The following is a 224,782-nucleotide window of genomic DNA, read 5'->3' on the forward strand; positions in this document are numbered from 1 at the left end:
GCGACGCCCTGTTCCTGACCGCGGGGATCGTCGTCGGCATCCTCATCTCGTTGCGGGGCGTCACCAATGCCGGCATCCAGATCGAACTGCATGTCGACGCAACCACGACGCTCGCCACCCCGGGCATGCCGCTACCGATTCTCGTCGCGGTAAGCGGTGCGGCGCTGTCCGGCGTGTGCCTGACGATCGCGAGCTATGCGCCGCTACGTTCTGTGGCCACCGCCGGACTCTCGGCCGGACTCGCCGAACTGGTGCTCATCGGACTCGGCGCGGCCGGGTTCGGCCGAGTGGTCGCCACCTGGACCGCCGCGATCGGCGTCGGCTTCTTGGCCACCCTGATCTCAATCCGTCGGCAGGCTCCCGCCTTGGTGACGGCCACCGCCGGCATCATGCCGATGCTGCCGGGCCTTGCGGTCTTCCGTGCCGTGTTCGCGTTCGCCGTTAATGACACACCCGACGGCGGTCTGGCCCAGCTGCTGGAAGCGGCCGCGACTGCACTCGCGCTTGGCAGCGGGGTGGTGTTGGGTGAGTTCCTCGCCTCACCATTGCGGTACGGCGCCGGCCGGATCGGCGACCTCTTTCGGATCGAGGGTCCACCCGGGCTCCGACGGGCGGTCGGCCGTGTGGTGCGCCTACAGCCGGCCAAGAGCCAGCAGCCGACCGGCACCGGTGGCCAACGATGGCGAAGCGTCGCGCTGGAGCCGACGACGGCCGACGACGTGGACGCCGGCTATCGCGGCGATTGGCCCGCTACCTGCACCGGCGCGACCGAGGTGCGCTAGCCAGCCTCGCCAGCGCCGACCAACTGCTCCCAGCTAGCGGGCACCATCGGCACCGACGGATTACCCCCGAACTCACCACCGGCCAACGTGGTCAACCCCGCAGGCCGCCCAACGGACTCCTTGCCAGCGGTCCCGGCAAACCCCAACACGCCGGCACCCCGTTCCGAAGCCACCGCCGACACCGGCCTGGCCCCCGGTCGCACCGCGGCAGACTCACGCAACGGCGGCGCCGCCCCAGGTCGTACGGCAACGGGCGCCACGTCCGCCGTCTTTAGGCCCACTTCGATAGCCTGCGCGTCCACACTCGCCAGGTCCGCGAGGTACTGGCCAACGCCGATAGGCACCGCAGTCGACAACGAAGTCGACAACGAGGTCGGCACCGCAATCACGGAGCCGGTGAGCACAAATGGCGATGCGATCACAAGGAGCGGCGGGCCGAAGATGATCGCCAGGACCGCAAAGACGATCGCGTATGCGAAGATCACGAGCGGCAAGATGAGCACGATGATGATCGTGTATGCGACGATTGCAAACAGGATCTCGAGCGATATCAGAAAGAGCTGAATCAATATCTCGATGATGATCCCGATGATGCTGGCGGGGTCCAACGTTGCGGCGGAGATCGCCGGCAGGGCGCTGGCAACGCCAGCACCGCCGTTGAACAGTACCGGAGCCGGTGTGGTTTGCGGTGCCGACGCCAGCGCCGCATCGGAGGTGCCCTCATAGATACTCATCGTGGTGGCCGCCTGAATCCACATCCGCGCATAGTCGGCCTCATTGAGCGCGATCGGGATCGTATTGATTCCAAAGAAATTCGTTCCCAGCAACACCGCATGGCTGGTGTGATTAGCGGCCAACTCGGTCAGCGTCGGCATCGCCGCCAGCGCGCTGGCATATGCCGTGGTCATAACCTCATGCTGGGTGGCCAGCCGCGCACTGTCGGCACTGGATTTAGTTAGCCAGGCTAGATAAGGTAGGTGGGCGGCCACATAAGCTTCGGCGCTCGGACCCTCCCACGCCCCGCCCTGTACCGCTGCCAGCACCGCAGTGAGCTCTTGGGCTGCCGAAGCATACTCCGCACTCAGCGATGTCCATTCCGCGGCAGCCGCCTGCAACGAAGCCGGGCCCGGACCGGCGCTGAGCAACGCCGAATGCACCTCCGGCGGCGAGGCAAACCAGATGGGCGCCGTCATAGTGAGCCCCCTGACACCGAATCCACCGCCGGCGACAGCGCGGCCGCCGCCAAACCATCAGGAACTACCCCCTGCGTCACTCCTCGTACTCCTTCGGTCATCTCACCGACCAACCGCAGCCGAAAGCCGGTCAGTCAACTGACTGGGCCAAGTCGCACACATGACGGACTATAGATCTCACGCAATATAGCGATAATCGATCATTTCCACGAGCTACGATGCTCGAGTTGCCCAGCCAGCAAGATACGTCCCTTTACACCAGGCAGATAAACTGGGCTGGCTTTGGTCAAACCCAGCGCGACCCGCAGCACTTCCTCATAGCCCGACCGCGCGCTCCAGTTCCTTCAACGAGGTCTCCAGATGGCTGAGTACCCGCTGCACGTGTGGAACGCTGCGGCGGCAACCCACGACTCCGAAGTCGAGACTATCGGCGGTGCTGGTCAGGGTGATGTTGAGCGCTTGTCCGTCGAGCACCAACGACATTGGATAGTTGCCGACCATCCTGGCGCCGTTGAAGTACAGCGGTTCGCGCGCACCGGGCACGTTCGAGATGCACACATTAAACGGCGGTGGCGTTGCCTTGGCCAAGCCCGGCAGGGTGTTCAGCGCAGCTGGGCTCAACAGCAGCAGTGACACCGCCAACGCCTGGGCGCGGGGCAGCTGCGATAGTACGTTCTTATTACCGCGCATCGAAGCGTGGATGGCGTTCAGCCGGTCGGCTGGATCATCAAGGTGGGTGGCCAGATTACACAACACCGCCCCGACCATGTTGCCGCCGACCGAGTCGCGGTCGGTGCGCAGGCTCACCGGAACCATCGCAACCAGCGGCGTGTCCGGCAGCGCGTCGTTGTCGTCCAGATATTCGCGAAGTGCGCCGGCGCACATCGCCAGCACCACGTCGTTGAGGCTGACCCCGGCCGCGTCTTTCACCGCCTTGACCCGGTCCAACGGCCAGGACTGCGCGGCGCAGCGCCGCGCTCCCCCGACGGCGACATTGAGCATGGTGTGCGGGGCCCCGAAGGGCAGTGTTAACTGTTGTTCGATCAACGCGGAACGCGCCAGTCGCAACGTTGAGGGAGCGAGCCCGGCAACCGATCCCAGCATGCCCCCCAGCTGTTGCAGGCGGCCGCGCCGTCGCTTGATGGCGGTGTGCTGCGTCGCCGGTGACCAGGCGGTGCGCAACTTGCCCTCGATGGGGTCGGTGGTCATCGGCTGGCGCATCAGCGTAAGTCCGGACACCCCGTCGACCAGGGCGTGGTGCATCTTCGAATAGATCGCAAAGCGTCCATCCCGGAGGCCCTCGATCACGTGTGTTTCCCAGAGCGGGCGGTGCCGGTCGAGCAGATTGGAGTGTAACCGTGACGTCAGTTCCAGCAGCTCACGCACCCGGCCCGGCGCCGGCAGGGCAGACCGCCGCGCGTGGTAGCCGAGGTCGACGTCAGCGTCGGTCGACCAGCCGAGGTTGATGAGTGCACCGTGAAGCGACGTGGGGCGCTTGCGAAATAGCGGTGCTATCTCGCGGCACTGAAGCATCGCCTGATAGGTTTCCCGCACAAACCCACGTCCCGCCCCCGCGGGTGGCTCGAACAGTTGCAGCGCGCCAACATGCAGCGGATGCTCTCGCGACTCGGCTGATAAGAACAGCGCATCGATCGGTGACATCAGTTCCATGGCGTGCTCCTGGTGATGCGCTTCACCGTCAGCCGGCTCGCCGAAGCCGACGTCGTAAAGCGCAGGTGATCGTCGTCGACCGGGCCCTCGCGCAACACCTTGAGGTCCGCCAGGGGGCTTCGGCGCCCTGCAGCGGCCGGGTCGGCATGGCTGCGGGCAGCTGCGGACAGCAGATGGTGTGCCCGGGTGCGTCCATGTGGGCCGGCGAAGTTGGACACGTCGCTGAGCAGGAAACCCTTGAACGCCACCTTCTCGGCAACGTCCACGGCGACTCCGTCGACCGAGAGGTTGATGCCACCGAAGGCCAGCAGATTGAGGCCGGTGGCAGTGATGCTGATGTCGGCCGCCAATTCGCGTCCGGATTGCAGCCGGATTCCGTTTTCGGTAAAAGTATCGATCGCCTCGGTGACCACCGAGGCCCGGCCGTCGCGGATGGCCTTGAACATGTCGGCATCTGGCACCGCGCACAGGCGTTGGTCCCATGGGTTGTAGACCGGCTTGAAGTGCTCGTCGGCCGGATATCCGGCGGCCAGCTGCTTGGCGTTGAGATGACGGATCAGTCGCCGGGCGGCTCGCGGATACCGTTGGCATAACCGCCACACCAACCGTTGCTTGGCGATGTCTTTGCGCCGGGTGACGGCGTAGGCCCGATCGCGGCCTATCAGTTTGGGCATGGTTACCGCGCCGGCGGTCTGGGCCATGGCCGGCACCAGCGTGACCGCGGTCGCGCCGCTGCCGATGATCACCATCCGCAGCTCATGGTGACGTGTTCGCCGGTGTCGAAGCGTTCGATCTCCACCAGCCAGCGAGCGTCCTCGGTGGACCATGATGGCGTCCGCGCTGGCGGTCGCCTTCTCGTGCTGCCACGGCTTGAACTCATAGCTGAACGTGTGCAGGTCGGAGTCGGATCGAATTGCTGGATACCGGGCTTCAACGATCGCGAATGTCTTGGCCGGCTGCATTGTCTTTAGGTAGTAGGCGGCGCCAGTGCCGGAGATGCCGGCGCCAACGATCAGCACGTCGACGTGTTCGATGCTGGCTGACTGCTCGGAGTGCACGGCGTACTTCCTGTTCGGGCGAAGGCTGACCCGCGACTTCGTTGTCAACCGGGGGTGGTGTGCGTCACCGAACTCACTGTGCACCAGCACTCGGCCTTGAGTCTTGACACTAGAAGACAACAATTTGACTTTTCAAGACACACAGCGTCACCTGTGCGCGGTGCCAGCGGCGCGGCGCCAGGCCGTGTGGCGCAGTAGGCGCAGCCCATTGAGTCCGACGATGATGGTGGAACCTTCGTGTCCGGCGACGCCCAGTGGCAATGGCAACGTGAAGGCCAGGTCCCACACAACGAGCCCGGCGATGAATGTCACGGCCACGACGAGGTTGGCGACCACGATGCGCCGGGCTCGCCGCGACATGGCGATAACGGTGGGAATGGTGGTCAGGTCATCGCGGACGACGACGGCGTCGGCGGTCTGCAGGGTGAGTTCCGATCGGGCGCTGCCCATGGCGATGCCGACATGCGCGGCCGCTAAGGCCGGAGCGTCGTTGATACCGTCACCGACCACGGTCAATCTGGCACCTCCAGCTTGCAGCTGCCGCACGGCTGCGACCTTGTCGTCGGGCAGTAGCCCGGCCCGTACGTCGTCGATGCCAACCTGTACACCGAGCCGATCGGCGGTGGCCCGGTTGTCGCCGGTAAGCAATACCGGTTTGGCCCCGGTCAGTTTGGTCGCAGCGGAAATCGCCGCGGCGGCTTCGGGGCGAAGCTGATCGGTGATGGCGAGTAGCCCGACGGGATGGCTATCGCATACCACGACGACGACGGTGTAGCCCTCGCCTTGCAGAAAGTCGACCGCCGTGATCATGGAAGCTTCGAGCGCGGCGGCGCCGGCAGTGCCCAGCAGTGCCGTCGCCGATCCGACCGCAATGACGTGGCCATCGACGCGGGCGGTGACACGGCAACCTGGGTGTGCGGTGAACTCGCCGACGGTCGGCAGCCGGATGCGGCGAGACTGGGCGGCTTTCACGATGGCCGCACCCAGTGGGTGCTCACTGGGATACTCCGCTGCAGCCGCAAGCCGCAGCAGTTCATCATCGGTGAATCGTCGTTCGTACACCCAGATGCCGGCGAGTTCGGGGGTACCGCGGGTAAGGGTGCCGGTCTTGTCGAACGCGATCCGTGTGGTGGTTCCAAGTTGTTCCATCACGATCGCGGACTTGGCGAGCACCCCGTGGCGGCCGGCGTTGGCGATTGCGGCCAATAGTGGCGGCATGGTGGCCAGCACGACCGCACACGGCGACGCGACGATCATGAACGTCATGGCTCGCAGCAACGCCCGCTGCAGGGTCTCCCCCCATAGCGGGGGCACCGCGAATACGGCGAGGGTCACGGCGACCATGCCGATCGAGTAGCGTTGTTCGACTTTCTCGATGAACAGCTGGGTGCGCGCCTTGGTCTGGCTGGCCTGTTCAACCAGGGTGGCAATGCGAGCGACGACGGAATCCCGCGCGAGCCGGTCGACCCGGATCCGCAGGGCGCCGGTGCCGTTGACAGTGCCGGCGAACACCTGATCGCCGATTGACTTGTCGACGGGCAGCGGCTCTCCGGTGACGGTGGCCTGATCGACTTCGCTGCCGCCGGCAAGCACGGTTGCGTCCGCCGAGATGCGCTCACCGGGCCGTACCAGCACGATGTCCCCAATCCTTAGGTCGGCGGCGTTGACCGTTTCCTCACCACCGCCGGCGCCCACGCGGGTCGCGGTGCCCGGCGCGAGGCCCATTAGCCCACGCACCGAGTCCGCGGTGCGGGCCGTTACCAGTGCTTCCAGAGCACCGGAGGTTGCGAAGATGACAATGAGCAGAGCGCCCTCGGCGATCTGCCCGATGGCGGCCGCGCCGATCGCCGCGACCACCATCAGCAGATCGACATCTAGGGTCCTTCGCTGTAGCGCCTGTAGCCCGGCCAGCCCTGGCTCCCAACCGCCGGTCGCGTAGCACGCCAGAAACAGCGCCCACCGCACCCATTGCGGTGCTCCGCACAGCTGTGTCAGTAGTCCCGCTGAAAACAGGCCCAACGCCAGCGCGGCCCAACGCATCTCCGACAACGCGAACAGCTTGGTTCGGCGCGCTAGGACCAACGGCGACGCTGAGGTGCACCGGGCGGGAGAGAGTTCACGAACAGCCACCCGGCCAACATATCAGAATATATGATCATATGTTCATTTATTTCTTTGGGGATAGGCTGCCTAACCATGGGGCACGGGGTCGAAGGCAGGAATCGTCCGTCAGCGCCGTTGGATTCCCAGGCCGCCGCGCAGGTCGCGTCCACACTGCAGGCGTTGGCGACTCCGAGCCGGCTGATGATCCTCACCCAGCTACGGAACGGCCCGCTTCCGGTAACCGACCTCGCCGAGGCTATTGGAATGGAACAGTCCGCCGTCTCGCATCAACTTCGAGTGTTGCGGAATCTCGGCTTGGTCGTGGGCGACCGGGCAGGCCGTAGCATCGTCTACAGCCTCTACGACACGCATGTGGCGCAGCTTCTTGACGAAGCCATTTACCACAGCGAGCACTTGCACCTTGGTCTCTCCGACCGGCACCCCAGCGCGGGCTAAGCGGTCAGGCTCATAAGCTCGCGGGTCACTTTCACCCATGACCGGCGAGCTTTACAGACCCCAGCGCCTCAAGGGGCACCACCTCAAGGGCGCAGCCACCGTGGCGGGCGCGCAATCGACAGGTCGTTGCCGACCGAGCGCTGGTGTGCCAGGAATTCGGTGGTCATGACGGCGCAGATGGTGTGCCAACCGAGGTCCTCGGGTCCGGTCGCACAGCAGCCGTCACGATAGAAGCCGGTAAGCGGTGCCACCCTGTTCCAGGGCGCCGCCCAGCACATTGCAATCGGACATGGACCTAAGTGTCTAAGCTGCGCCAGCCACGCCGTCGGACCTATCAGCTAATTCGGCGCGCGTCGCGGCGCACTATTCCCGCGCGAGGGTCTGGCCGGGTCGCGGAATTGCTTCGAGCAAGCAGGCGGCCGCCCTGACGTCGGCGTCCGAATACATCCGGGCGATCGCGGTAAACACCTCGCCCGCCTTTCTCAGCTCTTCCTGCGCCGCTTGATTCAGCGCCAGCAGCCCGGTGGCCGCCGTCGTGAACGCCGTTACCGCCCAAGCCGACACCTCCTCGGCCCCGGCGGGCAATAGCGAGCTCAGCGAGACCCACGCCACCGCACCGGCCTGTAGCCCTTGGAATGCGTTGTTGACGACCTGCGATCCGATGTCGGCAACGGCCGGATCGAATGACATGGACTGCATGTGTCTCTCCCTAGATTGCGCGGGCTCGGGCCCCAACGACGAGATCTAAGCGAGGAATTCAGTTGTCGGTAGCGATAGTAGTAATAGGATATAGTCCGCGCTGACGAAATAGAAGACGAGATATGCCGTCGCACTGAATAATTTGTCACCAAGGCGCTGCCGCCCCGTGCTACCCCTGGGCATGTTGTCCACCTGCGGCGCGGTAGGTTCAGCGGCGTGATACTTACGGGTGCGTTCTTGGCCGATGCCGCCGCAGCGGTGGACAACAAACTCAATGTGCAAGGCGGCGTGCTGTCCAGATTTGCGGTCGGTCCTGACCGGCTGGCCCGATTTGTGTTGGTGGTGTTGACGCAGGCGGAGCCTGACAGTTCGGACCGCGACATTACGGTCGAGATGAGGCCGCCGACCGATGACGAACCGATACGCCTGAATTTCGAGGCGCCCGAAGCGGCCGTTGCCGAGTTCCCCGGATTCGCATTCTTCGAAATCCAACTGCGCCTGCCGGTTAACGGCCGTTGGGTGCTGGTGGTGACTGGCGGCACCGGAGCGATATCGCTTCCGGTGCTGGTGAGCGACATGCCTGCGACGATAGGTTTTTGACGCGCCGGTCTTGAGCGACGACCCCCGGGGCTTTGCAGAAAGGTTGTCCCGTGCACCAGCAGCATCCCTACAACGCAGCTGGGTTCGGCTGACCGTGCTGACACCCAACCCAGCGGTAGGTTCGGCAGCGTGATAGTCGGGGCCTTCCTCGCCGAAGCGGCCTCGGTGGTGGACAACAAGCTCAATGTCTCCGGCGGCGTGCTGTACCGATTTGCGGTGGATCCGGACCGGTCGGCCCAGTTTCTGCTGGTGGTGTTGACCCAGGCCGAGACCGATGATCCGGATCGGCGGGTCGACGTAGAGGTTTGGCCTCCGACGGGCGACGACGCGCACCACATCGAGTTCGAGCTACCCGAGGCCGCCGTCGCCGCCGAGGTCGGATTCGCCATCTTCCGGATCGAGGTAAACCTGCCCGTCGACGGCCGTTGGGTGCTGGTGGTAACCGGCGGCGCCGGAACGATCTCGCTGCCGCTGATCGTGACGGGGTGAGGCGTAGGCCCCTGCCGACGGAGCTGCCAGCCCTATTGATCGAATGGGAGCAGGACGCCAAGGCCGAATGGCGATCCGGACGGGAACAGACGCCGTGCCTTAGCGGCGAAGTGTGGGACCTGCTCGCCCAGCGCATCTAGCAGGCTGTGCGGCGTGAACGGCGGGTCGATGTAGGCGTCGACCATCCCGAGGATCACTGCTTTCGTTGCCTCTTCGTACAAATCCAACTGATCGAGGAGAAAGTCGTCGGGATGCAAAGCTTTGATCTGATAGGGCTTTAGCGCGTCATCAGGGAAGTGCTTGAGGTTTGTCGTGACTATCACCTCCGCGCGCTCTCGGACCGCTGCAGCTAGCACATGTCGATCTTTGTCATGGTTGTTCATGGCGGCGATGAGGTCGTTGTACCCGAAAGCGAATGCGGTAGTCAGCCCGTTCGGTGCTGATGTTGAGGCGGTCGACCATGGTTCGCCGAGTCTCGGCCAGGATGTCCTCCGACCACAGAGGCCGATAGGTGCCCTCGTCAGCGAACCGCAACAGGGCATCAACCAGCGGGTGTGGCACGAGCACGCACGCGTCCAGTACTACGGGGAACGGCATGCTCGGCCTCCTCTACTTCTTTTCTGCAAGCGCCGCCTGGAGCTCACCAAGGGCGTCGCGGCTCAACTCGCCTAGTGCTGCACGGCGATTCGACCGGGTTTCTTGCTGATATTCGAGCAGCGCGTCAAGGCTCACTCGGCGGTGGCGGCCCGGCTTCTCAAATGGGATTCGACCATCCTCCAAGAGCCGAACGAGGGTCGGGCGTGAGATGTTCAATAGGTCGGCGGCTTCTTGGGTGGTTAGTTTGAGGTGGCGTGGCACCAATGAAATGCCTTTGCCTTGCGACAAGGCCAGCACGACGTTGTACAGCGCATCTCTGACTGGTTCAGGAAGCGTCATCGGTTGTCCGGCGTTGCCACACACGGAAACTTCAGGCGCGCCAAGCACCTCCAGCAAGGAGGTCATGTCCTGCGGGTCGCGGGGTGGAAGTACTGTCCGTTCCTGGACTGCGGCTGTCATGCAGCTTAGCGTAATTCGAACAAAACGAAACGTCGAGTCTCTGACCAGGCATTTACGCAAGCTACTGCGCCGCTAACCGCGCCGGGTCGCGCACTTGGCCGCCTCAAACGCCGCCTAGCACGGTGACGTCGAGCCCGGCGGAGCGCACCAGCTGATCAGAGCTGGAAACCGGCGCGCGTCTGCCGCGGCCGAAGCCTACACGCGGGCGGATCTGCGGCGCGGTGAAGCGCGCAAAGGTCCAGCAGATCACTCCGCACGATTTGCGGCACACCGCGGCCAGCTTGGCGGTGTCGGCCGGCGTCAACGTTTTGGCGCTGCAACGGATTCTCGGGCACAAGTCCGCGAAGGTCACCCTGGACACGTATGCGGATCTCTTCGATGCCGATCTTGATGCAGTCGCCGTCACTCTCGGGAAAGATGCCGACCAGCAAACCTGAAAATACCCTGCTGAACTGCACTAACAGTCAAAGGGATTTGGCGGTGGCGGAGGGATTTGAACCCTCGGACGGTGTTAGCCGTCACACGCTTTCGAGGCGTGCTCCTTAGGCCGCTCGGACACGCCACCGCGGTGAAGCTTACCGAATCGGCGCACCCTCACCCCAATCGCTGGCGGGCGAAGAAGGCCTCCAGCGGCGCGGCGCACTCCCGCGCGAGCACACCGCCGCGTACCTCCGGGCGGTGATTGAGCCGACGATCACGGACCACGTCCCACAACGAGCCGACCGCCCCGGTCTTGGGCTCCCAGGCACCGAAGACCAGCCGCGCGACGCGGGCCAGCACCAGGGCACCGGCACACATAGTGCACGGTTCGACGGTGACCGCCAAGGTGGTCCCCTCCAGCCGCCACCCGTCGCCGAGCACACCGGCCGCCAACCGCATCGCCAGGATTTCCGCGTGCGCGGTGGGATCGCCGAGCGCCTCGCGGGCATTCACCGCCCGGGCGAGTTCGGTTCCGTCGGCGCCGACGACCACCGCGCCCACCGGCACGTCGCGCGGACCCGCCGTCGCCGCGACCGCCAACGCCGCACGGATCAGATCTTCGTCAGTGGTCACCGCCCGCGCTTGCGGTCACCGACCTAGGCGGTCGATCACCGCCGACAGCTGGTCAGCGAAGCCCATTTCGCGGGCGATGCGGCCCAGCTGTTCGTCGGCGTAAAGGTCGGTCTCGTCGAGGATGACTCCCAGAACCGCCTCGGGCAGGCCGATGTCGGACAGCAGGCCCAGGTCGCCTTCCTCGAACGGATCGGCATCCTCGAGGTCTTCGGGATCGATCTCGGCGTCCAGATTGTCCAGGACCTCCGCAGCGATGTCGTAGTCCAGCGCGGCGGTGGCGTCGGACAGCAACAGCCGAGTTCCCGAGGGCGCCGGGCGCACAATGACGAAAAATTCGTCGTCGACGTCGAGTAGCCCGAAGACGGCTCCCGCGCTACGCAGCTCACGCAGTTCCGTCTCGGCAGCCCGCAGACTGGTCAACGCTTTGGGGCCCATCGGAGAGCAGCGCCAGCGGCCCTCTTCACGCACAACCGCAACACCGAAACCGTCCGGTGTGTCCGCGGCCGGTCTTTGCGTGGAGGCCCGTTGTGCTCCCATGGGCGCCTACGGTAGTCGCTGACCAGGCCTCCTGACCAGATGGTGCTCAGACAGCGGAGATCTGGTCGCCCCTCAGGGCGCCGCCACGGGCTACCTATGCCAACCTTGGACTGTGACTCGGACTGTCGCGGCGCCACCGGTGTGCGTGCTTGGGCTGGGACTCATCGGCGGTTCCATCATGCGGGCCGCCGCAGCGGCGGGCCGTGAAGTCTTTGGCTACAACCGGTCGGTGGAGGGTGCCCACGGCGCCCGCTCCGACGGGTTTGATGCCATAACCGATCTCAACCAAACGCTAACCCGGGCCGCCGCTACCGAGGCGTTGATCGTGCTGGCCGTTCCGATGCCGGCCTTGCCAGGCATGCTCGCCCATATTCGCAAATCGGCACCTGGCTGTCCGTTGACCGACGTCACCAGCGTCAAATGCGCGGTTCTCGACGAGGTCACGGCGGCTGGTCTGCAGGCGCGCTACGTCGGCGGTCACCCGATGACGGGCACCGCGCACTCGGGTTGGACCGCCGGTCACGGCGGCTTGTTCAACAGAGCCCCCTGGGTGGTCAGCGTCGATGACCATGTCGACCCCACGGTGTGGTCGATGGTGATGACGCTGGCGCTGGACTGCGGGGCGATGGTGGTGCCCGCCAAATCCGACGAGCACGACGCCGCCGCTGCTGCCGTCTCGCACCTGCCACACCTGCTCGCTGAGGCGCTCGCCGTCACTGCGGCCGAGGTACCACTTGCCTTCGCGTTGGCTGCAGGGTCTTTCCGCGATGCCACCCGGGTGGCAGCCACCGCTCCTGACCTAGTGCGGGCAATGTGTGAAGCTAACACCGGCCAACTGGCGCCGGCCGCGGACCGGATCATCGACCTGCTGAGCCGTGCGCGTGATTCGCTGCAATCCCACGGTTCGATAGCCGACCTCGCCGACGCGGGCCACGCCGCACGCACACGCTATGACAGCTTCCCGCGCTCCGACATCGTCACCGTCGTTATTGGCGCGGACAAATGGCGCGAGCAACTGGCCGCCGCGGGGCGGGCGGGCGGGGTGATTACATCCGCTCTGCCAAGCCTGGATAGTCCACAATGAACCCGTCGGAGTCGACGGTCACGGTGGTGTCAGCCACCGGTGAGCGCAGCTTGATCCCATCCAGACGTCCTTCGCTGGTATAGCTCACGGTGGCCGCATCGACGCTCATCTCGGGCACGTTTACATAGACCACCGGCAGCGCGATCGATTCCGCTCGTTCGTGCAGCCCAAGGCGACGAATCGGCAACGCATTGAAGAATGGACTGAACACCAAATCGATGTCCAATGCACCGTTGTATGCTGCGCGCCGTTCACCCTGGTGGTCAGTCACCAACCACATGTTCTCCTCGTCGCGGGCGATGGCGAGCTGGCGTTCCCGCTCGGCTAGTGTGACCGTCAGCCCGAACCGTTTGGTGGCACCGGTTTCGTCGGTCTGCAGATCGTAGTGCGCGCCAAACGCCGGATTATTCGCGGTAGCCGCGGCCACAATGCGGCCGTTCGCCCTAATCCGCTTGCCGGACAACTGGACTCGTACCGATTCCATGCGCGAGATGTCCTGCGCACGCCAGGTCAATATGGCCGGCCAGACGCGCGGAGTCAGATCAGAGGGGACTGCGTTCACACTGTCTACCGTAGGGCGTGTCCACCGCCTGCGGCAGGTTTGTCGACAACCGCGGCGAGCTTGCGCATCCGCCCGGTGCCCGGCACCGATACCCACCCCGCCAACGCCAGCAGTCCGTCGAGGGTCAACGCCAACGCGGCCACCATCATCGCACCGACCAGAGCGATGTGGAATCGACGCTCCTTGATCCCGTCGATCAAGTAGCCACCCAGCCCCCCGAGACTGGCGTAGGCGGCCACCGTCGCGGTGGCGACCACTTGCAGCGTCGCGCTGCGTAGTCCGCCGAGCATCAGCGGTAGTGCATTGGGTACCTCGACGCGCAGCAGCACCTGGGACTCGGTCATGCCCATCGCCCGGGCGGCATCGACCACCAGCGGATCAACACTGGCAATGCCGGCGTACGTGCTGGCCAGCAAAGACGGGATACCCAACAGCATCAGCGCCACCAGCGGCGGCCCCAATCCCAGCCCGAATAGCAGCACCCCTAGCAGCAGCACACCCAACGTGGGCAAAGCGCGCAAACCATTGACCGCACCCACCACCAGCAGCGTCCCGCGACCGGTGTGCCCGATAAGCAGCCCGACTGGCACGGCGATCAGTGCTGAAGCGGCCACCGCCACCGCGGTGTATTCCAGGTGCTCACACGTGCGGACTGCCAAGCCGACTGGACCGGTCCAGTTACTGGCGGTTAGCAGGTAGGACAGCGCCTGCTGCAGGAAATTCATCGCGCTCCGCCCGTGATCGGGGCCGCGACCTGGCGGCGCCGACGGGCTGCCCGCGGCGCCCGTTCCCATGGCGTGGCCAGCCGACCGGCGAGGTTGATCACCACGTCGACGACAATCGCCAGCAGGAACATCGCTACGACGCCGGCAACGATCTGGTCACTCTTGTTGGTCTGATACCCCGCGGTGAACCAGGTTCCCAGGCCCCCGATTCCTATCACCGAACCCACGGACACCATCGCGATGTTGGTAACCGCGACCACCCGCAGCCCGGCTACCAGCACGGGGATAGACAGCGGCAGTTCGACTTTCAACATCTGAGCGATCCGCGAATAGCCGATGGCGGTGGCCGCGTCATGCACCTGCGCCGGCACCGCGTCCAGCGCTTCGAGCACCGCCCGCACCAGCAGGGCCGTGGTGTAGGCCGCCAACGCCACAATGACATTGGCCTCGTCGAGGATCCGGGTTCCGATGATCAGCGGCAACACCACGAATAGCGCTAGCGACGGGATGGTGAATATAACGCTGGCGGTCGCCGTCGTCAGCCGGCGAAGCAGCGGCGCGCGCTGCACCAGCAGGCCCAACGGCACCGCGCTCATCAGCCCGATCAGCACCGGCAGCAACGAGAGGCGCAGATGGACGACGGTCAGCGCCCAGGCCGCTCCCGGGTGGGTCATCAGGTAGTGCATGGCTTAGCTCCGCCGCCGGCCTTCTTGCCTTTTTGGAACTCGGCCAGCACGTCGGCGGCCAGTATCCCGCCGATGACCTTGCCACCGCCGTCAACGGCGACACCGACCCCCGACGGCGAGGACAAGGCGGCGTCCAGCGCCTGGCTGAGGTTACCGTTCGGGCGGAACACCGAACCGCCGACGGTCATGGCATCCGACAATGCCGCGCCGCCGCGGTGACGCCGCCGGCCATCGGCGTCGATCCAGCCCAACGGCGCACCCGCACCGTCGACCACCAGCACCCAGCCGTCACGAACTTGCCTGTCCCGGGCATCGGAAAGGCCGTTCACCGAGACTTGCTCGATGTCGCGCACAGGTAGTCCGGCCGCGTCGAACAGCTGCAGCCACCGATAGCCGCGACCGAGACCGATGAACTTCGACACGAAGTCATTCGCCGGACTGGATAACAGCCGGGCAGTTTCGTCGTACTGCGCAAGCGCGCCGCCCGGGGCGAACACCGCCACCAGATCGGCGAGCTTCAACGCCTCGTCGATGTCGTGCGTCACGAAGACAATGGTCTTGTGCAACTCGGCTTGCAGACGAAGTATTTCGTTCTGTAGCTCGTGGCGAACCACCGGGTCGACGGCCGAGAACGGCTCGTCCATCAACAAGATCGGCGGATCGGCCGCGAGTGCCCGTGCCACGCCGACCCGTTGCTGTTCGCCGCCCGAGAGCTGGGCCGGGTAGCGGGTGGCGACCTTGGGGTCCAGCCCGACACGCTCAAGCACCTCATAACCGGCTTTGCGGGCTGCCCGGCGCGGCTGACCCTTCAGCACCGGCACCGTTGCGACGTTGTCGATAACCCGTTGATGAGGCATCAGCCCCGCGTTCTGGATGACATAGCCAATTCCCAGGCGCAGCTTCACCGCATTGACCGTCGACACGTCGGTACCGTCGACAGTGATGGTGCCCGAGGTCGGATCCACCATTCGGTTGATCATTCGCAGCGCCGTCGTCTTGCCGCAGCCGGAGGGGCCGACGAAGACGGTCAGCATGCCGTTAGGGACTTCCAGCGTCAGCCGGTCTACGGCGGTGGCACCGTGTGCGTACACCTTGCTGACATCGTCAAAGCAGATCAACGTGGTGCCTACTGCCACACTGGGTGATCGAAACCGTTGTCCCGCACCCATTTCCGCGCGGCCTCGTCGGGATCCACCCCGGAGTTGCCGGACACCGCGGCATTGAGCTCGGCCAGGCCGGCAGTGGTCAGCTTTGCCGACACCGCGTCCAGCACATCTTTGAGGCGATCCGACTTCTTTCGCGAATTCACAAGCGGCACAATGTTTCCGGCCAGGAAGTTATGCTCGGGATCTTCCAGCACCACCAGATGGTTTTGCGGGATAGCCGCAGAGGTGCTGAAGACGTTGGCGGCGGTGGCCGTTCCCTCCACCAGCGCTCGCACGGTCACCGCACCGCCGCCGTCGTTGATGGTCACGAAGTTGCCCGGCGCGATGTCGAGTGCGTATTTGTGCCGCAGCCCGGGCAACCCGGACGGCCGGGCCTGAAAGGCCGACGGCGCCGCGAACTTCACATCCGCGGAATGGGGGGCCAAGTCGGCGATCGTTTTCAGGTTCCACCGGGCGGCGGTAGCGGCGGTGACGGTGACGGTGTCAGTGTCAGAGGCCGGCGACGGCGTCAGGATCGACAGATCGCCGGGAAGTCGCTTGTAGAGCTCCAACTCAACGGCATCGAGCATGGTCACCGTGGCGTCGGGTTGAAAATATAGCAACAGGTTGCCGATATACTCCGGCACCAGGTCGATGGAATGATCTTTGAGCGCCGGGATATACGTCTCTCGACTGCCAATTCCCAACCGCCGCCCCACGTCGAAACCGTTGGCCTGCAACGCTTGTGCGTAGATTTCGGCGATTACCTGCGATTCCGGAAAATCACCGGACCCGACGACGATGGACTTCACACTGCCGGTCGCTGACCCGAGCGGATCAGCATTGGCGCAGGACGCAACCAGGCACACCGTCGCGAGCCACACAGCCGCAGCGACAGTTGCGCGACGTAGGCGTCGGAGCATCCTCATGCAGTTGACACTATCGTCAGCGGCGGCGCCGTGCTTCCACAACTCGGCATGTACTGGGAGATTTCCGGCGTGGTTTGGTTTCATTCTGTGTGGGATAGGACAAAAATGGTGTCATGACCAGCAATCCCTCTTCCTCGGCTGATCAACCACTCAGCGGTACAACGGTGCCTGGCTCGGTGCCCGGCAAGGCACCGGAAGAGCCACCTGTCAAGTTCACCCGCGCCGCCGCAGTATGGTCGGCGCTGATCGTCGGCTTTCTGATCCTCATCCTGTTGCTGATATTCATCGCCCAGAACACCGCCTCGGCCCAATTTGCGTTCTTCGGCTGGCGCTGGAGCCTGCCACTAGGGGTGGCTATCTTGCTGGCGGCCGTGGGCGGCGGGCTGATCACCGTCTTCGCCGGCACCGCGCGGATCCTTCAGTTGCGACGTGCGGCCAAAAAGACCCACGCGGCCGCCCTTCGCTAACTGGGCATCCCTGACGCGGGGTTACCCGCTCTTCTTGGCAATCTCTGCTAGACCACGAGCGATCAGCGGCGCAACAACGTCAGGCACCGACTCAGCCGCGGTGTCCTTCCCCTCGGCCTGCTCGGACATGCGTCGGCGGTAGTCGATGCCGGCGGCGATGATGGCGAGCTTGAAATAGGCCAAGGCCATGTAGAACTCCCAGTGGCCTAGCGGCTGCCCGGAGACCAGTGAATACCGATCGGCCAGCTCGTCGGCTGTTGGCAGCAGCGGCGAAGTCCACGCTGCCTGCGCGTGCACAATTAAGTCCAGCGCGGGGTCGCGGTATACGCACATCAGGGCCGCGTCGGACAGCGGGTCCCCCAGGGTGGAGAGCTCCCAGTCCACCACCGCGCGAACATGGCATGGGTCATCGGTGTCCAAGATCGTGTTGTCGATCCGGTAGTCGCCGTGCACGATCGATGTGCGGCTCTGTTGTGGAATGGCTTGCTGCAGGGCTAAATGCAATCGCGAAATGTCGGCGTCGCGGTGGTCGTCGGGCAGCCGCACCAGCTCCCATTGTGACCCCCACCGGCGCACCTGCCGTTCCAGATAGCCGTCGGGTTTGCCGAAATCGCTCAGTCCGACGGCCTTCGGGTCGATGCTATGCAAGTCGACGAGTACCCGGATCAAGGCGTCGACACAGCCCTCGATGACCGAACGGCTGCCGAGCGCTTCGAGTTCGGCGCGCCGGCGCACCACTTGCCCGGCAACGAATTCGACAACCTGGAACGGCGCGCCCAGCACCGAGTCGTCCTGGCACAGCGAGATCGTGCGCGCCACCGGAACCGGTGTGTCTCCCAGCGCGGCGACCACTCTGTACTCGCGGGCCATATCGTGCGCCGACGGTGTCAGCCCGTGCAGGGGCGGACGCCGCACCAACCAGCTCGACGCGTCGTCATAGACCCGGAAGGTCAGATTGGAGCGTCCACCGGAGATCAGCTCGCCACGCAACTCGCCGTCGCGCCCGATCCCCAGCGAACGCAGATACCGGTCCAGCGCGCCCAGATCGAGCCCGTCGAGTCGGTCAACCGAAGTCACCGAACTTGTTTACCACTCGCGCAATGCCCGGCTTTAGCTCAGGCCGCCTTCGACTCGGCGCCGAGCGGTACCGCCGAACTACGGCGTCACGATGTTGAAGGCCGAATCGGGCCGGTCGAGGACGCTCAAGAATGTCTGCAGCACCGTCTGGTCGCCGGACACCTCGAAACCGGGTGAGCTGATATCGCCCAGCGCCGCGGCGACCAACCGAACCTTGTCGCCCACCGTCACCGTCGCGTTCGCCGTCGCCGGATCGGCGGCAAGCTTGCGATGTATCAACACGCCGTTGCGCAGCGTGAGCCGATAGTTGACATCCGGCTCGGTGAAGGTGAAATCGATGGCCAGGTCGAGGTCCCATGCGCGTGGGCCGTTGATGCTGATCGCCAGGACGTCAAAGATTTGGTCCGGCGTCAGCTGGGCGAAAAACGTGGGCGCCGGGACTTGCCCGGAGCTGCCCGGGTTCCCGTCGCGCAGCTCGGCGGCCCCGGTCAGAAAGAAATTGCGCCAGGTCGCACACTCGGCGCCGTAGGCCAGCTGCTCCAGGGTGTCGGCGTAGAGCCCGCGGGCCGCGTCGTGCTCACTGTCGGCGAACACCGCATGGTCGAGCAGCGTTGCCGCCCAACGGAAATCACCTGCGTCGAAGGCTTCGCGGGCCAGCTCCAGCACTCGGTCGATGCCACCCAACGCGTCGACATAACGTGGCGCCAGCGCCTCGGGCGGATGCGGCCACAACCGGCCCAGGTTACCGTCAAACCAGCCCATGTAACGCTGATAGATCGCCTTCACGTTATGGCTGACCGACCCGTAGTAGCCGTGGGTGTGCCATGCCTGCTGCAGCGCCGGTGGCAGCTGGAACATCTCGGCGATCTCCACACCGGTGTAGCCCTGGTTCAGCAGCCGCAGCGTCTGATCGTGCAGATATGAATACATGTCGCGCTGTTGCGACAAGAACTCGACGATCTTCTCGCGTCCCCACGTCGGCCAGTGGTGCGAGGCGAACACCACGTCGGTTCGGTCGGCAAAGGTGTCGATCGCCTCGGTGAGATAGCCCGACCAGGCGCGCGGATCGCGCACCAAGGCGCCGCGCAGGGTCAGCAGGTTGTGCAGGTTATGCGTGGCGTTTTCGGCCATGCACAACGCGCGGAAGCGCGGGAAATAGAAGTGCATCTCCGCAGGGGCCTCGGTGCCCGGGGCCATCTGGAACTCGATCTCCACCCCGTCGATGGTGTGGGTCTCACCGGTCTCGGTGATGTCGACCGTCGGCACGACGAGCGAAACCTCACCGGTCGACAGTGTCTGCCCGAGGCCGCAGCCGACGTGCCCCCGGGGACCGCGCGCCAACACGGTGCCGTACATGTAGCCCGCACGGCGCATCATCGCCGAGCCGGCGTAGATGTTTTCCTGCACGGCGTGCGCGGTGAACCCCTCCGGCGCCAGCACCGCCACCTTTCCCGCGTCCACGTCGGCCTGGGTGGTGACGCCGAGCACCCCACCGAAATGATCGACATGGCTGTGGGTGTAGATGACCGCGACCACGGGGCGGTCGGCTCCGCGGTGGGCGCGATACAAGTCCAGCGCGGCGGCGGCCACCTCGGTGGACACCAACGGGTCGATGACGATCAGCCCAGTGTCACCCTCAACGAAGCTGATATTGGAGATATCGAATCCGCGGACCTGATAGATGCCCGGCACCACCTGGTAGAGGCCCTGTTTCGCGGTCAGCTGGGATTGCCGCCACAGGCTGGGATGCACCGATGTCGGCGCGGCACCGTCGAGAAACGAGTACGCGTCGTTGTCCCACACCACGCGACCATCGGCAGCCTTGATCACACACGGGGATAGCGCGGCAATGAATCCGCGATCGGCGTCGTCGAAATCCGTTGTGTCATGCAACGGTAACGAGTGTTCACCGTGTGCCGCCTGGATGACGGCAGTGGGAGGTTTGTGTTCCATCGGCACTACATTGCCACTACTACGGTGCACGCCGGTAGATGCCGTTGGCGAACCACGCTACCGACCAGAAAGAGAGAATTTTCCGCCGCACCTAGACCTCGGGCCCTGCTAACGCGCATACTGCCGAAGCGGTCCTCAATGCCGATGGACCGCTACGACAGGCAAAGGAGCACAGGGTGAAGCGTGGACTGACGGTCGCGGTAGCCGGAGCCGCCATTCTGGTCGCAGGTCTTTCCGGATGTTCAAGCAACAAGTCGACTACAGGAAGCGGTGAGACCACGACCGCGGCAGGCACGACGGCAAGCCCCGGCGCCGCCTCCGGGCCGAAGGTCGTCATCGACGGTAAGGACCAGAACGTCACCGGCTCCGTGGTGTGCACAACCGCGGCCGGCAATGTCAACATCGCGATCGGCGGGGCGGCGACCGGCATTGCCGCCGTGCTTACCGACGGCAACCCTCCGGAGGTGAAGTCCGTTGGGCTCGGTAACGTCAACGGCGTCACGCTGGGATACACGTCGGGCACCGGACAGGGTAACGCCTCGGCAACCAAGGACGGCAGCCACTACAAGATCACTGGGACCGCTACCGGGGTCGACATGGCCAACCCGATGTCACCGGTGAACAAGTCGTTCGAAATCGAGGTGACCTGTTCCTAACCTAAAGCGTGTCGATGCGGGCTGTGAACAGCGCGTCGGAGCCGGGCAGTCAGGCCTAGCGCGGCGACGATGCGAGCGGTTGCCATCCGTCAAGTGGCAACCGCACCGCAAACTCGGTATGTCCGGGTGAGCTACTCACGGTGATCGTTCCGTTGTGCGCCTTGACCACAGCGGAGACGATCGCCAGGCCGAGCCCGGTGCTACCGGCTTGGCGGGACCGTGACGTATCGCCGCGGGCGAACCGCTCGAAAACCTCGGACTGCAGCGCGGCCGGAATGCCCGGCCCATTGTCGATCACCTGCAGCACGACGTGCGTCGGCCCGGTGCTCAAGCGCGTCGTCACGATCGTGCCGGGACCGGTGTGCACGCGGGCGTTGGCCAGCAGGTTGGTCACCACCTGGTGCAACCGTGCCGCATCACCCGGGATGACCACCGGTTCGGGGGGCAGGTCGAGCGCCCACTGGTGATCTGGTCCGGCAACATGAGCGTCGCTGACCGCGTCAACCGCAAGCCGCGACATGTCCACCGGTTCGCGTTCCAGCGGCCGCCCCGAGTCCAGACGCGCCAGCAGCAGCAGGTCCTCGACCAGACGTGTTATCCGCTCAGTCTCGGATGCCACCCGGCTCATCGCGTGTGCGACGGCCTCGGGATCGTCCCCTATCCGCTGCGTCAATTCCGTGTAACCACGGATCGCCGCAAGGGGAGTTCGCAGTTCATGACTGGCATCGGCAACGAACTGGCGCACACGGGTTTCACTGGCCTGCCGCGCCGACAGTGCGGCAGCGATGTGGTCGAGCATCCGGTTGAGCGCCGACCCGAGTTGCCCCACCTCGGTGGAGGGGTTTGCGTCAGGTTCGGGCACCCGGACCGGTAGCTCGACCTCGCCGCGATCCAACGGTAGGTCGACGACTTCGCTCGCGGTTTGCGCGACGCGCCGCAACGGCGCCAGCGCCCGCTTGATGATGACGATTCCGGCGGTCGTCGCGGCGACCAACGCAATCACCGTGACGATTCCGAAAATGATCAGCATCTGCAACATCGTGGCGTCGACGTTGCCCATCGACAGCCCGGTGACGATGACGTCGTGCCCGTTTCGGCTCGGAGCGGCCAGCACACGGTACCGGCCCAGGCCGTCGAGATCCAGGGTCAGCGGTGTGCGGCTGCCGGCGATCCGTTCCAGCTGGGACCGGGCGGTTGACGTCAACGCCGCCCGCGAACCACTGCCGGTCAGATATCCGGCGGCGACCGTCGTGCCATCGCTGACCACCGCCGCCACCATCCCGGCCGGCTGGCCCGGAGCATCGAGAAACCTCGGACCGGGGCCCCACCTGATGTAGTTGTGCGTCTCGCGCCGCCAGGGCGGACGGGGCATTTTCTCCGGATACATCAACACCGAGCGGTACGACGTTCCGCCGAGTTGGTTGTCAAGTTGTGCCACCAGATGACGGCGCAGCGCCATTTCGGTTGCCGCGGTGATTCCCACACACACCACGGCGAGGACGACAACCTGTCCGACCAGGAGCCGCAGCCGAAGCGACCAAATTCGCGGACTGCTAGCGGGCCGGCTTGAGCACATAGCCGGCGCCGCGCAGTGTGTGAATCATGGGTTCGCGACCGTTGTCGATCTTTTTGCGCAGGTACGAGATGTACAGCTCCACGATATTGGACCGGCCGCCGAAGTCGTAACTCCAGACGCGGTCCAGAATCTGGGCTTTGCTCAGCACCCGCTTGGAGTTGTGCATCATGAACCGCAGCAGCTCGAACTCGGTGGACGTCAACGACACCGGTTCGCCGGCGCGCATCACCTCGTGGCTGTCTTCGTCCAGCACCAAGTCTCCGACCACTAGCTGGGCACCGCTGTCGACTGTCGTCACCCCCGTGCGACGCAGTAACGCCCGCAGCCGAAGCACGACCTCCTCGATGCTAAACGGCTTGGTGACGTAGTCGTCGCCCCCCGCGGTCAACCCAGCTATACGATCTTCCACCGCGTCCTTGGCCGTCAGCAGTAGAACCGGCAGGCCTGGATTCTCGCTGCGCAACTTGTGCAGCACGTCCAGGCCGCTCATGTCAGGCAACATCACGTCTAGCACAACCACATCGGGCCGCTGGCGGCGGGCCGCCGCAATCGCCGACGATCCGTCACCGGCGGTGGTGATGTTCCAACCTTCATACCGCAATGCCATGGACACCATCTCGGCCAGAACGGGTTCGTCGTCGACCACCAGCACAGTGACCGGTTGGCCATCGGCGCGCCGCATGACGACACGCTCAACCGAGATGCGGTGCTGCGTCACAGCGTCAAGTATCCGCACACGGCTGAGCAGACGCCATGCGGTTCCTATGTGCGCGCTATGAAACCCGATTTGGGGCACGTTCGGAGCCTGCCAGCGGGCCGGATCCGGGCGGTACCCCACTCACGTCGGCGCGCATGTTGGTACCAGTAGCGGCTGCTGGCGACCGGGCTGCTGAAGCAAATCCCGCTGCCACGCTTGAGGCAGCGTCCCGGACCAACGCCAGTTGGTCGCTCTCCGACTCCACCTAGAGCCGCCCACGTGATAGATCGGCTCGCCGTTGTGGAAATCGCCGACCCGGACAGTTCGATCAGCCATAGCCAAGGATCGGTAGCATGACGATACGCATTCCGATAGCGGGGAATTGAGGTGCCGTGGCAGACACTTTGTTCGCAGATGTCTCTGAATATCAAGTGCCCGTGAATAACTCGTATCCTTACCGAGTGCTGTCGATCCGCGTCTGCGACGGCACCTATCGGGATCGCAATTTCGCGCACAATTACCGATGGATGCGCTCGGCATTGGACAGCGGGCGACTCACATTCGGAATCGTCTACACCTACGCGCGTCCGAATTGGTGGGCCAATGCCAACACCGTGCGCTCGATGATGCTTGCATCCCCGGGTCGCGCTGATGCTGGATGTCGAATCAGGCGGGAACCCGCCCGGTGACGGGTCGAGCTGGATCAACCGGCTGTACTGGAACCTGGCAGACTACGCCGGCTCGCCCGCGCGAATCATCGGTTATGCCAACGCCTACGACTTCTTCAACATGTGGCGTGTTCGCCCGGCGGGCCTGCGCGTCATTGGCGCGGGTTATGGGTCCAATCCGAACCTTCCCGGGCAAGTGGCGCACCAGTACACCGACGGCAGTGGGTATAGCCCCAACCTTCCGCAGGGCGCTCCACCGTTCGGTACACCGCAACAGTTTGCCGCCGCATGCGGCGTCACAACGACCGGAGGACCGCTGATGGCACTCACCGACGAAGAACAAACCGAACTACTGACCAAAGTCCGCGAGATATGGGACCAACTGCGCGGGCCCAACGGCGCCGGGTGGCCTCAGCTCGGACAGAACGAACAGGGCCAGGACCTCACTCCGGTTGACGCGATAGCGGTGATCAAGAACGACGTGGCGGCCATGCTCGCGGAATAGCCCGCGATCTCCGTCAGCTCGTGGCCCGCTGCGCGGATACGAAAAGGTTTGGCGGGATTGAGTCTTCGCCACTGTGAGGGATGCTGCGGCCATACCGAGCCAGCAGCTCGGGCAACGTTGCCGTCGACACGTCCCAGCCACGTTCACGCAGCCACTCGGCGACGGCGGTGCGCTGCTCTGCATACCAGAGGTCATCGACATCTGATATCTCAGTTTCGACCAGCTTGGCTGCCGCGGCCCGCATCCGCCGCATGTCCGCACGCTGGCGTCGCAGCCGCTCAGGGTCGAGGAAGCCGGCGCCGGGGACGTTGGACGCCAACCAGCTGCCCGGCCTGCTGAGCGCATCGATCCGCTCGAACAACAGATCCTGAGCCCGCGCCGGCAGGTACCGCACCAACCCTTCGGCTGACCATGCACACGGCTTCGATGGGTCAAATCCCGCTTTCTGCAATGCCTTTGGCCAGTCCTGACGAAGGTCTATCGGAACGTTCACCAGCTGCGAAGCCGGCTGCGCGCCGTGCTGGCGCAACGTGGCAGATTTGAACTCCAGCACCTTGGGCTGGTCCAGCTCGTACACCACGGTGCCGTCCGGCCAGGGCAGCCGCCAGGCACGCGAGTCCAGGCCCGAGGCAAGGATTACGATTTGCCGCACCCCAGCGTCGGCGGCAGCCAGGAAATACTCGTCGAAAAACGCGGTCCGGGCGGCCATGAAATCGATCATCTGCTGTATCGGCGCCCGCAGGTCCGGGTCGAGGTCGGTCGCACCGGCCCGTGGCGTGGCCTTCGCGTACATGCTCCACACGCCGTCGCCGGCAGCATCCACAAAGATCCGCGCGAACGGATCGTTGATCAATGGGTTGTCGCTCTCGGTCTCGGCCGCACGCGCCGCCGCCACACCCAGTGCGGTGGCGCCCACGCTCTCGGTAATGGCCCAGGAATCGTTGTCGGTCCGCGGCACCGTTAATCCTCCCCCAGGCCGGAAACGTCAGTTTTACAAACTATTCTTCCAGCCGCCGAGGGCCCCGCGCGCTCGTCAAGAGTGTCCTACGCTTTCTCCCAGATGGTCTACAGGTTGCCAAGGAGCGCGATGGGGTCCACGCCGCCACGTACGCCGCAGGAGGTATTCGCCCACCACGGCCAGGCGCTCGCCGCGGGCGACCTCGAGGAGATCGTCGCCGACTACACCGACGACTCCTTTGTCATCACCCCGGCCGGTATCGCGCGCGGCAAGGAAGGTATCCGTCAACTGTTCGTCAAGTTGCTCGACGACATACCAAACGCGCTGTGGGACTTGAAGACCCAAATCTTCGAGGGCGACGTACTGTTGCTGGAGTGGACCGCGAATTCGGCGGTCAGCCGAATCGACGACGGAGTCGATACTTTCGTATTCCGGGACGGCATGATCTGGGCGCAGACCGTCAGGTACACCCCGCACCCCAAGACCTGACGTTTCGAGCAGGTGGCGGATGTGGACCTCGAGGCGGTCGCCGATTGCCGATCAGACCGAGGCACTGTTGTCTGACGCGGGCGGATAACCCCGGGGGCGCGTTCCTCGCCGCGCACGAAGTCGGTAGGTTGCAGCCGCACTTTGCGGAGGAACCGCCTGCTGATCTGCCGGATAGGATGAGCCCGTGACGACGCTGAAGGAGCTTGGAGCACGGGTCGCCGCTCTGGAAGCGAACCAGGCCGACTATCGAGCCGTCCTCGCGGCCGTCAACCCGCCGGGCGCCAACCAGCGAGAAATCGCGACGACCGTCCGGGAACACACCGGACGACTGGACCGCGTGACGACCAAAGTCGGCCAGCTCGCGGCCAAGTCCGACGACACCAATGCGCGGGTGCGGTCTCTGGAAGAGGGACAGGCCGAGATCAAGGACCTTCTGCTCCGCGCCCTCGACAAGTGATTCTCCGAATGGCTGCGCGATTTTTTGAGCCCGGAATCGAACGGTGATCTGTGGTCGGTGAATCCGCGACACGCCGTGGTTTCGGGTCGTGCCGGATGGCGTCAAATGGCCAGCTCAGAACACCTTTCGAGACCACGATTTTCGAGACCACGATCAGGTGCTGTTGCAGGCTCTCCTAAAGCCGTAGGGCGTGTTTGAACCGCACCATGATGGGGTGCGCGGACATCGGTTGGCGATACGGGCTCGAGGTTGCAGATCCTGTCCGCGCTCGTGGCCGGCATCCGAGCGACCCTGTCGAAGACCGCGCCTTGATTACCTGGCGGTGAGCGCGAGCCGCCTGACCAGGGCCGTGAAGCACAGCGGCGCCAGCAGCCAGGTCAGCTGCATGGCCGCTGTCACCGGGTGACCACGAAACCAGAACATCACCGGGTTGAACCACAGGTCGTCGACGTAGGACCAGGTCCCGGCGAGGATCGCCGACAACTCCACGGCCAGGGCCGTGAGCTGTCCCCAGAGCACCTGGACGGTCAGGCCGAGGGCGCCCGCGGGCTCGCCCGTGAGCGCTCGCGCCAGCAGCCAGCCCATGGTCAGGAGAGCACCATCCCACACGGAGTGGGCGAGCAGGAACACCACGGTGGGGAGCGGGAGCGGCGTGGCCCACTCGATGATCGGGGTGTTGGTCCAAGCGCTGAGCCCGAACACCGGCAGCTCCCAGACCAGACCGATGAGCGTGCCGAGCAACAGCATCCGCGCGAGCTCGGGTCGAGTCCTTCGAGCGCGCAGCATGAGCACCACGACCGCGAGCGCGACGAGCAGGTCGGCTACGTAGTAGCCATGGGCGAGGGGATCGTTATCCATAAGCGTGTTCTGTTGTATGCCACTAAGCATCGTATTTCCCTTCGCGAACCTTGGTGAGCAACAGTGACGAACAGTGACGGCGAGCTTCCCGCACCGATGGCTACGAACCCCGGGCAAGAACGCCGGCCACGCCACCGGCCGCTCCTTTCCGTTTGGTGTCCCGTGAACACACGACAGCGCACAGGATTACGGCCCAATCGGCGGTTAGGGCAGGGTCGACTCGTGTTGCACCCACTCGCCGGGCCACCCCGGCGCCACCAGCCGCCCACTCGATACCGCCACCGCCGTCTCGGCCAGCGACACCGTGGACAGCGCGAACTGGCGCTCGATCACGGTCACGACCGCGGCGATCACCGTCACCGCATAGGCGAACACCCCGACGGCCGCATCCGGCATCACCGGATCCGGATCCACCGCGCGCAACATGACGGTGAACACCGACCGAACCGCCTCGGCACGCTCGGCAAAGCGACGCAGCCAACCCCGCACCGTCTCGGCCGGGCGAGCCAAATCCGCGGCGATGCGGCGGAACCCGACCCGGCTCAAGGCCTTCTCCGCCGGCGCGGACACAGCTCCACCGGCCCGTGTCGGCCACGCGAAATATGCTTCTACGGTGACCGCTGCGCCTCCGAGCGCGAACAGACGGCCCTCCCGTAACACTCCGGCAAGAGACGACGGGAGGGCCGTCGCCGCGGCCGGAGTGCCTCGGATTCGGCTGCACGATGCTCGCCATACCTGAGGCACCACAATGCACCTGCAAGGCTTCCCGCCGCGGTGATCGCAGCCTGGCTCGGCCACGCCGATGTGGCGTTCACGATGCGGACGTATGTGCGCTCGCAGCCCGACATGCTGGCCGACGGCGCGCAGAGTTTGGCACGAGTTGTGACAATCCGTGACAGCTTTCCCGGCGCCTGATACCAACGGAACGCGTTTTCGCTGGTAGAAAGCGCGCCCGAAGAGATTCGAACTCCCAACCTTCTGATCCGTAGTCAGATGCTCTATCCGTTGAGCTACGGGCGCTTGTCTTCAGTTGTGTCCCCTAAAGGACTGCGGAGGCGAGAGGATTTGAACCTCCGGTCCCCTTGAAGGGGGACAACTCATTAGCAGTGAGCCCCATTCGGCCGCTCTGGCACGCCTCCATGGACTTCCCGAGAGTACCCGGACTCCCCGAGCCGCCGGAGGCCTAGCGTACACAGCCGCCACATATGCTGTCGACGTGACCGCCCGCCTGCGACCCGAGCTGGCTGGGCTGCCGGTTTATGTGCCCGGCAAAACGGTGCCGGGCGCCATCAAGCTGGCCAGCAACGAAACCGTGTTCGGCCCGCTGCCCAGCGTCCGTGCCGCCATCGACCGGGCTACCGACACGGTCAACCGCTACCCCGACAACGGCTGCGTGCAGCTCAAGGCCGCGCTGGCCCGGCATCTTGGCCCGGACTTCGCTCCCGAGCACGTCGCCGTCGGTTGCGGCTCGGTCAGCCTCTGCCAGCAACTCGTTCAGGTCACCGCCTCGGTTGGTGACGAAGTGGTCTTCGGCTGGCGCAGCTTTGAGCTCTATCCACCACAGGTCCGGGTCGCCGGCGCTATCCCCATCCAGGTGCCGTTGACCGACCACACGTTCGACCTCTACGCCATGCTCGCCGCGGTCACCGACCGCACCCGGCTGATCTTCGTGTGCAACCCCAACAATCCGACCTCCACCGTCGTCGGTCCGGACGCGCTGGCCCGCTTCGTCGAGGCGGTTCCGGCGCACATCCTGATCGCCATCGACGAGGCGTATGTGGAGTACATCCGGGACGGCATGCGGCCCGACAGCTTGGGCCTGGTTCGCGCACACAACAATGTCGTTGTGCTGCGTACGTTTTCGAAAGCGTACGGCCTGGCGGGGTTGCGGATCGGCTACGCGATCGGCCACCCCGACGTCATAACCGCGCTGGACAAGGTCTACGTGCCATTTACCGTGTCGAGTATCGGGCAGGCCGCGGCCATCGCGTCCCTGGACGCCGCCGACGAGCTGCTGGCCCGTACCGACACCGTGGTTGCCGAGCGCGCCCGCGTCAGCGCCGAGTTGCGTGCTGCCGGGTTCACGCTGCCGCCATCGCAGGCCAACTTTGTCTGGCTTCCGCTGGGATCCCGCACCCAAGACTTCGTGGAGCAGGCCGCCGATGCACGCATCGTGGTCCGCCCGTACGGCACGGATGGCGTTCGGGTCACCGTCGCCGCACCAGAGGAGAACGCCGCGTTCCTGCGGTTCGCCCGCCGCTGGCGGAGCGACCAATGAGCGTGGCCCGTAAGAAAATTCGACGCCCACGCTCGAGCGTCACGGCTATCTGGCCGGGTTGCGGCCGGTGAACGCAATCAGCCGCTCCAGCGCCCCGCCATCTTCCGGCACGTCGACCGGTTCATTGAAACCGGCCACACTACGTTCCTCCGGCTTGATGAGCTTTCGTGCCAGCTCTAGGACGTATTCGGCCAACGAATCGGCAGCCTTCAGCTCACTCCCGACGGCGACCGCGTAATCCCAGGCGTGCACCAGAAATTCGACCGAGAAGACCGAGACGGCAACCTTGGCCGACATCGAGCCGGGACCCAACGATACGTCTCCTTCCAGACCGTGACGGTGCCAGGCGTCCAGGGCCGAACGGGCGGCGACGCTCACCAGGCGCTCCACAGAGTCAATGTCCGCACGCAGTGAGAATTCCGCGCCGACCATGCCGCCGAGGACCATGATTGAGTTGAGCAAATGCTCGGTTAGTTTTTTCACGTCGTACCCCGGGCACGGTGTCTGCTTGGCCTTGTCCTGGCGGCCGATGGTGTACAGCACTTGCTGCAGCACCTGCAGCGCGGCTTCCGCGCACGCCAGCTCGTCGGTCGGTGGGGAATCTGGTCCGGGTCGCGATTCAGGCGGCATACTGGCCACGCTACGGTCTGGGCATGGGCGAAACCTACGAATCCGTCACCGTCGAAACCAAGGACCAGGTCGCGCAGGTGACGCTGATCGGACCGGGCAAGGGCAACGCGATGGGGCCCGCATTCTGGTCGGAGATGCCCGAGGTGTTCCATGCCCTGGACGCCGACCGTGAGGTGCGGGCCATCGTCATCACCGGATCGGGCAAGAACTTCAGCTACGGCCTGGACGTACCGGCCATGGGCGGAATGTTCGCCCCGTTGATCGCCGACGGCGCGCTGGCCCGCCCACGCACGGACTTCCACACCGAAATACTGCGCATGCAGAAGGCGATCAACGCCGTCGCCGACTGCCGCACCCCCACGATCGCGGCCGTCCAGGGTTGGTGCATCGGCGGCGCCGTCGACCTGATCTCCGCGGTCGACATCCGGTATGCCAGCGCCGACGCGAAGTTCTCGGTGCGCGAGGTCAAGCTAGCGATTGTTGCCGACATGGGCAGCCTGGCGCGCCTTCCACTAATCCTGAGCGACGGCCATCTACGAGAACTCGCGCTGACCGGCAAAAACATCGACGCGGCCCGCGCCGAGAAGATCGGCCTGGTCAACGACGTCTACGATGACGCCGACCAGACGCTGGCCGCGGCCCACGCGACTGCCGCCGAGATCGCCGCCAACCCACCTTTGGCGGTCTACGGCATCAAGGACGTTCTCGACCAACAACGCACGTCCGCCGTCTCGGAGAACCTGCGCTATGTCGCCGCCTGGAACGCCGCGTTTCTGCCGTCCAAGGACCTCACCGAAGGTATTTCCGCGACGTTCGCCAAGCGCCCGCCCCAGTTCACCGGCGAGTAGACCCGGCGACCATGCGCGCTGGCGACGGCAAGATCCGTGTCCCGGCCGACCTAGACGCCGTCACGGCAACCGGCGAAGAGGACCACTCCGAAATCGACGGTGCGGCCGTCGACCGGATCTGGCGGGCCGCACGCCATTGGTATCGGGCCGGTATGCATCCCGCGATCCAGTTGTGCATTCGGCACCATGGGCGGGTCGTGCTCAACCGCGCGATCGGGCACGGCTGGGGCAACGCCCCCACCGATGAGGCCGATGCCGAGAAAATCCCGGTGACGACTGACACCCCGTTCTGCGTGTACTCGGCGGCCAAGGCGATCACGGCGACCGTCGTACACATGCTCGTCGAGCGCGGACACTTCGCGCTCGACGACCGCGTCTGCGAGTACCTGCCCTCCTACACCAGTCATGGCAAGCACCGCACCACGATCCGGCACGTGCTGACCCACAGCGCAGGCGTCCCGTTTCCCACCGGGCCCCGACCCGACGTCAGACGCGCGGACGACCATGAATACGCGGTGGAAAGGCTCGGCGAACTACGGCCGCTATGTCGGCCCGGACTGGTACACATCTACCACGCGCTGACCTGGGGTCCGCTGATGCGTGAGATCGTCTACGCGGCCACCGGCAAGGAAATCCGCGAGATCCTGGCCGCCGAGATTCTCGACCCGCTGGGCTTTCGGTGGACCAACTTCGGCGTCGCCGAGCGCGATGTGCCGCTGGTCGCGCCCAGTCACGCCACCGGGCGGCCGCTGCCGCCGGTGATCGCCGCGGTGTTCCGCAAGGCGATCGGCGGAACCGTGCACGAGATCATCCCCTATACGAACGCCCCGTTCTTCCTCAGCACCATCCTCCCGTCGTCCAACACCGTGTCAACGGCCAACGAGCTGTCCCGCTTTATGGAAATCCTGCGCCGCGGTGGTGAACTCGACGGTGTTCGGATACTGAGTCCCGAGACGCTGCGCGGCGCGGTGACGGAATGCCGGCGCTTGCGACCGGACTTCGCCACCGGGCTGATGCCGCTTCGCTGGGGCACCGGGTTCATGCTGGGGTCCGCCAGGTACGGGCCGTTCGGGCGCAACGCGCCGGCGGCATTCGGCCATCTCGGTCTGGTCAACATTGCGGTTTGGGCCGACCCCGAGCGAGCCCTGTCGGCCGGTTTGATCAGTAGCGGCAAACCCGGTAGGGACCCCGAGGCTGGGCGCTACGGCGCCCTGCTGAACGCCATTACCGCCGAAATACCACGGGTATCGTCGGGCTGATCTGCCCCACAAGCACGCCACGCCGCCCTAACCGAGCCGGACGGCTTTGTCGTTGCGCTGGGTGGTGCCGGGTGCGGCGTTGCTGGTGGTGAGGGTGAAAAGCGCGCGCGTGATTTCGGTGCCACCCCGTAGTGACGCACAACTCAATGTCGGGCCATTCAGGTAGGCGCGCCGCCGTACGCGCGCATTATCAACGAGTCAACGCGGTCGGTGCAGGCCTGCTATACTCGAACATGTGTTCGAGATATTGTTGTCGGACCCGGCGGAGCTGCGCGATGCCGACGATGCCGCGCTGCTTGCCGCAATCGAGGACTGCGCGCGCGCCGAGGCGGCCGCCGGCGCCCGCCGCCTGTCAGCGATCGCCGAACTCACCAGCCGGCGCACCGGCGATGACCAGCGGGCCGACTGGGCGTGCGACGGCTGGGACTGCGCGGCCGCCGAGGTGGCCGCCGCACTGACCGTAAGCCACCGTAAGGCCTCCGGGCAGATGCATCTGAGCCTCAGCCTAAACCGGCTGCCCCAGGTGGCGGCGTTGTTTTTGGCCGGGCAGCTCAGCGCGCGGCTGGTGTCGATCATCGCCTGGCGCACCTACCTGGTTCGCGACCCCGAAGCGCTGAGTCTGCTCGATGCCGCCCTGGCCAAACACGCCACAGCGTGGGGTCCGCTGTCGGCCCCCAAACTGGAGAAGGCTATCGACTCCTGGATTGATCGGTACGATCCCGCCGCACTGCGACGCACCCGTATCTCGGCCCGCAGCCGCGACCTGTGCATCGGTGATCCCGACGAAGATGCCGGCACCGCCGCACTATGGGGCCGGTTGTTTGCCACCGACGCCGCCATGCTGGATCGGCGCCTCACCCAGCTGGCCCACGGCGTCTGCGACGACGATCCCCGAACCATCGCCCAGCGGCGCGCCGATGCGCTGGGCGCGCTGGCCGCCGGCGCTGATCGGCTTACCTGCGGCTGCGGTAATCCCGACTGCCCATCCAGTGCCGGCAACCACCGGCAGGCAACCGGTGTGGTCATCCACGTCGTCGCCGACGCGGCAGCACTAGACGCTGCACCTGACCCACACCTATCCGGCCCGGAACCCGCGTTGGCACCCGAAGCACCCGCCACCCCGGCGGTCAAGCCGCCGGCCGCGCTGATCAGCGGCGGGGGCGTGGTGCCCGCGCCACTGCTGGCCGAGCTGATCCGCGGTGGGGCCGCCCTCAGCCGCGTGCGCCATCCCGGCGATCTGCGATCGGAGCCGCACTACCGGCCGTCGGCCAAGCTGGCCGAATTCGTCCGGATCCGAGACATGACCTGTCGATTCCCCGGCTGCGACCAGCCCGCCGAATTCTGCGACATCGACCACACGCTGCCCTACCCACTCGGGCCCACCCACCCGTCCAACCTGAAATGCCTCTGCCGCAAACATCACCTTCTCAAGACCTTCTGGACCGGCTGGCGTGATGTGCAACTGCCCGACGGCACCATCATCTGGACCGCGCCCAACGGCCACACCTACACCACTCATCCCGGCAGCCGAATCTTCTTACCTAGCTGGCACACCACCACCGCCGAACTACCCCCAACACCATCCCCACCAGCCATTGGTCCCACTCACACCCTGCCGATGCCGCGACGGCACCGGACCCGAGCGGCCGAGCTGGCCCACCGCATCAGACGCGAACGCGCGCACGTCACCCAACGCAACAAGCCACCCCCAAGCGGCGGGGATACAGCGGTGGCGGAGGGATTTGAACCCCCGGACGGTTTCAGCCGTCTCTCGCTTTCAAGGCGAGTGCATTAGGCCGCTCTGCCACGCCACCGCTGATAAGGGTAACGAGCCGGTAGCGTCAGCATCATGCGTGCCATCGTCGCCGAATCCTCAGATCGACTGGTATGGCAGGAAGTCCCCGACGTGTCGGCTGGGCCGGGCGAAGTGCTCATCAGGGTTGCCGCTTCCGGTGTCAACCGCGCCGACGTGCTACAGGCCGCCGGCAAATATCCGCCACCCCCGGGCGCCAGCGACATCATCGGCATGGAGGTGAGCGGCATCGTCGCTGCGGTCGGTCCCGGGGTTACCGAATGGTCTGCCGGACAAGAGGTTTGCGCCTTGCTTGCCGGCGGCGGCTATGCCGAATGCGTTGCCGTTCCGGCCGACCAGGTGCTGCCGATTCCGCCGAGCGTCGACGTGGTCGACTCTGCCGCCCTGCCGGAGGTGGCGTGCACGGTGTGGTCGAACCTGGTGATGACCGCTCATCTGAGCCCGGGTCAACTGGTGTTGATTCACGGCGGGGCCAGCGGCATCGGCAGCCACGCGATCCAGGTGGCCCGCGCCCTGGCAGCACGGGTGGCGATCACCGCCGGCTCACCGGAGAAACTGGAGCTCTGTCGCGACCTGGGCGCCCAAATCACCATCAACTACCGCGAAGAGGATTTCGTCGCGCGGCTGAAGAAAGAGACCGACGGTACCGGCGCCGACGTCATCCTCGACATCATGGGCGCGTCCTACCTGGGCCGCAATATCGACGCGCTGGCCACCGACGGGCAACTGATCGTCATTGGCATGCAGGGCGGGGTGAAGGCCGAGCTCAACCTGGGCAAGCTGCTCACCAAGCGGGCGCGCGTCATCGGTACCACGCTGCGGGCCCGGCCGGTCAGCGGCCCGCACGGCAAGGCGGCCATCGCCCAGGCGGTGGCGGCCTCGGTCTGGCCGATGATCGCCACGAACCGGGTCCGGCCCGTCATCGGCACCCGGCTGCCCATCCAACAGGCGGCACAAGCGCATGAACTGATGTTGTCGGGCAAGACGTTCGGAAAGATTCTGCTGACGGTATAGGCGAACCTCGCGGCCGGATCAACCTAGCGACGCCAGCGCGCGCACCAGCTGGTCGACTTCGGCCATCGTCGAGTAATGCGCCAGCCCGACGGTGACCGCGCCGCCGACGTCGTTGACGCCCAGCACGTCGAGCACGCGTGAGCCGGTGTTGGCGATCGCGAGAATTCCGTTGTCCGCCAGCCGCTGCACCACGCGGTCGGCCGGCACCTTGTGGACCGCGAAGCTGACCACCGGTATCTGTGCTTCCGGGCGACCGATCAGCATCACCAATGGCAGCGAGCGCAACGACACCATCAGATAGTCGAAGACCCGGTTCAGGTACGCGTCGGCAGATTGCATCGACACCGCTAGTCGTTCGCGTCTGCTGCCGCGAGCCGACTCGTCGAGCGCCGCCAGGTACTCAATGCTGGCGACCACACCAGCCAGCAAACCAAACTGGTGCACGCCGATCTCCAGGCGCGCCGGCCCAGTGGCATACGGATTGGTCGAAACCGATCCGAAGGAATTCATCACTGACGGGTCACGGAAAACCATCGCCCCAATCGGCGGACCGCCCCAGGCATGCGCATTCACCGTCACCACGTCGGCGTCGGTTTCTCTGATATCGAGCAACCGATACGGCGCGGCCGCGGAATGGTCGACCACCACCAGTGCCCCCACGTCGTGCACCAGTTTGGTCATCGCCCGCAGATCGGTGACCCCACCCAGCGTTCCGGATGCGGAGTTGACGGCGACCAGCCTGGTTGACTTGCTGATCAGGCTCTCCCACTGCCACGTCGGCAGCTCGCCGGTCTCGATGTCGACCTCGGCCCACTTAATCTTGGCGCCGTAGCGGTGCGCCGCCCGCAGCCACGGAGCGATGTTGGCCTCATCGTCAAGACGACTGACGATCACTTCGTATCCCAGCCCGGCGCGTGAGGACGACGCTTCGGCCAGCAACGACAGCAGCACCGCCCGGTCGGCGCCCAGCACCACGCCGCCCGGGTCTGCGTTGACCAGATCGGCCACCGCTTCACGGGCGGCGTCGAGTACCGCCGCGCTACGCCGCGCCGACGGGTGAGCACCCACTGTGCTAGCGCCCGACCGGCGGAAGGCCGTCGACACGGTGGTCGCGACGGAATCGGGAATCAGCATTCCGGCCGGTGCATCGAAGTGCACCCATCCGTCACCCAGCGATGGGTGCAATCCGCGCACCCGGGCGACGTCGTATGCCATGCCAGCCACCTTAGAACTCGGGTGTCCTAGACGTCCCAGCCCGCCCGGGCTTCCCTGAGCCATGTCACCCGGCCAGCCATACTAATCGAGTGGGCTTGTGGTTCGGTACGCTAATCGCTTTGATTTTGCTGATAGCGCCGGGGGCAATGGTTGCTCGCATCGCCCAGCTGAGGTGGCCGGTCGCCATCGCGGTTGGCCCGGCGCTGACATACGGCGTGGTGGCACTCGCGATCATCCCCTATGGCGCGCTAGGAATTCCCTGGAACGGTTGGACCGCGCTGGCCGCCTTGGCGGTGACGTGCGCTGTAGCGACCGGTTTGCAGCTACTGCTTGCCCGTTTTCGGGACCTCGACGCCGAGGCACTTGCGATTAGCCGCTGGCCCGCGGTTACGGTCGCCGCCGGGGTGCTGCTGGGCGCCCTGTTGATCGGATGGGCCGCATATCGCGGCATACCGCATTGGCAGTCCATCCCCAGCACCTGGGACGCGGTCTGGCACGCCAACACCGTACGTTTCATCCTGGACACCGGCCAGGCGTCCTCGACTCACATGGGCGAGCTTCGCAACGTCGAGACCCATGCCCCGTTGTACTACCCGTCGGTGTTCCACGGGCTGGTCGCGGTGTTCTGCCAGTTAACCGGCGCGGCACCCACCACCGGCTACACGCTGAGCTCGCTGGCCGCCTCGGTCTGGCTGTTTCCGGTCAGTGCAGCCGTTCTCACCTGGCGCGCGGTGCGCTCACACCCGGGCGCGCTGTGGTCGGCCTCCTGCGCCTCGGCAGAGTGGCGCGCTGCCGGAGCGGCGGGCACCGCCGCGGCACTCTCGGCGTCGTTCACCGCGGTGCCCTACGTCGAGTTCGATACCGCCGCTATGCCCAACCTGGCGGCCTACGGCATCGCGGTGCCGACGATGGTGCTGATCACCTCGACATTGCGGCACCGCGACCGCATCCCGGTGGCCGTGCTAGCGCTGGTCGGCGTCTTCTCACTGCACATCACCGGCGGTATCGTCGTCGCGCTGTTGGTGTCGGCCTGGTGGCTTTTCGAGGCACTGCGGCATCCTGTGCGATCAAGGCTGGCCGACCTGTTGACGCTGGCCGGCGTGGCAGCGATGGCCGGGTTGGTCATGTTGCCGCAGTTCTTGAGCGTCAGGCAGCAGGAAGACATCATCGCCGGACACGCTTTTCCCACCTATCTCAGCAAGAAGCGTGGGCTGTTCGACGCTGTTTTCCAGCACTCCCGCCATCTCAACGACTTCCCGGTCCAGTACGCGCTCATTGTGTTGGCCGCCATCGGCGGGCTCATTCTGCTGGTCAAGAAGATCTGGTGGCCGCTGGCGGTTTGGCTGCTGTTGATTGTGATGAACGTCGACGCGGGAACACCGTTGGGCGGACCTATCGGAGGGGTGGCCGGCGCACTCGGCGAGTTCTTCTATCACGATCCGCGCCGCATCGCGGCGGCCACAACCCTGCTGTTGATGCTGATGGCAGGTGTGGCGCTGTTCGCGACAGTCATGTTGCTAGTGGCCGCGGCGAAACGACTGACCGACCGTTTCAGACCCCAGCCGGTGTCCGTCTGGGCATCGGCGACCGCGACACTACTGATCGGAGCCACTCTGGTCAGTGCGTGGCATTACTTTCCCCGGCACCGATTTCTGTTCGGCGACAAGTACGACTCGGTGATGATCGACCAGAAAGATCTCGACGCCATGGCATACCTGGCGAGTTTGCCCGGCGCACGCGACACGTTGATTGGCAACGCCAACACGGACGGCACCGCGTGGATGTATGCCGTGGCCGGCCTACACCCGCTGTGGACCCACTACGACTACCCGCTGCAACAGGGCCCGGGCTATCACCGGTTCATCTTCTGGGCCTATGGCCGCAACGGGGAGAGCGATCCTCGGGTACTCGAGGCCATCCAAGTCCTCCGTATCCGCTATATCCTGACCAGCACTCCGACGGTGCGGGGGTTTGCCGTGCCGGACGGACTAGTGTCGTTAGAGACATCGAGGTCGTGGGCGAAGATCTACGACAACGGCGAGGCCCGAATCTACGAATGGCGCGGCACTGGCGCAGCAACACACTCCTAGAAGGTGCGTAAGAGGATGGTGATTGGATTGAGTACCGGCAGCGACGACGACGACGTCGAGGTCATCGGCGGCGTCGACCCGCGGCTGATAGCGGTGCAGGAGAACGACTCCGACGAGTCGTCGCTGACCGACCTGGTCGAGCAGCCCGCCAAGGTGATGCGCATCGGCACCATGATCAAGCAACTGCTCGAGGAGGTCCGCGCCGCCCCACTCGACGAAGCCAGCCGCAATCGACTACGCGATATCCACGCCACCAGCATCCGCGAACTCGAAGATGGTCTGGCGCCGGAACTGCGCGAGGAGCTCGACCGGCTTACCCTGCCGTTCAACGAGGACGCCGTGCCCTCGGACGCCGAGTTGCGCATTGCCCAGGCACAGCTGGTCGGCTGGCTGGAAGGGCTGTTCCACGGCATCCAAACCGCGCTATTTGCTCAGCAAATGGCGGCGCGCGCGCAGCTGCAACAAATGCGCCAGGGTGCGCTGCCGCCCGGGGTCGGCAAGTCGGGCCAGCACGGCCACGGCACCGGACAATACCTGTAAGCCGTGTCGGATCCGCACCATCCCCATATCCAGACGCACAACGCGTGGGTGGAGTTCCCTATCTTCGACGCCAAGTCACGTTCGCTGAAGAAGGCGGTCCTAGGTAAAGCGGGCGGCACCATCGGGTGCAACAACTCCAACGTCGTCGTCATCGAAGCGTTGCGCGACATCACCATGGAGCTGAACCTGGGTGACCGGGTCGGTCTGGTCGGACACAACGGAGCCGGCAAATCGACGCTGCTACGCCTGCTTTCGGGCATCTACGAGCCCACCCGCGGCTGGGCGAAGGTCACCGGCCGGGTGGCGCCGGTCTTCGATCTGGGCATCGGCATGGACCCCGAGATCTCCGGCTACGAGAACATCATCATCCGTGGGCTGTTTCTGGGACAGACCCGCAAACAGATGCAGGCGAAAGTGGATGAGATCGCCGAATTCACCGAATTGGGCGAGTACCTTTCGATGCCGCTGCGCACCTATTCCACCGGGATGCGAGTCCGCCTGGCGATGGGCGTGGTCACCAGCATCGACCCAGAGATCCTGTTGCTCGACGAAGGCATCGGCGCCGTGGACGCCGACTTCCTGAGGAAGGCCCAGTCCCGGCTGCAGAATTTGGTCGAACGTTCCGGGATCCTGGTTTTCGCAAGCCATTCCAACGAGTTTTTGGCTCGACTATGCAAGACCGCGATATGGATTGACCATGGCGTCATCAGGCTCGCCGGTGGTATCGAAGAGGTGGTACGGGCCTACGAAGGTGAAGACGCCGCCCGGCACGTGCGCGAAGTACTGGCCGAGACCCAGGCCGACAGACAGAACGTCCAGGGATGACTGAATCCGTCTTCGCCGTCGTGGTAACCCACCGGCGCCCCGACGAGCTGGCCAAGTCGCTGGATGTGCTGACCACCCAGACCCGGTTACCGGACCACCTGATCGTGGTCGATAACGATTGTTCCGGCGACGGCCGGGTCCGTGATCTTGTCGCGGGACAACCGATCGCCACCACGTATTTGGGGTCACGCCGAAACCTGGGCGGCGCGGGCGGATTCGCGCTGGGCATGCTGCACGCGCTGGCACAGGGCGCCGATTGGGTGTGGCTGGCCGACGACGACGGGCACGCGCAAGACGCTAGGGTGCTGGCAACCCTGCTGGCGTGCGCCCAGAAGCACGACCTCGCCGAGGTGTCACCGATGGTGTGCAACATAGACGACCCGACGCGGCTGGCGTTTCCGTTGCGGCGTGGCCTGGTATGGCGCAGGCGCGCAAGTGAATTGCGCACCGAGGCGGGCCAAGAGCTGCTGCCTGGGATCGCATCACTGTTCAACGGCGCACTGTTTCGGGCATCCACCCTAGCGGCGATCGGCGTGCCTGACCTGCGGCTGTTCATCCGCGGCGACGAGGTGGAGATGCACCGCCGGCTGGTCCGGTCCGGTCTGCCGTTCGGAACCTGTCTGGACGCGGTCTACCTGCACCCCTGCGGATCAGACGAATTCAAGCCGATCCTTTGTGGCCGCATGCACGCCCAATATCCCGACGATCCCGGGAAGCGGTTTTTCACCTACCGCAACCGTGGCTATGTATTGTCGCAACCCGGCCTGCGCAAACTATTGGCCCAGGAATGGCTGCGGTTCGGCTGGTTCTTCCTGGTGACCCGCCGCGACCCTAAAGGCCTGTGGGAGTGGATTCGGTTGCGCCGCCTGGGCCGTCGGGAGAAGTTTGGCAAGCCTGGAGGATCTGCATGACATTCATGGATGCTCAAGCTAGCTTCCAGACACAGTCGCGGACACTGGCCCGCGTCCGAGGCGATCTGGTCGACGGGTTCCGCCGCCACGAGCTGTGGCTGCACCTGGGCTGGCAGGACATCAAGCAGCGGTACCGCCGCTCGGTGCTGGGGCCGTTCTGGATCACCATCGCCACCGGAACGACCGCCGTCGCGATGGGCGGCCTGTATTCCAAGCTGTTTCGGCTCGAGCTGTCTGAGCACCTGCCCTACGTCACGCTCGGGCTGATCGTCTGGAACCTGATCAACGCCGCCATCCTGGACGGCGCAGAGGTTTTCGTCGCCAACGAAGGTCTGATCAAACAGCTGCCGGCACCGTTGAGCGTGCACGTCTATCGGTTGGTGTGGCGGCAGATGATCTTTTTCGCCCACAACATCGTCATCTACTTCGTCATCGCGATCATCTTTCCTAAGCCATGGTCGTGGGCGGATCTGTCGTTTCTTCCGGCGCTGGCGCTCATTTTCCTCAATTGCGTTTGGGTGTCACTGTGTTTTGGCATCCTGGCGACCCGCTACCGCGACATCGGCCCGCTGCTGTTCTCCGTTGTGCAGTTGTTGTTCTTCATGACGCCGATCATCTGGAACGACGAGACCCTGCGTCGGCAGGGCGCGGGCCGCTGGTCGAGCATCGTCGAGCTCAACCCGCTGCTGCACTATCTGGACATCGTGCGGGCGCCACTGTTGGGCGCTCACCAGGAGCTGCGGCACTGGCTGGTGGTGCTGGTGTTGACCGTCGTCGGCTGGATGCTGGCGGTGTTCGCGATGCGACAGTATCGCGCGCGGGTGCCCTACTGGGTGTAGGGACTATTCCGGCGGCTATAGCCGACCGGCTTCTTTCACGCGGCTTGCGCGTGACGGGCCGCCGTTGATCTCAAGATCGGCTGGCAACGGCCGCGTACCAGCGGCAGCATGGATTAGGTTCACCGTTTGCCGATGAGGCTCAGAGGGCGGGACGGATGGAAATACTTGTCACCGGGGGCGCGGGCTTCCAGGGAAGCCATCTGACCGAGTCACTGCTGGCCAATGGGCATTGGGTCACTGTCCTCGACAAGTCTTCGAGGAATGCGGTTCGTAACATGCAGGGATTTCGTTCGCATGACCGCGCCGCGTTCATATCCGGTTCGGTAACCGACGGCCAGACGATCGACCGCGCGGTGCGGGACCATCACGTCGTATTTCACCTGGCCGCGCATGTCAACGTGGACCAGTCCTTGGGCGACCCGGAGAGCTTTCTCGAAACCAATGTCATGGGAACCTACCGCGTCCTGGAAGCCGTCCGGCGCTATAGGAACCGCTTGATATACGTATCGACGTGCGAAGTCTACGGCGACGGACACAATCTCAAGGAAGGCGAACGACTTGACGAACACACGGAGCTGAAGCCGAACAGTCCATATGGCGCTTCCAAGGCGGCGGCCGACCGCTTGTGCTACTCGTACTTTCGCTCCTACGGACTCGACGTCACGATCGTCCGTCCGTTCAACATCTTCGGCGTCCGCCAAAAGGCTGGGCGATTCGGCGCGCTGATTCCGCGGCTGGTCCGCCAGGGCATCAACGGTGAAGGCCTGACAATCTTCGGCGCAGGTAGCGCAACCCGGGATTACCTGTATGTCAGTGACATCGTGGGCGCGTACAACCTGGTATTACGAACTCCAACCCTGCGTGGTCAGGCCATCAATTTTGCCAGCGGGAAAGATACCCGGGTGAGGGACATCGTCGAGTATGTTGCGGACAAGTTCGGTGCCAGGATCGAGCACCGCGACGCTCGCCCCGGAGAGGTCCAGCGCTTTCCCGCTGACATTTCGCTTGCCAAAAGCATCGGGTTCCAGCCGCAAGTCGAAATTTGGGACGGCATCGATCGCTATATCAATTGGGCCAAGGATCAGCCCCAATACCCATATGAGCAGGACGGGTTTAGCGGTTCCAGCGTTCTCTAATACACCCGTCGCCGCCATCGTCTGCCGGTAAAGTGGGCCGAAATGGCGCGGAACTACCAGCTGGAAGGATTACCTCCCATTCAATGGTGACCGTAGCACGCCGACCGGTGTGCCCGGTGACGCTGACACCGGGTGACCCGGCGCTGGCGTCGGTGCGCGACCTGGTCGACGCGTGGAGCGCGCATGATGCGCTGGCAGAGCTGGTCACGATGTTCGGCGGCGCGTTTCCGCGGACGGACCATCTGGAAGCGCGGCTGGCGAGCCTGGACAAGTTCAGCACGGCATGGGACTACCGGGCGCGCGCACGTGCAGCACGAGCGCTCCACGGCGAACCGGTACGGTGCCAGGACTCCGGCGGTGGGGCGCGATGGCTGATCCCCCGCCTGGACTTGCCGGCCAAGAAGCGGGACGCGATCGTCGGGTTGGCGCAGCAGCTGGGGCTCACCTTGGAATCGACCCCGCAGGGAACAACCTTCGACCACGTTCTAGTCATCGGCACCGGACGTCATTCCAACCTGATCCGGGCCCGCTGGGCCCGGGAATTGGCAAAGGGCCGCCAGGTCGGTCACATCGTGCTCGCCGCCGCATCGCGTCGATTGCTGCCCTCCGAGGATGACGCGGTCGCGGTCTGTGCGCCGGGCGCACGCACCGAATTCGAGCTATTAGCGGCCGCGGCAAGGGACGCATTCGGCCTGGACGTCCACCCAGCGGTGCGGTATGTGCGCCAGCGGGACGACAACCCGCACCGGGACAGCATGGTGTGGCGCTTCGCCGCCGACACCAATGACCTAGGCGTTCCGATCACCCTGCTGGAGGCGCCATCGCCGGAGCCCGACAGCAGCCGCGCCACCTCGGCCGACACCTTCACGTTTACCGCACACACGCTGGGTATGCAGGACTCAACGTGTCTGTTGGTGACCGGGCAACCGTTCGTGCCCTACCAGAACTTCGACGCACTGCGAACTCTGGCGCTGCCCTTCGGGATACGGGTGGAGACAGTGGGCTTCGGCATCGACCGCTACGACGGGCTGGGTGAGTTGGACCAACAACACCCTGCCAAGCTGCTGCAGGAGGTCCGCTCGACGATCCGGGCGGCCCGAGCCCTGCTGGAACGGATCGAGGCCGGCGACCGCATGGCTACCGATCCTCGGCGGTGATGGTGCATGGCGTGGCCGGCGGGTAGCTGCCCGATACGGCTCGCAACCGTCCCGGTGGCGGCCACGGCCGTAGTCCCATGTTGGCTAGGTACCGCACCGGATTGACATGCCCGTCCTGTGTGCGGACCTCGAAATGCAGATAACCATCTGCCGATTCGCCTTGCGCACCGATGGTGCCCAGTTGCGCTCCCGCGGCGATTCGATCACCAAGGACAAGGCGGCCCTCGTCCCCGGGCCGAAATACATAGACAACGTCGAGCTCGCAGCGTGCGATCGTCAGCGACACCAGGCCATCGACCTCGTCGATCGCGCTGACGGCCCCGGAAGCGACCGCGTAGACGGGTGTTCCCGGATCGGTGGCGAAGTCGACACCGGGATGGAAACCACCCGCGTGCGGACCGTACCCGCGGCCGATCGCGCGCCGCTCCCGGTCGATCGGCAGCCGCCCGCCCGGCTCGAGCGGATCGAAGTCGCCGCGGATGCGCCGCCGGTAGTCGGCTTTGAGCAGGTCGACCTCGTCGAGTGCGTAGCCAAACAACAAAGATCGGTCGTAGGCCACCCCGAAGTTGAACCGATAGTCCGGATCGAGCCGCAGATAGTGCTCCACCCTCAAGATCCGTTCCGCCAGCGTCGACCAGCCGCTATGCACCAGCCGAACCCCCGGAAGCTGTCCGATGCGACCGTGATCGGTGATGTTGGCCGGCCAATGCGGGTTGTGCATCAGCTTGCCGCCTGCCCGCAGACCCGGGTACCAGCGCCACAACGGTCCACGTAGCGCTTCGGCGGTTCCCATCACCGGAATCAGGTCGGGATACTCCGGATCATCCCAGCGTGACACCATCGGACACATCAGCGCCACGATGTCGTCCGGTGTGCGGGCTAACACCGCCCGAAGATCGATGTCGGTCTCGACCAACCAATCGGCATCGACCATCATCACCCAGTCCGGGCGGCAGAAGTCCGCCATCCGATACAGCAGTTCCAGCCCGGCGGACTCAGGAATCAGCCATGGCGTGGGCGGCAGATCTGGTCGGGCCCGCACCACGTTCGTCACCGCAGGATGGTTCGCCAGGATCTCGGCGGTGTCATCGGTGCTGCGGTCGTCGATCACGTAGATGTCGTCGCTGAACACGGCCAACGAGTCCAACGTTGCGGCTAGTGTCCGCCCGGCGTTGTGCGCACGCGTCATCGCCAGAATCCGCATGCCGCCTCTCTATCACCCCAGAACACAGGTCCAGTAGTTGGGTCTGTCCGCCAATCCAGCGGGAAGGGCGGGCGCCGCGGGCAGATCGTGGGCGGCCAGCAGCTGCGCGGTGGTGGTCCCCACCGAGCGCCATCCGTGGTTGTCCAGGTAGCCGGACACCTCGTGGCGGGGGCCGGCATAGTTCAGTGCCCAGATGTCCAGATGAAAGCCATGCTCTCGCCAGCCTCGGGTCGCGGTGCGGATCATCTCTTCCACCCGAGCGGAATCCCGATCCGCAGAACCGAGGAAGGCCTCGAGGGCCAGCCGGCTCCCGGGCGCGCTCAAGTCGGTGACGTGGTCCAGCAGACGATTCTGCGCGTCCGGGGGAAGGTATCCGAACAAACCCTCGGCGATCCACGCGGCCGGCTTGGCCGCATCGAAGCCGCCGCGGCGCAGCGCATCGGGCCAATCGTGACGCAGGTCGGCCGGCACCATCCGCAGATCCGCGGTCGGCTGGGCACCCAAGCCGGCGAGCGTTTGAGCCTTGAACTCGAGCACCCGAGGCTGATCGACCTCGAACACCGTCGTATCCGCCGGCCATGGCAGCCGGTACCCGCGTGCGTCGAGCCCCGACGCCAGGATCACCGCTTGCCGAACGCCGGCGGCGGCCGCGTCCAAAAAGAACTGATCGAAGTAGCGGGTGCGCACCACCAACTCGGTCGTCATTCGCTGCAAGCCCCAGGCCGCGTCGGGGTCGTCCACATCGGCAGCATCCAGTTCTCCGGTTGCCCATCGGGTGAGGAACTCGACACCCACGGCACGAACCAACGGTTCGGCGAACGGGTCGTCGATGAGGGGCTGGGCCGCCCTGGCCGCCCTGGCCCTTCCCGCGGCGACCAGCGTGGCGGTCGCGCCGACACCGGTGGCTAGGTCCCAGCTATCGTCGTCGGTACGCGCCACGGATCCATCTTCGGCCCGGTCCGGCCGCCAACGCTCCGCTGTCGACCCGAACAACCGGTTACAACTGCGTGACGAATATCGATGACGGCTGCACCTTAAGGGTGTAACACTGAAGCGCCACGAATCCGATTTATCGCCCTGTGGTGATCGGTGAAACGGCACCCACAGCACGCTATTAGGTAAACAGCTATCCGGGCGCAGGCGACAACGCAGTCACCGAAGCGCCGCGAAAGGTCGGCGGACGTGAGCGAGAAAGTCGAGTCAAAGGGGCTAGCGGATGCGGCACGCGATCACCTCGCGGCTGAGTTGGCCCGGCTGCGGCAGCGACGCGATCGGCTGGAGGTCGAGGTCAAGAACGACCGGGGCATGATCGGCGATCACGGCGACGCGGCCGAGGCAATACAACGTGCCGACGAACTGGCCATCCTCGGTGACCGGATCAATGAACTGGACCGGCGGCTGCGCACCGGGCCCACCCCCTGGAGCGGGTCGGAAACGCTGCCCGGCGGCACCGAGGTCACCTTGCGGTTCCCTGACGGTGAAGTCGTCACGATGCATGTAATCTCCGTCGTCGAAGAGACGCCGGTGGGCCGAGAAGCCGAAACCCTGACGGCGCGCAGCCCACTAGGTCAAGCCCTGGCCGGTCACCAACCCGGCGACACGGTGACCTACTCGACCCCGCAGGGTCCTAATCAGGTCCAGCTGCTTGCTGTCAAGCTGCCCTCATAATTCGCACACCGCACCAGGCTCGCCGCCCCCATTAGACTTCCCCCGATGATCCGATCGGAGTCTGGTGCCGCGCCGCCACGCCAACACCTGCACCTGTCGGCACAGGTAATGCGGTTCGTTGTCACCGGCGGCCTCGCTGGGATAGTTGACTTTGGCCTCTACGTCGTGCTGTACAAGGTGGCGGGCCTACAGGTCGACCTGTCCAAGGCCATCAGCTTCATCGTCGGCACCATCACCGCGTACCTGATCAACCGCCGGTGGACATTCCAGGCCGAGCCCAGCACGGCCCGATTCGTCGCGGTCATGCTCCTCTACGGAATCACCTTCGCCGTGCAGGTCGGACTCAACCACCTCTGCCTCGCACTCTTGCACTACCGGGCGTGGGCCATCCCCGTCGCGTTTGTGATCGCGCAGGGCACCGCCACGGTAGTCAACTTCATCGTGCAGCGAGCCGTGATCTTCCGGATCCGCTGAGCCGGTCAGGGTCGAATCGGGCGGGTACCCTCTTTGACGATGTTGAGCGTGGGAGCTACCACTACCGCCACCCGGCTGACCGGGTGGGGCCGCACAGCGCCGTCGGTGGCGAATGTGCTTCGCACCCCAGATGCCGAGATGATCGTCAAGGCGGTGGCTCGGGTCGCCGAGTCGGGGGGCGGCCGGGGTGCAATCGCGCGCGGGCTGGGCCGCTCCTATGGGGACAACGCCCAAAACGGCGGTGGGTTGGTGATCGACATGACGCCGCTGAACACTATCCACTCCATTGACGCCGACACCAAGCTGGTCGACGTCGACGCCGGGGTCAACCTCGACCAACTGATGAAAGCCGCCCTGCCGTTCGGGCTGTGGGTCCCGGTGCTGCCGGGAACCCGGCAGGTCACCGTCGGCGGGGCGATCGCCTGCGATATCCACGGCAAGAACCATCACAGCGCTGGCAGCTTCGGTAACCACGTGCGCAGCATGGACCTGCTGACCGCCGACGGCGAGATCCGTCATCTCACTCCGACCGGCGAGGACGCCGAACTGTTCTGGGCCACCGTCGGGGGCAACGGTCTCACCGGCATCATCATGCGGGCCACCATCGAGATGACGCCCACTTCGACGGCGTACTTCATCGCCGACGGCGACGTCACCGCCAGCCTCGACGAGACCATCGCCCTGCACAGCGACGGCAGCGAAGCGCGCTACACCTATTCCAGTGCCTGGTTCGACGCGATCAGCGCTCCCCCGAAGCTGGGCCGCGCGGCGGTATCGCGTGGCCGCCTGGCCACCGTCGAGCAATTGCCTGCGAAACTGCGGAGCGAACCTTTGAAATTCGATGCGCCACAGCTACTTACGTTGCCCGACGTGTTTCCCAACGGGCTGGCCAACAAATATACCTTCGGCCCGATCGGCGAACTGTGGTACCGCAAATCCGGCACCTATCGCGGCAAGGTCCAGAACCTCACGCAGTTCTACCATCCGCTGGACATGTTCGGCGAATGGAACCGCGCCTACGGCCCAGCGGGCTTCCTGCAATATCAGTTCGTGATCCCCACAGAGGCGGTTGATGAGTTCAAGAAGATCATCGGCGTTATTCAAGCCTCGGGTCACTACTCGTTTCTCAACGTGTTCAAGCTGTTCGGCCCCGGCAACCAGGCGCCGCTCAGCTTCCCCATCCCGGGCTGGAACATCTGCGTCGACTTCCCCATCAAGGACGGGCTGGGGAAGTTCGTCAGCGAACTCGACCGCCGGGTACTGGAATTCGGCGGCCGGCTCTACACCGCCAAAGACTCCCGTACCACCGCCGAAACCTTTCATGCCATGTATCCGCGCGTCGACGAATGGATCTCCGTGCGCCGCAAGGTCGATCCGCTGCGCGTATTCGCCTCGGACATGGCCCGACGCTTGGAGCTGCTGTAGATGGTTCTTGATGCTGTAGGAAACCCCCAGACGGTGCTGCTGCTCGGTGGCACCTCCGAGATCGGGCTCGCCATCTGCGAGCGCTACCTGCACAATTCGGCGGCCCGCATCGTGCTGGCCTGCCTGCCCGACGACCCACGGCGGGAGGACGCGGCCGCTGCGATGAAGCAGGCCGGCGCGCGGTCGGTGGAGCTGATCGACTTTGACGCCCTGGATACCGACAGCCACCCGAAGATGATCGAGGCGGCCTTCTCCGGCGGTGATGTGGACGTGGCTATCGTCGCGTTCGGCTTGCTCGGCGACGCCGAAGAGCTGTGGCAGAACCAGCGCAAGGCGGTGCAGATCGCCGAAATCAACTACACCGCAGCGGTTTCGGTGGGCGTGCTGCTGGCTGAAAAGATGCGCGCTCAGGGCTTCGGTCAGATCATCGCGATGAGCTCGGCCGCCGGTGAGCGGGTGCGACGGGCGAACTTCGTCTACGGCTCCACCAAGGCCGGTCTGGACGGGTTTTACCTGGGGTTGTCAGAAGCGCTGCGCGAGTACGGTGTTCGTGTGCTGGTGATCCGGCCCGGCCAGGTGCGTACCCGGATGAGCGCGCACCTCAAGGAAGCTCCATTGACCGTCGACAAGGAGTACGTCGCCGACCTCGCGGTGACCGCGTCCGCAAAAGGTAAGGAATTGGTTTGGGCGCCAGCAGCGTTCCGCTACGTCATGATGGTGTTGCGTCACATCCCGCGGAGCATCTTCCGCAAGCTGCCCATCTGAGTATGCCGAGCAGACGCAAAAGCCCCCAATTCGGGCACGAATTGGGGGCTTTTGCGTCTGCTCGCGCCCGGGAGGTGCTGGTCGCTCTTGGCCAGCTGGCCGCGGCGGTGGTAGTGGCCGTCGGTGTCGCGGTGGTGTCCCTGCTCGCCATTGCGCGGGTGGAGTGGCCCGCCTTCCCGTCGTCCAACCAGCTGCATGCGCTGACCACCGTCGGCCAGTTCGGCTGCCTGGCCGGGCTGGTCGGCATCGGCTGGTTGTGGCGGCACGGTCGATTCCGGCGACTGGCCCGGCTGGGCGGGCTGGTTTTGGTATCCGCGTTTACCGTCGTGACGCTGGGCATGCCGCTGGGCGCCACCAAGCTGTATCTGTTCGGCATCTCTGTCGACCAGCAGTTCCGCACCGAATACCTCACCCGGCTCACCGACACCGCCGCGCTGCGCGACATGACCTACATCGGACTGCCACCGTTTTACCCACCGGGCTGGTTCTGGATCGGCGGACGCGCGGCGGCGCTGACCGGGACGCCGGCCTGGGAGATGTTCAAGCCGTGGGCGATCACCTCGATGGCCATTGCGGTGGCCGTCGCGCTGGTGCTGTGGTGGCGGATGATCCGCTTCGAATACGCCTTGCTGGTCACCGTCGCCACAGCGGCGGTGATGCTGGCCTACAGCTCGCCGGAGCCCTACGCCGCGATGATCACGGTGTTGTTGCCGCCGATGCTCGTACTGACCTGGTCGGGCCTGGGCGCGCGCGACCGTCAGGGCTGGGCCGCGGTGGTCGGTGCCGGCGTCTTCCTGGGCTTCGCGGCCACCTGGTACACCCTGTTGGTCGCCTACGGCGCGTTCACGGTGGTGCTGATGGCGCTGCTGCTGGCCGGGTCGCGGCTGCAATCCGGAATCAAGGCGGCGGTAGACCCGCTGTGCCGGCTTGCCGTCGTCGGCGCGATCGCGGCCGCCATCGGATCCACCACCTGGCTGCCCTACCTGCTGCGGGCGGCCCGCGACCCGGTCAGCGACACCGGCAGCGCCCAGCACTACCTACCCGCAGACGGCGCCGCACTGACCTTCCCCATGCTGCAGTTCTCCCTGCTGGGCGCGATCTGCCTGCTGGGCACGCTGTGGCTGGTGATGCGCGCGCGATCATCGGCGCCAGCCGGCGCCCTGGCCATCGGCGTGCTGGCTGTCTACCTGTGGTCCCTGCTGTCGATGCTGGCCACATTGGCGCGCACCACACTGCTGTCGTTTCGCCTGCAGCCGACGCTGAGCGTGCTGCTGGTGGCGGCCGGTGCGTTCGGCTTCGTCGAAGCGGTCCAAGCCCTTGGCAAACGGGGTCGCGGTGTCATTCCGATGGCCGCCGCCATCGGGTTGGCCGGCGCGATCGCGTTCAGCCAGGACATCCCCGACGTGTTGCGGCCGGACCTGACCATCGCCTACACCGACACCGACGGCTACGGCCAGCGCGGCGACCGGCGACCGCCCGGCTCCGAGAAGTACTACCCAGCCATCGATGCCGCCATCCGGCGCGTCACCGGCAAGCGCCGCGATCGGACCGTCGTGTTGACCGCCGACTACAGCTTCCTGTCGTACTACCCCTACTGGGGCTTTCAGGGGTTGACGCCGCACTACGCCAACCCGCTGGCACAGTTCGACAAGCGCGCCACACAGATCGACAGCTGGTCGGGACTCTCCACCGCCGACGAGTTCATCGCCGCGCTGGACAAGCTGCCCTGGCAGCCGCCGACCGTCTTCCTCATGCGCCACGGCGCACATAACAGCTACACCCTGCGGCTGGCCCAGGACGTCTACCCCAACCAGCCCAATGTTCGCCGCTACACCGTGGACCTACGGACCGCCCTCTTCGCCGACCCGCGTTTCGTCGTCGAGGACATTGGCCCGTTCGTGCTGGCCATCCGCAAGCCGCAGGAGAGCGCGTGATGGCTACCGAAGCCGCCCCACCCCGTATCGCCGTCCGGCTACCATCTACCTCCGTGCGCGACGCGGGAGCAAACTACCGGATCGCCCGGTACGTCGCTGTGGTGGCGGGTCTGCTAGGCGCTGTGCTGGCCATCGCCACCCCACTGCTGCCGGTCAACCAGACCACCGCGCAATTGAACTGGCCCCAAAACGGCACGTTCGCCAGTGTCGAGGCACCGCTGATTGGCTACGTGGCCACCGACTTGAACATCACCGTCCCCTGCCAGGCCGCCGCCGGACTGGCCGGATCGCAGAACACCGGCAAGACGGTGTTGTTGTCAACGGTGCCCAAGCAGGCGCCTAAGGCCGTCGATCGCGGGCTGCTGCTGCAACGCGCCAACGACGACCTGGTGCTTGTGGTGCGTAATGTCCCGTTGGTCACCGCCCCGCTGAGTCAGGTGCTCGGCCCGACCTGTCAGCGGTTGACATTCACCGCGCACGCCGATCGGGTCGCCGCCGAATTCGTCGGACTGGTGCAGGGACCCAATGCTGAGCACCCCGGTGCACCGCTGCGCGGTGAGCGCAGCGGCTACGACTTCCGCCCGCAGATCGTCGGGGTGTTCACCGACCTGGCCGGGCCGGCGCCACCGGGTCTGAGCTTCTCGGCGAGCGTGGATACCCGCTACAGCAGCAGCCCCACGCCGCTGAAGATGGCCGCCATGATCCTCGGGGTAGCGCTCACCGGCGCCGCCCTGGTGGCGCTGCACATCCTGGACACCGCCGACGGCATGCGGCACCGGCGGTTCCTGCCCGCGCGCTGGTGGTCGATCGGCGGTCTGGACACCCTGGTTATCGCCGTGCTGGTGTGGTGGCATTTCGTCGGGGCCAACACCTCCGACGACGGCTACATCCTGACCATGGCCCGGGTGTCCGAGCATGCGGGCTATATGGCCAACTACTACCGCTGGTTCGGCACACCCGAGGCGCCTTTCGGCTGGTACTACGACCTGCTGGCGCTGTGGGCTCATGTCAGCACGGCCAGTATCTGGATGCGCCTACCCACCCTGGCGATGGCGCTCACCTGCTGGTGGGTAATCAGCCGTGAGGTCATTCCCCGGCTGGGGCACGCCGTCAAGACGAGCCGGGCAGCGGCGTGGACGGCGGCGGGCATGTTTCTGGCTGTCTGGCTGCCGCTGGACAACGGCCTTCGGCCCGAGCCGATCATCGCCCTGGGCATCCTGCTGACCTGGTGCTCGGTGGAGCGGGCGGTGGCCACCAGCCGGCTGCTGCCGGTGGCAATCGCCTGCATCATCGGTGCCTTGACCCTGTTCTCCGGGCCGACGGGCATCGCCTCGATCGGTGCGCTGCTGGTCGCGATCGGGCCGCTACGGACCATCCTGCACCGGCGTTCCAGGCGGTTCGGCGTGCTACCACTGGTGGCGCCGATCCTGGCCGCGGCCACCGTCACCGCGATCCCGATCTTTCGTGATCAGACCTTCGCGGGCGAGATCCAGGCCAACCTCCTCAAGCGTGCCGTAGGGCCCAGCCTGAAGTGGTTCGACGAACACATCCGCTACGAGCGGCTGTTCATGGCCAGCCCCGACGGCTCGATCGCCCGCCGCTTCGCCGTGCTGGCCTTGGTGCTGGCGCTCGCGGTATCGGTGGCAATGTCGTTACGTAAGGGCCGCATTCCAGGTACCGCTGCTGGACCGAGCCGCCGCATCATCGGCATCACGATCATTTCCTTCCTCGCGATGATGTTCACCCCGACAAAGTGGACCCATCACTTCGGGGTGTTCGCGGGGTTGGCCGGGTCGCTGGGGGCGCTTGCCGCGGTCGCGGTGACGGGCGCTGCGATGCGCTCGCGGCGGAACCGGACCGTGTTCGCCGCCGTGGTGGTCTTCGTGTTGGCCCTGTCGTTCGCCAGTGTCAACGGCTGGTGGTACGTGTCCAACTTCGGTGTGCCATGGTCGAACTCGTTTCCGAAGTGGCGATGGTCGCTTACCACCGCACTCCTCGAGCTGACGGTGCTGGTGCTGCTGCTAGCGGCATGGTTCCACTTCGTCGCCAACGGTGACGGGCGCCGAACAGCCAGGCCAACCCGGTTTAGGGCACGACTAGCCGGAATTGTCCAGTCCCCGTTGGCAATTGCCACGTGGTTGCTGGTGCTTTTCGAGGTGGTATCGCTGACCCAGGCGATGATTTCCCAGTACCCGGCGTGGTCGGTTGGCCGGTCTAACCTACAGGCTTTGGCCGGCAAGACCTGCGGGCTGGCCGAAGACGTGCTGGTGGAGCTGGATCCCAACGCAGGCATGCTGGCGCCGGTGACCGCGCCGTTGGCCGACGCCCTGGGAGCCGGCCTGTCTGAAGCCTTCACACCCAACGGCATTCCCGCCGACGTCACCGCCGACCCGGTGATGGAACGTCCAGGGGATCGCAGTTTCCTCAACGACGACGGGCTGATCACCGGCAGCGAACCCGGCACCGAAGGGGGCACCACGGCCGCACCGGGAATCAACGGCTCCCGCGCCCGGCTGCCCTACAACCTGGACCCGGCCCGTACACCGGTGCTGGGCAGCTGGCGAGCCGGCGTGCAGGTGCCCGCCATGCTGCGGTCGGGCTGGTACCGGCTGCCCACCAACGAGCAGCGGGACAGGGCGCCGCTGCTGGTGGTGACGGCGGCCGGGCGATTCGACTCCCGCGAGGTCCGGTTGCAGTGGGCCACCGACGAGCAAGCGGCCGCCGGACACCACGGTGGGTCGATGGAATTCGCCGACGTCGGTGCCGCGCCGGCCTGGCGTAACCTGCGCGCACCACTGTCCGCCATCCCGAGCACCGCCACCCAGGTCCGGTTGGTCGCCGACGACCAGGATCTGGCGCCGCAGCACTGGATCGCCCTCACACCACCGCGGATTCCGCGGGTGCGCACGCTGCAGAACGTGGTGGGCGCAGCGGATCCGGTGTTCCTGGACTGGCTGGTGGGGCTGGCATTCCCCTGCCAACGCCCGTTCGGCCACCAATACGGCGTCGACGAGACACCCAAGTGGCGGATCCTGCCGGACCGGTTCGGCGCCGAAGCCAACTCACCGGTGATGGATCACAATGGCGGTGGCCCGCTGGGCATCACCGAGCTGCTGATGCGCGCAACCACGGTGGCCAGCTACCTCAAAGACGACTGGTTTAGGGACTGGGGCGCGTTACAGCGGTTGACGCCTTACTACCCCGACGCCCAGCCCGCTGATCTGAACCTAGGAACGGTGACTCGCAGCGGGCTGTGGAGTCCGGCGCCGTTGCGCCGCGGCTAGAAGTGCCGTGGCCACCGACTCGGCGACAACCTCCGCGGCCCCGCATCCTCACCGCCCTTAACCGCGTCGCCTACCATCGAGCCTCGTGCCCCACGACGGTAATGAGCGATCTCACCGGATCGCACGCCTAGCAGCCGTCGTCTCGGGAATCGCGGGTCTGCTGCTGTGCGGCATCGTTCCGCTGCTTCCGGTGAACCAAACCACCGCGACCATCTTCTGGCCGCAGGGCCGCACCGCCGACGGCAACATCACCCAGATCACCGCCCCTCTGGTATCCGGGGCGCCACGCGCGCTGGACATCTCGATCCCCTGCTCGGCCATCGCCACGCTGCCCGCCAACGGCGGCCTGGTGCTGTCCACACTGCCGGCCGGTGGCGTGGATACCGGTAAGGCCGGGCTGTTCGTCCGCGCCAACCAGGACACGGTCGTCGTGGCGTTCCGCGACTCGGTGGCCGCGGTGGCGGCCCGCTCCACGATCGCAGCGGGAGGCTGTAGCGCGCTGCATATCTGGGCCGATACCGGCGGCGCGGGCGCTGATTTTACGGGTATACCCGGCGGCGCCGGGACCCTGCCGCCGGAGAAGAAGCCACAGGTTGGCGGCATCTTCACCGACCTGAAGGTCGGAGCGCAGCCCGGGCTGTCGGCCCGCGTCGACATCGACACTCGGTTTATCACGACGCCCGGCGCGCTCAAGAAGGCCGTGATGCTCCTCGGCGTGCTGGCGGTCCTGGTAGCCATGGTGGGGCTGGCCGCGCTGGACCGGCTCAGCAGAGGCCGCACCCTGCGCGACTGGCTGACCCGATATCGCCCGCGGGTGCGGGTCGGATTCGCCAGCCGGCTCGCTGACGCAGCGGTGATCGCGACCTTGTTGCTCTGGCATGTCATCGGCGCCACCTCGTCCGATGACGGCTACCTTCTGACCGTCGCCCGGGTCGCCCCGAAGGCCGGCTATGTAGCCAACTACTACCGGTATTTCGGCACGACGGAGGCGCCGTTCGACTGGTATCCATCGGTGCTTGCCCAGCTGGCGGCGGTGAGCACCGCCGGCGTCTGGATGCGCCTGCCCGCCACCCTGGCCGGAATCGCCTGCTGGCTGATCGTCAGCCGTTTCGTGCTGCGGCGGCTGGGACCGGGCCCGGGCGGGCTGGCGTCCAACCGGGTCGCGGTGTTCACCGCTGGTGCGGTGTTCCTGTCCGCCTGGCTGCCGTTCAACAACGGCCTGCGTCCCGAGCCGCTGATCGCGCTGGGTGTGCTGGTCACGTGGGTGTTGGTGGAACGGTCGATCGCGCTCGGACGGCTGGCCCCGGCCGCGGTAGCCATCATCGTGGCGACGCTTACCGCGACGCTGGCACCGCAGGGGTTGATCGCGCTGGCCCCGCTGCTGACTGGTGCGCGCGCCATCGCCCAGAGGATCCGGCGCCGCCGGGCGACCGATGGACTGCTGGCGCCGCTGGCGGTGCTGGCCGCGGCGTTGTCGCTGATCACCGTGGTGGTGTTTCGGGACCAGACGCTGGCCACGGTGGCCGAATCGGCACGCATCAAGTACAAGGTCGGCCCGACCATCGCCTGGTACCAGGACTTCCTGCGCTACTACTTCCTTACCGTGGAGAGCAACGTTGAGGGGTCGATGTCCCGCCGGTTCGCGGTGCTGGTGTTGCTGTTCTGCCTGTTCGGGGTGCTGTTCGTGCTGCTGCGGCGCGGCCGGGTGGCGGGGCTGGCCAGCGGCCCGGCCTGGCGACTGATCGGCACTACGGCGGTCGGCCTGCTGCTGCTCACGTTCACGCCAACCAAGTGGGCCGTGCAGTTCGGCGCATTCGCCGGGCTGGCCGGGGTGTTGGGTGCGGTCACCGCGTTCACCTTTGCCCGCATCGGTCTGCATAGTCGACGCAACCTCACGCTGTACGTGACCGCGTTGCTGTTCGTGCTGGCGTGGGCAACCTCGGGCATCAACGGGTGGTTCTACGTCGGCAACTACGGGGTGCCGTGGTATGACATCCAGCCCGTCATCGCCAGCCACCCGGTGACGTCGATGTTTCTGACGCTGTCGATCCTCACCGGATTGCTGGCAGCCTGGTATCACTTCCGGATGGACTACGCCGGGCACACCGAAGTCAAAGACAACCGGCGCAACCGCATCTTGGCCTCTACGCCACTGCTGGTGGTCGCGGTGATCATGGTCGCAGGCGAAGTCGGCTCGATGGCCAAGGCCGCGGTGTTCCGTTACCCGCTTTACACCACCGCCAAGGCCAACCTGACCGCGCTCAGCACCGGGCTGTCCAGCTGTGCGATGGCCGACGACGTGCTGGCCGAGCCCGACCCCAATGCCGGCATGCTGCAACCGGTTCCGGGCCAGGCGTTCGGACCGGACGGACCGCTGGGCGGTATCAGTCCCGTCGGCTTCAAACCCGAGGGCGTGGGCGAGGACCTCAAGTCCGACCCGGTGGTCTCCAAACCCGGGCTGGTCAACTCCGATGCGTCGCCCAACAAACCCAACGCCGCCATCACCGACTCCGCGGGCACCGCCGGAGGGAAGGGCCCGGTCGGGATCAACGGTTCGCACGCGGCGCTGCCGTTCGGATTGGACCCGGCACGTACCCCGGTGATGGGCAGCTACGGGGAGAACAACCTGGCCGCCACGGCCACCTCGGCCTGGTACCAGTTACCGCCCCGCAGCCCGGACCGGCCGCTGGTGGTGGTTTCCGCGGCCGGCGCCATCTGGTCCTACAAGGAGGACGGCGATTTCATCTACGGCCAGTCCCTGAAACTGCAGTGGGGCGTCACCGGCCCGGACGGCCGCATCCAGCCACTGGGGCAGGTATTTCCGATCGACATCGGACCGCAACCCGCGTGGCGCAATCTGCGGTTTCCGCTGGCCTGGGCGCCGCCGGAGGCCGACGTGGCGCGCATTGTCGCCTATGACCCGAACCTGAGCCCTGAGCAATGGTTCGCCTTCACCCCGCCCCGGGTTCCGGTGCTGGAATCTCTGCAGCGGTTGATCGGGTCAGCGACACCGGTGTTGATGGACATCGCGACCGCAGCCAACTTCCCCTGCCAGCGACCGTTTTCCGAGCATCTCGGCATTGCCGAGCTTCCGCAGTACCGGATCCTGCCGGACCACAAGCAGACGGCGGCGTCGTCGAACCTATGGCAGTCCAGCTCGACCGGCGGTCCGTTCCTGTTCACCCAGGCGCTGCTGCGCACCTCGACGATCGCCACGTACCTGCGTGGGGACTGGTATCGCGACTGGGGATCGGTGGAGCAGTACCACCGGCTGGTGCCGGCCGATCAGGCTCCAGACGCCGTTGTCGAGGAGGGCGTGATCACTGTGCCCGGCTGGGGTCGGCCAGGACCGATCAGGGCGCTGCCATGACACAGTGCGCGAGCAGACGCAAAAGCACCCCAAATCGGGCGATTTTGGGGGCTTTTGCGTCTGCTCGCGGGACGCGCTGGGTGGCCACCATCGCCGGGCTGATTGGCTTTGTGTTGTCGGTGGCGACGCCGCTGCTGCCCGTCGTGCAGACCACCGCGATGCTCGACTGGCCACAGCGGGGGCAACTGGGCAGCGTGACCGCCCCGCTGATCTCGCTGACGCCGGTCGACTTTACCGCCACCGTGCCGTGCGACGTGGTGCGCGCCATGCCACCCGCGGGCGGGGTGGTGCTGGGCACCGCACCCAAGCAAGGCAAGGACGCCAATTTGCAGGCGTTGTTCGTCGTCGTCAGCGCCCAGCGCGTGGACGTCACCGACCGCAACGTGGTGATCTTGTCCGTGCCGCGCGAGCAGGTGACGTCCCCGCAGTGTCAACGCATCGAGGTCACCTCTACCCACGCCGGCACCTTCGCCAACTTCGTCGGGCTCAAGGACCCGTCGGGCGCGCCGCTGCGCAGCGGCTTCCCCGACCCCAACCTGCGCCCGCAGATTGTCGGGGTGTTCACCGACCTGACCGGGCCCGCGCCGCCCGGGCTGGCGGTCTCGGCGACCATCGACACCCGGTTCTCCACCCGGCCGACCACGCTGAAACTGCTGGCGATCATCGGGGCGATCGTGGCCACCGTCGTCGCACTGATCGCGTTGTGGCGCCTGGACCAGTTGGACGGGCGGGGCTCAATTGCCCAGCTCCTCCTCAGGCCGTTCCGGCCTGCATCGTCGCCGGGCGGCATGCGCCGGCTGATTCCGGCAAGCTGGCGCACCTTCACCCTGACCGACGCCGTGGTGATATTCGGCTTCCTGCTCTGGCATGTCATCGGCGCGAATTCGTCGGACGACGGCTACATCCTGGGCATGGCCCGAGTCGCCGACCACGCCGGCTACATGTCCAACTATTTCCGCTGGTTCGGCAGCCCGGAGGATCCCTTCGGCTGGTATTACAACCTGCTGGCGCTGATGACCCATGTCAGCGACGCCAGTCTGTGGATGCGCCTGCCAGACCTGGCCGCCGGGCTGGTGTGCTGGCTGCTGCTGTCGCGTGAGGTGCTGCCCCGCCTCGGGCCGGCGGTGGCGGCCAGCAAACCCGCCTACTGGGCGGCGGCCATGGTCTTGCTGACCGCGTGGATGCCGTTCAACAACGGCCTGCGGCCGGAGGGCATCATCGCGCTCGGCTCGCTGGTCACCTATGTGCTGATCGAGCGGTCCATGCGGTACAGCCGGCTCACACCGGCGGCGCTGGCTGTCGTTACCGCCGCATTCACACTGGGTGTGCAGCCCACCGGCCTGATCGCGGTGGCCGCGCTGGTGGCCGGCGGCCGCCCGATGCTGCGGATCTTGGTGCGCCGTCATCGCCTGGTCGGCACGTTGCCGTTGGTGTCGCCGATGCTGGCCGCCGGCACCGTCATCCTGACCGTGGTGTTCGCCGACCAGACCCTGTCAACGGTGTTGGAAGCCACCAGGGTTCGCGCCAAAATCGGGCCGAGCCAGGCGTGGTATACCGAGAACCTGCGTTACTACTACCTCATCCTGCCCACCGTCGACGGTTCGCTGTCGCGGCGCTTCGGCTTTTTGATCACCGCGCTATGCCTGTTCACCGCGGTGTTCATCATGTTGCGGCGCATGCGAATTCCCGGCGTGGCCCGCGGACCGGCGTGGCGGCTGATGGGCGTCATCTTCGGCACCATGTTCTTCCTGATGTTCACGCCCACCAAGTGGGTGCACCACTTCGGGCTGTTCGCCGCCGTAGGGGCGGCGATGGCCGCGCTGACGACGGTGTTGGTATCCCCATCGGTGCTGCGCTGGTCGCGCAACCGGATGGCGTTCCTGGCGGCGTTATTCTTCCTGCTGGCGTTGTGTTGGGCCACTACCAACGGCTGGTGGTATGTCTCCAGCTACGGTGTGCCGTTCAACAGCGCGATGCCGAAGATCGACGGGATCACAGTCAGCACAATCTTTTTCGCCCTGTTTGCGATCGCCGCCGGCTATGCGGCCTGGCTGCACTTCGCGCCCCGCGGCGCCGGCGAAGGGCGGCTGATCCGCGCGCTGACGACAGCCCCGGTACCGATCGTGGCCGGTTTCATGGCGGCGGTATTCGTCGCGTCCATGGTGGCCGGGATCGTGCGACAGTACCCGACCTACTCCAACGGTTGGTCCAACGTGCGGGCGTTTGCCGGCGGCTGCGGACTGGCCGACGACGTACTCGTCGAGCCTGATACCAATGCGGGTTTCATGAAGCCGCTGGACGGCGATTCGGGTTCTTGGGGCCCCTTGGGCCCGCTAGGTGGAGTCAACCCGGTCGGCTTCACGCCCAACGGCGTACCGGAACACACGGTGGCCGAGGCGATCGTGATGAAACCCAACCAGCCCGGCACCGACTACGACTGGGATGCGCCGACCAAGCTGACGAGTCCTGGCATCAATGGTTCTACGGTGCCGCTGCCCTATGGGCTCGATCCCGCCCGGGTACCGTTGGCAGGCACCTACACCACCGGCGCGCAGCAACAGAGCACACTCGTCTCGGCGTGGTATCTCCTGCCTAAGCCGGACGACGGGCATCCGCTGGTCGTGGTGACCGCCGCGGGCAAGATCGCCGGCAACAGCGTGCTGCACGGGTACACCCCCGGGCAGACTGTGGTGCTCGAATACGCCATGCCGGGACCCGGAGCGCTGGTACCCGCCGGGCGGATGGTGCCCGACGACCTATACGGAGAGCAGCCCAAGGCGTGGCGCAACCTGCGCTTCGCCCGAGCAAAGATGCCCGCCGATGCCGTCGCGGTCCGGGTGGTGGCCGAGGATCTGTCGCTGACACCGGAGGACTGGATCGCGGTGACCCCGCCGCGGGTACCGGACCTGCGCTCACTGCAGGAATATGTGGGCTCGACGCAGCCGGTGCTGCTGGACTGGGCGGTCGGTTTGGCCTTCCCGTGCCAGCAGCCGATGCTGCACGCCAATGGCATCGCCGAAATCCCGAAGTTCCGCATCACACCGGACTACTCGGCTAAGAAGCTGGACACCGACACGTGGGAAGACGGCACTAACGGCGGCCTGCTCGGGATCACCGACCTGTTGCTGCGGGCCCACGTCATGGCCACCTACCTGTCCCGCGACTGGGCCCGCGATTGGGGTTCCCTGCGCAAGTTCGACACCCTGGTCGATGCCCCTCCCGCCCAGCTCGAGTTGGGCACCGCGACCCGCAGCGGCCTGTGGTCACCGGGCAAGATCCGAATTGGTCCATAGCGTCAGGCTCCGCAGTCGATAGCGGCACGATGTTCGTCATTAGACGGCCCCATCAGTTAGGCCTCCTATGCTGCTCGGTATGCACCAGGCCGGCCATGTTGGCACACACGAACGGCGCGCAGCCGCAACGAGGCGGTCCGCCCTGACTGCGGCAGGGTTAGCCGTCGTCGGCGCAGGGGTGTTGGGCGCGTCGGCGTGCAGTCCACAAAAGTCTCCTCAGCCATCATCACCCCGGTTGCCCGACAATGCGCTGATCACGCTCGGGGTCGCCGCCGGCCCGCCGCCTACGCCCAGCAGAGTAGGAATCTCGTCGGTGCTGAAAATTGGCCGCGATCTGTACGTGATCGATTGCGGCCTGGGCTCGCTGAACGCATTCACCAACGCGGGCCTGCAATTCGACGATCTCAAAGCCATGTTTATCACCCACTTGCACACCGACCACATCGTCGACTACTACAACTTCTTTCTCTCCGGTGGCTTCCTTGCCCCACCCGGTCGAGCGCCGGTCCTGGTCTATGGTCCGGGCCCAGCTGGGGGTTTGCCGCCAAGTGAAGTCGGCAACCCGAATCCAGCCACCGTCAACCCCGCCAACCCGACACCGGGCCTTGCCGCGGCCACCGAAGCGCTGCATCGAGCGTTCGCTTACACCAGCAACATCTTCATCCGCGACTACGGCATTGACAACGTTGCGGACCTGGTTAAAGTCACGGAGATCGGGCTACCACCAGGATCGGACTACCGCAACAGAGCGCCAAAGATGAGCCCGTTCTCGGTTGCATCGGACGACAACGTTTCCGTCACCGCAACGCTGGTCTCCCACTACGACGTCTACCCAGCGTTCGGATTCCGCTTCGATCTGAAGAAATCGGGTGTGTCCGTTACCTTCTCGGGTGACACCACTAAGTCCGACAACCTGATTACCCTCGCTCAAGGCACTGACATTCTGGTCCACGAGGCGGTGTTCAGCCTCGATACGGCTTACTTTGGCAACGCTTTCCCCCCGAACTATCTGGTGAACTCACACACCTCCGCAGAGCAGGTGGGGGAGGTGGCCGCAGCGGCCAAGCCCAAACAATTGATCCTGAGCCACTACGCCCCTGACGACCTACCCGACTCGCAGTGGCTCGACAAGATCAAGAAGAATTACTCGGGCATGACCACCATCGCGCGGGACGGCCAGGTCTTCGCCCTCTGATCCGTTAGCGGTAGCGCCCCGTTCGACGATCGCTGCCTAGAGCTAGACATATATAAAACCTATGCAATAGGGTCGCGGCATGCCCGAGTACGACCTAGAGGCCGTGGACAAGCTGCCCTTCTCGACCCCTGAAAAGGCGCAGCGCTACCAAACGGAAAACTATCGCGGGGCCATGGGCCTCAACTGGTACCTCACGGATCCGACCCTGCAGTTCATCATGGCCTATTACCTACGACCCGATGAATTGGCGTTCGCAGAACCCCATCTGACCCGCATTGGTGAGCTGACGGGCGGGCCAGTGACGCGTTGGGCCGAGGAAACCGACCGCAACCCCCCGCGGCTCGAACGCTACGACCGGTGGGGGCATGACATCAGCCGGGTAGTGCTGCCGGAATCGTTCATCCAATCCAAGCGCGCCGTCATCGAGGCCCGACAAGCCGTGCGCGACGACGCGGCACGGGCCGGCGTCAAGCCGTCGCTGGCACTCTTCGCCGCCGACTATCTGCTCAACCAGGCCGATATCGGTATGGCTTGCGCGCTCGCCACTGGCGGCAACATGGTCCGGTCGCTGGTGACTGCCTACGCGCCACCCGATGTGCGCGAATTCGTCCTAGGCAAACTCAATTCCGGCGAGTGGGACGGCGAGGCCGCGCAGCTGCTGACGGAGCGTGCGGGCGGCTCCGATCTGGGAGCTCTGGAGACGACGGCCACCCGCAGCGGCGACGTGTGGCTGCTGAACGGCTTCAAGTGGTTTGCGTCCAACTGCGCCGGGGAGGCGTTCGTGGTGTTGGCCAAGCCCGAGGGGGCGCCTGACTCGACTCGAGGTGTGGCCACCTTCCTCGTGCTACGGACGCGCCGTGACGGTTCCCGCAACGGCGTGCGTATCCGTCGGCTGAAGGACAAGCTCGGCACCCGCTCTGTCGCCTCCGGTGAAATCGAGTTCGTCGACGCCGAAGCCTTTCTGTTGTCCGGCGAACCGAGCGCTGACGCGGGCCCGTCCGACGGCAAGGGACTCACCCGCATGATGGAGCTGACCAACAGATTGCGGTTGGGCACCGCCTCGTTCGCCCTCGGCAACGCGCGCCGCGCGCTGGTCGAATCGCTGTGCTACGCCGGGCAGCGGCGGGCATTCGGTGGGGCGCTCATCGACAAGCCGCTGATGCGCCGCAAGCTGGCCGAGATGGTCGTTGATGTGGAAGCCGCGCTGGCGATGGTGTTCGACGGCTTCGGAGCGGCGAACCACCGCCAGCCCAGATGCCTGCCGCAACGTATCGCGGTGCCGGTCACCAAGCTTAAGACTTGCCGGCTCGGGATCACCGTGGCATCGGATGCGATCGAGATCCACGGCGGCAATGGCTACATCGAGACCTGGCCGGTGGCCCGGTTGCTGCGTGACGCGCAAGTCAACACGATCTGGGAGGGCCCCGACAACATCCTGTGTCTGGATGTGCGGCGCGGGATCGAGCAGACGCGCGCTCACGAGACACTGTTGGCGCGGCTGCGCGATGCGGTGTCGGTGTCCGGCGATGACGACACCACGCGGCTGGTCTCGCGCCGCATCGAGGACCTCGACGCGGCGATCACCGCTTGGACCAAACTCGACAGGCAGCTGGCCGAGGCGCGGCTGTTCCCGCTGGCCCAATTCATGGGCGACGTCTACGCCGGCGCGTTGCTCACCGAGCAGGCCGCCTGGGAACGGGCAACCCGCGGCACCGACCGCAAGGCACTCGTCGCCCGCCTGTACGCGCGCCGGTATCTCGCCGACCAAGGCCCGCTGCGCGGTATCGACGCAGATTGCGATGAGGCGCTGCAGCGTTTCGACGAACTCGTGGCGGGCGCGTTCACTGCCGAGCAGACGTAAAAGCCCCCAATTCGTACCGAATTTGGGGGCTTTTACGTCTGCTCGCGCTACCCAGCTAGACCGGGATCAGGCCGTGCTTGCGGCCCACCCGCCACCACAGCTGCTTGTCCCGCAGCAGGTGCATCGACTTGCGCAACAGCAGCCGGGTCTCATGCGGGTCGATGACGGCATCGATGAACCCGCGCTCGGCGGCGATCCACGGGATCGCCATGTTGAGGTTGTAATTCTCGACGAAGCTCTTCCGGATCGCTTGCGCCTCCGGCGCATTCGGGTCCGGGAAACGCTTCATCAGCAACTGCGCGGCCCCGTCGGCGCCGATCACCGCGATGCGCGCGGTGGGCCAGGCGAAGTTCAGGTCGGCGGTCAGCTGCTTGGACCCCATCACCGCGTAGGCACCGCCGTAGGACTTGCGGATGGTGATCGTCACCTTCGGCACATCAGCCTCGACCACCGCGTACAAGAACCTCCCACCGCGCTTGATGATCCCGTTCTTTTCCTGTTCCACCCCGGGCAAAAACCCCGGTGTGTCCACGACGAACACCAGCGGGATGTCGAACGCGTCGCTAAACCGGATGAACCGTGCGGCCTTGTCGGACGCCTCGTTGTCGATCGACCCGGACATGTGCATGGGCTGGTTGGCCACCACACCAACGGTCCGCCCGTCCACCCGCGCGTAGCCGGTGATGATCGCCTGCCCGGCCTGGGCAGCGACGTCGAGGAAGTCGCCGTCGTCGAAGATCCGCAGCAGGACCTCGTGCATGTCGTAGGCCATGTTGTCCGAGTCCGGCACGATCGAGTCGAGTTCCAGATCGTGGCCGGTGATTTCGGGTTCCAGCCCGGGGTTGACGACCGGCGGTTTGTCGAAGCAGTTGGACGGCAGAAACGACAGAAAGTCCCGCACGTACTGGTATGCGGCGGCCTCGGACTCCACCACCTGATGGATGTTGCCGTAGCTCGCCTGGTGGTCGGCGCCCCCCAGCTCGTCGAGGCTGACGTCCTCACCGGTGACGTCCTTGATGACGTCGGGGCCGGTGACGAACATGTAACCCTGGTCGCGCACCGCCACCACCAGATCGGTCTGGATCGGCGAATACACCGCTCCCCCAGCGCATTTGCCCAAAATGATGGAGATCTGCGGCACCAGCCCACTGAGCAGTTCGTGGCGGCGCCCCAGCTCGGCGTACCAGGCCAGCGAGGTGACGGCGTCTTGGATGCGGGCGCCGCCGGAGTCGTTGATGCCGACGATCGGGCAGCCGACCATCGCGCACCACTCCATCAGCCGGGCCACCTTGCGGCCAAACATCTCCCCGACGGTGCCGCCGAACACGGTTTGGTCGTGCGAGAACACGCCGACCGGCCGGCCGTTGATGAGGCCATGTCCGGTGACCACGCCGTCCCCGTAGAGCGCGTTGGGGTCACCGGGGGTGCGGCACAGCGCTCCGATCTCCATGAAGCTACCCGGATCGACCAGCTCGTGGATGCGGGCGCGGGCACTCGGGATGCCCTTCTTGTCGCGCTTGGCGGCGGCCTTCTCACCGCCGGGTTCCTTGGCCAACTCCAGGCGTTCGCGCAGCTCCGCCAGCTTCTCGGCGGTGGTGTGCAGAACCGGCTCGGTGACGGTCACTGCTTGCCTACCTCACTTGTTCGATCGGCCTCGATCTGCCCCAACGCGCGGCTCATGTGTTCGCCCACCTTGGCGATGATCGGCTCGTCGATGGCCTGAATGTGCTCGCCACCGATCGGCACCACCTCGAGGTCGGAAACGTACTCGCCCCACCCGCCGTCCGGCTGGCGCACGGCGTAGCGGGGCTCGAACATGATCGCGTCGTCATGGTAGCGATCGGCCATGTAGAGGGTGACATGCCCGTCGTACGGCTGGATCTGGGCGGTGTCGATCGCCCGGTTGTCCAGATACGACGTGCGTTGGTGTTCGATGATCCCGGCCGGGATCTGCACACCGGACTGGCTGACGGCGTCCAGCACGAACCGGACCTGGCCCTCGTCGTCGAGCTCCTCGAGCTGCTCGTACGGGATCGCCGGGATGGTCACGTTGAACGTCTTCTCGGCGAAGGCGGCGTAGCGGTCCCAGCGCTTGCGGATCTCCTCCTTGGTCTGCGGGATCTCCTCACCGGCGCGCACCGCGTCGATCAGCCCGACGAACCGCACGTCCTTGCCCAGCCGCCGCAAACCGATCGCGCACGCGTAGGCCAGCACACCGCCCAGCGACCAACCCACCAGGACATAGGGCCCGTCGCCCTGCATCTCGATCAGCTTCGGCACGTACTGCTGTGCACGCTCTTCGATCGACCCCTCGACCCGTTCGAAGCCATACATTGGGGTGTCCGCCGGCAGCCGGCCCAGCAGCGGCTCGTACACCACCGTCGAGCCGCCGGCCGGATGAAACACGAACACCGGCACCTTCCCGCCTGCTTCGGGCCGCGCCCGCAGGGTGCGGACGAACCCATCGATCTGCCCGGCCTCCAAATACGTGCGCACCTTGTCGGCCAGCGCCTCGATGTTCGACGACGTCAGCACGTCCTCGGCGGTGATCGGGCCTTCGGCGCGCTCGGAAAGCCGCTGCGCCATCTTGGCCGCGGCCTCGTCGTCCAGCCTGGGCAGCTCGTTGAAGATGCCGCCCGGGGACTTGCCGGTGACGATCGCCCAGGTGGCGAAGGTGACCCGCTCGGCAGCGTCCCGCGGCGGCACGTCGACGTTGAGCGCGGGCCCGGTCGGGTTTGGCTGCTCGCCGTTTTGCGGCGACGGGAGCGCAACCCCGGCTTCCGAGTCGACCGGCTCGGTCTTGCCCACCTTGCCATGCAGCAATTCGGCCTGGGCCCGCGCGATCTCCTCAGCGGTCTGGGTTTTCTGGTGCTCGTGCAGCTGCTGCACCTCGTCGCGGTGCTCGACCGCGTATTCGATCAGCTTCTCCACGTTGTAGAGGTTGGCGTCGCGCACCGCGGTCAGCTGGATCGGTGGCAGGTCGAAGTCGTACTCGACGCGGTTTTTGATGCGCACCGCCATCAGCGAGTCCAGGCCAAGCTCGATCAGCGGCACCTCCCACGGCAGGTCCTCGGGCTCATAGCCCATCGCAGACCCGACAATCAGGCCCAGCCGCTCGGCGATGGTCTCACCGGAATCAGGCGACCATCGGGTCATGCCGGACGGCATGTAACGGGTGGTCAGGCTGTCCGAAAGCGTCTCGGCGTCCGCGTCTTCGGCGGGCGTTTCCGGCGCGACAGGCGCCCCGTCCGCAACCGCGATCGCCGTCGCCGCACCCACCGCGGTGGGCAACACCGATTCGGACCCCGCTCGGGACACCAGGGCGTCGTAGACCAGCGTGAAGGACTCGTCGATGCGGGCGTGCACCTGCACCGAGGCGCCGCCGGGGTGACGGGTCATCGTCGTCACCAGCCGGGCGCCGTCGCCGGGCACCGCGCGCTGCTCGGCGGCGGTCAGTTGCGCGTCCGGAAGCACGTGGGCGGCGGCGGCCCTGACCAACGCGGCCAAGTCCACATTGCCATCCCGCGGCGCGTACTCCCAGACGTGCCGCCCATCCGGCAGGGCGACATGGGTGCCCGGCATGTACGTCGAGCCGTCGCCGGAGAAGTGCGCGGGCAGCCAGTGCTCCTTGCGCTTGAACCGGGTCGGCGGAATGTTCGCGTAATCCTGCGGCCCACTGGCGCGGCTAAACAGCGTGCGTATGTCCAGGTCGTGGCCGTACACATACAGCTGCGCCATGGTCGAGACCATCGAGGAGACCTCGTCTTGCTTACGGGCCAGCGTCGGGATCAACTGGGCGTCATGCAGCCCGGCATCGGCGGTGGTCAGGCCGACCTGCATCAGCGCCACCGGATTGGGTGCCAGCTCCAGGAAGGTGGTGTGCCCGCTATCGACGGCGTTGCGGATGCCGTGGGTGAAGTAGACGGAATGCCGCAGCCCCTTCTTCCAGTATTCGACGTCGTGGATGGGTTCGCCGCCGGGTTTGATGTAACGGCCCTCGTGCACCGTCGAGAAGATCCCACACGTCGGGCTCGTCGGCTTGATGCCTTGCAGCTCCGCGGTGAGCTCACCCAGCAGCGGGTCCATCTGCGAGGTGTGGCTGGCGCCCTTGGTCGCGAATTTGCGGGCGAACTTGCCCTCGGCCTCGGCGCGGGCAAGGATCGCGTCCACCTGCTCGGGGGGGCCGCCGATGACCGTCTGGGTGGGCGCGGCGTAGACACACACCTCGAGATCCGGGAAGTCGGAGAACACTTCTCTGATTTCGTCGGCGGAGTATTCCACCAGCGCCATCAACCGGATGTACTCGCCGAACAGCATCGCCTCACCCTCGCCCATCAGGTGCGAGCGCGAGCAGATCGCCCGGGTGGCATCCCGCAGCGACAGCCCGCCGGCAAAGTAGGCCGACGCGGCCTCACCCAGCGACTGGCCGATGACCGCGGCCGGTTTGGCGCCGTGATGGCGCAGCAGCTCACCCAGCGCGATCTGGATCGCGAAGATGGTGACCTGGGTGGTCTCGATGCCGTAGTCCTGCGCGTCGTCCAGGATCAGCTCCAGCACCGAGTAGCCCAGCTCGTCTTGGACCAGGGCGTCGACCTTCTCGATCCACGCCGCGAACACCTCGTTGCGCAGGTACAGGCTCTTGCCCATCTTGCGATGCTGGGCACCGAATCCGGCGAGCACCCAGACCGGGCCGGTGGTCACCGGCCCGTCGACGCTGAACACGTTCGGCGCCTGCTTGCCCGCGGCGACCGCGCGCAGGCCCTTGATGGCCTCGTCGTGGTCGTGGGCCAACACCACCGCGCGGGAACGGCCGTGGTTGCGCCGCGACAGCGACCTGCCGATCGATTCCAGCGAGGAGGCCTGGCCTTCCGGGCTTTGCATCCAGTCCGCCAACTCGGCGGCCGCCGCCTTCTTGCGGGACGTCAGAAACGCCGACACCGCCAACGGGACCAATGGTGCCGTAACCTCTTGGGCCGCAAGCTCTTCCAATGCGGCTTCCTTGAGCCGCAGCGCCTCCTCGGTGACTCCGGGCAGTTCGGGCTCCGACTCTTCGGCGACCGCCGAGTCGGTGATGATGTTGCCGAACTCGTCGAACCGCAGCGCGTGGCCTGCCAACGTGGGCGCCTCGGCGGGTTCGGCGGCCGCCTTGGGTTCCGGCTCGGGTTCCGGTTCCTTTTCCACCACGTCACGCGGCAGGACCTCGCGCACCACCACGTGCGCGTTGGCGCCGCCGAAGCCGAAGCTGGACACCCCGGCCAGCGCGTAGCCGCCGTATCGCGGCCAGTCGGTGGGCGTGGTGATCATCTTCAACCGCATCGCGTCGAAGTCGATGTAGGGGCTGGGGCCGGCGAAGTTGATCGACGGCGGCAGTTTGTCGTGCTGCAGCGCCAGCACCACCTTGGCCATGCTGGCCGCGCCGGCCGCCGATTCCAGGTGCCCGACGTTGGTTTTCACCGCACCCAGCAGCGCCGGCCGATCGGCCGGACGGCCCCTACCGACCACCCGGCCCAGCGCCTCGGCCTCGATGGGGTCGCCGAGGATGGTGCCGGTGCCGTGCGCCTCGATGTAGTCGACGGTGCGCGGATCGATGCCGGCGTCCTTGTAGGCCCGGCGCAGCACGTCGGCCTGCGCGTCCTGGTTGGGCGCGATCAGCCCGTTGGACCGGCCGTCGTGGTTGACCGCGCTGCCGGCGATCACGGCCAGGATCGCATCGCCGTCGCGGCGGGCGTCGTCGACCCGCTTGAGCACCAGCATGCCGCCGCCTTCGGAGCGGGTGTAGCCGTCGGCGTCGGCTGAGAACGACTTGATCCGGCCGTCGGGCGCCAGCACCGCACCGATCTCGTCGAAACCCAGGGTGACCATCGGTGTGATCAACGCGTTCACCCCGCCGGCGACCACTACGTCGGCCTCGCCGTTGCGCAGCGCCTGCACCCCCTGGTGGATGGCCACCAGCGAACTCGAGCACGCGGTGTCAATGGTGACCGACGGTCCGTGGAAGTCGTAGAAGTAGGACACCCGGTTGGCGATGATCGAGCTGCTGGTGCCGGTGATCGCATACGGGTGCGCGACCGTCGGGTCCGACACCGCCAGGAAGCTGTAGTCGTTGGTGGAGCTGCCGATGTACACACCGACGGCCTGGCCGCGCAGGCTCGACGCCGGGATGCGGGCGTGCTCGAGCGCCTCCCAGGTCAGCTCCAGCGCCATCCGCTGCTGCGGGTCGATGTTGTCGGCTTCGGTCTTGGCCACCGCGAAGAACTCCGAATCGAAGCCCTTGATGTCCTTCAGGTAGCCGCCCCGGGTGCGGGCCCCGGCGACCCGCGCGGCCAGCCGCGGCTCTTCGAGGAATTCCGACCAGCGCCCGTCGGGCAGGTCGGTGATCCCGTCGCGGCCTTCCAGCAGCGCCTGCCAGGTCTGCTCGGGGGTGTTCATCTCGCCCGGGAAGCGGGTGGACAAGCCCACGATCGCGATGTCGACGCGCTCGGCCGGGCCGGTGCGCGACCAGTCTTCGGCGTCATCGCCCGCTAGGTCGGTCTCCGGCTCGCCCTCGATGATCCGGGTGGCCAGCGATTCGATGGTCGGATGCGCGAACGCCACCGCGACCGACAGCGTGACCCCGGTCAGGTCTTCTATGTCGGCGGCCATCGCGACGGCATCGCGCGACGACAGACCCAGCTCCACCATGGGCACCGATTCGTCGATCGAGTCCGGTGCCTTTCCGACGGCCTTACCCACCCAGTTGCGCAGCCACTGGCGCATCTCGGGGACCGTTAGCTCGGCCCTTTCGGCGGGGGCGTTCTCCTGGGATTCCGCTACGTCAGCCATGGGTCCTCAGTCCGAAGTGGCGAAGACCGTCGGGGAACCCACGCCACTGCGCAGGCTGCCGTCGAGGTAGGCCGCACGGCAGGCGCGGCGGCCGATCTTGCCGCTGGAGGTTCGCGGAATCGTGCCGGCCGACACCAGCAGGACGTCACGCACGGTCACCCCATGCCCGACGGCGATGGCCGCCCGGATGTCATCGACGATGGGCTGGTGGTCGAGCTTATGCGTGCCGGCCGCCCGTTCGCCGACGATCACCAGCTGCTCGGAGGTGTCCTCGGGGTCGAATTTCAGCCCGGCGTGCGAGTCGTCGAACACTGTCTGAGGAAGCTGGTTGGCCGGAACCGAGAAGGCCGCCACGTAGCCAACCCGCAACGCCTTGGTCGACTCCTGCGCCGTGCACTCGAGATCCTGTGGGTAGTGATTGCGGCCGTCGATGATGACGAGGTCCTTGATCCGGCCGGCTATGTAGAGGTGGTCCTTGAAGTAGGTGCCGTAGTCGCCGGTACGCACCCACAGCGCGTCGTCTGGGGCGCCCTCGGCGCGCGACTCGCTGATCCGCGATTTGAGGATGTTCTTGAAGGTCTGGGCGGACTCTTCTTCTTTGCCCCAATAACCGGTACCCAAGTTGTTGCCGTGCAGCCAGATCTCACCGATCTGTCCGTCCGGCAGTTCGCTGGCCGTGTCGGCGTCGACGATGACCGCCCATTCGCTGACCCCGACCTTGCCCGCAGAGACCTGGGCGACGGCGTTGGGTGCATCGGCGGCCACCTCAACGAACCGCTGGTTGTTCAGCTCGTCGCGGTCCACGTGGATCACGGTGGGCACCTCGTCCATCGGCGTGGTCGAGACGAACAGCGTGGCCTCCGCTAGCCCATAGGACGGCTTGACGGCGGTCTGCTTCAAACCGTACGGCGCAAATGCTTCGAAGAACTTGCGCATCGACGCCGGCGACACCGGCTCGCTGCCGTTGAGGATGCCCTTGACGTTGCTCAGGTCCAGCGGCGGCTCGTCGTCTCGAGGCACACCGCGCACCGCGGCGTGTTCGAATGCGAAGTTCGGCGCCGCAGAGAAGGTGCCACCGGTTTCTCCGGGCTTGCGGGCGAGCTCGCGGATCCAGCGACCGGGCCGCCGCACGAACGCCGCGGGCGTCATAAAGGTGAAGCTGTGGCCTAGCACCGACGCCAGCAGCACCGTGATCAGACCCATGTCGTGGAAGAACGGGAGCCAGCTGACCCCGCGGTCGCCTTCCTGTCCTTCCAGGGCATTGAGCACCTGCACCACATTGGTGGGCAGGTTCAGATGGGTGATCTGCACGCCGCTCGGTATGCGGGTGGAACCCGACGTGTACTGCAAGTACGCGACGGTTTCCTCGTTGGCCTCGGGCTGCTGCCAGGTGGCGGCGACTTCGGTGGGCACCGCGTCGACGGCAATGACGCGCGGGCGCTCCTTGGCCGATCGGGCCCGGATGAACTTGCGGACCCCTTCGGCGGAGTCGGTGGTGGTCAGGATCGTCGACGGGGCACAGTCGTCGAGCACCGCGTGTAACCGACCGACGTGCCCCGGCTCGGCCGGGTCGAACAACGGCACCGCAATGCGGCCGGAGTAGAGGGCGCCGAAGAAGGAGATGAGGTAGTCCAGGTTCTGCGGGCACAGGATGGCGACGCGGTCACCCGGCTGGGTGACTTGCTGCAGGCGGGCTCCCACCGCACGGTTGCGCGCGCTGAAGTCAGACCACAAGATGTCGCGCGCGACACCGTCTCGTTCGGTGGAAAAGTCCAGGAACCGGTAGGCCAGCTTGTCGCCACGAACCTTCGCCCACTTTTCGACGTGACGAACCAGGTTGGTGTTGGCTGGGAACCTGATCTTTCCATTCACGATGAACGGGTTGTGGTACGCCATCCCACTCTCTCCTGTCACAAACATCTCGGCCGGCTCTGCCGGCGGCCACCGGGTGTCGGCTCCGCCAACGGGTTACCCGCGCACATCAACCCCTACCGCGCTCACGTCGGCGAACGCAGTTTGCAGCCAGCTTTGACCCGACTGGGTCCTGCACATGCTCTTAGTTTTCTCTTAATGTTAAGGGCCGGTGCCTGACAGACCAAATCACAAGGTACCGCTGTTCGAGGCCGCCATCAGCGTACGCGGGGCGGTGTCGAGTCGCCCGGTTCATCGGTGGACCGCCGCCTAGCGTCCATCGTCCTCGGGGAAATATCACCTATGTTTGGGGTGGGGCGCATTTTCGATAAGTTGATGCGCCCAGTTCAACGTCCACTCGGTCGCCGGTTCTCCATCGGAATTCCAGAATTCGGGTGTCGCATACATAGCATGGACCGGCTGGCCGGCGCCGCCGGCCAGGGTGTTCAGCGTAGTCGGCAAGTTGGCGGGACTGAACGCCTGTGCCGGGGCCGCACAGATCAGGTCGCCCTGGGCGCAGATCTCGTTGGTCCGGCCGTCGAGCGCACCAAAACCGCCCGGCCGCGGGCCGGTCATAGTCAAACCAAGCCCGGACAACACTGGGACTTCGTGCAGGGTGATCTCGGCGCCTTCGCCGCGCGGGCTAGGCGGGACCTGATTACCCACCCCCTGCTGACGACGACCGTCGGCGATCAGCGTCACGCCTAGTACTAGGTCCTCGTCCACGGGTCCCCGGCCGTTGCCGATATCGCTAGCCACGTCGCCCGCGATCACCGCGCCCTGCGAAAACCCGATCAGCACATAGCTGGTCAACGGGCACCTGTTGTTCATATCGGTCATCGCTGCCACCATCGCGCGGGTGCCCTCTGCCCGGCTGTCGTTGTACGACATCTGATTATCCGTGGTCAGCGGATTGTGGAATTGGGCCGTGTAGGCAACTGTGTAGGTCTGCACCCGGGCGGGTGCGAATTGCTGGGCGATCGGCCCAGTTACCTTGAGCAGCAACGCCTTCGGAAACTGCACCGGATTCAGTGGGTTCTGCTGCGGCGATGACTCCCAGGTTCCGGGAACCGAGATCATCTGCACGTCGGGGCAGGACGCATCCTGGAAGGCCGGTCGGGGTTTGTGCGGATGTGCTGGGGTGGGCCCCGGTGGTAAAACTCCTGGCGGCACCGCGCTGGGCGGCGACTCGGCGCCGCGCAGCATGATCACCACGGCCACGATGACCAGCGCTACGACGGACGCCATCGCGCCCGCCGCTATCCAGGCAAGGATTCGGTGGCGCTTACGCCGAGAGTTCTTGGCCATGTTCTCCTGCTAACAGAGTCGGTAGCGCACGCGAAAGGGGTGCACCCGCGCCGCGCGATAGCGCGGCCATCCCGCCCGTTGCCGCACTCCCTCTACGGTACCGGCCCGCTACGCGGCTTCGCCCGAGTCGCGATGTCGTGCACGTCTGCCGCAAGGATCATCCGATAGCGGCCAGGCAGCTCGCATCGGCACCTGGCTTAGCGGATCGCACCGACGATATCGCCCGACATAGCGCCCAGCTGGGGCGCCCACGAGCCCCAGCCGTTGTCACCGCTGGCTGGGAAGTCGAAGTGTCCGTTGTGCCCGCCGACGCTGCGATACTGGTTGTAGAACATGCGGCTGTTACCCATCGCCTCGGCGGCTTGGCCGATCATGGCGGCGGGATCGCTGGCTCCCGGGTTGGTCGGGCTCCACACCCACACCCGGGTGTTGTTTTGCGCCAGCAGGCTGGCATGCACCCACGGGTCGTGCCACTTCCACCGACCCAGCTGTGGTGCTCCCCACATTCCGTTGGTGTCCACACCGCCGAATTGCTGCATGCCCGCCGCGATCGCACCGTTGGTGGTGGTGTTCGACGGGTACAAAAAGCCCGACATCGAGCCAGCGAAGCCGAAGCGGTCGGGGTGGAAGGCCGCCAGCGCCATCGCCCCGTAACCGCCCTGAGCGGCGCCAACGGCCGCATGGCCACCGGGGGCCAAGCCCCGGTTAGCGGCCAGCCAGTCGGGCAGCTCAGCGGACAAGAAGGTGTCCCACTGCTTGCTGCCATCCTGCTCCCAGTTGGTGTACATGCTGTACGCACCACCGGCCGGTGCCACCACCGAAATCCCCTTGCCCGCCAACGTGTTCATCGCGTTACCCGCGGTGACCCAGTTACTGACATCCGGGCCGGCGTTGAAGGCGTCCAGCAGATACACCGCGTGCGGCCCACCGGCTAGGAAGGCCACCGGGATGTCCCGGCCCATCGAGGGCGACGGCACCATCAGGTTCTCGTATGGGGCGGCCTTGGCGGTGGGTTCCGCGGCTACCGCGACACCGCCCAACCCGAATGACAGTGCGGCAATCCAGAGCGCCCGCAGCAGCGCCGACCGACCCTTCATGTGTCCACCTCCGTCGTGTAAGGCTGTGTGCACCCGGCGTCAGACCGCCCCGGCCAACCCCTGGCCCGTCAGGTAGCTAACCACACGGCCCGCGGCGGGAGCTAGGGACGGGATTTAGGAAACATCTAGCGGCGGCGACCACAAGGGTCACCGCCGCTAGATGTTGTGTCTGTTCGGAGCTAGGCGCCCTGGGGCGCGGGCCCGGTGTTGGGCGTGGCACCCAGTGCCCGTTGCAGGTCGGGCTTCATAGCGTTGAGCTGCGCGCCCCAGTACTCCCAGCTGTGCGTACCGCTGTCCGGGAAGTCGAACACGCCGTTGTGGCCGCCACCGGCGTTGTAGGCGTCTTGGAACTTGATGTTGCTGGTCCGCACGAAGCCCTCGAGGAACTTGGCCGGCAGGTTGTTGCCACCCAGATCCGACGGCTTGCCGTTGCCGCAGTACACCCAGACGCGGGTGTTGTTGGCGATCAGCTTCCCGACGTTCAACAGCGGGTCGTTGCGCTGCCACGCCGGGTCCTCCTTCGGGCCCCACATGTCGGAGGCCTTGTAGCCGCCAGCGTCACCCATCGCCAGGCCGATCAGGGTGGGACCCATCGCCTGGGAGGGGTCCAACAGGCCCGACATCGCTCCCGCGTAGACGAACTGCTGGGGGTGATAGATCGCCAGCGTCAGCGCCGAAGAAGCAGCCATCGAAAGACCGACGACGGCGCTTCCGGTGGGCTTGACGTGCCTGTTGGCCTGCAGCCACCCCGGCAGCTCGCTGGTCAGGAAGGTCTCCCACTTGTAAGTCTGGCAACCGGCCTTGCCGCAGGCGGGCTGGTACCAGTCGGAGTAGAAGCTTGACTGGCCACCCACCGGCATGACCACCGACAGGCCCGACTGGTCGTACCACTCGAACGCCGGGGTGTTGATGTCCCAGCCGCTGAAGTCGTCCTGCGCGCGCAGGCCGTCGAGCAGGTACAGGGCGGGCGAGTTGGCACCACCACTTTGGAATTGGACCTTGATGTCACGGCCCATCGACGGCGACGGCACCTGCAGGTACTCCACCGGCAAGCCCGGCCGGGAAAATGCCCCCGCGGTCGCCGTGCCACCGACGGCGCCGACCAGACCCGACACTAGGGCCGCGCCGACGGCCCCGACCACGAGTCGACGCGACATACCCGTGACGGCGCCACGAACCCTGTCAACAAGCTGCATTCTTGCTTCCCTCATCCTCATCTCAACGCATCCATGCATGTTTGGGCGCATCCTGAATTAGGTCAGACTGCAGGCGCTGGGCCCGGCAGTGCTCGTGTAGTCAACCACAACTTCGGGCGTCCACCCGCATCAAGCGCACCGCCGAAACCCTTATCCGGCGGTCGTTCACGGCCAATTCGGGACCGGCGCGACGGCCTGAAGGTGGCATTTCCGCAGTGTCTGGGCATGTGTCGACCGCTAGTGCCGGCTCAATTGTGATCTTGCTGTCAGTATTGCCCCCGCGCTCATTGCCCCTCACTCCCGCGGTGGCGGGCCGGGCCCGTCGGGAACATCGAGCCCACACCGGACCAATTCATAGCGCGGAACGCGGTCGATGCGGTAACGGGTGAACTCGTAGGAATGCAACACGTTGGAGAGGAATCGGTGCAGGGTGATCGGGGCGCGCACAGAATTAAGCACCGCCCGAGTCGCGGGGCATTGCAGGGCCGCTTCGGCTTGCGTGACCCACTGCTGGTCGATGTAGCCGGGAATACCCGGGTACCACTTCACCCAGGGTCCGTCGGCGATCACCCAGTCCGGGAACAGATTCTTGTCATGGCCGATACGGGCATGCTTCAGCCGCTCGGTGTGCGCGGCCAATGGGTTTACCAGCCCGATTTGGTCGATCACCCGGACATCGAGCCCGACGTTCATGCCTAGCATGCCCATGTTGGTGAAAAACACTGCGTGCTGCGGTTTCGGCGCCGGCTTGCCGCCCGGCGCGGTCCCCGACGAGGGCCGGATCATCGGCACCAGGTCCCACTGGTTGTAGTTGCCCGACGGCAATAGCAACGCCCCTTCCGGGGTGTTGTTGAGCGCTGTAAGCACGGCAGCCATTCGCGGGTAATCGAGGTAGTCCGCGGCGGTCAGCGGATGCGCGTGCCCGGTGGCCTGGGCGTAGAAGCGGCGCTCGTCGACGATGCCCGAATAGGTGACCCGGGTGGCGTCGTCACCCATGCCCGGCGAGTTTGCCGCCCACAGCGACCAACCCGCGATCCCCAGCCAGAGCCCGCTGAGCGCGCCGACTAGCCAGCGACCGGTCTCCCGCGAAAAGTCCTTACCGTCGGGCAGCAAAATAGGAATGACCCCCACCGGGGCCAGCAAACAAAACAGCGGCGCCAGCAACACCCGGCCGTGCATAAAGTCGCCGCCTTGCCGAATCCAGTACAGCGCCTGCAGCACGCCGCTGCCGACGATGAAAGCCACCACGGCCGGCGGACTTTGCACCGCCCGGGCCACCCGACCGTAGTCGGGTGCCAGCACGGGACGCAGGAACGACGGCCGGCGGCGCGCCGTCATCAACAGCAATCCCAGCGGCACCGACAGCACCAACGGCACCCACAGTGCGTACGGCCGGTTGAAGTTCGACACGTAGATCATGCCTTGCGACCACTTGTCGCCCGCGGCATCCTTGGCCAGCGCGGTACTCGGAACCAGCAGTCCGTAATAGCCCATCCGGAAGATCTGGTAGGCCACCGGCAAGAATCCGCCGGCCAGCACGATCAGCACGCGGCGACGCCAGGTCCGCGCGGCGATCAACATCATGATCAGCGCCAGCCCGCCGATCAGCGCGAATTCCGGCCGCACTAGCACGCTGCATCCGGCGACGAAGGCCAACGCGCCGAGGAACATCTGGCTGTCCGGGCGGGCCCGCAGCGGCTGTGACCAGCAGACCATCATCCACCACAACAGCCCCAGATAGGCCAACACCAGCCCGCTCTCCAGGCCGGAGGTGGCGAAGTCGCGGGCCGGTGGCACCGCGATATATACCAGCGCCCCGGCCGGAAGCATGATCGCCCGACGGCCCCGCAGGCTGGGTGCGTACAACCGGCCGGTCCCCAGCATGAGCAGCACCATTCCCAGCAGCGAAAGCACCATGGCCAGGGCCAAAGCCACGTACTCCAGGCGCATCGGCCCACCCACCCAGCCGCCCACATACAGCAGATACGTCCACGCTGTCGAGGTGTTCGCTTCGACTCGCTCGCCCTGGTTGAAGACCGGTCCGTTGCCGGCCAATAGGTTGCGTACCGTCCGCAGGACGATCAGTCCGTCGTCAGCGATCCAGCGACGTTGCCAGCTCCCCCAGCCGAACAGCACGGCGACCGCCGTCACCGACAGCCACAAGCTGACCCGGACCATGGGCTCATACGGAAACACCGGCCGACCGACCCGCCCGACCACCGGCCGGCGGGGCAGCACCCCGACTGGGAGGACGTTGAGCTTGAGGCTAGCCGAAGGCAACAGCGGCCCCAACCGTTGCTATCCACGCCAGCGCCAGCAGCTGCAATACCCGGTCACGCAGCGCGATATCTTCCGGCTCCCCGGCCAGGCCGCCATCGACGTCCACCGCGTAGCGCAGGATCGCGATGGTGAACGGAATCATCGACACCGCGAACCAGGACCCGCTGTAGCCGTCGCGCTCGAAAGCCCACAGCCCGTAGCACAAGACCACCGCGGTGGCCGACAACGTCCAGACGAACCGCAGATAGGTGCTGGTGTAGCTTTCCAGCGACTTGCGGATCGCAGCGCCGGTGCGTTCGGCCAGATGCAGCTCGGCGTAGCGCTTGCCGGCCACCATGAACAGCGAACCGAATGCCATGATCAGCAAAAACCACTTGGACAGCGGGATTTTGGTGGCCACGCCCCCGGCGATGGCGCGGATCAAATACGCCGACGACACGACGCAGATGTCCACCACCGCTTGATGCTTGAGACCAAAGCAATACGCCAACTGCATGGCGAGGTAGACGACCATTACCAGCGCCAGGTTCGGGGTCAGCATCCAGGCACCGGCCAGCGATGTCACTCCCAGTACCACCGCCACGGTGTACGCCAGCCACTCGGGCACCACGCCGGCGGCGATCGGCCGGAACCTTTTGGTGGGGTGCTCCCGGTCTGCCTCGACGTCGCGCACATCGTTGACGAGGTACACCGCCGAGGCGGCCAGGCTGAACACCACGAAGGCCATCGACACCTTGCTGAGCACCTCGACGTAGTCGTAGCGGACACCGCCGCCCAACGCGGCCAGCGGCGCGGCCAGCACCAGCACGTTTTTCACCCACTGGCGCGGGCGGATCGCCTTGACCACCCCGGCGACCAGGTTTGCCGGAGGTCGAGTCACCACATCTTCACTCATCCGAGCTCATCTCTTCCGGGCCCTTTGCCGGCCCCCGCCGACGCTGTCCACGATGGCCCCGACGGTGGCGCCCAGAGCAACACCCACGGCCACATCACTGGGGTAGTGGACCCCCAGCAGTATTCGCGACAGCGCCATCGGCGGCACCAGCACAACCGGTAGCGGCAGCCCGGTGGCTCTGCCCATGAGCAGGGCCGCGGCCGTGGTCGAGGTGGCGTGTGCCGACGGAAAACTCAGTTGACTTGGCGTGTCCACGTTGACCGCGATGGCCGGATGATCCGGCCGCTGACGCCGCACCAGCCGCTTGATCAGCACGGCGATGGCATGGGCAGCGAACGCGCCCGCCCCGGCCACAAGCCATTCCCGGCGGCGCCGCGGCAGGGCAATCGCGCCCAGCAGCGCGAGGATCAGCCAACCGATGCAGTGCTCGCCGAAGTGGGAGAGTCCGCGCGCAGTGGCCAGCATCCCCGGACGGTCGACCAGCGCCGACTGCACGGCCACCATCACGGCGACTTCGCCGCGTGGCGCCCGTTCAGCCATGCTCGGGCTCTTGGTTTGCCGCCGGCAGCAGCGCCGTCTCCCACTTCTGCTTGCTGGACAGCGTCGGCAACGCGTCGCGATAGATCCGGCGCATCTCCTCGAACCGTTTCAGCAACTGGCGCTGACGGCGCAACGACTGCCACAGCAACGCGAACATCTTGGCCCGGTCGCGCTGCCGGTAGACCACACCGCATCCGTCGGCCGTGGTGACGGTGGCCCCGTCGACAGTGCACAGCAGGAACCAGCGCGCATCCTGGGTCGGAACGTTGAACTCCGGGCGACGGTGGTGTTGGGGGTTGGCGGCGGTCAGGTTGTGCATGATCCCGCGGGCCAGCCGGTAGCCGATGACCAACGGGTTCACCGGCGGCTTCATTGCCTTGTTCTTGTGCAACGGCGGCGGCAACTCACTGGCCGCCGGCAGCACCACCGCGTCCGGATAGCTCTTGCGGATGCGGTGCACTTCCGGCAGCGCCGATTCCAGGATCGAAAAGATGTGCTCGGGGCCGGCGAGAAAGTCGTCGATGGCCTTGTTCTGGATTGCCACCGTCGAATATTCCAGGCAGGCAAGGTGTTTCAGGGTTGCCTTGAGATGGCTGCGGACCAGGCCGATGACTTGCGCCTTTGGGCCGTCCCAGTGCATGGCGGCCACCACCAGCCGGTTGCGCAGATGGAAATAGGCCTGCCAGTCGATGGCGTCATCCTTATCGCTCCAGGCCATGTGCCAGATCGCCGCACCGGGCAGCGTGACGGTCGGATACCCGTGCTCGGCGGCCCGCAGGCCGTAATCGGCGTCGTCCCATTTGATGAACAGCGGCAGCGGCTGTCCCAGCTCTTCGGCGACCTGGCGTGGGATCATGCACGTCCACCAGCCGTTGTAGTCGACATCGATACGCCGGTGCAGCAACTTGCTACGGGAGTTGTTGTCGTTCAACGGGTATTCGGCGAAGTCGTGGTCGTATTCGGCATGCGGCGCGGCGGTCCACATGAATATCGACCGGTCTACGACTTCGCCCATGATGTGCAGGTGCGACGGCTCCTGCAGGTTGAGCATCTGACCACCCACCAGCATCGGCGCCTTGGCGAACCGGTGCATGGCCAGCACCCGCAGAATCGAGTCCGGCTCGAGGCGGATGTCGTCGTCCATGAATAGGATCTGCTGACAGTCGGTGTTTTTCAGCGCCTCATACATCACCCGGCTGTAGCCGCCGGAACCGCCCAGGTTGGGCTGATCATGAATAGAGAGTCGGAGACCCAACCGGGCAGCCGCGGCGGGGAAATCCGGGTGGTCGCGCACCTTGCGCTCACCCTGATCAGGCACGATCACCGCGCCGATCACCTGGTCCACCAGCGGATCGGCGGTGAGTTCTCGCAGCGCGTTGACGCAGTCTGCGGGGCGGTTGAACGTCGGGATGCCGACCGCGATGTTGGCCGTCCCCGGAGCGGGGCTGGTGGCATACCAGCCACCACTGTGCAGGGTGACCGCGGTGTCGGTGGTGATGTCGAACCAGACCCACCCGCCGTCTTCGAAAGGCTGCAGCACCACTTCGGTCTCGACGGTGGCTGGCTGATCCTCGGTGCCGGTGAAGTCGTGGCCCTCAACGAAGATCCGGGCACCGGTGGCCTTGGTCCGGTAGACGTCTACCCGCCCGGCGCCGGTCACCTGCACGCGCAACACCACCGATTTGCACGTCGTCCAACGTCGCCAATAGCTAGCCGGGAAAGCGTTGAAGTAGGTGGCGAATGACACCTCGGACTCCGCGCCAATCTGTAGCGAGGTCCGGGTTGGCGCATGCGCGCGCCGGGCGTTGGTGGTTGACTCCTCGAGGTACAGCTTGCGCACGTCAAGGGGTTCACCTGGGCGCGGCAGGATGACCCGAGACAGCAGGCTCGCGGCGAGTTCACTCATGCGCCGTCCTGAAGCAGTGGGACGCCGTCGCGCAGATGCGGCGCGAGGAGGTTGTCGTACATGTTCAAGGCGCTGGCAATGGCCATATGCATATCCAGATATTGGTAGGTGCCCAACCGGCCGCCGAACAGTACCTTCGATGACGCGGTCTCGGACTTCGCCCTGGCCCGATAGGTGGCCAACAGGGCGCGGTCAGCCTCGGTGTTGATCGGATAGTAGGGCTCGTCGTCGTCCTCGGCGAACCGGGAGTATTCCCGCATGATCACCGTTTTGTCCGTTGGGTAGTCACGCTCGGGGTGGAAGTGGCGGAACTCGTGGATGCGCGTGTAGGGGACGTCGAGATCGTTGTAGTTCATCACCGCGGTGCCCTGAAAGTCCCCGATCGGTAGCACTTCCACCTCGAAGTCCAAGGTACGCCAGCCCAATCGGCCTTCGGCGTAGTCGAAGTAGCGGTCCAGCGGGCCGGTGTAAACGACCGGGGCCGCCGGGCTGCCGGGGCGCAGCTGGTCGCGCACGTCGAACCAGTCGGTGTTCAGCCTGACCTCGATGCGGTGGTCAGCAGCCATGTTTTGCAACCACGCCGTGTACCCGTCGGTCGGCAAACCCTCGTAAGTATCGCTGAAATACCGGTTGTCGAAGGTGTAGCGCACGGGAAGCCGGGTGATGTTGGCGGCCGGAAGTTCTTTGGGGTCAGTCTGCCATTGCTTGGCCGTGTACCCCTTGACGAACGCTTCGTAGAGCGGCCGGCCGATCAGCGAGATGGCCTTCTCCTCGAGGTTCTGCGCGTCGGCGGTGTCGATCTCGGCGGCCTGCTCGGCGATCAGCTGGCGGGCTTGCTCGGGCGTGAAGTACTTGCCGAAGAACTGCGATACCAGGCCGAGCCCCATCGGAAACTGATATGCCTGCCCGTTGTGCATCGCGAAGACCCGGTGCCGGTAGTCGGTGAAGTCGGTGAACTGCCGCACGTAGTCCCACACTCTCTTATTAGAGGTGTGAAACAGGTGCGCACCGTACTTGTGGACCTCGATGCCGGTCTGTGGCTCGGCTTCGGAATAGGCATTGCCCCCGATGTGCGGGCGCCGCTCGAGGACGAGCACGCGCTTGTCGAGTTGGGTGGCCACGCGCTCGGCAATCGTCAGGCCGAAGAATCCTGAGCCGACGACGAAAAGGTCAAAACGAGCGGTCATCGGTTGCATAGGGTAACCGACCTTGCTGGCAAAACCCGATTTGGCAGCTCGTGGCGGTCATGGCCCGAACGGGTTTCACCGCAGGTGCGCATGGCCGACCAGTGTGGTTGGCCGGAGGTCGTTTGGTCGCGATTGCCTCACGATTCGATATAACCACTCTAGTCACATCAACCACACTCGTACCATCGAGCGTGTGGGGTTCATGCCATGCACTCGCGACCGCGGGAGCCGGCGAACCCGACGCCACACATAGTCCAGATTGAGGAGACTTCCGTGCCGAACCGACGCCGACGCAAGCTCTCGACAGCCATGAGCGCGGTCGCCGCCCTGGCAGTTGCGAGTCCTTGTGCATATTTTCTTGTCTACGAATCAACCGAAACCACCGAGCGGCCCGAGCACCATGAATTCAAGCAGGCGGCGGTGTTGACCGACCTGCCCGGCGAGCTGATGTCCGCGCTATCGCAGGGGTTGTCCCAGTTCGGGATCAACATACCGCCGGTGCCCAGCCTGACCGGGAGCGGCGATGCCAGCACGGGTCTAACCAGTCCTGGCCTGACTAGTCCGGGATTGACCAGCCCGGGATTGACCAGCCCGGGCCTCACCGACCCTGCCCTTACCAGTCCGGGCCTGACGCCAACCCTGCCCGGATCACTCGCCGCGCCCGGCGCCACCCTGGCGCCAACGCCCGGCGTGGGGACCAATCCGGCGCTCACCAACCCCGCGCTGACCAGCCCGACCGGGGCGACACCGGGATTGACCAGCCCGACGGGTTTGGATCCCGCGCTGGGCGGAGCCAACGAAATTCCGATTACGACGCCGGTCGGATTGGATCCCGGGGCGGACGGCACCTATCCGATCCTCGGTGATCCAACCCTGGGGACCATACCGAGCAGCCCCGCCACCACCACCTCCACCGGCGGCGGCGGTCTCGTCAACGACGTGATGCAGGTGGCCAACGAGTTGGGCGCCAGTCAGGCTATCGACCTGCTGAAAGGTGTGCTAATGCCGTCGATCATGCAGGCCGTCCAGAATGGCGGCGCGGCCGCGCCGGCAGCCGGCCCGCCGGTCCCGCCCATCCCCGCGGCCGCGGCGGTGCCACCGACGGACCCAATCACCGTGCCGGTCGCCTAAGCCCCGGGTCGGCCGAAAACGCACCCGCGGCCAAGGCGTCGGTCATTGCTTCGGCCCGTCGTTCTCGACAGTTTTATCGCACCGATTCCGTGTCGTCTCATTAATACCAATAGAAACACACGTAACATCAGCTGGTGCCGTCCCGCACCCGCGCGCCGACGACGCTGCTCACCGCGATGGCAGCGACCGTCGTCATCGTCGCGTGGGTAGTGAATCGTCCACCCGCCAGCTCCCATGAACCATCGCCGACGCCCGACACCCAGCTTGCAGAGCAGCCACTGATCGGGCTCGGCGGCGGCGTCACGGTACGCGAACTCACCCAGGACACACCGTTTTCATTGGTGGCGTTGACCGGCGACCTGGCCGGTACCTCCGCCCGTGTGCGCGCCAAGCGCCCGGACGGTGACTGGGGGCCGTGGTATCAGACCGAGTATGAAACCGAACCACGCGATCCGGCGGGCACCGACGGGTCCGTGGAACCCGGGGGACTCAATCCGGGTCCCCGTAGCACCGATCCGGTGTTCGTGGGCACCACCACCACCGTGCAGGTCGCGGTGACTCGCCCGATCGACGCACCGATAACTCAACCGCCGGCGGGGCGGCCGACCAACGCCTTGCCCGACAACGGTTTGGGATACCGTCCAGCCACCAAGGAACAGCCCTTCGGGCAGAACATCTCCGCGATCCTGATCTCGCCGCCGCAAGCGCCGCCCGGAACGCAGTGGACGCCACCAACCGCAGTCACCATGGCAGGCCAACCGCCGGCCATCATCAGCCGGGCAGAATGGGGCGCAGACGAGTCACTGCGATGCGAAACACCGGAGTACGACAGGGGGGTTCGTGCCGCGGTGGTCCACCACACCGCAGGGAGCAACGACTACTCTCCGCTGGAGTCCGCCGGCATAGTCAAAGCCATCTACACCTACCACAGCAAGACCCTGGGCTGGTGTGACATCGCGTACAACGCCCTCGTCGACAAGTACGGCCAGGTGTTCGAGGGTAGCGCTGGCGGCCTCACCAAACCGGTCGAAGGGTTCCACACCGGCGGATTCAACCGCAACACCTGGGGGGTGGCCATGATCGGCAACTTCGACGATGTGGCCCCCACGCCGATCCAGATCCGAACCGTCGGCCGGTTGCTCGGCTGGCGGCTGGGCATGGACGACGTCGATCCCAGGAGCATGGTGGATCTGCAGTCAGCGGGCAGCTCGTACACCACGTTTCCGGGTGGCGCCATAGCGCGATTGCCCGCCATCTTCACCCATCGCGACGTCGGCAACACCGACTGTCCGGGCAACGCCGCCTACGCTGTGATGGACGAGATCCGGGACATCGCAGCACATTTCAACGACCCGCCGGAGGAGCTGATCAAGGCGCTGGAAGGTGGCGCGATCTATCAGCGCTGGCAGGCGTTGGGCGGCATGAACAGCGCGCTGGGTGCACCGACCTCGCCGGAGGCCGACGCCGCGGATGGGGCGCGGTATGCAACCTTCGCTAAGGGCGCCATGTATTGGTCGCCGGTGACCGACGCTCAGCCGGTCACCGGGGCAATCTATGAGGCCTGGGCTTCGCTGAGCTACGAACGCGGCCCGCTGGGACTGCCGACCAGCGCGGAGATCCAGGAGCCGCTGCAGATCACGCAGAACTTTCAACACGGAACCTTGAACTTCGAGCGCCTCACCGGCAATGTCACCGAAGTCGTCGACGGGATCACGACGCCACTGGCGACGCGGCCCCCGAGCGGCCCGACGGTGCCGCCCGAACACTTCACGCTGCCAACGCATCCGATCACCTGAGTCGCGGGTGTGCACTATTCACATTATGTGTGTGCACTTTTCACATTCTGGCTTTTGTGGCGCGGAATCGCCGGCGCATATACACCCTGTGCCATTAGGCTCCATTTGCCGGGCTGATCACCGGGTCGCCGCAGGCCAGTCGAGAGGAACAACGTGTCGTTTGTGGTCGCAGTGCCGGAGGCCGTGGCGGCTGCGGCGGGGGATTTGGCGGCCATCGGCTCGACGCTTCGGGAAGCGACCGCTGCGGCGGCGGGCCCCACGACCGGGCTGGCGGCCGCGGCCGCCGACGACGTGTCGATCGCTGTCTCGCAGCTGTTCGGCAGGTACGGCCAGGAATTTCAAGCCGTGAGCAACCAACTGGCGGCGTTTCATACCGAGTTCGTACGCACGTTGAACCGTGGCGCGGCGGCGTATCTCAACACCGAAAGCGCTAACGGCGGGCAGCTGTTCGGTCAGATCGAGGCGGGACAGCGCGCCGTTTCCGCGGCCGCGGCCGCCGCTCCGGGCGGCGCATACGGCCAACTCGTTGCCAACACGGCCACCAACCTGGAATCCCTCTACGGCGCATGGTCGGCCAACCCGTTCCCATTCCTCCGCCAGATCATCGCCAACCAGCAGGTTTACTGGCAGCAGATCGCCGCGGCGCTCGCCAACGCCGTCCAGAACTTCCCCGCCCTGGTGGCGAATTTGCCAGCGGCCATCGAGGCGGCCGTCCAGCAATTCCTGGCCTTCAACGCGGCGTACTACATCCAACAGATTATTAGCTCGCAGATCGGCTTCGCCCAGCTATTCGCCACGACGGTCGGTCAGGGGGTCACCAGCGTCATTGCCGGGTGGCCCAACTTTGCAGCGGAGCTTCAGCTAGCGTTTCAACAGCTTCTGGTGGGTGACTACAACGCCGCGGTGGCGGACCTGGGTAAGGCCATGACAAACCTTCTGGTCACCGGGTTCGACACCAGCGACGTGACGATCGGCACAATGGGCACCGCCATTAGTGTCACCGCGAAACCCAAGCTGCTGGGCCCGCTGGGAGATCTGTTCACCATCATGACCATCCCGGCACAAGAGGCGCAGTACTTCACCAACCTGATGCCCCCCTCCATCCTGCGAGACATGTCGCAGAACTTCACCAACGTGCTCACGACGCTCTCCAACCCGAACATCCAGGCGGTCGCTTCGTTCGATATCGCAACCACCGCCGGGACATTGAGCACCTTCTTCGGGGTGCCATTGGTGCTCACTTACGCCACATTGGGTGCGCCGTTCGCGTCACTGAACGCTATTGCGACGAGCGCGGAAACCATTGAGCAGGCCCTGTTGGCCGGCAACTACCTAGGGGCGGTGGGTGCGCTTATCGACGCCCCGGCCCACGCGTTAGACGGCTTCCTTAACAGCGCAACCGTGTTGGATACGCCGATCCTGGTGCCCACGGGGCTCCCGTCCCCTCTGCCCCCGACGGTCGGGATCACGCTGCACTTGCCTTTCGACGGGCTTCTCGTGCCGCCGCATCCCGTCACCGCGACGATCAGCTTCCCGGGTGCTCCAGTTCCTATTCCCGGTTTCCCAACCACCGTAACCGTTTTCGGCACACCCTTCATGGGAATGGCTCCGCTGCTGATCAACTACATTCCCCAACAGCTCGCCCTGGCAATCAAACCGGCGGCTTAGCGCGGCGTGGCCCGTTGGTTGGTGTCGTAGATTGCCATGCCAAGCTCCAACCATGCGGTCAGCAGCCGCTGATCTGCCGCCGCGGCCACACGTCATCGAGTTGCTCGGCCGATGCGCAGTGCACCGCGTCGCAGCCACGCATGGGCCAGGTCATGGCGTCCATCTCGGACCACATCTGGTCGCGGTTCGCCCGTCGCGAATCTGCGCGAGGGGCCGGCTCAGTCACGCACTCCCGAGCCACAACGGCGCCGGGTCACGTGGGCCATGCTAGGACCACCAGCGCTCCAGCACCCGCGCGACGCCGTCCTGGCTATTGGGTGCGGTGACCTCGTCGGCGACGGCCAGCGCGTCGGGATGCGCGTTACCCATCGCCACACCCAAACCGGCCCGCAGCAGCATCGGCACGTCGTTGGGCATGTCGCCGAACGCCACCACCTCCGCGTCGGAAATTCCCAGCGGCCGGGCAATCTCGTCGACACCGGTGGCCTTGCTGATACCGAGCGGAACGATCTCCACCAGCCCGTTATTGGTCGAGTAGGTGATATCGCCCTCGAAACCGACATGCTTCGCCAGTTCGGCGGCCATGTCGGCACTCGCAGCACCGGCTTTACGGATCAGCAGTTTGATCGCCGGCGCGCTGAGCAGGTGGTCGATCGACACTTCGGTGTTGTCCGGATTCAGCCACGCATGCTCGTAGCCCGGCGAGCTGACGAACTGGGGGGTCGCCGTGTCGTGTGCGCGCTCGCCGATCCGCTCGACCGCCAGTCCCGCACCCGGTATGACGCGGGTCGCAACTTCGGCCAACGTTGCCAGGGCGTCGACGGGCAGCGTGCGCACCGACATCACCCGATCGGTCCCGGGGTCGTAGATGACGGCGCCGTTGGCGCACACCGCCATCGGCGCGAAGCCGAGGGCATCGACGATGGGTCGCACCCAGCGCGGCGGCCGGCCGGTGGCCAGGATGAAGTGCGTGCCGGCGTCGACCGCGGCAAGCACCGCGTCGCGAGTGCGTTTGGTGACGGCTTCTTCGTCGTCGAGCAGGGTTCCGTCGACGTCACACGCGATGAGCGCCGGCACAGTCGGTTTCAAAGTTGGCTGGCTTGTCAGTGCGGGCCGACTTGGCTGTGCCGTGATGAGGTCACGCCGTCGTATCCGCGCTTTTGCCGCCGCTGCGCCAATTCAGCGATTCTGAGCTGCCTGGACTCCTCCACCGTCGGCGCGCCGCCGCCCAGCCGCCGCGGCACCCAGTGCTCCCCCTTGGGATGTGGATACTCCTCCTGTACGCGGTAGAGGATCGCATTCATCGCTTGGCGCAGCACGGCATTGAGCTGCTCGGCATTGCCCTCCGGCCGCACCGGCGATCCGATCGCCGCGACGATCGGAATCTTGTTGCGGAACAGGTTCTTTGGATGATCCTTGGGCCAGATCCGGTGCGCGCCCCAGACGATCATGGGAATAATCGGCACCTGCGCCTCCAGCGCCATCCGGGCCGCTCCGGTCTTGAACTCGCGCAGTTCGAGGCTGCGGCTGATAGTCGCCTCCGGGTGTAACCCAACGAGTTCCCCGGCCCGCAACCGCTGCACTGCCACCGCGTACGCATCGGCCCCCACACTGCGATCCACCGGGATGAGCTGGGCATGCTTGATCACGTAGTTGACCGCCCGTACGTCTTGCATCTCGGCCTTGATCATGAACCGCAGCCGCCGCCGCCGATGGTGGGCGGCGATCGATGCCGGAACCCAGTCCACGTAGCTCGTGTGATTGAGTGCGATCAACGCGCCGCCACGTTCGGGGATGTTCTCCAGGCCTTCGAATGTGATCTTGTTTCCGTTGGCCGCGACGATCGACGGAACAAGAATCTCCATCATCCGGAAGAACGGCTCAGCCATGTATCCTCCTTCACCTCTTACCGCGATTCATGCGGTGTCCGGCTGGCGGCCCTTGCCGCCGCCTCGTCAGCCTCCATCCGTGCCGCCTCGGCCAGCGTTGGCGCGCCGCCGCCGAGTCGGCGCGGCACCCAGTACGCCCCAGCCGGATGCGGATACCGCTCCTGCGCTTGCCACAGCAGCGCGGTCATCGACTCACGCAGCGCCGCGTTGGTCTGTTCGATGCCTGCCGCGGCCCGCAGCGGCCGACCCACCTGTACCGTGACCGGCACCTTGGCGCGTCCTATCTGCCTGGGATGGTCCTTGGTCCAGATCCGCTGAGCACCCCAGACAACGACGGGCACAATCGGGACATCCGCTTCCGCGGCCATTCGGGCGGCCCCCGTCTTGAACCCTTTGAGCTCGAAGCTACGACTGATGGTGGCCTCCGGGTAGACCCCGACCAGTTCCCCTTCGCGCAGCCGCTGCACCGCCACCGCATAGGCGCTAGCGCCGGCGCCCCGGTCCACCGGAATGGTCCGGGTGTGCCTGATCAGGAAGTTGACCAACCGCATCCGTTGCATCTCGGCCTTGATCATGAACCTCATCCGGCGACGCCGACGATGCATGGCCAACGCGGCCGGCAGCCAGTCGACATAGCTGGTGTGATTGATAGCGACCACGGCGCCGCCTTGGTCGGGCACATTCTCCTCGCCGACGTAGGTGATCCGGGTTCCGGTGGCCAGCACCAGCAACTGGGCCAGGATCTCTAAGACGCGATAGGTCGGCTCCGCCATCGGTCACTGCTCCGGCGCCCCGGCGGGATGGGCTCGCTGAGCGCGGCGCGCAGCCCTAACCGCCGCCTCCTGCGCGTCCAACCGGGCCGCCTCGGCAAGCGACGGGGCGCCGCCGCCCAGCCGGTGCGGCACCCAGAACTCGCCGGCCGGATGCGGTCCGTACAGTTCTTGGGCCCGCTCCAGCAAATGCTGCATCCGGGAGTGCAGCAGGCCGTTCAGTTCAGCGGTGGGCAGCGTCGGTTCGATCCGTTCACCGACGACAATCGTGATCGGCACCTTCGGGCGAAACAGCTTTTTGGGACGGCCCTTAGTCCAGATCCGCTGCGCACCCCAAACAATATGCGGAACGATCGGCACCCCGGCCTCGATCGCCATTCGGGCTGCCCCCGTCTTGAATTCCTTGATCTCGAAGCTGCGGCTGATGGTCGCCTCGGGGTACACGCCGACGAGTTCGCCGGCCTTCAGCATCCTAACAGCGGCGTCGTAGGACGCGGACCCGTCCTGCCGATCCACCGGGATGTGGCGCAGGCTGCGCATAATGGGACCGGTGATCTTGTGGTCGAACACCTCCTGTTTGGCCATGAACCGCACCTTGCGCCCGAGGCCCTGTTGGTAGGCGGGCAAACCCGCAAAGGTGAAGTCGAGGTAGCTGGTGTGGTTGATCGCGACGACGGCGCCGCCGCTGGTCGGTAGGTTATCCACACCCGTGACGGTGATCTTCAGACCCTGTATGCGCCAGGACAAGCGGGCAAGCCGAATGACGGTGCCGTATACCGGTTCCACAGCAGTTCAGCCTAGTGGTCCCGGCTGCAAGCCGCCCAAAGTGGCGAAAACCCAAATTGACGAAAGAGGTGAGCCGTGTCCTTCCCCTCATCGCCACCCGCGCTGCCCGCGATCGTTGCCCGGTTTGCCGTCGGCAGACCGGTGCGCGCGGTGTGGGTCAACGAACTGGGCGGCGTCACCTTCCGGGTGGACTCCGGCATCGGCGCCGGCTCCGAGTTCATCAAGGTCGCCAGGAGGGGTACCGCCGACTTCGCTAATGAGGCTCGGCGGCTGCGCTGGGCCGCGCCGTACCTGGCGGTGCCGCGGGTACTGGGTGTCGGGGTCGACGGCGACTGGGCCTGGTTGCACACCGATGCGCTGCCCGGCTTGTCCGCGGTGCACCCGCGCTGGCGGGCGTCCCCGCAGGTCGCGGTCCCGGCGCTGGGTGCGGGGCTGCGCACCCTGCACGACAGCTTGCCGGTGCCCTCATGTCCGTTCGACTGGTCGACGGCCAGCCGGCTGGCCAAGCTGGCCCCGGCGCGACGCGCGGAGCTGGGTGACTCACCGCCGGTTGATCGGTTGGTCGTCTGTCACGGCGACGCGTGCTCACCCAACACCATCCTCGATGACACCGGCCGCTGTTGCGGACACGTCGACTTCGGCGATCTCGGTGTGGCCGATCGGTGGGCCGACCTCGCGGTCGCGACGCTGTCGTTGCAATGGAACTTTCCCGACTACCCGGGCCAGCTCAGAGATGACGAGTTCTTCGCCGCCTACGGTGTGGCGCCGGACCCGGCTCGCATCGACTACTACCGCCGGCTGTGGCAGGCCGAAGACGACAGCTCACGCTAAGCTCGAGGCTGCGCTTTGCGCTCGTAAGCTCTTCCGAAAGGTAGCTGTGCAGGTCACAAGCGTCGGTCACGCCGGCTTTCTGATCCAGACCCAGGCCGGCAGCATTCTGTGCGACCCTTGGGTCAATCCGGCCTACTTTGCGTCTTGGTTCCCGTTCCCCGACAACAGCGGGCTGGACTGGGGCGCTTTGGGTGAGTGCGATTATCTGTATGTCTCGCACCTACATAAGGACCACTTCGACGCGGAAAACCTACGAGCGCATGTCAACAAGGACGCCGTCGTGCTGCTGCCCGACTTTCCGGTACCCGACCTGCGAAATGAGTTGCAGAAGTTAGGATTTCATTGGTTCTTCGAAACCACCGACTCGGTCAAGCACCGCCTGAGGGGACCCAACGGCGATCTCGACGTGATGATCATCGCACTGCGGGCCCCCGCCGACGGTCCGATCGGCGACTCGGCGCTAGTTGTTGCTGACGGCGAAACAACGGCTTTCAACATGAACGACGCCCGCCCGGTCGATTTGGACGTGCTGGCATCGGAGTTCGGTCACATCGACGTGCATATGCTGCAGTACTCGGGCGCGATCTGGTACCCGATGGTCTACGACATGCCGGCGCGCGCGAAGGAGGCGTTCGGCGCCCAAAAGCGGCAACGGCAGATGGACCGTGCTCGCCAGTACATCGCGCAGGTGGGAGCGACGTGGGTGGTGCCGTCGGCGGGGCCGCCATGCTTTTTAGCCCCCGAGCTGCGCCACCTCAACGACGACGGTAGCGATCCGGCCAATATCTTCCCCGACCAGATGGTGTTCCTGGATCAGATGCGGGCGCACGGCCAGGACGGCGGGCTGCTGATGATCCCCGGCTCGACTGCGGATTTCACTGGTACAACCTTGAATTCATTGCGCCATCCACTGCCCGCCGAACAGGTCGAGGCTATCTTTACCACCGACAAAGCCGCATACATCGCTGACTATGCCGACCGGATGGCGCCGGTGCTCGCCGCGCAAAAGGCCGGCTGGGCCGCCGCCACCGGCGAGCCACTGCTGGAGCCGCTGCGCACCCTGTTCGAGCCGATCATGCTGCAAAGCAACGAGATCTGCGACGGCATCGGATACCCGGTCGAGCTCGCCATCGGTCCCGAAACCATTGTTTTGGACTTCCCGAAAAGAGCTGTACGAGAACCGATTCCCGACGAGAGGTTCCGCTACGGGTTCGCGATCGCGCCGGAGCTGGTGCGCACGGTGCTGCGCGACAACGAACCCGACTGGGTCAACACCATCTTCTTATCCACCCGATTTCGGGCATGGCGGGTTGGCGGCTACAACGAATACCTTTACACGTTCTTCAAGTGTCTGACCGACGAACGCATCGCCTACGCCGACGGCTGGTTCGCCGAGGCCCACGATGACTCCTCATCGATCACCCTGAACGGTTGGGAGATCCAGCGCCGCTGCCCCCATCTCAAAGCCGACCTATCGAAATTCGGTGTGGTGGAAGGCAACACGCTCACTTGTAACCTGCACGGCTGGCAGTGGCGTCTGGACGACGGTCGCTGCCTCACCGCCCGGGGCCATCAACTACGCAGTTCACGGCCATGATGCAGTTCTACGACGACGGCGTTGTACAGCTGGATCGTGCTGCACTCACGCTGCGCCGCTATCACTTTCCTTCGGGCACGGCCAAGGTCATCCCACTGGACCAGATCCGCGGATATCAGGCTGAATCGCTGGGCTTTTTTATGGCCCGGTTCAATATCTGGGGCAGGCCGGACCTTCGCCGCTGGCTGCCACTGGACGTGTACCGGCCGCTGAAGTCGACGTTGGTCACCCTCGACGTACCGGGGATGCGGCCGAAACCAGCCTGCACGCCCACGCGCCCCAAAGAATTCATCGCACTGCTGGACGAGTTGCTCGCCCTCCACCGAACGTGAACCCACGGTTTCGCGCGCGATTTTCGCACTGCCCTGGGGCACAGCCTCACTCCAGACTTAAACCACAGCGACGATCCAAGCGACGTGTCATGTGCCTGGTTTAAGTGTCGCGAGCGTGCCGTCGGCGGTGCGGATATAGATGGATTTCATGGCCGCGATGTAATTGGCGACGGATTCGCTTGCGATCGGGTTGTCCGGAAATAATACCGTCACCGTGGTCTGATGCTGATAACGATTGACCCACATTGAGACCTGATGAGAAACCCTACCTTCGTCGTAAATCCTAAAATTCAGATCGGAATTGGCGACCGTAGAAAGAGGCGCAATGCTGGCATCCAGAAAGGACATCACGAAATTGCCCGGCCGGGGCCGCCTCAGCCCCGTTTCGGGGCGTGCCAGCTCCAATACGCGGTCGAATGGTACGGTCGCCAGATCCTTACCCGAATCGAAAGAGATCTGCGCGACACGGGCGGCGCTATCGAAAAGTCCTGCGGCGACCGGCACAGTGATCGGCACCAACCCGGTGAACCAGCCCGTCGTTCTGAGTTCTGTTGGCGTCCTACGTGTATCAGTCGTCGTTAACACGTCAAACGTTTCACAGTTGGTCAACTCGCGCTCAGCGAGGGCGGCGCAGGCGAAAACGCCACCGCTAAAACGGGCGCCCGCAGCGACGCAGGCGGCTTCGAATCGCTCACCCTGTTGCTCGTCCATCAGCGTTTCGGTAAGCAGCTTTCCGGTATGGGGCACCGATAGATCGCCGAGCGGCAACGGGAAGTACGGCAGGGTTCCGTTGTTGTTGGCAGCGAATTCGACCCAACGGCGCACCCTGGGGGAGTCCAACGTCAAGGCGGCCGTGTCGGCGTACTGTCGGACACAGTGGTCGTCGTAGCGGCCCGCCGGCGGGAGCTCGATCGGCGGGTCGCCTCCCACCAATGCGGAGTACATCATATGGATCTCGATGAAAAGGACGCCCACAATCATCGGATCGACACAGAGATGAGCGATACTCGCATAGAAGGTGAAGTGATCGTCACTCTGAATAATCCCGAACAAGAAGCAGTCCCACTGCAACGGCTGCGGCGTTGCAATGTGGTGGCGCAGCTCCGCCGACGTCATGTTCTGATGCTCAGTTTGGACGAGTTCGATATCTGCAGGGTCAGCGATGGTATGCCGAACGATGTGTTGGGCATTGTCGAACTCAAACCAACTGTGGTAGGTGTCGTGGCGGCGAAGGTGTGCGTTGATCGCATAATTCATGGCGCGGATGTTGCACCGGCCAGGTAGATCCCAGGTGAAGATCATCAGGCGCGACATATCGAGACCGCGCGCTACATGATCGCGATAACGTCGAAGGTGTTGAGCTTGTTGATAGCTGGGCGGCACCTCACTTATCGGCGCTTGCCGGGCTTTCGCCTTCGCCGTCGGTGATGCGTGCCAACAGATAATCGAACCTGGGTCCGGCATCCAGTCGCGGAGCGTTGTAATGCTAAACACTCATTCCTCCTGCACTCGGACCGAGCCCCGCCAGGGCACGCAAGTAAGCTACGACCAGTCGGTGTGACACTCAAACCGGCGGGCGTAATTTCCTCCGACGATGCTCCGCAGACCACAATCGTCAGCGGCGGAGTACGGTTGCTCACCATGTGGTCCACCGTGCTGGTCTTGGCGCTCTCGGTGATCTGCGAGCCGGTACGGATCGGTTTGGTGGTCCTCATGCTCAACAGGCGCCGCCCGCTGCTCCATTTGCTCACATTCTTGTGCGGTGGTTACACGATGGCTGGTGGCGTGGCCATGGTCACGCTTGTGGTCCTCGGGGCCACTCCGTTGGCCGGACATTTCAGTGTGGCCGAGGTACAGATCGGGACCGGGCTGATTGCCTTGCTTATCGCGTTTGCGCTGACCACAAATGTCATAGGCAAGCATGTCCGGCGAGCTACCCACGCCCGCGTCGGAGACGACGGTGGCAGGGTCCTACGGGAGTCGGTACCGTCAAGTGGTGCGCATAAGCTGGCTGTGCGTGCACGTTGTTTTCTGCAGGGCGATTCGCTGTATGTCGCCGGGGTGAGTGGCCTAGGAGCCGCACTGCCTTCGGCCAACTACATGGGCGCGATGGCCGCCATTCTTGCCTCCGGCGCTACGCCGGCAACACAGGCACTGGCTGTCGTTACGTTCAACGTGGTGGCATTCACAGTGGCCGAAGTCCCCCTCGTCAGCTACCTGGCAGCACCGCGTAAGACCCGCGCGTTCATGGCTGCGCTGCAATCATGGCTGCGGTCCCGTAGCCGCCGCGACGCCGCGTTGCTGGTGGCCGCAGGAGGTTGCCTGATGCTCGCGCTAGGCCTGAGCAACCTGTAGGCGGCGGCGAGCTTGCCTAACGCAGAGCTCTCACATGAAATGTCCAGGCGTCTCCGACTGCGTTGCGACCGTAAGGCACGATAACGTGTTTGCTATTGCTGCTGGTTTGCGTTGGTCGGCCGCTGTACCGCCGCTACACAAAGGGGACGCTGTGACCAAACTGCTCGTCGGGGCCATCGCGGGCGGAATGCTAGCTTGCGCAGCCATATTGGGCGACGGAATCGCTTCGGCCGATACCGCGTTGATAGTACCCGGTACCGCACCGTCCCCGTACGGGCCACTCAGGTCGCTCTATCATTTCAATCCCGCGATGCAGCCTCAGATCGGCGCGAATTACTACAACCCCACCGCTACCCGCCACGTCGTTTCATATCCAGGCAGCTTTTGGCCTGTCACAGGCTTGAATTCGCCCACCGTCGGCAGTTCTGTCAGTGCCGGGACGAACAATCTCGATGCGGCGATCCGCAGCACTGACGGGCCAATCTTCGTGGCCGGGTTATCACAGGGAACGCTCGTGCTTGACCGCGAGCAGGCACGGTTGGCGAATGACCCGACGGCTCCTCCCCCTGGGCAACTCACATTCATCAAGGCCGGCGACCCTAACAATCTTCTTTGGCGGGCGTTTAGGCCGGGCACCCACGTGCCGATCATCGACTACATCGTTCCGGCCCCAGTGGAAAGCCAGTACGACACAATCAATATCGTGGGCCAGTACGACATTTTTTCTGACCCACCTAATCGTCCGGGCAACTTACTCGCTGACCTCAATGCGATTGCCGCGGGCGGATACTACGGCCACAGCGCCACCGCATTCTCGGACCCAGCTCGCGTTGCGCCTAGGGACATTACGACGACAACGAACAGTTTGGGTGCGACGACCACGACCTACTTCATCCGGACCGATCAGCTACCTCTGGTGCGGGCGCTGGTGGACATGGCGGGTCTGCCCCCGCAGGCGGCGGGAACAGTTGATGCCGCACTGCGGCCCATGATTGACAGGGCTTATCAGCCCGGACCAGCCCCCGCTGTGAACCCGCGTGATTTGGTCCAGGGCATCCGCGGTATCCCCGCCATCGCCCCTGCCATCGCCATCCCTATCGGCAGCACCACCGCCGGGGCCAGTGCCGCCACCACCACCGCTGCCGCCACGGCAGCGGCAACAAATGCGCTCCGCGGGGCCAGCGTGGGCCCGGGCGCCAACAAGGCGTTGTCGATGGTCCGGGGTCTGCTACCCAAAGGGAAGAAGCACTAGCCATAAAGTCCACGACCTACAGTGGCGTTTCGTAGTTGGGGTGTAGAGGGGGTTGAGGTCTTCGATGATGGCGGTTGCTGCTGGCACCAATCCATCGGGAAGGCCCTGAGTGGTGTCTTGGTGTGCCCGGAGGGGCAGCCCGTTGGCGCCCGTCGTCGAGCGTGAACTGAGGGCGGACCTCGGGCAGACACGCCGAGGTCTTCCTTTTGGGCAGCGTGGAACCGCCCATCATCGAAAGACCTCGACCCCTACCCATCAACGACGCGCCGACTACCTCACACTCTCAACTGCGAAGAGATCCTAAAGCCTGAGCCCGTCGTGTAACCAAAGACCGATCAGGTCGTCGTCGTCGGGCGGTGATTGCTCTTCTTCTTCCTTGGGCAACAACGGCTTACGTTTGGTTCGTTGGGCACGGCCACGGCGTCGGCCAAGGGGCCACCAGGTTGCCGGCCGCCAGCTTGACGGCAACCACCAGTTCGCCTGCCCAACCAACACGGCAATGGCGGGCACGGTAACGGTACGCACCAAGAAGGTATCCAGCAAAAGCCCGGTCCCTAGGACGAACGCACCTTGAACCACGCTACCCAAGCTGGCGAATACCAGACCGTACATCGAGGCAGCCATGATCAAACCCGCCGCAGTGATCACACCACCTGTTGAGGCCACGGTCCGGATGACACCGGAACGCACCCCCAAGACGGCCTCTTCACGCAGCCTAGAAATAAGCAGCATATTGTAATCTGCGCCCACCGCGACCAATATAACGAAGGTCAATCCCGGAATGCTCCAATGCATTTCCTGACCGAGTAAAAATTGGAACACGATAACGCCAATACCGAGCGCCGCCAGGTACGATACGATAACCGAGCCGATCAGATACAGCGGTGCCACAATCGCACGCAGCAAAACGATCAATATGAGCACAACGATGCAGACGGTCATGGCGATGATCAATCGGAGGTCGTGATCGGAGTAGTCGCGCGTGTCCTTGAGAACGACGGGCAATCCGACGACAGACACCTTGGCATCGGCCAGTGCGGTATTTGGTTGCGCCCCTCGAGCGGCAGCCGTGATCGCGTCAATTTGGTCCATGGCAGCAGTGCTGAATGGATTCAGGTCGGTTTGTATCAAATACCGTATCGAGTGGCCGTCGGGTGAAATGAAGGCCGCCGCGACTTTTTTGAGTTGGTCTACATTCAGCCCGCCTAGCAGATCTCGATACTCTGACGGCATCGTCTCGGCTTTGACGCTCTCACCGGTGGCATACGACAACAACTCCGGGGGAATATAGAACCCCGCCATCGCCGGCGTGGTCGCGGTGTCCTTCATTGCCAATAGGAACGCCGAGGCCTCGCCCAACCCGAAACCCATCTTCTTCACCTGGTCGACCAACAACTGCACGCCCTCAGCCAGTTGCCGGCTCCCGTCGGCGAGATCATTGACCCCCTTGTTCACCAGGTTGATCTTGGATCGCACACCACCAGGACTGCTCATCCCCAGTGAACCCATCGCCCTGATGACGGTGGCCAGCGCCCTGCGTAATCCGGACACGGTGGCTGCCAGGGTCTGCACTGCGCGCGTGGCCTGCAGCTGTCGAGCCAACTCAGATATCTTTGCCAGCGTTCCGTCGTCGCGCGCTGTGACCAAACGCTGCAGTTCGGTGCGCGCACTGGCACAAGCCGGATCGGCAGTGCACATCGGGCTGCTATCCAGGGCCCCCAGCACCGGGCTTGCCCACTCGGTGTTGTTCGCTACAAAGCTCGCATCCGCGTCAATGGTGTCACCGAGTGCCCGCATGCTGCCGATCAGCTTCTCCGCGCCTTCCAGTTCGCCGAGAACCCTGTTGCCCCCGAGCAGGTCCTGAAGGTACGCCAGCGCGTCGATGAGGCCGCCGACCGTGGATATGGCCCGGTTAACTTGGGCCCGTACGTCGCCGAGTTTGCTCGCCATCAGGTTGGCTCCACCGGCCAGTTTGTCGATGTCGCCGGTGTGCGCAGCGATCTGCTTGGAACCCTCATCCAGCTTGCTGCCGACTTCGCCGGCCTGCCAGGACGTCCGGGCCTGCTCCAGCGACCGTCCAGCGGGTCGGGTAATGCCCCTGACCATCGCGACACCCGGCACTTGGCTCACCCGCTGCGCCATCTGCTCTAGGTCGGCGAGAGCCTTCGGCGTGCGCAGATCCGTCGAGGATTGGATGAACAGGTACTCGGGAATGATCAGGTTGGACGGGAAATGCTTGTCCAACGCGGCATACCCGATCGAACTCTCGACGGAAGCCGGAAGCGTCTTGCGATCGTCGTAGTTGTATCGGACCAGTCCTGCGCAGCCGGCCAGAATAACCAGCACCAGCGCGCTGGCGAGCAGATGAGTCTTGGGCCGACGCACGATGTGCACCCCCGAACTCCGCCAAAAGCGCCGGGTGAGGTCACGGCGCGGCGCGATCCAACCGCGACGCCCGGCCAGCACCATCAGGGCGGGTAGCAGTGTGACAGCTGCGAAGAAGACCACGGCTACCGAAATTCCCAACATCGGACCAACCGTTTTGAGAATTCCCAGTTGGGTAAACACCATCGCGAGAAAGGTGATTGCTACGGTGGCCGCGGATGCGGCGATCACCTTACCGATGGATGTCAATGCCTTCTTGACGGCTTGATCCGAATCCGCGCCCTGCCGTAAATAGTCGTGATATCGACTAATCAGAAATACCGCGTAATCCGTTCCCGCGCCGACCATCATCCCGCTCATAAAAATAATGCTCTGGTTAGCAATACCGAGGCCCGCCAAGCCGGCTATTGCAACGAGGCGCTGTGCAACCGCCACGGACATGCCAATTGTTATCAATGGCAACACCATGGTGATCGGATTCCGGTAGATGATCAGCAAAATGACCAACAACAGGATCGTGATCGCAAACTCGATGCGACTGCGGTCCCGCTGCCCGGTGAGGTTCAGATCGGCGACGGTGGCCGCGGGCCCGGTAAGGTTAGCCGTCAGTGTCGAGCCTGCGACCTGGTGTTCGACGATGTCAGCGACGCGGGCGTACGCCTGCTTGGACTGGGTCGAACCCAGGTCGCCGGGAAGGCCGACCGGCAGGATCCAGGCCTGATTGTCTTTGCTGGTCATGAGCTCCCGCAGGGGCGGTGTGGTGACAAAGTCCTGGAGCATCACGACGTCTCGAGTATCACGTCGCAGGGCGTCAACCAGCTCTTTGTAGCTGCGTTCATCGGCCGCGCCGAGCCCTTTGGCATCGCTGAGCACCACCACCGCAACGCTCTGCAACCCGGCTTCACGAAATGCCGCGGTCATCTGCCGGGTCGAGACCAACACCGGGGCGTCCGACGGCAGAATCGCCACTGGATGCCGCTGGGAGATCTCGTCCAGGGACGGCACCGTCGGCGCAAGCAGACCCGCAAGCGCGACCCAGAAGGCGATCACCACCCACGGCCTTCGGACGATAAGGCGCCCTAGTCGCGGAAAGACACCCCCATCACCGGTTGGCCTATGCGGTTCCGCTCGTAAATTCGTCGAGGGTCTCGGTGTTCTGACAGGCTGCGTCAAGGCGTCGCACATTCCTCATCTGCTCCGCACGTGCCCGCCTTGAAGCGCCAGCCGTGGTGGTCGCTGTGAGGCGAGTGAGACAGCAGGGGATCGGTCACCTGACGAATCTGCGTGCGCAACCACTAAGCTTCTCTATCTACCGTCACATTCGCAACCTTTAGATTGCAGATATCGATAAAATCACCCGCGCGACAAGACCGCCATGTCATCCTTTCGATGTTATTTCGCCGGCCTGGGGAAAGCGCAACGACGTTGCCTACACGTTCCGCCGTCCCGCCGTTGGCAATACGCATACACACCGATCTAATTGCCCTCAGATATGCGGCAACGGATTCGCGAGCGACCGGATTATCTGGGAATAGCACGCTCGCCGCGGTCTCGTCGAAACGACCGACCATCGTACTTAGCGGATAGGTGACCCTTCCGTCGCTGTAGGTTCCAACATTGAGGCCCTCGAACAGTTTCGTCACCGCCGAGAGCGGTCCCACTTGGGCGTCGAAAAAGTTCACCAGGGAAAAAAGCGGTTGGGGCCTGCGTAGCGACGGCGACAATTCGACGACCCGTTCGAACGGCACTTTCGCCAGATCCGCACCAGTATCGAAGGAGGTCTGCGCGATTCGTGCAATCTCGTTAAAGGACAATCCGGCGACTGGAACGGTCACCGGGATCTGCCCGGTGAACCACCCCTGCGTCATAAGGTCGGCTGGTGTGCGGATATCTTTGGGAGTAATTCCAAAATAGGTATCGGCGCCGGTCAACTCGTGTATCGCGATGGCGATGCAAGCCAGCATGCCACCAATGAAACGAGCGTTCGCCGCCATGCAGGCGGATTCGAATCGCTGTGTTTGCTGCTCGTCCATTAGCATCATGCTGAGCAGGTCGCCGCCGCAGCGTACAGACGGATCGCCAAGGGGCAGCGGAAATTCCGGGAAAGTTCCGTTATTGATTTCGGCGAAGTCGATCCACGCGCGCACCTCCGGGGAATCGACGCTCAACGCCGAGGTGTACTCGTGCTGCCTGACGCAGAAGTCCACATAGCTGCCAGCCTCCGATAAACCAATCGGTGGCTCACCCATTATCAGCGCGGTGTACATCGACTGGAACTCCATGAGTCCGACTCCTACGAACTGACCGTCCGCATGCAGATGATCGATGCTGGCATAGAACGTGAAGGAGTCTGCTCGCTGAATGACTCCGAAGCTGAAGCAGTCCCAATGAAGCGAATCCGGTGTCGCCACGATGTGCTTTCGCAGGTCCGCGCTCGTCATCTCGCCATGTGTGGTCGGAACAAATTCGATATCCGCCGGATCGGCGATGGTGTGCCGAACGATGTGGTCGGTATCTCGAAGCTCGAACCAGCTGCAGTATGTATCGTGCCGACGAAGGTGCGCATTGATGACATAGGTCATGGCGCGCAGATCGCAGTGACCAAACACCTCAACGGACGCAATGAGCAGCCGCGAGTGATCGAGCCCCCGGGCAGCCTGCTCGGAAAAGCTCCGAATCTGTCTGGCTTGTACATAACTGGGAGGCACAGCACTCACTGGCGCTGCAAGGGCTTTCGCGCACGAGGCAGGTGTTGGGTGCCACGAAACCAACACGCCGGGCGCTGGGTCCCAGTCTTTGACCGCTGACAACTCTACTGGTCCTATTCGCACTAATAGCTCCTATTTCAGCGCGTGCGGAATACGCATGCGGCGAAAGGTTCTTACTGTGACGACAGCGCGGCAGCTGGAGCGTCGTCGGGCGCCAGCTGTTCATACAAGTGATCCGCTAAACCCCGCACCGTGGCGCTGACGTTCTTGGGCGCCAACCGTATTCCGGTCTCGGTCTCGATCCGAGTGCGCAGCTCTAGTGCGCCCAACGAATCAAGTCCGTACTCGGGTAGCGGGCGGTCAGGGTCGACGGTGCGCCGCAGAATCAGGCTGACCTGCTCGGAGACCAGCTGCCGAAGCCGCGCCGGCCACTCGTCGCGTGGCAGCTCGTTCAGCTCGACGCGGAATTTGCTTGTGCCCGAACCGTTGCTGCTGGAGAACACTTCGAAAAACCGGCTGCGCTCTGCGAAGGCGACCAACCACGGGGCTCCGATGACCGGGGCATACCCGGTATAGACGCGGTTGTGGCGCAATAGCGCCTCGAACGCGTAAGCACCTTCGTCGGGAGTGATCGCCGTGTAGTTGCTTTCCTCCAATGCCGAAGCCCGCGCTGGCGATGCCGACCACCACCCCAACTGGCCGATATCCGACCAGGCTCCCCACGCGATCGCGGTAGCCGGCAGGCCCTGAGCTTGCCGCCAATGCGCGAAGGCGTCCAGCCAGCTGTTGGCCGCGGAGTAGGCACTCTGTCCCGGCGAGCCGGTGAGAGCTGCCGCCGACGAAAACAAGCAGAACCAGTCAAGCGGCTGTCCGCTCGTTGCTTCATGCAACTCCCAGGCACCGTGAACCTTTGGCGCCCAGTCGCGCGCCAGCAACTCGTCGGTGATATTGGCCAAGGTGGCGTCCTCGACCACCGCGGCCGCGTGTAGCACGCCTCGTACCGGAAGCCCGGTGGCCACAGCGGTCGCCACCAACCGCTCCGCGGTACCCGGTTGGGCGATGTCACCGCATTCCACCACGACTTCAGAGCCCATCGCCGCGATGGCCTCGATCGTTTCCCGCACCTTTTGAGTCGGCTGGGTGCGGGAATTCAACACGAGCCGGCCGCAACCGGCCGCCGCCATCTTCTCGGCCAGGAACAGCCCTAGCCCACCCAGACCGCCGGTGATGATGTAGGAGCCGTCGGGACGGAATACCTGAGCTTGTTCCGGAGGCAGGGTAACGAGGCTTTTTCCATTCTGTGGGATGTGGAGGACGAGTTTGCCGGTGTGCTCGGCGTTGCCCATCACACGGATGGCGGTGGCCGCCTCGACGAGGGGGTAATGGGTGCTCTGCGGCAGCGGCAACTCACCGGCGGCGGTCAAGCGATAAACCGTGCCGAGCAGGTCGCGCAGCTCTTCTGGGTGTGTCGCAGACAGCAACCCCAGATCTACGGCGTAGAAGGACAGGTTGCGCCGGAAGGGAAAGAGCCCCAGCTTGGTGTCACCATAGATGTCGCGCTTGCCAATCTCGACGAACCGTCCCCGGAAGGCGAGCAGTTTCAGCCCGGCAAGTTGCGCGGCGCCGGTCACCGAGTTGAGCACGACATCGACACCTCGGCCGTTAGTGTCCCGCCGAATCTGCTCGGCGAACTCGGTGCTGCGCGAGTCATAGACATGCTCAATACCCATGTTGCGCAACAGCTCTCGACGCTGCGGGGTACCGGCGGTGGCGAAGATCTCAGCGCCCGCCGCGCGGGCTATAGCGATCGCCGCTTGTCCGACCCCGCCGGTGCCGGAGTGAATTAGCACCGTGTCACCCGCCCTAATCCGGGCGAGCTCATGCAGTCCGTACCAGGCGGTGGCGTGCGCGGTGGTCACCGCGGCGGCCTGTGCGTCACCCAGGCCCGGTGGCAGCGTCGCGGCCAGCCGAGCGTCACACGTGACGAATGTGCCCCAGCAGCCGTTAGGCGACATGCCACCAACATGGTCACCGACCTTGTGGTCAGTGACGCCTGGTCCGACCGCGGTCACCACGCCGGCGAAATCCGTGCCCAGCTGGGGCAGGTGTCCCTCGAAGCTGGGGTAGCGACCGAAAGCGATGAGTACATCGGCAAAGTTGACGCTGGACGCACGGACCGCAACCTCGATCTGTCCTGGTCCTGGTGGAACGCGGTGAAACGCGGCCAGCTCTATCGTTTGCATATCGCCGGGGGTACGGATCTGTAGGCGCATGCCGCTCTGCTGATGATCCGCGACGATGGTGCGCCGCTCCTGAGGACGCAACGGGGTCGGACACAAGCGCGCCACGTACCACTCGTTGTCTCGCCAGGCGGTCTCGTCTTCTTCCGACGTGGCCAGCAATTGGCGTGCCAGGTGCTCGACACCGGTCTGTTCGTCCACGTCGATCTGGGTGGCACGCAGGTGAGGGTGCTCGGCGCCGATCGTCCGCAGTAGACCACGCAGCCCGCCCTGCTCAAGATTGACGCAGTCGTCGGCCAGCACCCGCTGGGCACCCCGCGTCACGACGTACATGCGCGGCACCGCCCCGGGAAGGTCTGACAATTCGCGAGCGATACCCACCAGCCGGCGAACGTACTCAGCGCCGCGATCCGCGCTCCCCTGATGCGGCGTACCGGTGTTCGGCCCGGTCAGCACGACCACGCCGCTAAACTCGTCGCTACCAACTTGATCGCGTAGCTGGTCGGCGGCGGCCAACTGGTCGTCGTGCAGTGGCCACCGCATCGTCGTGCACGCCGCGCTGTGTTCCCTAAACGCGTCCGCTAGCCGGGTAGCGGTCACATCAGAGGCAGCGCAGTCACTGATCAACAGCCATTTTCCAGCGCCAGAGGGGTCCATCTCGGGCAGCTCACGCTGGTGCCATTCGATGGTGAGTAAGCGCTCATTCAGCACCCGATTGTGTTTATCGCGCTCGGACACTCCCGTACCGATTCGCAGTCCGCACACGGCCAGCAACACCGTGCCGTGCGCGTCCAGCACGTCGATATCGGCCTCGACGCCGGCCAACTCGACTTTGGTCACCCGCGTGTAGCAATAGCGAGCGGTACGCACCGAAGCATAGGCACGGACTCGGCGCACCCCCAACGGCACCAATAGGCCGCTACCTACCGACTGGCTATCGGGATGCGCGCCGACCGACTGGAAACAGGCATCCAGCAGGGCCGGGTGGATTGCGTACAGGCCCTGCTGCGAACGAATCGAGCCGGGCAGCGCGACTTCGGCCAGCATTGTGGCGGTCGCATCCTCCGCGACGTAGGCCACGGCCAGGCCGGTGAAGGCCGGACCATATTGCACACCGTGCTTGTCGAATCGCCGGCGCAGATCCTCACCGTCCACGCGGCAAGGGTGGGCTTCCAATAAGGAGGCCATGTCGTACGCCGGCGGCTCGCATTCGTCGGATACCTGCTGCAGCACCGCCGACGCACGCCGCAAGTGATGCCCAACGCCTTCCTGCAGGGCCTCGACGGCGAAGTCGACGACACCGGGCGAGGTCACCGTTGCCACGGTGGACACCGGGGTCTGGTCATCCAGCAGCAGCATCGCCTCAAAGCGCATGTCGCGTACTTCGGACTGCTCGCCGAGGACGGCACGGGCCGCAGACAACGCCATCTCGCAGTAGGCGGCCCCTGGAAGAGCAGCCACGTTGTGTATCCGGTGATCGCCCAACCAGGGCAAGGTTGCGGTACCAACATCGGCCTGCCAGGCGTGGCGTTCCGGCTCTTCGGGCAATCGCACGTGTGCGCCCAACAACGGGTGCACGGCTACCGTGGAGCCACCCGGCGACCGATTGTCAACGCCTTCGCGGTCATAGAACAGGAACCGGTGCGACCACGCCGGCAGCGGAGCATCGACCAAGCGGCCTTGGGGACAGAGCACCGAGAAGTCCACTGCCGCACCAGCGTTGTGCAGATCCGCCAGCAGGCGACGGAGCCCCAGCGGCAATGGCTGCTCCCGCCGCATACCGGCCAGCGCGGCAACCGGCATGCCTACACTGCCGGCAATCTGATCGACCGCGTGGGTCAGCAGCGGGTGCGGCGAAAGCTCGGCGAAGACTCGGTACCCGTCGTCGAGCGCCGAGCGCACCGCAGCGGAGAACCGCACGGTGTGGCGCAAATTGTCGGCCCAGTAACGCGCGTCGCACGCCGGCGCTTCGCGCGGGTCGAAAAGCGTCGCCGAATAGTAGGGAATCTCAGGAGCTTTCGGATTCAGGTCGGCCAGCGCCGCTATCAACTCGTCGAGGATCGGATCCACCTGCGGCGAATGCGAAGCCACGTCGACGGCCACCGCCCGCGCCAGCACGTCTCGCCGCTCCCATATGTCGACCAGCTTGCGCACCGACTCGGTGCCTCCGGCGATCACGGTGGACTGCGGCGCGGTCACCACGGCGACCACCACATCGTCGACGCCTAGAGCGGTCAATTCCGACTGCACAGCTAAGGCAGGCAACTCCACCGACGCCATCGCCGCGGAACCGGCGATCGTCGCCATCAGTTTTGATCGTCGGCAGATGACGCGTACCCCATCTTCGGCTGACAGCACTCCTGCGACCACAGCCGCGGCCGACTCACCCATTGAGTGGCCGATCACGGCGCCCGGGCGCACTCCGTATGCCGCCATCGTGGCTGCCAACGCGACCTGCATCGCGAAGATGGTCGGCTGAACTCTGTCGATGCCAGTCACGGTCTCGGGCGCCGTCATCGCCTCGGTGACCGAGAACCCGGACTCCGCGGCGATCAATGGCTCTAGCTCCGCAACGGTCGCGGCGAACACCGATTCGTTCGTCAGCAGATCGGCGCCCATCGCTGCCCACTGCGACCCTTGCCCTGAGAATAACCAGACCGGCCCGCGGTCATCCTGCCCCACCGCGGGCTGGTAAACGGTGTCACCGTCGGCGACCTCGCCCAAGCCGGCAATCAGCTCGTCGACGCTGCTCGCGATGACCGCCGTGCGCACCGACCGGTGCGTACGCCGCCGCGCCAGCGTGTACGCAAGATCCGAGAGCACCAGGGAGTCGGCGTGCTGCTGTATCCAGTCGGTCAACCGCTGAGCAGTCTGCCGCAGCGCGTCGGCCGAGGAAGCGGACAGCGTGAACAAGGCAGGGGTGCCGGTCGGGGGGGTGCTCGCCGCGTGGGGCTGGGCTTCGGTTTGCGGAGCTTGCTCCACAACAGCGTGCACGTTCGTTCCCGAGAACCCATAAGACGACACTGCCGCCCGCCGGGGCACCTGACGACCGTTGGTGGGCCACGGTGTGGTCACCTCGGGCACGAAGAGGTTGGTGGTGATGCCAGCAATCTCATCGGGCAGCCGAGTGAAGTGCAGATTACGTGGAACCACACCATGTTTCAGAGCGAGAACCACCTTGATTAGCCCTAGCACCCCGGCGGTCGACTGGGTGTGTCCGAAGTTGGTCTTCACCGATGCGAGTGCGCACGGGCCGTCGACCCCATACACCTCGGAGACACTCGCATATTCAATGGGGTCACCGATCGGGGTGCCGGGGCCGTGCGCTTCGACCATGCCGACCGTCGCGGCGTCCACGCCACCGGCAGCCAGCGCCGCTCGATAAGCCGCAACCTGTGCGGGCTGCGAAGGCGTCGCGATATTGACCGTGTGGCCATCCTGATTTGCGGACGTGCCACGAATTACCGCCAGGATCCGGTCACCGTCGGCCAATGCATCCGGCAACCGCTTGAGCACCACCACGGCGCAACCCTCGCCTGACACGAACCCGTCAGCCGCGACATCGAACGCGCGACAACGTCCGGTCGGGGACAACATGCCCAAAGCGGATCCAGCAGCGGCCTTGCGTGGCTCCAGCATCAAGGCGACACCCCCCGCCAAGGCAACGTCGCTTTCACCCTCGTGCAGGCTGCGACACGCCATGTGCACGGCCGTCAGGCCGGACGAGCATGCGGTATCAACGGTTATTGCCGGACCGTGCAGTCGCATCGCGTAGGCGACCCGGCCCGACGCCATGCTGAAGCTGTTGCCCAGATATCCGTACGGCTCCTCCAATTGTTTGGCGTCGGCCGCCACCATCGTGTAGTCACCATGGGTGACACCCGCGAACACGCCGGTCGCCGAGCCTGCCAGCGTTTGCTGAGTAAGACCGGCGTGCTCCATGGCCTCCCAGGACGTCTCCAGCAACAGACGTTGCTGCGGATCGATCGCAATCGCCTCCCGCTCGCCGATGCCAAAGAACTCGCAATCGAAATCCGCGGGGTTATCCAGGAAACCGCCCCACTTGCACACCGTCCGACCGGGCACGCCCGGCTGCGGGTCGTAGAACTCGTCGCAATCCCACCGGTCCGGCGGCACCTCGGTGATCAGGTCGTCGCCTCGTAACAACGCCTTCCACAACAACTCGGGGGAATCGATCCCGCCGGGCAGCCGGCAAGCCATGCCGATAACAGCAACCGGAGTCACACGTGGTTCAGCCAACGTCCATGCACCCCTATCTGCACCAGTGCCTGACGCCGCCGACCCCAAGCCCAATGCCGGAGGCGATACGTAGCCTAACTAGCAATCCTTCGATGTAGCTGTGTCTTTGGTGGCTCTTTAGTTCTAAGCGGCTGTGCTACTGGGGCACTGGGCCCTACTTCGGTTTGTCGTGGCATGGGCAGCCCGCGGTCTGCCGCAGTCTGAAGTTCGCGGCCTGAGCGCGCGCTATCTTCCACGCCGGGCCGGTAGTCTGACGCTTCATGGTTTCGCTTTCCATCCCCTCGATGTTGCGCCAGTGCGTCAACCTGCACCCGGACGGCACGGCATTCACTTACATCGATTACGAACGGGATTCGGAGGGCATAAGTGAAAGCCTGACGTGGTCGCAGGTGTATCGGCGAACCCTAAACGTTGCAGCAGAAGTCCGCCGCCATGCCGCAATTGGTGACCGTGCAGTGATATTGGCCCCACAAGGACTCGATTATATTGTTGCTTTTCTGGGCGCTTTACAGGCCGGTCTTATTGCGGTTCCACTTTCGGCTCCGCTCGGCGGCGCCAGCGATGAACGTGTTGACGCGGTAGTGCGTGACGCGAAACCCAATGTCGTTCTGACAACATCCGCGATAATGGGCGATGTCGTCCCGCGCGTTACGCCACCGCCCGGTATTGCCAGCCCGCCAACGGTTGCGGTCGATCAACTAGATCTGGACTCGCCGATACGATCTAATATTGTGGACGATTCTCTCCAAACAACCGCATATTTGCAGTATACGTCGGGATCGACCCGCACACCTGCCGGTGTAATGATTACCTACAAGAATATATTGGCAAATTTCCAGCAGATGATTTCCGCCTATTTCGCCGACACCGGAGCCGTACCGCCATTGGACCTTTTCATTATGTCGTGGCTACCGTTCTATCATGACATGGGTTTGGTTCTGGGAGTTTGTGCGCCGATTATCGTAGGATGCGGCGCTGTGCTCACAAGCCCGGTGGCGTTTCTGCAGCGACCAGCCCGGTGGCTGCAATTGATGGCACGCGAGGGCCAGGCGTTTTCGGCGGCACCGAACTTCGCCTTCGAACTGACGGCAGCAAAAGCAATAGATGACGACTTGGCCGGGCTCGACCTTGGACGGATCAAAACCATCCTCTGCGGCAGTGAAAGGGTGCATCCGGCGACCCTCAAGCGCTTTGTCGACCGGTTTAGCCGTTTCAATCTTCGAGAATTCGCAATTCGGCCCGCGTACGGACTCGCGGAAGCCACGGTGTATGTGGCGACCAGCCAAGCCGGCCAACCCCCAGAAATCCGTTACTTCGAACCCCACGAACTTTCCGCTGGGCAGGCCAAGCCGTGCGCAACCGGGGCGGGCACAGCTCTGGTCAGTTACCCGCTGCCGCAATCACCCATTGTTCGGATCGTCGATCCCAACACCAATACCGAGTGCCCACCCGGAACAATCGGTGAGATCTGGGTACACGGCGACAATGTCGCCGGCGGCTATTGGGAAAAGCCTGACGAGACTGAACGCACCTTCGGAGGAGCACTGGTCGCTCCCTCGGCCGGCACACCCGTAGGGCCTTGGCTACGAACTGGCGACTCGGGCTTCGTGTCTGAGGACAAGTTTTTCATCATCGGCAGAATAAAGGATCTGTTGATTGTTTACGGCCGCAATCATTCTCCCGACGACATCGAGGCAACGATCCAGGAGATCACTCGGGGCCGCTGTGCGGCGATAGCGGTTCCGAGCAATAGCGTGGAGAAGCTCGTTGCCATCGTCGAACTCAACAACCGCGGCAACTTGGACACAGAGAGGCTGAGCTTCGTCACGCGTGAAGTCACCTCGGCGATATCCACCTCGCATGGATTGAGCGTGTCGGATCTGGTTCTGGTGGCGCCCGGCTCGATTCCGATCACCACGAGCGGCAAGGTCAGACGTGCCGAGTGTGTGAAGCTGTATCGACACAACGAGTTCACCCGGTTGGACGCTAAGCCGTTGCAAGCGAGCGATCTTTAGTGGTCACGCGACTTGCACCCCGTCTCGGGGTTGTTCGGCAGCCATGCGGCTGCCTCCCTTCCGCGCTTCACAGCCACCAGCCGGGCAAGGCCCGGTCTTACGGTCGGCTCCACGCTTAACGGCGGCCCCAACTGGGCCGACGACGCTAACAGGTTCCTCGTAGCGCGCGAGGTTCACAGCGGCGTTGTCATCCCGCTGGTGGGTGACCGAGCAGCCGTCGCATTGCCATGTTTCGTCCCAGCCGATGTCTTGTACATGCCCGCAGGTGTGGCAGGTTTTCGACGACGGGAACCAGCGGTCGGCGACCACCAGCGCCGACCCGTACCAGCCCGTCTTGTAGGACAAGTGCCGGCGCGGGGTTCCCAGGGCCGCATCCGACAGTCCGCGCCGGCGGGCGCGGGCGCCGGGAAGCCCCTTTTGCCGCAGCATCCCCGCAGCGTCCAAACCTTCAACAACGATGTGGCCGTGGGTTTGAGCCAATCGTGTTGTCAGGACATGCAGGTGATGAGTGCGGACATCGTTGACCCGGCGATGCAGCCGGGAAATCTCGGTGGTGCGCTCGCGGTAGCGCCGTGAGCCTTTCGTGCACCGCGACCGCGCACGGCTGGCGTACCGTAGCTCTTTGAGTGCCGCGTCGAGTGGCCGTGGATTGGGCACTTCTTCGAGCACTGCGCCGGCCTCGTTGGCGACCGTGGCCAGCCGGCGCACCCCGACGTCAACGCCAACCCGTGAACCGGGCTGTGCCACGTTGGGCTGCTGCGGGCGTTGCACGAGGACCCGCACACTGGCGTCGAGCCGGGTGCCGTTACGGCGCACCGAGATTGCCAGCACCCGCGCCCGGCCTGTGGCGATGAGCCGTTCAATCCGGCGTGTGTTCTCGTGCGTACGGACGGTCCCGACGACCGGAAGTGTGAGATGACGGCGATCAGGTTCGACGCGCATCGCTCCGGTCGTGAATGTCACGCGGTCCTGATCGCGGCCTTTCTTCTTGAACCGGGGGAAGCCCATTGTCTTGCCCTCACGTTTACCGGATCGGGAGTTCTGCCAGTTCCAGTACGCATCGACAGCGCCGCCAATGCCGTCGGCGTAAGCCTCTTTCGAGCACTCCGGCCACCACACCGCCCCGGTCTCGGCGTTGACACACACCTCGTCCTTGACGGTGTTCCACCGTTTACGAAGCACCCGCAGCGACGGCTTGACAGTCCCGATACCAGTAACGCGCCACGCCTCGATATCGGCTTTCAAAGTAGCGACCGCCCAGTTGTAGGCCTTGCGGCGAGCGCCGAAATGCCGCGCCAGCGCGCGGGCCTGGTCCTCGGTTGGGTCCAGCGTGAACCGGAACGCCTGCACACACCAGCCTTCTGGCACCTCGAATCTGGCCATCAAGCTGCCTCCGCGTCCCCGACCGCAGCAGCAAGGGCACGCTTGGCCCCGTTCTGTGCAGCGCGTTCACCATAGAGCCGAGCACACATCGAGGTCAGGATCTCGATCATATCGCCCACCAGGTCGTCATCGACCTCAGCCAAGTCGACCACCACCAATTCCCGGCCCTGGGCGACAAGAGCGGCCTCGACGTACTCAGAGCCAAACCAGCAGAACCGATCCCGGTGCTCCGCCACGATCCGCGTCACCACCGGATCACCCAGCAGCGCAAAAAACTTACGGCGATGTCCATTCAACGCCCAACCACCCTCGGCCACCACCTTGTCGACAGAGAGATGTTGCGATGTGGCCCACGCGGTCACCCGCGCGACCCGCCGATCCAGATCGGACCTCTGATCCGCTGACGATACCCGCGCGTACACCACCGTCCGCCCGCGCCCAGACTCCTCGACTGCCGGATCGTTCACCAGAATGAGCCGACCCACTCGCTGCGCCGGAACCGGCAACAGCCCGGCTCGAAACCAGCGATACGCGATCACCCACGCAACACCGTTGCGCTCCGCCCACACCGCCAAATTCATCCATCTGTTCCTACAGCACACCACCGACAACTACCGACCACTCAAAACGCAACAGTTGGCAGCCCTGCGATCGGCCAGCGCCTGACGGGCGGCGTTATATCCAGGGATGAACGTGATTCCCGGCCCACCGTGACAGCCGGCACTGCCCAGGTACAACCCGGCTATCGGGATCGGCTGGCCGATAAAGCCTTTCGGGCCAGGCCTGTTGGGGCCGATCTGGTCCGAGTGCAGCAGGGCATGGCAGTAGTCCCCACCCGGGGCACCGAACATCACACCCATGTGTTTGGGGGTAAAGGTGGTGTACCGGAGGATGCTGCCTTTGAAGTTCGGTGCCAATCTAGTGATCTTGTCGATCACGTTCTGCCCCATTTCGACCTTTGCCCGGCCGTACCCTCCGTATTTTGAGCCACCCTCGATCGGGAACCACATTGCGAACGCCGACGCGGCCTGCTTACCCGCCGGGGCCAGGCTGGGATCATGCAGCGACGGGATCTGCAACACCACGGTCGGATCGGCCGGGACGATCCCACGCCGGCAATCCTCCCACTGCTGCTGAACCTGCTCCGGTGTGCAGAAAATGCCCATCGATGCCTGCATGCTCGGATCGTTGAGTGCCTGGTAGGGCGCCGCGAAGGCCGGTGGCTGCGCGAGCGCAAAATGCATCTGCAGATAGCTGCCGCGGTGGTCGATCCGCAAATAGCGATCGCGGATTTCCGACGGCAACACTGCCGGATCGATCAGCTCGTTGATGGTGACGTCGGGTGCTATGGCGGAGACCACGATCGGGGAGGTCAAGGTGTCCCCCGCCGCGGTGCGCACGCCCCGCACGCGGGCTGACGACCGACTATTGTCAACCACGATCTCGGTCACCTTGGAACGTAACCGGACCTCGCCGCCGGTGCGTTCCAGCAATTGCGACAGATGGGTGGTAAGCGCGCCGATGCCACCGCGCAATTTCTTCCACCGCACGAAGTCGCCCTCCGGGACACCCAATCCGAAGGCGAGCGCGGCAGCGCTGCCCGGTGTGGCCGGCCCGCGATAGAGCGTGTTCACGGCCAGCACGGTCATCGACCCGCGCAGGGCGCCGTGCTTCTCGCGGTCCGGGAAATGGCGGTCCAACACGTCGGTGACCGATCCGAACAGCATGTCATCGATCGCTGACCGTTCGAATTCATTTGTGGCACAGGCATACATCTCGTCGAAGCTCTTGGGCAGAGTTCCGGCTTCGAAACGCCCCAGCGCCCGGGTCGGCGCCTGGCTCCACGCCAGCAGGCCCGCCATCCCGGTGACGGCGTCTGCCCCGTGCACCCGATGGAGGTGGGTAAGCATCTTCGTCGGGTCGGTGAATTGGACCACCGGATCGTCCCCGACACCGCGCAACGCTACCGACATCACCTCCAGATCGACCGTCGGCAAGCTGTCCAGGCCTAACTCGCTGCTGACCGCCGAGGAGGTCGGGAACTGCACCGATCCGGCGATCTCGAACCGGTACCCGTCGAACAGCTCCACCGTGGAGGCCATCCCGCCGGCGTAGCGCTTAGCGTCCAGACACGCGGTCCGCAGTCCGGCTCGCTGCAGCAGCACTGCCGCGGTCAGCCCGTTGTGCCCGGCGCCGATAACTATCGCGTCATAACCAGTCATACGCGTCTCCAGCAATGCAGGCTCGCACGCGCTCGATGTTTTGTCAATTATGACGAAACTGTGAGGGTGGTCCAGGTGTCGGAGATGCCGACGCGCAGCGACTCCAGTGCGACGTGGCAGACCCGCGCCAGCTCCCCGAGCGACCGGTCACTCCCAAGCATCCAGGCTTCCATCGCGCCGAACACCGCCGCGGCGACGCATCGTGCGGTGACGGCGATGTGCAATCGGGCATCGGGTGCACCCGCGATATCGCAGTTACGTCGCCGCAATTGGGCCTGGATGGCATCGGCGAAGTCGGCTTCCACCTCGCGCATATGGCGGACGATCCGGCTCGGCTCCAACTCGCCGCGCCGCAACGACGCAATCTTCGTCACTGCGTCAACGTCATAAGGAAACGAGAAGATAGCCGCTTGCACGGAATCGATGATCGATTCGTCGGCCGGTCTAGCATCCAGCGCCGCGCGAAACCAGTGCAGTCCGGCGTCGTAGTCGGCAAACAGCAAATCGTGCTTGGATCTGAAGTGGCGATAGAAAGTACGCAGCGACACCCCGGCGTCCTCCGCAATCTGCTCGGCTGAGGTAGCCTCGACGCCCTGGGCCAGAAATCGCACCAGGGCGGCCTGGCGCAGTGCCTCGCGAGTGCGTTCGCTGCGCGCCGTCTGCGGGGGCCGGACCATGACTGCAAGCTATCGTCAATTTTCGTTCTGTCAACATTGACAAAACTGTTGGCCACGGCGAGACTGCGCGCATGGTGTCGCTTCTTGTTCACGCTGCGCTGGGAGTTGTCGTCATCGGCTGGATCGTCTCGTCGAACCCGAAGGTTTTCACCAGGCCGGCCGGCGGATCGTGGTTCTCGCCGCCGGAGTGTGTGTACTACGTCGTCGGTATTGCCTCGATCGCGCTGGGGTGGTACTTCAACATTCGTTTTGTGCAGCAGTACGCGCACGGAGCCGCCAACCCTCTCTGGGGTCCCGGCAGCTGGGCGGAGTACGTCCGGCTGATGTTCACCAACCCGGCGGCCAGTTCGGCCGGCCAGGACTACACCATTGCCAACGTGATCCTGCTGCCGCTGTTTTCCACCACCGACGGCTACCGACGTGGTCTGCGGCGGCCCTGGCTGTATTTCGTGAGCAGCCTGTTCACCAGTTTTGCATTCGCGTTCGCGTTCTACTTCGCCACCATCGAACGTCAGCACCGACACGAACGTTCCCGTGCGACGGTCGGCGCCTAGGCGGCGACTGGCTTGGTGGCCCGCCACCTCAGGCGAGCGCCCGCGACATCGACGTGGATATCAGTGAATCCCACAGCTCGCAGCCGACCGGGGAGGTCCGCCGGGGCGATCGGAGTGTAGGTGTCGGCGATGTGTATTAGGCGAAACGGCAGCGACGGCACACCGTCGCTGCCGGCGAAGACGCCACCTGGTTGCAGCACCCGGTACGCCTCAGCGAATAGCTGGTCCTGCAGTTGGGCGCTGGCAACATGGTGCAGCATCGTGAAACACACCACGGACGTGAAGTGATCATCGGGCAGCACGGTCTGGGTGCCATCGCCGCGGATGATGCGCGCCCGCTGGCCGTAGCGGCGGTTCAGGCGCTCGACCATCGAGTTGTCGACTTCAACGGCGGTGAGCGAGGCGGTCAGACCAAGGAGCGCTTGCAGTGTCGCCCCATAACCGGGGCCGATCTCCAGCGTCCGGGGGCCGAGTTCGACGTGCTGCAACGCCCAGGGCAGGAGCTGATTGGCCACCGCTTTTTCCCAGCCTGCCGAGCTGCAACGACGCCGATGTAGAAGATTCATAGCCATGGCCCAGAACACTAGTTAGCCACCGGCCGGCAGTCTTCCGATATTCTGCCTTAATATGTCGGAAAACAGCCACCACGGGCTGGCCACAACCTCGTTGACGCTCCCGCCGGGAGCGCGGATCGAACGCCACCGCCATCCGTCGCACCAGATCGTCTATCCGTCCGCAGGGGCGGTCTCAGTCACCACTCACGCGGGAACCTGGATTACGCCGGTAAATCGGGCAATCTGGATACCGGCGGGCTGTTGGCACCAACACAAGTTCCACGGCCACACGCAATTTCACGGCGTAGCGCTGGATCCGCAGCGCTATCGCGGCGGCCCGGCAACCCCGACGGTGCTCGCGGTCAATCCGTTGATGCGCGAACTCATCATCGCGTGTTCGCAGGCCGACCGAACCGACACCGACGAGCACCACCGGATGTTGGCCGTACTGCAGGATCAACTGCCAACAACGAGCATCCGCGAGCCACTGTGGGTTCCCTCACCAACCGATCGCCGGTTGCGGCACGCGTGCGCGTTGATCGCCGACAACCTGACCCAGCCCTTGACGCTGCAGCAGATCGGCGGCCGGATCGGTGTCAGCCAGCGCACGCTGAGCCGTCTGTTCAGCGACGAGCTGGGTATGACGTTCCCGCAATGGCGCACCCAGCTGCGCCTGCAACATGCGCTCGTGTTGCTCGCCGAGCGCCACGACGTCACGTCCGTGGCGTCCGAATGCGGTTGGGCCACACCAAGCGCGTTCATTGACACCTACCGACAAGCCTTCGGACACACTCCCGGCCAAGCCGCTAAGCCAATGGCGGCGACCCGCCTCACCCGGCTCCGCCGCGCTCGCGATCGCCGCTAAGCGACCGGCTCCAGCACTTCGACACCCACGAACGGAACCAGTGCGTCCGGGACTCTAACGCTGCCGTCGGGCCGCTGGTGGTTCTCCAGGATCGCAACCAGCCACCGGGTGGTGGCCAGCGTTCCGTTGAGGGTGGCCGCGATCTGCGGCTTGCCGCTGGCATCCCGGTAGCGGGTCGCCAACCGGCGCGCCTGAAAGGTGGTGCAGTTCGACGTCGACGTCAGCTCGCGATAGGCCCCCTGCGTCGGAATCCACGCCTCGCAGTCGAACTTGCGGGCGGCCGACGAGCCGAGATCACCCGCGGCCACGTCGATGACCCGATACGGCACCTCGATGCGTGCCAGCATCTGGCGCTGCCAGCCCAGCAGCCGCTCATGTTCGTGCTCCGCGTCGGCCGGTGTGCAGTAGACGAAGCCCTCGACTTTGTCGAACTGGTGCACCCGGATGATGCCGCGCGTGTCCTTGCCATGGCTGCCGGCCTCACGTCGGAAACACGACGACCAGCCCGCATACCGCAGCGGCCCGCGGGAAAGGTCCAGAATCTCGCCGGAGTGATACCCCGCCAGCGGTACCTCGGAGGTGCCCACCAGGTAGAGGCCGTCGCCCTCTACCCGGTACACCTCCTCGGCGTGGGCGCCTAGAAATCCCGTGCCTACCATCACTTCCGGGCGCACCAGCACCGGCGGGATCGTAGGGACAAAGCCGTTGTCGACGGCTAGCTTCAGCGCCAGCTGCAGCAATCCAAGCTGCAGTAGGGCACCCCGACCGGTCAGGAAGTAGAACCGTGAACCCGACACCTTGGCGCCGCGCTGCATGTCGATCAGGCCCAGCGACTCGCCGAGCTCCAGGTGGTCCTTGGGGTTCTCGAGGTAGCTGGGCTCGCCGACGACGTCGAGCACCGCGTAGTCGTCCTCCCCGCCGGCGGGTACCCCGTCCACGATGACATTCGAGATCGCCAGGTGCGCCGCGGTGAACGCCGCCTCCGCTTCGACCTCGTCGGCCTCAGCGGCTTTGACCTGCTCGGCGAGTTCCTTCGCGCGCCGCAGCAGCGGCGGGCGCTCTTCGGGAGACGCGCCGCCCACGCTTTTGCTGGCGGCTTTCTGCTCGGCCCGTAACGAATCGGCGGTCGAGATCACGGCCCGGCGGGCGGCGTCGGCCGTCAGCAGGGCATCCACCAGCGCCGGGTCCTCGCCGCGGCTGAGTTGTGAGCGGCGTACCGCGTCGGGGTTTTCACGAAGCAGCTTCAGGTCGATCACGGCCGCAAGACTACTTTTGACGCCCAGTCAGGGTGGCGGCAGAGGACCATCCACCCGCGATGAAGCGATCCCGCAAGCTGACAACTGCAACATTGGTCATGCGGCCCCGCCGACCCTGTCAGAATGGAGCGGATGTTGGACGCGCCCGAGCAGGACCCCGTCGATCCCGGCGACCCGGCCAGCCCCCCGCACGGGGAGGCGGAACAGCCGCTGCCCGGGCCTCGGTGGCCACGCGCCCTGCGCGCGTCGGCGACCCGGCGAGCGCTACTCCTCACCGCTTTGGGTGGCCTGCTGATTGCCGGGCTGGTCACCGCGATTCCCGCCGTCGGCCGCGCGCCGGAGCGGCTGGCCGGCTACATCGCCAGCAATCCGGTGCCCAGCACTGGCGCCAAGATCAACGCTTCGTTCAACCGCGTCGCCACTGGTGACTGCTTGATGTGGCCGGCCGGCACGCCGGAGTTTGCCGCCATCGTCAGCTGTGCCGACGAGCACCGGTTCGAAGTCGCCGAGTCCATTGACATGCGGACATTCCCCGGCATGGAGTACGGGCAAAACGCTGCTCCCCCGTCGCCCGCCCGCATTCAGCAGATCAGCGAGGAGCAGTGCGAAGCTGCTGTGCGCCGCTACCTCGGCACGAAGTTCGATCCCAACAGCAAGTTCACCATCAGCATGCTGTGGCCCGGCGACCGGGCGTGGCGGCAGGCCGGTGAGCGCCGCATGCTCTGTGGCTTGCAGTCGCCCGGTCCGAACAACCAGCAGCTCGCCTTCAAGGGCAAGGTCGCCGACATCGACCAGTCCAAGGTCTGGCCGGCCGGTACCTGCCTGGGCATCGATGCCACCACCAACCAGCCGATCGACGTGCCGGTGGACTGCGCGGCACCGCACGCGATGGAGGTCTCCGGCACGGTCAACCTGGCCGAGAGGTTTCCCGACGCGCTGCCGAGCGAACCCGAGCAGGACGGGTTCATCAAGGACGCGTGCACCCGGATGACGGACGCCTACCTCGCACCCCTCAAGTTGCGCACCACCACCCTGACGCTGATCTACCCCACGCTGACGCTGCCCAGCTGGTCGGCGGGTAGCCGCGAGGTCGCATGCAGTATCGGCGCGACCCTGGGCAACGGGGGGTGGGCAACCCTGGTGAACAGCGCTAAGGGGGCGCTGCTGATCAACGGCCAGCCGCCGGTACCCCCACCCGACATTCCCGAGGAGCGGCTCAACCTGCCGCCGATTCCGCTTCAGCTGCCAACGCCTCGGCCCGCCCCCCCGGCTCAGCAGCTGCCAAGTACCCCACCAGGCACTCAGCACCTCCCTGCCCAACAGCCAGTGGTTACGCCCACCCGGCCACCCGAATCGCATGCGCCAGCGTCGGCAGCACCGGCCGAGACCCAGCCACCGCCACCAGACGCCGAAGCGCCGCCGGCGACCCAATCACCAGAGGCCACACCGCCTGGCCCCGCCGAGCCCGCACCGGCAGGCTAGCCGGGTGACAGTACGGATGGACCCGCAGCGGTTCGACGAACTGGTGTCCGACGCACTCGACCTCATTCCGCCCGAACTGGCGGACGCCATGGACAACGTCGTCGTGTTAGTCGCCAATCGCCACCCCCAGCACGAAAATCTGCTCGGCCAGTACGAAGGGGTCGCGTTAACCGAGCGCGGCTCCGACTACGCCGGATCGCTGCCTGATGCCATCACGATCTACCGCGACGCGCTGCTGGACGCCTGCGACTCTGAGGATGAGGTCGTCGACCAGGTCGCCATCACGGTGATCCATGAGGTCGCCCATCACTTCGGCATCGACGACGAGCGCTTGGACCAGCTGGGCTGGGCGTGACGAACCAGCGCCCGGGCGCGGCAACCCGGATTTGTCGGCACCCGATGCTATGAACGGCCCATGAGCACGGACTGCCGCGACTGCCGGGCGGGCTTGGATCACTGCCACGGCACCGTCATTCGTCATCCCTTGGCACGGCCGGAATGCACCGAGCCGGACTGTGTCAGCCCCGAGCTGCAACCCCATATCTTCGTCCTAGACTGCAATGCCGTCAGCTGCGAATGCACTGAATCGGCCACGGCGCCCGGGTCCTTCAGATCAGCCCATCGGGTCGGTGCTTGACGTCACCGCGTGTGTGACCGGGCTGGCTGTGGGTTCAGCGGGGTCCGGACAAAACGGCGGCTTCCGGAGGCCCCACTGCACACAACTCCATCGCCCATCGGTTATCGGGGCCAGCACCACCGACTCGACGTTTTCCAAGTGGTTGTCCAACACAAAGTTGCCGTCCACCCCGGCAAGCACCGCGGCGGCCAGCCGGATCGCCGCGCTGTGGCTCACGACGACGATGTCGCCGTCCCAGTCACCGTCGTCGAGGTAACGCATGCGCAGGTCGGCGAGCACCGGCAGATAACGATCCAGGACGTCGTTGGCGGTCTCGCCACCGGGCAGCGGCACATCCAACTCCCCGCGATGCCAGCGGCTGTAGGTGGCGTTGAACTCGGCGACCGCCTCCTCGTCGTTGCGGTTTTCCAGCTCCCCTACCTGTACCTCGTGAATGCCGGCAACCTCGTGGGCCACCATGTCGAGTTCGGCAGCGACCACCGCGGCCGTCTGGTAGGCCCGGATAGCCACCGAGTGTGCGAGCAGTGCCGGCCGGCGACAACCGCTGCGCGCGAACGCCCTGGCCTGATCACGACCCAGCGGTGTCAGCGCCGTTCCCGGCGGCAGGGTATCCAACCTGCGCTCGACGTTGCCATAGGACTGGCCGTGCCGCAGCAGCACCAAACGACCGCTCATGCTTGCGCCCCCTGGTCGTCCGGGCGAACCAGGGTCTGCTCGGTTTTGCCCGCCCGGAGCCGCGCTAACCAGCGTGATGCCTCGTCTACCAGGGGCGGCTGCGCCCCTGCCGCTGGCCCCGTCGGCCAGGACCCCAGGTATCGCACATCAGCACAACGTCGGTGCACCGCCTTGAGTGCCTCGGCGACGGCCTCGTCGTCGATGTGGCCGACGCAATCCACGAAGAACAGATAGGTGCCAAGTTCGGTACGGGTGGGCCGGGATTCAATCCGAGTGAGATCGATGCCGCGGATGCCGAACTCGGCCAGCGCAGCTACCAGCGCACCGGGCTGGTTGTCGATGCGCAGCACTGCAGACGTGCGATCGGCTCCGGTGCGCGCCGGAGGCGGCCCGGGCCGACCAACCAGGACGAAGCGGGTGCGGGCATTGGATTCGTCAACGACACCGTCGGCCAGGGCCGCCAATCCCCAGCGAGCGGCCGCCAGCGGCGAGGTCACCGCGGCGTCAACCAAGCCGTCAGCCACCTGCCGGGCCGCGTCCGCGTTGGAATAAGCCGGCCGCAGGTCGGCGGCGGGAAGATGGGCCGCCAACCACTGCCGCACCTGTGCAGCCGCCACCGGAAAGGCCGCCAGGGTCCGCACGTCCGCGGCGTTGCGCCCGGGTTTGACCACGATGCTGAACGTCACGTCCAGCGTTGTCTCGGCGAACACCTGCAGGCGCACACCGATGGCCAGGCTATCCAAAGTAGGCAGCACGGAACCGTCGATCGAGTTCTCGATCGGCACGCACGCATAATCCGCACCGCCGTCGCGGACCGCAGCCAGTGCTGCGGGCGCGCTCTCGACCGGCATCCGCTGCAGTGCATCGGGCCCGGTCTCGGGAACTAGGCCGGCGGCCACCATCCGGACCAGGGCTGCCTCGGTGAATGTCCCTTCCGGACCGAGGTAAGCGATACGCACCACGCTCACAACCCTAACGACGCAAAGCCGACCGCCAACTCTTGCGACCAGACCGTGCATTAGTTAACTTAGGCTTACCTAAACACAGGAGGTCGTAGATGCCGCCGCTCACCAGTCTCGCGCCGACTACTGCCGAGCGAATTCGCAGCGCCTGCGCGCGGGCCGGGGGCGCCTTGCTGGTGGTTGAGCGGGAGGATCCGGTCCCCGTGCCCATACACCATTTGTTGTACGACGGGTCCTTCGCCGTGGCGGTTCCGGTCGATCGTGGCGAGGTGTCCGGTTCGCAAGCGCTGCTGGAGTTGACTGACTATGCGCCGCTGCCGGTGCGTGAACCCGTCCGTTCGCTGGTGTGGATCCGCGGCTGCCTCCACCAGATCCCGCCCGCAGAGCTGGTTGAGACCCTGGACCTGATCGCCACCGATAATCCGAATCCGGCCCTGCTACAAGTCGAGACCCCGAGGTCCGGGCCGGCCGATGCGGCGGAGACCCGGTATACCATGCAGCGGCTGGAGATCGAATCCGTAGTGGTGACCGACGCCACCGGCGCCGAACCCGTTACCGTGGCGGACCTGCTCGCGGCCCGACCCGATCCGTTTTGTGAAATCGAATCAACCTTGCTCTGGCACCTAGCCACCGCCCATGACGATGTGGTCGCGCGGCTGGTATCCAGGCTGCCGGCACCGCTACGACGCGGACAGATCCGCCCCCTCGGTCTCGATCGGTACGGCGTCCGGTTTCGCATTGAAGCTCGCGACGGAGACCGCGACATCCGACTGCCGTTCCATAAGCCGGTGGACGACATGACCGGGCTAAGCCAGGCCATCCGGGTGCTCATGGGTTGCCCGTTCCGCAACGGGCTGCGCGCCCGCAGGTAGCAGGCACAGCCGCCGCTCGGCCGCGTTGGCCGGCTGCATCCAAAGGTTCAGCCACGTACGTTGTCTAGGTCCGGGGTTGGCATCCGACAACCCGACGACACTGATATCGATCCCGCGTGACTCTTATGTACCGATCCCTGGCCACGGCCGGGACAAAATCAGCGCCGCGTTCGCGCTGGGCGGGGGGCGGCTGCTGACCCAAACGGTCGAGTTGGCTACTGGCCTGCACCTGGATCACTATGCCGAGGTCGGATTCAGCGAGTTCGCCGACCTCGTCGACGCCTTCGGCGGGATCACCAGATGCCCGGCCAAGCCGATCAAACGATCCGTTGGCCGGCGTCGATCTACCGGCAGGCTGCCAAACACTTGACGGACGTGCAGCGCTGGGCTACGTCCGGACTCGGGCCACACCACGGGCCGATCTAGAGGGCTCCGACGTGCCGGTGCCAGCTGCCGCGTTCGAAACACAGCCCTAACGACACGCTGCCGAATATGACCCGTGTCGGAAATTAGGGCGACAAGAGTAATGCGGCTCAACATAGCCTTGCTTTACTTAGGCAAACCTGCCTTCAACCAGGAGGTTATTATCATCCTGTGGTAACTAGGAAAGCCTTTCCTGAGTAAGTATTGCCTTCGTTGCATACCGCCCTTTACCTGCGTTAATCTGCATTTTATGACAGAATACGAAGGGCCTAAGACAAAATTCCACGCATTAATGCAGGAACAGATTCATAACGAATTCACAGCGGCACAACAATATGTCGCGATCGCGGTTTATTTCGACAGCGAAGACCTGCCGCAGTTGGCGAAGCATTTTTACAGCCAAGCGGTCGAGGAACGAAACCATGCAATGATGCTCGTGCAACACCTGCTCGACCGCGACCTTCGTGTCGAAATTCCCGGCGTAGACACGGTGCGAAACCAGTTCGACAGACCCCGCGAGGCACTGGCGCTGGCGCTCGATCAGGAACGCACAGTCACCGACCAGGTCGGTCGGCTGACAGCGGTGGCCCGCGACGAGGGCGATTTCCTCGGCGAGCAGTTCATGCAGTGGTTCTTGCAGGAACAGATCGAAGAGGTGGCCTTGATGGCAACCCTGGTGCGGGTTGCCGATCGGGCCGGGGCCAACCTGTTCGAGCTGGAGAACTTCGTCGCACGTGAAGTGGATGTGGCGCCGGCCGCATCAGGCGCCCCGCACGCTGCCGGGGGCCGCCTCTAGATCCCTGGCGGGGATCAGCGAGTGGTCCCGTTCGCCCGCCCGTCTTCCAGCCAGGCCTTGGTGCGGCCGGGGTGGTGAGTACCAATCCAGGCCACCCCGACCTCCCGGCAAAAGTCGATGTCCTCGTACTCATCGACGTTCCAGCAGTACACCGCCCGGCCCTGAGCTGCCGAGCGGTCAACGAGTTGCGGATATTCCTTCAACGCAGGCAGTGAGGGTCCCACGGCGGTTGCCCCGACCGCCGTGGCCGCACTGCTGGTCAGGTATCGGGGGGTCTTGCCGAGCAACACCGTCGGCAGCAGCGGTGCAGCCCGCCGGATCCGCCAGACCGCGGCGGCCGAAAACGACATCACCACCGCACGGGATCGATCTGCGGAGGCGGGTGCGGCAATACCGAACCGGTGTAGCAGCGCCAGCAGCTTGTTTTCCACCAGCGAGCCATATCGGACGGGATGCTTGGTCTCGACGAAGATCTTCACCGGCCGGTGCCAGTCCAAAACCAGCGAAACAAGCGCGTCCAGGGTCAGCAGACTGGTGTCGCCGTGCGAACCGTCGGGGCGCCAGCTGTCGTGCCACGCGCCGTACTCCAGCTCGCGTAGCTGGGCCAGCGTCATCGTGCTGACCAAGCCGGCTCCCGTCGAGGTTCGGTCCAGGCGGCGGTCATGCACACAGACCAGATGCCCGTCCCGGGTCAACCGCACATCACATTCCACGCCGTCGGCGCCCTCTTTGAGCGCCAGGTCGTAGGCGGCAAGGGTATGCTCCGGCCGAGCCGCCGACGCACCACGGTGAGCAACCACAAAGGGATGTCCGGCGAGCACCTCGTCGGCCCATGTCATGTCCACTATGCTGCCGGTTCCTGCCCGTCCAACTCAACCGCAACAGAAGATGCCGGCGCGGAACGCCCGTCTGTGTTCACCACCACCCAGCGATGCGCTGGGCGCTCGACCGGCTTTTGCTCGAACCCCTCGAAGACCCGCGCAGCAGCGGCCACCGCGGCCGCCGCACACAGATACGCCAGCACCATCATGGTGGTGTTGTTGGCGATGCCCTGAGCGTCGGTGACCCAGCTGGTGGCGAACGCGAACATCGATATCGCGTTGCTGACGATCCACACGATCCACCACACCACGATCGGCCTGCGCAGCCGCGTGTAGCGGTCCTCGACGAGCGCCAACTCGATGACGTACAGCGGAGCCCACAGCAGATTGACCATCGGCAATAGGCAGCCGGCCCATAACTCACGGGCGGAACGCCGCTCCGGCAAGCCTTGATGCATAAACGCGGCGGCCCGACGGGCGACCAGCCACCGGACCAACAGGACAATGGTAGTGCCGGCCGCCGCAATCGCCGCCAAGCTGACCAAAACCCCCAGCCAGACCGAGGCGCTGGCCACCACCGAGTTCAACAATGTGTTTCGGTTGATGACCAGCAACACATACCGCACCACAAACACCACGACCGCGATGCTGAACACCAGCAGGCTCACCAACAGCGTGGTGCGCACCGCCGCCGGCGATGGCCCTGCTTTCGCCGAGGCCGGCACGGGAGCCTGGTCGACATGGTCGGTTAGACCCCACCGCGGTATCCCGGCGTAGCGGGGAGTAGGCCCACGTAACCGTGGGCCGTGCCGTGGCGGCGGTGCCGCCCCGGGTCGCACCGCTATCCACCGAAAACCTGGGGGAAGCCGCGGCGGTGTGCGCCGCGTGTCGGAGGCCGTCGGCACCCGCGGGCGCGCCGGTGTACGCCAGCGCGCCTCGGCCGGCATATCCGCCAACGGCGCCAGCAACGTCCCCCGACAGCGTGGACACCACACGCGTTGCCGCTCACGGACGTTCCAGCGAGTTCCGCACTGGGAGCACACTTGGATCACCAGACCAGCCTAGTGACTTCTCCGCCCCGCACCGGTACGGCATTGTCCGCGCCGTCAACAGGCGTTGAGGCAGGCTTCCGCGCTGGATTGGGCGCGCCCGGTCGCGGCACGTCCAGCACGACACAGCTACCTACGACTATCCACAGTTTCCACAGCTTTATCCACAGCGGTAAGAATCCGACGAATGGCGTTAACACCGGCTCCATCCGTCAGCCAGGCCCACAACTGTGGATAACAGCGCCCGTCAATGCGTTCTCATCGACAGCCTGGCAGGTACCCGAGCGAAATGGATTGTCGCACTAAGCATCCGCATCTGCCCCGGCTGCACCTAGCAGCCTGCCCGCCCGGGCCCGGCCTGCTCCTGCGATCGTCAAACCACACATTTCGCGGCGCTGCCGGCGCAGTATCCGGACGTCTTGTGGCGCTGCGAGGTACCAATTTTTCCCCACCATTCACCAGGAGTTATTATCGCGTGCACGACACTTCGTTGTGACTTACCTCACCGTCGTGAGGTGAGCATGCAGGTGAAAGGCGACTGATGGCCACACACTCGTACGGCCCAGGGTCTACAACGCCGCCGAACTCTGGCTCGCCGGAGTGGAACCACGCCTACGGCATTGCCGCTTTGCGGGCCGCCCTGATCGCTCTGGCGTTACTGGCGATTCTGGCCGTCATCGCTTTGGTTTGAGTCCCCGGCCACTCGGGTGGCACCGAGTCGGTCCGGACGCCCTGGTCAGAACCGGTTCTCGGATTTGGGTAACCCCCCTTGTGTCACTGCCGTTTCGGTGGTCACAGCACGGCAATTGTTGTGGGTGGCCTTTCATAGAACTGCGACATGGATTACCGCGGTCGTGAGGAAATCGTCGAGGCTGGTTGCACCCCCACGGAGCCAGCCAGAAATTCTGTAGATCAGAGTTGGCTTGACTATGAATCATGCTCTAGCACAAGGCAACTCGTGAGTGTGTTCAACACTACCGTCCTGTTCTGCGTTCCGGCACTCGAATAACCTCCCGTCCCACTCGAAATATTGCGCAGCCTAAGATAAATCAGCTTCATAGCCGAATCCTTGCCTGGCAAAAGGACCGCGGTTATTGATTAACTTGCGCAGCTCGATCGGATAGTCCAGGAATGGCACGAATTCCGGCTACGCATGCGCCCAGACAAAATTCCTTGAGCGCGAGCTCGGCGGCCTCCACGGTGACGGCGCCATGAATCCCGGCATCGACGAGACGCCCCGGGCTGTCTTGGATCGGCCGGCCCGAGGCGTCTTTGCGCCCGTCAAGGTCCACCCTGATAGCCAAATACGCCAGCTGGCGGCAACCACCCCGTTGTCTTCGATCCGCAGCCGTAAACCGTCGTTCGTCGGCGCCCTCGCCCAACGTGAACTGAGGGCGGAGAATCGGCCGGAATCTCGCCCTCAGTTCACGCTCGGCGCCGTTTGGCCTCACCCAGTCAATGTGATCTGTGCGGGCGGGCGTTGGCGCGTAGCGAACCCCAGTGGCGCCGGCCCGCCAAGCACGCCCCGGCGCGGCCAGCTCATCAGCGGCTACGCAAGCGCAACGGCGCCCGCGATGGGCTGTGGAAGAACCCGGAGGATCTCACCGAACACCAGAATGCCAAGCTGTCGCGCTCATCTACTCAAAGAAGGCTGGGCTTCCCCTCTTATCGTGGAGACATCGCCATGAGGAGGTTAGGCGATGGAGGCACGGCGGAAGTTCGATGCCCAGTTCAAGGAAGGCGCCGTCCGGATCGTTCGGGAGACCGGCAAACCGATCGCGCAGGTTGCTCGTGAGCTCGGGATCAGTGACGGCACCCTGGGTAGCTGGGTCAGGCAGGATGAGCGCGCCCGAGACGGTGGTGACGGGCGGCTTTGCGAGAGCGAACGCGAGGAACTCAAGCGGTTGCGTGCGGAGAATGCGGAGCTGGCGATGGAGCGCGATGTTCTCAAACGCTCGGTCGCCCTCTGGGTCAAGGAAGCGATGCATCGGTAGGCCTGGCCGCTGTAATCGCCACTCAGAGGGTAGAACACGGTATCCCGCACGCGGTGTCGTGCCGCGCGCTGGGCGTGTCGCAGGCATGGTTTTACAAGTGGTGCCATAGCGATGGTTCACCACGGCGTGCACGGCGAAAAGCGTTGGCGGCCACCATCGGGTATCTGTTCGCCAAGCACAAGCGGACCTACGGATCACCGCGGATTACCGCTGACCTACGGGATATGGGGTGGCGGGTGTCGGTGAACACCGTCGCGGCGCTGATGCGCGAGCAGGGTCTGGTAGCGCGGCGCAAACGCCGCCGGCACGGCACCACGAAACCGGACAAATCCGCGCGTAAGGCCCCCGATCTGCTGGGCCGAGACTTTTCCCCGCGCGACCACCCCAACCTCGCCTGGGTGGGCGATCTGACCGAAATCCCCACCGATGAGGGCAAACTGCACCTCGCCTCAGTAATTGACCTGCATTCGCGGCGGGTGCCCGGGTTCGCCATGGGGGTGCACCATGACGCCGCGCTGGCGCGGGCGGCGCTGTGCATGGCCATTGCGGTGCGCGGCGGGTCGGTGGCCGGGGTCATTTTCCACACCGACCAGGGCGGTGAATACACCGGCGAACTGTTCGCCAGCGCTTGCCGATCCGCTCGCGTCACCCAATCGATGGGGCGTACCGGGTCGGCTCTCGACAACGCGGCCGCGGAATCGTTCAACTCGACCCTGGAATGGGAATTGTTGCGCAACAACCACTTCCACACACGTGAAGAGGCACGTCACGCGGTCGCCGCCTGGATCGACGAGTATAACGTTGAACGTCGGCATTCCACGAACGGCATGCTCAGCCCCGTCGACTACGAACGCGCCTGTGGTCAACAACGGAGTGAGCAACCAGCCGGTGAACAGCACGCCCAGAAACGGGCGGCATGAACCCAGAAGGAGACGGCTTCGCCGCCGCTGTCCTGCCCGCCGAGCGCCGCGGCAGGCTACGGGGCCGCCCCTCCGGCCTCAAGGGTCGCTACCGCGATCGCTACGCGACGGGCCTACGGCCCGCCCTTGACCCCGGAGCCTCTACGGCCCCTTCCCGCACAGCGGCACGGGCAGGAGCAGCAGCCCTGCCCACCAGACCCGCCACGGCGCCCGGCTCCTATCAAGATCAAATCCCTACAAACAAGTCTCTACGGTTACAGGGGATTGCCTGGCCTACGGCACCTGTTTTCGGTCAAAGGCGAAGAGAGTAAGCAGGCACTGGACCGGTTGATCTTCTAGGCGCGGCCCCGAGTGAGCATATTTTGGTGGCTTGTATCTCTTGTAGTGCCGCTTTGACGGGGTGGTGGTCAGGTACGGTGGCCTCGGGAGAGGCTGGAGGGCTCGACGTTTGGGCTGAGTGTCTGGGCCCGTGAAAGAGATCGTCTGCTCCAGCTTTGTCTCCTGAACTGACCCGGTTTAGGGAATTGGTGGCCAGGTTGCGGAAGTGCGCAGCATCGACGTGTACCTGGGTGAGGCATCGAATCATCGACAAGCACCGGAGCCGCGCGTGAACTCCCGCCGCGTTGTGGTCGGGGATGATGTGGGAGACCGGCCGGCAGTGCTGTGTACGAAGGTTCTCCCACCGCAACGAGTTCACGCACGACGGTCGGCTGGGTGGGCCCTGGAATACGTGAACTCTTCATCAACACAACATGATTGACGATGAAGGGGAGAACCTCCATGCACATCAACGCTAACCCGTGACTGCCGAGAATCCAGGACGGAGCAGGCGGACGCTGGTCGGAATCGACGCGGCGATCACGGCCTGTCACCACATCGCGATCCGCGATGATGTCGGTGCGAGGTCGACTCGATTCAGTGTCGAACCCACGCTGGCCGGACTGCGCACCCTCACCGACAAGCTCAGCGGTTACGACGATATCGACGCCACCGTGGAACCGACCTCGATGACGTGGCTGCCGCTCACGATCGCTGTCGAGAATGCCGGTGACACCATGCACATGGCCGGCGCGCGGCATTGCGCCCGGCTGCGGGGTGCGATCGTGGGCAAGAGCAAGTCCGACGTCATCGACGCCGAGGTTCTCACCCGCGCCAGCGAGGTGTTCGACCTGACGCCGCTGACACTGCCGACGCCCGCGCAGTTGGCGTTACGTCGATCGATGATCCGACGTGCCGGCGCAGTGATTGACGCGAACCGGTCCTGGCGTCGGTTGATGTCGTTGGCGCGGTAGGCGTTCCCCGATGTGTGGACCGCGTTCGCCGGGTCGTTACCGACCGCGACAGCGGTGCTGGGGCGTTGGCCCGACATCCGCTTGCTGGCCGGCGCACCGACCCGCAACTGGCGGCGTTCTACCACCGGCTGATGACCACCCAGAGGCATTGCCACACCCAGGCCACCATCGCCGTAGCCCGCAAGCTGGCCGAACGCACCCGGGTGACGATCACCACCGGCCGCCCCTACCAGCTGCGCGACACCAACGGCGACCCTGTCACCGCCCGCGGCGCGAAAGAACTGATCGACGCCCACTACCACGTCGACACCAGGACCCACCCACACAACCGCGCCCACACTGACACCATGCAGAACTCGAAACCGGCACGCTGAACACCACTGTCGGCAGGGGATCCGGTTGCACACGCAACGGTCACTTGAGGCGATCGTCTCCATTCCTGGTTCCTTGCCGCCCTTTGTTGTCGGCGAGCAAGGAGTCAAAGTGGAGTCCCCGCAGCGTAGCGAGGAAAACCGACCTTGACGCCCGACGAGCGGCAACGAGAACCGGCAACGAGGAATGGTCTTCGACAAGCCCACCGTGAGTTGTCTATCGGTTTCTCATTTTCAGTGTCTTTTCAGAGTCGCGCAACACAATCCGATGCCCGTCGAGATCCGTCGCGACTACACACACCCAGCATCTCGACCATCGCGACTCCGGCCGACGACGGCTAACGAGCAGCTTCGCCCCACCCGCCCCCGCAGCAACAACACAACGGCACGGCAGCAGCTGATCACTGCCCAAAACACGCACCCACATCAGATGCAGAACCCCTTGACAACCAATAGGGAATCTCTTCACGAATGAGGGGCAGTTGGGGTTTGAATCCGCCGGTTTCCAGTAGGTATCTGTCGGCTTAGTTGGTGAGATTGCGAAAGCCGAGGGTCGATCCCCGGAGGTGCTCGACGCGGCCGCTGATCGCTTCGGTCGGCGGGTTGACCGTGGTCACTGTTTTGGGCGTCGATCCACTGCGGGAATTCCCACTACCACGTCCGGCCGGATCACCGGCGACTCGCGGTGCACGGCCCGCTCCAGCACCTCCTTGGTCAATTCGTTAGCCGTCCCCGCCAACTGCCCAGCCGTCGACTTCTTCTTGCCCACCCACCCCATAGACCTTCGCCACACAGCGCCTTCCGTCCACCCAACAGCGGTCCGATGACGGACCCCCGACGGGGACTTCAGCGACCAGGAACGCGCCCATAGACGTGGTATCAGCCTGGGGGCGTCCTGGTAGCCTATGCCGTCCGCCCTGGGGCATCGACCCCAAGGTCGTTGTTGCGACGCGAGCGGTCATGGAGCAGGGTTGACTTGTCAAGCTAGAGCCAGCCCATCGCGTGGGAGGCACCCGCGCGAAAAGAAACATCGGACGATCATTTCATCGAAGGAAGGAATGCCGTGGCCGAATACACCTTGCCAGACCTGGACTGGGACTACGGAGCACTGGAACCGCACATCTCGGGTCAGATCAACGAGCTTCACCACAGCAAGCACCACGCCACCTACGTAAAGGGCGCCAATGACGCCGTCGCCAAACTCGAAGAGGCGCGCGCCAAGGAAGATCACTCAGCGATCTTGCTGAACGAAAAGAATCTAGCTTTCAACCTCGCCGGCCACGTCAATCACACCATCTGGTGGAAGAACCTGTCGCCTAACGGTGGTGACAAGCCCACCGGCGAACTCGCCGCAGCCATCGCCGACGCGTTCGGTTCGTTCGACAAGTTCCGTGCGCAGTTCCACGCGGCCGCTACCACCGTGCAGGGGTCGGGCTGGGCGGCACTGGGCTGGGACACACTCGGCAACAAGCTGCTGATATTCCAGGTTTACGACCACCAGACGAACTTCCCGCTAGGCATTGTTCCGCTGCTGCTGCTCGACATGTGGGAACACGCCTTCTACCTGCAGTACAAGAACGTCAAAGTCGACTTTGCCAAGGCGTTTTGGAACGTCGTGAACTGGGCCGATGTGCAGTCACGGTATGCGGCCGCGACCTCGCAGACCAAGGGGTTGATATTCGGCTGACCCCGCTGCCGCAAGCGTCGGGCTCAGTATTCCGGAGTCGCGCATCGCCATCGCCCTTATCCTGGCCTTATATGGCTCTTCTGACACTTCCGTGGGTGAGTTTGTGTCCTGAGTAGGCGCACGTCGTTGTGGCTTAAGGTTTCTGGCTTGTCAAGGATCAGAAACACAAGGAGCCGACAACGACGTGCGCAATGTGAGGCTATTTCGTGCGCTGCTGGGTGTCGACAAGCGCACCGTGATTGAGGACATCGAATTCGAGGAGGATGACGCCGGAGACGGTGCGCGGGTGATCGCCCGGGTGCGGCCACGAAGTGCAGTGTTGCGCCGCTGTGGTCGCTGCGGTCGCAAGGCGTCCTGGTATGACCGCGGTGCGGGCCTGCGCCAATGGCGCAGTCTGGATTGGGGCACCGTCGAGGTGTTCTTGGAGGCCGAGGCGCCGCGGGTGAACTGCCCCACCCATGGGCCGACGGTGGTGGCGGTGCCGTGGGCGCGTCATCATGCCGGGCACACGTATGCTTTCGATGACACGGTGGCCTGGCTGGCGGTGGCGTGTTCGAAGACCGCGGTGTGCGAGTTGATGCGGATCGCCTGGCGCACCGTCGGGGCGATCGTGGCCCGGGTCTGGGCCGACACCGAAAAGCGCATTGACCGGTTCGCGAACTTGCGCCGCATCGGTATCGATGAGATCTCCTACAAGCGCCACCACCGGTACCTGACGGTGGTCGTCGATCACGACAGCGGCCGGTTGGTGTGGGCCGCCCCGGGCCACGACAAGGCCACCCTGGGCTTGTTCTTCGATGCCCTGGGCGCTGAGCGGGCCGCCCAGATTACTCACGTTTCGGCCGATGCCGCGGACTGGATCGCTGACGTGGTCACCGAGCGCTGCCCGGATGCGATTCAATGCGCCGATCCGTTTCATGTGGTGGCCTGGGCCACCGAGGCGCTCGACGTCGAGCGGCGCCGAGCCTGGAACGACGCACGGGCGATCGCGCGCACCGAACCCAAGTGGGGCCGGGGCCGGCCCGGTAAGAACGCCGCACCACGTCCGGGCCGCGAGCGGGCACGGCGGCTCAAGGGCGCCCGCTACGCGCTGTGGAAGAACCCCGAGGACCTCACCGAACGCCAAAGCGCCAAACTGGCCTGGATCGCCAAGACCGATCCCCGTCTGTATCGCGCCTACCTGCTCAAAGAGGGCCTGCGGCATGTGTTTTCGGTCAAGGGCGAGGAAGGTAAACAGGCCCTGGACCGGTGGATCTCCTGGGCCCAGCGTTGTCGCATCCCGGTATTCGTCGAGCTTGCCGCCCGCATCAAACGCCACCGGGTGGCCATCGACGCCGCCCTCGACCACGGCCTATCCCAAGGCCTGATCGAATCCACCAACACCAAGATCCGCCTACTGACCCGGATCGCGTTCGGATTCCGCTCACCACAAGCCCTCATCGCCCTAGCCATGCTCGCCCTCGCCGGCCACCGCCCCACCCTGCCAGGCCGACACAACCACCCACAGATCAGTCAGTAGAGCCCCTTATATTGCAGCTTTGTGAACACGGCCGCGGTGGCCGTGTCGAGTTGCAGGGCGCGTAAACCACGCGCATGCTTGGTTACTCGAGCTACCATTTATTTCGAGCTACCAGCGTGGTTAGGACGGAGGCGTCGCGGAGGGGCGAGATGGGTACCGGGTCAGGTGGGCCTATTGGGGTTTCTCCCTTCCATTCGCGTGGTGCCCTGAAAGGGTTCGTGATCTCTGGACGTTGGCCTGATTCGACCAAAGAGTGGGCCCAGCTGCTGATGGTCGCAGTTCGGGTCGCGTCGTTGCCCGGCTTGCTCTCCACCACAACGGTGTTTGGTGCCCGCGAAGAGTTGCCCGACGAACCCGAGCCGGGGACCGTCGGTCTGGTGCTGGCCGAGGGCACCGTCTTCGGTGAATCAGCAATTCAGCCAGGATATTTCGCTGATCATCAACCCCCTGCATTGCTGATGCTGCATCCACCCTCGGAGACCACGCCGTCGCTGCCGGAATGCACCGGGGCGGCGTCAGGGTGCGTGCTGCTGCCGGGATTACCGTATCTGGGATTGGAACATCGTGCGGCTTGGGTGGAGGCTGAAGCCGACGGCACCATCACATCTATGGTGAGCCGGGTGGGCGTCGACCCGATAAGCCATCCCGACACCGCAATTCTGGCAATGCTGCTTGCAGCATAAGGAAATTCGAAGGAGTCTGTTCGGGCGGCGAATCGCCAAATACGGGTGGCCGAACTTGTCCGACATCCTGGTGCACACCAAATATGACCGCTAGCCTGGGGACGTTAGCGAAGGGGAGTAGTCCCGAATCGTCGAGTCGACATACTGGCGAAAAGCCCGGCTGGCGAACCGTTTGATACCAACGGTGGGCGAGACCTTCGACCGATGTTCGATGACCGACTGGTCGTCGACAACGCGTCGAAAGGTCGCCTGCCATGCTCGCCGCCACACTGCTAAGTCTGGGAGCCGTTTTCCTTGCTGAGCTCGGCGACAGATCCCAGCTCATCACGATGACCTACACACTTCGCTACCGCTGGTGGGTGGTGCTGACCGGGGTGGCGATCGCAGCGTTCACGGTGCACGGGGTAGCGGTGGCGATCGGCCACTTTTTGGGCTCGACCGTGCCGGCCCGGCCGGCCGCCTGCGTATCGGCGATCGCATTCCTGATCTTTGCCGTGTGGGTCTGGCGGGAGGACACGGCCAGCGACAGCGAAACCTCGCCAACCGCTGCCGAACCCCGACTCGCGCTGTTCACCGTGGTCTCGTCGTTCGCACTGGCTGAGCTGGGTGACAAGACAACGTTGGCGACGGTGACCTTGGCCAGCGATCACCACTGGGCCGGCGTATGGATCGGCACCACCCTGGGCATGATCCTGGCCGACGGCCTGGCGATCGGCGCAGGGCTGCTGCTGCACCGGCGCCTTCCGGAGCGGTTGCTGCAGGTCCTGACTGGCCTGCTGTTCCTGCTGTTCGGACTGTGGTTGCTGTTCGACGACGCGTTGGGCTTCAGATCGGTTGCCATCGCCGTGACAGCGGCGGTGGTGCTGGCCGCGGCAACTACGGCGGTATCGGTGCGGGTGGCGCAAACTCGTCGGCGGCGGCCAACCGCTGCTGCAACACCAGAAGATGACTCGACACGCCCCGAGCGGTCGTCGGTCGCGCCGGGCCATCCCGGGAGCATCTTGCTACCGCTTCCGGAAGTGTCTTTGCGGGGCCGCCGACCGCCCTCAGGGTCGCCTGACGAGCGCTGTGCGGACCCAGGCAGCAAAGGAGGCTCTCGGCGAATCTCCGTTGGCTGCTGGTTGCCCGGAGTCGGCCGCATCCGCCCGACACGGTCATCCTGATCTGCTCGCCGAACACGTGGGCGACGGACCAACGCGCGTGTTTTCATCGGATATTCTGCGGATAACCTGTGAAATCCGTTCGTCGTGTGGACACACCACCGAATCGGTTGGACCCTCATCGGGGGGGTCTTCGTTGACCCCTCACAACGTCAGCACCCAATCCGCTCAGGTTTGCACTTGGTTGTGGACACAACTGTCGCTACCATGATCAGCAAATACATACAGATAACCGTTTGCTCTTGGAGCCCGGTGGAGGTCACATCGATGAGCACGACGTTCGCTGCCCGCCTGAACCGCCTGTTCGACACGGTTTATCCGCCCGGACGCGGGCCACATACCTCCGCGGAGGTGATCGCGGCGCTCAAGGCAGAGGGCATCACGATGTCGGCTCCCTACCTATCACAGCTACGCTCAGGAAACCGTACGAACCCATCGGGGGCGACCATGGCCGCCCTGGCCAACTTCTTCCGCATCAAGGCGGCCTACTTCACCGACGACGAGTACTACGAAAAGCTCGACAAGGAATTGCAGTGGCTGTGCACGATGCGCGACGACGGCGTGCGCCGGATCGCGCAGCGGGCCCACGGGTTGCCCTCCGCGGCGCAGCAGAAGGTGTTGGACCGGATCGACGAGCTGCGGCGTGCCGAAGGGATCGACGCTTAGTCCCTGATACCGACCGCCCGCTCCACCCGACCTGGCGGGTTGGGGTTGGTCTGCCCCGATTAGGGTTGCCCCAGCGATCACCGCGATAGTCCACGAGATACCGGGAGGCGGCCGGGAATGGGCCTGTTCGGCAAGCGAAAGAGCCGCGCGACCCGTCGCGCGGAAGCCCGCGCGATCAAAGCCCGCGCCAAGCTCGAGGCCAAGCTGTCGGCCAAGAACGAGGCGCGCCGCATCAAGGCCGCCCAGCGCGCGGAATCAAAGGCGCTCAAGGCGCAGCTGAAGGCCCGGCGGGACAGCGACCGGGCGGCGCTCAAGGTCGCCGAAGCCGAGCTCAAGGTAGCACGCGAAGGCAAGTTGCTGTCACCGACGCGGATTCGCCGGTTGCTGACGGTTTCTCGGCTCCTGGCCCCGATACTGACGCCGGTGATATACCGGGCCGCGATGGCTGCCCGCGGGTTGATCGACCAGCGGCGCGCCGATCAGCTCGGGGTCCCGCTGGCACAGATCGGCCGGTTCTCCGGTCATGGCGCCCGGTTGTCGGCGCGGGTTGGGGGAGCCGAGCGATCGTTGCGGATGGTGCAGGAAAAGAAGCCGAAGGACGTAGAAACCAAACAGTTCGTGTCGGCGGTGACCAATCGGCTCACCGATCTGTCGGCGGCCGTCGCGGCCGCGGAGCACATGCCCGCAAAGCGGCGCCGGACGGCCCACTCGGCGATCTCGTCGCAGCTGGATGGCATCGAGGCGGACCTGATGGCCCGGCTCGGGTTGACCTAACCGGCGGCCCGATGACCGCAATTGGCATGTCACATCCGCCTCGCGTGCATCGGCGGGTCGGCGGGCAGCGCACTGCACTGACCGCGGGCATCGGCCTCTTGCTGGCCGCCTTGGTGCTGACCACCATCGCGAACCCACCTGCGGCGTTTGCGCACACCGCGCAGCTGTCCACCGCTACGCCCGCACCCGCAGTCGCCGCCACCGACGCGAACGACGTCCCGACGTGGCCATTCGTCGTAGGGACCGTGGCGGCGGTTGCCGTGGCTGCATTGTGGGCCGTTCGGCGCGGGCGCTAACCAATCAACCCCGGTAGCCCGGAAGGTGCGGCACCGTGTCCTGGCATGATGGGACCGAGCGTTTGCGATCTAGTGAGCGACGACAATGCTGCAAAGGAGCGGCCACATGCCAGACCCGCAGGATCGACCCGACAGCGAGCCGAGCGACGCATCGACGCCGCCAGCTAAGAAGCTGCCGGCCAAGAAGGCCGCCAAGAAAGCACCAGCAAGAAAGACGCCGGCGAAGAAGGCACCCGCCAAAAAAACACCCGCCAAGGGTGCTAAGTCCGCGCCACCAAAGCCTGCCGAGGCGCCCGTCAGTTTGCAGCAGCGGATCGAAACCAACGGCCAGCTTGCAGCTGCTGCTAAGGATGCAGCGGCACAAGCAAAGTCGACAGTGGAAGGCGCCAACGACGCCCTGGCGCGCAACGCATCAGTGCCGGCGCCGAGTCACTCGCCCGTGCCGCTGATCGTTGCCGTCACGCTTAGCCTGCTGGCGCTGCTGCTGATCCGGCAACTGCGCCGCCGCTGAACGCGCTGGCACCATAGTGGCCATCTCATTTCGCCCAACCGCTGACCTCGTCGACGACATCGGGCCCGACGTGCGCAGCTGTGACCTACAGTTCCGCCAATTCGGCGGCCGATCGCAGTTCGCCGGACCGATCAGCACCGTGCGGTGTTTTCAGGACAATGCGTTGCTGAAGTCGGTGCTCTCGCAGCCAAGTGCGGGCGGTGTGCTGGTCATCGACGGCGCCGGGTCCCTGCACACCGCGTTGGTCGGTGATGTCATCGCCGAGTTGGCCCGCTCTACCGGCTGGACCGGGTTGATCGTCCACGGCGCGGTGCGAGATGCCGCCGCGCTGCGCGGCATCGACATCGGCATCAAAGCGCTGGGCACCAATCCCCGCAAGAGCACCAAGACCGGTGCCGGAGAACGCGACGTTGAAATCACGCTGGGCGGGGTGACATTCGTTCCGGGCGATATCGCCTACAGCGACGACGACGGCATCATCGTCGTCTGACTATGGCCTAAACCGGCGCTAAACCGTCACTAAAGCTAAACCCCCACCGGGGCAGGCCTTTTGGCGAACCGCAGACCCTCGTCGTCGATCTTGCCGCGCCGGATGAGCCGGATGTCACGTAGGTAGTTCTGATTCAGGCGCCACGGTGTACGCGAACCCTGCTTGGGCAGCTCGTCCAGCGAGCGCAGCACGTAACCTGGGGTGAACTCCATGAAGGGCCGCTCTTCGACATCTGAGCCCGGTCGCTCGACGACCACGGTGTCAAAACCGTTGTCGTCCATGTAATTCAACAAGCGACAGACAAACTCCGACACCAGGTCGGCCTTCAGCGTCCAGGAGGCATTGGTGTAGCCAACCGTGTAGGCCATGTTGGGGATGCCGGAAAGCATCATGCCCTTGTAGGCCATCGTCGTGGTGATGTCCACTTGTTGTCCGTCGATAGTCGCCGTCGCCCCACCAAAAAGCTGCAGGTTCAACCCCGTTGCGGTAATGATAATGTCAGCCGGCAGTTCGCGACCTGAGTTCAGCCGGATTCCGGTCGCGGTGAACCGTTCAATGGTGTCGGTCACCACCTCGACCTTCCCGTGACGAATGGCCCGGAACAGGTCGCCGTTGGGCACCAAGCACAATCGCTGGTCCCAGGGGTTGTAGTGCGGGCCGAAGTGCTTTCGCACGTCGTACCCCTCGGGTAGCTGGCGCTGGATCAGGCTCAGGAACATCTTCCGCATGCGCCGTGGCCACTTCTGGCAGGCGCTGTACACGGCCGCCTGGTGCAGCACGTTCTTCCACCGTACCGCGGTGTAGGCCATGGTCTCCGGCAGCCAGCGGTTGAGCTTCTCGGCGATGCCGTCCCGGTCTGGCTGCGACACGATGTAGGTGGGTGAGCGCTGCAGCATCGTGACGTGCTTGGCGCCCGAGTCCGCCAGCGCCGGCACGAGCGTGACCGCCGTTGCGCCACTGCCGATCACGACGATGTTCTTAGCGTCGTAGTCGAGGTCCTCGGGCCAGTGCTGCGGATGGATGATCGGCCCGACGAAATCCTCCGAGCCGGCGAATCTCGGCGAGTAGCCCTCGTCGTAGTTGTAGTAGCCGCTGCACAGAAAGAGGAATTCGCAGGTGAGGGCGCTGAGCGTGCCGTGGCTTTGGATGTGAACGGTCCAGCGGTTTTCCGCGGTCGACCAATCGGCACTGATCACCTTGTGGTGGAACCGGATATGCCTGTCGATTCCATACATGGCCGCGGTGCTCTTGACGTACTCGAGGATGGGCTTGCCGTCGGCGATCGCCTGCCGTCCGGTCCAGGGACGGAATCGGAAACCTAGCGTGTACATGTCGGAGTCGGAGCGAATTCCGGGATAACGGAACAAATCCCAGGTGCCGCCCATGGATTCCCGCTTTTCCAGGATGGCGTAGCTCTTGGTCGGGCAACGGTCCTGCAGGTGCCAGGCCGCGCTGACACCGGAGATTCCAGCGCCCACGATGACAACGTCGAGGTGCTCGGTCATGGATCCACGCTATCAACGTAATGTCGAGGCCGTCAACGAGATGTCGACACTATCGACACGTAGTAAGCTGCCAGAGGTGACCACCTCCGCGGCCAGTCAGGCTTCGCTGCCTAGGGGCCGGCGCACCGCGCGGCCGTCCGGCGACGATCGTGAACTGGCGATCCTCGCCACCGCCGAGAACCTTCTCGAGGACCGTCCGCTGGCCGATATCTCGGTCGACGATCTGGCCAAGGGCGCCGGTATCTCGAGGCCGACGTTCTACTTCTATTTCCCATCCAAGGAAGCGGTGCTGCTGACCCTGCTGGACCGGGTGGTCAATCAAGCCGACATGGCCCTACAGACCCTTGCCGAGAATCCCGCCGACACCGACCGCGAGAACATGTGGCGCACCGGGATCAACGTGTTCTTCGAGACATTCGGGTCGCACAAGGCGGTAACCCGAGCCGGTCAGGCCGCCAGGGCAACCAGTGTCGAAGTCGCCGAACTGTGGTCGACGTTTATGCAGAAGTGGATCGCCTACACGGCCGCCGTGATCGACGCCGAACGCGACCGAGGCGCGGCGCCGCGCACCCTGCCGGCCCATGAACTGGCCACAGCGCTCAACCTGATGAACGAGCGGACGCTGTTCGCGTCATTCGCCGGCGAACAGCCCTCGGTGCCGGAAGCCCGCGTGCTGGATACGCTGGTGCACATCTGGGTGACCAGCATTTACGGCGAGAACCGCTAAGCCGCACTCGGTCGGGGGTGCTCGGTCGATGCTCAGTGCCAAAGCGGCATGCAGATCTCACGGAGGTCCGGTGGACGATCTGGCAGCCGAAGTGGCGCCTTGGGTAGGCAATGGCGTGCGGTCATATAGGAGCGGGTGCATTCGCATGTCGGACACGTGGCGTTGCCGCCTGGTACCGCGGTGTTCGTGGCCGACAGCGGGCTAATGCGACCCGGTCCACGCCAGGAGCGTGTCGGCCGGCCAGGTGTTGACGATCCGGTCGGCGGGCACCTCCGCGTCCAAGGCGCGCTGGGCGCCGTAGCCGAGGAAGTCCAGCTGGCCGGGTGCGTGCGCGTCGGTGTCGATGCTGAACACGCAGCCGATGTCGCGCGCTAGGTGCAACAGGCGCGTCGGTGGGTCTCGGCGTTCCGGACGGGAGTTGATCTCCACGGCGGTGCCGTGCTCACGGCAGGCGGTGAACACCGCCTCTGCATCGAACTTCGATTCTGGCCGGATGCCACGATTGCCGGCGATCAGCCGGCCGGTGCAGTGGCCCAGCACGTCGGTGTGACCGTTGGCCACGGCGCGCACCATCCGTCGCGTCATCGCTGCCGAATCCATCGACAGCTTGGAGTGCACGCTGGCCACCACGATGTCGAGGCGGTCCAGCATCTCGGGTTCCTGGTCCAAGCTCCCGTCTTCGAGGATGTCGACCTCGATCCCGGTCAGGATGCGCAGCGGCGCGAACTTCTCGCGCAGCTCGTCGATCACGTCCAGCTGCTTGCGCAACCGGTCCGGAGACAGGCCGTTGGCGATCGTCAACCGCGGTGAGTGATCGGTCAATGCGCAGTACTGGTGACCTAGCGCCGCCGCGGTGGCCATCATCTCCTCGATCGGCGCGGACCCGTCCGACCAGTTCGAATGCAGATGCAGATCCCCGCGCAATGCGGCACGGATCGCCCCTCCACCGAGATCCTCAGCGTCAGCGCGTAATTCAGCCAGCAGGTCCGGCTCGCGGCCAGACCAGGCCTGGGCGATGACTTTCGCGGTTTTGGGACCGATACCCGCCAGCGACTGCCAGCTGTTGGCCTGGCCGTGCCGCTGCCGCGCCGCGTCGTCAAGGCCCTCGATAATGTCGGCGGCATTGCGATAGGCCATCACCCGCCTCGGGTCGTGGCGGTTCCGGTCCTTGTAATAGGCGATCTGCCGCAGCGCTGTTACCGGGTCCATTATCGGGCTCACACCAGTTGCCCGAAGACGACCCCGGTGACAACCACCGCGAAGCCGGCCATTTCGCCGAGGATGAGCAACGCCATTAACACCCCCGCACCCTTTGCGGGACGCTCGAATTGGTTCGCGGTGGCACGGCGCGCGCCATGGGTGACATCACTCGCCAACAGGATGGGTTTCGTATCAAATCCGAGGGCACAGTTCATCGCTTCACTGAGTTTAGTTGGGACCTAGGCCCAGATGCCGTCGCGGCCTGGGGCGCCATTGCCCTAGATAACAATCTGATAAAGCGGAGCAAACAAGCTGTGGTGCACACTCGGGCACGTATCAGGTTGACTACACAGCGAAGCGCAACAGCTCTTCAGTGGTTATCAGGCGCTCGTTCTTGGCGGGGAACTCGTGGCTTTTGACCGGGTGGCGAAACCATGACCAGGCGATTCGCCCCATCCGTGACCGGGGTACTGGGTTGGTACGCACAGCGACACTCCTGCGATCGGACAACTCGACTGGCACCTCACATTAAACCTCTATGTGACGAAGCCCACATCGACTCATTAGACACCTCGGAGCTGGCAAACAGTGAACGGCGCGCCGAGCAATTATCAAATGTTTCTGATGTGACTCTAGTGATTATTGAAGCGGTGCAGCGGTCGGCTTAACAGGCGCCGGCAGGGCACTGGAACCCATCAAGTACCGGTCTACGGCCGCGGCAGCGGCCCGGCCCTCGGCAATCGCCCAGACGATCAATGACTGGCCCCGGCCCATGTCACCGGCTACGAACACACCAGGAACCGAGGTGTCGAAGTCGTCGCCACGGGCCACGTTCCCACGCTCGGTGAACTTCACTCCGAGGTCGGTCAACAGGCCCGCCCGTTCCGGGCCGACGAAACCCATCGCCAGCAACACCAGGTCGGCTTCGAGCTCGAAGTCGGAGCCCTCAACCTTGACGAACTTGCCATCCAGCATGGTCACTTCGTGTGCCCGCAGCGCGCTCACGCGCCCGTCCGTGCCGACGAACGCCTCGGTGTTGACCGAGAACACCCGCTCGCCACCCTCCTCATGCGCGGCCGATACCCGATACATCAGCGGGTAAGTCGGCCATGGGGTGGATTCGGCGCGGGCATCCGGTGGACGCGGCATGATCTCGAACTGGTGCACGGCGATCGCGCCCTGGCGGTGCACGGTACCCAGGCAGTCCGCCCCGGTGTCGCCGCCACCGATGATGACGACCTTCTTGCCCTTTGCGGTGATCGGCGGCTGCCCGTCCTCATCGAGGACGTCATCTCCTTCTTGCACCCGGTTGGCCCACGGCAGAAACTCCATCGCCTGATGGACGCCCTCCAGCTCGCGGCCGGGAATCGGCAGCTCGCGCCAAGCGGTTGCGCCACCGGCCAATACGACCGCATCGAAATCAGCGCGCAGCTTTTCGGCGCTAATGTCGACCCCGACGTTGACGCCCGGCCGGAATTCGGTTCCTTCGGAGCGCATTTGGTCCAAACGCCGATCAAGATGCCGCTTTTCCATCTTGAATTCCGGGATGCCGTAACGCAGCAGCCCGCCGATGCGGTCTTCGCGCTCGAAAACGGTGACGGTGTGACCCGCCCGGGTGAGTTGCTGGGCGGCGGCCAAACCCGCCGGCCCCGAACCCACCACAGCAACCGTTTGCCCGGTCAGCTTCCGCGGCGGACGTGGTTGCACCCATCCTTCGTCGAAGGCCTTGTCGATGATCTCCAGCTCGATCTGCTTGATCGTCACCGGATCCTGGTTGATGCCCAGCACACACGCCGGCTCGCACGGCGCCGGGCACAACCGGCCGGTGAAGTCGGGGAAGTTGTTGGTGGCGTGCAGCCGTTCGATTGCGTCCCGCCAGCGGCCCCGGCGGACCAGATCGTTCCATTCCGGGATCAAGTTACCCAGCGGACATCCGTTGTGACAGAACGGAATGCCGCAATCCATGCAGCGGGTCGCCTGTTGGCGCAGGCTCTCGTTGTCGAATTCCTCGTAGACTTCCCGCCAGTCTCGCAGCCGCAGCGGGACCGGCCGTCGCTTCGGCAATTTCCGGTGGGTGTATTTGAGGAAGCCGCCCGGATCAGCCATGCGCAGCCGCCATGATCGCCTTGTCGACATCAACGCCGTCACGTTCAGCCAGGGCGATCGCCTGCAGGACCCGTTTGTAGTCACGCGGCATCACCTTGACGAAGTGGCGCTGCTGTCCCGACCAGTCGGACAGAATCCGCTGGCCGACAGCGGAATCGGTAGCGTCGACGTGCACTTGTATGGTGCCGTGCAGCCAGTCCGCGTCATCCTCGTCGAGGGTCTCGAGTTCGACCATCTCCGAGTTGAGGTTGGCCGGCAGTTCACCGTCGGGATCGTAAACATAGGCCACACCGCCGGACATACCCGCCGCAAAGTTACGGCCGGTGCGGCCCAGAATGACAACCCTGCCGCCGGTCATGTACTCGCAGCCGTGATCGCCGACACCCTCTACCACGGCGTGGGCCCCGGAATTGCGCACCGCGAACCGTTCGCCTACCACACCGCGCAGGTAAACCTCGCCACTGGTTGCGCCGAACAGAATCACATTGCCCCCGATGATGTTGTCCTCGGCGACATAATCCTGCGGCGCGTCATCCGACGGCCGCACCACAATCCGGCCACCGGATAGCCCTTTGCCGACGTAGTCATTGGCGTCGCCATACACCCGCAAGGTAATTCCCTTGGGCACGAAGGCTCCGAAGCTGTTTCCCGCGGATCCGTCGAACGTGATATCGATGGTTCCGTCCGGCAAGCCTTGGCCGCCATAGGCCTTCGTCAGCTCGTGGCCGAGCATGGTGCCCACCGTGCGGTTGACATTGCCTATGGTGGTGGAGAAGCGGACCGGCTTGCCGGAATCCAGTGCTTCCCTGCTCATCACGATCAGCTGCTGATCGAGCGCCTTGTCTAGACCGTGATCCTGGCGCGAACTGCAGTACAGATCCTGATTCATGAAGGCCGACTCCGGCTCGTGGAGCACCGGCGCCAGATCCAGCTTATGCGCCTTCCAGTGCGCGCGTGCCAGCGTGGTGTCCAGCGCACCTGCCTGTCCAACCGCCTCGTTCACAGTGCGGAAGCCCAACTGCGCCAAATATTCCCGGACTTCCTCGGCGATGAACATGAAGAAGTTCTCCACGAACTCGGGCTTCCCGGTGAACCGCTCCCGGAGCAACGGATTCTGGGTGGCCACACCAACCGGGCACGTGTCCAGGTGGCACACCCGCATCATGATGCAGCCGGCCACTACCAACGGCGCGGTCGCGAATCCGAACTCTTCTGCCCCGAGCAGCGTAGCGATCATCACATCGCGACCCGTCTTGAGCTGACCGTCCACCTGGACCACAATTCGATCACGTAACCCGTTGAGCAGCAACGTCTGCTGTGTCTCAGCCAGACCCAACTCCCAGGGTGCTCCGGCGTGCTTCATCGATGTCAGCGGGGTCGCGCCGGTGCCACCATCGTGCCCTGAGATCAAGACCACGTCGGCGTGGGCTTTGGAAACGCCAGCCGCAACCGTCCCTACCCCGTTTTCGGAGACCAGCTTGACGTGTACCCGCGCGGATGGATTGGCGTTCTTTAGGTCGTGGATCAGCTGCGCCAGATCCTCAATGGAGTAGATGTCGTGGTGGGGCGGCGGTGAGATCAGACCGACACCGGGCGTGGAGTGCCGGACCTCGGCCACCCAAGGGTACACCTTGTGCCCCGGAAGCTGACCTCCCTCACCAGGTTTCGCGCCCTGCGCCATCTTGATCTGGAGGTCGGTGCAGCTGGTCAGGTAATGCGAGGTGACGCCAAACCGTGCGGAGGCTACCTGCTTAATGGCGCTTCGGCGCCAATCCCCGTTGGGGTCGCGGTCAAATCGCTTGACGTCCTCGCCGCCTTCACCACAGTTTGACCGGGCACCAAGCCGGTTCATTGCGATGGCCAGCGTCTCGTGCGCTTCAGCGGAAATCGAGCCGTAGCTCATCGCCCCCGTTGAGAAGCGCTTGACGATTTCGCTGGCCGGCTCGACCTCGTCCAGCGGGACTGGAGGACGAACCCCGGTACGGAACTTGAGCAGACCACGCAGCGATGCCATCCGCTCGCTCTGGTCGTCGACCAGACGGGTGTACTCCTTGAAGATCTTGTACTGGCCGGTTCGCGTGGAGTGCTGCAGCTTGAACACAGTCTCCGGGTTGAACAGGTGGTACTCGCCCTCGCGGCGCCACTGGTATTCCCCACCCACCTCGAGTTCGCGGTGAGCGCGTTCGTCCGGCCGGTCCAGATAGGCCAGCCGGTGCCGGGCTGCGACATCGGCCGCGATGTCATCCAGGGTGATCCCGCCGGTGGGGCAGGTAAGCCCGGTGAAGTATTCGTCGAGCACTTGCTCGGAGATGCCGACAGCCTGGAACAGTTGCGCACCGGTGTAGGAGGCCAGCGTCGAGATGCCCATCTTCGACATCACTTTCAGCACACCCTTACCTGCGGCTTTGATGTAGTTGTTCAGCGCCGCCGTACGGTCGATGCCCTCGATAACACCGCGGTCGAGCATGTCCTCGATCGACTCGAACACCAGGTAGGGGTTGATCGCGGCCGCGCCGAATCCGACCAGCGCGGCCATGTGGTGCACCTCGCGGGCATCACCGGACTCGACCACCAGACCCACTTGGGTGCGGGTCCGTTCCCGAACCAGGTGGTGGTGCACTCCCGCAACGGCGAGCAGCGACGGTATCGGAGCCATTTCCTCGTCGGACTCGCGGTCGGACAAGATGATGATCCGAGCGCCGTCGGCGATTGCCGCCGCCGCCGCGCCACGTACCTCTTCCAGCGCGGCAGCCAGCCCAGCACCTCCCTCGGAGACCCGGTACAGACAGCGAATCACCTTGGACCGCAATCCATGTGGGCGCCCATTGACCTTGTCGTTGGGATCGAGGCTGACCAGCTTGGCCAGCTCGTGGTTACGCAGAATCGGCTGGGGCAGCACGATCTGGTGGCAGGAGTTCTCGTCCGGGTTGAGCAAGTCACGTTCGCCGCCGGTGGTGCCCTGCAGGCTGGTCACCACCTCCTCGCGGATGGCGTCCAACGGCGGGTTGGTCACCTGGGCGAACAGCTGATGGAAGTAGTCGTAGAGCATGCGCGGACGCTGCGACAACACCGCAACTGGAGTGTCGGTGCCCATCGACCCGATTGGCTCGGCACCGAGCCGAGCCATCGGCGCTACCAGCAGGTTGAGCTCCTCGTAGGTATAGCCGAATGCCAACTGCCGCATGACGATTCGATGGTGGGGCATCCGCACGTCTTTGCCCTCCGGCAATTCGTCGAGCGGAACTAGTCCGTTGTCAAGCCACTCCTGATACGGATGCTCGGCCGCCAGGTCGGCCTTGATCTCCTCATCGGAGACGATGCGGCCCTGCGCGGTGTCCACCAAGAACATCCGGCCCGGCTGCAGCCGCATCCGGCGCACCACCGTCGACGGATGCAGGTCCAACACACCGGCCTCGGAAGCCATCACCACCAAACCGTCGTCGGTGACCCAGATTCGCGACGGGCGTAGGCCATTGCGGTCCAGCACGGCGCCCACGACGGTGCCGTCGGTGAACGTCATCGACGCCGGGCCGTCCCACGGCTCCATCAACGAGGCGTGATACTGGTAAAACGCCCGCCGCGCGGGGTCCATCGACTCGTGGCGCTCCCAGGCCTCAGGGATCATCATCAGCACCGCGTGGGCCAGGCTGCGTCCGCCCAGGTGCAGCAGTTCGAGCACCTCGTCGAAGCGCGCGGTGTCCGAGGCACCCGGGGTACAGATCGGGAACAGCTTTTCGACATCGGCCGCCGACCCAAAGATGTCGGTCTTGATCAGCGCCTCGCGGGCCCGCATCCAGTTCTCGTTACCGGTGACGGTGTTGATCTCCCCGTTGTGCGCGATCCGCCGGAATGGATGCGCCAGCGGCCAGGACGGGAAAGTGTTCGTGGAGAACCGCGAGTGCACGATGCCTAGCGCGCTGGTCAGTCGCTCGTCCTGCAAATCGAGGTAGAAGGCCTTGAGCTGCGGGGTGGTCAGCATGCCCTTGTAGACGAGCGTCTGGCCAGACAGGCTCGGGAAGTACACGGTTTCCCGGCCCGGCCCGTCTTGACCCGGACCCTTGGTGCCGAGTTCATGCTCGGCCCGCTTGCGGACCACATAGCAGCGCCGCTCCAACGCCATGCCGGACGCGCCAGCCAAGAACACCTGCCGGAAGGTGGGCATGGCATCACGGGACAGCGCGCCCAGCGATGAGTCGTCGGTGGGGACGCTGCGCCAACCCAGGACTTGCAGCCCCTCGGCCTCGGCGATTTTCTGTACGGCGGCGCAGGCCGCGGCGGCGTCTTTAGATGACTGCGGCAAGAACGCGATACCCGTGGCATAGCTGCCTGGGGCAGGCAACTCGAAATCCACGGCTTCGCGAAGGAATTCGTCCGGAACCTGAATCAGGATGCCCGCGCCGTCACCGCTGCGGGGTTCGGCGCCTTGCGCGCCCCGATGCTCGAGGTTGAGCAGGGCGGTGATCGCCTTGTCCACGATGTCGCGGCTACGACGGCCGTGCATGTCCACAACCATGGCAACCCCGCACGAATCGTGTTCGAACGCGGGGTTATACAACCCGACGCGCTTAGGCGTCATACCCACCTAACCCTTCAGCAGACTTTCTGCGCGGCCGCCTTTGCGGATTCGACGGGGCCGCACCCGGAGGTAGCGGGCAAGACCCCTTCGGTCTTGTCGATAGGCTGTCCGTCAAGCGGGCGTGATCCGGTCGGGGCTTCGTCCGTGCAGCAGTGAACGCTTGGCCCTGGAATCGGACTCGACAAGTCGTAAAACGATATGACAAAACCCGCTTGACATGCCAACTTTCCCAATACTAACTCGTCAGCCGGCGGCACCGTAGCTGCCGCGTGGCCAGCAACCGACCGTATCGTCACATGCATTTTTCCTCGTCCAAATCCGGCTGCGCTAGCTGCGTGGCGGTCTGATCGCTAGCCACAGGAAATGCTTAGATACGTTTGCTGTGAAATCCGGAGCACCGCTGTTTCGCCACTTGCGCCGGTGGGAACAACCGCCGGAACGGCGGGTATCTGTGTTGTTGCATGGCGATGCCGCCGCGACGACTACCCAGCGCAACCCCCCAGAGTTTGCGCGATACTAAAAGGGGTCTAAAAAGGGCGTCTAGACAGCCAGCAGTCAGTCCAGGGAGCTAGCCGATACGGGACGATATTGGTCGGCGTCCGGCATGGGCGATCTTACCGTGGGGCTCATCAGCCGCGAGCTCGCCTCAGCCGGCCACCGGCGCGACAATCGATCGCCTGTCACCTGAGGAGCCTATGTACGAGCGTGACGAATTCCTGCGCGATCGGATCCGACCACACCAGCCCGGCACCCCGCGGGGATACTCGCCCCGTCCGCCGTCCGGAGATCGCTGCCCCGCGCCACCGCCTGGCCGGCACGCTGCTGCCGCTACGCCACCAGGGCCGCCGCGCCTGCCTTCAGCTCCACTGCGTCCATTGCCGGACCCGGCTTGGCCACGCCAGCCGGAGGCCCCGCCACCGAGCACCTGGGCCGACCCCGCCCTGGCGCCGATACGCAGTCGGACGCGACCCGGCGAGCGTGGTTGGCGACACATGGTGCGGCTGGTCACCTTTGGCCTTGTCGGCCTGGGCCGGTCGGGCATGCAGCGCCAGGAGGCCCAATTCGAAGCAACGATACGAACCGTCCTGCATGGCAACCACAAGGTCGCCGTGCTGGGCAAAGGAGGTGTGGGAAAGACGTCGGTTGCGGCGTGCGTCGGATCGATCCTTGCCGAACTGCGCCAGCAGGACCGTATCGTCGGGATCGACGCCGACACCGCCTTCGGCAGGCTGAGCAGCCGAATCGATCCTCGAGCAGCTGGTTCGTTCTGGGAGCTGACCACCGACACGAATCTGCGGTCCTTCACCGATATCACCGCGCGCCTGGGCCGAAATTCCGCGGGACTGTACGTCCTGGCAGGCCAGCCGGCATCCGGTCCGCGCCGGGTGCTCGATCCGGCCATCTACCGCGAAGCCGCCCTAAGGTTGGATCACCATTTCGCAATCTCGGTGATCGACTGCGGTTCCTCCATGGAGGCGGCGGTCACCCAGGAAGTATTGCGCGATGTGGATGCTCTGATCGTGGTGTCCTCGCCCTGGGCGGATGGTGCCTCCGCTGCCGCCAAGACCATCGAATGGCTGTCGGATTACGGCCTGACAGGTTTGTTGCGACGCAGCATCGTGGTGCTCAACGATTCGGACGGACACGCCGACAAGCGCACCAAGTCATTGCTGGCCCAGGAATTCATCGACCACGGGCAGCCTGTGGTCGAGGTGCCCTTCGATCCCCATTTGCGGCCCGGGGGGGTCATCGATATGAGCCACGAAATGGCCCCGACGACGCGGCTGAAAATCCTGCAGGTCGCCGCGACGGTGACGGCGTACTTCGCGTCGCGACCCGCCGACGCACACGGCAGCCCGCCCCGGTGACCTGGCTGGCTGACCCGGTCGGCAACAGCAGGATCGCCCGAGCGCAGGCCTGCAAAACGTCAATCTCGGCGCCCATCGTCGAATCCTGGCGGGCGCAACGCGGCGCGCACTGTGGACAGCGCGAGAAATCTTGTCGATGTTCTCGCGCTGTCCACATCCAGGGCATCTCACCGCCACTGTTCCGCAGACCCCTCGAACCAGCGGTCCAGGCGGCGGTTGCGTCATGCCGATTGGGCAGACACCCGGTGGTCGCGCACCGGGTAACCGTTGCGCTCGGCCAGGGATCGCAGCTGGCCCAACGCGAATGCCCGCGCCCGGCCTGATTCGGGAATTACGACCCCTGCCCACAGCCCTTCCGCACCCGCGGACTCGACGGCGTCGCGTGCACACAGCCACCGGCGCGGGCAAGCCCGGCACAGGGTCTTGGCCTCGTCGTCGGGAGTCGTCGTCCAACGATCGGGATCTTGCGTGCAAACGCCGAGCGGGACCTCATACAGGGCGGTTACTGTCATGTCTACGTTCCTCCAGAAAGCGTTGCAGGTTGTAGCCTCTGCCGCGAAAGCGTATCGCATTAACCATAGCGATGCAACAGTTTCCTCCTCTGCCTGCCTAGCGGTGCTGCGGCTCCGGTTCGGCGAGCTCCGAGTCTAGTGCGCGCACCGCCGAGTACCAGGGCATAGATCCTGTTAATCAGCTGTGTATCTGGCCTCGCCGGCGCGTATCCGACCCCTTCGGGCAGATCTTCCAGGAAAAGTGTTCTGACATGCGACAGTTCAGGTGTAAAGTGAACCGTAGCGGCAGTTCGGTTTGGCTAGGAAACTATTTCCATAGCGGCTGTCGCGTCGCTAGATCCAAAATGTAGCGAAGTCATAGCAGTAGAAGGGTGCAACGGTTAGGATGGCGGGCGAGCGGAAAGTCTGCCCACCATCCCGGCTAGTACCCGCGAATAAGGGATCAACGCAGATGTCTAAAGCAGGGTCGACTGTCGGACCGGCGCCGCTGGTCGCGTGCAGCGGCGGCACATCAGACGTGATTGAGCCCCGTCGCGGTGTCGCGATCATTGGCCACTCGTGCCGAGTCGGCACCCAGATCGACGATTCTCGAATCTCTCAGACACATCTGCGAGCGGTATCCGATGATGGACGGTGGCGGATCGTCGGCAACATCCCGAGAGGTATGTTCGTCGGCGGACGACGCGGCAGCTCGGTGACCGTCAGCGATAAGACCCTAATCCGATTCGGCGATCCCCCTGGAGGCAAGGCGTTGACGTTCGAAGTCGTCAGGCCGTCGGATTCCGCTGCACAGCACGGCCGCGTACAACCATCAGCGGACCTGTCGGACGACCCGGCGCACAACGCTGCGCCGGTCGCACCGGACCCCGGCGTGGTTCGCGCAGGGGCGGCCGCGGCTGCGCGCCGTCGTGAACTTGACATCAGCCAACGCAGCTTGGCGGCCGACGGGATCATCAACGCGGGCGCGCTCATCGCGTTCGAGAAAGGCCGTAGTTGGCCCCGGGAACGGACCCGGGCAAAACTCGAAGAAGTGCTGCAGTGGCCCGCTGGAACCATCGCGCGAATCCGTCGGGGCGAGCCCACCGAGCCCGCAACAAACCCCGACGCGTCCCCCGGACTCCGGCCTGCCGACGGCCCGGCGTCCTTGATCGCGCAGGCTGTCACCGCCGCCGTAGACGGCTGCAGTCTGGCTATCGCAGCGTTGCCGGCGACCGAGGACCCCGAGTTCACCGAACGTGCCGCGCCGATCCTTGCTGATTTGCGCCAGCTCGAGGCGATTGCCGTCCAAGCAACCCGCATCAGCCGGATTACCCCGGAATTGATCAAGGCGTTGGGCGCGGTACGTCGCCACCACGACGAATTAATGAGGCTGGGAGCAACCGCCCCTGGTGCCACACTGGCGCAGCGCTTATATGCCGCACGGCGGCGCGCGAACCTTTCCACCCTGGAGACTGCCCAAGCGGCCGGCGTCGCAGAAGAAATGATCGTCGGCGCCGAAGCCGAGGAAGAGTTGCCAGCCGAGGCCACCGAAGCGATCGAAGCACTGATCCGTCAGATCAATTGAGGTCGGCTCCGAGCGTCCCACAAGTACAGGCACGCCGTAACGCTCAAGTTCAACGGTCCGGGGAACGCGCGCGTTCTCCGGCGTTTGACGGTGCGTTCCATCGTGCCGCGAACTTGAAAACGCCAGCGTCACCAAAAAATTCGTGCACCAACCCCCCTCCGAGCGCTGCTAAGCTCAATGTGCAGTGCAAAGGTGCAGATAATGATGGCGCACCGGAACGGCGAGCGTAAGGAAACACATAAATGGCATCGGGTAGCGGTCTTTGCAAGACGACGAGTAACTTTATTTGGGGCCAGTTACTCTTGCTTGGAGAGGGAATCCCCGACCCAGGCGACATTTTCAACACCGGTTCGTCGCTGTTCAAACAAATCAGCGACAAAATGGGACTCGCCATTCCGGGCACCAACTGGATCGGCCAAGCGGCGGAAGCTTACCTAAACCAGAACATCGCGCAACAACTTCGCGCACAGGTGATGGGCGATCTCGACAAATTAACCGGCAACATGATCTCGAATCAGGCCAAATACGTCTCCGATACGCGCGACGTCCTGCGGGCCATGAAGAAGATGATTGACGGTGTCTACAAGGTTTGTAAGGGCCTCGAAAAGATTCCGCTGCTCGGCCACTTGTGGTCGTGGGAGCTCGCAATCCCTATGTCCGGCATCGCGATGGCCGTTGTCGGCGGCGCATTGCTCTATCTAACGATTATGACGCTGATGAATGCGACCAACCTGAGGGGAATTCTCGGCAGGCTGATCGAGATGTTGACGACCTTGCCAAAGTTCCCCGGCCTGCCCGGGTTGCCCAGCCTGCCCGACATCATCGACGGCCTCTGGCCGCCGAAGTTGCCCGACATTCCGATCCCCGGCCTGCCCGACATCCCGGGCCTACCCGACTTCAAATGGCCGCCCACCCCCGGCAGCCCGTTGTTCCCCGACCTCCCGTCGTTCCCAGGGTTCCCCGGGTTCCCCTCCCTACCCGGTTTCCCCGGGCTCCCCGGGTTCCCGGAGTTCCCCGCCATCCCCGGGTTCCCCGCACTGCCCGGGTTGCCCAGCATTCCTAACTTGTTCCCCGGCTTGCCGGGTCTGGGCGACCTGCTGCCCGGCGTAGGCGATTTGGGCAAGTTACCCACCTGGACTGAGCTGGCCGCTTTGCCTGACTTCTTGGGCGGCTTCGCCGGCCTGCCCAGCTTGGGTTTTGGCAATCTGCTCAGCTTTGCCAGTTTGCCCACCGTGGGTCAGGTGACCGCCACCATGGGTCAGCTGCAACAGCTCGTGGCGGCCGGCGGTGGCCCCAGCCAACTGGCCAGCATGGGCAGCCAACAAGCGCAACTGATCTCGTCGCAGGCCCAGCAAGGAGGCCAGCAGCACGCCACCCTCGTGAGCGACAAGAAGGAAGACGAGGAAGGCGCGGCCGCAGGCGTGGCCGAGGCGGAGCGTGCACCCATCGACGCTGGCACCGCAGCCAGCCAACGGGGGCAGGAGGGGACCGTCCTTTGATCGGACACCGAGTCGCCAGCAGGTCTGTGCCATAGCGAGTCGAAGCCATAGCGAGTAGAAAGTTAAACGTAGAGGAGGGTTCAACCCATGACCGGATTTCTCGGTGTCGTGCCTTCGTTCCTGAAGGTGCTGGCGGGCATGCACAACGAGATCGTGGGTGATATCAAAAGGGCGACCGATACGGTCGCCGGGATTAGCGGACGAGTTCAGCTTACCCATGGTTCGTTCACGTCGAAATTCAATGACACGCTGCAAGAGTTTGAGACCACCCGTAGCAGCACGGGCACGGGTTTGCAGGGAGTCACCAGCGGACTGGCCAATAATCTGCTCGCAGCCGCCGGCGCCTACCTCAAGGCCGACGATGGCCTAGCCGGTGTTATCGACAAGATTTTCGGTTGATCATGACGGGTCCGTCCGCTGCAGGCCGCGCGGGCACCGCCGACAACGTGGTCGGCGTCGAGGTAACCATCGACGGCATGTTGGTGATCGCCGATCGGTTACACCTGGTTGATTTCCCTGTCACGCTTGGGATTCGGCCGAATATCCCGCAAGAGGATCTGCGAGACATCGTCTGGGAACAGGTGCAGCGTGACCTCACAGCGCAAGGGGTGCTCGACGTCCACGGGGAGCCCCAACCGACGGTCGCGGAGATGGTCGAAACCCTGGGCAGGCCAGATCGGACCTTGGAGGGTCGCTGGTGGCGGCGCGACATTGGCGGCGTCATGGTGCGCTTCGTCGTGTGCCGCAGGGGCGACCGCCATGTGATCGCGGCGCGCGACGGCGACATGCTGGTGCTGCAGTTGGTGGCGCCGCAGGTCGGCTTGGCGGGCATGGTGACAGCGGTGCTGGGGCCCGCCGAACCCGCCAACGTCGAACCCCTGACGGGTGTGGCAACCGAGCTAGCCGAATGCACAACCGCGTCCCAATTGACGCAATACGGTATCGCACCGGCCTCGGCCCGCGTCTATGCCGAGATCGTGGGTAACCCGACCGGCTGGGTGGAGATCGTTGCCAGCCAACGCCACCCCGGCGGCACCACGACGCAGACCGACGCCGCCGCTGGCGTCCTGGACTCCAAGCTCGGTAGGCTGGTGTCGCTTCCCCGCCGTGTTGGAGGCGACCTGTACGGAAGCTTCCTGCCCGGCACTCAGCAGAACTTGGAGCGTGCGCTGGACGGCTTGCTAGAGCTGCTCCCTGCGGGCGCTTGGCTAGATCACACCTCAGATCACGCACAAGCCTCCTCCCGAGGCTGACCCCTCACATCTCCGCTACGACTTCAGAAAGGGACGCCATGGTGGACCCGCCGGGCAACGACGACGACCACGGTGATCTCGACGCCCTCGATTTCTCCGCCGCCCACACCAACGAGGCGTCGCCGCTGGACGCCTTAGACGACTATGCGCCGGTGCAGACCGATGACGCTGAAGGCGACCTGGACGCCCTCCATGCGCTCACCGAACGCGACGAGGAGCCGGAGCTGGAGTTGTTCACGGTGACCAACCCTCAAGGGTCGGTGTCGGTCTCAACCCTGATGGACGGCAGAATCCAGCACGTCGAGCTGACGGACAAGGCGACCAGCATGTCCGAAGCGCAGCTGGCCGACGAGATCTTCGTTATTGCCGATCTGGCCCGCCAAAAGGCGCGGGCGTCGCAGTACACGTTCATGGTGGAGAACATCGGTGAACTGACCGACGAAGACGCAGAAGGCAGCGCCCTGCTGCGGGAATTCGTGGGGATGACCCTGAATCTGCCGACGCCGGAAGAGGCTGCCGCAGCCGAAGCCGAAGTGTTCGCCACCCGCTACGATGTCGACTACACCTCCCGGTACAAGGCCGATGACTGATCGCTTGGCCAGTCTGTTCGAAAGCGCCGTGAGCATGTTGCCGATGTCGGAGGCGCGGTCGCTAGATCTGTTCACCGAGATCACCAACTACGACGAATCCGCTTGCGACGCATGGATCGGCCGGATCCGGTGTGGGGACACCGACCGGGTGACGCTGTTTCGCGCCTGGTATTCGCGCCGCAATTTCGGACAGTTGTCGGGATCGGTCCAGATCTCGATGAGCACGTTAAACGCCAGGATCGCCATCGGGGGGCTCTACGGCGATATCACCTACCCGGTCACCTCGCCGCTAGCGATCACCATGGGCTTTGCCGCATGCGAGGCAGCGCAAGGCAATTACGCCGACGCCATGGAGGCCTTAGAGGCCGCCCCGGTCGCGGGTTCCGAGCACCTGGTGGCGTGGATGAAGGCGGTTGTCTACGGCGCGGCCGAACGCTGGACCGACGTGATCGACCAGGTCAAGAGTGCTGGGAAATGGCCGGACAAGTTTTTGGCCGGCGCGGCCGGTGTGGCGCACGGGGTTGCCGCGGCAAACCTGGGCTTGTTCACCGAAGCCGAACGCCGACTCACCGAGGCCAATGACTCGCCCGCCGGTGAGGCGTGTGCGCGCGCCATCGCCTGGTATCTGGCGATGGCACGGCGCAGCCAGGGCAACGAAAGCGCCGCGGTGGCGCTGCTGGAATGGTTACAGACCACTCACCCCGAGCCCAAAGTGGCTGCGGCGCTGAAGGATCCCTCCTACCGGCTGAAGACGACCACCGCCGAACAGATCACATCCCGCGCCGATCCCTGGGATCCGGGCAGTGTCGTGACCGACAACTCCGGCCGGGAGCGGCTGCTCGCCGAGGCCCAAGCCGAACTCGACCGCCAAATTGGGCTCACCCGGGTTAAAAATCAGATTGAACGCTACCGCGCGGCAACGCTGATGGCCCGGGTCCGCGCCGCCAAGGGTATGAAAGTCGCCCAGCCCAGCAAGCACATGATCTTCACCGGACCGCCCGGTACCGGCAAGACCACGATCGCGCGGGTGGTGGCCAATATCCTGGCCGGCTTAGGCGTCATTGCCGAACCCAAACTCGTCGAGACGTCCCGGAAGGACTTCGTCGCCGAGTACGAGGGGCAATCGGCGGTCAAGACCGCTAAGACGATCGATCAGGCGCTGGGCGGGGTGCTTTTCATCGACGAGGCTTATGCGCTGGTGCAGGAAAGAGACGGCCGCACCGATCCGTTCGGTCAAGAGGCGCTGGACACGCTGCTGGCGCGGATGGAGAACGACCGGGACCGGCTGGTGGTGATCATCGCCGGGTACAGCTCCGATATAGATCGGCTGCTGGAAACCAACGAGGGTCTGCGGTCGCGGTTCGCCACTCGCATCGAGTTCGACACCTATTCCCCCGAGGAACTCCTCGAGATCGCCAACGTCATTGCCGCTGCTGATGATTCGGCGTTGACCGCAGAGGCGGCCGAGAACTTTCTTCAGGCCGCCAAGCAGTTGGAGCAGCGCATGTTGCGCGGCCGGCGCGCCCTGGACGTCGCCGGCAACGGTCGGTATGCGCGCCAGCTGGTGGAGGCCAGCGAGCAATGCCGGGACATGCGTCTAGCCCAGGTCCTCGATATCGACACCCTCGACGAAGACCGGCTTCGCGAGATCAACGGCTCAGATATGGCGGAGGCTATCGCCGCGGTGCACGCACACCTCAACATGAGAGAATGAACTATGGGGCTTCGCCTCACCACCAAGGTTCAGGTTAGCGGCTGGCGTTTTCTGCTGCGCCGGCTCGAACACGCCATCGTGCGCCGGGACACCCGGATGTTTGACGACCCGCTGCAGTTCTACAGCCGCTCGATCGCTCTTGGCATCGTCGTCGCGGTCCTGATTCTGGCGGGTGCCGCGCTGCTGGCGTACTTCAAACCACAAGGCAAACTCGGCGGCACCAGCCTGTTCACCGACCGCGCGACCAACCAGCTTTACGTGCTGCTGTCCGGACAGTTGCATCCGGTCTACAACCTGACTTCGGCGCGGCTGGTGCTGGGCAATCCGGCCAACCCGGCCACCGTGAAGTCCTCCGAACTGAGCAAGCTGCCGATGGGCCAGACCGTTGGAATCCCCGGCGCCCCCTACGCCACGCCTGTTTTGGCGGGCAGCACCTCGATCTGGACCCTATGCGACACCGTCGCCCGAGCCGACTCCACTTCCCCGGTAGTGCAGACCGCGGTCATCGCGATGCCGTTGGAGATCGATGCCTCGATCGATCCGCTCCAGTCACACGAAGCGGTGCTGGTGTCCTACCAGGGCCAAACCTGGATCGTCACAACTAAGGGACGCCACGCCATAGATCTGACCGACCGCGCCCTCACCTCGTCGATGGGGATACCGGTGACGGCCAGGCCAACCCCGATCTCGGAGGGCATGTTCAACGCGCTGCCTGATATGGGGCCCTGGCAGCTGCCGCCGATACCGGCGGCGGGCGCGCCCAATTCGCTTGGCCTACCTGATGATCTAGTGATCGGATCGGTCTTCCAGATCCACACCGACAAGGGCCCGCAATACTATGTGGTGCTGCCCGACGGCATCGCGCAGGTCAACGCGACAACCGCTGCGGCGCTGCGCGCCACCCAGGCGCACGGGCTGGTCGCGCCACCGGCAATGGTGCCCAGTCTGGTCGTCAGAATCGCCGAACGCGTATACCCCTCACCGCTACCCGATGAACCGCTCAAGATCGTGTCCCGGCCGCAGGATCCCGCGCTGTGCTGGTCATGGCAACGCAGCGCCGGCGACCAGTCGCCGCAGTCGACGGTGCTGTCCGGCCGGCATCTGCCGATATCGCCCTCAGCGATGAACATGGGTATCAAGCAGATCCACGGGACGGCGACCGTTTACCTCGACGGCGGAAAATTCGTGGCACTGCAATCCCCCGATCCTCGATACACCGAATCGATGTACTACATCGATCCACAGGGCGTGCGTTATGGGGTGCCTAACGCGGAGACAGCCAAGTCGCTGGGCCTGAGTTCACCCCAAAACGCGCCCTGGGAGATCGTTCGTCTCCTGGTCGACGGTCCGGTGCTATCGAAAGATGCCGCACTGCTCGAGCACGACACGCTGCCCGCTGACCCTAGCCCCCGAAAAGTTCCCGCCGGAGCCTCCGGAGCCCCCTGATGACGACCAAGAAGTTCACTCCCACCATTACCCGTGGCCCCCGGTTGACCCCGGGCGAGATCAGCCTCACGCCGCCCGATGACCTGGGTATCGACATCCCACCGTCGGGCGTCCAAAAGATCCTTCCCTACGTGATGGGTGGCGCCATGCTCGGCATGATCGCCATCATGGTGGCCGGCGGCACCAGGCAGCTGTCGCCGTACATGTTGATGATGCCGCTGATGATGATCGTGATGATGGTCGGCGGTCTGGCCGGTAGCACCGGTGGTGGCGGCAAGAAGGTGCCCGAAATCAACGCCGACCGCAAGGAGTACCTGCGGTATTTGGCAGGACTACGCACCCGGGTGACGTCCTCGGCCACCTCTCAGGTGGCGTTCTTCTCCTACCACGCGCCGCATCCCGAGGATCTGTTGTCGATCGTCGGCACCCAACGGCAGTGGTCCCGGCCGGCCAACGCCGACTTCTATGCGGCCACCCGAATCGGTATCGGTGACCAGCCGGCGGTGGATCGATTATTGAAGCCGGCCGTCGGCGGGGAGTTGGCCGCCGCCAGCGCAGCGCCTCAGCCGTTCCTGGAGCCGGTCAGTCATATGTGGGTGGTCAAGTTTCTACGAACCCATGGATTGATCCATGACTGCCCGAAACTGCTGCAACTCCGTACCTTTCCGACTATCGCGATCGGCGGGGACTTGGCGGGGGCAGCCGGCCTGATGACGGCGATGATCTGTCACCTAGCCGTGTTCCACCCACCGGACCTGCTGCAGATCCGGGTGCTCACCGAGGAACCCGATGACCCCGACTGGTCCTGGCTCAAATGGCTTCCGCACGTGCAGCACCAGACCGAAACCGATGCGGCCGGGTCCACCCGGCTGATCTTCACGCGCCAGGAAGGTCTGTCGGACCTGGCCGCGCGCGGGCCACACGCACCCGATTCGCTTCCCGGCGGCCCCTACGTAGTCGTCGTCGACCTGACCGGCGGCAAGGCTGGATTCCCGCCCGACGGTAGGGCCGGTGTCACGGTGATCACGTTGGGCAACCATCGCGGCTCGGCCTACCGCATCAGGGTGCACGAGGATGGGACGGCTGATGACCGGCTCCCTAACCAATCGTTTCGCCAGGTGACATCGGTCACCGATCGGATGTCGCCGCAGCAAGCCAGCCGTATCGCGCGAAAGTTGGCTGGATGGTCCATCACGGGCACCATCCTCGACAAGACGTCGCGGGTCCAGAAGAAGGTGGCCACCGACTGGCACCAGCTGGTCGGTGCGCAAAGTGTCGAGGAGATAACACCTTCCCGCTGGAGGATGTACACCGACACCGACCGTGACCGGCTAAAGATCCCGTTTGGTCATGAACTAAAGACCGGCAACGTCATGTACCTGGACATCAAAGAGGGCGCGGAATTCGGCGCCGGACCGCACGGCATGCTCATCGGGACCACGGGGTCTGGGAAGTCCGAATTCCTGCGCACCCTGATCCTGTCGCTGGTGGCAATGACTCATCCAGATCAGGTGAATCTCCTGCTCACCGACTTCAAAGGTGGTTCAACCTTCCTGGGAATGGAAAAGCTTCCGCACACTGCCGCTGTCGTCACCAACATGGCCGAGGAAGCCGAGCTCGTCAGCCGGATGGGCGAGGTGTTGACCGGAGAGCTCGATCGGCGCCAGTCGATCCTCCGACAGGCCGGGATGAAGGTCGGCGCGGCCGGAGCCCTGTCCGGCGTGGCCGAATACGAGAAGTACCGCGAACGCGGTGCCGACCTACCCCCGCTGCCAACGCTTTTCGTCGTCGTCGACGAGTTCGCCGAGCTGTTGCAGAGTCACCCGGACTTCATCGGGCTGTTCGACCGGATCTGCCGCGTCGGGCGGTCGCTGAGGGTCCATCTGCTGCTGGCTACCCAGTCGCTGCAGACCGGCGGTGTTCGCATCGACAAACTGGAGCCAAACCTGACATATCGAATCGCATTGCGCACCACCAGCTCTCATGAATCCAAGGCGGTAATCGGCACACCGGAGGCGCAGTACATCACCAACAAGGAGAGCGGTGTCGGGTTTCTCCGGGTCGGCATGGAAGACCCGGTCAAGTTCAGCACCTTCTACATCAGTGGGCCATACATGCCGCCGGCGGCAGGCGTCGAAACCAATGGTGAAGCCGGAGGGCCCGGTCAACAGACCACTAGACAAGCCGCGCGCATTCACAGGTTCACCGCGGCACCGGTTCTCGAGGAGGCGCCGACACCGTGACCCGCGCCGGCGACGATGCAAAGCGCAGCGATGAGGAGGAGCGGCGCCAACGGCCCGCGCCGGCGACGATGCAAAGCGCAGCGATGAGGAGGAGCGGCGCCAACGACCCGCGCCGGCGACGATGCAAAGCTCAGCGATAAGAAGGAGCGGCGCCAATGACTGCTGAACCGGAAGTACGGACGCTGCGCGAGGTTGTGCTGGACCAGCTCGGCACTGCTGAATCGCGTGCGTACAAGATGTGGCTGCCGCCGTTGACCAATCCGGTCCCGCTCAACGAGCTCATCGCCCGTGATCGGCGACAACCCCTGCGATTTGCCCTGGGGATCATGGATGAACCGCGCCGCCATCTACAGGATGTGTGGGGCGTAGACGTTTCCGGGGCCGGCGGCAACATCGGTATTGGGGGCGCACCTCAAACCGGGAAGTCGACGCTGCTGCAGACGATGGTGATGTCGGCCGCCGCCACACACTCACCGCGCAACGTTCAGTTCTATTGCATCGACCTAGGTGGCGGCGGGCTGATCTATCTCGAAAACCTTCCACACGTCGGTGGGGTAGCCAATCGGTCCGAGCCCGACAAGGTCAACCGGGTGGTCGCAGAGATGCAAGCCGTCATGCGGCAGCGTGAAACCACCTTCAAGGAACACCGAGTGGGCTCGATCGGGATGTACCGGCAGCTGCGTGACGATCCAAGTCAACCCGTTGCGGCCGATCCATACGGCGACGTCTTTCTGATCATCGACGGATGGCCCGGTTTTGTCGGCGAGTTCCCCGACCTCGAGGGGCAGGTCCAAGATCTGGCCGCCCAGGGGCTGGCGTTCGGCGTTCACGTCATCATCTCCACGCCACGCTGGACAGAGCTGAAGTCGCGTGTTCGCGACTACCTCGGCACCAAGATCGAGTTCCGGCTTGGTGACGTCAATGAAACCCAGATCGACCGCATTACCCGCGAGATCCCGGCCAATCGTCCGGGTCGGGCAGTGTCGATGGAAAAGCACCATCTGATGATCGGCGTGCCCAGGTTCGACGGCGTGCACAGCGCCGAGAACCTGGTGGAGGCGATCACCGCGGGGGTGACGCAGATCGCGTCCCAGCACACCGAACAGGCACCTCCGGTGCGAGTCCTGCCGGAGCGTATCCACCTGCACGAACTCGACCCGAACCCGCCGGGGCCAGAGTCCGACTACCGCACTCGCTGGGAGATTCCGATCGGCTTGCGCGAGACGGACCTGACGCCGGCTCACTGCCACATGCACACGAACCCGCACCTACTGATCTTCGGTGCGGCCAAATCGGGCAAGACGACCATTGCCCACGCGATCGCGCGCGCCATTTGTGCCCGAAACAGTCCCCAGCAGGTGCGGTTCATGCTCGCGGACTACCGCTCGGGCCTGCTGGACGCGGTGCCGGACACCCATCTGCTGGGCGCCGGCGCGATCAACCGCAACAGCGCGTCGCTAGACGAGGCCGTTCAAGCACTGGCGGTCAACCTGAAGAAGCGGTTGCCGCCGACCGACCTGACGACGGCGCAGCTACGCTCGCGTTCGTGGTGGAGCGGATTTGACGTCGTGCTTCTGGTCGACGATTGGCACATGATCGTGGGAGCCGCCGGGGGGATGCCGCCGATGGCACCGCTGGCCCCGTTATTGCCGGCGGCGGCAGATATCGGGTTGCACATCATTGTCACCTGTCAGATGAGCCAGGCTTACAAGGCAACCATGGACAAGTTCGTCGGCGCCGCATTCGGGTCGGGCGCTCCGACAATGTTCCTTTCGGGCGAGAAGCAGGAATTCCCGTCCAGTGAGTTCAAGGTCAAGCGGCGCCCCCCTGGCCAGGCATTTCTCGTCTCGCCAGACGGCAAAGAGGTCATCCAGGCCCCCTACATCGAGCCTCCAGAAGAAGTGTTCGCAGCACCCCCAAGCGCCGGTTAAGATTATTTCATTGCCGGTGTAGCAGGACCCGAGCTCAGCCCGGTAATCGAGTTCGGGCAATGCTGACCATCGGGTTTGTTTCCGGCTATAACCGAACGGTTTGTGTACGGGATACAAATACAGGGAGGGAAGAAGTAGGCAAATGGAAAAAATGTCACATGATCCGATCGCTGCCGACATTGGCACGCAAGTGAGCGACAACGCTCTGCACGGCGTGACGGCCGGCTCGACGGCGCTGACGTCGGTGACCGGGCTGGTTCCCGCGGGGGCCGATGAGGTCTCCGCCCAAGCGGCGACGGCGTTCACATCGGAGGGCATCCAATTGCTGGCTTCCAATGTATCGGCCCAAGACCAGCTCCACCGTGCGGGCGAAGCGGTCCAGGACGTCGCCCGCACCTATTCGCAAGTCGACGACGGCGCCGCCGGCGTCTTCGCCTAATAGGCCCCCAACACATCGGAGGGAGTGATCACCGTGCTGTGGCACGCAATGCCACCGGAGCTAAATACCGCACGGCTGATGGCCGGCGCGGGTCCGGCTCCAATGCTTGCGGCGGCCGCGGGATGGCAGACGCTTTCGGCGGCTCTGGACGCTCAGGCCGTCGAGTTGACCGCGCGCCTGAACTCTCTGGGAGAAGCCTGGACTGGAGGTGGCAGCGACAAGGCGCTTGCAGCTGCAACGCCGATGGTGGCCTGGCTACAAACCGCGTCAACACAGGCCAAGACCCGTGCGATGCAGGCGACGGCGCAAGCCGCGGCTTACACCCAGGCCATGGCCACGACGCCGTCGCTGCCGGAGATCGCCGCCAACCACATCACCCAGGCCGTCCTTACGGCCACCAACTTCTTCGGTATCAACACGATCCCGATCGCGTTGACCGAGATGGATTATTTCATCCGTATGTGGAACCAGGCAGCCCTGGCAATGGAGGTCTACCAGGCCGAGACCGCGGTTAACACGCTTTTCGAGAAGCTCGAGCCGATGGCGTCGATCCTTGATCCCGGCGCGAGCCAGAGCACGACGAACCCGATCTTCGGAATGCCCTCCCCCGGCAGCTCAACACCGGTTGGCCAGTTGCCGCCGGCGGCTACCCAGACCCTCGGCCAACTGGGTGAGATGAGCGGCCCGATGCAGCAGCTGACCCAGCCGCTGCAGCAGGTGACGTCGTTGTTCAGCCAGGTGGGCGGCACCGGCGGCGGCAACCCAGCCGACGAGGAAGCCGCGCAGATGGGCCTGCTCGGCACCAGTCCGCTATCGAACCATCCGCTGGCTGGTGGATCAGGCCCCAGCGCGGGCGCGGGCCTGCTGCGCGCGGAGTCGCTACCCGGCGCAGGTGGGTCGTTGACCCGCACGCCGCTGATGTCTCAGCTGATCGAAAAGCCGGTTGCCCCCTCGGTGATGCCGGCGGCTGCTGCCGGATCGTCGGCGACGGGTGGCGCCGCTCCGGTGGGTGCGGGAGCGATGGGCCAGGGTGCGCAATCCGGCGGCTCCACCAGGCCGGGTCTGGTCGCGCCGGCACCGCTCGCGCAGGAGCGTGAAGAAGACGCCGAGGACGACTGGGACGACGAGGACGACTGGTGAGCTCCCGTAATGACAACAGACTTCCCGGCCACCCGGGCCGGAAGACTTGCCAACATTTTGGCGAGGAAGGTAAAGAGAGAAAGTAGTCCAGCATGGCAGAGATGAAGACCGATGCCGCTACCCTCGCGCAGGAGGCAGGTAATTTCGAGCGGATCTCCGGCGACCTGAAAACCCAGATCGACCAGGTGGAGTCGACGGCAGGTTCGTTGCAGGGCCAGTGGCGCGGCGCGGCGGGGACGGCCGCCCAGGCCGCGGTGGTGCGCTTCCAAGAAGCGGCCAATAAGCAGAAGCAGGAACTCGACGAGATCTCGACGAATATTCGTCAGGCCGGCGTCCAATACTCGAGGGCCGACGAGGAGCAGCAGCAGGCGCTGTCCTCGCAAATGGGCTTCTGACCCGCTAATACGAAAAGAAACGGAGCAAAAACATGACAGAGCAGCAGTGGAATTTCGCGGGTATCGAGGCCGCGGCAAGCGCAATCCAGGGAAATGTCACGTCCATTCATTCCCTCCTTGACGAGGGGAAGCAGTCCCTGACCAAGCTCGCAGCGGCCTGGGGCGGTAGCGGTTCGGAGGCGTACCAGGGTGTCCAGCAAAAATGGGACGCCACGGCTACCGAGCTGAACAACGCGCTGCAGAACCTGGCGCGGACGATCAGCGAAGCCGGTCAGGCAATGGCTTCGACCGAAGGCAACGTCACTGGGATGTTCGCATAGGGCAACGCCGAGTTCGCGTAGAATAGCGAAACACGGGATCGGGCGAGTTCGACCTTCCGTCGGTCTCGCCCTTTCTCGTGTTTATACGTTTGAGCGCACTCTGAGAGGTTGTCATGGCGGCCGACTACGACAAGCTCTTCCGGCCGCACGAAGGTATGGAAGCTCCGGACGATACGGCAGCGCAGCCGTTCTTCGACCCCAGTGCTTCGTTTCCGCCGGCGCCCGCATCGGCAAACCTACCGAAGCCCAACGGCCAGACTCCGCCCCCGACGTCCGACGGCCTGTCGGAGCGGTTCGTGTCGGCCCCGCCGCCACCACCCCCACCCCCACCTCCGCCTCCGCCAACTCCGATGCCGATCGCCGCAGGAGAGCCGCCCTCGCCGGAACCGGCCGCATCTAAACCACCCACACCCCCCATGCCCATCGCCGGACCCGAACCGGCCCCACCCAAACCACCCGCACCTCCGATGCCCATCGCCGGACCTGCACCCACCCCAACCGAATCCCAGTTGGCGCCCCCCAGACCACCGACACCACAAACGCCAACCGGAGCGCCGCAGCAACCGGAATCACCGGCGCCCCACGTACCCTCGCACGGGCCACAACAACCCCGGCGCACCGCACCCGCACCGCCCTGGGCAAAGATGCCTATCGGCGAACCCCCGCCCGCTCCGTCCAGACCGTTTGCGTCCCCGGCCGAACCACCGACCCGGCCTGCCCCCCAACACTCCCGACGTGCGCGCCGGGGTCACCGCTATCGCACAGACACCGAACGAAACGTCGGGAAGGTAGCAACTGGTCCATCCATCCAAGCGCGGCTGCGGGCAGAGGAAGCATCCGGCGCGCAGCTCGCCCCCGGAACGGAGCCCTCGCCGGCGCCGTTGGGCCAACCGAGATCGTATCTGGCTCCGCCCACCCGTCCCGCCTCGACAGAACCTCCCCCCAGCCCCGCGCCGCAGCGCGACTCCGGTCGGCGTGCCGAGCGACGCGTCCACCCCGACTTAGCCGCTCAACATGCTGCGGCTCAACCTGATTCGATTACGGCCGCAACCACTGGCGGTCGTCGCCGCAAGCGCGCAGCGCCCGATCTCGACGCGACACAGAAATCCTTAAGGCCGGCGGCCAAGGGGCCGAAGGTTAAGAAGGTGAAGCCCCAGAAACCGAAGGCCACGAAGCCGCCCAAAGTGGTGTCGCAGCGCGGCTGGCGACATTGGGTGCATGCGTTGACGCGAATCAACCTGGGCCTGTCACCCGACGAGAAGTACGAGCTGGACCTGCACGCTCGAGTCCGCCGCAATCCCCGCGGGTCGTATCAGATCGCCGTCGTCGGTCTCAAAGGTGGGGCTGGCAAAACCACGCTGACAGCAGCGTTGGGGTCGACGTTGGCTCAGGTGCGGGCCGACCGGATCCTGGCTCTAGACGCGGATCCAGGCGCCGGAAACCTCGCCGATCGGGTAGGGCGACAATCGGGCGCGACCATCGCTGATGTGCTTGCAGAAAAAGAGCTGTCGCACTACAACGACATCCGCGCACACACCAGTGTCAATGCGGTCAATCTGGAAGTGCTGCCGGCACCGGAATACAGCTCGGCGCAGCGCGCGCTCAGCGACGCCGACTGGCATTTCATCGCCGATCCGGCGTCGAGGTTTTACAACCTCGTCTTGGCTGATTGTGGGGCCGGCTTCTTCGACCCGCTGACCCGCGGCGTGCTGTCCACGGTGTCCGGTGTCGTGGTCGTGGCAAGTGTCTCAATCGACGGCGCACAGCAAGCCTCGGTCGCGTTGGACTGGTTGCGCAACAACGGTTACCAAGATTTGGCGAGCCGCGCATGCGTGGTCATCAATCACATCATGCCGGGAGAACCCAATGTCGCAGTTAAAGACCTGGTGCGGCATTTCGAACAGCAAGTTCAACCCGGCCGGGTCGTGGTCATGCCGTGGGACAGGCACATTGCGGCCGGAACCGAGATTTCACTCGACTTGCTCGACCCTATCTACAAGCGCAAGGTCCTCGAATTGGCCGCAGCGCTATCCGACGATTTCGAGAGGGCTGGACGTCGTTGAGCGCACCTGCTGTTGCTGCTGGTCCTACCGCCGCGGGGGCAACCGCTGCGCGGCCTGCCACCACCCGGGTGACGATCCTGACCGGCAGACGGATGACCGATTTGGTACTGCCAGCGGCGGTGCCGATGGAAACCTATATTGACGACACCGTCGCGGTGCTTTCCGAGGTGTTGGAAGACACGCCGGCTGATGTACTCGGCGGCTTCGACTTTACCGCGCAAGGCCTGTGGGCGTTCGCTCGTCCCGGATCGCCGCCGCTGAAGCTCGACCAGTCACTCGATGACGCCGGGGTGGTCGACGGGTCACTGCTGACTCTGGTGTCGGTGAGTCGCACCGAGCGCTACCGACCGTTGGTCGAGGATGTCATCGACGCGATCGCCGTGCTTGACGAGTCACCTGAGTTCGACCGCACGGCATTGAATCGCTTTGTGGGGGCGGCGATCCCGCTCTTGACCGCGCCCGTCATCGGGATGGCGATGCGGGCGTGGTGGGAAACTGGGCGTAGCTTGTGGTGGCCGTTGGCGATTGGCATCCTGGGGATCGCTGTGCTGGTAGGCAGCTTCGTCGCAAACAGGTTCTACCAGAGTGGCCACCTTGCCGAGTGCCTACTGGTCACGACGTATCTGCTGATCGCAACCGCCGCAGCGCTGGCCGTGCCGTTGCCGCGCGGGGTCAACTCGTTGGGGGCGCCGCAAGTTGCCGGCGCCGCTACGGCCGTTCTGTTTTTGACCTTGATGACGCGGGGCGGCCCTCGGAAGCGGCATGAGTTGGCGTCGTTTGCCGTGATCACCGCTATCGCGGTCATCGCGGCCGCCGCTGCCTTCGGCTATGGATACCAGGACTGGGTCCCCGCGGGGGGGATCGCATTCGGGCTGTTCATTGTGACGAATGCGGCCAAGCTGACCGTCGCGGTCGCGCGGATCGCGCTGCCGCCGATTCCGGTACCCGGCGAAACCGTGGACAACGAGGAGTTGCTCGATCCCGTCGCGACCCCGGAGGCTACCAGCGAAGAAACCCCGACCTGGCAGGCCATCATCGCGTCGGTGCCCGCGTCCGCGGTCCGCCTCACCGAGCGCAGCAAACTGGCCAAGCAACTTCTCATCGGATACGTCACGTCGGGCACCCTGATTCTGGCTGCCGGTGCCATCGCGGTCGTGGTGCGCGGGCACTTCTTTGTACACAGCCTGGTGGTCGCGGGTTTGATCACGACCGTCTGCGGATTTCGCTCGCGGCTTTACGCCGAGCGCTGGTGTGCGTGGGCGTTGCTGGCGGCGACGGTCGCGATTCCGACGGGTCTGACGGCCAAACTCATCATCTGGTACCCGCACTATGCCTGGCTGTTGTTGAGCGTCTACCTCACGGTGGCCCTGGTTGCGCTCGTGGTGGTCGGGTCGATGGCTCACGTCCGGCGCGTTTCACCGGTCGTAAAACGAACTCTGGAATTGATCGACGGCGCCATGATCGCTGCCATCATTCCCATGCTGCTGTGGATCACCGGGGTGTACGACACGGTCCGCAATATCCGGTTCTGAGCCGGATCCGCTGATTGGCGGTTCCTGACAGAACATCGAGGACACGGCGCAGGTTTGCATACCTTCGGCGCCCGACAAAATTGCTGCGATTGAGCGTGTGGCGTGTCCGGTAAAATTTGCTCGATGGGGAACACGTATAGGAGATCCGGCAATGGCTGAACCGTTGGCCGTCGATCCCACCGGCTTGAGCGCAGCGGCCGCGAAATTGGCCGGCCTCGTTTTTCCGCAGCTTCCGGCACCGATCGCCGTCAGCGGAACGGATTCGGTGGTAGCAGCAATCAACGAGACCATGCCAAGCATCGAATCGCTGGTCAGTGACGGGCTGCCCGGCGTGAAAGCCGCCCTGACCCGAACAGCATCCAACATGAACGCCGCGGCGGACGTCTATGCGAAAACCGATCAGTCACTGGGAACCAGTTTGAGCCAGTATGCATTCGGCTCGTCGGGCGAAGGCCTGGCTGGCGTCGCCTCGGTCGGTCAGCCAAGTCAGGCCACCCAGCTGCTGAGCACACCCGTGTCACAGGTCACGACCCAGCTCGGCGAGACAGCCGCTGAGCTGGCACCCCGTGTTGTTGCGACGGTGCCGCAACTCGTTCAGCTGGCTCCGCACGCCGTTCAGATGTCGCAAAACGCATCCCCCATCGCTCAGACGATCAGTCAAACCGCCCAACAGGCCGCCCAGGGCGCGCAGGGCGGCAGCGGCCCAATGCCCGCACAGCTTGCCAGCGCTGAAAAACCGGCCACCGAGCAAGCGGAGCCGGTCCACGAAGCGACAAACGACGATCAGGGCGACCAGGGCGACGTGCAGCCGGCCGAGGTCGTTGCCGCGGCACGTGACGAAGGCGCCGGCGCATCACCGGGCCAGCAGCCCGGCGGGGGCGTTCCCGCGCAAGCCATGGATACCGGAGCCGGTGCCCGCCCATCGGCGAGTCCGTTGGCAGCCCCCGTCGAGCCGTCGACTCCGGCACCCTCAACAACCACAACGTTGTAGACGTTGTAGACCGGGCCTGCCAGCGGCTCCGTCTCGCGCGCAGCGCCTGTTGCTGTGCTGGCTCGTCAGGATGCGGCGGCCAAGGCCCGGTCGAGCAACCCGGTGACGTATTGCCAGTACAGCCAGTCCGCGACAGCCAGACGCTGGACGGCCGCGTCAGTCGCAGTGTGCGCCTGGTGCAGGGCAATCTCCTGTGAGTGGGCAGCGTAGGCCCGGAACGCCCGCAGATGGGCGGCCTCGCGGCCGGTAGCGGTGCTGGTCATGGGCTTCATCAGCTCGAACCACAGCATGTGCCGCTCATCGCCCGGTGGATTGACATCCACCGGCGCCGGCGGCAACAAGTCGAGCAAACGCTGATCGGTAGTGTCGGCCAGCTGAGCCGCCGCCGAGGGGTCGACGACCTCCAGCCGCGACCGGCCCGTCATTTTGCCGCTCTCCGGGATGTCATCTGGCTCCAGCACAATCTTGGCCACACCGGGATCCGAACTGGCCAACTGCTCCGCGGTACCGATCACCGCCCGCAGCGTCATGTCGTGGAAAGCCGCCCAGGCTTGCACGGCCAAAACCGGGTAGGTGGCACAGCGTGCAATTTCGTCAACCGGGATGGCGTGATCCGCGCTGGCCAAGTACACCTTGTTCGGCAATTCCATCCCGTCGGGTATGTAGGCCAGCCCATAGCTGTTGGCCACGACGATGGAACCGTCGGTGGTCACCGCGGTGATCCAGAAGAACCCGTAGTCGCCCGCGTTGTTGTCGGACGCGTTGAGCGCCGCCGCGATGCGTCGCGCCAACCGCAGCGCATCACCGCGGCCACGCTGGCGGGCGCTGGCAGCTGCAGTGGCGGCGTCGCGTGCCGCCCGAGCCGCCGACACCGGGATCATCGACACCGGCGTACCGTCATCTGCAGACTCGCTGCGATCGGGTTTGTCGATGTGATCGGTCGACGGCGGGCGGGCAGGAGGTGCCGTCCGCGCCGAGGCCGCCCGCGTGCTCGGTGCCGCCGCCTTGTCCGAGGTAGCCACCGGCGCCCGCCCAGTGGCAGCATGCGACCCCGCGCCCGAGGCCGCGGCCGTACCCACGCTCGAACGCGCGCCCGCTCCCACGGCGGTACCGCTCGGCGCGGCGGCCGCCGCCCGTGCGCCCGGGACACCGGACGCCGCAGCCGGCGTCACCGACGCGGCGGATTCGTCCGCATGGGCAGGCCCCGACTGCGTCCCCCCGCCCGCATGCTGGCCCGGCACCCCAGGTTGCTCCGCCAACGCCGCGGGTTTGACGTGCGGCGCCGGCTCGCCCCCTGGGGTGCCCGGTGTTGCTGGACCAGACGGACCGGGAGTGGCCGGTGTAACCGGCTGGGGCCCAGGCGATGGCGCCGGTGCCGGAGCCGGCTGCGGGTGTGGAGCGGGAGCTGGGGTAACGGGCGTGGCCGGGGTTGCCGGTGTGGCCGGGGCGACCGGGGGGGTGACCGGCGTGATCGGGGTTGGCTCGCCTGGTGTGCCCGGTTTGACCGGGGTCACCGGGGTGACCGGCTTGCCCGGGGTCACCGGCGTGAAGGGAGTGCCGGGCGTTGGTGTGATCGGAGTTACCGGCGCTCCCGGGATGGGTGTGATTGGGGTTCCCGGGGTGATCGGGGTTCCCGGCGTGATCGGGGTTCCCGGCGTGATCGGGGTTCCCGGCGTGATCGGGGTTCCCGGCGTGACCGGTGTGCCCGGTGTGCCCGGTGTGACCGGCGTGACCGGTGTGCCCGGTGTGCCCGGTGTGCCCGGGGATGGCACGACCAGGGTAGGCACGTCTGGGGGTGGCGGCGACTTCTGCTGAAGCAAATCCTCGAGTGCGTTCTTCGGAGGTTTCCAATTCTTGGATTCCAGCACCCGCTCAGCGGTCTCCGCGACCAGACTGACATTGGCCCCATGCGTCGCCGTGACCAATGAATTGATGGCGGTATGGCGCTCATCAGCATCCAGGCTAGGGTCATTCTCCAGGATATCGATCTCCCGTTGAGCGCCATCCACATTATTGCCGATATCGGATTTAGCTTGCTCAATCAACCCGGCAATATGCCTGTGCCAGGTAATCACCGTGGCGAGATAATCCTGCAGCGTCATCAATTGATTGATGTTTGCACCCAGGGCGCCGTTGGCAGCATTGGCGGCGCCGCCGGACCATAGGCCGCCTTCGAAGACGTGGCCTTTCTGCTGGCGGCAGGTGTCCAATACATCGGTGACCCTTTGCAAAACCTGGCTATATTCCTGGGCCCGGTCATAGAAAGTGTCTTCATCGGCTTCCACCCAGCCGCCCGGATCCAGCATCTGTCTGGCATAGCTGCCCGTCGGCCTGGTAATACTCATCCCCTACTGCCCTCCCCAAACCGCCAGATCGCCTCGCGGATCACCGTCCGGTTGGCCTCCGGCATTTCACGCCGGCTCGGCCGCTGGATCCACCCCGCGCCGGTATTCGCAGTAACCCGTTGAATCCGCGCGCATGATGCACCGCTTGGGCGATCAGCCGGGTGGTCACCTCGCTTGCGCTGGCCGCGCTGTCGCACGGGGCGCTCGGTGGTAACGGACGTCATAATTAACCAGCGTAACCGAACCTAAGACCAGCTAGCTGCGGCAATATTGGCGACCAGGACTATGGCGCCCTCCGAACCCGGCCGATCCATGTCAAAACATTGACAATGCGTACTCACGCCGTGTCGGGCGCGCTGAATGACCGCATTGCGGCGCTCATTCGGTGCGTAGTCGCTACCACCGCAACAATGGGCTTAGGCCATTCCTTCGTTCATCGCGCGGGACATGGCCGATAACGCAGCGGTCAGCTGTTCGCCCGCCGCGTCGTTATACGCGGACGCCGCGGCCTGCGCATTGTGCAGCGCCTCGTTGACCCGCTGAGCCACCGCCTCGGCACCCAGCTTCTTCAGCAAACCATCTTCGATGCGCAGGCCGGTGAGCCACTGGTGCCCATTGATCGTCACTTCGACGGTCTCGGCTTCGTCGGTGGCGCGGAAGGATCCGTTGTTCATCTGATTGAGCGTCCCGTCTAGGGCCGACTGAAACCGCGCCGCCAGCGTCAACGCCCGGGCGACATGCGGGTCCAATTCGTCCATGCTCACTTCGACTCCTTACTGTCCTGGCGCCGACGGTTACCAATGACGGCCTCGGTCCATGCCCGATCCTCGGTGTAGAGCGCCTCGTCTTCCTGCTGAGAACCCTTGGACTTGGCGCCCCCTTGTCCCTGATGCGCGGCACCCATCGGCATTCCCATGCCACCGCCGCCCAGCGCGGCGCCGCCGCCGGCCCTTCCCTGGCCTAAGCCGGCAATGTCACCAGCGCCAGCGGGCCGCACCGATTCGGCGCCCCCGATCGCGGATCCCAACGGCGCCGACGGCACCCCGCCGCCTCCACCGCCACCGAGCGATGCCGCTTTGACCGCCACGTCGCCCGACAGCGCTGCGGCTTCCCGCCCAGCCGACGTCAGCTGCGCCGCCGTGTCAGCCGGGAGGCCACCACCCGGCGATCCGGTAGGCGGAACCATCGGTGCGGCTGGCATCCCGGTACCGGGAGTCACACCGGAGCCGTCAGACGGCGGCATCAGGAAGCCAGGGATCAATCCCTGCTCTTGCGGAGGCGGGGGCGGGTCGATCTTGATGGCGGGGGGAGGCTTCGGCGGGTTTACCGGTTCCAGGGCTGCCTTGTTGTTGTATTCGGTCAGCACCTTCTCCGACCTCTGCTGGTACTCCGCGTACACCGGGAGAATTTGGTCGCGGGCCGAAGGGTTTTCCGCGTAAAGCCGTTCGAGCCCGACTATGTCTTCATAAGTCGGATGTTCCCGCCTAGCCCACACGTGCAGCTGCGCGACATATTGAGCCTGCTTGGCCATCGCAGCGCTCAATTTGGCCATGTGGAGTATCCATTGCCGTTGTTGATCGAGCGAAGCCTCGCAAGCGGTAGCCGCATCGCCTTCCCAGTTGTCAAACCCCCGGAACCGCTTGACGTCGCCTTGCAGCGTCAGGTTGAAAGTGTTCCACCCATCCGCAAAGTGCGCGAGCGATGCGCCTTGGTCGCCCGTTTCGAGCTTCCTTGCCGCTTCTTTGAGATCCATGAAGTTGGGTTCACCGGCCGTGGCCACCCTCGGCGTATCGGTTAGTTCGGCCGAACTGTCCCCTCCGACGGCCCCGGCCGATTCTGCCTGCACAGTTCCTTCGCCGTCGTTGTCCAGCGCGGTCGCAGCCTCCTCATCAACCTCGCCATACGCCTTGGCCGCGTTGCGCAGCGAGGTCGCCAGACGCTGCCGCTCTTTGGCACCGGCCGCCAGGTATTCCCGCATGTTGTCGGCGGACAATACCAGCTGTTGGGCGGCGTTTTTAGCCGCCGTGAGTTCACACGGTGTGATGGGGACATCAGTCGGTGGGTCCGCCATCGGGGCCTCCACCTCGTTGGCCCTGTTCAAAATCTCTTGCTGATCCACCGTCACGGTCTGCGACTGCGTCATATCGGATCATCCTCCTTAGTGCTATAGCCATTATCGTCGCTAAACTGAAAGGTTCCTGCACTAATTTGATGCCGCCCGTTCATGCCGGCATCGCGAAGGGATCGCCCTACTTCGGCAGCGCCATCTGGTAGCGGCTTTCCTCGGGTGGGGAAACCCGGCGAATCGGCAGCTGCCGATGCCGCGGGGTACCGATCACATTGTGCCGCAGAATCACCCGGTCAATACCGGGATGCGGGCCGAGATAGGTCGTCGCATTCGGCCACGCCACCTTTACCTCCTGCCCGATGTGTGCGCCGATCAACCGGGCAAATTCCTCGAACTGTGGCCCGACTGTGACCATCGCACCTGCCGCCGCCGCACGCACCACGAACTGGGTGAATGTCTGAGCGTCACCCAGGTTGAGGGCGATGTCGACATCGTCGAAGGGCATGTAGACCGGGCATCGGTTCACCGTCTCGCCGACCAGTACCCCAGCTGACCCGATCGGCAGCTGGCAGTGGCGGTTGGCCACCAGATGCTGGCCTTGCAGCGCGGGCCGCTGCCCGCCAAATAGGCGGGCGAAGCCCCTGGGTGTCTTGGGCTTGTCCGCCGTGGTCAGCAACACCGTGGACTGCGGGGCCATCCCCGGCGCGACCCGGACTCTGGTGATGGTGTGGTCCGCGCGCGCCGACCACCATACATCCGGACCTCCGGGCGCCGCGTAGGCGGCAGTGTAGGCATCGCGCCCCTTGATCATCGACCATTTCTCCCGCACAAAGCCGATGTCGGTGGCGTGGTCGTAGTCATCGAAGCTGCGGCCACACACCGCGTCGACACCATGGCTAGCCAGTCGATCGGCAATGCGCGTCGCGGACGCCACCAAATACCGGGCCAGTCCTGCGACGCCTTCATCGCGGCGCTGCGCCGATTTGCGGGTGCGTTCCGGGTCGGCGCGCAGCACGATCCAGGTCCGGCGGTTCGCCGGCGCCGGGTCTGTCCCGATCACCTGCTGATACAGACTCACCACGTCCGGCGCTGCGGTATTGCCGACGCGGTAGCCGGCTGAGACGATATCGGCCTCCAAGTCGGGACAGTGCACCGACAGGAGCTCCTCCACCAGTCCGGTGTCCAGCATGTCGTCGGTGTGGGCTTGCCCGTCGACGATGACCGTCGGCGTGAATGGTCGGGGAATGAGCTCGATTACGGCGACCAGAAACTCGCCTTGCCAGCGCACCGCAACGTGATCTCCTGGCTTCACGGTGGCCCCGACCACAGGTTCTGACGAGGAATCCGGGGGCCGTCGGCGCCGCCGCAACCACGCGTACACCGCCGCCACCCAGCCGGTGATCCGGCGGCCGTAGAAAGTGACCGTGGCCACGATGACGCCCAACGAGGCCAGCGCAATCCCCGCCCACCAGTAGCGCGTCTCCAAGAATGCGATGATGCATGGCGGGGCCAACGCGGAGGCAAGCAAGGCGTGCCCGGTGCTGAACCGCAGCCCTAAAGGATTTCTCATCGGCGGCTCAGCGCCCGTCTAGCCAGCGCGCCCAGGCCCAGGGCCAACGTAAGGCCGACGGCCACCAACGCCACAGCCGTAATCGGGCGACGATCGGGACCCGGCTCCACCACCGGGGGTGGAAGTCGTCTGACGTTGTATGGCGCCGAAGCAGGGCCGGGCGGAATGTCCCACGTCAGCGCGGCCACCGCATCGATGACGCCGGCGCCGACCAGGTCGTCGACCCCGCCCCCGGGGTGTCTCGCGGTGGCGGTGATCCGGTGGATGATCTGCGCCGGCGTCAGGTCGGGGAACCGCTGCCGAAGCAGGGCCGCCAGACCCGACACATATGCCGCGGCAAACGAGGTGCCGGCGATGGGTACCGGCCCCTCCCGGCCTTGCAGCGCATTCACCGGTTCACCGGTGTCGCCGAGCGCGACGATGTTTTCTGCGGGCGCGGCCACGTCCACCCACGGTCCGTGCATCGAGAACGAGCTGGGCATCCCGGTCTGGCCGATACCGCCGACGCTTAACACCAGCGGTGCGTACCACGCCGGGGTGACAACGGTCTGCACATTGTTCCAGCCGCGTGGGTCGCCGGGTGTGGACGGGTCCGGCGCCGGATTCTGTACGCAATCGCCACCGGTGTTGCCGGCCGCGACCACCACCACCACGCCTTTGACGTTGACCGCATAGTCGATGGATGCACCCAGTGAGGTTTCATCGATCGGCCTGCTCACCTTGTAGCAGGCGGCTTCACTGATGTTGATCACACCCACGCCGAGGTTGGCGGCGTGCACCACGGCGCGGGCAAGACTGCGGATGGAACCGGCGGCCGGGGTGGCGTTGGGATCATTCGGGTTGGCTTGTGAGCCGACCGGTTCGAAGGCCTCAGACGTCTGACGTAGCGAGAGCAGTCGAGCATCGGGCGCGACGCCGACGAACCCGTCGGTGGGCGCGGGCCGGCCCGCGATGATGGATGCTGTGAGAGTCCCATGGGCATCACAGTCAGACAGGCCGTTACCGGCCTGGTCGACGAAATCGCCGCCAGGTTCCGCCGGGACCCGTGGCGAAGCGTCGACACCGGTGTCGATCACCGCCACCGTCACCCCGGCCCCGGTCGCGAACTTGTGGGCATCGGCCACGCCCAGATACGTGTTGCTCCACGGCGGATCGTGGAACCCGGACCCCGGCAGCGTGGTGGGCGACGCGCACAAAACGCGCTGTTCGGTAGGCTGATCCGGGCCCGTCACGTCGGGCGGCAACGCGCCCGGATCGATCGGCGGTGGCGTGATGGCCGATGCGGGCGACGCGGTGAGCAACGCCAGCGCCACCGTGATCAGAAAGATACGGTGCACTCCCAGAACACTCCATTCGTTGAGATTCATTGCGATTCATTGAGCTGCGTTGCTACCTTGGGCCACTTGACGGACCTGTGTGCATTTTAGACGTAACGGCTGGGCAAACAACGCTGTCACGCCTGGGCTGGTCCGCCGCGCCGACCAGGGCGCGTAGGCGCTGTACCTGGACCACGCCGGGACTCAACGGTTTTGCTACCGCACTAGCCGATATGCGGCTGCTACCAAACGATCGCGGCCATGTCTCGGTTGTCTGAGCACACGCTGCGTATCGCGGCATCGATGTCGGTGGCGGTGATGATCTGCAGATCCTGAACCGATACCGGTTGGCCCGCACGTTTTTGCGCAACCACCCGGGTGTCCCGGAACCCTTCGGCGCGTTCGATCACGTTGCGGGCGAACCGACCGTTTTGCATAGCGTCGATACCGTGCTGCCCACTAGGGGTGGTGTAGTTACGGATGGTGGTGACCGCGTCGAGGAATACCTCCCGTGCGGCGTCATCGAGCTGGCTGGCGCGCGGTGTAGCGTAGCGGTGTCCAATCTCGACGATCTCCACCGGCGAATAAGACTCGAACCGCAGCTTTCGGTTGAACCGGCCAGCCAAACCCGGGTTCACGGTGAGGAATTCATCCACCTGATCCTCATAGCCGGCCCCGATGAAACAGAAGTCGAATCGGTGTGTTTCCAATTGAACCAGGAGTTGATTGACCGCCTCCATGCCGATCATGTCCGGTGTTCCGTCTTGATGACGTTCGATCAGCGAGTAGAACTCGTCCATGAAAATGATTCGCCCGAGTGACTTTTCGATCAGCTCGTTCGTCTTGGGTCCTGACTCCCCGATGTAGTGCCCACAGAAGTCCGATCGGCGAACTTCTCGAATTTCGGGGTGACGCACGATCCCCATGCCGGCGTAGATCTTGCCCAGCGCTTCAGCGGTGGTTGTCTTACCTGTGCCTGGTGGCCCCACCAGCAACATGTGGTTGGTCTGCCCCTCCACCGGTAGGCCGTGCTCTAGGCGCATCATGCGCACCTCGAGTTGGTCTTCCAGCGCCGATACCGCTTGCTTGACCGCCGCCAGGCCCACCTGTTTGGCCAGCAGTTCCCGGCCCTCGGCTAGCAGCTCGCCGCGCCGCTGCGCTGCATTGTCGTCATCGAGCTGGTCGCGGCTTTTCGCCGTCGAAGCATCCCAACGGTCGGAGCGGCTGGCGATGGTTCGTTCATCGGTAACAATCAAGCGCAGGTTCGGGTCCGCCAGGGCTTCTTTGGCGGCGTCGGTGAGCACCCCGTTGATGGTGGCCTTCGACAGCCAGATCTGGGCCTTGTCCTCCTCATGCAGTTGCCGGTACACCATCCCCCGCACATACGCCAAGTCGGCGACCAGCAGCGGAATATCGGCCGGTCCGATCGCCGCGGTGAGCACGTCGGCGCCGAACCGCCCCGATGACCTGCTGTGTCCGATCACATCCACCCGGTCCAGCCAGTCCAGGGCCACTCGCCCCTGCCCGAGATGGGCCGCGGCGTGGGCTGCCAGCGCACAAATCGACGCGGTCACCGCCGGCATGACGATCGCCTGTGGCGGCAGATCCTCGGCGGCCGTCGACAACACGTCGGGCCATCGCTGCGTGACGTACATCAGGAACGCCCGAGCCAGCTGATGCCACTGGTAGTTGCGCCACGAATCCAATAGCTCGCGGTTTGCTAACAGGGCATCGGCCTTCGCATACTCCCCCGCGATCGTCAACGCCGACGACAGCGCCAGCCCCACCTGAGATGCGTCGGTCACCGTGATCCCGATGTATGGTCCCAGCTGGACCTCAGCGGCCAACGTCCGGCCGATCCGCGTGGTCTCGCGGTGCAGCCACTCGCTATGGGCGTTGAGCTGCTTAAGCGAGGCCAGATCGCGGTCACCGCAGGCGATACGACCCAGCCACGCGTCGGCCATCGACGGATCGGCCTCGGTGGCAGCTACAAACTCAGGCAACGCCGCCACGCATCCCTGGCCATTCTTGATCGCCATCGCCCGATCGAAATGCCGGCGCGCAGTGAGTAAATCACCCATCGTGTCCACCATTCTCGACATCGCCGCCGCTGTCACCGCGGTTGCAACGTGTGTCTGTCACTCTGTGCCTCAAATTCAGTTGGCAACGTTCTACCGGCCTATCGACATCGTGACCGGCTCAAGGCTGACATAGCGGTTCTCCGCACGGAACATTTCCATCTCAACCAGCCAGTTTTGTCCTGCCGCACCGACTTTCACCGTTGCCCGATCGATTTGTTCGATGGTCACCTCGAAGCCATGCCGATCGCTCTCGGACAGCGAGGTACCGGGTCGGGCAATGGTGATGACACTGGCTGGCCGTGGCGTGGGCGAAATCGCGACATCGACACCGCTGCCTTCAGATTTGCCGTCATCGCCGTTCTTGCGCCGCCGCACGTACTCCACGACGCCGACAGTGGTGCGCGGCGCGGGCCGTGGTGTGCCGACGATGCTCAACTGCGGCATGCGTACGCTGGCCCAACGCTCTTGGTCGCGAGTGTGCACACACACCCGCTCACCGGCACCGACGACGCGAATCACGATCCTCTTGGCGATCGTGTCGTCCGCGGCCACGAAGACGCGCGACAGCTCACCGGCGTCGGTAACGGGAATCATCAGCCGGTCCCCGTTGCTCAGCTTGCCAATCAACACCCCCGACGGTCCGATCTCGGTGACTAGCTGCGCCGGCAACGGGCAGCGCCGCTGTCCCCGTAGGTGTGGACGTGGCCCGCACATGTTGGCCGCAGCCGCGGCGGCTTGCTCACCATTGAGCCGACGCAAGATCACACTGGGCGGGGTAGGCGCCGGCGTCGGTGTGCGCACGGTGATGGTCGCGGTGCACGTCGCGTCCGGGTACACCGTTACGTTCTGGATGACCTCATCGGCACGCAGCGTCCAGGCTTGCGAGAGAACCCGCGACGAAATCGCCTCAGCCGGGTACGCATACGTCGTCATCCACCCGGCTTCACCGCGGATAGCTTTCCAGCGCTGCGCACTCCCGGCTACCGCGTCCGACCCCAGCCGGCGATCAAGCTCAGCCAAGTCTGTTGCGGTGGCCAGTTTGGCGCGCAAGCCCTGACAGCGCAGGGAGCTGGCAACGCGTTGGGCGACCGAAATGGCAGCGGCCCCAACGCTGGTACGCCAGCGTAAAGCTTGGGTGTTGCCGATCACCGGAAGCCGCATGATCAGCCACGTTTCGCGCCGCCCGGCATACGGCGGCGTACCGATCTCCGCGTCATACACCCGCGGGTAATCGCCGACGGTGCCGGTTCGCGAGCCGAAGGTGACGACGCTGATTGAATCGAGTTCCAGGTCCAGCGGGTGGCGCAGCAACGGCGCGAGCTCAACGACGTCAATCACGTTGTCGCTTTCTACGGTCACCGACCCGGTGACCGTAGTCGCCCGGTGCGCTCGGCCGAGAAGTTGCACCGCCACCACCGCGACACCGTCTTGCACGCGGACGCCACCCCCGGATCGGTTGTTGGCCAAGGTAATTGGGTCATTCCATTTGACGGGACGCCGACCCCGCAGCCCCAGTACCGCCCACGACCACGCCGGCTGACCCCACCACTGTACGAACACCAAGGCGACGCCGACCACGACAGCCATGACCGCACCTAGCTGGCCGCCCAGCGCCCAGCCCGCCGACGCGAGCACGAACACTGTCCACACCCCGGCGACCCGCCTCGCACTGCGCGGGCTGAACCCGGTCAGCTTGGACGTCAACGCGCCCTCCGTAGCCGAGCCCCGATTGCCATTGCCAGCACACCGGTGGCCACTGCGCCGACGAACCCGATAGCGATATTGCGCGCCCGGTGATCGGGCGGAGGGGGTGGCGCGGCGGGCGTGATCACCCGGCTCTGTGCACCCGGGGCCATCCGATCACCGGATGGGATGTTAAACGTCAATGCGGCGACCGGATCCACCAGCCCGTACCCCAGTTTGTTGTCCACGCCCGCAGGCGGATTGTGCGCCGACTGCACGATCCGGTTGATCACTTGGTAGGCAGTCAACTCGGGGAATTTGGCCCGCACCAGTGCCGCGACGCCGCTGACGTAGGCCGCCGAAAAGCTGGTGCCCCAGAACGGCATATTCTTCTCGCCTGGCCGCGACGGCGGGTAGGCATTGACCGGTCCGCCGCCTTGTGGCGATAGACCCATGATGTGGGTTCCCGGTGCCGCGACACCGACCCACGGACCCGACATGCTCTTGTCCAGTGCGGCGCCGTAGGCATCGACGGCACCTACCGACAGGACGTAATCAGAGAACCATGACGGTGACGACACAACCGTGACCTGATGCCAGTCCCGGGGATCTGACGGGTCCAGCGGGTCATACATCGGGTTGTTGCCGCAGCCGGCCTCCCCGTCGTTGCCGGCTGCTGCCACGATCACCGCATCCTTGACGGTGGCCGCATACCACAGCGCGGCGCCCAGCACCCGCTGGTCGCCCGGAGCCGCCGCAGGCAGACATGCGGTCACCGAAATGTTGATCACTTTCGCCCCCATGTTCGCCGCGTGTACCACGGCACGCGCCACCGAGTCGAGGGTGCCCGCTTTGACTTTCTCATCGGAGTTGGGACCCGCCGACGACGGGTTGACCGGCTCGAAGGCCCGCGAGGACTGCCGAATCGAGATGATGGTCGCATGCGGGGCCACCCCCACCACCCCGTCCGGGGCGCCCGGCGGGGGTGGGGGCACCGCGGGTTCGTCTTCGGTTTGCGGATCCGGCGGTCCATTGGACGGCGCCATGGCGCCCGCATCCTCGGGTGGTGGTGGCGGTGGCGCAACGGTTTGGGTGATCGTCACCGGCGGCGGCGGGGGCATCGGGGGCGGGACTTCTACCGGCGGCGCCGGCGCGGCGGTGACCGGCGGCGGCCCGGCCGGCGGTGGGAACGCCGCGGTGGCCGGCATGGCCCTTGGCATCGGTAAAATCCCAAGCGGTGCAGCGGCAATGATCGAACTCACCACCGTGCCGTGCGCGTCGCAATCCGATAGGCCGTCCTCCCCCATGATGTAGTCGCCACCGGGCACCACCGGCAGCCGCGGGTTGGGACTGACGCCGGTGTCGATGACTGCCACGGGCACACCGTTGCCGGTGCTGTACTGCCACGCCTTGCTGATGTTGACCAGGTTGAAGCCCGGTGCTAGCTGCGCCACGTCGGGATTTCTTACGGTGATCGGTGTGGAGCAGCTGTTGGAGCGGCGCATGGGCTGATCAGGTCCAGGCCGCGCGTCTGCAGGCACCATCGCCGGATCTACCGACGGCGGTGGGATAGCCTGTGCCGCAGGAACATTAGCTGACAAAGCAACGAGGGTGAGGGCGGCGCTCGCGGCCGCGGCCCGCAGGCCAGGTCGGTTTAGTGGCGAAGCCATGCAAACAGCCCCCCTAGGGCCGCAGCCGCTGGTAACAACGCGATCATGGCCAGCACTTCTAGCCATTCCACGGTCAACCGGATGATCGGCCTAAACCGCGTCGCCGGTACCACGAGGGCCACGGCCAAACCCAATGCGGCGAAAGCCGCGACGAAGATCGCAGGCCAAAGCAGCCCGGTCTGAACACCTTTCGGGGTGTCGAGGGCGTACTTAAGCACCCCGGCACACACCGCGGCGGACGCCCCGCACACCAATGCGACCGCTTGGTATTTGGCGGCGAACCCGCGGCCCTGGGTGATGAAGAGGCCCACCGTCAAGCCGGCAACCAACAACGCCAACCAGGCCCACGGTTGACCTGGCGTCAGCACCCCCCATACCGCGGCGGGCAGTACGAGCGACACCCCGACGCACATACCCACCTGTACCGCGTTAACCAGCCGCGCCGACGCGGCGATCGCGGTGCCGCGGGCGGTGATGTCGGTCAGTTCATTGTCCTCATCGTCGGCGTCGGCTTCGCTGACCGGAGCCACCGTATCGACGGGCATTCCCGCACGGCGCGCGAACAGATCCCGGCCGGTGATCGATCCGAAGTGCGGGGGTCGTACCCGTGCCACCCACAACGCAACGGTCGGAGTCATCCTGATCAGGACAAGCAGCCCTACCAACACGCAAATCGCCAGCACCTGCATCGAAACCGGCCTAAACATTCGGACGGCGGCGACAGCGGCAAGGATCCCGCACACCGTTACCACCGCGGTGACCACTGCGGTCTGCCACCGCTTGCGGGTCGCCACGCCGATCGCGATCGCACCCAGAACCACCACCACGAGCCCGATCAGCGCATGAGCCGCCCCGAGCGCGCCCGGCGGCGCGCACGCGGCGGCCACGGCAAGCAACACCACCGCCAGCCACCCGAACCCACTGAACAGGTCACGGCGCTCCCGCCAACCCCACCACACCACCAATGCCCCGATCGCCAGGAGCACACCAATCCCCCCAGCCATCGCGGCTGGGACCGGGCTGTCGGTGATTGTGCGTGTCCGCAACGTCAGGGCCAGCACCACTCCGACCGCCATGGCGATAATCGCCATGGCGGTGTGGGCGGCAGTCAGCGAGGTTACCGGCGCAAACATCCGATCCCCGCCGTCACGCCCCAGCCACTTGCCCATGGCCGCCAGCCCGGTGGATAGCGATTCGTACTGTGGCTCAAACGACTCGCCAGCAACCCGGGGTACCAGCACCAGCGTGTCACCGTCTTGAACGCCCAGCTCGTCGAGGCTCTTGTTGATGTCCAGCCGCACCCCGTTGATCTTGTGTAGCTCATAGCTACCCGCCGGCAGCGCAACCCCGTCGAAACCTTTGCGCTTCAGATCGGCATCGAACAACTCCACCATTCCTTCGAAGAATCCCTCTACTGGAATTCCGGCGGGGAATACCTGGGAGCATAGATGCTTGTCGTAGCAAATGTTGACCGCACAACGTGCCGGGAAAGCAACCTTATGCGGCGCAGTCACTGCGCCGCCCGTTCGGCATCCGGAACGTATTTGTCGGCCAATCCGGCGGTGATTTCGAAAAGCCGCAACCGCGACTTCTTATTTAATTCATGCACCGTATCAATGATCCCGCCTTTGGCCAGGTGCGGATCGAACGGCATTGCTTCCACGATTGCACCGACCTTGGTAAAACGTTCGGTCAGGTAGGCCAGCGCATCCTTGTCGGTAATGCTGTCGGTGTGGTTGAGGATCACGGTGCTGCGCGAGACCAGCTCGTGATAACCCTGCGCCCTGAGGTAGTCCACCGCCCGCAGCACCGGCCGGGACCGGTCCGCGGTGATTCCCGAGACGAACACCAGGGTATCGGTGCTCTGCAGCACTGCCTTCATCACGTCGTGCTCTAGGTCGGGCGAGGTGTCGATGACAATGACGGTATGAGTTCGCCGCAGCCGAGACAACACTGCGGAGAACATCGCCGGGACGAGCGGCCTGGGCTGGTCTGATGTCCGATTTCCGGCCAGTACGTCGAGCCCGACCGTGTTTTGCCCCAGGTGTTCGCGAATGTCTGCGTAGCCCTGGACATCGGTGTCGTTGATAATGGCGGCGTAATCCCCCGGCGGCGACTCGTCGATGCGGTCGGCCAGGGTACCGAAACTCGGAACCGCGTCGATCGCAATCACGTTCTCCGGCCGGCATTCCCGAAACACGCCGCCGATGCACGCGGCCATCGTGGTGACCCCCACGCCGCCCTTGCCGGACACAACCGTGATGACATATTGCCGACGGATATGCCGACGGATACGTCCCTGTAAATTGCGGTAGTGCCGTTCCCGGGGCGATTCACCTGGATTAATTTTGTGAAATGAAACGGAATAGACGAATTTCCGCCAACCGGTTCCCGGGGGAATCTTTCTAGGGGCAGCCAGATCGGTAATACGCATGGTGTCGGATACCGAATCCCGAAAGTGATGCCGCACCGACGGATCGCCGCGTCCGATCGCGCCGTCGTCTAACATATTCGGGTCATTCCACGGGTTCGTCACGACCGCGATGCTAACATGATTCGAGATTCCTTGTTTACTGCGCGTGAGCGGCTCTTTGAGTGCATTAGTTTGCTATTCGCCAGACAATGTCATTCACACCACACGCCGGTATGAGTACCATTCGTCACCAGCGGGCAAGCGGCGGATGAGCCGTTGCACCGCCCCACCGATATCAGAGCGCGATCCAGGCGAGAGGACCTGGTAACGTCGCTGTCCCGAGGTCACGCTTTCGACGCAGATGCGCCCGGCGGCAGTGTCCACGATGGCCACCGTTGAATCGCCGACCAGGATGCGCGCCGACTTTTCCGGCCCGACGCCTGCCTGCAGCGCCACCAGGGTGGCGTGCGCGGAGCGTGTGGGATCGGCGGCCATGGTTACCATCTGTAGCTGGTCGACGTCCAGGCGCTGACTGAGCAGATACGACCGCAAGGTGCCGGCGTCGCGTACGGCGTGTAGTAGTTCGTCGGCGTCGACGGTGACCGGCCGTAGCGGGGCGGCCTCAGCGACACCGCACAACCGCTCGACCTGACCCACGACGAGTTCGCCGGCCCCGGCCTCGTCACTGGCGGTGCCGGCCGGGTAGAGCCGCACCAGGTTGCCGTGGCGTTCCAAGACCACCCACCAGGTGGCAAATCGGCAAATGGCCGCGCGCGTCGGTTCGCCGCCCGGCACCCCGATCGTTACCAGTAACCCCAGGTCGCGTCGCAACAGCACGGTCAGCCATTCACGGACCATGGGGTCGGCATTACCGGCCTGGTCCAGAGCCCCCACCGCCATCAACTCGGCGGCCACCGGGTGGCGAAGTGCCCGCTCGGCGGTGTCCAACCGCGGCAACAATGGCCGTAATCCCAGTTCCGGACAGGTTTGTTCCACCCCGGTTACCGCTTGTAGTACCCACAGGCCATCGACCGTCGTCGTCAGCATGTCACGTTCATCTCAACCAGCTAGCAGCAAGCAGAAGGTGGGGCAGACGCGCGGTCCGCGCATGTACCCCACCTTCACTCGGCCCACGGCCGGCTTTAGAACAAGCCCGCGATGGCCTGGTCGGTTCCGATCGCGTTGTCCAGCACGTGGCCGGTGGTAGTCCCATGCTGACCCACCGTCTCAATGAGCCCCTGCAGCCCCGACAGCATCTGCGCCTGGGCGTCGAAAAACCCTTGCGCGCCGTGGCCCGCGAAAAACTCTTGCAGCGCATTTGTTTTGCTGGCGGTGTCTTCGTAAATCATGTGGAGCTGGCCGGCGCGCGAGCCCACGTCGGAAGCGAAGTCGGATACGGCTCCCGGGTTATACGTGATTTGATCTGACATGTGAAATTCCTTTCCGAGGCGTGAAACGAGTTGGGTCAGGATCCGTGGCTAGCGCCGAACAGCGCCTGAAACGCTGTCTGCGAGTCCGCCTCGTGTCCCTCCATCAGGGCTGCGGCCTGCACGAGGCCCTCGGCCAGGCGCGTGCCCCCGGTAAGGACCTTGTTCAATTCATTGGTGATCTCGGTGGCTGTCATATGCGAAGCAACGACGCCGGCACCAGACCAGGTGGCGGGGTTCATGACGTTTTCCTGGTTGGCTAGGTAGCCCTTGGCGATTCCCATGGCTTGCTCCATATTCGCCTGGATATCGTTGGCGGTGCTGCGCAGCATCTGCGGTGTTACCTGAATTGTGTCTGCCACGGGCCCTTCTCCTTTACTGCCGTTAGCCGTTCCCCCTCAAATATCGGGGCATGACGCGAAGTGTATGGCTGCTCTGCGGACCTGTCGATTCACCCTGTGCCCGAGCTAGATCTACCGCCGGTCATCGACAACACGCACCGTCGCGGCCTGCTCGGACTTGCCATGGGATCCGCGGTGACCCCCCGCCGCATGTCCGACCGGCATGCCTCCGATAGGGGTGCCACCCACCGTGGTCGTCGGCGCGCGCACGACGTCGGCGCCCAAAGCCCCGCTGGGCCGCAACCCGACCGGCCTGCCGCTGGTGCCCGATTCGAAAGCGCTGACGGGACGTGTGAAGCTCGTCGCTGGCATACCGCCGCCGCCCAGGGCGGCGCCTCCGCCGCCCGCACCGACCTCGGTGGCCGCGGCCGATATCCCACCGGCCGCCGAAGCCGCCGAGGCTCCCGGCGCCGCCCCGCCCATGCCCAGTGCGCCCGGGTTGGCGAACATGCCCACCATCGATTGCAGCGGCTGCATCGCGCTCATCGGTGCCTGCATCAGTCCCGACGGCGCCTGCAGCGCCTGCGGGGCCGCTTGCATCACCGCCTGCATCGGCTGCATGAACGTGCTGAGCTGATTGCCGAAGTTCTCACCCGCCGACGTTGACTGACCCGCGCCGGTTGACCCTGCCTGCACGCCCTGGTAGGCGGAACGCATCCCGTCACCGGCCGCGGCCTCGGCGGCCGCCTGGCCAACCGCCGCCGCAGCCTGTGCCGGAGCGGCCGGAGATGCACCCATGGTCGCGACCGGCGGCGGAATTGCCAGACTCTCGGCCAGCGCGGCGAGAACCCCTCCGTAGGTGGCGCCCACCGCGGCGTTATTCGGCCACATCACCCCGAAATACTCGACGTCCAAAGAGACGATTCGAGGCGTTAGTGTCCACAGCACGCTGGGGTTGATGGCGTTGTCGACGCCCCATTCGTCGCGGTTCTCCATGCACTCGGGGGCAGGGCGCATGGCCGCGTTGGCGGTCTCAAACGCCGCGATCGCGGTCGATACCACGGCCGGCTTCACGTCGACCCAGCCGGCCAGTCCGTGCAGCGTGGCGTTGAGCATGGTGACGTTAAGCGCCGAGGCCGCCGACCCGACACCCAACCAGCTCGCCGCGGTGGTGGCGGTGTTGATCGCCGACGCGACACCCGAGGCGTGGTGGCTGGCGCCCAGTGTGGTCCACGCCGTTTGATTGGCCAGATGGGTGCCCACGCCGGTGCCCGCCTTGAGCAGCAGGTCGTTGGCCTCAGGTGTCCGCGCAGCCCATCCTGGATCAGGCATGCCTACTTACCCTTGCAGCGCCGATGCCGCCGCGCGCGCCGCTTCTGTGGTCACGTACACGCCCGACGCGAGGCCCTGCGCACCCGCGAACAGGCCGCGCTGACTGGCGTGTTCGGCAACGACACCCAGGTAGCTGGCACCGCACGCGTTGAGCGCTGCGGAGAACATCGCGGAGTCGGGATCACCACCCATCGGCGTGGTGCTAAGCAGGGCTGGCGCCGCTCCGGCGGCCGCTGCCTCGGTTTCCGCACTGATCGCCGACTCGGCAGCTGCCGACGCCAGCACTGCTTCTGGTTGCACAGACCAAACCATGTTCGCCCCTCCGATTGCTTCTGCAATGCGTGATGGTCGCTGAGTGTAATGCGAGTCGGCCGATCGCGTATGCGCAAATCAGTCGTCTGCACCGATGCCGACGTCGAACTGGTCCACGCCGCCCCATGTGTTCGAGCATGTCAGCGGTACGTGTGGGGCGGATGTGAAATCTGCGACGCCTGGAGGATACGCGCGGGTGTCACTGAACCCGTACAGCGACATGGTCAGGCAGAAAGTAGCCATGCGCGCTATCTTGCGATCCGGCCCTACTGCTCGCCGGGCACCGACGGATACCCCACCAAAATCCCCTCGACGTCGCCGTCGGCACCGACCAACAGACCTCGTCCAGGCGGCAACGTTTGGGCTCGCACCGATCGATTGATTCGGTTTTGCGGATCGTTATCCATATACAACTGGGCCACTTTCGCCGAGGTCTGGGATTTCACCCAGGGGTCCATCGGCATCGTGGCCCAGTTCGCGCTGTTGCGCGTGCTGAACACGTGCAAACCGACCTGGCGGGCGCGTTCCATCAACTTCCACAGCGCCGCACCCACCGGCGGCTTCTGTGGGTAGCTCTGAGCCGGCCGCAGGTCCTGCACGTCGTCGATGAGCACAAAGTGCCGCGGTCCTTCCCACGGCTTGAGTGCGCGCAACTCCTCCTGGCTCAAACCCTTGGGCGGCAACCGCGGCAGCAAGATCTGCTGGGCCAACTCGGTGATCACCTCGTCGATTTCATCTTGGTCGTAGGCATACGCGCGCACATACCCCGGGGCGTGCAGATCTCGCAGACCGTGCGGAGCCGTTTTAGGGTCGATCAGCGTGAGCTGCGCCTGCTGCGGGCTGAACCGGTTCATCACCGCCTCGCCGATGGCCACCAGCGCCGTGGTCTTGCCGCAGCCTTGCCGACCTAAGATCATCAACCCTGGGCTCTCGCGCAGCTTGATCGGCACCGGACCCAGCTCGTGGCGCTCTCCGATCGCAAACGCGATCGACAGATCGTCACCGCCCTGGTGGACGGCCTCGTGCTCGACAATCGCCGACAGTTCCACCCGCTGTGGCAGCCGCTGCAGACTTGCGTGCTTGGTCACCCCGGCCACGTCGGCGATTCGCGCCCCGACATCGGTGATGCCCACCAGCTCGCCGGTACCGGGGTCGGCCAGGGCCGGAACACCGATTCGCAGCTCGTGCAGGCTTTCCGTCAAACCAAATCCTGGGCGGTTCAACGTCCGCCGCGCCGCCTCCCGCGATTCGATCGACAAATGCCCCATCTGGCTCTCACCGGGATCGGCCAGCCGCAACTGAATTCGCGCCGTGACATTCTGCAGCAGGCTCTGCCGCTGCCCATGAATCCAGCCTCCGGCACTGCACATCAGGTGCACCCCGTACTCGGGACCGCGGCTGCTCAACGAGATGATGCGGTCCCCCAAAAGGGTGTCCTTGGCGTACAGGTCGTCGTAGTCGTCGAGCACCACAAAGACATCGCCGAACGGGTCGGTGGGATCGGTGCCACCCACCCCGTCGCCGCCGATCCCGAACCGGCGCTCGCGGAACCCGTCCATGTCGATCTTGGCTCGCCGGAACGCTTCTTCCCGCGCATCGATCAGCGCATCCATGGTGCTCAAGATGCGTTCGATGCCCTCGGCATCCTTGGGCGACACGATATCGGTAACGTGTGGAAGCGACCCAATCTGGGCCATGGTCGCCCCGCCGATGCAAAAGAACGTCACTCGCTCCGGGGTGTACATCGTTGCCGCCGAACACATCAGCGCCATCAAGGTTGTGGTCTTGCCGCGCTGCTTGGCGCCCACCACGATGATGTTGCTGCGTAGCGCGTCGACGGCGTGTACCACTTGCTGGGATTCTTCGGGGATGTCCATCACTCCCACCGGGAACATCAGTCCCGGGTTTTGACCGTAGTCGACATGCCAGGGTTTGCCACGATACGCAGCCACCAGCCTATCGACCGGCTCGGGGTCTTCCAGCGGCGCCAACCACGGCCGGCGCGGCGATCGGTGCGGCACGTTGTATAGCGACTCCCGCAGCACGTCGACGATCTTCTTCTTCTTGAAACCGTCTTCGTAATAGAGGAATTCGTCGGGTTCCGCATCGGCGGCCGCGGCGGTCGCCAATGCCTCGGCGTCGGCGGCATCCAGCGGTTGGTACTGCCAGTCGTACAGCCGGGGTTGGGTCAACGTCATGTCGATGGTTCGGGCCACCTCTTTCTTCTTCGGCACCACAAACGGCGCAGAGAGGTAAAAGCAGCGGAACGGTTCCAGATCCCGCGGCCCCACCTTGAGCAGCGCGAAACCGTTCTCCTTCGACGGCAGATGGTAGGCGGCGTCGCTGCCGATCACTTCGCGGCTGTCATCACCGGATTCAGCGCGCAGCGCAATCCGAAACGCGATGTTGGACTTGACCTTTTGCAGCGACGACAGGTCCAGCCGTTGACCGCCTAGCATGAAGAAGACGTTGGCGCCGCGACCCTCCTGACCGATGTGGATGATCAGATCAATCCACTTTTTGTGGTTGGCGAACAGCTCCAGGTATTCGTCGACGATCACCAGCAGCACCGGCACCGGCGGCAGATCGCGTCCGGCGAGGCGAATCTCTTCGTAGTCGTTGGCGTCGCGCGCACCTACCGATTTGAACAGTTCGTAGCGCTGTTTGATCTCGCCGTCGATAACTCTGCGCATCCGCTCGGCCAGATGCCGCTCGTCTTTGCCGAGGTTGGATAGCGCGGCCACCACGTGCGGGATGCCCAGGATGTCCTGGGCAGCCGATTCGAATTTCATGTCGACGAAGATGACGTTGAATGTTTCCGGTGAGTGCGTCAGCGCGATCCCATAGACCAACGACAAGAAGAGCTCCGACTTGCCCGAGCCGCTGGTTCCGATGACCACTGAGTGAAACCCGAAGCCGCCAAAGTCCTTGGCGCGCAGGATGATGTTCTGCAGCTCGCCGTTCGGTTTGGCGCCCACCGGAATCTCACACCACCGATCGTCGCCGCGACCGCGCCGCTCGGCCCACAACCGATCGACATCCAATTCCCGGGGGTCGCTAATGCCGAGCGAACGCAGCAGCTCGGCCGCGCCGCTGGTGGAATCGGTGACCTCGCTGCGACTGGTCGGTGACCACCGCGCCATCGCCCGCGCATATCGGTAGGCCCGGTGGATGGACAGCTGGTCGGCATGCGCGAAGAACGTGCCGCGCGCCCGCAACAGCGGCGCCGGGCGCTGGTCGTCATCGGCGTCTGCGCCATCGCGACCGGCCTTGACCGCGGTTGCCGCCCCATGTCGTTGGGCCATCTCGAAGACCTGGTCCTCGGCGAACCCCACACCGGTGCCCACCCGGGACGCGATGCGCAGCACCGTAAGCCCGGCCTTGCCGACCTGCCCGACCACGCTCTCCCACGCATCCGGGCTGCCGGTGTTGTCGTCGACGATCACCAGGTGCGGCCCCAAATCCACGCCGACCTGCCCGGTTTCCAGCGCCGAGCCCATCGCGGTTGGGCTGGCCACCGTCGGCGGGGTCCATGCGCCTCGCTTGCCCTTCATATGCAGCTCGGCTCCCAGCGCCGCCTCCAGTTCCTCGGGTGTGGCAAAGATCAGCCGCCGCCAGCCGCAGGCATCGAACAGCTCGTCGTGCAGGTTGTGGGGGAGCCACACCATCCACGCCCACACCTCGGGGTTGCGCGTCACCACCATCAGCTTGACGTCACGCGGGTTGTGAAACACCGCCAGCGAGCACAACACCGACCGCATCAGCGACCGCACCCGGTCCAGGTCCTCGCTCACGAAGCTGAAGCCCGGTGCCGACCGTAGGTTCACCACCTTGGCGATATCGCGAATCTTGCGCTGCTCCAAGATGAAATCGCGCAGCGCCTGCCCGGTCACGGGCTCTAGCTCCTCATCGGAGGAAATGTCCGGCCAGGTCACCGACAACACCGAATCTGGTGCGTGCTGCACACCCGTGCCCACCCGCACCTCTAAGAAGTCGACGTCGCCGCGGCCACGCTCCCACATCCGCGGACCGCCAATGATGGCGCCCAGTCCGGGTGGGTCCGAATGCACGGCGTTCTGCCATTCACGTTGCGCACACACCGCCGTCTGGATTTCGTCGCGGTTGGTGTCCAGGTCACGAAGATATCGACGACGCCCCTTCTCCAACTCACCCCAGGTGATCTTGCGGGCTCGACCGAATCGTCCGGAGAACGCCAGCATGCTGAACGCGCCGATGCCCATCAGCGGGAAGAACCCCGTGGCCAAGCTGCGCACGCCCGACACGTACAGCATGACGATGGTGCCGATCAGCGCCACGATCAACGCGGGAACGCCGATCATCACCCAGATGTTGCGCGGCTCACGCTCCGGCAGAGCTATCGGCGGATTCGGCGCCACCCGAACGGGTTTCGGCGGGTCGATGTTGACGCGGTTGATGGGAAACGCTTTCTTGGACATCTAGGCGCCCGCCTTCGCCGTTGTCGTCACAATGGCCACCTGGCCGAGGGTGGGCACAGTATCGCGAGCCAAGAGTGCCGCATCCCGCGACAGAGCCGGTCCCGCAGCAAAAGTCCGCAGCAACGGCCACGGCGCCTGCACGGCCGCACCCGGATCCAGTCCCAGCGCCCGCAGCGTCGCCTCGTCGTTGGCGATCCCGAATCGCACCCCATTGCCGGACACCCAGAACAACGATTCGCGCGACTCGGCGGTGATCACACCGCTGGTCGACGTCACGAAGTTGGCCGCGCCGGGCAACACCAGCACCTGGGTGGCCACCACCGACGCCGGGGCGCGGTCGTCGCGTACCAGCCGCACGATCCGGCTGTCCATCGACGGGGGCACCGGAAGCCCCCGCCCGTTGTAGACCGCGACCCGGGCCTGTGGATCCGTCGACGCCTTCTCCCACGACACGCAGGTGGTCGGATTCGCCGCGGTGTCAACGAAATTCAGCCGCCCGGCCGGGTAGTACTCCACCGGCAGCGAGGTCACCTGCGGTGTGTGGACCAGCACATCGGGGGTCACCACCCTCGGCGCCGCCGCCCCGTAGGAGTTCGCGCTGCGCAGCAGATCGGCCACGAAGCTGCTGATCTTTTGCACCCCGTCGGGCAGCAGCACATAGAACTGGCTGCCCCCGCCGGCGGTTTGGGCCTGCAACACCGATCCCACCTGAGCGCCCGGCACCCACGTCGACGGGGTGCCCGCCTCGGGCACCGCTGGCACCCGCAGCGGCTCGGTCGCGGGCAGCCCGTCGAAGAGCGCCCGTGAGATCTGTATTGGTGATGTCACGCCGGGGTCGAGCCCCAAGCTCAAGGTGACCGCCCTGTTGGTCGGATCGATCTGTGAGCGTTTGCCACCCCAGATCACGTAGGTGCTGCCGTCGAAAGTCACCAGCAGCCCGGCGTCGTCGCGCAGGTGTGTGGCGCGGCCACCGCCGGTGATCGGGCCCGCGATCGAGGTGACCACCGGCTTGTCCGCGCTGCGCGGGCGTCCCGCCGTGTCGCACACCGCCCACGCCGAGACCGCCCCCCGGTTCACCGGCATGGCCGCGGGTGCGCCCGGGATGCCGACCAGCGGCCCGGTCGGATACTTGGCGATCTCGGCGGGCTTGACCCATGTCGGCTGCCCCGCCGTGCCGGTGGCCAGCCGCGCGGACGTCAAGTTCAGCGCCGGATACAACCGGCCGTCGATGCGCGCATAGAGTGCCCCGGAGTCGCGGTCCCCGATGATCGCCGAGTCACCCACAATGCCGGTGGGCTTGAGCACGTTGAGCAGCATCATCCATCCGGCGGCAATGGCCACCAACACCATCGACAACGCCAGCGCGGCGGTCTGCTTGCGGTCGTCGTGTTTCATGCGCACCGAGAACCGGGTGGTCGCCGCCCGCAGCCGCCGGTTGTAGAACAGATGACCGGAATTTTGGTCGCGGTTGGACAAACTCAGTGGCATTCTCAATACCCCCTGGGGCTGCGGCGTGGATCGGCCTGCTGGATCAGATCGGCCAGATTCGACGCGTCGGCGGCCACCCCGTAGCGGCCGCGCGCGTAGTTGATGAACGCGCACGCCTGGGCGACCAGATCGTGGATGTTGGTCGATGTGCCTGGCTCGTGATAGGCCGTGAACGTCGGCGCGATGAACTGCCAGGCGCCCCTGCTGGGGGTGCCCCGCGCGGCGTTGGAATCCCAGTTGTTGACCGCGTTGGCGTTGTAGCTCGATTCGCGGCGGGCCACCAGGTCCATGCCACGAGTCCAGCGTGCCCGCGCGGCGGGATCGTGAATGCCTTTGATATCCAACGCTTTTTGGATCGCCGCCAACACCTGGTCGCGTCCACCGGGTGTGGTTACCTGGGGTCGTCTTGCCGCGGCGGCGCGCAGGTAGCGCAGCCGGCGCAACCGCAGCGCCAATAGCCGCGCCCGCGACCTACATCGCGCGATGTGCCGATGCTGAGCCCGCAGCCGGGCGGCCATGCGGGTCAGCGCCTCGCGCCGGCCCAGCGGCGTGTCGGTCGAGGCTATGGCATCGGTCTTGGCGGCTTCCAGGAGTGCACGCGTCGCGGTCCTGGCGTGCGCGTGATCGGTCTGGGCTGCCGCCATGACCTGGGCCAGCGCTTCATCGGTGTTGGCCAACCGACGCAGCGCTCTTGCGGCGCCGCGCCAGCGGTACGCCGCTGCAGTGGGAACGGCGTTGGCCACCCGGGATATCGCGTTCGCATACTGCTGGATCTGTGGCGCGTCGATGTCGGCGCCGGAAACGCCGCCAGCGAACAGGCCGTGGCCCCGAGACAGCGCCGCTATCGCCTGCGTGGTCAGGGGATCAGTCAAGGGTTCGCCTTCGGTGCCAATCGCGTGCCATGTGCTCACATCTGTTGCCGGGTGCCATCACCTCGGCTGTACCGCACCAGACCGCGACCTTGTCGATTGCGGCCGGTGCCCCTGCGCCACGACCCTACTGCCGTTGACGCGACCCCACTACTCAGTCGTGGCGCGAGCGCCGACCTCGCCCCAGGGCGGCTATTCCTTTACCTTGTCGTCGTTCGGCACAACAAGGATCCGTCGCGTCGACTTGGTGACCACCGGCTTGTCGTCGGCAGATTTCACCGGAACACTCGGCGGTACTGTTAAGCGGCCCTTGACCGGCTGGCCATTCGGCACAGCCGGGACCGTCACCCGCTTCTCGACCGGCTTGTCCTTAATGGCTCCTTCCGCGCCCGCACCCACCGTGCCCGGCGGCACCATCGGCATGCCGGTCATGCCGGCTGGCCCCGACGCCCGCGGGGTGCCACTAACCGGGGCCGGCGTCACCGACTTGGCCGGCGCCCCGGCTGGAGTCGTCGGTGGCGACGACGTCGGCACGGGTGGGGGACCCAGATAGCCCGTCGGGGTGGTGCCACCACCCCCGCCGCCGGCGCCGACGTCACCAGCGCCCGGCTCACCGCCGAGGCCGGGCTCACCTTCGATGCTGTCCACCAGCCGCGCCCCGTCCGCGAAGTCCAGTCCCTCCGCGCCATAGGTCTGTTGAAGCGCACTCATCAGCGGCTGCATTGCTCCCTGCCCCGCTTGCATGGCCTGCTGGGGAAGCTGCGTGAGTGGGCCCATGACGCCGCCGACCGCGCCGCCGAGCGCGCCGGTAATGCCCGACACCGCTTGTTGCATCATCTGCGTCGCCCCCTGGGCCTCCGCCTGAGCGCCCACCCCCTGGAATTGTTGGGCCGCATCGGCCTCGTTCGCCGAGAACTTTTGCACGGCATCGGCCGCATGCGCCCGCCGATCTAGGTCCTCCAGGCCGCTGGACTCGACGTCGCCGGGCACACCGGAATTACCGGCGGCGAAAAGTGCCCCATTAGCGATGTCGGCAGGTGCGGGTAGGTCTACGGGGACAGCGGGAAACGGCGCCGGTCCGGACGCTGGCGGCGTCGTCAAAACCTGCAATAAGATTTCCGGCGTCACCTTGATCGGAACTCCCGGAGCCGGGCCGGGTGCCGGATTCTGATCTCCGGTCATGATCACACCTCGAACTTCATCGGTAGCGCCCCTTCGGACGCTCTTTCGTGTGCTTGTCGACAGTGGCCGCAGCATCGCCATTTTGTCACGCCGCGCGTCGACCGGTATTCAGCTCACGGTGTCGGGCCTCGTATGGTGATCAGGGAGTTTCGGGCAGCGGTTCAGGCAGCGAACCCTCGTGAGCCGCCACGCCTGGTGGTTATGGCATACCAGGCCACGTGGTAGTTGGCGAGGTAGTCCTGCTCGTCGATCAATGCCTCGATCGCCGCCAGCAGCATCCAATCCCCGACACCGGTTAAGTCATGACTGGGATAAGCCTTGAGCACCGACTCCTTGACGGCTGCGGTGCAGCCGCGCAGCAGCTCGACTTCGTTTTCCAGCACGCCGGTCTTGCGCACCGCCGGCAGCGCGATCGCCTGTGCGATGCGCGGCAGGCTATCGCGGCGGCGCACAGCTTCGACCAAGGTCGGCCCGAACTCATCCACCTTGGGTATCGCCGAGCGCGCTGACCGATCACCACTGAGCACAGGCGCGTCTGGGCCCGGTTCGGCAACATAGCCGTTGGACTGGTGGGCCGCCACGGCCACGACGGCACCCAGCAAGTCGACCACACCGACATCACGGCGTCGCGCAGCGGGCTCAAGCAGCGTCACGTTCGCGGGCAGCCGCACGTGGGGCGGAACCCACCCGCCGGCCAAATCGGTGACCAGCAGGGTGGTGGTGCCGTCATCGCGCAGCCCGGCCGCCCACGAGAGTCGCGGCTCTTGGCGCGCCACGGCATCCACTATCTGCTGCAGGCGTTGCTGCTCAGCCGCCCGAGCCGATACCGCGCCCGCCGTCGCGCCAGCTGTCGCCGACGCTGCCGATGCCCCGGCCATCGACGACGCGCTCGCACTAGCCTGTCCGGCCACAGCTTTCGACGCCGCGCGCTCCACCGGAGAAACCAGCGCCCCACCCGCTGATGGGGACGATGACGCCGAGGGCGCCACCGGCGCGCCGGATACGGGCGCCGTAGAAACCGAGGGCATGGCGGGGGGTGCCACGACGGGGGGCCGCAGATCTGAACCGTAAGCGGGCAGCGGCCCCGAGGGCATAGCCGAGCCACCAACCACCGGCGCAGCGGGTGCCGCCACCGGCCCGGCGGTCACCACCGCCGGCGCGACCGGCCCGGTAGTACCGATCGACGCCGGTGGAGCGCCCGGGGTGTTCGCCGGCGTGTCAACTGGCCCATGTGTAGCTTCGATACCCGCAGCCATGGTCGGCGCAGACACCACGGGCGGTGCAGTTATGGGAGGAGCGACCTGCGGCGGGGGAACCGACCCTGACTGCATCGCGGTCATTGCCCCTTCCGACAGCGAATGCGCGCCAGCTGCGGCCGGCTGCCCCGTCACCATCCCGGTCGCAAACGATTGGCCTACCGATGTAGGCGATACGCCCTGTCCCAGGGCCGCCGGCGACAGCGACCCGCCGGGCATCGCCGGCGCTGCTGGTATGCCACCGCCGATGACTGGCAGTGTAGCAGCAGGCGGCGATGTGACCACCGGGGCAGGTGGTACTGGTCCGGTGCTTCCACGCAACCCGGTGTCGCTAACCGGTGCCGCTGGCGGTAGGGCCGCCACTACACCCCCGTCGGATGACCACACCCCACCATCACCCCGCATCCCGGTCTCGCCAACCGATTGCCCTGGTTCTGGCGTCATTTCCGCACCAACACCCGCTGACGGCACACCACCATCACCCCGCATCCCTCGATCGCCAATTGCAGCCGGCGCCGAATCCAGGTCATCCTTGCTGATAGAGCGTGGTGGTGGTACATCATCGATGTCGAAGCCGTGTTCACGTGCCCAACTTCGGGCGTCCCTGCCAGTGCCTTCCGCCTCGAGGATCTCCTGCGTAGCCGCCAAGATCTTGTCGACGGCGGCCCGGGATGCGTTCGCCGCATCAGCGTTGCACCGGGCTTGGATCGCCTGTATTTCCGCTACTTGCTCAGGCAGCAGTTTTTTCGAAGCAAGTACTTCATCTACTTCTCTATTTCCCGCGTCTGCTATTTCTGTCAATCTGCTCCGCAGATAGTGGATCGCATCAGCACCCGAATTGAAGGCGTCAGCCTTTACTTTATATTTTTCGGCCTTATCAAGCTCGGACTTCTCGCCCTGAAAATACCTGGAAATCAGATCCTCGGCCGTTCTGCCCTCATTCCGCGACAGAAGCTCACGTTGGCCCCGCAGACTTTCGGCTAACTCTTGCTTTAGAGTCATCCATGTGGCCCAGTGATGAGCAGCAGCGCGAAGGGCAGTCGGCGGGGTTGGCCACCACGCCCCGATCAGCGCCGGCGTCCACTTACCAGCCGGAAGGTCACCCGCCACCACATACCTTCTTCATTGCAGCGTCCTTGGCGATGACGTCATCGAGCGCAGCTCGAAACTCGGCGTCGGTAGCAACACCTTTGGTGGCCATCGCCGTCGCGGTGCGATATGCCGTTGCTAGGGTACGCGCGGCGCCCTGGTGTTCCGCGTCGAGAGCCTGATCGGCGGCGGCGTCATCGAGCATGGCCGCGGCGTTCGAGGTTGCAATCCTGCCCAGTGCTAGGTCATTGCCGTTCGTATCAACCTGAACGGCCCGTGCTGCCAGCCTGTACGTGTCGCACAGTTGCCGTTGTGCCGCGGCGGTCTCGGCAGCGGTGTAGGTAGGCACCGAGGTCGTAGCCGGTGTCGCCGCGGGCCTGGAATTTGTCAGGGCCACGATCAGCGCAGCGACCGCCACCACAGCAGCGATCGAGGCCACCGTAATGGCGGGCCAACTACGTGTACGTGGCATGGGCGCGGGTGCTGGTGCGGTCACATCGCAGATGGTAACGCTGCACACCGGTTTCCCGCTTACACCAGGCCACCCCGGCATTACACCTGGCTTGGATCGCCTGGAATTCGGCCAACTGCTCCGGCAACGGCTTTTTCGACGCAAGAACGTCGTCGATTTCCTTATTTCCTTCCCCTGCAATGCCGGTCAACCGGCTCCGCAAATAGTCGATGGCGTCAGCGGCGGTATTGAAAGCGCCCTTCTTTATTTCGTACTTCTCTGCCTTAATGACCTCGGATTTCGCTCCCCGAAGGCCGGGCGGAAGATCAGCCGCCACCACATACCTGCTTCATAGCAGCATCTTTCACGTTGCCGTCGTCAAGTGCAGCCTGCCACGCAGCTTGAGTGCCACCACTCGCCATTGCGATCGTTGTGCGGTAAGCGGTCGCTAGCGCGCGCGGCGTCGCGGTGTTTGGCATCTAGGGCGGGATCGGCTGCTGCATTGTCGAGGATTGCCGCAGCATTTGTGAGCGTGATGCGGGCCAGTGCCTTATCGCTCCCGTTCGTGTCAACTTGTACTGCATGGGCCACCAGCTTGTATGTGTCGCACAGTTGCCGTTGTGCCGCGGCGATCTCGGCAGCGGTGTAGGTAGGCGGCGAAGTCGTAGCCGGTGTAGCCGCGGGCCTGGAATTTGTCAGGGCCACGATCAGCGCAGCGACCGCCACCACAGCAGCGATCGAGGCCACCGTAATGGCGGGCCAACTACGTGTACGTGGCATGGGCAAGGGTGCTGGCGCGGTCACATCGCAGATGGTAACGCTGCACACCGGTTTCCCGCTTACACCAGGCCACCCCGGCATTACACGTGGCTTGGATCGCCTGGATTTCCGCCAACTGCTCCGGCAGCGGCTTTTTCGACGCAAGAACGTCGTCGATTTCCTTATTTCCTGCCTCTGCAATTTCGGTCAGCCGGCTCCGCAAATAGTTGATGGCGTCAGCGGCGGTATTGAAGGCGCCCACCAAGTCGGAAAAGCCGGTAACGCTGCACACCGGTTTCCCGTTTGCGACAGACCCCCCACCTCGATATGCCGCGCCGGATGCGTTATCGGTGAAACCACCCGCACTACCCACGCCCCGTCATCACAGCATCTGACGGGCTCAGGCTTAGCACGAGGAGCTGACGAACGGGCTTGCTACATTCGTCTCACGGTTGGGATGGAGCTTCGTACGTGAGAGCACTCCCGTCTCTCGGCACCTTCACTGGCACATTTCCCGCCAAGGCAGCAGAAATGTCCCCATGCACGACAAACGCTACCGCGTCATATGGAAAATACCATGCTTCTTCTGTTTCCACGATCGCCGCATCGACGATCATGAGATCTCCCAACCGCTCTTTTTCTGCCAATTTGCTAATTGCGTCAGTAGCTCGTATTCGCGCCTCTTCGATGTCTATTGCATTCATCGATACCTCATAAAATAGAAGCTTTTGTAGCCGTCGAATGAGGCTACTCTTCCGGGCTGGCCGTCAAGAAATCGTATCACTCCATTTTGATTGACAACATTGAAGACATGTCCGACTTGCCCAGGACCACGGGACGCGAAAACGATTCCACGGGCGCCGTCGCCTGCAGCGGTCATCGTCACTTCGATCGCAGCCCTATCCGCGATGGGGGCGAAATGAGAGCCGAAGTAGTTCTCCAAGAAACCAATTGGTTTCGGACCATCGAGCGCAGCGGAGATCTTAATGCCATCGAGCATTTGATCAGTAGTGATTGCGCAGTTAACGCAGTTCATCGTCCCACCGCCGGGATTCACCGTGCGAATCGAGCCAGCAAGGCCATCCGGTCCTTCGACGTCCCACTCAGATCCATAGTCTTCATAGTCCAAACCAGAAGGACCAGAAGGCTTCTCGACTGGGCTCTGTCCCCCGCCGTAGGGTCGCCCACCGTGGGGTTGTGGTTCGGGTGGGTGGTCGGCAGGGATTGGGGAATGCGGGGGCAACGCGTGGGATGTCGCTGCCGCGGGCACGGCCGGTGGCGGGTGAGCGGCGACCGGAGTCGGCTCGCAGGGAGATCCGCGGAGTGGAGTGTTCGCAGGCACCTGAGCCGGGGTGGGGGCAGGCGGTTCCGAGTGGACTGGCAGTAGGTGGTCATGGGACGGTGCAGATACCCGGGGCGGACCTGCCGGCGGCGGCGCAATAGCCGCCCGTTTGGGCGGCTCGCTGACCGCTGGTCTGTCGACGGGCGGCGGTTTGGATTCGGTGGGGCTGTGCGGCAGTGGACCGTTGGCGGGCACGGGCGCCGGTTTCGCCGCGGGCGCGGGTGCCGGGTGGCCCGATTCTGGTGGTTCGATCCGTGGTGGTTGCGGTCCTGGCCGCGGCGGCGTTGCTGGGGGCTCAAGGTGCGGTGTCGTCGGCTCAAGCCGCTCCTTGAGGCCTCGCACGCCCGCGAGAATGTCGCGGCCCTTGCTGCCAAGTTTCGACAGCGGCCCGCCCGGCAAAGCTAGCGTCGCGGCGTCGAATACGGTCTTGCCTAGCGCCTCATTAGGGTTGGTCGTCCACTCATCCCAATGGATGAGGCTTTTGCCGAACTGCTTCCACGACTCCACAACGCCGGGAGCGTTCTCGCCGCCCAGGCCCGCCAGCGGCGCCATCCCAGTCAGCATCTCCTCCCAGGAGCGGTACCACCCGAACGGGTCTATCGAGGCGCGCAGTGGCCCTAGGTCCCAGGAGTCCTTGGCCATCCCGAAGGCCTCCTCGCCGAAGCCTTTGAGCTGCTGCCCGGTGCCATCGATGACCACACCCACCGGGTTGCTGTGCAAGAACCGATCCCATTGTTTGCCTGCGTGGTCTGCCATCGCGGTGATCACCGCCTCGGCGTGCGACACCACCGCGGTGATCTCCGCAGCCAACGCGTCCACTTCCCCGCTGAACTGGTCGACCACCACCGCGATGTCATGGGCGATGCGCTGGATCTCGTCTTCGTCCTGGTCGGTCAGAAACTCCCACACCTCTTTGATCCCGGTCAGCGGATCGCAGATGCGGGCCAACAAATCCAGGACCGCCGCATGCACCGCGTCGATGCGGGCGGCATAGGCGTCTAGCTGGGCCGCCAGCTGGTGGCATTGGCCCACGACAGCGGTGGTGCTGGCGTACGCGTCAGCAAACGCCGACTCGATCAGCCCCGCCTCCGGGAGCTGCTGGGCGCGAATAACGCCCATCGGCCCCGCCGTCGACTGAATCTCAGTCAGCGCGAACTGCGTGCCCGCGCTGCGCCACGCCACAGCCGCCGCACGTAGCTTTGTCGAATCCCCGTTCGGCCAGATCATCCCGATATACGGGGCCACCCACCCCCAGCCCTTCGGGGCGCCACCGCCGCCACCGACCGCCGACGGCGGCGCACCCACGCCGACACAGCCGCTCGGCGGCGGCGCCGGCAACGGCGCCGCCCGCCCAGCGACATCCGACATCGCCTCGGCCAACGAGTAGTTGTGCGCGCTCATGCGCACCCCATCGCCGAGGTTGCACAATCCGTTGCGCGCCACCGACATCGCCTGCACCAGCGCGGCCGCCGAACCGTCATAGGAGCGCCCGAACACCGCCCCAGCCGGATCATCACCGGCCATCCCCGCACACCCGGCCAGCGCCGCGGTCAGCGACGAGATCACCGCACCCAAACCCGCACCCGCAGCCACCACCGCGCCGCCCGCGCTATCAAGGGCCGCGGGATCGACCGCCAACGGCGCCATCAGCTCACGACCACATACCCAAATTCGTGGCCATCGCGCCGGTGTAGTTGGCGTGCGCGCTCTGCCCCGCGGCCGTGAGCTGGGCCAACGCCTGGCGCATCATCGCCTCACCGGCAGCCCAATGTCGTTGCGCCTCAGCATGAGCCGCCGCGCCCTCCCCCGTCCACGTCACATGCAGCCGGGTAACCAAGGACTCAATCTCGGCGACCAGCTCCTCGACGTGGCGACCGAATTCGGCCATCCGCGCCACCGCATCAGCCAACACGGTCGGATCCACCCGAAACGGCTCAGCCACCGCCCACCTCACGAAGCACCTGCGCCGACGCGGTCTCGTTGTGTTGATAACCCGCACCGGCGTGAGCTATCGCCGCCGCCAGCATCGACAATCCCAGCTGCACCTCACCGGCCCCGCGATGCCATAGCTCCCACGCCGAGCCATACGCACTGCCCGACGCCCCGCGCCACCCGCCCAACATCTGCCCGACCTGAGCGTCCAGCTCGGCCAGTTGAACCGCGAGATGCTCGGCCGCTCCATCCAACGACGCGGCGAAACCCTGCATCACCGCAGGCTCTACGCGCAGCGTGTCGTCGGCACCCATGGCCGCAACCTAACAATGCCCAGGCACCGCCACAATTCAGCCGCCCGGGCGCACCCGCCGCAGCCCTAAAGGCTGCTGGCGCCGTCGGCGGTGCCGTCGCCGTCGGTGTCGGTCAGCCGTACGTCCCAGCGGCCGTCGCCATCGGTGTCGACGTATCCGGTCACACGCTGCTCACCAGCACACAGCACCCGATCGGCCAGCCCGTCACCGTCGGTATCGAGTAGCCGGTCGTCTAAACCACCGAACCCGTCGAAGTCAACCAGTGGACCACCGGTGTGCTCGACGCCGTCGAGCCCATACCAGCGCAGTTGTCCGCCGCGGTCGACGGCGACCGCCCAGGTCCCCGATCCGTCGTCGATGAAGTAGCTTTCCGGGGTGCCGTCGTTGTCGACGTCGAATACGGCGTGGTCGGCAACGTCGTCGCCGTCGAAGTCGGCCAGCGCGTCATCGCGCAGACCGTCGCCGTCGAGATCCAGGCCAATCGCGTCCAGCCGGCCGTCACCGTCGAGGTCGACGTCGAACGGGCGGTTCCAGATCCCGGCGCTGCCGTCGTCGCCGGCTATGCAGTACTCCACAACCGTTCTGACGCGACTCCCAAGCTAGCGGTTCCCCCGTGATTTCCACCAGGACAGCAGCTCGGTTGTCGCCTCCTCGGTGGACAACGGGCCGCGCTCTAGCCGCAGCTCCTTCAAGTAGCGCCACGCCTCGCCGACTTGCGGGCCCGCCGGAATGTCGAGCACCGCCATGATCTGGTTGCCGTCCAGGTCGGGGCGCACCCGATCCAGATCCTCCTGGGCGGCCAGCTCCGCGATCCGCTCTTCCAGCCGGTCGTAACTGGCCTGCAACCGCGCGGCCCGGCGCTTGTTGCGGGTCGTGCAGTCGGCGCGCACCAGCTTGTGCAGCCGTGGCAGTAGGGCCCCGGCGTCGGTGACATAGCGGCGCACCGCAGAGTCGGTCCACTTCCCATCGCCGTAGCCGTGAAACCGCAGATGCAGGTAGACCAGCTGCGAGATGTCGTCGATCATCTGCTTGGAATACTTCAGCGCCCGCATCCGCTTGCGCACCATCTTGGCGCCGACCACTTCGTGGTGATGGAAGCTCACCCCACCGTCGGGTTCGTGACGGCGGGTGGCGGGCTTGCCTATGTCGTGCAGCAGCGCCGCCCAGCGCAACACCAGATCCGGGCCGTCGTCCTCCAGCGCGATCGCCTGCCGCAGCACGGTCAAGGAATGCTGATAGACGTCCTTGTGCTGGTGATGTTCGTCGATCGCCATCCGCATCCCACCGATTTCAGGCAAGACCACAGCACCCATACCGCTCTGCACCATCAGATCGATACCCGCGGCCGGATCCTCACCGACCAGCAGCTTGTCCAGCTCGGCGGCCACCCGTTCGGCGCTGATTCGGGCCAACTGCGGCGCCATCTCTTCGATCGCCGCGCGCACCCGCGGCGCCACCGCGAAGCCAAGTTGCGAGACGAACCGCGCGGCGCGCAGCATCCGCAACGGATCGTCGCCAAAGGACCCCGACGGCGCCGCCGGGGTGTCTAACACCTTGGCCCGCAGCGCCGCCAAGCCACCAAGCGGATCCAGGAATTCGCCCGGCCCAGTGGCGGTGACGCGCACAGCCATTGCGTTCGTGGTGAAGTCGCGGCGGACCAGATCGCCCTCGAGGCAATCGCCGAAACGTACCTCTGGATGACGCGAAACCCGGTCGTAGCTGTCGGCACGGAATGTGGTGATCTCCATGCGGTGGTCGCTCTTACCCACGCCGACGGTGCCGAATTCGATTCCGGTATCCCACACCGCATCGGCCCACGGCCGCACGATCTCCTGCACCCGCTCGGGACGGGCGTCGGTGGTGAAGTCCAGGTCGGGGCTCAACCGGCCCAACAGTGCATCTCGCACCGAACCGCCGACCAGATACAACTCGTGTCCCGCGGCGGCGAACACCGACCCGAGTTCCCGCAATAAGGCAGCATGCCTGTTCAAGGCAACCGCCGCGGCGGTTAGCAGATCGGCTTCCTGGACGGCTTCCGGCACGTTCGATCAGCCTAATGGCAGTCGAAGTGGGCCGGGACGGTCGGTGGAGGAACCGGCAACCCTCGTTGCCGCACCCGTCGCATTGGCCGGTGTCGGGACGAGGTGTCGTCGTGCCCATCTCCGCGCGACAAACAGCCGGCGACAATATTAAGAATCCTTGGGTGCGGTCGCGTCTTGTCGCTCGAAGGTGGGCAAATCGTGCGCCCCCGACACAGCGATTTCTGTGACAGATGTGACTGGTGCGACTCAATTGGTCAGCACGGGTCGCCTGCACCGCCCCGCTCCCTCGCCCAACGAATAAGTCCTGGCCGACGATGGGCGCTCAGACGGCGAGTACATCGGGAACACCCGCCCGTACCAGCTACTATCGCTGGGGTGTCCGACGGCGAACAAGCCAAATCACGTCGACGCCGGGGGCGGCGCCGCGGGCGGCGCGCTGCGGCTACAGCCGAGAATCACATGGACGCCCAACCGGCCGGCGACGCCACCCCGACCCCGGCAACGGCGAAGCGGTCCCGGTCCCGCTCACCTCGTCGCGGGTCGACTCGGATGCGCACCGTGCACGAAACATCGGCTGGAGGGTTGGTCATTGACGGTATCGACGGTCCACGAGACGCGCAGGTCGCGGCTCTGATCGGCCGCGTCGACCGGCGCGGCCGGCTGCTGTGGTCGCTACCCAAGGGGCACATCGAGTTGGGCGAGACCGCCGAGCAGACCGCCATCCGCGAGGTCGCCGAGGAGACCGGCATCCGCGGCAGTGTGCTCGCCGCGCTGGGGCGCATCGACTACTGGTTCGTCACCGACGGCCGGCGGGTGCACAAGACCGTCCACCATTATTTGATGCGGTTTTTAGGCGGAGAGCTGTCCGACGAAGACCTCGAGGTAGCCGAGGTAGCCTGGGTGCCGATCCGGGAACTGCCGTCTCGACTGGCCTACGCCGACGAACGTCGACTAGCCGAGGTGGCCGACGAACTGATCGACAAGCTGCAGAGCGACGGCCCCGCCGCGCTTCCGCCGCTACCACCCAGCTCGCCTCGTCGACGGCCGCAAACGCATTCACGCGCTCGTCATGCCGATGACTCAGCACCGGGTCAGCACAACGGTCCCGGGCCGGGGCCGTGACCGCACTGCAACTCCGCTGGGCCGCTTTGGCGCGCGTCACCTCAGCGATCGGCGTCGTGGCCGGCCTCGGGATGGCGCTCACGGTACCGTCGGCGGCGCCGCACGCGCTCGCAGGCGAGCCCAGCCCGACGCCTTTTGTCCAGGTCCGCATCGATCAGGTGACCCCGGACGTGGTGACCACTTCCAGCGAACCCCATGTCACCGTCAGCGGAACGGTGACCAATACCGGTGACCGCCCAGTCCGCGATGTGATGGTCCGGCTTGAGCACGCCGCCGCGGTCACGTCGTCAACGGCGTTACGCACCTCGCTCGACGGCGGCACCGACCAGTACCAGCCGGCCGCGGACTTCCTCACGGTCGCCCCCGAACTAGACCGCGGGCAAGAGGCCGGCTTTACCCTCTCGGCCCCGCTGCGCTCGCTGACCAGGCCGTCGTTGGCCGTCAACCAGCCCGGGATCTACCCGGTCCTGGTCAACGTCAATGGGACACCCGACTACGGTGCGCCTGCGCGGCTCGACAATGCGCGGTTCCTGTTGCCCGTGGTTGGAGTGCCACCCGACCAGGCCACCGACTTCGGCTCCGCTGTTGCACCAGAAACGACGGCGCCGGTCTGGATCACCATGCTGTGGCCGCTGGCCGACCGGCCCCGGTTGGCCCCCGGGGCACCCGGTGGCACCGTTCCCGTCCGGCTGGTCGACGACGACCTGGCAAACTCGCTGGCCAACGGCGGCCGGCTGGACATCCTCCTGTCGGCGGCCGAGTTCGCCACCAACCGGGAAGTCGACCCCGACGGCGCCGTCGGCCGAGCGCTGTGCCTGGCCATCGACCCAGATCTACTCATCACCGTCAATGCGATGACCGGCGGCTACGTCGTGTCCGACTCGCCCGACGGGGCCGCTCAACTACCGGGCACCCCGACCCACCCGGGCACCGGCCAGGCCGCCGCATCCAGCTGGCTGGATCGATTGCGGACGCTAGTCCACCGGACATGCGTGACGCCGCTGCCTTTTGCCCAAGCCGACCTGGATGCTTTGCAGCGGGTTAATGATCCGAGGCTGAGCGCGATCGCAACCATCAGCCCCGCCGACATCGTCGACCGCATCCTGGATGTCAGCTCCACCCGCGGCGCAACCGTGCTGCCCGACGGCCCGTTGACCGGCCGGGCGATCAACTTGCTCAGCACCCACGGCAGCACGGTTGCCGTCGCGGCCGCCGATTTTAGCCCCGAGGAACAGCAGGGTTCGTCCCAGATCGGCTCCGCGCTCTTACCCGCTACCGCGCCCCGGCGGTTGTCCCCGCGGGTGGTAGCGGCGCCGTTTGATCCCGCGGTCGGGGCCGCGCTGGCCGCCGCGGGAACAAACCCGACCGTTCCTAGCTATCTAGATCCCTCGTTGTTCGTTCGGATCGCGCATGAATCGATCACCGCGCGCCGCCAGGACGCCTTGGGCGCAATGCTGTGGCGCAGCTTGGAGCCAAATGCCGCGCCCCGTACCCAAATCCTGGTGCCGCCGGCGTCGTGGAGCCTGGCCAGCGACGACGCGCAGGTCATCCTGACCGCGCTGGCCACCGCCATCCGGTCTGGCCTGGCCGTGCCGCGACCACTACCGGCGGTGATCGCTGACGCCGCGGCCCGCACCGAGCCACCGGAACCCCCGGGCGCTTACAGCGCCGCTCGCGGCCGGTTCAATGACGACATCACCACGCAGATCGGCGGGCAGGTTGCCCGGCTATGGAAGCTGACCTCGGCGTTGACCACCGATGACCGCACCGGGCTGACCGGCGTGCAGTACACCGCACCACTACGCGAGGACATGTTGCGCGCGCTGAGCCAATCGCTACCACCCGATACCCGCAACGGGCTGGCCCAGCAGCGGCTGGCCGTCGTTGGAAAGACGATCGACGATCTTTTCGGCGCGGTGACCATCGTCAACCCGGGCGGCTCCTACACTCTGGCCACCGAGCACAGTCCGCTGCCGTTGGCGCTGCATAATGGCCTCGCCGTGCCAATCCGGGTCCGGCTACAGGTCGATGCTCCGCCCGGGATGACGGTGGCCGATGTCGGTCAGATCGAGCTACCGCCCGGGTACCTGCCGCTACGAGTACCAATCGAGGTGAACTTCACACAGCGGGTTGCCGTCGACGTGTCGCTGCGGACCCCCGACGGCGTCGCGCTGGGTGAACCGGTGCGGTTGTCGGTGCACTCCAACGCCTACGGCAAGGTGTTGTTTGCGATCACGCTATCCGCTGCGGCCGTGCTGGTAACGCTGGCGGGCCGGCGCCTTTGGCACCGGTTCCGTGGCCAGCCTGATCGCGCCGACCTGGATCGCCCCGACCCGCCTACCGGCAAACACGCCCAGCAGCGCCGTGCCGTAGCCAGTCGGGACGACGAAAAGCACCGGGTATGAGGCCCTCCCCTGGAGAGGTGCCCACGGCATCGCAGAGGCAGCCCGAGCTGTCCGACGCGGCGCTGGTATCGCACTCCTGGGCAATGGCATTCGCGACGCTGATCAGCCGGATCACCGGCTTTGCCCGGATCGTGCTGCTGGCAGCGATCTTAGGTGCGGCGCTGGCCAGCTCGTTCTCGGTGGCCAACCAGCTGCCGAACCTGGTCGCCGCACTCGTGCTGGAGGCCACCTTCACCGCCATCTTCGTACCGGTGCTGGCCCGCGCCGAGCAGGACGACCCGGACGGCGGCGCGGCGTTCGTGCGCCGTTTGGTCACGTTGGCAACCACCCTGCTGCTGGGCGCCACCACGCTGTCGGTGCTGGCCGCGCCACTGCTTGTGCGGTTGATGCTGGGCACAAACCCACAGGTTAACGAGCCGCTGACCACGGCGTTCGCTTACCTGCTGCTACCGCAAGTGCTCGTCTACGGCCTCTCGTCGGTATTCATGGCGATCCTGAACACCCGCAATGTGTTCGGGCCGCCGGCCTGGGCGCCCGTCGTCAACAATGTCGTCGCCATCGCGACCCTAGCGGTGTATCTGGCGGTCCCCGGCGAGCTTTCAGTCGATCCGGTTCGGATGGGCAACGCCAAGCTGCTGGTGCTCGGCATCGGCACCACCGCAGGCGTGTTTGCACAGACCGCGGTGCTGCTGGTGGCCATCCGGCGCGAGCACATCAGCCTGCGCCCCCTGTGGGGAATCGATCAGCGGCTCAAGCGCTTTGGCGCGATGGCCGCCGCGATGGTGCTCTATGTGCTGATCAGCCAGCTCGGCCTGGTGGTCGGTAACCGGATCGCCAGCACGGCAGCGGCTTCCGGCCCCGCGATCTACAACTACACCTGGCTAGTGCTGATGTTGCCATTCGGCATGATCGGCGTGACGGTGCTGACCGTGGTGATGCCGCGGCTGAGCCGCAATGCCGCGGCCGACGATACCCCGGCCGTGCTCGCCGACCTGTCGCTAGCCACCAGGCTGACCATGATCACGCTGATCCCAACGGTGGCGTTCATGACGGTCGGCGGTCCGGCGATCGGTAGCGCGCTTTTTGCATACGGCAACTTCGGCGACGTTGATGCCGGGTACCTGGGGGCGGCGATCGCATTGTCGGCGTTCACGTTGATCCCCTATGCGTTAGTGCTGTTGCAGCTACGCGTGTTCTACGCCCGCGAGCAGCCGTGGACACCAATCGCGATCATCGTGGTCATCACCGGCGTCAAGATCCTCGGCTCGCTGCTGGCGCCGCATACTACCGGTGATCCCCAGCTGGTCGCGGCCTATCTCGGGCTGGCTAACGGACTCGGATTTCTCGCCGGCGCGATCGTCGGCTACTACATACTGCGTCGGGCCCTGCGGCCCGACGGCGGCCAGCTGATCGGCGTCGGCGAGGCGCGAACCGTCCTGGTGACCGTCGCCGCGTCGTTGCTTGCCGGACTGCTGGCACACGTGGCCGATCGGTTACTAGGGCTAAGCGAGCTGACGGCCCACGCGGGCAGCGTCGGTTCGCTGCTGCGGCTGTCGGTGCTGGCTCTCATCATGCTGCCAATTCTGGCTGCGGTCACCCTCTGCGCGCAGGTGCCCGAGGCGCGGGCGGCGCTGGATGCCGTGCGAGCCCGAATCAGGAGCCGGCGCTTGAAGACCGGGCCTCAGACCCAGAATGTCTTGGATCAATCGTCTCGCCCCGGACCGGTCACGTACCCTGAGCGGAGGCGTTTGGCCCCGCCGCGGGGGAAAAGTGTGGTCCACGAGCCGATCCGGCGCAGGCCTCCGGAGCAGGTAGCCAGAGCCGGGAGAGCGAAAGGACCGGAGGTGATCGACCGCCCATCGGAGAACGCCTCGTTTGGTGCCGCGTCGGGTGCCGAGCTGCCGCGGCCCGTCGCCGACGAGCTTCAGCTCGACGCGCCAGCCGGCCGTGACCCCGGCCCCGTTTCCCGGCCGCACCCATCCGACCTGCAAAACGGCGATCTGCCCGCCGATGCGGCCCGTGGGCCGATTGCGTTCGACGCGCTCCGCGAACCGGACCGAGAATCGTCGGCCCCCCCAGATGATGTGCAGCTGGTTCCCGGCGCCCGCATCGCTAACGGCCGCTACCGCCTGCTGATCTTCCACGGGGGTGTACCACCCCTGCAGTTCTGGCAGGCGCTTGACACAGCGCTGGACCGCCAGGTGGCGCTGACCTTCGTCGACCCGCAGGGCGTCCTGCCCGACGACGTCCTCCAGGAGACCTTGTCCCGTACGTTGCGGCTCAGCCGGATCGACAAGCCCGGTGTCGCCCGAGTGCTTGACGTCGTGCATACCCGGGCCGGTGGTCTGGTAGTCGCGGAGTGGATCCGCGGCGGTTCGTTACAGGAAGTCGCCGACACCTCACCGTCGCCGGTTGGCGCCATCCGGGCGATGCAGTCCCTGGCCGCGGCCGCAGATGCTGCCCACCGCGCCGGTGTTGCGCTGTCGATCGACCATCCCAGCCGGGTGCGCGTGAGCATCGACGGCGACGTCGTGCTGGCCTACCCGGCGACCATGCCGGACGCCAACCCGCAAGACGACATCCGCGGCATCGGCGCCTCCCTGTACGCCCTGCTGGTCAACCGGTGGCCGCTGCCGGAGGCCGGCGTGCGCAGCGGGTTGGCACCCGCCGAGCGCGACACCGCTGGCCAGCCCATCGAACCCGCCGACATCGACCCTGACATCCCCTTCCAGATTTCCGCGGTGGCGGCCCGGTCGGTTCAAGGAGACGGCGGGATACGCAGCGCGTCAACGCTGTTGAATCTAATGCAGCAGGCGACCGCGGTGGCCGATCGCACCGAGGTGCTGGGACCGATCGACGAAGCACCGGTCTCCGCGGCCCCGCGCACATCCGCGCCCGACAGCGAAACCTACACCCGCCGCCGTCGCAACCTGCTGATCGGCATCGGCGCGGGTGCTGCCGTCCTCATGGTGGCCCTGCTGGTCTTGGCTTCGGTGTTGAGCCGGATATTCGGCGATGTCAGCGGCGGCCTCAACAAGGACGAACTGGGCCTCAACGCACCCACCGCGTCGACCTCGGCGGCCAGTTCGGCGCCGCCCGGCAGCGTCGTCAAACCCACCAAGGTCACGGTCTTCTCCCCCGACGGCGGCGCCGACAACCCCGGGGAGGCTGATTTGGCCATCGACGGCAATCCGGCCACTTCCTGGAAGACCGACATCTATACCGACCCCGTCCCGTTCCCTAGCTTCAAGAACGGAGTCGGTTTGATGTTGCAGCTGCCCCAGGCCACGGTGGTCGGCACCGTCGCCATCGACGTGGCCAGCACCGGCACCAAGGTGGAGATCCGCTCGGCATCCACGCCGACGCCGGCAACGCTGGAGGATACCGCCGTGTTGACTTCGGCCACCGCGCTGCGGCCCGGCCACAACACCATCTCGGTCGAGGCGGCCGCGCCCACCTCGAATCTGCTGGTGTGGATCTCTACCTTGGGAACCACCGACGGAAAGAGTCAAGCCGACATCTCGGAGATCACGATTTACGCCGCGTCCTGACCGGGCCGGGCACGGCCAGCCAGGGTGAAGTGCTATGCCGCCACCGATTGGTTACTGTCCGGCCGTGGGTTTCGGGGGCCGTCACGAGCGCCGCGACGCCGAGCTGCTGGCCGCCCATGTCGCCGGCGACCGGTACGCCTTCGATCAGTTGTTCCGCCGTCATCACCGCCAGCTACACCGGCTCGCGCGGCTCACCAGCCGGACCTCCGAGGACGCCGACGATGCGCTGCAAGACGCGATGCTGTCAGCGCACCGCGGCGCCGGCTCGTTCCGGTACGATGCCGCCGTCAGCAGTTGGTTGCACCGCATCGTGGTCAACGCTTGCCTGGACCGGCTGCGTCGGGCCAAAGCCCATCCGACCGCCCCTCTAGAAGATGTCTATCCGGTCGCGGACCGGACCGCGCAGGTCGAGACCGCGATCGCGGTGCAGCGGGCACTGATGCGGCTGCCCGTCGAGCAGCGGGCCGCGGTGGTCGCCGTGGACATGCAGGGCTATTCGATCGCCGACACCGCCCGGATGCTGGGCGTGGCCGAGGGCACCGTCAAGAGCCGCTGCGCCCGGGCGCGGGCCCGCCTAGCGCGGCTGCTGGGCTATCTCAACACCGGGGTGAACATCCGGCGCTGACCCCGTTGCCGGTCCGTCGTAGCATCGATCCACGGGCTCGCCGCTACCCCACATCTGGCTATTGCCACCGGGCATGACGGACACTGGGGCCGATGAGTGCAGCCGACAAGGATCCAGACAAACATAGCGCCGATGCGGACCCGCCGCTGACCGTTGAGCTGCTGGCCGACCTGCAAGCAGGTCTGCTGGACGACGCAACCGCCGCCCGCATCCGCAGCCGGGTCCGCTCAGACCCGCAGGCTCAGCAAATCCTGCGCGCGTTGAACCGGGTACGCCGCGATGTCGCCGCGATGGGTGCCGACCCCGCTTGGGGGCCAGCTGCTCGCCCAGCGGTCGTCGACAGAATTTCGGCGGCCTTACGGTCGGCGCGCCCGAACAGCTCACCCGGCGCCGCTCACGCCGCCCGTCCGCACGTCCACCCCGTCCGAATGATCGCCGGCGCGGCCGGATTGTGCGCCGTGGCCACAGCGATCGGTGTCGGCGCCGTGGCCCTAATCGATGCACCGCCACCCGCACCGAGTGCACCGACAACCGCGCAGCACATCACGGTGTCAAAACCTGCCCCGGTGATTCCGCTGTCTCGGCCGCAGGTTCTCGACCTGCTTCACCACACCCCGGACTATGGCCCACCCGGAGGCCCGCTGGGCGATCCGTCCCGGCGTACGTCCTGCCTGAGCGGCCTCGGCTATCCGGCGTCCACGCCGGTGCTGGGCGCGCAGCCGATCGATATCGACGCTCGGCCCGCCGTACTGCTGGTGATACCCGCGGACACGCCCGACAAACTGGCCGTTTTTGCGGTCGCGCCGCACTGCAGCGCCGCCGATACCGGGTTGTTGGCTAGCACCGTGGTCCCCCGCGCATGATGGGTCTGGGTGCTGTCGCTCGCCTGCGGGAACAGCAGTGCCTACGCTGGCGTTCGTTGTCTCAAGATCTGCCCTCGCACTCGAAAGGCTCGCATGACCGCCCCGCCTGTCCATGACCGCGCACACCACCCCGTTCGCGACGTGATCGTTATCGGCTCCGGTCCCGCGGGGTACACCGCGGCGCTCTACGCCGCCCGTGCCCAGCTGGCGCCGCTGGTCTTCGAGGGCACGTCTTTCGGCGGCGCGCTGATGACCACCACCGACGTGGAGAACTACCCGGGATTTCGCAACGGCATCACCGGTCCAGAGTTGATGGATGAGATGCGGGAACAGGCGCTGCGATTCGGCGCGGACCTGCGTATGGAAGACGTCGAGTCGGTATCACTTCACGGGCCGCTGAAATCGGTCGTCACCGCCGACGGACAGACCCACCGGGCCCGAGCCGTGATCCTGGCAATGGGCGCAGCGGCACGCTATCTGCAGGTGCCCGGCGAACAGGAATTGCTCGGGCGCGGGGTGAGCTCGTGCGCCACCTGCGACGGATTCTTCTTCCGCGATCAGGACATCGCCGTCATCGGCGGCGGTGACTCGGCAATGGAGGAAGCTACCTTCCTGACCCGATTCGCTCGCAGTGTGACGCTGGTGCATCGCCGCGACGAGTTCCGGGCTTCCAAAATCATGCTCGATCGCGCCCGCAACAACGACAAGATACGGTTCCTCACCAACCACACCGTGGTCGCGGTGGACGGGGACACCACAGTGACCGGCTTGCGGGTACGCGACACCAACACCGGTGCCGAAACCACCCTGCCGGTAACCGGTGTTTTCGTCGCGATCGGCCACGAGCCGCGGTCGGGCTTGGTGCGCGAGGCCATCGACGTCGACCCGGACGGCTACGTGTTGGTGCAGGGGCGTACCACCAGCACCTCACTGCCGGGCGTGTTCGCTGCCGGCGACCTGGTGGATCGCACCTATCGCCAGGCGGTTACCGCAGCGGGCAGTGGCTGCGCCGCGGCTATCGACGCCGAGCGCTGGCTCGCCGAGCACGCAGCAACCGGAGAAGCTGACAGTACCGACGCATTGATAGGAGCACAACGATGACCGATTCCGAGAAGTCCGCCACCATCAAAGTTACCGACGCATCCTTTGCCACCGACGTGCTATCCAGCAACAAGCCTGTGCTGGTTGACTTTTGGGCGACATGGTGTGGACCTTGCAAGATGGTAGCGCCCGTTCTCGAGGAAATCGCCACCGAGCGCGCAACAGACCTCACCGTCGCCAAGCTCGACGTGGACACCAACCCGGAGACCGCCCGCAACTTCCAGGTCGTCTCGATCCCTACCCTGATCTTGTTCAAGGACGGCCAGCCGGTGAAACGAATCGTTGGCGCCAAGGGTAAGGCTGCGTTGCTGCGCGAGCTCTCAGACGTGGTTCCCAACCTCAACTAGCCCCCGCGGTTAGCCTGGGGTTTTCCCGAAATCGGCAAGGATCTGCGACAATACCGGTTGGCTGGTCCGCATTGTCAACGATGTGAGCTAATCCCGGAGGGCCCTTGGTATGCCGAGTCCGCGCCGCGAAGACGGCGATGCGCTGCGCTGTGGCGACCGCAGTGCGGCCGTCACCGAGATCCGGGCTGCGCTGACCGCGTTAGGGATGCTGGATCATCAGGAAGAAGACCTCACGACGGGCCGTAACGTCGCCCTTGAGTTGTTCGACGCGCAGCTCGACCAGGCGGTCCGTGCCTTCCAACAGCATCGCGGCCTGCTGGTGGACGGCATCGTCGGTGAGGCCACCTACCGCGCGTTGAAAGAAGCCTCCTACCGGCTCGGGGCCCGCACGCTGTACCACCAATTCGGCGCCCCGCTCTACGGGGACGACGTCGCTACACTGCAGGCCCGGCTGCAGGATCTTGGTTTCTACACCGGGCTGGTCGACGGTCATTTCGGGTTGCAGACCCACAATGCGTTGATGTCCTATCAGCGTGAGTACGGACTTGCCGCAGACGGTATCTGCGGCCCAGAAACGTTGCGCTCCTTGTACTTTCTAAGTTCGCGAGTCAGCGGTGGCTCGCCACATGCGATTCGCGAAGAAGAGCTGGTCCGCAGCTCGGGGCCGAAGCTGTCTGGCAAACGGATCATCATTGATCCCGGTCGCGGCGGCGTGGACCACGGACTTATCGCGCAAGGTCCGGCTGGGCCCATCAGCGAAGCAGACTTGTTGTGGGACTTGGCAAGTCGGCTCGAAGGACGGATGACAGCTATCGGTATGGAGACCCACCTGTCCCGTCCGACCAACCGTAGTCCGTCCGACGCAGAGCGTGCCGCCACCGCCAACGCCGTTGGCGCAGACCTGATGATCAGCCTGCGCTGCGAGACCCAGACCAGTCCCGCGGCCAACGGCGTGGCTTCCTTTCACTTCGGCAACTCGCACGGCTCGGTGTCTACCATCGGCCGCAATCTTGCCGATTTCATTCAACGAGAAGTGGTGGCGCGCACCGGTTTACGGGATTGCCGTGTGCATGGTCGAACGTGGGATCTGTTGCGGCTGACCAGGATGCCGACCGTTCAGGTCGATATCGGCTACATCACCAACCCCCACGATCGTGGGATGCTGGTCTCAACGCAGACGCGCGATGCCATCGCCGAAGGCATTCTCGCCGCGGTCAAACGGCTGTATCTGTTAGGCAAGAACGATCGGCCCACCGGCACATTCACTTTCGCCGAGTTGCTGGCCCACGAACTGTCTGTCGAGCGAGCGGGTAGACTCGGCGGTTCTTAAGCCCAGTGGCCGCGTGGGGTTTACGACGTGTTGCCGGCCGTCGACCCCGCTGCTATCGGCTCTTGCAGTCGAGCATTCTCCAGCAAGCGTTCAAGAGCGGCCTCGACTTCGGCTTTCCACCCCAGCCCTTTGTCCAGTTCGAGGCGTAGCCTCGGAAAGTACGGGTGCGGTGCCACCACGACGAAACCCACGTCCATCAAGAAGTTCGCGTCGATGATGCAGTGTTCGACACAGCAGTCGCCGAGGGCCTCCAACACCGGCCGCACATCAGGTGTTACCGCGCCCGGGTTTTGCAAATCGGTGGCCGCTGGTGTCCGGCCGAAAGCTTCCAGCGCCCGGACGCCGCGCCGAACCAACTCTTCAATTACCCGGGCAATCAGACTGTGCGGTAAGTCGTCATCTGCTTGCCCGCGCTCGATGCCCATCGACGTAAGCAGCACCGCGTCCGCCGACACCGGCGCGGTAGGAAACCGCTGGGCTCGCGGCACCGCACTGGGCGGAGCGTAGAGCACATACCCGAGGCAGGGTGGTTCGGCGTGGCTGCGCTCATCGGGGACTGCCGTTGCGACCTGACCGCACGAACCCCACTCCAGCATCACCATCGACAACCAGGCTTCCTTTTCGAATTCGGGGTCGGCGAGGTGGTCGTCTTTGCCGAGAATCGCGGGGTCGACCTCCCAGAAAACGCAGCGTCGCGCATGCTTGGGGAGCTGCTCGAAGGCTTCGAGTCGTAACGCTGTGATACGAGCGGACACTAGTCTCCTGGCCTCCGTGCGGCATTGCAACCGATGGCCCTACACCTCCGCGGGCCAATGTGCACCAGCAACCCTTCTAGAATAAGAGAGTCGATCGCTATCGGGCCAGTATTCGCGATGCCACTCCAGCCGACTTGCACCGCATCGTGTCCGGCCGGTGACAATTGTCCGGTCCATTGCCCCGTCCAATCTCGAATCCGCTTGCCGCACACCGCGTCTCCGTTGATTCCCGCTCCCCGCAGCGGGTTGGCTTAGGCGCCGGAACCGGCGCGTTGTCACAGTGACGTAATTACAGAGCGTCCCTGTGCAGGCCTTTATCTCGGCTATCAGTGGTCATCAAACCGACTATGCGCGCTAAATCATCGACCGAGCCGAACTCCACCACAATCTTACCCTTGCGTTTGCCCAGACTGACGGTCACCCGCGTGTCAAAGGTGGTCGATAGACGCTCAGCAACATCTTGGAGGCCAGGCATCTGAATCGGCTTACGCCGCGGCGGCGCGGGTGTAGTCGCGTCGCTGTGATGGGCTTGGCGATTGGCCTCGTGATTGGCCAGCGTGACCGTCTCCTCGGTGGCTCGCACCGACAGGCCCTCCGCGACGATCCGGCTCGCCAGCTCCTCTTGCGCCTCCGGTCCGGCCTCGAGCGACAGCAGGGCGCGAGCATGCCCGGCCGACAGCACGCCGGCGGCCACTCGCCGCTGTACCGGGATGGGGAGTTTGAGCAATCGGATCATGTTGGTGATCAAGGGCCGCGAGCGGCCGAGACGCGCCGCCAGTTCATCGTGGGTGACCCCGAATTCGTCGAGCAATTGCTGGTATGCCGCCGCTTCTTCTAACGGATTCAGCTGTACTCGATGAATATTTTCCAGGAGGGCGTCGCGCAGCAGATTATCGTCGCCGGTCTCACGCACGATGGCCGGGATGGTGGCCAAGCCCGCCTCTTGGGCAGCCCGCCAGCGCCGCTCCCCCATCACTATCTGGTAGCGCACGCCGGTTTGGGATCCAGCCAATGACCGCACCACGATCGGCTGCAGGAGACCGAATTCGCGGATGGAGTGCACCAACTCGGCCAGTGCCTCTTCGTCGAACACCTGACGCGGCTGACGGGGATTAGCCTCGATGGCGCTCGGTGGGATTTCCCGATAGATGGCGCCCATCACGGAAGTGTCCGGGACCGGTCCGCCGATTACGACATCTGCCGTGGCAGATCCCATCCGGGGACCCAAGGTCGGTGGCCCCGATTCTCCGTCTGCCGGGCCAGTCGGGATCAGCGCAGCCAGGCCACGGCCGAGGCCACCCTTTCTGCGTGACGGCTGGGTCATGGTCGTCCCTTCGCGGATGGTGGTCGGTCACGCTCGGCAAGTTCGCGGCTCGCGTCGAGGTAACTCATCGCGCCGCGCGAACCGGGATCGTAATCGATGATGGTCATGCTGTAGCCCGGCGCTTCGGAAACCTTGACGCTGCGTGGAATCACCGTCCGCAACACTTTGCTTCCGAAATACTGACGGACCTCGTCGGCTACTTGATCGGCGAGCTTTGTCCGGCCGTCATACATGGTAAGGATCACGGTGGTGACCTCGAGTTGGGGGTTGAGGTGGGCCTTCACCATCTCGATGTTGCGCATAAGCTGCGACACACCCTCCAACGCGTAGTACTCGCATTGGATCGGGATCATCACCTCCGGTGCCGCGACGAGTGCGTTGATGGTCAGCAGCCCCAGCGAGGGCGGGCAGTCGACGAAAACGTAGTCGAAGTCGAAGTTGTCGAGTGCGGCCAGGGCGGTGCGCAACCGGTTCTCGCGCGCCACCATGCTCACCAATTCGATTTCGGCGCCGGCCAGATCGATCGTCGCCGGGATGCAGAACAGCCGCTCGCTGTGCGGGCTGCGCCGTAGCGCCGTGTGCAACGAAACCTCGCCGATAAGCATCTCGTAGGACGAGGGTGTGCCGGATTGCCGGTCGGTGATACCCAATGCGGTGCTCGCGTTGCCCTGGGGATCGAGATCGATCACGAGTGTCTTGAGGCCCTGCACAGCAAGCGCGGCAGCGATATTGACGGCGGTGGTCGTCTTACCGACCCCGCCCTTCTGATTCGCGATGGTGAGCACCCGGCGTCGACCCGGCCGCTGCAGCGGCTCGTGGGTGGTGTGCAGGACCCGCATCGCACGTTCTGCTGCAGCGCCGATGGGGGTGTCGAATTCTGTCGATGTTTCACGTGAAACATTCATCGTCGGATTGTGCGCGGCCTCAGGCGTCGGTGTCGGTGGTGTCATTTCCCGCTGGAATGGTTCGATAGTTGAAGCCTGGCCCGACCTTACGAGCGCGGACGGTCCAGCGGCCACCGGGCCCCACGGAGCACTCACGCCGTCCCTCCACTCGCCATCCGTGCCGACCCTCGGGCGATCTGCTTTCCACGTCGCGCGAACACCACGGTCGCGGGCGGACGCAAATAGTTCGCGCCACATGTCACCACCCTGACATCAACCGCGCCCGATGCGATCATCACACGCCGGTGCTCCCGTACTTCGTCGTGAGCCCGCTCGCCTTTGATGGCGAGCATTCGCCCGTTCGGCCGTATCAACGGCATGCTCCATTTCGTCAACTTGTCCAACGCGGCCACCGCCCGTGACACCGCAGCGTCGCTGCCGCCCAATTGGTCCTGCACCCAGGACTCCTCGGCGCGCCCCCGCACGATCTCAACGGCCACGCCCAGATCTGTCACCATCTCTCGAAGAAACTCGGTGCGGCGCAGTAGCGGTTCTAGGAGAACTACCTGGAGGTCCGGCCGCGCTATCGCCAATGGCACGCCCGGCAACCCGGCTCCGCTACCGATATCCACGACCCGGTCACCGCGTTCGAGGAGCTCACCGATCACGGCGCAGTTCAGTAGATGCCGGTCCCATAGCCTACCGACTTCGCGGGGTCCCACCAGCCCCCGCTCCACACCGGGTCCCGCCAACGCTTCGGCGTACCGCCGAGCAAGGCCAAGCCGCGGTCCGAAGATCGCAGACGCCGCAGGCTCGATCGGAGACATTACGCACTCCGCCGGCTCGTGAGGTCTGTGTCATGTTTCACGTGAAACATTCTCCGCTCTCGAGACGCTGGCCCAGCCGCTCGGCCACGCATCGCTTACTGCGGCGTCGGTCGGAGCCGCTGGCTCGCGAGCTAGTCGCGGAGCACAACGACTCGGCGTTCTGGCTCCACGCCTTCGCTTTCGCTGTGCACACCTGGCACCGCTGCAACCGCATCGTGGACGATCTTCCGTTCGAACGGCGTCATTGGAACGAGTTCCTCGCGGTCACCGGTTTCGGCCACTCGCCGCGCCACCTCGTCGGCCAGCGCCGCCAATTCCTCCCGGCGCCGCCGTCGCCACCTCGCGATGTCTAGCATCAACCGGCTCCGCACACCGGTCTTCTGATGCACCGCCAACCGGGTGAGTTCCTGCAGAGCGTCGAGCACCTCGCCCCCGCGCCCGACCAACTTGTTCAGGTCGTCACTGCCGTCGATGCTCACCACCGCACGATTGCCTTCGACATCGAGGTCGATGTCGCCATCGAAGTCCAACAGGTCCAATAACTCTTCCAGGTAGTCGCCTGCAATCTCGCCCTCGGCGACCAATCTCTCTTCTTGATCGTCGGCCTCGTCAGCATCCGTCGCCGTGTCCTCCCGGACGCCTCCACCCGGTGCTTCTGCGTCGACGTCGAAGTCGGTGGTGTCAGCGTCGGCCATGGCTTGCTCTCCCCTCGTCTGCGGGTGGGTTGTGTTTGTGGGACCGCCTGCCCGGCTGCCCGGAAGGATTGTCAACGTTTGCGTTTTTTCGGTCGCACCCCGGGCCGCGGCGTACGGGCGCTCGGGCCGCTGTTGCGTCTGGCCGGATTGGACGTGTCGGCTGGTCGCTCAGTGCTGGCGTCCGACTCTGCCCCGTCATCGGTGTCCCCGGCTTCTGTTGGGGCTGCCGCATTGGTCGCTGGAGCGGTCTTCGGGCTCCGCTTGGGCTTAGCTCCCGGGGCCGGCGCGTTGGCCGCCCGGCGCCGGACCGCCTCCTGCTTTTTGGCCTCCTCCTCCTTTTCGATCATGCCGAAGACGTAATGCTGCTGCCCGAACGTCCAGATATTGTTCGAGAACCAATACAAGATGATCGCCAGTGGCAGGAACGGTCCGCCGACGACTACGCCGAGCGGAAATACGTACAGCGCCAGCTTGTTCATCATCGCGGTCTGTGGATTCGCAGCCGCCTCGGCGCTCTGCCGCGCGATAGACGCGCGACTGTTGAAGTACGTCGCGATGCCGGCCAAGATCATCACCGGCACACCCACCGCGATCAACGCAGGGCGACTGAAATCGACGAACGCATCCAACCCGGACCGTTGCGTCATGTACGCCCCGATCGGAGCGCCGAACAAGTTGGCATCTAGGAAGTGGCCGACGTCGACCGGGCTAAAGACGTAGTTCCCAGTCAGTCGGTTCTCGATCACCGACAAGTGTGGTTGACCAAAGCCCCCGGTCGTACGGTTAAACGAGCGCAACACATGATAGAGCCCAAGAAACACCGGAATCTGCGCCAGCATCGGCAAACATCCGAGAATGGGGTTGAAGCCGTGCTCGCGTTGCAGCTTTTGCATTTCGAGCGCCATCCGCTGACGATCCTTGCCGTATTTCTTTTGCAAGGCCTTGATCTGTGGTTGCAGTTCCTGCATCTGCCTGGTGGTGCGAATCTGGCGCACGAACGGCTTGTACAGCAGCGCACGCAGCGTGAAGACCAGGAACATCACCGACAACGCCCAGGCGAAGAAGTTGGATGGTCCTAGCACAAACGCGAACAGCCGGTACCAAACCCACATGATCCACGACACCGGGTAGTAGATGAAGTCGAGACTGAAGAAATCAAACAAAAGACTCACGCTCCCCTCGCTTTGACGCAGGGTTCCAGTCGTCGTTCGCGCCGTCGACGTCTGTCTGGCAGCTCCGGCCTGTCGTTAAGCCTTCCGGTATCGGATCCCATCCTCCCCGATGCCATGGTCCGCACTTTGCGAGCCTGATCATGGTCAACCAGCTTCCCCGCAACAGGCCATACTCGGTGAGCGCATCGACGGCGTACTGACTACAGGTAGGGACAAAGCGGCACGACGCCGGTCGTAGCGGCGAAAGCATGTGCCGATAGACCTGGATAACGAAAATCAACCCCCGCGCTGATGCTCTACCGGTAACCCGGACCACGCGCCCACAGCTTTGCCTAGACAGACTCACCGATCACTACCTGCCAGTTCGACAGCCCTCCGCAAGCCGCGTCGCAGTTGCTGCTCCAACCGAGCCGAGGAGACATGCCGGCTGCTTGGCAGCGCGCGGATCACCACATGATCGGACGGGTGGAGTTCTTTGACGATCGACCCAGCCACGTGCCGCAGCCGACGTGCCACGCGGTGGCGTTCCACGGCCGACCCCACCGACTTGGCGATAATCAGTCCGACGCGCGGCCCACCGCTACTCCCACGCCACCAATAAACGACCATGTCAGACCGCACGGTACGCATCCCGTGCTTCACCGTTGTTTCAAAATCCGCTGACCGCCTCATGCGGTTGCGTGCACGAAGCACCGCAAATAAGCCCGATGTTGCAATCAAGCACTGAGCGTGCGCCGACCCTTGCGTCGCCGGCTGGACACAATTGACCTCCCGGCGCGGGTACGCATCCGTAAGCGGAAACCGTGAACACGAGCTCGCCGCCGGTTGTTCGGCTGGAAGGTCCGTTTGCCCTTGGTCACGGGCGTCTCCTCGCTATGTCTGGCAACATCACCATCCGGCCACTCACTGCCTTCCAACTCGATTGGCCCGCGGGACGGTCGGAGGTGGTTTTCGCTGCTGGCCGGCGCGGTCCCTGGACTAATCCAGGTCGCAGCCGCATCGCCGACTTTCGGGCGACTGTTTGAGGGTACTTACGCGCCTTCGCCTGGTCAAACCTCGCCCACCCGGCAACCGCTTCAGGGCATCCTGCCCGCTAAGCTGCTCACCATCCGTACACCCGAGACCGCCACACTCACAAAGAACCCACCACAACGCAAAACAACGGTTGGCAGCCGTACGGAAAACTGTTAGCTTCGGGCGGTGTAGTTATCACGCCGTTTCAGCGTGGAAACGGCACTCGACAATCAAGCGAGGATGGCGGATCGACTAGCGGCCCGGACAACTTGAACCGGGTGTTTTCAACACGAGGATCGCGAGCCGTTGCTGGTAGGTTGCGGCTGGTTATCGACGGTACTGTCCACATTTGTGGATAGCCATGTGGACAGTTCACCTGCCCACAACAACGGTTGTAGCTCGACCCGGAACCAAGACCCGGAACTAACGAGAACCAGGGAGATACGTCG

187 protein-coding genes, 4 tRNA genes and 11 pseudogenes (1 of these 202 only partly in view) are annotated in these 224,782 nt (G+C 65.0%); 95 read left to right on the forward strand and 107 right to left on the reverse strand.

The annotated features are described in order from the left end of the window. Positions 1-782: the end of a threonine/serine exporter family protein gene (locus MCAN_RS19750; RefSeq protein WP_014001927.1), read on the forward strand. The gene continues 808 nt to the left of window position 1, outside the view; only the last 782 of its 1,590 coding nucleotides appear in the window; the start codon falls outside the window, past its left edge; its stop codon occupies positions 780-782. Here MCAN_RS19750 and MCAN_RS19755 read toward each other — a convergent pair. The 4 genes from MCAN_RS19755 to MCAN_RS19775 form a co-directional block, all read right to left on the reverse strand. Next, entirely contained in the window at positions 779-1,975 is a 1,197-nt protein-coding gene (locus MCAN_RS19755; protein ID WP_014001928.1) for a PPE family protein, read from the reverse strand. The two genes, MCAN_RS19750 and MCAN_RS19755, sit on opposite strands and share 4 nt — an antisense overlap. A gap of 315 nt (positions 1,976-2,290) precedes the next feature. Then, entirely contained in the window at positions 2,291-3,637 is a 1,347-nt protein-coding gene (locus MCAN_RS19760) for a WS/DGAT/MGAT family O-acyltransferase (RefSeq protein WP_003900746.1), read from the reverse strand. Next, on the reverse strand, positions 3,637-4,824 hold the full coding sequence (locus tag MCAN_RS23300; RefSeq protein WP_407635591.1) for an NAD(P)/FAD-dependent oxidoreductase: 1,188 nt from the start codon (positions 4,822-4,824) through the stop codon (positions 3,637-3,639). Before MCAN_RS23300 ends, MCAN_RS19760 begins: the two co-directional genes overlap by 1 nt. Before the next feature lie 27 nt (positions 4,825-4,851). Then, the gene (locus MCAN_RS19775) at positions 4,852-6,834 is read right to left on the reverse strand and encodes a heavy metal translocating P-type ATPase (RefSeq protein WP_014001930.1); all 1,983 of its coding nucleotides are present in this window, start codon (positions 6,832-6,834) and stop codon (positions 4,852-4,854) included. A gap of 66 nt (positions 6,835-6,900) precedes the next feature. Here MCAN_RS19775 and nmtR point away from each other — a divergent pair, with 66 nt between their 5' ends. Continuing rightward, positions 6,901-7,263: a Ni(II)/Co(II)-sensing metalloregulatory transcriptional repressor NmtR gene (gene nmtR / locus MCAN_RS19780; RefSeq protein ID WP_003901716.1), complete on the forward strand. Its 363-nt coding sequence runs from the start codon at positions 6,901-6,903 to the stop codon at positions 7,261-7,263. Positions 7,264-7,367: 104 nt separating this feature from the next. Here nmtR and MCAN_RS19785 read toward each other — a convergent pair. Continuing rightward, a pseudogene (locus tag MCAN_RS19785) lies at positions 7,368-7,554 on the reverse strand (DUF2237 family protein); the annotation flags it as partial. Positions 7,555-7,626: 72 nt separating this feature from the next. Next, positions 7,627-7,962: a PE domain-containing protein gene (locus MCAN_RS19790; protein ID WP_003899670.1), complete on the reverse strand. Its 336-nt coding sequence runs from the start codon at positions 7,960-7,962 to the stop codon at positions 7,627-7,629. A 216-nt stretch (positions 7,963-8,178) separates the two neighbouring features. Here MCAN_RS19790 and MCAN_RS19795 point away from each other — a divergent pair, with 216 nt between their 5' ends. Both MCAN_RS19795 and MCAN_RS19800 read left to right on the forward strand, forming a co-directional pair. Beyond that, positions 8,179-8,562, forward strand: a complete 384-nt coding sequence (locus tag MCAN_RS19795) for a hypothetical protein (RefSeq protein WP_003899671.1) — start codon at positions 8,179-8,181, stop codon at positions 8,560-8,562. 129 nt (positions 8,563-8,691) lie between these two features. Then, the gene (locus tag MCAN_RS19800) at positions 8,692-9,051 is read left to right on the forward strand and encodes a hypothetical protein (RefSeq protein ID WP_003899672.1); all 360 of its coding nucleotides are present in this window, start codon (positions 8,692-8,694) and stop codon (positions 9,049-9,051) included. A 32-nt stretch (positions 9,052-9,083) separates the two neighbouring features. Here the strand turns inward: MCAN_RS19800 and MCAN_RS19805 are convergent, their stop codons facing one another. From MCAN_RS19805 to MCAN_RS19810, 3 genes are read right to left on the reverse strand one after another with little or no spacing between them, the layout of a single operon-like run. Next, positions 9,084-9,434, reverse strand: a complete 351-nt coding sequence (locus MCAN_RS19805) for a hypothetical protein (protein WP_230871968.1) — start codon at positions 9,432-9,434, stop codon at positions 9,084-9,086. Then, entirely contained in the window at positions 9,421-9,648 is a 228-nt protein-coding gene (locus MCAN_RS23790; RefSeq protein WP_230864725.1) for a PIN domain-containing protein, read from the reverse strand. Before MCAN_RS23790 ends, MCAN_RS19805 begins: the two co-directional genes overlap by 14 nt. A gap of 12 nt (positions 9,649-9,660) precedes the next feature. Continuing rightward, positions 9,661-10,107, reverse strand: coding sequence for a helix-turn-helix domain-containing protein (locus tag MCAN_RS19810; protein WP_016719233.1), 447 nt, complete (start codon positions 10,105-10,107; stop codon positions 9,661-9,663). Between the two features lie 221 nt (positions 10,108-10,328). Here MCAN_RS19810 and MCAN_RS19815 point away from each other — a divergent pair, with 221 nt between their 5' ends. Then, complete coding sequence (locus MCAN_RS19815; RefSeq protein ID WP_003899674.1) at positions 10,329-10,544, forward strand: tyrosine-type recombinase/integrase; 216 nt, start codon at positions 10,329-10,331, stop codon at positions 10,542-10,544. Positions 10,545-10,582: 38 nt separating this feature from the next. On the opposite strand, the gene MCAN_RS19820 is transcribed toward MCAN_RS19815, so the two are convergent. From MCAN_RS19820 to MCAN_RS19830, 3 genes are all read right to left on the reverse strand, one after another. Continuing rightward, positions 10,583-10,672 (reverse strand) — tRNA-Ser (locus tag MCAN_RS19820). 29 nt (positions 10,673-10,701) lie between these two features. Continuing rightward, a complete protein-coding gene (locus MCAN_RS19825; protein WP_003420508.1) occupies positions 10,702-11,160 on the reverse strand; it encodes a nucleoside deaminase in 459 nt (152 codons plus the stop codon). A gap of 15 nt (positions 11,161-11,175) precedes the next feature. Further along, a complete protein-coding gene (locus MCAN_RS19830; protein ID WP_003420511.1) occupies positions 11,176-11,697 on the reverse strand; it encodes a tRNA adenosine deaminase-associated protein in 522 nt (173 codons plus the stop codon). Positions 11,698-11,836: 139 nt separating this feature from the next. Between MCAN_RS19830 and MCAN_RS19835 the strand changes: the two genes are divergently transcribed. Then, entirely contained in the window at positions 11,837-12,781 is a 945-nt protein-coding gene (locus tag MCAN_RS19835) for a prephenate dehydrogenase (protein WP_003912273.1), read from the forward strand. On the opposite strand, the gene MCAN_RS19840 is transcribed toward MCAN_RS19835, so the two are convergent. The 5 genes from MCAN_RS19840 to proX are packed head-to-tail and all read right to left on the reverse strand — an operon-like array spanning position 12,744 to position 16,828. Further along, positions 12,744-13,343 carry a putative glycolipid-binding domain-containing protein gene (locus tag MCAN_RS19840; RefSeq protein WP_014001933.1) on the reverse strand — a complete coding sequence of 200 codons (600 nt, stop codon included), beginning with the start codon at positions 13,341-13,343 and terminating at the stop codon, positions 12,744-12,746. The two genes, MCAN_RS19835 and MCAN_RS19840, sit on opposite strands and share 38 nt — an antisense overlap. A 5-nt stretch (positions 13,344-13,348) precedes the next feature. After that, positions 13,349-14,068, reverse strand: a complete 720-nt coding sequence (gene proZ, locus MCAN_RS19845; protein ID WP_003420520.1) for a glycine betaine/carnitine/choline/L-proline ABC transporter permease ProZ — start codon at positions 14,066-14,068, stop codon at positions 13,349-13,351. Then, on the reverse strand, positions 14,065-14,754 hold the full coding sequence (gene proW / locus MCAN_RS19850) for a glycine betaine/carnitine/choline/L-proline ABC transporter permease ProW (protein WP_003420526.1): 690 nt from the start codon (positions 14,752-14,754) through the stop codon (positions 14,065-14,067). Before proW ends, proZ begins: the two co-directional genes overlap by 4 nt. Continuing rightward, a complete protein-coding gene (proV, locus tag MCAN_RS19855; RefSeq protein ID WP_003420529.1) occupies positions 14,742-15,872 on the reverse strand; it encodes a glycine betaine/L-proline ABC transporter ATP-binding protein ProV in 1,131 nt (376 codons plus the stop codon). The genes proW and proV overlap by 13 nt, the downstream gene beginning before the upstream one ends. Before the next feature lie 8 nt (positions 15,873-15,880). Next, positions 15,881-16,828 (reverse strand): glycine betaine/carnitine/choline/L-proline ABC transporter substrate-binding protein ProX, encoded by a 948-nt coding sequence (proX, locus tag MCAN_RS19860; protein WP_014001934.1) that lies wholly within the window; start codon positions 16,826-16,828, stop codon positions 15,881-15,883. A gap of 113 nt (positions 16,829-16,941) precedes the next feature. On the opposite strand from proX, the gene MCAN_RS19865 reads away from it, so the two are divergent. After that, the gene (locus MCAN_RS19865) at positions 16,942-17,295 is read left to right on the forward strand and encodes a LapA family protein (protein WP_003899680.1); all 354 of its coding nucleotides are present in this window, start codon (positions 16,942-16,944) and stop codon (positions 17,293-17,295) included. A 21-nt stretch (positions 17,296-17,316) separates the two neighbouring features. Here MCAN_RS19865 and MCAN_RS19870 read toward each other — a convergent pair whose 3' ends face one another. After that, positions 17,317-18,372, reverse strand: coding sequence for a phosphotransferase family protein (locus MCAN_RS19870; protein ID WP_014001935.1), 1,056 nt, complete (start codon positions 18,370-18,372; stop codon positions 17,317-17,319). Between the two features lie 78 nt (positions 18,373-18,450). Beyond that, positions 18,451-20,331 carry an alkyl/aryl-sulfatase gene (locus MCAN_RS19875; RefSeq protein ID WP_014001936.1) on the reverse strand — a complete coding sequence of 627 codons (1,881 nt, stop codon included), beginning with the start codon at positions 20,329-20,331 and terminating at the stop codon, positions 18,451-18,453. A 170-nt stretch (positions 20,332-20,501) separates the two neighbouring features. Here MCAN_RS19875 and lpqH point away from each other — a divergent pair, with 170 nt between their 5' ends. Beyond that, entirely contained in the window at positions 20,502-20,981 is a 480-nt protein-coding gene (gene lpqH / locus MCAN_RS19880; protein WP_003420544.1) for a lipoprotein LpqH, read from the forward strand. Between the two features lie 55 nt (positions 20,982-21,036). Here lpqH and tcrY read toward each other — a convergent pair whose 3' ends face one another. Then, on the reverse strand, positions 21,037-22,557 hold the full coding sequence (tcrY, locus tag MCAN_RS19885) for a two-component system sensor histidine kinase TcrY (RefSeq protein WP_041180185.1): 1,521 nt from the start codon (positions 22,555-22,557) through the stop codon (positions 21,037-21,039). After that, positions 22,535-23,239 carry a two-component system response regulator TcrX gene (gene tcrX / locus MCAN_RS19890; RefSeq protein ID WP_003420552.1) on the reverse strand — a complete coding sequence of 235 codons (705 nt, stop codon included), beginning with the start codon at positions 23,237-23,239 and terminating at the stop codon, positions 22,535-22,537. Before tcrX ends, tcrY begins: the two co-directional genes overlap by 23 nt. A gap of 407 nt (positions 23,240-23,646) precedes the next feature. Here tcrX and MCAN_RS19895 point away from each other — a divergent pair. Continuing rightward, positions 23,647-24,427: pseudogene (locus MCAN_RS19895) on the forward strand (hypothetical protein). A gap of 13 nt (positions 24,428-24,440) precedes the next feature. Here the strand turns inward: MCAN_RS19895 and MCAN_RS19900 are convergent. Continuing rightward, a complete protein-coding gene (locus tag MCAN_RS19900; protein WP_014001938.1) occupies positions 24,441-25,385 on the reverse strand; it encodes a class I SAM-dependent methyltransferase in 945 nt (314 codons plus the stop codon). 129 nt (positions 25,386-25,514) lie between these two features. Between MCAN_RS19900 and MCAN_RS19905 the strand changes: the two genes are divergently transcribed. Both MCAN_RS19905 and MCAN_RS19910 read left to right on the forward strand, forming a co-directional pair. Next, on the forward strand, positions 25,515-25,874 hold the full coding sequence (locus MCAN_RS19905; protein ID WP_014001939.1) for a nuclear transport factor 2 family protein: 360 nt from the start codon (positions 25,515-25,517) through the stop codon (positions 25,872-25,874). A 184-nt stretch (positions 25,875-26,058) separates the two neighbouring features. Beyond that, the gene (locus MCAN_RS19910; RefSeq protein WP_003420563.1) at positions 26,059-26,331 is read left to right on the forward strand and encodes a hypothetical protein; all 273 of its coding nucleotides are present in this window, start codon (positions 26,059-26,061) and stop codon (positions 26,329-26,331) included. Between the two features lie 312 nt (positions 26,332-26,643). On the opposite strand, the gene MCAN_RS19915 is transcribed toward MCAN_RS19910, so the two are convergent. Then, on the reverse strand, positions 26,644-27,219 hold the full coding sequence (locus tag MCAN_RS19915) for a hypothetical protein (RefSeq protein WP_014001940.1): 576 nt from the start codon (positions 27,217-27,219) through the stop codon (positions 26,644-26,646). Positions 27,220-27,393: 174 nt separating this feature from the next. Next, complete coding sequence (locus tag MCAN_RS19920; protein WP_014001941.1) at positions 27,394-27,759, reverse strand: hypothetical protein; 366 nt, start codon at positions 27,757-27,759, stop codon at positions 27,394-27,396. 204 nt (positions 27,760-27,963) lie between these two features. Between MCAN_RS19920 and MCAN_RS24250 the strand changes: the two genes are divergently transcribed. Next, complete coding sequence (locus tag MCAN_RS24250) at positions 27,964-28,104, forward strand: hypothetical protein (RefSeq protein ID WP_321537228.1); 141 nt, start codon at positions 27,964-27,966, stop codon at positions 28,102-28,104. A 32-nt stretch (positions 28,105-28,136) separates the two neighbouring features. Here MCAN_RS24250 and MCAN_RS19925 read toward each other — a convergent pair. Both MCAN_RS19925 and MCAN_RS19930 read right to left on the reverse strand, forming a co-directional pair. After that, positions 28,137-28,209, reverse strand: a tRNA-Arg gene (locus MCAN_RS19925). A 30-nt stretch (positions 28,210-28,239) separates the two neighbouring features. Then, positions 28,240-28,328 (reverse strand) — tRNA-Ser (locus tag MCAN_RS19930). Between the two features lie 77 nt (positions 28,329-28,405). Here MCAN_RS19930 and hisC point away from each other — a divergent pair. Continuing rightward, a complete protein-coding gene (gene hisC, locus MCAN_RS19935; RefSeq protein WP_014001942.1) occupies positions 28,406-29,467 on the forward strand; it encodes a histidinol-phosphate transaminase in 1,062 nt (353 codons plus the stop codon). Positions 29,468-29,512: 45 nt separating this feature from the next. On the opposite strand, the gene MCAN_RS19940 is transcribed toward hisC, so the two are convergent. After that, positions 29,513-30,097: a TIGR03086 family metal-binding protein gene (locus MCAN_RS19940; RefSeq protein WP_014001943.1), complete on the reverse strand. Its 585-nt coding sequence runs from the start codon at positions 30,095-30,097 to the stop codon at positions 29,513-29,515. A 23-nt stretch (positions 30,098-30,120) separates the two neighbouring features. On the opposite strand from MCAN_RS19940, the gene MCAN_RS19945 reads away from it, so the two are divergent. The 3 genes and pseudogenes from MCAN_RS19945 to MCAN_RS22050 all read left to right on the forward strand — a co-directional run. Further along, positions 30,121-30,945 (forward strand): crotonase/enoyl-CoA hydratase family protein, encoded by an 825-nt coding sequence (locus MCAN_RS19945; protein ID WP_003420587.1) that lies wholly within the window; start codon positions 30,121-30,123, stop codon positions 30,943-30,945. Between the two features lie 11 nt (positions 30,946-30,956). Next, positions 30,957-32,204 carry a lipase LipE gene (lipE, locus tag MCAN_RS19950; protein WP_014001944.1) on the forward strand — a complete coding sequence of 416 codons (1,248 nt, stop codon included), beginning with the start codon at positions 30,957-30,959 and terminating at the stop codon, positions 32,202-32,204. 235 nt (positions 32,205-32,439) lie between these two features. Next, a pseudogene (locus MCAN_RS22050) lies at positions 32,440-33,444 on the forward strand (DUF222 domain-containing protein); the annotation flags it as partial. Between the two features lie 487 nt (positions 33,445-33,931). Here the strand turns inward: MCAN_RS22050 and MCAN_RS19970 are convergent. Further along, positions 33,932-34,018: transfer RNA gene (locus tag MCAN_RS19970), tRNA-Ser, on the reverse strand. 35 nt (positions 34,019-34,053) lie between these two features. On the opposite strand from MCAN_RS19970, the gene MCAN_RS19975 reads away from it, so the two are divergent. After that, positions 34,054-35,031 (forward strand): NAD(P)H-quinone oxidoreductase, encoded by a 978-nt coding sequence (locus MCAN_RS19975; protein ID WP_014001946.1) that lies wholly within the window; start codon positions 34,054-34,056, stop codon positions 35,029-35,031. An 18-nt stretch (positions 35,032-35,049) separates the two neighbouring features. Here the strand turns inward: MCAN_RS19975 and MCAN_RS19980 are convergent, their stop codons facing one another. Continuing rightward, entirely contained in the window at positions 35,050-36,246 is a 1,197-nt protein-coding gene (locus MCAN_RS19980; RefSeq protein WP_014001947.1) for a cysteine desulfurase-like protein, read from the reverse strand. An 89-nt stretch (positions 36,247-36,335) separates the two neighbouring features. On the opposite strand from MCAN_RS19980, the gene MCAN_RS19985 reads away from it, so the two are divergent. The 7 genes from MCAN_RS19985 (at position 36,336) to MCAN_RS20015 (ending at position 43,744) form a co-directional block, all read left to right on the forward strand. Next, the gene (locus MCAN_RS19985) at positions 36,336-38,336 is read left to right on the forward strand and encodes a DUF6541 family protein (RefSeq protein WP_014001948.1); all 2,001 of its coding nucleotides are present in this window, start codon (positions 36,336-36,338) and stop codon (positions 38,334-38,336) included. 3 nt (positions 38,337-38,339) lie between these two features. Then, a complete protein-coding gene (gene bpa, locus MCAN_RS19990; protein ID WP_003899690.1) occupies positions 38,340-38,876 on the forward strand; it encodes a proteasome activator protein Bpa in 537 nt (178 codons plus the stop codon). Positions 38,877-38,879: 3 nt separating this feature from the next. Then, the gene (gene wzt, locus MCAN_RS19995) at positions 38,880-39,701 is read left to right on the forward strand and encodes a galactan export ABC transporter ATP-binding subunit Wzt/RfbE (protein ID WP_014001949.1); all 822 of its coding nucleotides are present in this window, start codon (positions 38,880-38,882) and stop codon (positions 39,699-39,701) included. Then, positions 39,698-40,612 carry a galactofuranosyltransferase GlfT1 gene (gene glfT1 / locus MCAN_RS20000; RefSeq protein ID WP_014001950.1) on the forward strand — a complete coding sequence of 305 codons (915 nt, stop codon included), beginning with the start codon at positions 39,698-39,700 and terminating at the stop codon, positions 40,610-40,612. The genes wzt and glfT1 overlap by 4 nt, the downstream gene beginning before the upstream one ends. After that, positions 40,609-41,451: a galactan export ABC transporter permease subunit Wzm/RfbD gene (gene wzm / locus MCAN_RS20005; protein ID WP_014001951.1), complete on the forward strand. Its 843-nt coding sequence runs from the start codon at positions 40,609-40,611 to the stop codon at positions 41,449-41,451. Before glfT1 ends, wzm begins: the two co-directional genes overlap by 4 nt. Positions 41,452-41,606: 155 nt before the next feature. Continuing rightward, a complete protein-coding gene (locus MCAN_RS20010; RefSeq protein ID WP_014001952.1) occupies positions 41,607-42,587 on the forward strand; it encodes an NAD-dependent epimerase/dehydratase family protein in 981 nt (326 codons plus the stop codon). Between the two features lie 83 nt (positions 42,588-42,670). Continuing rightward, on the forward strand, positions 42,671-43,744 hold the full coding sequence (locus MCAN_RS20015) for a hypothetical protein (protein ID WP_014001953.1): 1,074 nt from the start codon (positions 42,671-42,673) through the stop codon (positions 43,742-43,744). Here the strand turns inward: MCAN_RS20015 and MCAN_RS20020 are convergent. Together MCAN_RS20020 and MCAN_RS20025 are read right to left on the reverse strand one after the other, a co-directional pair. Further along, entirely contained in the window at positions 43,725-44,948 is a 1,224-nt protein-coding gene (locus MCAN_RS20020; RefSeq protein WP_014001954.1) for a peptidoglycan DD-metalloendopeptidase family protein, read from the reverse strand. The genes MCAN_RS20015 and MCAN_RS20020 overlap by 20 nt on opposite strands. A 12-nt stretch (positions 44,949-44,960) precedes the next feature. Further along, positions 44,961-45,887 (reverse strand): SAM-dependent methyltransferase, encoded by a 927-nt coding sequence (locus MCAN_RS20025; RefSeq protein WP_014001955.1) that lies wholly within the window; start codon positions 45,885-45,887, stop codon positions 44,961-44,963. Positions 45,888-46,130: 243 nt separating this feature from the next. Here MCAN_RS20025 and MCAN_RS20030 point away from each other — a divergent pair, with 243 nt between their 5' ends. From MCAN_RS20030 to MCAN_RS20075, 10 genes are all read left to right on the forward strand, one after another. Further along, a complete protein-coding gene (locus MCAN_RS20030) occupies positions 46,131-46,616 on the forward strand; it encodes a GreA/GreB family elongation factor (protein WP_003420624.1) in 486 nt (161 codons plus the stop codon). A gap of 108 nt (positions 46,617-46,724) precedes the next feature. After that, positions 46,725-47,090: an arabinogalactan biosynthesis protein gene (locus tag MCAN_RS20035; protein ID WP_014001956.1), complete on the forward strand. Its 366-nt coding sequence runs from the start codon at positions 46,725-46,727 to the stop codon at positions 47,088-47,090. 39 nt (positions 47,091-47,129) lie between these two features. After that, entirely contained in the window at positions 47,130-48,515 is a 1,386-nt protein-coding gene (gene dprE1 / locus MCAN_RS20040; protein ID WP_014001957.1) for a decaprenylphospho-beta-D-ribofuranose 2-dehydrogenase DprE1, read from the forward strand. Continuing rightward, positions 48,516-49,280: a decaprenylphospho-beta-D-erythro-pentofuranosid-2-ulose 2-reductase gene (locus tag MCAN_RS20045; protein ID WP_014001958.1), complete on the forward strand. Its 765-nt coding sequence runs from the start codon at positions 48,516-48,518 to the stop codon at positions 49,278-49,280. A gap of 2 nt (positions 49,281-49,282) precedes the next feature. Further along, entirely contained in the window at positions 49,283-51,214 is a 1,932-nt protein-coding gene (gene aftA / locus MCAN_RS20050; protein ID WP_014001959.1) for a galactan 5-O-arabinofuranosyltransferase, read from the forward strand. Further along, the gene (gene embC, locus MCAN_RS20055) at positions 51,214-54,498 is read left to right on the forward strand and encodes an arabinosyltransferase EmbC (RefSeq protein WP_003420638.1); all 3,285 of its coding nucleotides are present in this window, start codon (positions 51,214-51,216) and stop codon (positions 54,496-54,498) included. Before aftA ends, embC begins: the two co-directional genes overlap by 1 nt. A gap of 85 nt (positions 54,499-54,583) precedes the next feature. Then, positions 54,584-57,868, forward strand: coding sequence for an arabinosyltransferase EmbA (embA, locus tag MCAN_RS20060; RefSeq protein ID WP_014001960.1), 3,285 nt, complete (start codon positions 54,584-54,586; stop codon positions 57,866-57,868). Further along, complete coding sequence (gene embB / locus MCAN_RS20065) at positions 57,865-61,161, forward strand: arabinosyltransferase EmbB (RefSeq protein WP_014001961.1); 3,297 nt, start codon at positions 57,865-57,867, stop codon at positions 61,159-61,161. The genes embA and embB overlap by 4 nt, the downstream gene beginning before the upstream one ends. A gap of 67 nt (positions 61,162-61,228) precedes the next feature. Next, a complete protein-coding gene (locus tag MCAN_RS20070) occupies positions 61,229-62,356 on the forward strand; it encodes an MBL fold metallo-hydrolase (RefSeq protein WP_003420646.1) in 1,128 nt (375 codons plus the stop codon). A 79-nt stretch (positions 62,357-62,435) separates the two neighbouring features. After that, a complete protein-coding gene (locus MCAN_RS20075; RefSeq protein ID WP_014001962.1) occupies positions 62,436-64,217 on the forward strand; it encodes a DNA alkylation response protein in 1,782 nt (593 codons plus the stop codon). 55 nt (positions 64,218-64,272) lie between these two features. Here the strand turns inward: MCAN_RS20075 and MCAN_RS20080 are convergent, their stop codons facing one another. The 11 genes from MCAN_RS20080 to glf all read right to left on the reverse strand — a co-directional run bounded on the left by MCAN_RS20080 (position 64,273) and on the right by glf (position 83,368). After that, positions 64,273-65,841 (reverse strand): acyl-CoA carboxylase subunit beta, encoded by a 1,569-nt coding sequence (locus MCAN_RS20080; RefSeq protein ID WP_014001963.1) that lies wholly within the window; start codon positions 65,839-65,841, stop codon positions 64,273-64,275. Then, positions 65,838-71,039 (reverse strand): polyketide synthase Pks13, encoded by a 5,202-nt coding sequence (gene pks13 / locus MCAN_RS20085; protein WP_014001964.1) that lies wholly within the window; start codon positions 71,037-71,039, stop codon positions 65,838-65,840. Before pks13 ends, MCAN_RS20080 begins: the two co-directional genes overlap by 4 nt. Before the next feature lie 6 nt (positions 71,040-71,045). Continuing rightward, positions 71,046-72,935 (reverse strand): long-chain-fatty-acid--AMP ligase FadD32, encoded by a 1,890-nt coding sequence (gene fadD32 / locus MCAN_RS20090; RefSeq protein WP_017351216.1) that lies wholly within the window; start codon positions 72,933-72,935, stop codon positions 71,046-71,048. A gap of 312 nt (positions 72,936-73,247) precedes the next feature. After that, entirely contained in the window at positions 73,248-74,258 is a 1,011-nt protein-coding gene (locus MCAN_RS20095; RefSeq protein ID WP_003420779.1) for a phospholipase, read from the reverse strand. Positions 74,259-74,455: 197 nt separating this feature from the next. Then, complete coding sequence (locus MCAN_RS20100) at positions 74,456-75,355, reverse strand: esterase family protein (protein WP_003420783.1); 900 nt, start codon at positions 75,353-75,355, stop codon at positions 74,456-74,458. A 179-nt stretch (positions 75,356-75,534) separates the two neighbouring features. Further along, a complete protein-coding gene (gene ag85A, locus MCAN_RS20105; protein ID WP_003900759.1) occupies positions 75,535-76,551 on the reverse strand; it encodes a diacylglycerol acyltransferase/mycolyltransferase Ag85A in 1,017 nt (338 codons plus the stop codon). A 294-nt stretch (positions 76,552-76,845) separates the two neighbouring features. Then, a complete protein-coding gene (aftB, locus tag MCAN_RS20110) occupies positions 76,846-78,843 on the reverse strand; it encodes a terminal beta-(1->2)-arabinofuranosyltransferase (protein ID WP_009936680.1) in 1,998 nt (665 codons plus the stop codon). Next, positions 78,818-79,726: a decaprenyl-phosphate phosphoribosyltransferase gene (locus tag MCAN_RS20115; protein WP_014001965.1), complete on the reverse strand. Its 909-nt coding sequence runs from the start codon at positions 79,724-79,726 to the stop codon at positions 78,818-78,820. The genes aftB and MCAN_RS20115 overlap by 26 nt, the downstream gene beginning before the upstream one ends. A 6-nt stretch (positions 79,727-79,732) precedes the next feature. Beyond that, positions 79,733-80,266: a phosphatase PAP2 family protein gene (locus MCAN_RS20120; RefSeq protein ID WP_041180192.1), complete on the reverse strand. Its 534-nt coding sequence runs from the start codon at positions 80,264-80,266 to the stop codon at positions 79,733-79,735. Then, positions 80,259-82,172 (reverse strand): galactofuranosyl transferase GlfT2, encoded by a 1,914-nt coding sequence (gene glfT2 / locus MCAN_RS20125; RefSeq protein WP_014001967.1) that lies wholly within the window; start codon positions 82,170-82,172, stop codon positions 80,259-80,261. Before glfT2 ends, MCAN_RS20120 begins: the two co-directional genes overlap by 8 nt. Beyond that, on the reverse strand, positions 82,169-83,368 hold the full coding sequence (glf, locus tag MCAN_RS20130) for a UDP-galactopyranose mutase (protein ID WP_014001968.1): 1,200 nt from the start codon (positions 83,366-83,368) through the stop codon (positions 82,169-82,171). The genes glfT2 and glf overlap by 4 nt, the downstream gene beginning before the upstream one ends. Positions 83,369-83,632: 264 nt before the next feature. Between glf and MCAN_RS20135 the strand changes: the two genes are divergently transcribed. From MCAN_RS20135 to MCAN_RS20145, 3 genes are all read left to right on the forward strand, one after another. Further along, a complete protein-coding gene (locus MCAN_RS20135) occupies positions 83,633-84,490 on the forward strand; it encodes an exported repetitive protein PIRG (RefSeq protein WP_014001969.1) in 858 nt (285 codons plus the stop codon). Positions 84,491-84,624: 134 nt separating this feature from the next. Continuing rightward, on the forward strand, positions 84,625-86,286 hold the full coding sequence (locus MCAN_RS20140; protein ID WP_178125316.1) for an LGFP repeat-containing protein: 1,662 nt from the start codon (positions 84,625-84,627) through the stop codon (positions 86,284-86,286). A 153-nt stretch (positions 86,287-86,439) separates the two neighbouring features. Continuing rightward, positions 86,440-87,954 carry a PE family protein gene (locus MCAN_RS20145; protein ID WP_014001971.1) on the forward strand — a complete coding sequence of 505 codons (1,515 nt, stop codon included), beginning with the start codon at positions 86,440-86,442 and terminating at the stop codon, positions 87,952-87,954. Here the strand turns inward: MCAN_RS20145 and MCAN_RS24000 are convergent. The 5 genes and pseudogenes from MCAN_RS24000 to MCAN_RS20170 form a co-directional block, all read right to left on the reverse strand. Beyond that, positions 87,951-88,096: pseudogene (locus tag MCAN_RS24000) on the reverse strand (twitching motility protein PilT). The gene MCAN_RS20145 and the pseudogene MCAN_RS24000 sit on opposite strands and share 4 nt — an antisense overlap. A gap of 125 nt (positions 88,097-88,221) precedes the next feature. Continuing rightward, positions 88,222-89,043, reverse strand: coding sequence for a Cof-type HAD-IIB family hydrolase (locus MCAN_RS20155; RefSeq protein WP_014001972.1), 822 nt, complete (start codon positions 89,041-89,043; stop codon positions 88,222-88,224). 14 nt (positions 89,044-89,057) lie between these two features. Further along, positions 89,058-89,843 (reverse strand): lysophospholipid acyltransferase family protein, encoded by a 786-nt coding sequence (locus tag MCAN_RS20160; RefSeq protein WP_014001973.1) that lies wholly within the window; start codon positions 89,841-89,843, stop codon positions 89,058-89,060. Positions 89,844-89,860: 17 nt separating this feature from the next. After that, positions 89,861-90,616: a lysophospholipid acyltransferase family protein gene (locus tag MCAN_RS20165; protein WP_014001974.1), complete on the reverse strand. Its 756-nt coding sequence runs from the start codon at positions 90,614-90,616 to the stop codon at positions 89,861-89,863. Positions 90,617-90,619: 3 nt separating this feature from the next. Continuing rightward, positions 90,620-91,399, reverse strand: a complete 780-nt coding sequence (locus MCAN_RS20170) for a lysophospholipid acyltransferase family protein (protein WP_014001975.1) — start codon at positions 91,397-91,399, stop codon at positions 90,620-90,622. Positions 91,400-91,474: 75 nt separating this feature from the next. Between MCAN_RS20170 and MCAN_RS20175 the strand changes: the two genes are divergently transcribed. From MCAN_RS20175 to MCAN_RS20185, 3 genes are read left to right on the forward strand one after another with little or no spacing between them, the layout of a single operon-like run. After that, positions 91,475-92,230: an aminoglycoside phosphotransferase APH(3') gene (locus MCAN_RS20175; protein ID WP_014001976.1), complete on the forward strand. Its 756-nt coding sequence runs from the start codon at positions 91,475-91,477 to the stop codon at positions 92,228-92,230. Between the two features lie 46 nt (positions 92,231-92,276). Further along, entirely contained in the window at positions 92,277-93,827 is a 1,551-nt protein-coding gene (locus MCAN_RS20180; protein WP_014001977.1) for an MBL fold metallo-hydrolase, read from the forward strand. Continuing rightward, on the forward strand, positions 93,824-94,159 hold the full coding sequence (locus MCAN_RS20185) for a hypothetical protein (protein WP_014001978.1): 336 nt from the start codon (positions 93,824-93,826) through the stop codon (positions 94,157-94,159). The genes MCAN_RS20180 and MCAN_RS20185 overlap by 4 nt, the downstream gene beginning before the upstream one ends. An 87-nt stretch (positions 94,160-94,246) precedes the next feature. Here MCAN_RS20185 and papA2 read toward each other — a convergent pair whose 3' ends face one another. Then, positions 94,247-95,653: a trehalose-2-sulfate acyltransferase gene (papA2, locus tag MCAN_RS20190; protein WP_014001979.1), complete on the reverse strand. Its 1,407-nt coding sequence runs from the start codon at positions 95,651-95,653 to the stop codon at positions 94,247-94,249. 147 nt (positions 95,654-95,800) lie between these two features. Here papA2 and sap point away from each other — a divergent pair, with 147 nt between their 5' ends. Together sap and chp1 are read left to right on the forward strand one after the other, a co-directional pair. Beyond that, positions 95,801-96,514 (forward strand): sulfolipid-1 biosynthesis transporter Sap, encoded by a 714-nt coding sequence (gene sap, locus MCAN_RS20195; protein ID WP_014001980.1) that lies wholly within the window; start codon positions 95,801-95,803, stop codon positions 96,512-96,514. Positions 96,515-96,548: 34 nt separating this feature from the next. After that, positions 96,549-97,766, forward strand: a complete 1,218-nt coding sequence (gene chp1, locus MCAN_RS20200; RefSeq protein ID WP_014001981.1) for a sulfolipid-1 biosynthesis membrane-anchored acyltransferase Chp1 — start codon at positions 96,549-96,551, stop codon at positions 97,764-97,766. Positions 97,767-98,066: 300 nt separating this feature from the next. Here the strand turns inward: chp1 and mmpL8 are convergent, their stop codons facing one another. The 3 genes from mmpL8 to pks2 form a co-directional block, all read right to left on the reverse strand. Further along, the gene (gene mmpL8, locus MCAN_RS20205; RefSeq protein WP_014001982.1) at positions 98,067-101,336 is read right to left on the reverse strand and encodes a sulfolipid-1 RND transporter MmpL8; all 3,270 of its coding nucleotides are present in this window, start codon (positions 101,334-101,336) and stop codon (positions 98,067-98,069) included. 110 nt (positions 101,337-101,446) lie between these two features. Beyond that, on the reverse strand, positions 101,447-102,982 hold the full coding sequence (gene papA1, locus MCAN_RS20210) for an acyltransferase PapA1 (RefSeq protein WP_014001983.1): 1,536 nt from the start codon (positions 102,980-102,982) through the stop codon (positions 101,447-101,449). A 50-nt stretch (positions 102,983-103,032) separates the two neighbouring features. Beyond that, positions 103,033-109,413, reverse strand: coding sequence for a phthioceranic/hydroxyphthioceranic acid synthase (gene pks2 / locus MCAN_RS20215; protein WP_014001984.1), 6,381 nt, complete (start codon positions 109,411-109,413; stop codon positions 103,033-103,035). A gap of 206 nt (positions 109,414-109,619) precedes the next feature. On the opposite strand from pks2, the gene fadD23 reads away from it, so the two are divergent. Then, positions 109,620-111,374 (forward strand): long-chain-fatty-acid--CoA ligase FadD23, encoded by a 1,755-nt coding sequence (gene fadD23, locus MCAN_RS20225; RefSeq protein ID WP_014001985.1) that lies wholly within the window; start codon positions 109,620-109,622, stop codon positions 111,372-111,374. A 3-nt stretch (positions 111,375-111,377) separates the two neighbouring features. On the opposite strand, the gene tnpB is transcribed toward fadD23, so the two are convergent. From tnpB to MCAN_RS20245, 4 genes are read right to left on the reverse strand one after another with little or no spacing between them, the layout of a single operon-like run. Next, on the reverse strand, positions 111,378-112,757 hold the full coding sequence (tnpB, locus tag MCAN_RS20230; protein WP_014001986.1) for an IS607 family element RNA-guided endonuclease TnpB: 1,380 nt from the start codon (positions 112,755-112,757) through the stop codon (positions 111,378-111,380). Beyond that, complete coding sequence (locus tag MCAN_RS20235) at positions 112,757-113,338, reverse strand: IS607-like element IS1537 family transposase (protein ID WP_041180194.1); 582 nt, start codon at positions 113,336-113,338, stop codon at positions 112,757-112,759. The genes tnpB and MCAN_RS20235 overlap by 1 nt, the downstream gene beginning before the upstream one ends. Before the next feature lie 30 nt (positions 113,339-113,368). Continuing rightward, the gene (locus tag MCAN_RS20240) at positions 113,369-114,979 is read right to left on the reverse strand and encodes a phytoene desaturase family protein (RefSeq protein WP_003899716.1); all 1,611 of its coding nucleotides are present in this window, start codon (positions 114,977-114,979) and stop codon (positions 113,369-113,371) included. 47 nt (positions 114,980-115,026) lie between these two features. Continuing rightward, a complete protein-coding gene (locus MCAN_RS20245; protein ID WP_003899717.1) occupies positions 115,027-115,656 on the reverse strand; it encodes a TetR/AcrR family transcriptional regulator in 630 nt (209 codons plus the stop codon). A 71-nt stretch (positions 115,657-115,727) separates the two neighbouring features. Here MCAN_RS20245 and MCAN_RS20250 point away from each other — a divergent pair, with 71 nt between their 5' ends. Beyond that, on the forward strand, positions 115,728-116,210 hold the full coding sequence (locus MCAN_RS20250; protein WP_014001988.1) for a DUF2834 domain-containing protein: 483 nt from the start codon (positions 115,728-115,730) through the stop codon (positions 116,208-116,210). Here MCAN_RS20250 and MCAN_RS20255 read toward each other — a convergent pair. Next, positions 116,207-116,782: a class I SAM-dependent methyltransferase gene (locus MCAN_RS20255; RefSeq protein ID WP_014001989.1), complete on the reverse strand. Its 576-nt coding sequence runs from the start codon at positions 116,780-116,782 to the stop codon at positions 116,207-116,209. The genes MCAN_RS20250 and MCAN_RS20255 overlap by 4 nt on opposite strands. Before the next feature lie 55 nt (positions 116,783-116,837). Between MCAN_RS20255 and MCAN_RS20260 the strand changes: the two genes are divergently transcribed. Beyond that, the gene (locus MCAN_RS20260; protein ID WP_014001990.1) at positions 116,838-117,629 is read left to right on the forward strand and encodes an AraC family transcriptional regulator; all 792 of its coding nucleotides are present in this window, start codon (positions 116,838-116,840) and stop codon (positions 117,627-117,629) included. Here the strand turns inward: MCAN_RS20260 and serS are convergent. Next, positions 117,626-118,885: a serine--tRNA ligase gene (gene serS, locus MCAN_RS20265; protein ID WP_003420889.1), complete on the reverse strand. Its 1,260-nt coding sequence runs from the start codon at positions 118,883-118,885 to the stop codon at positions 117,626-117,628. The two genes, MCAN_RS20260 and serS, sit on opposite strands and share 4 nt — an antisense overlap. A 132-nt stretch (positions 118,886-119,017) precedes the next feature. Here serS and MCAN_RS20270 point away from each other — a divergent pair, with 132 nt between their 5' ends. The 3 genes and pseudogenes from MCAN_RS20270 to MCAN_RS22060 all read left to right on the forward strand — a co-directional run bounded on the left by MCAN_RS20270 (position 119,018) and on the right by MCAN_RS22060 (position 121,004). Beyond that, complete coding sequence (locus MCAN_RS20270; RefSeq protein ID WP_014001991.1) at positions 119,018-120,367, forward strand: septum formation family protein; 1,350 nt, start codon at positions 119,018-119,020, stop codon at positions 120,365-120,367. A 4-nt stretch (positions 120,368-120,371) separates the two neighbouring features. Beyond that, a pseudogene (locus MCAN_RS20275) lies at positions 120,372-120,786 on the forward strand (metallopeptidase family protein). Next, entirely contained in the window at positions 120,783-121,004 is a 222-nt protein-coding gene (locus MCAN_RS22060; RefSeq protein ID WP_003912385.1) for a hypothetical protein, read from the forward strand. The pseudogene MCAN_RS20275 and the gene MCAN_RS22060 overlap by 4 nt, the downstream one beginning before the upstream one ends. Here the strand turns inward: MCAN_RS22060 and MCAN_RS20280 are convergent. Both MCAN_RS20280 and pheA read right to left on the reverse strand, forming a co-directional pair. Further along, positions 120,981-121,679, reverse strand: a complete 699-nt coding sequence (locus MCAN_RS20280) for a histidine phosphatase family protein (RefSeq protein ID WP_014001993.1) — start codon at positions 121,677-121,679, stop codon at positions 120,981-120,983. The two genes, MCAN_RS22060 and MCAN_RS20280, sit on opposite strands and share 24 nt — an antisense overlap. After that, complete coding sequence (pheA, locus tag MCAN_RS20285) at positions 121,676-122,641, reverse strand: prephenate dehydratase (protein WP_014001994.1); 966 nt, start codon at positions 122,639-122,641, stop codon at positions 121,676-121,678. Before pheA ends, MCAN_RS20280 begins: the two co-directional genes overlap by 4 nt. Positions 122,642-122,736: 95 nt before the next feature. On the opposite strand from pheA, the gene MCAN_RS20290 reads away from it, so the two are divergent. The 3 genes and pseudogenes from MCAN_RS20290 (at position 122,737) to bfrB (ending at position 124,732) form a co-directional block, all read left to right on the forward strand. Continuing rightward, positions 122,737-123,513, forward strand: coding sequence for a DUF2470 domain-containing protein (locus MCAN_RS20290; RefSeq protein ID WP_003420910.1), 777 nt, complete (start codon positions 122,737-122,739; stop codon positions 123,511-123,513). Between the two features lie 70 nt (positions 123,514-123,583). Further along, positions 123,584-123,941, forward strand: a pseudogene (locus MCAN_RS20295) (LCP family protein); the annotation flags it as partial. Between the two features lie 245 nt (positions 123,942-124,186). Further along, on the forward strand, positions 124,187-124,732 hold the full coding sequence (bfrB, locus tag MCAN_RS20300) for a ferritin BfrB (RefSeq protein ID WP_003420920.1): 546 nt from the start codon (positions 124,187-124,189) through the stop codon (positions 124,730-124,732). A 14-nt stretch (positions 124,733-124,746) separates the two neighbouring features. Here bfrB and MCAN_RS20305 read toward each other — a convergent pair whose 3' ends face one another. Both MCAN_RS20305 and MCAN_RS20310 read right to left on the reverse strand, forming a co-directional pair. After that, positions 124,747-125,571 (reverse strand): glycerophosphodiester phosphodiesterase, encoded by an 825-nt coding sequence (locus MCAN_RS20305; protein ID WP_003420924.1) that lies wholly within the window; start codon positions 125,569-125,571, stop codon positions 124,747-124,749. A 5-nt stretch (positions 125,572-125,576) separates the two neighbouring features. Then, on the reverse strand, positions 125,577-126,605 hold the full coding sequence (locus MCAN_RS20310; RefSeq protein ID WP_014001996.1) for a DUF4328 domain-containing protein: 1,029 nt from the start codon (positions 126,603-126,605) through the stop codon (positions 125,577-125,579). Between the two features lie 538 nt (positions 126,606-127,143). Between MCAN_RS20310 and MCAN_RS23025 the strand changes: the two genes are divergently transcribed. From MCAN_RS23025 to MCAN_RS20330, 6 genes and pseudogenes are all read left to right on the forward strand, one after another. Next, a complete protein-coding gene (locus tag MCAN_RS23025; protein ID WP_003420934.1) occupies positions 127,144-127,293 on the forward strand; it encodes a hypothetical protein in 150 nt (49 codons plus the stop codon). A 783-nt stretch (positions 127,294-128,076) separates the two neighbouring features. Beyond that, positions 128,077-128,232: pseudogene (locus MCAN_RS24255) on the forward strand (ISL3 family transposase); the annotation flags it as partial. Between the two features lie 70 nt (positions 128,233-128,302). Next, positions 128,303-128,596 carry a transposase gene (locus tag MCAN_RS20315; RefSeq protein ID WP_015287736.1) on the forward strand — a complete coding sequence of 98 codons (294 nt, stop codon included), beginning with the start codon at positions 128,303-128,305 and terminating at the stop codon, positions 128,594-128,596. 14 nt (positions 128,597-128,610) lie between these two features. Continuing rightward, positions 128,611-129,516 (forward strand): IS3 family transposase, encoded by a 906-nt coding sequence (locus MCAN_RS20320; protein ID WP_309509548.1) that lies wholly within the window; start codon positions 128,611-128,613, stop codon positions 129,514-129,516. 800 nt (positions 129,517-130,316) lie between these two features. Next, positions 130,317-130,808 carry an IS110 family transposase gene (locus MCAN_RS20325; protein ID WP_014001998.1) on the forward strand — a complete coding sequence of 164 codons (492 nt, stop codon included), beginning with the start codon at positions 130,317-130,319 and terminating at the stop codon, positions 130,806-130,808. A 14-nt stretch (positions 130,809-130,822) separates the two neighbouring features. Continuing rightward, on the forward strand, positions 130,823-131,182 hold the full coding sequence (locus tag MCAN_RS20330; protein WP_003900767.1) for a hypothetical protein: 360 nt from the start codon (positions 130,823-130,825) through the stop codon (positions 131,180-131,182). A gap of 610 nt (positions 131,183-131,792) precedes the next feature. On the opposite strand, the gene MCAN_RS23030 is transcribed toward MCAN_RS20330, so the two are convergent. Beyond that, positions 131,793-131,957, reverse strand: coding sequence for a hypothetical protein (locus tag MCAN_RS23030; protein ID WP_003399671.1), 165 nt, complete (start codon positions 131,955-131,957; stop codon positions 131,793-131,795). A 285-nt stretch (positions 131,958-132,242) separates the two neighbouring features. Between MCAN_RS23030 and MCAN_RS20340 the strand changes: the two genes are divergently transcribed. The 9 genes from MCAN_RS20340 to rraA all read left to right on the forward strand — a co-directional run bounded on the left by MCAN_RS20340 (position 132,243) and on the right by rraA (position 138,965). After that, a complete protein-coding gene (locus MCAN_RS20340; protein ID WP_003399735.1) occupies positions 132,243-132,866 on the forward strand; it encodes a superoxide dismutase in 624 nt (207 codons plus the stop codon). A 184-nt stretch (positions 132,867-133,050) separates the two neighbouring features. Next, a complete protein-coding gene (locus MCAN_RS20345; RefSeq protein WP_014000151.1) occupies positions 133,051-134,385 on the forward strand; it encodes an ISL3-like element IS1557 family transposase in 1,335 nt (444 codons plus the stop codon). Between the two features lie 149 nt (positions 134,386-134,534). Further along, entirely contained in the window at positions 134,535-135,068 is a 534-nt protein-coding gene (locus tag MCAN_RS20350) for a hypothetical protein (protein WP_003899730.1), read from the forward strand. A gap of 254 nt (positions 135,069-135,322) precedes the next feature. Then, positions 135,323-136,231, forward strand: a complete 909-nt coding sequence (locus tag MCAN_RS20355; protein WP_003399745.1) for a TMEM165/GDT1 family protein — start codon at positions 135,323-135,325, stop codon at positions 136,229-136,231. Positions 136,232-136,495: 264 nt separating this feature from the next. Next, positions 136,496-136,894 carry a type VII secretion system ESX-1 transcriptional regulator EspR gene (gene espR / locus MCAN_RS20360; protein ID WP_003399759.1) on the forward strand — a complete coding sequence of 133 codons (399 nt, stop codon included), beginning with the start codon at positions 136,496-136,498 and terminating at the stop codon, positions 136,892-136,894. Positions 136,895-137,011: 117 nt separating this feature from the next. Beyond that, the gene (locus tag MCAN_RS20365; protein WP_003399771.1) at positions 137,012-137,668 is read left to right on the forward strand and encodes a DUF6474 family protein; all 657 of its coding nucleotides are present in this window, start codon (positions 137,012-137,014) and stop codon (positions 137,666-137,668) included. A gap of 11 nt (positions 137,669-137,679) precedes the next feature. Beyond that, complete coding sequence (locus MCAN_RS20370) at positions 137,680-137,964, forward strand: hypothetical protein (RefSeq protein WP_003399775.1); 285 nt, start codon at positions 137,680-137,682, stop codon at positions 137,962-137,964. A 106-nt stretch (positions 137,965-138,070) separates the two neighbouring features. Next, positions 138,071-138,475, forward strand: a complete 405-nt coding sequence (locus MCAN_RS20375) for an Rv3852 family protein (protein ID WP_003399779.1) — start codon at positions 138,071-138,073, stop codon at positions 138,473-138,475. Positions 138,476-138,491: 16 nt separating this feature from the next. Then, on the forward strand, positions 138,492-138,965 hold the full coding sequence (rraA, locus tag MCAN_RS20380; RefSeq protein ID WP_003399786.1) for a ribonuclease E activity regulator RraA: 474 nt from the start codon (positions 138,492-138,494) through the stop codon (positions 138,963-138,965). Positions 138,966-139,000: 35 nt separating this feature from the next. Here the strand turns inward: rraA and ethA are convergent, their stop codons facing one another. Continuing rightward, on the reverse strand, positions 139,001-140,470 hold the full coding sequence (gene ethA / locus MCAN_RS20385) for an FAD-containing monooxygenase EthA (RefSeq protein WP_014001999.1): 1,470 nt from the start codon (positions 140,468-140,470) through the stop codon (positions 139,001-139,003). A 76-nt stretch (positions 140,471-140,546) separates the two neighbouring features. On the opposite strand from ethA, the gene ethR reads away from it, so the two are divergent. Then, positions 140,547-141,197: an HTH-type transcriptional regulator EthR gene (gene ethR, locus MCAN_RS20390; RefSeq protein ID WP_003399797.1), complete on the forward strand. Its 651-nt coding sequence runs from the start codon at positions 140,547-140,549 to the stop codon at positions 141,195-141,197. Between the two features lie 201 nt (positions 141,198-141,398). Here the strand turns inward: ethR and MCAN_RS20395 are convergent, their stop codons facing one another. From MCAN_RS20395 to gltB, 4 genes are all read right to left on the reverse strand, one after another. Then, positions 141,399-142,406 (reverse strand): PHP domain-containing protein, encoded by a 1,008-nt coding sequence (locus tag MCAN_RS20395; RefSeq protein WP_003399801.1) that lies wholly within the window; start codon positions 142,404-142,406, stop codon positions 141,399-141,401. 8 nt (positions 142,407-142,414) lie between these two features. Continuing rightward, entirely contained in the window at positions 142,415-142,612 is a 198-nt protein-coding gene (locus MCAN_RS20400) for a hypothetical protein (protein ID WP_014002000.1), read from the reverse strand. 424 nt (positions 142,613-143,036) lie between these two features. Further along, positions 143,037-144,503, reverse strand: coding sequence for a glutamate synthase subunit beta (locus MCAN_RS20405; protein ID WP_003899732.1), 1,467 nt, complete (start codon positions 144,501-144,503; stop codon positions 143,037-143,039). Then, a complete protein-coding gene (gltB, locus tag MCAN_RS20410) occupies positions 144,496-149,079 on the reverse strand; it encodes a glutamate synthase large subunit (RefSeq protein ID WP_014002001.1) in 4,584 nt (1,527 codons plus the stop codon). The genes MCAN_RS20405 and gltB overlap by 8 nt, the downstream gene beginning before the upstream one ends. A gap of 695 nt (positions 149,080-149,774) precedes the next feature. On the opposite strand from gltB, the gene MCAN_RS20415 reads away from it, so the two are divergent. Both MCAN_RS20415 and MCAN_RS20420 read left to right on the forward strand, forming a co-directional pair. Further along, positions 149,775-150,947, forward strand: a complete 1,173-nt coding sequence (locus MCAN_RS20415) for a MinD/ParA family ATP-binding protein (protein ID WP_014002002.1) — start codon at positions 149,775-149,777, stop codon at positions 150,945-150,947. Then, positions 150,944-151,270: a hypothetical protein gene (locus tag MCAN_RS20420; protein ID WP_014002003.1), complete on the forward strand. Its 327-nt coding sequence runs from the start codon at positions 150,944-150,946 to the stop codon at positions 151,268-151,270. The genes MCAN_RS20415 and MCAN_RS20420 overlap by 4 nt, the downstream gene beginning before the upstream one ends. Here the strand turns inward: MCAN_RS20420 and whiB6 are convergent. Next, positions 151,169-151,519, reverse strand: a complete 351-nt coding sequence (gene whiB6, locus MCAN_RS20425) for a transcriptional regulator WhiB6 (protein WP_003899734.1) — start codon at positions 151,517-151,519, stop codon at positions 151,169-151,171. The genes MCAN_RS20420 and whiB6 overlap by 102 nt on opposite strands. A gap of 391 nt (positions 151,520-151,910) precedes the next feature. Between whiB6 and espM the strand changes: the two genes are divergently transcribed. The 17 genes and pseudogenes from espM (at position 151,911) to espJ (ending at position 170,579) form a co-directional block, all read left to right on the forward strand. Continuing rightward, the gene (gene espM / locus MCAN_RS20430) at positions 151,911-153,023 is read left to right on the forward strand and encodes an ESX-1 type VII secretion system transcriptional regulator EspM (RefSeq protein WP_015288657.1); all 1,113 of its coding nucleotides are present in this window, start codon (positions 151,911-151,913) and stop codon (positions 153,021-153,023) included. 242 nt (positions 153,024-153,265) lie between these two features. After that, on the forward strand, positions 153,266-154,522 hold the full coding sequence (gene espE, locus MCAN_RS20435; RefSeq protein ID WP_003399828.1) for a type VII secretion system ESX-1 associated protein EspE: 1,257 nt from the start codon (positions 153,266-153,268) through the stop codon (positions 154,520-154,522). 87 nt (positions 154,523-154,609) lie between these two features. Further along, positions 154,610-154,921 carry a type VII secretion system ESX-1 associated protein EspF gene (gene espF / locus MCAN_RS20440; protein WP_003899737.1) on the forward strand — a complete coding sequence of 104 codons (312 nt, stop codon included), beginning with the start codon at positions 154,610-154,612 and terminating at the stop codon, positions 154,919-154,921. A gap of 2 nt (positions 154,922-154,923) precedes the next feature. After that, positions 154,924-155,775 (forward strand): type VII secretion system ESX-1 adaptor EspG1, encoded by an 852-nt coding sequence (gene espG1 / locus MCAN_RS20445; RefSeq protein ID WP_014002004.1) that lies wholly within the window; start codon positions 154,924-154,926, stop codon positions 155,773-155,775. 38 nt (positions 155,776-155,813) lie between these two features. After that, positions 155,814-156,365: a type VII secretion system ESX-1 associated protein EspH gene (gene espH / locus MCAN_RS20450; RefSeq protein ID WP_003399844.1), complete on the forward strand. Its 552-nt coding sequence runs from the start codon at positions 155,814-155,816 to the stop codon at positions 156,363-156,365. Continuing rightward, positions 156,358-158,079, forward strand: a complete 1,722-nt coding sequence (gene eccA1, locus MCAN_RS20455) for a type VII secretion system ESX-1 AAA family ATPase EccA1 (RefSeq protein ID WP_014002005.1) — start codon at positions 156,358-156,360, stop codon at positions 158,077-158,079. The genes espH and eccA1 overlap by 8 nt, the downstream gene beginning before the upstream one ends. 3 nt (positions 158,080-158,082) lie before the next feature. Further along, on the forward strand, positions 158,083-159,525 hold the full coding sequence (eccB1, locus tag MCAN_RS20460) for a type VII secretion system ESX-1 subunit EccB1 (protein WP_014002006.1): 1,443 nt from the start codon (positions 158,083-158,085) through the stop codon (positions 159,523-159,525). Next, positions 159,525-161,768, forward strand: coding sequence for a type VII secretion system ESX-1 FtsK/SpoIIIE family ATPase EccCa1 (gene eccCa1, locus MCAN_RS20465; RefSeq protein ID WP_003899738.1), 2,244 nt, complete (start codon positions 159,525-159,527; stop codon positions 161,766-161,768). The genes eccB1 and eccCa1 overlap by 1 nt, the downstream gene beginning before the upstream one ends. A 15-nt stretch (positions 161,769-161,783) precedes the next feature. Continuing rightward, positions 161,784-161,857: pseudogene (locus tag MCAN_RS24260) on the forward strand (hypothetical protein); the annotation flags it as partial. 66 nt (positions 161,858-161,923) lie between these two features. Next, positions 161,924-163,699 (forward strand): type VII secretion system ESX-1 FtsK/SpoIIIE family ATPase EccCb1, encoded by a 1,776-nt coding sequence (eccCb1, locus tag MCAN_RS20470; RefSeq protein WP_014002007.1) that lies wholly within the window; start codon positions 161,924-161,926, stop codon positions 163,697-163,699. A gap of 142 nt (positions 163,700-163,841) precedes the next feature. Next, entirely contained in the window at positions 163,842-164,138 is a 297-nt protein-coding gene (locus tag MCAN_RS20475; RefSeq protein WP_014002008.1) for a type VII secretion system ESX-1 target PE35, read from the forward strand. A 33-nt stretch (positions 164,139-164,171) separates the two neighbouring features. Next, the gene (locus tag MCAN_RS20480; protein ID WP_014002009.1) at positions 164,172-165,278 is read left to right on the forward strand and encodes a type VII secretion system ESX-1 target PPE68; all 1,107 of its coding nucleotides are present in this window, start codon (positions 164,172-164,174) and stop codon (positions 165,276-165,278) included. 92 nt (positions 165,279-165,370) lie between these two features. Further along, positions 165,371-165,673 carry a type VII secretion system ESX-1 WXG100 family target CFP-10 gene (gene esxB, locus MCAN_RS20485; protein WP_003399940.1) on the forward strand — a complete coding sequence of 101 codons (303 nt, stop codon included), beginning with the start codon at positions 165,371-165,373 and terminating at the stop codon, positions 165,671-165,673. Between the two features lie 32 nt (positions 165,674-165,705). Continuing rightward, complete coding sequence (gene esxA, locus MCAN_RS20490) at positions 165,706-165,993, forward strand: type VII secretion system ESX-1 WXG100 family target ESAT-6 (RefSeq protein ID WP_003399963.1); 288 nt, start codon at positions 165,706-165,708, stop codon at positions 165,991-165,993. 113 nt (positions 165,994-166,106) lie between these two features. Then, positions 166,107-168,056 carry a type VII secretion system ESX-1 associated protein EspI gene (espI, locus tag MCAN_RS20495; protein ID WP_014002010.1) on the forward strand — a complete coding sequence of 650 codons (1,950 nt, stop codon included), beginning with the start codon at positions 166,107-166,109 and terminating at the stop codon, positions 168,054-168,056. Further along, positions 168,053-169,588, forward strand: a complete 1,536-nt coding sequence (eccD1, locus tag MCAN_RS20500) for a type VII secretion system ESX-1 subunit EccD1 (RefSeq protein ID WP_014002011.1) — start codon at positions 168,053-168,055, stop codon at positions 169,586-169,588. Before espI ends, eccD1 begins: the two co-directional genes overlap by 4 nt. Positions 169,589-169,739: 151 nt before the next feature. Beyond that, positions 169,740-170,579: a type VII secretion system ESX-1 associated protein EspJ gene (espJ, locus tag MCAN_RS20505; RefSeq protein ID WP_014002012.1), complete on the forward strand. Its 840-nt coding sequence runs from the start codon at positions 169,740-169,742 to the stop codon at positions 170,577-170,579. A gap of 65 nt (positions 170,580-170,644) precedes the next feature. Here espJ and espK read toward each other — a convergent pair whose 3' ends face one another. The 20 genes and pseudogenes from espK to MCAN_RS23805 all read right to left on the reverse strand — a co-directional run bounded on the left by espK (position 170,645) and on the right by MCAN_RS23805 (position 198,011). Beyond that, the gene (gene espK / locus MCAN_RS23795) at positions 170,645-172,924 is read right to left on the reverse strand and encodes a type VII secretion system ESX-1 associated protein EspK (protein ID WP_014002013.1); all 2,280 of its coding nucleotides are present in this window, start codon (positions 172,922-172,924) and stop codon (positions 170,645-170,647) included. Positions 172,925-173,340: 416 nt separating this feature from the next. After that, positions 173,341-173,688 (reverse strand): type VII secretion system ESX-1 associated protein EspL, encoded by a 348-nt coding sequence (gene espL / locus MCAN_RS20515; RefSeq protein ID WP_003399988.1) that lies wholly within the window; start codon positions 173,686-173,688, stop codon positions 173,341-173,343. After that, positions 173,685-175,067 carry an EspB family ESX-1 secretion system-associated protein gene (gene espB / locus MCAN_RS20520; RefSeq protein ID WP_003399995.1) on the reverse strand — a complete coding sequence of 461 codons (1,383 nt, stop codon included), beginning with the start codon at positions 175,065-175,067 and terminating at the stop codon, positions 173,685-173,687. The genes espL and espB overlap by 4 nt, the downstream gene beginning before the upstream one ends. Positions 175,068-175,173: 106 nt before the next feature. Further along, positions 175,174-176,562 (reverse strand): type VII secretion system ESX-1 subunit EccE1, encoded by a 1,389-nt coding sequence (gene eccE1, locus MCAN_RS20525; RefSeq protein ID WP_003400000.1) that lies wholly within the window; start codon positions 176,560-176,562, stop codon positions 175,174-175,176. Then, positions 176,559-177,899: a type VII secretion system ESX-1 serine protease mycosin MycP1 gene (gene mycP1 / locus MCAN_RS20530; RefSeq protein ID WP_003400004.1), complete on the reverse strand. Its 1,341-nt coding sequence runs from the start codon at positions 177,897-177,899 to the stop codon at positions 176,559-176,561. The genes eccE1 and mycP1 overlap by 4 nt, the downstream gene beginning before the upstream one ends. A gap of 221 nt (positions 177,900-178,120) precedes the next feature. Then, complete coding sequence (eccA2, locus tag MCAN_RS20535; protein WP_014002014.1) at positions 178,121-179,980, reverse strand: type VII secretion system ESX-2 AAA family ATPase EccA2; 1,860 nt, start codon at positions 179,978-179,980, stop codon at positions 178,121-178,123. A gap of 69 nt (positions 179,981-180,049) precedes the next feature. After that, a complete protein-coding gene (eccE2, locus tag MCAN_RS20540; RefSeq protein WP_003902572.1) occupies positions 180,050-181,663 on the reverse strand; it encodes a type VII secretion system ESX-2 subunit EccE2 in 1,614 nt (537 codons plus the stop codon). Then, entirely contained in the window at positions 181,660-183,312 is a 1,653-nt protein-coding gene (mycP2, locus tag MCAN_RS20545; protein WP_003400012.1) for a type VII secretion system ESX-2 serine protease mycosin MycP2, read from the reverse strand. The genes eccE2 and mycP2 overlap by 4 nt, the downstream gene beginning before the upstream one ends. Further along, positions 183,297-184,826 (reverse strand): type VII secretion system ESX-2 subunit EccD2, encoded by a 1,530-nt coding sequence (gene eccD2, locus MCAN_RS20550; protein ID WP_014002015.1) that lies wholly within the window; start codon positions 184,824-184,826, stop codon positions 183,297-183,299. The genes mycP2 and eccD2 overlap by 16 nt, the downstream gene beginning before the upstream one ends. Next, entirely contained in the window at positions 184,823-185,848 is a 1,026-nt protein-coding gene (locus MCAN_RS20555) for a MinD/ParA family ATP-binding protein (protein WP_003899748.1), read from the reverse strand. The genes eccD2 and MCAN_RS20555 overlap by 4 nt, the downstream gene beginning before the upstream one ends. Before the next feature lie 93 nt (positions 185,849-185,941). Further along, a complete protein-coding gene (espG2, locus tag MCAN_RS20560) occupies positions 185,942-186,772 on the reverse strand; it encodes a type VII secretion system ESX-2 associated protein EspG2 (RefSeq protein ID WP_003400028.1) in 831 nt (276 codons plus the stop codon). Between the two features lie 95 nt (positions 186,773-186,867). After that, complete coding sequence (locus tag MCAN_RS20565; protein WP_003899750.1) at positions 186,868-187,155, reverse strand: WXG100 family type VII secretion target; 288 nt, start codon at positions 187,153-187,155, stop codon at positions 186,868-186,870. Between the two features lie 35 nt (positions 187,156-187,190). After that, the gene (locus MCAN_RS20570; RefSeq protein ID WP_003400035.1) at positions 187,191-187,514 is read right to left on the reverse strand and encodes a WXG100 family type VII secretion target; all 324 of its coding nucleotides are present in this window, start codon (positions 187,512-187,514) and stop codon (positions 187,191-187,193) included. Positions 187,515-187,625: 111 nt separating this feature from the next. Beyond that, on the reverse strand, positions 187,626-188,825 hold the full coding sequence (locus MCAN_RS20575) for a PPE family protein (protein WP_014002016.1): 1,200 nt from the start codon (positions 188,823-188,825) through the stop codon (positions 187,626-187,628). A gap of 6 nt (positions 188,826-188,831) precedes the next feature. Then, positions 188,832-189,137, reverse strand: coding sequence for a PE domain-containing protein (locus MCAN_RS20580; RefSeq protein WP_014002017.1), 306 nt, complete (start codon positions 189,135-189,137; stop codon positions 188,832-188,834). Positions 189,138-189,403: 266 nt separating this feature from the next. Continuing rightward, positions 189,404-193,594, reverse strand: coding sequence for a type VII secretion system ESX-2 FtsK/SpoIIIE family ATPase EccC2 (gene eccC2, locus MCAN_RS20585; protein WP_014002018.1), 4,191 nt, complete (start codon positions 193,592-193,594; stop codon positions 189,404-189,406). Next, entirely contained in the window at positions 193,595-195,082 is a 1,488-nt protein-coding gene (gene eccB2, locus MCAN_RS20590; protein WP_014002019.1) for a type VII secretion system ESX-2 subunit EccB2, read from the reverse strand. A 2-nt stretch (positions 195,083-195,084) separates the two neighbouring features. Next, the gene (locus MCAN_RS20595; RefSeq protein ID WP_014002020.1) at positions 195,085-195,993 is read right to left on the reverse strand and encodes a transglycosylase SLT domain-containing protein; all 909 of its coding nucleotides are present in this window, start codon (positions 195,991-195,993) and stop codon (positions 195,085-195,087) included. An 810-nt stretch (positions 195,994-196,803) separates the two neighbouring features. Continuing rightward, positions 196,804-197,133, reverse strand: a pseudogene (locus MCAN_RS23800) (hypothetical protein); the annotation flags it as partial. A 161-nt stretch (positions 197,134-197,294) separates the two neighbouring features. After that, on the reverse strand, positions 197,295-198,011 hold the full coding sequence (locus MCAN_RS23805) for a DUF5631 domain-containing protein (RefSeq protein ID WP_225038106.1): 717 nt from the start codon (positions 198,009-198,011) through the stop codon (positions 197,295-197,297). 954 nt (positions 198,012-198,965) lie between these two features. On the opposite strand from MCAN_RS23805, the gene MCAN_RS23810 reads away from it, so the two are divergent. Next, positions 198,966-199,373, forward strand: a complete 408-nt coding sequence (locus MCAN_RS23810) for a hypothetical protein (RefSeq protein WP_041930648.1) — start codon at positions 198,966-198,968, stop codon at positions 199,371-199,373. 115 nt (positions 199,374-199,488) lie between these two features. On the opposite strand, the gene MCAN_RS20615 is transcribed toward MCAN_RS23810, so the two are convergent. The 10 genes and pseudogenes from MCAN_RS20615 to MCAN_RS20645 form a co-directional block, all read right to left on the reverse strand. After that, positions 199,489-200,031, reverse strand: a complete 543-nt coding sequence (locus tag MCAN_RS20615) for a hypothetical protein (RefSeq protein WP_407635593.1) — start codon at positions 200,029-200,031, stop codon at positions 199,489-199,491. Further along, a pseudogene (locus tag MCAN_RS20820) lies at positions 200,003-200,242 on the reverse strand (hypothetical protein); the annotation flags it as partial. The gene MCAN_RS20615 and the pseudogene MCAN_RS20820, both read right to left, overlap by 29 nt. A 65-nt stretch (positions 200,243-200,307) precedes the next feature. Further along, a complete protein-coding gene (locus tag MCAN_RS20620) occupies positions 200,308-200,790 on the reverse strand; it encodes a hypothetical protein (protein WP_014002024.1) in 483 nt (160 codons plus the stop codon). Next, positions 200,762-200,947, reverse strand: a pseudogene (locus MCAN_RS23815) (hypothetical protein); the annotation flags it as partial. The pseudogene MCAN_RS23815 and the gene MCAN_RS20620, both read right to left, overlap by 29 nt. Positions 200,948-201,134: 187 nt before the next feature. Beyond that, on the reverse strand, positions 201,135-201,392 hold the full coding sequence (locus tag MCAN_RS22105) for a YrhB domain-containing protein (RefSeq protein WP_080603747.1): 258 nt from the start codon (positions 201,390-201,392) through the stop codon (positions 201,135-201,137). After that, the gene (locus MCAN_RS20625) at positions 201,389-203,677 is read right to left on the reverse strand and encodes a toxin glutamine deamidase domain-containing protein (RefSeq protein WP_014002025.1); all 2,289 of its coding nucleotides are present in this window, start codon (positions 203,675-203,677) and stop codon (positions 201,389-201,391) included. The genes MCAN_RS22105 and MCAN_RS20625 overlap by 4 nt, the downstream gene beginning before the upstream one ends. Positions 203,678-203,681: 4 nt before the next feature. Beyond that, positions 203,682-203,954 (reverse strand): pore-forming CpnT exporter EsxE, encoded by a 273-nt coding sequence (gene esxE, locus MCAN_RS20630; RefSeq protein WP_003400094.1) that lies wholly within the window; start codon positions 203,952-203,954, stop codon positions 203,682-203,684. 10 nt (positions 203,955-203,964) lie between these two features. Then, the gene (esxF, locus tag MCAN_RS20635; RefSeq protein ID WP_003400100.1) at positions 203,965-204,276 is read right to left on the reverse strand and encodes a pore-forming CpnT exporter EsxF; all 312 of its coding nucleotides are present in this window, start codon (positions 204,274-204,276) and stop codon (positions 203,965-203,967) included. A gap of 65 nt (positions 204,277-204,341) precedes the next feature. Then, entirely contained in the window at positions 204,342-204,851 is a 510-nt protein-coding gene (locus MCAN_RS20640; protein WP_003400109.1) for a hypothetical protein, read from the reverse strand. Positions 204,852-204,875: 24 nt separating this feature from the next. Then, positions 204,876-206,318 (reverse strand): CCA tRNA nucleotidyltransferase, encoded by a 1,443-nt coding sequence (locus MCAN_RS20645; RefSeq protein ID WP_003400120.1) that lies wholly within the window; start codon positions 206,316-206,318, stop codon positions 204,876-204,878. 375 nt (positions 206,319-206,693) lie between these two features. Between MCAN_RS20645 and MCAN_RS20650 the strand changes: the two genes are divergently transcribed. The 8 genes from MCAN_RS20650 (at position 206,694) to cwlM (ending at position 217,662) form a co-directional block, all read left to right on the forward strand. Further along, positions 206,694-207,440 (forward strand): NUDIX hydrolase, encoded by a 747-nt coding sequence (locus tag MCAN_RS20650; RefSeq protein ID WP_003400124.1) that lies wholly within the window; start codon positions 206,694-206,696, stop codon positions 207,438-207,440. Next, positions 207,437-209,845 (forward strand): DUF6049 family protein, encoded by a 2,409-nt coding sequence (locus MCAN_RS20655; protein WP_014002026.1) that lies wholly within the window; start codon positions 207,437-207,439, stop codon positions 209,843-209,845. The genes MCAN_RS20650 and MCAN_RS20655 overlap by 4 nt, the downstream gene beginning before the upstream one ends. Continuing rightward, positions 209,842-213,396: a murein biosynthesis integral membrane protein MurJ gene (murJ, locus tag MCAN_RS20660; RefSeq protein ID WP_014002027.1), complete on the forward strand. Its 3,555-nt coding sequence runs from the start codon at positions 209,842-209,844 to the stop codon at positions 213,394-213,396. Before MCAN_RS20655 ends, murJ begins: the two co-directional genes overlap by 4 nt. 34 nt (positions 213,397-213,430) lie before the next feature. Further along, positions 213,431-214,021 carry an RNA polymerase sigma factor SigM gene (sigM, locus tag MCAN_RS20665; protein WP_014002028.1) on the forward strand — a complete coding sequence of 197 codons (591 nt, stop codon included), beginning with the start codon at positions 213,431-213,433 and terminating at the stop codon, positions 214,019-214,021. Positions 214,022-214,113: 92 nt separating this feature from the next. Beyond that, entirely contained in the window at positions 214,114-214,884 is a 771-nt protein-coding gene (rsmA, locus tag MCAN_RS20670; RefSeq protein WP_014002029.1) for an anti-sigma-M factor RsmA, read from the forward strand. Between the two features lie 93 nt (positions 214,885-214,977). Continuing rightward, positions 214,978-215,985: a thioredoxin-disulfide reductase gene (gene trxB, locus MCAN_RS20675; protein ID WP_003900782.1), complete on the forward strand. Its 1,008-nt coding sequence runs from the start codon at positions 214,978-214,980 to the stop codon at positions 215,983-215,985. Further along, on the forward strand, positions 215,982-216,332 hold the full coding sequence (gene trxA / locus MCAN_RS20680; RefSeq protein WP_003400164.1) for a thioredoxin: 351 nt from the start codon (positions 215,982-215,984) through the stop codon (positions 216,330-216,332). The genes trxB and trxA overlap by 4 nt, the downstream gene beginning before the upstream one ends. Before the next feature lie 109 nt (positions 216,333-216,441). Beyond that, the gene (gene cwlM / locus MCAN_RS20685) at positions 216,442-217,662 is read left to right on the forward strand and encodes an N-acetylmuramoyl-L-alanine amidase CwlM (protein ID WP_014002030.1); all 1,221 of its coding nucleotides are present in this window, start codon (positions 216,442-216,444) and stop codon (positions 217,660-217,662) included. Positions 217,663-217,682: 20 nt separating this feature from the next. Here the strand turns inward: cwlM and MCAN_RS20690 are convergent, their stop codons facing one another. The 9 genes from MCAN_RS20690 to rpmH all read right to left on the reverse strand — a co-directional run bounded on the left by MCAN_RS20690 (position 217,683) and on the right by rpmH (position 224,179). After that, entirely contained in the window at positions 217,683-218,417 is a 735-nt protein-coding gene (locus tag MCAN_RS20690; protein ID WP_003400171.1) for a hypothetical protein, read from the reverse strand. Between the two features lie 289 nt (positions 218,418-218,706). Beyond that, positions 218,707-219,741, reverse strand: a complete 1,035-nt coding sequence (locus MCAN_RS20695; RefSeq protein WP_014002031.1) for a ParB/RepB/Spo0J family partition protein — start codon at positions 219,739-219,741, stop codon at positions 218,707-218,709. Further along, positions 219,738-220,781, reverse strand: coding sequence for a chromosome partitioning protein ParA (parA, locus tag MCAN_RS20700; RefSeq protein WP_003400180.1), 1,044 nt, complete (start codon positions 220,779-220,781; stop codon positions 219,738-219,740). The genes MCAN_RS20695 and parA overlap by 4 nt, the downstream gene beginning before the upstream one ends. Then, on the reverse strand, positions 220,778-221,452 hold the full coding sequence (gene rsmG, locus MCAN_RS20705) for a 16S rRNA (guanine(527)-N(7))-methyltransferase RsmG (RefSeq protein ID WP_003899763.1): 675 nt from the start codon (positions 221,450-221,452) through the stop codon (positions 220,778-220,780). Before rsmG ends, parA begins: the two co-directional genes overlap by 4 nt. A 131-nt stretch (positions 221,453-221,583) precedes the next feature. After that, positions 221,584-222,147: a Jag family protein gene (locus MCAN_RS20710; protein ID WP_014002032.1), complete on the reverse strand. Its 564-nt coding sequence runs from the start codon at positions 222,145-222,147 to the stop codon at positions 221,584-221,586. Between the two features lie 71 nt (positions 222,148-222,218). Beyond that, positions 222,219-223,319, reverse strand: a complete 1,101-nt coding sequence (yidC, locus tag MCAN_RS20715) for a membrane protein insertase YidC (RefSeq protein WP_003899765.1) — start codon at positions 223,317-223,319, stop codon at positions 222,219-222,221. Continuing rightward, a complete protein-coding gene (gene yidD, locus MCAN_RS20720; RefSeq protein WP_003899766.1) occupies positions 223,303-223,665 on the reverse strand; it encodes a membrane protein insertion efficiency factor YidD in 363 nt (120 codons plus the stop codon). Before yidD ends, yidC begins: the two co-directional genes overlap by 17 nt. Beyond that, positions 223,662-224,012 (reverse strand): ribonuclease P protein component, encoded by a 351-nt coding sequence (gene rnpA / locus MCAN_RS20725; RefSeq protein WP_041180198.1) that lies wholly within the window; start codon positions 224,010-224,012, stop codon positions 223,662-223,664. The genes yidD and rnpA overlap by 4 nt, the downstream gene beginning before the upstream one ends. A gap of 23 nt (positions 224,013-224,035) precedes the next feature. Continuing rightward, on the reverse strand, positions 224,036-224,179 hold the full coding sequence (rpmH, locus tag MCAN_RS20730) for a 50S ribosomal protein L34 (protein WP_003400206.1): 144 nt from the start codon (positions 224,177-224,179) through the stop codon (positions 224,036-224,038). Positions 224,180-224,782: the final 603 nt, after the last annotated feature.

Origin of the sequence: Mycobacterium canetti CIPT 140010059, from assembly GCF_000253375.1 — a bacterium.
In the GTDB taxonomy this organism is placed as follows: domain Bacteria; phylum Actinomycetota; class Actinomycetes; order Mycobacteriales; family Mycobacteriaceae; genus Mycobacterium; species Mycobacterium tuberculosis.

Bases quoted from the DNA above. Each gene is read 5' to 3' on its own strand.
- MCAN_RS19755 (WP_014001928.1), bottom strand. From the start codon at position 1,975: ATGACGGCGCCCATCTGGTTTGCCTCGCCGCCGGAGGTGCATTCGGCG.
- MCAN_RS19760 (WP_003900746.1), bottom strand. From the start codon at position 3,637: ATGTCACCGATCGATGCGCTGTTCTTATCAGCCGAGTCGCGAGAGCAT.
- nmtR (WP_003901716.1), top strand. From the start codon at position 6,901: ATGGGGCACGGGGTCGAAGGCAGGAATCGTCCGTCAGCGCCGTTGGAT.
- MCAN_RS19790 (WP_003899670.1), bottom strand. From the start codon at position 7,962: ATGCAGTCCATGTCATTCGATCCGGCCGTTGCCGACATCGGATCGCAG.
- MCAN_RS19805 (WP_230871968.1), bottom strand. From the start codon at position 9,434: ATGAACAACCATGACAAAGATCGACATGTGCTAGCTGCAGCGGTCCGA.
- MCAN_RS23790 (WP_230864725.1), bottom strand. From the start codon at position 9,648: ATGCCGTTCCCCGTAGTACTGGACGCGTGCGTGCTCGTGCCACACCCG.
- MCAN_RS19810 (WP_016719233.1), bottom strand. From the start codon at position 10,107: ATGACAGCCGCAGTCCAGGAACGGACAGTACTTCCACCCCGCGACCCG.
- MCAN_RS19830 (WP_003420511.1), bottom strand. From the start codon at position 11,697: ATGGGAGCACAACGGGCCTCCACGCAAAGACCGGCCGCGGACACACCG.
- proZ (WP_003420520.1), bottom strand. From the start codon at position 14,068: ATGAATTTCCTGCAGCAGGCGCTGTCCTACCTGCTAACCGCCAGTAAC.
- proW (WP_003420526.1), bottom strand. From the start codon at position 14,754: ATGCACTACCTGATGACCCACCCGGGAGCGGCCTGGGCGCTGACCGTC.
- proX (WP_014001934.1), bottom strand. From the start codon at position 16,828: ATGAGGATGCTCCGACGCCTACGTCGCGCAACTGTCGCTGCGGCTGTG.
- MCAN_RS19865 (WP_003899680.1), top strand. From the start codon at position 16,942: ATGACCAGCAATCCCTCTTCCTCGGCTGATCAACCACTCAGCGGTACA.
- tcrY (WP_041180185.1), bottom strand. From the start codon at position 22,557: ATGTGCTCAAGCCGGCCCGCTAGCAGTCCGCGAATTTGGTCGCTTCGG.
- tcrX (WP_003420552.1), bottom strand. From the start codon at position 23,239: ATGCGGCGCGCCGATGGCCAACCGGTCACTGTGCTGGTGGTCGACGAC.
- MCAN_RS19905 (WP_014001939.1), top strand. From the start codon at position 25,515: ATGGGGTCCACGCCGCCACGTACGCCGCAGGAGGTATTCGCCCACCAC.
- MCAN_RS19915 (WP_014001940.1), bottom strand. From the start codon at position 27,219: ATGCTTAGTGGCATACAACAGAACACGCTTATGGATAACGATCCCCTC.
- MCAN_RS19940 (WP_014001943.1), bottom strand. From the start codon at position 30,097: ATGCCGCCTGAATCGCGACCCGGACCAGATTCCCCACCGACCGACGAG.
- MCAN_RS19945 (WP_003420587.1), top strand. From the start codon at position 30,121: ATGGGCGAAACCTACGAATCCGTCACCGTCGAAACCAAGGACCAGGTC.
- lipE (WP_014001944.1), top strand. From the start codon at position 30,957: ATGCGCGCTGGCGACGGCAAGATCCGTGTCCCGGCCGACCTAGACGCC.
- MCAN_RS19975 (WP_014001946.1), top strand. From the start codon at position 34,054: ATGCGTGCCATCGTCGCCGAATCCTCAGATCGACTGGTATGGCAGGAA.
- MCAN_RS19980 (WP_014001947.1), bottom strand. From the start codon at position 36,246: ATGGCATACGACGTCGCCCGGGTGCGCGGATTGCACCCATCGCTGGGT.
- glfT1 (WP_014001950.1), top strand. From the start codon at position 39,698: ATGACTGAATCCGTCTTCGCCGTCGTGGTAACCCACCGGCGCCCCGAC.
- wzm (WP_014001951.1), top strand. From the start codon at position 40,609: ATGACATTCATGGATGCTCAAGCTAGCTTCCAGACACAGTCGCGGACA.
- MCAN_RS20010 (WP_014001952.1), top strand. From the start codon at position 41,607: ATGGAAATACTTGTCACCGGGGGCGCGGGCTTCCAGGGAAGCCATCTG.
- MCAN_RS20015 (WP_014001953.1), top strand. From the start codon at position 42,671: ATGGTGACCGTAGCACGCCGACCGGTGTGCCCGGTGACGCTGACACCG.
- MCAN_RS20020 (WP_014001954.1), bottom strand. From the start codon at position 44,948: ATGCGGATTCTGGCGATGACGCGTGCGCACAACGCCGGGCGGACACTA.
- MCAN_RS20035 (WP_014001956.1), top strand. From the start codon at position 46,725: ATGCGGTTCGTTGTCACCGGCGGCCTCGCTGGGATAGTTGACTTTGGC.
- dprE1 (WP_014001957.1), top strand. From the start codon at position 47,130: ATGTTGAGCGTGGGAGCTACCACTACCGCCACCCGGCTGACCGGGTGG.
- MCAN_RS20045 (WP_014001958.1), top strand. From the start codon at position 48,516: ATGGTTCTTGATGCTGTAGGAAACCCCCAGACGGTGCTGCTGCTCGGT.
- aftA (WP_014001959.1), top strand. From the start codon at position 49,283: ATGCCGAGCAGACGCAAAAGCCCCCAATTCGGGCACGAATTGGGGGCT.
- embC (WP_003420638.1), top strand. From the start codon at position 51,214: ATGGCTACCGAAGCCGCCCCACCCCGTATCGCCGTCCGGCTACCATCT.
- embB (WP_014001961.1), top strand. From the start codon at position 57,865: ATGACACAGTGCGCGAGCAGACGCAAAAGCACCCCAAATCGGGCGATT.
- MCAN_RS20070 (WP_003420646.1), top strand. From the start codon at position 61,229: ATGCTGCTCGGTATGCACCAGGCCGGCCATGTTGGCACACACGAACGG.
- MCAN_RS20075 (WP_014001962.1), top strand. From the start codon at position 62,436: ATGCCCGAGTACGACCTAGAGGCCGTGGACAAGCTGCCCTTCTCGACC.
- pks13 (WP_014001964.1), bottom strand. From the start codon at position 71,039: ATGGCTGACGTAGCGGAATCCCAGGAGAACGCCCCCGCCGAAAGGGCC.
- fadD32 (WP_017351216.1), bottom strand. From the start codon at position 72,935: ATGGCGTACCACAACCCGTTCATCGTGAATGGAAAGATCAGGTTCCCA.
- MCAN_RS20095 (WP_003420779.1), bottom strand. From the start codon at position 74,258: ATGGCCAAGAACTCTCGGCGTAAGCGCCACCGAATCCTTGCCTGGATA.
- MCAN_RS20100 (WP_003420783.1), bottom strand. From the start codon at position 75,355: ATGAAGGGTCGGTCGGCGCTGCTGCGGGCGCTCTGGATTGCCGCACTG.
- ag85A (WP_003900759.1), bottom strand. From the start codon at position 76,551: ATGCAGCTTGTTGACAGGGTTCGTGGCGCCGTCACGGGTATGTCGCGT.
- MCAN_RS20115 (WP_014001965.1), bottom strand. From the start codon at position 79,726: ATGAGTGAAGATGTGGTGACTCGACCTCCGGCAAACCTGGTCGCCGGG.
- MCAN_RS20120 (WP_041180192.1), bottom strand. From the start codon at position 80,266: ATGGCTGAACGGGCGCCACGCGGCGAAGTCGCCGTGATGGTGGCCGTG.
- glfT2 (WP_014001967.1), bottom strand. From the start codon at position 82,172: ATGAGTGAACTCGCCGCGAGCCTGCTGTCTCGGGTCATCCTGCCGCGC.
- glf (WP_014001968.1), bottom strand. From the start codon at position 83,368: ATGCAACCGATGACCGCTCGTTTTGACCTTTTCGTCGTCGGCTCAGGA.
- MCAN_RS20160 (WP_014001973.1), bottom strand. From the start codon at position 89,843: ATGGCTGAGCCGTTCTTCCGGATGATGGAGATTCTTGTTCCGTCGATC.
- MCAN_RS20165 (WP_014001974.1), bottom strand. From the start codon at position 90,616: ATGGCGGAGCCGACCTATCGCGTCTTAGAGATCCTGGCCCAGTTGCTG.
- MCAN_RS20185 (WP_014001978.1), top strand. From the start codon at position 93,824: ATGATGCAGTTCTACGACGACGGCGTTGTACAGCTGGATCGTGCTGCA.
- sap (WP_014001980.1), top strand. From the start codon at position 95,801: ATGTGGTCCACCGTGCTGGTCTTGGCGCTCTCGGTGATCTGCGAGCCG.
- chp1 (WP_014001981.1), top strand. From the start codon at position 96,549: ATGAAATGTCCAGGCGTCTCCGACTGCGTTGCGACCGTAAGGCACGAT.
- mmpL8 (WP_014001982.1), bottom strand. From the start codon at position 101,336: ATGTGCGACGCCTTGACGCAGCCTGTCAGAACACCGAGACCCTCGACG.
- fadD23 (WP_014001985.1), top strand. From the start codon at position 109,620: ATGGTTTCGCTTTCCATCCCCTCGATGTTGCGCCAGTGCGTCAACCTG.
- tnpB (WP_014001986.1), bottom strand. From the start codon at position 112,757: ATGGCCAGATTCGAGGTGCCAGAAGGCTGGTGTGTGCAGGCGTTCCGG.
- MCAN_RS20235 (WP_041180194.1), bottom strand. From the start codon at position 113,338: ATGAATTTGGCGGTGTGGGCGGAGCGCAACGGTGTTGCGTGGGTGATC.
- MCAN_RS20240 (WP_003899716.1), bottom strand. From the start codon at position 114,979: ATGACTGGTTATGACGCGATAGTTATCGGCGCCGGGCACAACGGGCTG.
- MCAN_RS20245 (WP_003899717.1), bottom strand. From the start codon at position 115,656: ATGGTCCGGCCCCCGCAGACGGCGCGCAGCGAACGCACTCGCGAGGCA.
- MCAN_RS20250 (WP_014001988.1), top strand. From the start codon at position 115,728: ATGGTGTCGCTTCTTGTTCACGCTGCGCTGGGAGTTGTCGTCATCGGC.
- MCAN_RS20255 (WP_014001989.1), bottom strand. From the start codon at position 116,782: ATGGCTATGAATCTTCTACATCGGCGTCGTTGCAGCTCGGCAGGCTGG.
- MCAN_RS20260 (WP_014001990.1), top strand. From the start codon at position 116,838: ATGTCGGAAAACAGCCACCACGGGCTGGCCACAACCTCGTTGACGCTC.
- MCAN_RS20270 (WP_014001991.1), top strand. From the start codon at position 119,018: ATGTTGGACGCGCCCGAGCAGGACCCCGTCGATCCCGGCGACCCGGCC.
- MCAN_RS22060 (WP_003912385.1), top strand. From the start codon at position 120,783: ATGAGCACGGACTGCCGCGACTGCCGGGCGGGCTTGGATCACTGCCAC.
- MCAN_RS20280 (WP_014001993.1), bottom strand. From the start codon at position 121,679: ATGAGCGGTCGTTTGGTGCTGCTGCGGCACGGCCAGTCCTATGGCAAC.
- MCAN_RS20290 (WP_003420910.1), top strand. From the start codon at position 122,737: ATGCCGCCGCTCACCAGTCTCGCGCCGACTACTGCCGAGCGAATTCGC.
- bfrB (WP_003420920.1), top strand. From the start codon at position 124,187: ATGACAGAATACGAAGGGCCTAAGACAAAATTCCACGCATTAATGCAG.
- MCAN_RS20305 (WP_003420924.1), bottom strand. From the start codon at position 125,571: ATGACATGGGCCGACGAGGTGCTCGCCGGACATCCCTTTGTGGTTGCT.
- MCAN_RS23025 (WP_003420934.1), top strand. From the start codon at position 127,144: ATGGCCACACACTCGTACGGCCCAGGGTCTACAACGCCGCCGAACTCT.
- MCAN_RS20315 (WP_015287736.1), top strand. From the start codon at position 128,303: ATGGAGGCACGGCGGAAGTTCGATGCCCAGTTCAAGGAAGGCGCCGTC.
- MCAN_RS23030 (WP_003399671.1), bottom strand. From the start codon at position 131,957: ATGGGGTGGGTGGGCAAGAAGAAGTCGACGGCTGGGCAGTTGGCGGGG.
- MCAN_RS20350 (WP_003899730.1), top strand. From the start codon at position 134,535: ATGGGTACCGGGTCAGGTGGGCCTATTGGGGTTTCTCCCTTCCATTCG.
- MCAN_RS20355 (WP_003399745.1), top strand. From the start codon at position 135,323: ATGCTCGCCGCCACACTGCTAAGTCTGGGAGCCGTTTTCCTTGCTGAG.
- espR (WP_003399759.1), top strand. From the start codon at position 136,496: ATGAGCACGACGTTCGCTGCCCGCCTGAACCGCCTGTTCGACACGGTT.
- MCAN_RS20365 (WP_003399771.1), top strand. From the start codon at position 137,012: ATGGGCCTGTTCGGCAAGCGAAAGAGCCGCGCGACCCGTCGCGCGGAA.
- MCAN_RS20370 (WP_003399775.1), top strand. From the start codon at position 137,680: ATGACCGCAATTGGCATGTCACATCCGCCTCGCGTGCATCGGCGGGTC.
- MCAN_RS20375 (WP_003399779.1), top strand. From the start codon at position 138,071: ATGCCAGACCCGCAGGATCGACCCGACAGCGAGCCGAGCGACGCATCG.
- ethA (WP_014001999.1), bottom strand. From the start codon at position 140,470: ATGACCGAGCACCTCGACGTTGTCATCGTGGGCGCTGGAATCTCCGGT.
- MCAN_RS20395 (WP_003399801.1), bottom strand. From the start codon at position 142,406: ATGGACCCGGTAACAGCGCTGCGGCAGATCGCCTATTACAAGGACCGG.
- MCAN_RS20400 (WP_014002000.1), bottom strand. From the start codon at position 142,612: ATGAACTGTGCCCTCGGATTTGATACGAAACCCATCCTGTTGGCGAGT.
- MCAN_RS20405 (WP_003899732.1), bottom strand. From the start codon at position 144,503: ATGGCTGATCCGGGCGGCTTCCTCAAATACACCCACCGGAAATTGCCG.
- gltB (WP_014002001.1), bottom strand. From the start codon at position 149,079: ATGACGCCTAAGCGCGTCGGGTTGTATAACCCCGCGTTCGAACACGAT.
- MCAN_RS20415 (WP_014002002.1), top strand. From the start codon at position 149,775: ATGTACGAGCGTGACGAATTCCTGCGCGATCGGATCCGACCACACCAG.
- whiB6 (WP_003899734.1), bottom strand. From the start codon at position 151,519: ATGCGATACGCTTTCGCGGCAGAGGCTACAACCTGCAACGCTTTCTGG.
- espM (WP_015288657.1), top strand. From the start codon at position 151,911: ATGTCTAAAGCAGGGTCGACTGTCGGACCGGCGCCGCTGGTCGCGTGC.
- espE (WP_003399828.1), top strand. From the start codon at position 153,266: ATGGCATCGGGTAGCGGTCTTTGCAAGACGACGAGTAACTTTATTTGG.
- espF (WP_003899737.1), top strand. From the start codon at position 154,610: ATGACCGGATTTCTCGGTGTCGTGCCTTCGTTCCTGAAGGTGCTGGCG.
- espG1 (WP_014002004.1), top strand. From the start codon at position 154,924: ATGACGGGTCCGTCCGCTGCAGGCCGCGCGGGCACCGCCGACAACGTG.
- espH (WP_003399844.1), top strand. From the start codon at position 155,814: ATGGTGGACCCGCCGGGCAACGACGACGACCACGGTGATCTCGACGCC.
- eccA1 (WP_014002005.1), top strand. From the start codon at position 156,358: ATGACTGATCGCTTGGCCAGTCTGTTCGAAAGCGCCGTGAGCATGTTG.
- eccB1 (WP_014002006.1), top strand. From the start codon at position 158,083: ATGGGGCTTCGCCTCACCACCAAGGTTCAGGTTAGCGGCTGGCGTTTT.
- eccCa1 (WP_003899738.1), top strand. From the start codon at position 159,525: ATGACGACCAAGAAGTTCACTCCCACCATTACCCGTGGCCCCCGGTTG.
- eccCb1 (WP_014002007.1), top strand. From the start codon at position 161,924: ATGACTGCTGAACCGGAAGTACGGACGCTGCGCGAGGTTGTGCTGGAC.
- MCAN_RS20475 (WP_014002008.1), top strand. From the start codon at position 163,842: ATGGAAAAAATGTCACATGATCCGATCGCTGCCGACATTGGCACGCAA.
- esxB (WP_003399940.1), top strand. From the start codon at position 165,371: ATGGCAGAGATGAAGACCGATGCCGCTACCCTCGCGCAGGAGGCAGGT.
- esxA (WP_003399963.1), top strand. From the start codon at position 165,706: ATGACAGAGCAGCAGTGGAATTTCGCGGGTATCGAGGCCGCGGCAAGC.
- espI (WP_014002010.1), top strand. From the start codon at position 166,107: ATGGCGGCCGACTACGACAAGCTCTTCCGGCCGCACGAAGGTATGGAA.
- espJ (WP_014002012.1), top strand. From the start codon at position 169,740: ATGGCTGAACCGTTGGCCGTCGATCCCACCGGCTTGAGCGCAGCGGCC.
- espK (WP_014002013.1), bottom strand. From the start codon at position 172,924: ATGAGTATTACCAGGCCGACGGGCAGCTATGCCAGACAGATGCTGGAT.
- espB (WP_003399995.1), bottom strand. From the start codon at position 175,067: ATGACGCAGTCGCAGACCGTGACGGTGGATCAGCAAGAGATTTTGAAC.
- eccE1 (WP_003400000.1), bottom strand. From the start codon at position 176,562: ATGAGAAATCCTTTAGGGCTGCGGTTCAGCACCGGGCACGCCTTGCTT.
- eccA2 (WP_014002014.1), bottom strand. From the start codon at position 179,980: ATGTCGAGAATGGTGGACACGATGGGTGATTTACTCACTGCGCGCCGG.
- mycP2 (WP_003400012.1), bottom strand. From the start codon at position 183,312: ATGGCTTCGCCACTAAACCGACCTGGCCTGCGGGCCGCGGCCGCGAGC.
- espG2 (WP_003400028.1), bottom strand. From the start codon at position 186,772: ATGCTGACGACGACGGTCGATGGCCTGTGGGTACTACAAGCGGTAACC.
- MCAN_RS20565 (WP_003899750.1), bottom strand. From the start codon at position 187,155: ATGTCAGATCAAATCACGTATAACCCGGGAGCCGTATCCGACTTCGCT.
- MCAN_RS20575 (WP_014002016.1), bottom strand. From the start codon at position 188,825: ATGCCTGATCCAGGATGGGCTGCGCGGACACCTGAGGCCAACGACCTG.
- MCAN_RS20580 (WP_014002017.1), bottom strand. From the start codon at position 189,137: ATGGTTTGGTCTGTGCAACCAGAAGCAGTGCTGGCGTCGGCAGCTGCC.
- eccC2 (WP_014002018.1), bottom strand. From the start codon at position 193,594: ATGTCCAAGAAAGCGTTTCCCATCAACCGCGTCAACATCGACCCGCCG.
- eccB2 (WP_014002019.1), bottom strand. From the start codon at position 195,082: ATGCCACTGAGTTTGTCCAACCGCGACCAAAATTCCGGTCATCTGTTC.
- MCAN_RS23805 (WP_225038106.1), bottom strand. From the start codon at position 198,011: ATGGCCGGGGCATCGGCAGCGTCGGCGACAGCTGGCGCGACGGCGGGC.
- MCAN_RS20615 (WP_407635593.1), bottom strand. From the start codon at position 200,031: ATGCCGGGGTGGCCTGGTGTAAGCGGGAAACCGGTGTGCAGCGTTACC.
- MCAN_RS20620 (WP_014002024.1), bottom strand. From the start codon at position 200,790: ATGCCGGGGTGGCCTGGTGTAAGCGGGAAACCGGTGTGCAGCGTTACC.
- MCAN_RS22105 (WP_080603747.1), bottom strand. From the start codon at position 201,392: ATGAATGCAATAGACATCGAAGAGGCGCGAATACGAGCTACTGACGCA.
- MCAN_RS20625 (WP_014002025.1), bottom strand. From the start codon at position 203,677: ATGGCGCCGTTGGCGGTCGATCCCGCGGCCCTTGATAGCGCGGGCGGC.
- esxF (WP_003400100.1), bottom strand. From the start codon at position 204,276: ATGGGTGCCGACGACACGCTGCGCGTAGAGCCTGCGGTGATGCAGGGT.
- murJ (WP_014002027.1), top strand. From the start codon at position 209,842: ATGAGGCCCTCCCCTGGAGAGGTGCCCACGGCATCGCAGAGGCAGCCC.
- sigM (WP_014002028.1), top strand. From the start codon at position 213,431: ATGCCGCCACCGATTGGTTACTGTCCGGCCGTGGGTTTCGGGGGCCGT.
- rsmA (WP_014002029.1), top strand. From the start codon at position 214,114: ATGAGTGCAGCCGACAAGGATCCAGACAAACATAGCGCCGATGCGGAC.
- trxB (WP_003900782.1), top strand. From the start codon at position 214,978: ATGACCGCCCCGCCTGTCCATGACCGCGCACACCACCCCGTTCGCGAC.
- trxA (WP_003400164.1), top strand. From the start codon at position 215,982: ATGACCGATTCCGAGAAGTCCGCCACCATCAAAGTTACCGACGCATCC.
- cwlM (WP_014002030.1), top strand. From the start codon at position 216,442: ATGCCGAGTCCGCGCCGCGAAGACGGCGATGCGCTGCGCTGTGGCGAC.
- MCAN_RS20695 (WP_014002031.1), bottom strand. From the start codon at position 219,741: ATGACCCAGCCGTCACGCAGAAAGGGTGGCCTCGGCCGTGGCCTGGCT.
- rsmG (WP_003899763.1), bottom strand. From the start codon at position 221,452: ATGTCTCCGATCGAGCCTGCGGCGTCTGCGATCTTCGGACCGCGGCTT.
- MCAN_RS20710 (WP_014002032.1), bottom strand. From the start codon at position 222,147: ATGGCCGACGCTGACACCACCGACTTCGACGTCGACGCAGAAGCACCG.